Source organism: Actinospineispora eucalypti (genome assembly GCF_039543365.1).
Lineage (GTDB): Bacteria > Actinomycetota > Actinomycetes > Mycobacteriales > Pseudonocardiaceae > Pseudonocardia > Pseudonocardia eucalypti.
On the sequence record NZ_BAABJP010000004.1, the window covers coordinates 55980 to 278204 of the forward strand.

The window sequence follows — 222225 nt, forward strand, 5'->3', positions numbered from 1 at the left end:
TTCAGCCGGGCCTGCCCGGTCGGCCGGTCGGTGCGGATCTCGTCGGCCTCGAACCCGGGGTAGCTTGCGTAGATAGCACGGCTCATGGCTCCAACAGTAAGCAGCAAGACGAAACTACTGTCCGAGTTCCGTACTAAGTACGGGTAAACTCGGCCCGTGCCCGGTCTCGACGAACTTGATACGGCGATCCTGCGGGAACTGCAGCGCGACGCACGGCGCACCAACCGCGACATCGCGGCCGCCGTCGGCGTCGCGCCGACCACCGCGCTGGACCGGACCCGGGCGCTGCGCGAGCGCGGCGTGATCCGAGGGGCCCAGCTCGTCGTCGATCTCACCGCCGTCGGGCGGCCGGTACAGGCGCTCATCGCCGTCCGCATCCGTCCGCCCTCCCGACCGGTCATCGAGGGCTTCCGCAACTGGGTGTCCCAGTTGCCGGAGGTGCTCAGCGTGTTCGTCACGACGGGCTCGGAGGACTTCCTGCTGCACCTCGCCGTCGCGGACAACGAGCGCCTCTACGCGTTCGTCATCGACCGGCTCACCCAGCGCCGGGAGGTCGCCGACGTGCGCACCTCGGTGGTGTACGAGCACCTGCAAACCGGCATCGCCGGCGCCTGAACCATCCGGCCTCGCGGCTACGCTCACTGTCTGTATCCGCGTTTTCGGGTAGCTCGTGGGGGTTTCATGGTCAAGTCGCCATTAGAGACGGTCTACTGACCAGTAACGGCTCTCAGCGCGACTTGACCACGAGAGGTTCCGGCCGCTCGCCAGCGCACGCCGCGATTGGTCGCAGACAGTAACCGTTCGGGTCGGCCGGCGAACCACCGAGGGCTCGAGCCACCGAACCAGCGCAACGGGCCGCACCCGGACCGCGGGAGACCACCCGAGCCGCGCCGCCCTGACCGTCTTTCGAACCGGACCGCGCACGACCGCCGGCCGCTCGCGACCTAACCGGCGGGCACGGAGCGGTACCAGACCTCGGGGCGGCCGACCTGGCCGTAGCGGGGCACCCGGGTCACCACCCCCTGGTCGGCCAGGTACTCCAGGTAGCGCCGCGCGGTCACCCTGGCGACCCCGGTGGCCGCCGCGACCGCGTTGGCCGAGACCCCGTCCGGCTGCTCCCGCAGCACCGCCGCGATCGTGCTCAACGTCTGCTCGCTCATGCCCTTCGGCAGCGCCGCCCGGCTCGGGGCGCGCAGCGCGGAAAGCGCCCGGTCGATCTCCCCCTGGTCGGCCGCCTGGCCCGAACCCTGGTCGAACTGGGCGTGGAACTGGGCGTAGCGCTCCAGCTTGTCCCGCAGCGAGGCGAACGGGAACGGCTTGAGCAGGTACTGCACCACGCCGAGGGACACCGCCGAGCGCACCATCGCCAGGTCCCGGGCCGAGGTCACCGCGATCACGTCCACCGGGTGCCGCCCGGCCCGCAGCGCCCGGCACACCGCCAGCCCGTGGATGTCCGGCAACCCGAAGTCCAACAGCACCAGCCCGACCTGGTTCCGCTCGCAGAACCGCAGCGCGTCGGCGCCCGTGTGCACCACCCGCGCCAGCTCGAACCCCGGCACCCGCCGCACGTACGTGCCGTGCGCCTCGGCCACCACCGGGTCGTCCTCGACGACCAGTACGCGGATCACGGGGCCTCCCGGGGCCGGAACGGCAGCCGAACGGTGAACACCGCGCCCCCGCTGTTGACCAGGTCGATGCTGCCACCGTGCTGCCGCACCGCCTGGCCGACCAGCGCCAGGCCGATCCCCCGGCCAACACCTTGCCCGGCTTCCCCCTTGGTCGACCAACCCCGGCGGAACACCTCCGCGCGCGCCACGTCGGCAACCCCCGGACCGGTGTCCGCCACGCGCAGCAGCAGGTCGGTGCCGTCCGACCGGATGGTGACCGTCACCCGGGGCGGCCCCTCGGCCTCCAGCGCCGCGTCGACCGCGTTGTCCACCAGGTTGCCGACGATGGTGACCAGCGCGCGGGGGTCGATCACCGGGTCGCCGACCTCGCTGTCCTCGGTGATCACCAGCTCGACGCCCCGCTCGTGCGCCTCGGCCGCCTTGCCGAGCAGCAGCGCGGCGAGCACCGGGTCGTCCACCGCGCTCACCACCCGGTCGGTGAGCCGCTGGGCGATGGCCAGCTCGGCGGCGGCGAACTCGACCGCCTCGTCGGCGCGGCCCATCTCCACCAGGGAGACCACGGTGTGCAGCCGGTTCGCCGCCTCGTGGGCCTGCGCCCGCAGTGACTCGGCCAGTCCTCGGGTGGTGGTGAGCTCGCCGGACAGGCGCTGCAGGTCGGTGTGGTCGCGCAGGGTCACCACGGTGGACGCCTGGTTCCCCGCCCGGACCGGCGCACTGTTCAGCACCAGCACCCGGGTGTCGGTCAGGTGGATCTCGTCGGTGCGGGGCTCCGCCGCGCGCAGCGCCTCGACCAGCGACTCGGGCAGGTCCAGCTCGGCCACCTCGCGGCCAACCGGGTCGGCAGGGTCGGCGCTGAGGCCGAGTAGCTCCCGCGCGCCGTCGTTGCACAGGGCGACCCTCCCGTCGGCCTGGATCAGGATCAGCCCCTCGCGCACGGCGTGCAGGGTCGCCTCGTAGGAGGTGAACACCCGGCTCAGCTCGGCCGGGGCCAGGCCCCGGGTCTCCCGGTTCAGCCGCCGGCTGATCAGGACGCTGCCGGCGGCCCCGACGACCAGTACCGCGGCGGCCACGGTGAGCAGCGGGCGCAGCCGTTCGGCCAGCTCGGCGGAGATCGCGGTGATCCGGATCCCGACCGCGACCAGCGCGACCACCCGGCGAGAGTCGTCGAAGACCGGGGCCACGGCCCGCATCGAGGGGCCGAGCGTGCCGGCGTAGGTCTCGGTGAACATGTGTCCGCGCAGCGCCTCGGCGGTGTTGCCGATGAACCGCTGGCCGATCTGCGCGGGGTCGGGGTGGGTGAACCGGATCGCGTCCGGGTTCATGATCGTGATGAAGTCGACGCCGGTGTCCGCCCGGACGCGCTCGGCCAGTGGCTGGAGCACCTGGGTCGGCGCCGGCTCGACCACGGCGGTGCGCAGCGTGGGCGTGTCGGCCAGGGTGGCGGCCACCGCGATCACCTGCTCACGCGCCCGGTCATCCACCGCCCGCACGGCGTCCAGGTAGGCCAGGCCGCTGCCCACCGCGACCAGCACCACGAACCCGCTCAGCTGCACCCACAGCAGCTGGCGGGCCAGGCTCCAGCGCCGGGCATGGCGTACACGCACGCTGGAGAACTCTATGACCACAACGGTGACCTGGCTCACCGCGTGCCGAATAGTGCTGCGCAACGTGCCAGACGAACTGGGAGGCATCGGTGCCCACAGCTCAGCCCATATCACCGCCGGCGCGGCGGGACCGGACCCATTACCTGTATCTGGCGGTGATCGCGGCGGTCGTGCTCGGCGTGGTCGTCGGGCTCGCCGCCCCCGACTTCGCCAAAGCGCTCGAGCCGCTGGGCAAGGGCTTCGTCAAGCTGATCACCATGATGATCTCGCCGATCATCTTCTGCACCATCGTCCTGGGCATCGGCTCGGTGGCCAAGGCCGCCCAGGTGGGCCGGGTCGGCGTGATCGCGCTGAGCTACTTCATGGTCATGTCCACCTTCGCCCTGGCCATCGGACTGGTGGTCGGCAACCTGCTGCACCCCGGCTCCGGGCTGCACCTGGACCCCTCGGCGGTCAACAAGGTGCACCAGCAAGCAACCGGTGCGGAGGGTGGCACCGGGTTCCTCATCGGACTGATCCCCGACACGCTGTTCTCCCCGCTGACCGGCAAATCGGTGCTACAGACCCTGCTGGTCGCGCTGCTGTGCGGGTTCGCCCTGCAACGCATGGGACGCGCCGGCGAGCCGATCCGGCGCGGCATCGAACACCTGCAGCGCCTGGTGTTCCGGGTGCTGTCCATGGTCATGTGGGCCGCCCCGATCGGCGCGTTCGGCGCGATCGCCGCCGTGGTCGGCGCCACCGGCTGGAAGGCACTGCGCGACCTGGCCCTGCTCATGGTCGGCTTCTACATCACCTGCGTGGTGTTCGTGTTCGTGGTGCTGGGCGCGGTGCTGTGGGTCGGCGCGCGGGTCAGCGTGCTGCGCCTGCTGCGCTACCTGGGCCGGGAGTTCCTGCTCATCCTGTCCACCTCGTCCTCGGAGTCGGCGTTCCCCCGGCTGATCGCCAAGATGACCCACCTGGGCGTGAGCCGGTCGGTGGTGGGGATCACCGTGCCCACCGGTTACTCCTTCAACCTGGACGGCACCGCGATCTACCTGACCATGGCCACGCTGTTCGTCGCCTCCGCCCAGGACAAGCCGCTGGGCCTGGGCGAACAGATCGGGCTGCTGCTGTTCATGATCATTGCCGCCAAGGGCGCCGCCGGGGTGAGCGGCGCCGGGATCGCCACCCTGGCCGGCGGCCTGCAGTCCCACCGGCCGGACCTGGTCGACGGCGTCGGGTTCATCCTGGGTATCGACCGGTTCATGTCCGAGGCCCGCGCGCTGACCAACTTCGCCGGGAACTCGGTCGCCACCGTGCTGATCGGGGCCTGGACCGGAGAGTTCGACCGGGCCAAGGCCGAGGAGGTGCTTGCCGGGCGCGACCCGTTCGACGAGGCCACCCTGCTCGACGAGGCACCCGCGGCGGAACCCACGCCCGAGCTGGCCGAAGCGTCGAGCACCCGGTGATCTCGCCGACCTCCGTCCGCGCGCTGGTGCTGGCCTGCCTCACGGCGGCCGGCACCGCCTGCGCGCCGGCCGCCCCGGCCGAGCCCGCCGCCTCACCCGGCTGCGGGCGCCCGGCCCCGGCCCCACCCGGGCAGAGCGTCACCCGGACCGTCGACTCCGGCGGGGTGAAGCGCTCCTACCTGCTGCACCTGCCGGCCGACTACCAACCGGACCGGCCGCGCTGGCTGGTGCTGTCCTTCCACGGCCACAAGCGCACCCCGGAGTACCAGGAACAGCTGACCGGGATGTCCGCGACCGACGCGATCACGGTCTACCCGCAAGGCCTGGTGGGGACCGACGGCGAGACCGCCTGGAGCGGGGCGCCCTACTCCGCGCCGGTGGACGACGTGCGGTTCACCGCCGACCTGATCGACGCGCTCCGCGGCGAGCTGTGTGTGGACCCGGCGAGGGTCTACGCCACCGGCAAGTCCAACGGCGGCGGCTTCGTCGGCCTGCTGGCCTGCCGGCTGCCCGACCGGATCGCCGCGTTCGCCCCGGTGTCCGGGGCGTTCTACCCGGAGGGCGGGCCGTGCAACCCGCCCCGGCCGGCGTCGATCCTGGACTTCCACGGCACCGCCGACCCGACCATCCCCTACCGGGGCATCCCGGCTAAGGGCCTGCCCGCCCTGCCCGAGTGGCTGGCCGGCTGGGCCGCCCGCGACGGCTGCGCGACCCCGCCCGGGGAACGCACCGAGCACGGCGGCACGGTCCGGGTGTTCCGCTGGCAGCCGTGTGGCCAGGGCACCGAGCTGGAGCACTATCGGGTCGAGGGCCTCGGCCACGACTGGCCCAGCACCCGGCCCAACCTCGACTCCGAGGTGCCCACCGTGCTGGACGCCACGCCGGTCATCATGGAGTTCTTCGCCCGCCACCCCCTGCGCCAGACCCAACACTGACCCGAAGTTCAGCGGTGACCAGCGCGGTTAGGGCGGCCGGGCCACTCCTCAGACGCGGTCTCAGGGGCCGCCCTCGGGGTCCGGGCCGTTGTAGTCGTCCTCGGAGGAGTCGTCCATGCCGACCTCGTAGCCGACCTTCGGACTGATCTTGTTGTCCCGGATGGTCGCACCGGTGGAGTCGTTCTGCAGGGAGAACGCCTTGTCGATCTTGCCGACGACCTCGTTGCCGGTGAGCGTCACGTCCGAGATGTCGTCGAAGAAGAACGCCTGGCCGGCACCGTTGTCGCAGTAGTTGTTGGTGACGGTGAAGTCGCTGGACTTGCCCTCACCCGTGCCGTCGCCGGCCTCGCTGTCCGGCCCCTCGGCGATCAGACACATGTTGTCGATCTCCTCGAACCGGTTGCCGTCGATCAGCACCCGCTGGCTCGGACCGTTCTCGTCGGACGTGGCGAAGGTCTGGATCGCGTCGCCGTGGTTGCCCTTTTGACCGTTCAGGTTGACCACGTTCCGGACCAGGTTGTTGACGATCTTGATGTCGTTGCCGAAGAACCGGATGCCGTCGCCGTCGTCGCCCTTCTTCACGACCTGAGGGCTGTCCACCACGTTGGCGCGCACCGTGATGTCGTTGCCGATCAGCATGAAACCGGGCGAGCGCGGCTTGTTCATCCGCACGCCGTCGACCACCACGTGGTCGCCGCGCACGGTGATCTGCCCGGTGGTCGCGGTTCCGCCGCCGAGGATGGTGATCGGCTGCTTCTCCACCCCGGACCGGCGCAGCTGCAGCTCCTCGTTGCCCAGGTCGCCGTTGAGACAGATCCGGTCGCCCGGCTTGGCCGCCTCCAACGCCTGCCGGGCGCCCGACGCGTCGACCACGTTGGCGGTGCAGTTGGTCAGGGCCTCGGGCTTGCCCGGCGTCGCGCCGGCCCCGCCGGCCTGGGGGCTGCCGGTCGAGCCGCCGGTGCCCGCGACGATCAGGTAGCCACCGGCCAGGCCGATCAGCACGACCGCCACCAGGCCGAGCACCAACCAGAACGGCCGCCGGCCACCCGGGCCGCCCGGCGAATTCGCGCGCCCCCCACCCCGGCCGCCGGGGGGAAGCGTGATGATCGGCCGAGTGGCGGACGCCGGTCCGCCGTACCGCTCGCCGGCCCGCGACTCACCGGCGTCGGGCACCCACCGCCGGGCGGTCACCCGGGTTCCGCCGGCACCGCCGCCCCGGAGGAGGCGTCGCGCCGTCGGAGAGGCGACCAACCGGTCGAACCAGCGCGGGCGAGCTGTAAGACGCATGACGGCCTCCTGGTTCGGCGCGAGCAGCAACCCCTACCCAGTGAACGTCGAAGGGCCTTCCGGCGTCACAGCAGAACCAAGATTCACAGCCGATCCACAAGTAGCCGGCCGGCGGGGTTACCGGGTCGGCTGCCGCATTGCCGGGATGAGGCGCGCCAGCACTCCCGGGCGCTGCCGCTCGGACTCGCCGCCGAACCGGCGGATGGCGTCCTCCCGGCTCACCGCCAGCAGCGCGGCAATCGGCGACCACTCCCAACCGGCGCCGCGCGCCTCGGCGACGGCTTCGGCCAGGTCGGCGTGCGAGGCGCCCTCGCATGCCCGGGCACTCAGGTCCCAGAGCAGGTCCTCCGCGTCCGTGCGCTGGGTGGGGAGCTCCAGATCGTCGGCGTCCATCCTGGACAGCCAGTCTTCGACAACATTTGCGCCGTGTTCGAGCTCGATGTTGGAAGTCACGGCTCGAGACTAGCCATCCCCGGCCTCGGCTGGCCTCAGTAAAAGCCGGCCCGTCCGGTGGAGATGCGGGTCACACCCCGTAGTGCACTCGTTCGTGAACTCCCCCGAGGCGGTGTGGTGACGTTGCCCCGGGCGGGTAGTTCGATCACTATCTGCGTCTGTGGACCAACCCGAGCGGGTAATGCTCCGCGCGCCGTGGCTGGCCCCGGCCCTTCGGCCGGGCTGGGCCGCGCTGCGGCGCCGCGAGTGGCCCTCGGTGCGCGGCGACCTGACCGCCGGCCTGACCGTCGCCGCCTACCTGGTGCCCCAGGTGATCGCCTACGCGACCGTCGCCGGGCTGCCGCCGGTCACCGGGCTGTGGACCGCGATGGCCGCCCTGGTCGGCTACGCACTGCTCGGCACGTCGCGGCTGCTCTCCATCGGGCCCGAGTCCAGCACGGCGATCATGACCGCGATCAGCGTGGCCCCGCTGGCCGCCGGAGACCCGGCCCGCTACGCCGCGCTGTGCGGCGCGCTCGCGCTGATGGTCGGCGTGGTGTGCGTGCTCGGGTGGGCGCTGCGCCTCGGGTTCCTGGCCGACCTGCTGTCCCGACCGGTGCTGGTCGGTTACCTGGCCGGCATCGCGCTGATCATGATCTCCGGCCAGCTCCGGAGCATCACCGGTGTGCCGGTGGCGGGCGACACGTTCCTGGCCGAGGTGGGCTCGTTCGCCACCGGCCTGGACCGCCTGCACCTGCCCACGTTCGCGCTCGCCGCCGCCGTGCTCGCCCTGCTGCTCGCGCTGGCCCGGTTGGCCCCGCGCGCCCCGGGGCCGCTGATCGCGGTGCTCCTCGCGGCCGCGGTGACCGCCGCCTTCTCGCTGCGCGAGCACGGCATCCGGGTGGTCGGCGCCGTGCCCAGCGGCCTGCCGGTGCCCGGGTTGCCACTGGTCACGGCCCGCGACCTCGCCGCACTGGTCGCGCCCGCACTGAGCGTGGCCATCGTGGCCTACTCCGACACCGTGCTGACCGGCCGGGCGTTCGCCACCCGGGGCGACCACCGCCTCGACGCCGACCGGGAGATGCTCGCCCTCGGCGCGGCCAACCTCGCCGCCGGCCTGGTCCGCGGCTTCCCCGCCAGCAGCAGCGGCAGCCGCACCGCGCTGGCCAACGACGTCGGCGGCCGCAGCCAGCTCTACTCGCTGGTCGCGCTGGCCGCCATCGTGGTGGTGTCGTTCGCCGGCGCCTCGGTGCTGTCCGCGCTCCCCTCCGCCGCGCTCGGCGCACTGGTCGTCTACGCCGCGCTCCGCCTGATCGACCCCGGCGAGCTGCGGCGGTTCGGCCGGCTGCACCGCTCCGAGGCCACCCTGGCCCTGGCCACCACCGTGGCGGTGCTGGTTCTGGGCGTGCTCGGCGGCGTCCTGGCCGCGATCGGCCTGTCCATCCTGGACCTGCTGCGCAAGCTCTCCCGGCCCCACGACGGCATCCTGGGGTTCGTCCCCGGCCTGGCCGGCATGCACGACATCGACGACTACCCGGACGCCCGACGACTCCCCGGCCTGGTGGTCTACCGCTACGACGCGCCGCTCAGCTTCGCCAACGCGGACAACTTCCGCCGCCGGGCGCTCGCCGCCGTGGACGCCTCCCCCACCCCCGCCCGGTGGCTGATCCTCAACACCGAGGCCGTCGTCGAGCTCGACATCACCGCCGCCGATGCGCTCCGCAACCTCAACGACGAGCTGCGCGGCCGGGGCATCGTGCTGGCCCTCGCCCGGGTGAAACAGGACCTGCGGACCGACCTGGGCCGTACCGGCCTGCTCGAAACCATCGGCCCCGACCGGATCTTCCCCACCCTCCCGACCGCCGTCGCCGCGTTCCAGGCCGAATACCCGCCACACCACCTACCCGAGGGTCGGTGAACGCCCGCTCATCACGGCCCCAACGTCCGGCCGGGGCGTCAGACGCTGCGCAGCACCGAGACGATCACGCCGAGCACGACCGCCTCGTCGCCGTCGATGACCTCGTAGGCCTCGTTGCGCGGCTCGAGCAGGACGTGGCCGCCGCGCCGGCGGAACACCTTGACCGTGGCCTCGCCGTCGATCATCGCGGCCACGATCTGGCCCGAGTGGGCCTCGGACTGCTGGCGTACGACGACCGTGTCGCCGTCGCAGATCGCGGCATCCACCATGGAGTCCCCGCGCACCCGCAGCGCGAACACGTTGCCCCGCCCGGCGAGCTCACGGGGCAAGGTCAGCACCTCGTCGACGTGCTCCTCGGCGAGGATCGGGGTACCGGCGGCGATGTCGCCGACCACCGGCACCGGCACCGCGTCCTCGGAGGCCGCCCGCTCGCCGGGCTCCCGTAGGAACACCCGCACGTCGATCGGCCGGGCCATGCCGGTGCCCCGCCGCAGGAACCCCTTGTCCTCCAGGCTGGCCAGATGCTTCAGCACGGACGACGACGACCGCAGGCCGACGACGTCACCGATCTCGCGGGTGGTCGGCGGGTACCCGTACCGGACCACCCAGTCCCTGATGGCCACCAGGATCCGCTGCTGGCGCGGCGGCAGTGACGAGGCGTCCAGCTGGCCGAACGGATCGAGGTCATCGACGAAAGACACCCGCCGATGGTAGGAGTAGGCGTTCGGGGACGTGACGACGCCCGAGGAACATCGGTCGGCCGCTAATCGTTCTGGTTGGTGGTCCACCGAGGGAGAGAGGCGCACGATGCGGTCTGAGACAGCGATCCTCGCCGGCGGTTGTTTCTGGGGCGTGCAGGAACTGCTGCGGCACAAGCCGGGTGTCATCTCCACCCGGGTCGGCTACTCCGGTGGCGACACGCCGAACGCCACGTACCGCAACCACGGCGACCACGCGGAGGCGGTGGAAATCGTCTTCGATCCGGAGGTCATCTCGTTCCGGGACGTGCTGGAGTTCTTCTTCCAGATCCACGACCCGTCGACGCGCAACCGCCAGGGCAACGACATCGGCCGCAGCTACCGCTCGGCGATCTTCTACACCAGCGAGGAGCAGAAGTCCGTCGCGCTCGACACCATCGCGGACGTCGACGCCTCGGGCCTGTGGCCGGGCAAGGCGGTCACCGAGGTGGTCACGGCCGGCCCGTTCTGGGAGGCCGAGCCGGAGCACCAGGACTACCTGCAGCACTACCCCAACGGGTACACCTGCCACTTCCCCCGGGCCGGGTGGGTGCTGCCGCACCGCAAGACGCAGAACGCCTGACCGGTTGCCCTCAAGCCGGGTTGAGCGCGCAGACTGCGCGCATGAGCACCCGACAAGCCGACCGGTCGTCGATCACGGAGCTGATGACCGCCTGGGGCAGCCACCGGGACGCCGGGCGCTGGGACCGGCTCGAGAGCCTCTTCGCTCCCGAGGCGACTCTCGAGCTCACCTGGGTCCAGGCCACGGCGAGTGACTTCGTCGCGGCCGCCCGGCGGCACGCCACGGGCGCGTTGCGGTCGAAACACGTCATTTCCAATCCGTACGTGACCGTGGCCGGCGACCGCGCCATCGCGGAGACGAATGCAATGCTGGTCACCGACCAACCCGACCTGGACCTGGGTGCGATCACCCATATCCGCTATCTGGACCGGCTCGTGCGCATCGACGGCCGTTGGGCCATCGCGCATCGCGTATCGATCTACGATTCGTGCGGCCTCACCTTTCCCTACGGACCGGTTGATGTGGACCGCGCCGTCATCCGCCGATTTCCTCGCGAGTACGCGGGACTGGCCTATCTGCTCCAGCTCAGCGGCTACGAGCCTTCGGACCGTTCCCCCACCCGAGGCAGCGCCCGCGAAGCCGAGCTTCAGGAGCGCGACTCCGCCTGGCTGGGTTGGTGTTGGGGTCGTCCCGGCGACGGAATTCTGGTGCGGAATTCCCCGGCGGCACACTAGTGTCCGGCCGCGGGATTCGAGCTTGGGTCGGAGTTTGAACTTTCAAGTTCTCGGGAGGCGCCATGAACACCGATACGGAGCCCAACCAACCGGTGGTCGAATCGCCCGCTGCCGCACGGCAACGGGTCAAACGGCGCCTGCTCCGGGAACGCCTCCCGAACTGCGTCGAGGAAAGGGCACTCGCCACGATCGAGCTCGATACGATAAGCAAGACCACCCGCGGCGCGAGAATACGCTCGGCGTGTTCGGTCCTCATGATAATTACCGAAGCAATGCTCACGCTGTCATTGTTGTCCGAATTCACCCGTGACTATCCCACCGACAACGCCACGGCGCCGATGCAGTTGCTGATCCTGATCGGCCTACTGCTCCTGCATCCCCGGGTTGGGGCGCCGTCCTACGACCGCGACCGGGAGTGGCGCGCGAAACACCTGAAGGACCGAATCAACGGATTGGTCAGCTGGCAGTGCGAGTTGGAGAACTACGCCGAGCTGGAGAGAATTCCCTACAAGGACATCACCCTCCGCCACCCCGATGCCAAGGAATAGCGGCACCCGCCAGACAGGTACTAGGACGTTTTTCGAAGTGCTGACCCGCCGGGTTCGAACGGAGTCGAAGGTCGCCTGGACGATACGGCGGGCAGTTCCGCCGCGGCCGCGGCGGCGCCTCGTGTGTGCCACACGGACGCCGGTAACCGGACACTTCTTGATCATCAGGCAGCCGGGGTCGTTTCCGGCCACCAATCCACGCCGACTGCCTGATGATCACCGACCACCTGGCCACCATGACATCCGGGCCGCCGCGCACGGCAGGCCGTTACCTCATCCGGCAGCCGCTGCCTACCTCATCCGCCACTGGCAACGGCGGACCGGGGCCAGGCGGTGGGTGATCGTCGTTTCTGGCGGCAGAGCCGCGCCCCGGCGACCTTGATCACTGCTCGTGGCGGATCAGCGTCGAAAATCGAGGCTAATCCGCCACAAATGACGATCACCCCCCACCACCCCCGCCCAGCCACCACCGACAGCGTCAAGGACAGCGCGGGGCGGCCAGGGGCCGTGGGTCCTGGTCGTGGAACGAACGGGAACCCGCCGGGCAGCACCCCGGCTGCGGCAAAGTTCCACGCCGCGCCGTCCAACTCGGTCTCCGAACCGGCACCGACTCACTCAGCACGGACCGAAACACTTTGAAACAGGCTCTAGCCATCGCTGGGCTGGGGGCCGCAGTTCACCCGGCGCCACCAGTGGGTGCCGTCCTCGAACTCGCCGTCGTCCAGGGTGGCCGGCATGACGTCGCGCGGGTAGCAGGAATGCTGGAGGACGTACCCGCCGGCCGCTTCCAGGGTGTTGAAGTGGCAGACCCCGTCGGTCTCGATGCAGTAGCGGGTGAACGGGATCCCGCCGAAGTCGGAGCGTCCCGGCCCGGGCGAGGTCATGGCCAGTGGCGGCGGCACTCCCACTCCCTTCGGCACGTTCGCCCCCACCCCGGTGCCGGGCTGCATCGGGTCGGCGTAGAGCTTCGCGTCGAAGCGCTCGGCCGGGATGTCGATCACGCCGTCCGCGACGTCGTTGAGCACCAGGTTCGCCACGTGGGCGCCCTGCGAGTAACCGGCGACGGTGAACCGGGCGACGCGGTCGTCGGCGTAGATGCGCTCGATCGCCTTCCGGGCGTGCGCGTGGCCCGCCGCGACGCTCTGGTCGTAGCTGGTGGCGCCGCAGGCCGGAGCGCACGCCGGATACTCCACCGGCACCGCCTTCCCGTCGTGCACCGACGGGAAGTTGGACGAGTCCGGATCGCCCGTGCCACCGATCAGGATGTAGTAGTGGTGCTCGTCCGGCCGCTCCCGCGCGGAGCCGGTCGACGGGACCCAGAGCGACACCGCCAGGAGGGCCACCAGCAGAGCGCCGGTCCAGAGGTACCCAGGTTTGCGCACGGCCGGTGCCCTCCAGATCGGGGAACAATCTTGTTCGCCGGGCGAACATACCGGTTACCCCGAGTGGTCGCGCGAGCGCCCACAGTGCAGGCGGCGGCGCGGCCCCGCCGGATGGTGGAGGGGCCGCGCCGCGGCTGATTTCAGGACCTCGCCGGCATGAGGACCTTGTCGATGACGAACACGGTGGCGTTGGCGGTGGGGATGTTGCCGCACAGCACATTGGCGGTGTTGCCGGCGGCGTCGGTCACGGTCATGCCGGCGCCGGTGTTGGCCACCTTGAGCTCCCCGCCGGGCAACGGGCTGACCTGTCCGGCCTGGGCGAGCCCGTCGCGGTCGTAGCGTTGGCCGACGACGTGGTACTGGAGGATTCCGCCTAGCGCCTGCTTGTCCTTGAGCAGGGCGTTGAACCTCTGCTCGCCCATGGCCGACTTCACCTGGGCGAACGCCGGGTCGTAGGGCGCGAACACGGTGATGGCCCGCTGCTGGTTGAGGGTTTCCACCAGCCCGGCGGCCTTGACCGCGCCGACCAGGGTCTTCAGCAGCGGGTTGGTGGATGCGGCGCTGGCCACCGGCTGGGGACCCATCGCGTTGAGCGACCCCGGCGCATTGCCCTGCGGCAGCTGACCGCAGGCCGGGCCGAACGTGTCGGACGCGGTGGTGACCCCGTCACTGGCGGCCACCGCGGCGATGGGTCCCGGGGTGGGGTGTTCGCTTCCGCAGGCGCTCACGCCCAGGGCGAGGGCGGTGGCAGCGGCGGCGGCGAGCAGGCGCTGGATGTAGGGCATCGGGAAACATCTCCTCGGCTTCGGTCGGTTTGGTGGATCCACCTCGGCGTTCGCGGCCGGGGGCGGGACGGATCGGTCCGGGTTTGCGATCCACCCGCCCGGGTGAGCGGCCGAGGTCAGCGAGCGGTGAAGTTGATGACCGGCCAGCCCTGGGCGCCGTCCGGGATGGGCGGGGCCGGTTCGGCGGGCTGCCGGAGCCCCCGCCGGTCGGTGGCGCGGCAGGAGATGAAGTGGCTGCCGGGCGCCACCCCCAGGTCGGCCCGCCACATGCGCCAGGTGTGCCCGCCGACCTCGGCGGACAGCGTGGCCGGCCGCCAGGGGCCGTCGTCGAGGCGGACCTCGACCCCGGCGATGCCGTGCGGTTGGGCCCAGGCGATTCCGGCGGCGGTGAGCGGCCCGGCGGGGATTACCTGGAAGCCGCGGGGCCGGTCGATCCGGGACTGGGTCTTGATCGGCGCGGCGCGCGCCCATCCCCGGTCCAACCAGTAGGCGCGCCGGTCGGCGAACGTGGTCAGCTCGAGGTCGGTGAGCCACTTGGTGGCCGAGACGAACCCGTAGAGCCCGGGCACCACCATCCGCGCGGGGTAGCCGTGCTCGGCGGGCAGCGGTTCACCGTTCATCGCCACCGCGAGCAGCGCTCCCCGGCCGGGCTCGAGCAGCACGTCCATCGGGGTACCGGCGGTCCAGCCGTCCACGCTGGTGGAGAGCAGTTGGTCGGCCCCCGGGCGCGGCCCGGCCTCGCGCAGCAGCGGCGCCAACTCGACACCGGTGAACACGGCCGTGGAGATCAGCGGGCCGTTGACCTCGTTGGACACGCAGGTCAGCGTGATCGGGCGGTCCACCAGCGGGCGGGCCAGGAGCTGGCGGTAGTCCAGCCTCAGCTCGCGCTCCACCATCCCGTGCACCCGCAGTGACCAGTCCGTGGCGGACAGCGCGGGTACCCGCAGCGCGGTGTCGATGCGGTAGAAGTCCGGGTTCGGGGTGAGGAACGGGGGCGTGCCGGCGGCGGCGAAGTCCGCGCCCGGCGGGATCGGAGTGGCCGGGCGGGCGGCGGCCAACCGCGCGGCCAGCGCCCGCGCCGCCGGGTCGGCCCGGGAACCGAACAGCCGGCCGAACGCGTCGGCGCCCACCACGGCGCGGACCGAAGCAGGGCCGGCGACAGCGGTGCCGGCCGCAGCCAGCCCGACCCCGGCCGACCAGCGCAGCAGCGTCCGCCGCCGCACCCCGCGCCACCCCGCCCCGCCCGGTTTCGGCCCGCCCGGTTTCGCGCCGCCCGGTTTCGGGCCGCCCTCCGGGGGACGTCCCCGCCGGTTGAGCCAGCCCAGCGTGGCCAACCCGACGCCGAGCGCGGCCGCCGGGGCCAGCAACTGGGGCGGCCGGAACACCGGTGAGGTGGCCGCCGCCGCGAGCCCCAGAACCCCCAGCAGCCCGACGACCACCGCGCCGATCACCGGCCGCCGCCGCGCGCCCAACCCGCCGATCACCGCCGCGGCGAGCAGTAACCCGGCGATGCCCAGCTGCAGGGCGAGCTTGTCGGCGACGCCCGCCGCCAGGCCGGGCACGGTGAGGCTCTTGCCGAACTCGACCGCCCAGGGCGGGGCGAGCCGCACCACCGCATCCCCGACCGCCCCGAACGGGGACGACCCGGGGGCGACAACCGCGGCCACCAGTTCCCCCGCCCCCACCGCGGCGGCCACGGCCGAGGCCGTCACCACCACCCCGCCCGGAACCCGTGCGTCACGCGCCGGCCTGGGCCGGTCATCGGCGGTACTGTCCATGTTCTCCACGCGAGTCGTTCGCCGGGCTCGGGCCTCCGGATTGCCGACCGGGCGATTTCCGGCCGGACACCAATCCGCGGGCCCAGCCGCTCCGAAGTGCTCTGGACGCCGCGGAAAGGGGATCCATGGACGGCACCACCTGGCCGGGGCCCGCCGGACGGCGCGCACCGGACCCGCCGGCCGACGCGGCCAGCCCGGAGGAGCTCCTGCAACAGGCGGCCCGGGGCGACGAGCGCGCCTTCGAGCTGCTCTACGACCAGCTCTGCCGGCCGGTGTTCGGGCTCGTGCGCCGGGTCGTGCGCGACCTGCCCCAGTCCGAGGAGGTCACCCAGGAGGTGTTCGTCGAGCTGTGGCGCACCGCCTCCCGCTTCGACCCCGACCGGGGCAGCGCGCTGAGCTGGACGTTGACCCTGGCGCACCGGCGCGCCGTGGACCGGGTCCGCTCCGACCAGGCCCGAGGTGACCGCGAGCGACGGGCCGGCCAACTGGCCCAGGAACGCGACTTCGACACCGTCGCCGAAGCCGCCACCCGCAGCCTCGAGCGCGAGCAGCTCCGCCGTTGCCTGAACTCACTCAGCGCGCTGCAGCGCCAGTCCGTGCAGCTCGCCTACTACGACGGCCGCACGTATCACGAGGTCGCCGCCCTGCTGGACCGGCCGTTGGGCACGATCAAGACCAGGATGCGGGACGGCTTGATCCGGCTGCGCGACTGCCTGGGGGTCACCCGGTGAACCCCGACGCGCACACCCTCACCGGCGCCTACGCCCTCGACGCGCTGGACCCGGCCGAACGCCGCCTCGTCGACGAGCACCTGCGGGACTGCCCGCCGTGCCGGCAGGAGGTACGCGAGCTGCGCGCCACCGCGGCCCGGCTCGCACTGGCCGTCGCGCAGGACCCGCCCGGGCAACTGCGGCACCGGGTCCTCGCCGAGGTTCACCGCACCCGCCAGCAGCCCCCGGCGGCCCCGGCCGGCGAACCCGGCCCGGGGAAGGCGTGGCGCTGGAGCGCCCGGACCAGGCGGGCGGCCACCGCCGCCGCGGTCGCCGCATCGATCGCCGTCGCGGTCGGGACCGGCGCGCTCGCCGTTCGCAACCAGGCCGAGCTCGACGGCGCCCGCGCGCGGCTGGCCCAGGCCCACACCCAGTACGAGCAGGTGGCCTCGCTGCTGGCCGCGCCGGATTCGCGCGCCACCACCGTGCCCGCCCCCGGCGGCACCGCCACGCTGGTCACCTCCCGCCGGCTCGACCGGGCACTCCTGATCACGACCGGCCTGCCCACCCCGGACCCCGCCCACGACTACCAGGTGTGGCTGATCGGCAGCGACGGGCCTCGCCCGGCCGGGCTGATCTCCAGCGGGCCGTTGCTCATCGGCGGCCTGGTCGACGGCGAGATCGTCGCGGTCACGCTCGAGCGGGCCGGCGGCGCCCCGCAACCCACCACCCAACCGATCCTGAAACTCGAACTGCCCACCTGAGCTACTGATCGCTGAGGGTCCGGGGCAGCCCGAAGTGGGGGGCGACCGCCGTCTCGAACTTGACCAGCTCGTGGACCCGGTCGCCGGCGAGGGTCACCACGATCAGCCCGATGAGGCGCAGGTTGCCGGTGACCGGGTCGCGGACGTACTCGCCCCACGCGGGCTGCCCGTTGGCCCGGACCGGCACCAGCCGGTCGATCCGCCGCAGGCGGGCGCGGATCACGCCGAGGAACTCGCGCACGGCCTCGCTCCCCCGGTACTCGAACGGCAGCGGCGGCATCCGCAGCCAGGCGTCGTCGGTCATCAGCGCGACCAGCGCGTCGACGTCGAGCTCGGTGAAGGCGGCCACGAAGCGGTCCAACAGCGTGCGCTCCTCGGGGCCGCCCGGCTCCGGCGGCGGCGCCTCGCGGGATTGAGCCGCGTTCATCTTCGCGCGGGCGCGCTGCAGGGCGCTGGTGACCGCGTCCTCGGTGAGGCCGAGCAGCTCGGCGGTCTCGCTCGCGCGGTAGCCGAGCACGTCACGCAGCAGCAACACGGCGCGCTGGTTCGGCGGCAGCAACTGCACGACGGTCACGAACGCCAGCGAGATCGCCTCGCGCGACTCGTACCGGGCCTCCGGCCCGGGTGCCTGGTCGGGCGGCTCCGCCAGCAGCGAGTCGGGGTACGGCTGCAGCCACGGCACCTCACCCCGGCTGCTCGGCTCGGGCAGTGCCGGCGGCGCGTCCGGGGCCGGCGGCCGCCGGCGCGATGAACGCAGCAGGTTGAGGCAGCGGTTGGTGGCGATCCGGTAGAGCCAGGTCCGGAGGGACGCGCGCCCGGCGAAGCCGTCCAGGCCGAGCCAGGCCGCCAACAGCGTCTCCTGCAGCGCGTCGTCGGCGTCCTGCAGCGAACCGAGCATGCGGTAGCAGTGCACGTGCAGCTCGCCCCGGTGCGGCTCGACCAGGGCGGCGAACGCATCGCGGTCGCCCATGCGCGCCCGTTGAAGCAGATCCACCGACATCCGCCACCTCCAGATCCTCACCGGTACAGACACCGGCGGCGGGCGGAACTGGTCGCTTCCGGGGTGACCAGTTTGCGGCGGGCGCGGTGTCTACCCGGTAGGTACATGATGATCAGACCGAACCGACCCGGAGGGGAACCATGACCACCGACCTCAAGGCCCAGGCCGACCAGCTCCGCCGGCTGCACCACGGCCCCGAGATGCTGGTCCTGCCGAACGTCTGGGACGCGGCCAGCGCCGAGATCGTCGCCGGGGCCGGGTACCCGGCGGTGGCCACCGCCAGCGCGGCGATCTCGGCGATGCTCGGCTACCCCGACGGCGAGGGCGCGCCCTGGCGGGAGATGTTCGCCGCCGCCGGCCGGGTCGCCCGGGCGGTGCCGGTCCCGGTCACGGTGGACGCCGAGGCCGGGTACGGCCTGCAACCGCGCGAGCTGGTCGACCGCCTGCTGGAGATCGGCGTGGTCGGCTGCAACCTGGAGGACAGCGACCACCGCTCGGGCGGGCTGGTCGACCCCGGCGCGCAGGCCGAACGGCTGGCCGCGATCCGCGCCGCCTCGGAGGACGCCGGGGTGCCCATCGTCATCAACGCGCGCACCGACGGCTTCCTGCCCCGGTCCGGGGTGGCCGAGCCGGAGCGGGTTGCCGAAGCGGTGCGCCGGGGCCGCCGCTACCTGGAGGCCGGAGCCGACTGCGTCTACCCGATCGGCGTCGGCGACGAGCACGACATCGCCGCGCTGGTCACCGAGCTGCCCGGGCCGGTCAACTCGAACACCCGCCCCGGAGGCCCGGACCTGGCCCGGCTGCGCGAGCTGGGCGTGGCCCGGGTCTCCTACGGTCCCCGCTTCTACCGCCAGGCCCTCGCCGACCTGAAGACGGCGGTCGAGCTGCTCCGGCCGTAAGCACCTGACAAGTTAGTTAGGGATACTTTATTAATCCCGGCAATACCGGCCTTGATCTCATGGGTACAGTGGTCCTCTTTTGTTGTCCCAATTTGGTGGTGGTATTGCTTATGGCGCCCAAACATCAGGCCGAAGTCGCGACCGGATACGGGCTGGCCGGGTCGAGGTTCTGGTCGGCCCCGGAGTCCGAGCGGCTGGACGCGTTCACCCGGCTGCGGGCCGGCGAGGTCTCGCGTTGGATCAAGGTGCCGCACATACCGTTCATGGCCGACTCCAACGACCGCGCGTGGGCCCTGGTACACCACGCCGAGGTGGTGGAGGCCAGCCGGCGGTCGGACCTGTTCAGCAGCGAGCCGACGGCCAACTCGGTGCGCGACTTCCCCGGCTTCCTGGACAAGTACTACGGCTCGATGATCAACATGGACGACCCGAGGCATTCCCGCAACCGCACCGTGGTCTCCCGCGCGTTCACCCCCAGGGTGCTGGCCAAGATGGAGGTGGACCTGCAGCGGCGGGCGTCCGCGATCGTGGACGACATCCTCAAGGAGGGGCCGGACGACTTCGTCACCCAGGTCGCCGCCCGGCTGCCCATCGAGGTCATCTGCGACATGCTGGGAATTCCGGAGAAATACCGGGAGGAGATCTATCCGCTGACCAACCGAATTCTGGGTTTCAACGACCCGGAATACAACGGCGGAATCAGGCGGTTCGACGACGACACGACGCTGCTGGACGCAACGAAGTTCGTCACCGGCCTGGCCGGCGCCGGGCTGCGGCTGTTCAAGATTGCCAACCAGCTCGCCAAACAGCGGGTGAAGGAACCGACCGACGACGTCACCTCGATGCTGGTCGCCGGGCAGGACCACGACAACCTGACCCCGCAGGAGTTCGCCTCGTTCTTCCTGCTGCTCGTGGTGGCCGGAAACGAGACCATCCGCACCGCGCTGTCCCATGCCGTGCACCTGTTCACCCAGAATCCGGACCAGCTGCGCATGCTGCGGGCGGACTTCGAGGGCCGGATCGGCGGCGCCATCGAGGAGATCGTCCGCTATTCCACGCCGGTGATCTGGTTCCGGCGCAACGTCACCCGGGAATGCTATTTCCACGGCAAGGAGCTGTTTCCCGGGAACAAGGTCTTCCTCTACTACAACTCGGCCAACCGGGACGAGAAGGTGTTCGCCAACCCCAACCGGTTCGACATCACCCGCACCCCCAACCCACACGTCGGCTACGGCGGCCCCGGCCCGCACTACTGCCTGGGCGTGCACCTGGCCCGCCGGGAGATGACCGTGATGCTGCGCGAGCTGTACACCCGCCTGCCCAACCTGCACACCACCGGCGAGCCCGCCCGGCTCACCTCCTACCTGATCAACGGCATCAAACACATGTCGTACGCCTACTAGTGCCGTGTCGCGGCTGGTTTTGCGTGGTTGCCGCTGGTTTGGTGGTGGCTGGGTTCGGCTGACGGCTTGGACGGCGCGGCCTGGCTAGTCTGCCGGGGCCTCGAGTGCCGCCGGTGACGTTCCAGCCGGGTTGCCTCCCACCGTTGTTACGGTGGGTGATGATCGGGTCGGCGTCCGGCACGGTGCGTTCCTCGACATCGACGTCAATCTGGTTTCGGGGCGCGACTGACCAGACTGCTGTCGATGTCGATGAACGATTTCCGGGCAGCCTTAGCTCGGACCTCATCGACGTTACGGCGCGTGACCGACAGCGGGCATCCACCCCGGCGACGGTGTACCAGGCAGCGGGGTCGTGCTCTAGGCTTGATCGCCAGCCGCGGTGGCCCGGGTAATCCGCGTTCACCGACCGGCTCCCCGCCGAGTTCATCTCCAGAGACCTTTTCCCAAGATCGAACGTCTCTCATGTGGAACTCGGCGCGGTCCTCGCTCCCGGCGCAAGCCACGGCGACGCCTCGACAGGCTCCAGGCGCATACCGCTCGTCACGTTCACCCCAACTGTCACGGCAAGTGAGTTCCGATTAGCCGCCGTTACGTATCTCGACTAGTTGTCGCGAGTGCCTGCCCGGGGCGTCATGGTGCCCGTGGCGGAGGTGATCGTTGTTCGTGGCGGTTGGGCCGCGAAAATCGCGGCTGGACCTCACGGCCGGCGATCGTCGGTGATCTTCAGGTGCTGGGCTATCGCGATGTGGGAAGGTTGTGAACGCGCGGAACTACTTCGGCGCCGATGCGCCGGAACGAGTCGAGCATCAGCTGTTGCTCGCCCACGATGTGCCGCACGAGCACATGTTCGAAGCCCAGCGCCCGGTACTCCTCGAGCTGCTGGACGACCGTCTCCGGCGCGCCCACCAACAGCTGGTCCATTCCGACGCCGCGATAGCCCTCGGCGAGAATCTTTTCCACGACACTCTCGGCCTCGGCGTCGGACGAGCCCACGAAGATGTCCCGCCGGAGCACGGGAAGCGGTTCACGGCCGTGGCGGGCCGCCGACTCCCGGTAGGCGTCGAGCTGCTCGACCAGATCGGTGCGGGTGGCGTTCTGCCCGGTCAGCCACCCGTCTCCCAGCCGTCCGGCCCTGGCCGCCGCGGTACGCACGGTGCCGGCGACCCAGATCGAGACGGGGACCCTCGGAGTCGGCCCCGCCTGCACCCGGTCCAGGGAGTGGTACCGCCCCGGCACCGTGGCCGGTTCGCCGTCCAGCATCGCGCGCAGCGCCGCGAGGAGCTCCTCGAGCCGCCCGACCCGGCTGGTCTCCTCCATCCCGAACGCCGTGAACTGGCGTTCACCCTGACCGAGCGCCAGCGCGATGGTCAGGGGCGCCTCCGCGAACGCGGCGAGCGTGCCGATCTGTTCCGCGAGCAGCACCGGGTTGTAGAACGGCGCGAGCAGGACCATGCCCAGCGGCATCCGGCCCGCCGACGGCATCAGGCGCGCGAGCGTCGGGACCGGTGAGAACGCGTTCGCGTATCCGGGCGGCACCGCGTGGTGGTCGCCGACGAGCAGCATGTCCAGCCCGGCCTCGCGCGCGGCCACCGTCGCCTCGACCAGGTTCCGCGCCTGGTCGCCGGTCGACATCGCCCCCATCGGGCGCTCGATGAACCCACCCTTGGGTAGCGCGTCGAGGGCCGCGCGAAATGTCGGGTAGGTATCCGGAGATGTCGGAAAGACGAATCGAAGCGACGTCCCGAGCTTCATTCGAACCACCCTAATGGTCGCGCTGTGGCTGAGCTCACAAATACACCGCACGGGGCTACCAGGAGTGATTCACGCGGCGAATCAGCCGATCCAAGACATCATCGAGCCGCCTCCTTGCCGCGCGGTACCGGGCGTGGACACGGTGTTCACGACGAGCATGGGTGCCCGCCGGAACGGAGATCCACGAGCATGTACACAGTCACCAACCCGGCGACGGGCGAGCTGATCGAGACGGTCCCGAACTCGACCGACGAGGAGGTCCGGGCGGCGATCGAGCGCGTGCACCTCGGCTACTCGTCGTGGCGGCGCCGGCCGGTCACCGAGCGGGCGAAGATCGTGTCGCACGCCGCCGAGCTGTTCGCCGAGCGCGCCGACGAGCTGGCCGCGATCATGACCCTGGAGATGGGCAAGCGGGTCAACGAGGGCCGGGGCGAAATCGGCGTCGTGGTCGACATCTTCAACTACTACGCCGACAACGGCCCCGCGCTGCTGGCCGACGAACCGCTGTCGATCAAGGGCGGCGAGGCGGTGATCACCAAGGGGCCGATCGGCGCGCTGCTCGGCATCATGCCCTGGAACTTCCCCTGCTACCAGGTCGCCCGGTTCGTCGCGCCCAACCTGGTGCTCGGCAACACGATCCTGCTCAAGCACGCCTCGATCTGCCCCCGGTCGGCGCTCGCCATCGAGCGGGTCCTGCGCGACGCCGGCGTGCCCGAGGACGCCTACGCCAACATCTTCGCGTCCAGCAAACAGGTCCCGTGGATGCTCGCCGACCCGCGCATCCAGGGCGTCTCCCTGACCGGCAGCGAGCAGGCCGGCATCGCCGTGGCGGCCGAGGCCGGGCGGAACCTGAAGAAGACGGTGCTGGAGCTCGGCGGGTCCGACCCGCTGATCGTGCTCGACTCCGCCGACCTGGACGAGACCGTGAAGGCCACCTCGACCGCGCGGATGCGCAACTGCGGCCAGTCCTGCAACGCGCCGAAGCGGATGATCGTGCTGGCCGACATCTACGACGAGTTCGTCGACCGGCTGAGCGAACGCGTGTCGAGCTTCTACCGGCCGGGCGACCCCGCCGACCCCGCGACCAAGCTCGGGCCGCTCGCCTCGGTGGCGGCCGCCGACGAGGTGGCCGACCAGATCGACACCGCGGTCCGGCAGGGCGCAAAACTTCGGGCCGGCGGCCGCCGCATCGGCGGACCGGGCGCCTACCTCGAGCCCACCGTGCTCACCGACGTGACCCCGGAGATGGCCGCCTACTCCGAGGAGATCTTCGGCCCGGTGTTCCTGGTGTTCCGCGCCGAGACCGAGGCCGAGGCGATCGAGCTGGCCAACGACAGCCCGTTCGGGCTCGGCGCCAGCGTCTGGGGCACCGACCGGGAGCGGGCCCGCCACGTCGCCGAGCAGATCGAAGCCGGCATGGTCTACCTGAACAGCGCCGGCGGCTCGCAGGCCGACCTGCCGTTCGGCGGCATCAAGCGCTCCGGAATCGGCCGCGAGCTCGGCCCCGCCGGCATCGAGGAGTTCATGAACCAGAAGTCCATCCGCCTCTAGGGCCGGCCATCGATATGCACAAATAGCTATGTGACCACCGCGGATAGGCATTAGTCGGGCATACGTCGGCCCGGAGAGGATGTGGCCTCCGACACTGGAGTGGGGAGCCCGACATGGACACGCTCAGCCCGGCCCGACCGGCCGACGCGACCGGCTTCTTCACCGTCCGGAACCCCGACGCATACCACCCGGACTGGGCCGGGTTCTACGCCTCGGCGCTGGCCGGCCGGGAGGCGGTGCGCCGCCGATTCCCGCACCGGCTCGACCTGAAGTACGGCGCCGACCCCTACCAGCTGGCCAACGTCTACCACCCGGAGCGCGGCACCGGCTGCCCGGTGATCGTGTACTTCCACGGCGGCCGCTGGCGGGAGGGACACCCGGCGTTCTACGACCAGCTCGCCGGACCGTGGGTCGAGGCGGGAGCGGTGTTCGTCTCCTGCGGCTACCGGCTGACCCCGGAGCACACCATCGCCGACGCGGTGGACGACGCGGTCGCCGCCGTGCGGTGGGTGGCGGAGAACGCCGCACGCTACGGCGGCGACCCCGCCCGGATCACCGTCGCGGGCCACTCGGCCGGCGGCCACCTGGCCGCGATGGCCACCATGACCGACTGGGCCGGCTCCCCCGTACCCGCGCGGGCGGCGGTCTGCATGAGCCCGCCCGTGCAGCTGGCCGAGCCCGGACAGCCCGGCGCCGAGGTCAGCCCCGCGCTGCGCATCACCGGGGCGCCGGGCCGGGTGGTCGTCTCGTTCGGCGATCCGGAGCCCAACCGGAAGGCCGACGACGACCGCTTCCTCACCCGCCAGGGCCAGTTGCTGGTCGACGCGCTGACCGCCGCCGGTCATCGGCCGGTCCGGGTCACGCTGCCGGACACCGACCATCTGGGTACGGCCACCGCGTTCGCCGACCCCGGCTCGGCGCTGTTCACGGCGGCGCACCGAGCGGTGTTCGGCCTGGACGGGGGCTCTCGATGACCACGCCGGAAGCCCGGCGGGCGATCCACCGGCCGGTGCTGGCGCTGGCGTTCCTGGCCGTGCTGCTGGACGGGTTCGACACCGCGACGCTGGCGTTCGTGGTACCGACCCTGGCCGCCGAGTGGGGGGTGAGCCCGGCCAGCTTCACGCTCCCCCTGGTGCTGACCAACCTCGGCGTCGTCGTCGGCTACCTGTGCTGCGGCGCGCTGGGCGCCCGGATCGGCCGCCGCGCTGTGCTCGTCGCGGGCGTCACGCTGTTCGCGGTGACCACGCTGCTGGTGGCGGCCGTGTTGCCGGCCCGCTCGATACTCCTGCTCGGGGCGGTGCGGGCGCTCACCGGGCTGGGGCTGGGCGCGGTGCTGCCGGTCGCGGTCTCCCTGGCCACCGAGTTCTCCCCCGCGCGGCGCCGCGAGGTCGTGTCGGTGACCGTCACCCTGGGCCTGGCCTCCGGGGCGACCCTGGGCGGGTTCTTCGGCGGCCGGCTGATCACGCTGCTCGGCCCCGAGGGGGTGTTCGTGTTCGCCGGCGTGCTGCCGCTGCTGCTGGCCGGGGTGATGGCGTGGCGGCTGCCGGCCGAACCACCGGCCGAAGCGACGGGCCGGCACGCGGCCCGGGTGGGCCGGCTGTTCGACCCGGGGTGGCGGGCCAGCACCGGGCTGCTGTGGGCCTTCTCCTTCCTGGTCTTCGTGGCGGCCTACACGCTGACCTCGTGGGTTCCCACGCTGCTGACCGGCTACGGGTTCAGCCCGACCCAGGCGCCGCTCGGGCTGGCGTTCGTCAGCCTCGGCGGCGTGCTCGGCGGAATCCTGCTCATCCCGGTCGCGGCGCGCATCGGCATCGCGCCCGCCCTGATACTGATGCCGCTGATCGGCATGGCCTGCATGGTGCTGGTGGCCCGCGCGCCGCTTCCCGACAGCCTGCTGCTGCTCGCGCTCGGCGGGGCGGGGCTGGGTGTGACCGCCAGCCAGATCGGCCAGCTGACGCTCGCCGTGGCCCTCTACCCGACCGGCACCCGGACCACCGGCGTCGGCTGGGCCGCGGCGCTCGGGCGGGCCGGCTCGATCGTCGGCCCCGCGGTGGCGGGGATCCTGATCGGCCTCGCGCTGGCCGGCCGGGACATCATCCTGCTCACCGCCCTGCCGGTCGTGGCGGCGGCCATCTGCGCCGGTCTGCTCTGGCGCGGCGGGGTCCGGACCCCCCGGGCGGAACCGCCCGCGCTGCTCGACCAACCGCGCTCGGCGTGACGACCGGTTGGTACGACCTCGGTGACGTCACCGTGGTGCCGATCGTGGAGACGCCCCGGCTGCTGATCGCGCCGGCCGAGTTCTTCCCCGGCACCCGGGTCGACCGGGACGAGTGGTGTTTCCAGCAACCGTGGTTCGACGCCGCCACCGGCAGCCTGGTGTACGCCATCCGGTCCTACTGCGTGGACCCGGCGGCCGCCGCGCGGGCGCGCAACCGGTTGCTGGCCGGCGCCGCCGCCTCCGGCACGCCGATCGTGCCGACCCACTTCGCCCATCCCGCCCCGGGCCGGGTCACGCCGACCACCACCGGCTACACCTTTCGCCCGGCGTCCGACCTGCTGCGGAAAAGCTCGAGCATGGTGGTCCAGTCGGGGCCCCGGCGGGTGGCGTGCGCGAGGCCCTCGGCGCGGCGCCGCGGTGGCTGCCGATGAGCTCAAGAGCCGCGTCGGCCAGCCGTAGCGGCCGAGCCCGCGACCGCCGAGCCGGAATGGCGGCGCTTCTTCCCCGGCCTGGACTACCGGCCGCCCTGCCCCGGCCGACGCCGGTCACCGGAACAGCGGCCGGCCGAACGTCTCGCCGAACGTGATCTCCTCGACCGGAGCGCGGGTGAGCCGCCCGGGGAAGGGACGCTCCGGGTAGCCGACCGCGATGTGGCCGGCGGTGGCGTACCCGTCGGGGATCTCCAGCAGCGCCTTGACCGCCGGTTCCTCGGTGCACAGCAGCGTGGTGAACGCGCTGGCCACGCCCTCGGCGCGCAGCGCGAGCAGCAGATTCTGCACCGTGGGGTACACCGAGCCGCCGCCCACGATGGACAGCCGGCCGAGCTGCGCGTCCGTGGCGTGGAGTGCGGCGATCTCGGCACAGGCGACCACGATGACCGGCACACCGGCCAGGCCGCGTGCGAAGTGGTCGGCGTCGCGCACGATCGCCGGTGGCGCACCGACCTGGACCTGTCCGGCCGTCACCGCCTCGTGGTAGGCCGCCCAGTGCGGGAGGTACAGGTCGGCCAGGGCCTGCTTGCGCCCGGGGTCGCGGACCACCACCCAGCGCACCGGTTGCCGGTTGCCGCCCTGCGGCCCGAACCGGGCCATCTCGAACGCCCGGTACAGCACCTCGTCCGGCACCGGGTCGGCCCGGAAGTACCGGCAGGTCCCCTGGGTGCGCATCGCCTCGCTCAGCTCCATCGCCGCGCGCCCGCTCAGCGTTTGCCGGCGGCTCGGAGCTCGGCGATCGACTCGCCGCCGACGAACCAGTGCTCGGGTTCGCACTCCCGCAGCACCACTCGCACGGTCTCCGGTTTGGCGCCGATCGACTCCTCGGCCGCCTTGGTCAGGGCTCGGCCCAGTGCGGCCAGTTGTTCGGGGCTGCGGCCCCGGGCCAGCGTGACCTGGATCAACGGCATCGGCATGCTCCTTCGTCGTCCGTCCGATGGCAGTATCCGGCACCCGCCCCAGGCTTGATCGCCAGCCGTGGCGTCGGGCCGCAACCGCAGCTCGGCCGAGTCGGCGCGGCGCCGCCCGGCCCGGTCAGCGGAAGCGTTCGGTGAGCGTGGCCAGCTCGTCGAGGTCGCGCAGGGTGTCCGGCTCCGGCGCGGTGCGGAGGGTGAAGGTGACCCGGTCCACGCCGGCATCGACGAAGGCCGCGAGCTGGTCGGGGTCGGTGGGCGCGCCGCACAGGGTGGCCGGGATCGGGCCTCGGCCCTGCTCCGCCAGCCAGGACAACACCCGGCGGACCTCGGCGGGCGCGGTCCGGGCCCTGGGCAGCCAGCCGTCGCCGTACCGGACCAGCCGGGCCAGCGCCGCCGGGCTCTCACCGCCGACGTAGACCGGCGGGTGCGGCCGTTGCACCGGCTTCGGCCAGGAGAAGATCGGGTCGAAGTCGACGTACGTCCCGTGGAACTCGGCCTCGTCGTCGCGCCAGATCTCCTTCAACGCCGCGAGTTTCTCGTTCAGCAGCTTTCCCCTGGTCCTCGGGTCGATCCCGTGGTTGCGCATCTCCTCGAGGTTCCAGCCGACCCCGACCCCGAACAGGACCCGCCCGTCGGAGAGCTGGTCGAGGGTTGCCACCTCCTTGGCCGCCTGGATGACGTCGCGTTGCGCGAGCAGGGCGATGGCCGTGCCCAGCTTCAGGGTGGAGGTCGCGGTTGCCGCGGCGGCCAGCGCCACGAACGGGTCGAAGGTCCGGTAGTACACGTCGGGCAGCACGTCCCCGCCGGACCACGGGCTCTCCCGCTTCACCGGTATGTGCGAATGCTCGGTGAGGAGCAGGGCGTCGAAGCCGCGCTGCTCCAGGGCCGTGGCCAGTCGGTCCGGGCGGATGCCCTCGGTCGTCACGAACGTGTCAACCCCGAACTTCATCGCACTCCCAGGTTCTCGAGGGCCGCTCCAGCAGCGCGCCCACGGTCAGTACCAGTTCGTCGTGGTGCCTCGGCCCGACGACCTGCAGCCCCACGGGCAGGCCGCGCGAGGTGAACCCGACCGGGACGCTGAGGGCCGGCTGCCGGGACATGTTGAACGGGAAGCTGAACGGTGCCCATTGCGCCCAGCTGGTCATGGCGCTGTGCGGCGGTACGTCATGACCGGCCGCGAACGGTTCGATCGGCACCGTCGGAGTGATCAGCAGGTCGAAGCGGGTATGGAACTCGCCCATGTGGATGCCCAGCCGCAGCAGCTCACCGTGGGCCTCGAGGTAGTCGGTCGCGGAGTGGTGCGCGCCCCGCTCCACCAGTGCCCGCAGTCCCGGATCGACATCGGCCGCGCGGCCGCCGGTGCTCACCGCGAACGAGTGGGCATAGCCCGCCGACCAGAGCACGTCGAAGGCCGGGAACGGGTCGGCGAAACCGGGGTCGGCCTCCTCCACGACCAGCCCGTGCGCCGCCAGGCCGGCGACCGCCCGGGCGACGATTTCCGCCACCTCCGGGTCGACGTCCACGTAACCCAGGGTGGGCGAGAACGCCACCCGCAGGCCGGCCCATGCCCTCCCGTGGAAGCTCGCCGCCCGGGGTTCGAGCGCCGTCGGGTCCCGGGGGTCCGGTGCGGCCAGCACGTCCATGATCAGCGGAATGTCGGCCACCGAGCGGGCCATGGGTCCGGCGTGCGCCAGGGTCCCCAGCACGCTGGGCGGGTACAGCGGGATGCGGCCGTAGGTGGGCTTGAAGCCGACGACCCCGCAGAAGGCGGCGGGAATCCGCACCGAGCCGGCCGCGTCGGTCGCCACGGACAGCGCACCCATGCCGGTCGCCACCGCCACCGCGCTGCCGCCGCTGGATCCGCCCGCCGTCCGCGAGCGGTCCCACGGGTTGCGGGTGATGCCGTCGATCGGGTTGTCGGTCACCCCCTTCCAGCCGTACTCCGACGTCGTGGTCTTGCCCAGCAGGACCAGGCCGTTCTCCCGGAGCCGGGCGGCGACCGGGCTGTCCACCGCCCACGGCTGGCCGGGATCGACGCGCTTCGAGCCGCGCAGGGTCGGCCAGCCCCGGGTGAGGAACAGGTCCTTGATCGAGGCCGGCACCCCGTCCAGGCGCCCCAGGGGGCGTCCCGCCCGCCAGCGCTCCTCGGAGGCCCTGGCCTGTGCCAGGGCCGCGTCGGGGTCGACCAGGCAGAAGGCCCGGTGGTCGTCGTTGTGCCGATCGACGGCCCGCAGCGCGGCCCGGGTCGCCTCCACCGGGGACAGCTCGCCGGTGGCGTAGGCCTCGACCAGTGCGGTCGCCGTCCATCGGGCGATGTCGTTCACGGCCGCACGACCGGGTTCTCCGGGTGGGCCTGCCAGGCGAACTGGGGGTTCCCGGCCAGCAACCCGCCGTCCACCGGCAGCAGCGCCCCGGTGATCCACGACGCGTCGTCCGAGGCCAGGAACAGCACGGCGGCGGCGATGTCGTCGGTCGTCCCGACGCGGCCCAGCGGGTAGAAGCTGGCCAGGCGGTCGAGGATGTCCGGGTCGATCCGCTGGCGGGCCTTCCAGACGTCCGTGCGGAACGTGCCGGGGACGACCGCGTTCGCCCGGATCCCGTACGGAGCGTGTTCCACCGCCAGGTTGCGGGTGAGCGCCTCGACGCCGGCCTTGGCCGCGCTGTAGGACGACGCGCCGACGTGGGTGTGCGCGTTCACCGAGGAGATGTTGACGATCGCCCCCTTGCGCCGGCCGATCATCCCGCGCAGCACCCGCTGCGAGCAGAGGAAGGTGCCGTTCAGCACGACGTCGATGTCCCGCACCCAGTCCTCGAAACGGGCCTCCAGTATCGGGGCGGGATTGGAGGTGAACGCGTTGTTGACCAGTACGTCGATGCGGCCGAACTCGCCGATCACCGTGTCAACCATGGCGTCCACGTCGTCCTCGCGCCGGACGTCGGTCCGGACCGCCAGCGCCCGCCCGCCATCCGCCCGGACGGCCGAGGCGACCGCCCGCGCGGCGTCCTCGTCGGCATCGACGACGGCCACCCGCGCGCCTTCGGCGGCGAAATGGTGGGCTAGTGAGCTGCCCAGCCCGGTGCCGCCGCCCCCGGTGACCACGACCACCCGTTCCGTGAAACGCATCCCGGACCTCAATCGAGCAGCTTGGCGCGGTCCTCGGCGTACCTCGCGCCGACGACCTGCTCGACCGGTACCGCGTTCTCGATCGCCGCGATGTCGTCCGGGGACAGCGCCAGGCCCACCGCCGCCACGTTCTGCTCGAGGTACTTGCGGCGCTTGGTCCCCGGGATGGGCACCACGTCGGGGCCCTGGCACTGGACCCAGGCCAGCGCCAGCTGGCCGGCCGTCACCCGGCGTTCCTGTGCCAACGCCTCGAGCGCGCGCACGAACGCCAGGTTCCGTTCCAGGTTCTCCGGCGTCATCCGCGGCTGCGAGGTGCGCCGGAAGTCGCCCTCCTCGAAATCGTCCACCGACCGGTACCGGCCGGTCAGGAACCCCCGCCCGAGCGGCGAGTAGGGCATGATCCCGATCCCCAGCTCCCGGCACACCGGGACGACCTCCTCCTCGATCGACCGCGACCACAGCGACCACTCGGTCTGCACGGAAGTGATCGGGTGCACCGCGTGGGCGCGGCGGATCGTCTCCGGGGACGCCTCCGAAAGCCCGACATGGCGCACCTTTCCCGCCGCCACCAGCTCGGCCAGCGCGCCGACCGTCTCCTCGATGGGGACGGCAGGGTCGACCCGGTGCTGCTGGTACAGGTCCACGTGGTCCACGCCCAGGCGGCGGAGCGAGGCGTCGCAGGCCTGGCGCACGTACTCCGGGTCGCTGCGCACCCCCCGCGACAGGTTGTCCGCGAAGCGGACCACGCCGAACTTGGTGGCCAGCACGACCTCGTCCCGCCGGCCCCGGATCGCCCGGCCCACCAGCTCCTCGTTGGCGCCGTAGCCGTACATGTCCGAGGTGTCCAGCAGGGACACCCCGAGATCCAGCGCGCGATGGATGGTGGCCACGGACTCGGCCTCGTCAGCGCCGCCGTAGAACTCGCTCATCCCCATGCAGCCGAGTCCTTGGGCGCCGACCTCGAGCTCACCCAATCTTCGGGTGGGCATGGTCATTGACCGCCTCCTGTTCGTGTTGTTCCTCGGGGACATCGATGTCCTTGGTGTGGGTTTCCGGCATCAGCAGCACGGCGCCGAAGGTGATCGCGCACACCAGCGCCATGTACGCGGTGATCGAGAAAGAGGTTCCGGTGGCCGCGAACAGCGACGTCGCGATCAGGGGCGCGAGACCGCCGCCCAGAACCGAACCCAGCTGCAGGCCGAGCGAGAAGCCCGAGTACCGCAGCCCGGTGGAGAACGCCTCGGCGAAGAACGCGCCCTGCGGGCCGTACATCACGGTGTGCAGCAGGCCCAGGCCGACGATGAACGCGATCATGATCAACGGCGTCGACCCGGTGTTCAGCAACGGCCAGAACGCGAACGACCACACGGCCAGCGCCCCCGAACCGGCGAGCAGCATGACCCGGCGGCCCACCCGGTCGGACACCGCGCCGGACACCGGCAGCATCACCAACTGCACCGCCGCCGCGACCAGCACCGCCAGCAGGGCGGTGTCCCGGGAAATGCCGACAACACTGGTGGAATAGGAGACCGCGAACGTCATGAACAGGTAGTACGTGACGTTGATGCCGATATAGGCGCCGGCGATTATCACGATCCGCCGGAAGTTGCCCCGGAACACCCGCAGCGCCGGAGAGGACTTCATGTCCCGGGCCGGTTGTTCCTGCTTCGCCTTCCGCAATGTCTGGAAGGCGGCGGTTTCCTCCAGCGTGAACTGGAGCCGGATCGCCAATGCGATCAGCACCGCACTGGCCAGGAAGGGGACCCGCCATCCCCAGGACTCGAACGCCTCGGGGGCGGTGGACCGGATGACCGCGATGAACGCCAGGTTGCCGAGGATGATCCCGGCCGGCCCACCGGCCTGGGCGAAGCTCGAGTAGAAGCCCCGCCGCCGGGGCGGGGCGTTCTCCAGCGCGAGCAGCACCACGCCGCCCTGCTGGCCGCCGAGGGCGATTCCCTGCAGGAAGCGCAACAGCACGAGCAGCAGCGGGGCGGCAATCCCGATGACCTGGTGCGGGGGCAGCAACCCGATCAACGTGGTGGCCAGCCCCATCCCGACCAGCGCTCCGATCAGCGCCCGCCGGCGGCCGTAGACGTCGCCGATGTGCCCGAAGAGAATTCCGCCGGCCGGCCGGGCGACAAAGCCCACCGCGAAGGTGGCGAAACTGAGCATGGCGCCGGTCAGGGAACTCTGGTTCGGAAAGAAGATCCGCGGAAAGACCAGTGCGGCGGCCGTTCCGTAGATGAAGAAGTCGTAGTTCTCGATGCTCGAGGCGGACAGAGCGGCGAACGCAATCTTGCCCATCTTGTTGGTGGGGTGACCCGGCTTGGGCTGCTCCGTCGCAACCATTTGATCACTCTCTCAATCTGTTCCACCAGATGAAACAGTCAATTCATTCTGTGGAGTATGTGTATCCGACGCCCCACAGTCAGTCAACCGATCCGCCGGTCATCCGAAGGACCTCGAGAATGCCGTCGACCGCTTCGCCCAACGCCGGTCCGTGCAGGTGCCGGGGCGGCATCAGCTGGACGTGGTCGAGACTCCCGGCCAGGGTGCGCAGCCGTTCCGCCACCTCCCGCGCGCCGCCGGCCACGCCGATGCGCTCCACCAGCGCGTCTGGCACGGCGGCCAGCGCACCCTCGGTGTCGCCGGACCCGGCGAGCCGCCCGGCCGGGGTCAGATCGAAGCCGGCGTGCTCGGCCACCCGGTGGAAGTAGGGCACGCGCAGGTGCCCGGCGAGGGAGCCGCGCAGCCAGGACCGGGCCTCCCGCCGGTCGTCGCCGACCGCGCAGCACAGCAGCATGCCCCGCTCGACCCGCCGCCCCTCGGCGCGTTCGCCGGCCCGGACGGCCGGCAGCACCACCTGGTCCAGCCAGTCCGGCGTACACACGAAGTTGACCAGAACGCCGTCCGCCGCCTCCCCGGCCAGCCGGGCCATCGCCGCGCCGGTGGCCCCGAGGTGGATGGGCACCTCGGAACGGACCGGCGCCGTGGGCAACCGGTAGCCGCGGACCTCGAAGAACTCCCCCCGGTGGTGGAAGGGTTCGCCGGCCGAACCCAGCGCGCCGCGTACCACCCGCACGTACTCCCGCATCCGGGCCACCGGCCGGTCGGCGCTGATCCCGTAGTAGTCGCTGCTCCAGGCGCGCGGCATGGTCCCGAGCCCGAGCACGAACCGGCCGCCGCTGAGCTCGTCGACGGTGGCGGCGGCGCGGGCGGTGGCCACCGGCGGGCGGACCCAGGTGGCCACGCCGGAGAACAGCCTGGCCCGCGCGCTCTCCCCGGCGAGCGCCGCCGCCACGGCGAACACGTCGTGACCGGCTTCCAGGCTGGACAGCGAGTCCGCCCCGGCCCGCTCCGCGCGCCGGGCCACGGCGAGCTGTTCTCGCAGACCGAGGCCCGCCATGCCGAGCGAGATTCCGAGGCGCATCGCGGTCAGAAGCGCAGCGTGGGCAGGCCGAGGGGATCACCCCTGGTCCAGCGGACGGCCAGGCAGCCGGCCTCCGAGCCGGTGCCGGCCCCGGGGTAGACGAAGGTCTCGGGATCACACAGGTAGCCCATCGGGCCGAGGGTCATGGAGGCCCCCCGGTCCAGGGTGAGGTCGCCCTCGAGCACCAGGAACTCGTCGCCGCCCGGGGTCGCGGCGGCCGGCCCGGTCCCGGTCCAGCCGGCGGGGACGCGCATCAGCCAGGTGGTCCAGCCCCCGTCCAGGTCGTCCCAGAGGTGCTTGCCCTCCATGCCGGTCGGCGCGCCGTCCGGGTCGAGCACCGGCTCCCAGGGGATGTCCGCCATTTCCACCCCGGTCACCGGCCGGCTGCGGGTGACGTGCGGATACCCGTCGGCCAGGTACTCCGTCCGGTCCCAGTCGGGCGGGATGTCCGCGTACAGGAAGTCCACCGGCGCGGAGTTCTTGATGAACAGGTCCACCCCCTCGGGCGCGTGCTGGTGCGCCGGGTGCAGCCAGTACGGGGGGTGGTTGAAGTACCCGAAGTTCTTGATCTCGTACCAGTCGTCGAACTTGAACACCCCGTTGAGGACGAACAGCTCCTCGTGGCAGGTGTGGTACTCGAACCGGCCGCGCGGGTTGTGCCGCAGGTACTCCAGCTCCTGGGGCCGCGCGTAGCCGGGCGGGAAGTTCAGCAGGAAGGTGCTCGCGTCGGTGTTCCCCTCGTCGCGGGCGTAGACCCGCCGCCGGGTGCCCTCCGGCCAGGTGTCCTGCCACAGCCGACCGTCGGACGGGGAGGCCTGCACCGGGAGGTCCGCCAACGACACCGGTCCGGTAGCTACGCGTCTCATCTTTTCAGTAAACCATACAGTGGTTTCTATATACCATCACGTGGTACGGTCCCCGCTCATGAAGGACCAGGTGCGCGTCTCGCTCGTCCAGCTCGATGCCAAGCCGCTCGAACCGGCGGCCAACGCCGAGCGCATGGCCGGCTTCATCGAGCGCGAGGGCCGCGAGCACCGGGCCGAGCTGGTGGTTTTCCCCGAGCTGAGCAGCACCGGCTACGTGCAATCGGCCCGGGACGACCGGTTCGCCGAGCAGCTCTACCGGGCCTCCGAGCCAATCCCCGGGCCGACCACCGAACGGCTCGCGGCGGCCGCCCGGGCCGCCGGCTGCCACGTGGTGGCCGGCATCTCGCAGACCCATCCGGTGATCCCGGAGGTGCTCTACAACAGCGCGGTGCTGATCGGCCCGGACGGCGCGGTGATCGGCGTGCACCACAAGGTGCACGCCTGCCGGGACGAGAAGGAGTACTACATCGCCGGGGACACCGTGGACGTCCACCCCACCGAGCTGGGCAACATCGCGTTGAACCTCTGCTACGACGTGCGGTTCCCGGAGCTGGCCCGGGTGCAGACGCTGCGCGGCGCGGAGATCGTCGTCTCGCTCTGGGCGTCGGCGGTGCAGCCGGGCAAGGTGCCGCCGGACAGCATCATCCAGCGCTGCGCCACCAGGGCGATGGAGAACGCGGTCTTCTTCCTCGGCTGCAACCGCACCGGCACCGACGACACGATGACCTTCTACGGCCGCAGCGCGGCCGCCGGCCCCAGTGGGGACACCCTGGCCAGCTCGGACACTGACCAGGAGGAGGCGGTCCGGGCGGTGCTCGCCGGCGCCGACCTCCGGGCCCAGCGGCGCTACCTGACCCTGTTCCGCGATCGCCGTCCCGAGTTGTACGGCGCGCTCACCGAGTCGCTGTCCTCGGGCGCGACCGGGACCGGACTATGAGCGCGCTGCTGCGGTTGACCAGCCTCGCCGCGCCGCCGGCCGAGCCGACCCCGGAGACGCTCTTCCAGGTGCTCGAGGGCCCGGGCGCCTGGCAGTCCGCGCTGGAGGTCGCGGGGCCCGAACCGGCCGAGGGAACCGGCGACTGGTACCAGGAGATCTTCGCGGTGCCGGACGCGGTGCCGCTGGCGGAAAGCGCCCGCCACGTCTTCCAGATCGAGATCGACGTCGCCCCGGACATCGACCTGGCCGAGTTCGACCATTGGTACAACGCCACCCACGTTCCCGAGGTGCGCCCGGCCGGGCTGCTGGGGGGCCGCCGGTTCCGGGCCCTCGGCCACCAACGGCGCTTCCTGGCGCTCTACGACATGACCCACCGGAACGTGCTGACCAGTGAGGAGCTGGCCCGGGTGCGCGGCTTCGCCCGGTTCACCCCGGGCGTGGAGATCCGGTACCGCGCGGTCCTGCAACGAACCACCTGAGCGGCTGGAGCGACCATGTCCGAAGCGACCACCCCCCGCGAGCCCGTGACGCTCGAACCGACCTCGGTGTCCCGCCGCAAGGTGGTGTTCGCCGGGGCGGTGGGCTCCGCCGTGGAGTACTACGACTACGGCATCTACGGCTACCTGGCGACCACCTTCGCCGCGCGGTTCTTCCCCTCCGACGAGCCCACGGCCGCGCTGCTGGCCACCTTCGCGGTGTTCGCGGTGTCGTTCCTGGTCCGGCCGCTGGGCGGGGTCCTGTTCGGGCACCTGGGCGACCGGTTCGGGCGCCGCACCGCGCTGGCCACCGCCGTCCTGGTCATGTCGGCGGGGACCTTCGCCATCGGCGTGCTCCCCACCTACGCGTCGATCGGGGTGGCCGCACCGCTGCTGCTGGTGGTGGCGCGCCTGGTGCAGGGCCTCTCCGCCGGCGGGGAGAACCCGGGGGCCGGGTCCTACGTCGCCGAGATCAGCCCGCCGGAGCGGCGCGGGCTGCTGTGCAGCATGCCGCAGGTCGGCTCCATGGTGGGCCTGCTCATCGCCTCCGGGCTGATCGGGCTGCTGAACCAGGTGCTGAGTCCCGAGCAGCTCGCTGCCTGGGGCTGGCGGCTGCCGTTCTTCCTGGCCCTGCCGTTCGGCCTGATCGGGCTGTACGTGCGCATCCGCCTGGAGGACTCGCCGGCGTTCCGGGCGCTGGAGGCGCGGGGCGAGGTCGCCGAGCTGCCGATCGTGGAGGTGGTCACCAAGTCCGCGCGATCGGTGGTGCGCACCATCGGCATCGCCCTGGTGGACTTCTCCGGCTACTACATCGTGTTCATCTATCTGACCATCTACCTGCAGCGGGAGGCCGGATTCGGCGCGGCGGCCGCCAACTGGTCCACCACCGGAACCCTGGTCGTGGCCACCGTGGCGATCCCGCTGTTCGGGCTGTGGTCGGACCGGATCGGGCGCAAACGCATGCTGGCCATCGGCAGCGTGGGCTTCATCGTGCTCACCCTGCCGATGTTCCAGCTGATGCAGCTCGGCGGGCTGGTTCCGGCGATCATCGGCCACTGTGTGCTCGGGCTGTGCGAGGCGGCGATCATGGGGCCGCTGTTCGCCACGCTGGCCGAGGTGTTCGGCACCCGGATCCGGTACAGCGGCTTCGCGCTCGGCTTCAACATCGCCGCGATCGCCACCGGCGGCACCGCTCCCTACATCGCCACCTGGCTGATCGCCCACACCGGCAACGCAACCTCCCCCGCCTACTTCCTGATCGCCACGGCGGTGTTGACGCTGCTCAGCCTCATCGGTCTTCGCGAGACCGCCGGCATGCGGCTCTAGTCCCAATGCCGTTCAGTTAGGGCGCCGCGCCCGTCGTCAACACCGGCGCGCCGGTTCGGCCGGGGGTCAGGTTCGAAAACAGCCTGTACGGCGGTGCGGTAGCGGCCCTGCCGCGGCGTCCGCTCCCGGCCGCCGGCCTCGTTACGGGGCGTGGCTGGTGTTGGTCAGGTTTGCCGCGTCCGGCTCCTCGAGGTGGAATCGCCCGCACGGGCATTCAGCTAGTGGTTTGGGACTGTCGTCGGCCCAGACGCGCCGGTTCGTCGCGGCTATTCGGCGTTCCAGGGGTCGATGAAGATCGACATCATCCTCACTGACGTTCTACTCGCGGGTAACGTCTCTATCGATGATGTTGATCTACCGCCAGCCCGACCGCACTCGTTGCCCAACCCCGAACCCGACCAGCACCGGCCACGCTCCGCAACCCACACCGCCGGCCGGGCACGCAAAGCTCGCCACCGCGCCGCCGTCCAGGCCATCTTTCGAACCCAACCCCCACCGACACCGCACGCCGACATTGACGACGGGCGCGGCGCCTTAACTGAGCAGCATTGGGGCTAGTTCCCGTCGGCGGTGACTTCGAAGAATTTGGCGACCACGTCGGCGATGGGTTCGCCGGGGCCGAAGTGGTGGGTCACGCCGGCGTCCAGGAGGGCTCGCACCTCGGCGTCCTCGGCGATGCCGCCGCTGATGACCGGGATGTCCGCGGCGCGGTCGGCGAGCAGGCGCACCACCTCGATGCCGAACTCGCCGAGGCCGCCGCTGAGCGAGCTCACCCCGACGGCGTCGGCGTCCTCGGCGATGGCGGCGGCCACGATGGCGTCCGGAAGGTTCCGTTTGCCCAGGTAGACGACCTCTGCCCCGGCGGCGGTGAGCCGCTTGGCGATCAGCAGGATGCCGGCGTCGTGGCCGTCCAGCCCGACCTTGGCCAGCACCACCCTCGGCGCGCGGCTCATGGGGCTTCGTCGAAGCCGGCGCGGGTGGCGTCCAGCAGCTGCTGCATCGTCGCTCCCTCGCGCAACGCGTCGACCGTCGGGGGCACCAGGTTGTCCGAACCGGCCGCCGCCCGGCGGACCCCGGCGAGGGCGGCGTCCAGCACGGGGCCGGCGTGCCGCTCGCGGTGCTTGCGGACCCGTTCCACCAGCTCCGGCTCCACCCGGTCCAGTCCGGAGGTGGGCTGGGTGGACCCGGCGAACAGCTCCCGGTGGTGCGCCGCGGTCACCGCGTTCTCCCCGATGAAGGTGCGCTCCCCGGTCTCGAGCTGGCGCTGCCGGGTGCCGCGCCCCCGGTCGAGCACGCTGGCCAGGTAGCCGTTGTGCAGGCAGGCCAGCGCGCCGCCGCGTTCCTCGATGCGTTCCAGCTCGCCCTCCACCTCGCCCCGCACCGCCGCTTCCACCTCGGTGAACTTGTACCCGCCGGCGAGCGGGTCGAGCGAGGCGGCGGCGCCGTGCTCCTCCCCGACCACGCGCAGGGTGCGCACGGCCAGTGCCGCGGCGTCCGGCGAGGGCACCCGCAGCGCCTCGTCGTAGGACGCCGCGCACAGGTAGTCGGCCCCGCCCATCACGGCGGCGAGCACGCTGAGCGTGCAGCGGGGCACGTTGACCAGCGGCTCGTTGCTGGTCTCCAGGCCGTGGGCGTACCCCATCAGCGCCACCGGCGGGACGTCGGCCGGCGCCACCCCGAACCGGTCCGCCAACAGCCGGCCCCACAGCGAGCGGGCCACCCGGAACACCGCCGCGCCGACGAACAGGTCGCTGCGCTCGTTCACGAACAGCATGATCCGCCGGGCCGCGTCGGCCGCCGGGTAGCCCCGGGCGACCAGCTCGGACAGGTAGGCGACCCCGTTGGCCAGGGCGATGGCCAGCGCCCGCACCGGTCCGGCGCCGGCCACGTCGTAGTGGTTGGAGCACACCGTCATCGCGTAGCCGGGGATGTCCTGATCGATCGCGTAGGCCACCGCGTCGCAGGCGATCCGCACCGCCTGCTCCGGGGTGAACAGCTCGGTGCCCCGCGCGGTGAACTCCTTGAGCGGGTCGTTCTGCATGACCAGCCGGACATGCTCGGCGCCGCGCTCGCGCAGCACCTCGTGCACCATCGGCAGGCCGACGTGCCCGACGCTGTTGGCCAGCATGCCCAGGCTGTCCAGGCGCTCCAGGTCCAGCGGCGCGCAGATGGCCCGCAGGTCGTCCAGGGTTCCGCAGGACACGCCGGCCCGGCCCACCTGCGCGCGGGAGAGCCGGTGGTCCGGGTCGTACCCGAGCTGGGCGGGCAGGTCGCAGGCCAGCAGCACCGACTCCGCGCCGACCTCCTGCAGCAGCCGGACCCGCTCGCCGGTCATCTCCGGGCTGCCCTGGCCGGTGTAGACCATGGCGCGCGGGCGGAACGGCGCCGGCGACTCGGTCCGGCGGGCGACCCACTCGGCCAGCGCGGGATCCGGGGGCGGCGGCCCGTAGTGCCGGTGGATCGGCACCTCGGAGTCGTTGGCCCGGCTCGGCTCGGCGCTCACGACGGCACCTCCAGCAGCCGCCGCCGGTCGATCTTGCCGTAGGAGGTGCGGGGCAGGCCGGTGACGACCACGATCGACCGGGGGCGGCGGAAGCCCAGCTCCGGCCGGCAGAACTCGGCCAGCCCGGCCTCGTCCAGGGTCACCCCGGGCTCCGCCGCGACGTACACCCGGACCGCCTCGCCCCAGCGCTCGTGGGGCACCCCCACCGCCGCCACCTCCCGCACCCCGGGATACCGGGAGACCACGTCCTCGACCTCCTTCGGCGCGATGTTGAAGCCGCCCGAGTTGATCATCTCGTCGCGGCGTCCGCGCAGGTAGAGATAGCCTTCGTCGTCGCGGAACCCCATGTCCCTGGTCCAGATCCAGCCGTCCCGCATGACCTCGGCGGTCAGCTCAGGCTGCCGGTAGTACCCGGTCATGGTGTGCCCGCCGGCCACCACGATCTCACCGGTCTGGCCGGCCGGCAGGGAGTTGCCGTCCGGGTCGACCACGTCCACCCGGACACTGCGCCACGGGCGGCCGGCCGAGCGCACCCTGGGCTCGCCGGGCCGGTGGTCCGCCCGGCCCAGGTAGCTGATCGTCATGGGCGCCTCGGACTGGCCGTAGAGCTGGGCCAACACCGGGCCGTAGCGGTCCAGGGCCTGGCCGAGCACCGCCTCGGAGATCGGGGCGGCGCCGTAGACGATGTTGTCGAACGCCGGGGTGTCGGGCACGTCCAGCATGTCCAGCAGCATGGTGGGCACCAGTTTGAGGGTGCGCACCCGTTCGCGCCGGCTGAGCCCGACCACCTCCTCCGCGTCGAAGCCGTGCCGGACGTGCAGGTGTCCGCCGCAGGCCAGGTAGGGCAGCGTGAAGTACCCGGCCCCGTGGGACAGCGGCTGCACCAGCAGCACCGAGTCCGAGGTGGTCTCCACCCCCAGCTCGACCATCAGGTTCACCGCCACCTGGGCCAGCGCGCCCTGGCTCAGCATGACGCCCTTCGGCCGGCCGGTGGTCCCCGAGGTGTACGCGATCCAGGCCAGCTCGCCGGCGTTGGCCGGGGTCGGGGGGAGGTCCGGGCTGGCCGCCGCGAGCAGGTCGGCGTAGTCGTGGGCGCCGGAGGGTACGGGTGGGCGGGACTGGACCGCGTCCCCGTCGGCCACGCGGATCCACCTCGGCTCGCCGTCGGCGACCAGCTCGGCGACGGTCTCGTCGAAGCTGGCCTGGGTGAGCAGCGCCCGGGCGGTGCAGTCCCGGAGGATGTAGCCGAAGTCCGCGCCGGTCATCCGCACGTTCAGCGCGACCCGGACCAGCCCGGCGTAGGCCAGCGCCACGTCGACCACCGGGTACTCCAGCCGGTTCTCCAGCAGCACGGCCACCCGGTCGCCCCGGCGCAGGCCCAACCCGGCCAGCGCGTTGGCCAGGCGGCACGCCTGGTCCTGCAGCTCGCGGTAGCTCAGCCGGCCCCGCCCGGTGCTCACGGCCGGCCGGGCCGCGTTCTCCCGGATGCCCCTGCGCAGCAGGTACGCCAGATCCATCAGCTCTCCCCCGGAACGAACCAGAACGGCGGGGCCGACGACTCCGCCACCCGCAGCTGGACCGGGGTCGGCACGGTGGCGTCCTCCGGCAGGTCACGGATGTGCCCGAACACCCGCACGCCGGCCAGCCGCACCAGGCCGAGCAGGTAGGGCGGCGTGATCCCCTCGACCGGCACCCACACCCGGGTCCAGCTGTAGAGCACGCCCTGGGTGGGCAGCGCGGCCGGCTCCACCCGCACGCCGTGGCACAGGGGGCAGCCCGCGCGGGGCGGCCAGCTCAGCCAGGCGCAGTCCAGGCAGCGCGATCCGACCAGCAGGCCCCGCTCGAAGTCCACCGGCCGGCGCTGCCCGGTGGGAGTGGCGTCAACCGCGCGCAACAGGTTGGTCATGCCACCCGCTCCAGGATGTGCACGCTGCAGACCGCGGAGTCGCCGTCCATCCACCCGCCGCTGTTGTGGGCCAGCGCGAGGCGGGCGCCCGGCGCCTGCCGGTCCGCCGCCTCGCCGCGCAGCTGCCAGGTGAGCTCGGCGATCTGCGCCACCCCGGTGGCGCCCACCGGGTGACCCCGTGAGGAGAGCCCGCCGCTCGGGTTCACCGGGTGCCGCCCGCCCGGGCCGGTCACCCCCTCGCGCAGCAGCCGCCCCGCCTCGCCGTACCCGCACAGGCCCAGCTGTTCGTAGTAGAGCAGTTCTCCGGGGGCCATGGCGTCGTGCACCTCCAGCACGTCGAGGTCCGCCGGCCCGACGCCGCTCTGCTCGTAGGCCGCCTCGGCGGTCTCGGTGGCGACCGTGGGCTGGGCGTCGGTCCGGGTGGAGCGGGCGGTGCGCATCGCGCTGGCCCGCACCCGCACGCGGGGCCGGTCGCCGGGCACCACGCCCGGCCGGGCCACCACGGCGGCGGCCGCCCCGTCGCTGATCGAGCCGCACATGAGCAGGGTCAGCGGGTCCGCGATCATGCGGCTGGCCAGCACCTGCTCGGCGGTCACCTCGTTGCGGTACTGCGCGTAGGGGTTGCGCGCACCGGCGGCGTGCGACTTGACGGCGGCCGCCGCCAGGTCATCCAGGGTCAGGCTGCCCTCGTCCAGCCGGTTGCGCAGCCGCATCGCGTAGACGGCGGTGAACTGCAGCCCGAGGCCCCGGGTGGCGTCCAGGTCGGCGGCGGTGCGCAGCGCCTCCAGGCTCCGCCCCCGGTCCCCGACGCACATCTTCTCGTGCCCGAGCACCAGCACCACGTCGGCGAACCCGGCCGCCACCGCCGCCACCGCCTCGCGGAACGCGGTGGAACCGCTGGCGCAGGCGTTCTCCACGTTGGTCACCGGGACGCCCTCGATGCCGAGGTCGCGCACCACGGTCTGCCCGCGCACCTGCTCCTGGCCGGTGAGCAGCCCGGCCAGGCTGTTGCCCGAGTACACCGCCTGCACGTCGGCCAGGGTCAGCCCGGCGTCGCGCACCGCCCGCACCACCGCCACCCGGCACAGGTCCTTCAGGGACAGCTCCGGGAAGCTCCCAAAGGGATGCATCCCGACTCCGACGACTTCAACGTCCATGCCGGCAACGTACCACGTACCGGAACTGTTGGACTGTCAGATGAAACGCATCTTGGCCGCAGCTGCTTACCGGCAGCGCGCCATGACTTACCTCAGAGGGGCCGGACGGTCAGCCCGCCACCGGTTGCCGGGTGTCACCCAGGGCCACCAGCCGCTGGGTGATCCGCTCCGCCGTGGCCAGCACCTCCGGCAGCACCTCCTCGGCCCGCTGGTCGGTCAGCCGGGCGGCCGGGCCGATCACGCTCAGCGAGGCCAGCACCCCGCCGGCCGCGTCGCGCACCGGAACGCTCACCCCCACCGCGCCGTCGATCCGCTCACCGTGGCTGAGCGCCCAGCCCCGCTCGCGGACCTCGGCCAGCTCTCCCATCAGGACCTCGCGGTTGGTGATCGTCGCCGAGGTGCGGGGCACCAGGGTGATGCGGTCCAGCAGGTGCTCGAGGTCGTCCGGGTTCAGCCAGGCCAACAGCACCTTGCCGGCGGACCCGGCGTGCACCGGCTCGGCGACCCCGATCCCGGCGATGTAGCGGATCGGCCGGGCACTCGGCAGCTCGGTGACGCAGATGCGCTGGCCACCCACCCGCACGTGCAGCGCGGCGGTCTCCTCGGTCTCCACCCGCAACCGCTCCAGCTCCGGCCGGGCCACGATCTCCAGGCCGTTGCCCGGGCTGCTCAGCGCCTCCAGGAACTGGAAGCACCCGGGCCCGAGGCTGTACATGCCGCCCTTCGGGTCCTGCACCACCAGGTAGCTGCCCGCCAGCGTGCCCAGCAGGCGGAACGCGGTGGTCTTGGAGAGCCCGGTGGCGGCCGCGAGGTGGCCGAGGGTGCGCGGCCCGTCGGTCAGCGCGACCAGCAGTGCCACCGCCCGACTGACCGCCCGCACCGGGACGCCGTCGTTGCCCGTCTCCGGGACTGTCGGATTCATCCGGCCTCCGTCGGTTCGCCCAGGCCCAGGCCCTCGGCCAGCGCCACCAGCAGGTCCACCCCCACGGCCGGGTCCAGCTCCGGCCAGTGACAGCGGATCACCACCGTATCCACGCCGTCCGCCGCCAGCGCCAGCAGCCGGTCCCGACACTCCGCGAGCGGCCCGACCACCAGCGGCTCCCCCGGCGGGTTGGACCCGGCGTCCGGCGAGTACCAGCGGGGATAGGCCGCGCGGTGCGCGCGCACGGAGCGCGCAACCTCGGCCGCACCGAGCAGGTCGGTGACCAGTACATCCCGGCGCAACACCACCGACTCGACCGGAGCCGCCGACCCCGCAACCAGGTCCGCGACCGCCGCCCGGGACACCTGGCCACCGATGAACGGCACGTAGCCCCTGGCCACCGCCCGGTCGAAGGTGCGCCGGCTCGCGGCGGCGTACCAGATCGGCGGGCGCGGGCGCTGCACCGGCCGCAGCGGACCGTCCGGCGGATCGGCCGCCCACAGCCCGGTCAACCGGTCCAGGACCGACAGCTGCCGACCCAGCCGCTCCGCACGGGGCACCCCGAACGCGTCGAACTCGTGGTCCCGGTAACCCTGGCCGGCACCGATCACCAGCCGCCCGCCGGACAGCACGTCCAGCGTGGCCAGCTCCTCGGCCAGCACCACCGGGTGCAGAAACGGCATCAGCAGCACCCCGGCCACCAGGCGCATCGACCCGGTCTCCGGGACCAGCCGGGCCAGCAGCGGCAGCGGTTGCAGGTAGGGGCCGGCCAGGAAGTGCTGCCCGGCAACCACCGCCGCGTAACCCGCGTCCCGCGCCGCACGGGCGGTGGCCAGCTGATAGCCGGCCAGCGCCGCCGGATCGCTCGCGCCGATCCCGTGCAACGCGGCGGCAAACCTCATGCGTTTCATACTACAGAACGACAATTCCAGAACTGGACAACCTCTCGAAAGGCAACCCAACGGCGAGTTGCCGCCGCCGCACGGCGCGGAGTGGCTGATCTTTGTTTGCGGCGGTTGAGGTGCGCCGCTTGGACACGGAGCCGAATGTGACCGCGGTTACAGTAGTGTGGTCACCTCTCCTGACGCGGGGGTGGCGAATCGCGATGCGAAACCCGTCCTGGCTGGCCGAGCTGCACCGGCTCTACCTCGAGCATGCCTCGCCGGACGGGTTGGGCGTGCGCGGTCCGGCCGAGGCGGAGGCGGCCCTGCGGCGGGCGGCGGGAGCGGCGGCCGCGTTGGCGGCCGAGCGGGTGCCGGGCCGGCCGCTGCTGCTGGTGGGCGAGGCGGCCGGTGACCGGCGCGGCACCGTGGTGCAGATCGTCACCGACGACATGCCGTACCTGGTCGAGTCGGTGCTGGCGGGGATCGGCCGGGTCGGCGGGCGGGTACGGCGGGTGATCGACCCGGCGGTGCCGGTGCGGCGGACGCTGGCCGGCGAGCTCACCCAGGTGCTGGCCGGCCCGGACGCGGCGCGGGCGGAGGTGGTGGAGCGCTGGATCCATGTGGAGCTGGACCCGTTCCCGGCCGACGAGGCGGACGACCTGGGTGACGAGCTGCGCGGCGTGCTCACCGACGTCCGGGATACCGTCCACGACCGCGACCGGATGATCGCGGCCGCGCTGGAGGTGGCCGGCGAGCTGGCCGCCGCCTCGGCCGGGCGCGCGAGCACCGAGCCGGGCAAAGCGGCCGAGTTGGGCGAAGCGGCCGAGTTGCTGCGCTGGCTGGCCGACGGGCACTCCACGTTCCTGGGCTATCGCCGATACCGGGTGCACCCGGGGAACGGGTACCCCCGCGTACGGGCCGAGCTGGCCTCCGGGCTGGGGGTGCTGCGCGGGGACAGCCTGCGCTCCCGGCCGCCCTCGGACGCGCCGGCCCCGGACATGGACGGCGCCGGAGACGGCAACGGTGCCGGATACCGCGCGTTGGTGCTGACCAGGGCCGGGTTGCCCAGCCGGGTGCTGCGGCCGGTGTTCCCGTACCAGCTCGGCATCGCCATCACCGACGGGGCCGGCCGGGTGGTCGGCGAGCACCGGTTCCTCGGGCTGCTCACGGTGGCCGCGCTGCGGGCGGACGTGCTGGACATTCCGTCGGTGCGGGGGCGGGTCCGGGCCGCGCTCCACCGGGCCGGACACCCGCTGGAGTCCTACGCCGGCCAGCGCATGCTCGAGGTGATCTCCGAGTACCCGCGCGAGGAGCTGTTCTGGGCCAGCGAGCGGGGGCTCCGCGAGGTCGCCACCGGGATGCTGTCCCCCACCCAGCCCCGGCGGCTGCGGCTGTTCCTGCGCCGCGAGCCGTACCGCCGGTTCTTCTCCTGCCTGGTCTACCTGCCCCGGGACCGCTACTCCACCCGGACCCGGCTGGCCATGCAGCAGGTGCTGCTGCGCGAGCTGGGCGGGCGGCGCATCGAGTACACCGCGCGCATCGGCGAGTCCAGCCTGGCGCTGGTGCACTTCACCGTGCTGACCGACCCCGAGACCCCGCCACCCGACCAGCAGCGGCTACAGGCCCAGCTCGCCGCGGCGATCCTGACCTGGGACGACTGGGCGCTGGACGTGGCCGGCGCGGGCGAGCCCGACCTCGTCGACTACCTGGCCGGGCTGCCGGACGGCTACAAGGACGACGTCGACCCGCTGCGCGCGCTGGCCGACCTGCGCCGCGTCCGCGCACTCGGCGGTGCCGGCGCGTCCGACCTGGTTCTCGAACCGGGAACCGAGCCGGGCGAGTTCCGGTTCCGGCTGTTCCTGACCGGCAGCGGGGTCACCCTGTCCTCGGTGCTGCCGGTGTTGCAGAGCCTCGGGGTGGAGGTGCTGGACGAGCACCCGTACGAGATCCTCCGGCCGGACGGCCGGTCGTGCTGGATCTACGACTTCGGGCTGCGCGTGGACCCGGCGACCGCGCTGACGCTGTCCGGGCAGGCCGGGGCGCGGCGGGAGTTCTGCGCGGCCTTCCTGGCCGCCTGGCGCGGTGACGCCGAGGTGGACCGGTTCAACGCGCTGGTGCCCCGGGTCGGGCTGCGCTGGCGGGAGGCCGCGTTGCTCCGCGCCTACGCCGGGTACGCCCGCCAGCTGGGCGGCCCGTTCGGCCCGGACTACGTGGCCGACACGCTGATCGAGCACGCCGGGGTGAGCCGGGCGCTGCTGCGGCTGTTCGCCGCGCGCTTCGACCCGGCCGCCGCCCCCGGTACCCGGGCCGACGCGCTGGAGGAGGCATCGGCGCTGGTCGATGCGGTCGCCGGGCTGGACGCCGACCGGATCCTGCGCGGCTACCTGGGCGCGATCACCGCCACCCTGCGCACCAACTACTACCGGGACCGCCCGTTCCTCTCGTTCAAGATCGATCCGGCCGGGGTGCCGGAGATGCCCGCGCCACGCCCCCGGTTCGAGATCTTCGTGGACTCGCCGAGGGTGCGGGGAGTGCACCTGCGGTTCGGGCCGGTGGCCCGGGGCGGGCTGCGCTGGTCGGACCGGGCGGCGGACTTCCGCACCGAGATCCTGGGGCTGGTCAAGGCGCAGGCGGTGAAGAACGCGGTGATCGTCCCGGTGGGCGCCAAGGGCGGTTTCGTGGTGACCGCGCCCGACCCGGGCCCCGACGAGGTCACCGCCTGCTACCGGACGTTCATCTCGGCGCTGCTGGACGTCACCGACAACCGGGTGGACGGAAGGGTGGCGCCGCCGCCCGGGGTGGTGCGGCACGACGGCGACGACAGCTACCTCGTGGTCGCCGCCGACAAGGGCACCGCCCGGATGTCCGACGTGGCGAACGCGCTGGCCGTCGAGCGCGGCTTCTGGCTCGGCGACGCGTTCGCCTCCGGCGGCTCGGTCGGCTACGACCACAAGGCCATGGGCATCACCGCCCGGGGCGCCTGGGAGAGCGTGAAGCGGCACTTCCGCGAGCTGGGGGTGGACACCCAGAGCCAGGAGTTCACCGCGGTCGGGGTCGGCGACATGTCCGGCGACGTGTTCGGCAACGGGATGCTGCTGTCCGAGCACGTCCGACTGGTCGCCGCGTTCGACCACCGGCACGTCTTCCTCGACCCGACCCCGGACCCGGCCACCTCCTACGCCGAGCGGCGGCGGCTGTTCCGGCTGCCCCGGTCCTCCTGGGACGACTACGACCGGGCGCTGATCAGCCCCGGCGGCGGGGTCTGGGGGCGCGCGGTGAAGTCGGTGCCGATCGGCAAGGAGGCCCGCGCCGCGCTGGGGCTGGCCGACGAGGTGACCCGGCTGAGCCCCCCGGAGCTGGTCCGGGCCATCCTGCTGGCCCCGGCCGACCTGCTGTGGAACGGCGGAATCGGCACCTACGTCAAGGCCTCCGCCGAGACCCACGCCGAGGCCGGTGACAAGGCCAACGACGCGGTCCGGGTGAATGGCGCCCAGCTGCGGGTGCGGGTGGTCGGCGAGGGCGGCAACCTCGGGCTGACCCAGGCCGGCCGGATCGAGTTCGCCCGGGCCGGAGGCAAGGTCAACACCGATGCGCTGGACAACTCGGCCGGGGTGGACTGCTCCGACCACGAGGTCAACATCAAGATCCTGTTGGACCGCCTGATGCGGGCCGGCGCGCTGGGCCGTGAGGACCGGGACGGCCTGCTGCGCGCGATGACCGACGACGTGGGGGCGCTGGTCCTGGCGGACAACATCAGCCAGAACGCCACGCTCGGGCTGTCCCGCTCGCAGGCCGCCGAGACGGCCGGCGTGCACGGGCGGATGGTCGCCGACCTGGAGGCGCGGCGCGGCCTGGACCGGGCGCTGGAGCTGCTGCCCGACGCCGCCGGTTTCGCCGCGCTGGAGGCCGCCGGCGAAGGCCTCACCTCACCCGAACTGGCCACCCTGCTCGCGCACGTGAAGCTGGACCTGAAGGCCTCGGTGCTGGAGTCCGGGCTGCCGGACCTGCCGGAGCTCGCCGACCGGCTGACCGGGTACTTCCCCGCCGCGCTGACCGACCGGTTCGCCGACGCCCTGGCCGGGCACCCGCTGCGCCGGGAGATCGTGGCGACCGTGCTGGTCAACGAGGTGGTCGACGGCGCCGGCACCAGCTTCGCGTTCCGGCTGGCCGAGGATCTGGGGGTCGGCGCGGAGGATGCGGTGCGGGCGTTCTGCGTGGCGACCGGGGTATTCGGACTGCGGCGGTTCTGGTCGGACGTCACGGCGCTGGGCCCGGCGGTGCCCACCGGGGTGAGCGATGGGATGGTGCGCGACTCGCGGCGGCTGCTGGACGGCGCCGCTCGCTGGCTGCTCACCCGCCGCCCGCTCCCGCTGGCGATCGCCGGCGAGGTCGGGCGACTCGGGCCGGAGATATCGGTGCTGCTCGCGCGGCTGCCCGAGCTGCTGCGCGGGCGGGACGCCGAGCAGGTCCGGCGGCGGGCCGCCGAACTGGTCGCGGACGGCGTCCCGGCGGACCTCGCCCGGCGCGCCTCGGTACTGCCCCGGGCGGCGGGGCTGCTGGACGTGGTCGACGTGGCCGGGCAGCCCGGCCGGGCCCGGCTTCCGGTCGAGGACGTCGCCGAGCTGTACTTCACCCTGTCGGAGCGGCAGGACGACCACGGCTCGAGGCGGTAGCCCGGTGATCATCCCGCCGCGTCGGCGCGGGCCGGCAGGGCGGCGGGCAGGCAGATCACGACGATGCGGCCGCCGCCCGGGTGCCGGTCGGCGGTGAGGGTGCCGCCCATCGCGGCGGTCAGCCCTCGGGCGACGGCCAGGCCAAGCTCGTCGGTCTCCTGGTCGCCCTCGGGACCGGGCTCGGTGATCTCGAGCCGCACCCCGTCCTCCCGCGCGCCTCCCCGGACGACGACCGCGCCGCCGCCGGCCCGGCGCAGTGCGCCGCGCACGACGTTGCCCACCACCCGCTCGAGCAGGCCGGGGTCGCCGAGGACGTGCGGCAGCGTTTCGTCGAGCTCCACCGCCACCCGCCGGGTGTCGCCCAGGCCGGTCAGCGCGAGCGCCACCACCTCGCCGTACCCGATGGGCCTCGGCGCCGGGTTGATGGCGCCGGCGGCGATGCGGGAGGAGTCCAGCAGATCGTCCACCAGCTTGGTGAGCCGGTCGGCGGACTCCTCGACGGTGGCGGCCAGCTCGGTTTCGTCGTCGCCGGACAGGGTCAGGTCCGGGTCGCGCAGGCTGCTGGTCGCGGTCTTGATCGCCGCGAGCGGGGCCCGCAGGTCGTCGCCCACACCGGCCAGCAGGGCGGCCCGGGCGGGGTTCCCCTCGGCCTGGCGGCGCGCCTCGACGGCCTCCTCGGCCATGCGGTTGCCGCGCAGCGCGAGCAGCGCCTGGCCCCCGACGGTCTCCAGCAGCCGGCGGTCCGCCGCCGCGAGCGGGCCGCCGGTGCCGACCAGGTGGTGGTCGTCGTCGACCTCGACGTCGATCTCGGCGTCCTCGGGCCGCACGCAGTCGGGCGAACCGAGGCAGGCGACGTAGATCCACCCGTCCGGCTCCTCGTCGGAGCGCTCCAGCAACGCCACCGAGCTCAGCGCGAACACCTCGGCCGTCTTCTCCAGCAGCTGCCGCAGCGGGTCGGCCGGGCTGAACGAGGTGCGGGCGAAGGAGGCGAGCAGCGCGGCTTCGGTGCGGGCCCGGTTGGCCTGTTCGGCGCGCCGGGCGGCGGTGTCGACGACGAGGTCGACCGCGATCGCCACCGCGACCATGGCTCCGAGCGCGATGAGACTCCCCCGGTCCAGGGTGAACGCGAAGATCGGTGGCGTGAGCAAGTAGTTGAGCATCAGGCCGCCGGCGGCCGCCGCGAACAGCGCCGGCCGGAGCCCGCCGACCAGCGCGACCACCACGGTGACCGCCAGGAACAGCACCACGTCGCTCGGCAGCCCCAGCACGCCGCCGAACGTCATCCCCGCCGCGGTGGCCACCGTGGGCAGCAGGAACGCGAGCAACCACCCGAGCACGCGACGGCGGGCGGGCAGCGGGCTGCGCCGAGGACGCCGGCGGGCCCGGACGTCGCCCTCGGTGTGGGTGACCAGGTGCACGTCGATCGGCCCGCAGTCGCGCACCACGATGGCGCCGATGCTCCCCCGCAGGAGGCGGGCCAGCCGGGATCGCCGGGAGGTGCCGAGCACCAGCTGGGTGGCGTTGGCCCCGCGCGCGAAGTCGAGCAGCGCCGCCGGCACCTCGTCGCCGCCGACCACGGTGTGGAAGGAGGCGCCGACGTCGTCGGCCAGCCGGCGCAGCTTGGGCAGGGCGTGCGGCGCGACGCCGAGGCCGTCCGGGCGCAGGATGTGCACGCACAGCAGGTCGGCGTCGCCGGCGCGCTGGGCGATGCGGGCCGCTCGGCGGATCACCGTCTCGCTCTCCGGGCCGCCGGTCACCGCAACCACCACCCGCTCCTCCTCCGCCCCGGAGTCGTCGCGGCCCGGTTGCTCGGCCTCGGCGCGGTAGCGGCGCGTCGCGTCGTCCCCCGCGCCGGCCACCCACAGCAGCGCCATCTCGCGCAACGCCACCAGGTTCACCGGTTTGAAGTAGTGCGACAGCGCCGCGTCGATCTTCTCCGGGCGGTAGATGTGACCCTGCGCCATCCGCTGGCGCAGCGCCTCCGGCGTGATGTCCACCAGCTCGATCTGGTCGGCCTCGCGCACCCAGTCATCCGGCACCGTCTCGCGCTGCCGCACCCCGGTGATCTTCTGCACCACGTCGTTGAGCGACTCCAGGTGCTGCACGTTCACCGTGGACAACACGTCGATCCCGGCCGCCAGCAACTCGTCGATGTCCTGCCAGCGCTTCTCGTGCTTCGAGCCGGGCGCGTTGGTGTGCGCCAGCTCGTCCACCAGCACCACGGCCGGCTCGCGGGCCAGCACCGCCGGCACATCGAGCTCGGTGAGCTCCGTGCCCCGGTAGTTGATCACGCGGCGGGGCACGACCTCCAGGCCGGCGAGGACGGCATCGGTCTGCGCCCGGCCGTGGGTCTCCACGATGCCGGTCACCACGTCGGTCCCGCGCTCCACTCGCCGGTGGGCCTCGCCGAGCATGGCGTAGGTCTTTCCGACGCCCGGGGCACACCCCAGGTAGATCCGCAGCCGACCGCGCCGCCGGGTCCGTTCCTTGGGCACCCCGGGTTCTCCATTCGGACGCGGAACTCCTCCGCAGCGTGCCTCGGACCGGGCCGCTCACGGCGGCGGCCGCACATCTCCTTGATGCGGCCGGCGCCGTCCTTGACGGGTTCCTAACGCGGCGCGGTGTCGCCCTAGAGGACCGGCTCCCGGCCGGCCTGGACCGCATCGGGTTCCACCGGGTCCCCGGCGGCGGGCAACGCACCTGGCTGGAGGCCTCGGGACAGCCGCCGCAGGAGGCTGTCCAGCAGGTCGGCGTCCGCTCCCAGGATCTCCCGCAGCCGCAGCTGCACCTCGGCCACCGCGACGTCCCAGATCTCGAGAGCCGCCCGCCCGCGCGCGGTGGCGAAGATCAGCACGCGCCGGCGGTCGTCGTTGTCCACCCGCCGGGACACCAGGTTGGTCGACACCATCCGGTCCACGAGCTTGCTCAGCTTGGGCGCCAGCAGCATCGCGTGGTCGGCGACCGCGTTCATCGGGCAGGCGCCCTGTTCGACCAGCAACGAGAGGATCCGCCACTGGTCGACTCCCGAACCATGGACCTTGAGCGCCTCGTCCAGACGCTGGGTGACGGCACGCTCCACCATGGACAGTCGACGGAGGGACTCGTCGCCGACCTGCGGTGTTCGGTCCGGGCGTACTGTCATCGGCCGATGTTATCGCAGATCAGAGTGACCTTATCGTGACGATTCGACTCACACGATCGTGTCGATAGTGGCTACCGTATCGCCATGACGCACCCGGCGCCGCGGCACCTCACGGTGCCGCCGTCGCGTGGACGCGACGTGCTCAACATGGCACTCGTCATCCCGTTGCAGGGACCGGCGGGCATCTTCGGGCCGTCCTGCGAGTGCTGCGCCACGCTGGCCATGGAGGAGATCAACGCCGAGGGCGGCGTGCTCGGCCGCGAGCTGAACCTGGTGCCGGTGGACGGGGGCGCCACGCCAGCGAGGGTCGCCACGGATGTCGACGCGCTGATCCGCGCCGGCGTGGTCGAGGCGGTCACCGGGTGGCACATCTCCGCCGTCCGGGAGGCCGTCGCCCCCAGGATCGGGGGCCGCGTCCCGTACGCGTACACCGCCCTCTACGAGGGGGGCGAGCACCGGCCCGGGGTGTTCCTCACCGGCGAGACGCCCGATCGGCAGCTCGGACCGACGCTGTCCTGGTTCGCGCGCTGCGCCGGCGTCCGGCGGTGGACCATCGTCGGCGACGACTACGTCTGGCCGAGGGTGTCCGCCCGGGCCGCGCACCACTACCTGCGGCAGATCGACGGAACGGTCTGCGACGAGATGTACGTCCCGCTCGGTACCAGCGACTTCTCCAAGGTTCTGGCCCGGGTCGAGGCCAGCGGCTGCGAAGCCGTGCTGATGCTGCTCATCGGCGACGACGCGGTCGAATTCAACCGTGCCTTCAGCGCCAGCGGCCTGGACCGGGACATCCTGCGGTTCAGCTCGCTGATCGACGAGAACGTCCTGCTCGCCTCGGGAGCGGAGAACACGCGCGGGCTGATGACCTCCGCCGGGTACTTCGAGGATCTGGCGACGACGTCGGGGATGGACTTCGCGGCCGCCTACTTCCGCCGCTTCGGCCAGGACGCGCCGGTGCTCAACAGCCTGGGCGAGTCCTGCTACGAGGGCGTGCGGCTGCTCACCAAGCTGATACACCGCGCGGGGTCGGCGCGGGTCCCGCAGATGACCGCCGTGTCCGAGGGGCTCGCCTACGAGAGCCCGCGCGGCACGGTCGAAGTTCGCGACCGGCATCTACGGCAGCGGGTGTTCCTCGCGGTCGCCGACGGCCTGCTCTGGAACGTCGTCCAGGAGCTCTGAGGCGCACCGCCACGCTCCGTGGCGAACCGCCTCCGCACCGCCACCAAGCTGGACTTCTCTTGACACGACCAGGCACGCAAAGTAGTTTCCATGGAAAATATTTCCAGCGGACAGTGCTGTCGGCGGAGGAGTCCCCATGGCAACCTACGGGTTCCGGTGCGACCTTGACGGCTCCTTCGACGTACGCCGGCCGATCGGCACGGCGCCGGCCACACTGGCCTGTCCGAGCTGCGGCGGGCCGTCCGCGCGAGTGATCACCGCGCCGATGCTCCGGCGGGCCGACCGGGGCCGCATGGCGGTGATCGACCGCTGCGAGGCGTCCGGTTCCGAGCCGGCCGTCGTGTCCTCCCTGCCCTCGGCAACGAGCCGGAAGCGTCCCACCTCGCCCGACCCGAGAACTCGCGCCCTGCCCCGGCCCTGAGCCGCCGGAACCACCCATCCCTTCGGTACGGATCGTTCCTCGACGGTGTCCCAGATAAGGAGTGCTGATCCCCATGCCCGAGGTCGTATTCCCGCTCGACTCGCAGAAGAAGTTCACCGAGCAACGCATCGTCGGCCACAACCGCTGGCACCCGGACATTCCGGCGCTGGTGCAGGTCAGGCCGGGTGACGTGTTCCGCGTGCACTGCCGGGAGTGGTTCGACGGCGCCATCCAGAACAACGACTCGGCCGACGACATCCTGAACGCGCCGCTGCCCGGCGTGCACGTGCTCTCCGGCCCGATCGCCGTGCTGGGGGCCGAGCCCGGTGACCTGCTGATCGTGGACATCCTGGACGTCGGCCCCATCCCGCAGGAGGACTCCGGCCCGCTGGCCGGCCAGGGCTGGGGGTACACGGGCGTGTTCGCCACCCGCAACGGCGGCGGGTTCCTGACCGAGCAGTTCCCCGACGCCTACAAGGTGATCTGGGACTTCCAGGGCGGAGTGGCCACCTCGCGGCACGTGCCGGGGGTGTCGTTCACCGGAATCGTGCACCCGGGGCTGATGGGCACCGCGCCGTCGGCGAACCTGCTGCGCACGTGGAACGCACGCGAACAGGCGCTGATCGACACCGACCCGAACCGGGTGCCGCCGCTCGCGCTCCCACCGCTGCCCGACTCGGCGATCCTGGGCAGCCTCACCGGCGACGAGTTCGACCGGGTGGCCCGCGAGGCCGCGCGCACCGCCCCGCCCCGGGAGAACGGCGGCAACCAGGACATCAAGAACCTGACCAAGGGATCACGGGTGTTCTACCCGGTGTTCGTGCCGGACGCCAAGCTGTCCATGGGCGACCTGCACTTCTCCCAGGGCGACGGCGAGATCACCTTCTGCGGCGCGATCGAGATGGGCGGGTTCATGGACCTGCACGTCGACGTGATCAAGAACGGCATGGAGCTGTACGGCGTGCAGGAGAACGCCGTGTTCATGCCCGGACGCACCGACCCACAGTACAGCGAGTGGCTGGCGTTCTCCGGCACCTCGGTGACGCTGTCCGGCGAACAGCGCTACCTGGACTCGCACCTGTCCTACCAGCGGGCCTGCCTGCACGCGATCGACTACCTGCAGCGGTTCGGCTACTCCGACATCCAGGCCTACATGATCCTGGGCGCCGCGCCGATCGAGGGCCGGCTGTCCGGCGTGGTGGACATCCCTAACTCCTGCTCGACCGTCTACATCCCGACCGAGATCTTCGACTTCAACGTCCGGCCGGGCAAGGACGGGCCGACCAGGATCGACCCCGGCATCGGCGTTCCGCGGTCGGCCGCCTGACCTGAGCAGCGCTCGGCCGGTGGGCGGGCCTCCGCCTGTGCCCGCCCACCTCCGGGACCCATGCACGTGAGCAGAAAGGGCTGGACCCATGGGATCTGTGGGACTGCTGTTCGTCGGAGCCGTACTGTTCATCAACGGGATCATGCTTCTGGGCTGGGTCGAACCGAAATCGGCCGCCCCGATGAACTACTTCGTGGGTGGGCTCCAGATCATCACGCCCACGTACCTGATCTTCACCGCCAACGGCAACGCCGACACCATCCTGTCGGCGGCGGGGCTGTACCTGTTCGCGTTCACCTATCTGTACGTCGCGCTGAACCTGACGTTCGACCTCGACGGAACCGGGCTGGGCTACTTCTGCCTGTTCGTCACGATCTCCGCGCTGGTCTACTCGGGGTTGAACTTCGTGCACTTCAAGGACGCCGGGTTCGGGGTCATCTGGCTCTACTGGACATTCCTGTGGCTGCTGTTCTTCCTCGTCCTGGGCCTGAAGAAGGAGAGCCTCAGCCGCTACACCGGCGCGGTGTGCGCGATCCAGGGCTGGGTCACCGCCTGGCTGCCCGCGCTACTGCTGCTCACCGGGCGCTACGACGACTACAAGGACCAGCTGGCGATCACGCTCGCCGTATTCGCCGTCCTGGTGTTCGGCGGCCTGTACGCCACGATGGTGCGGGGAGCCAAGCAACCCGCCGCATCCAGCGGGCCGCCGCCCAGCAGCCACGTCCCCGCCTAGGCCTCTGACGCGAGCCGGATCAGCCGTCTTCCTTCGGCGGGTCCGGCTCGTCCGGGGCGAGCAGCTCGACACCGCTTTCCATGATCTCCACCAGGCCGTCACCGCGGTTAGGGACCACCGGATACCCGTATCCGTTGTCATAGATCGCCCAGGCGATGACCGGCTCGATCCACACGCCCCCACCGGTTTCCTTGCCCATCGCCCGCCACCCGGGCGGCGAGCTCACCGCCCACCCGGCCGGACGCCCGCCCTCGCTCTGCTCAGCCATCCCCGAAGCATGCCGCACGCTCCCCACCGCCCACGCCGAGGGCCTCCAGGAGCGTCTGCCGGTGGGTGAGGAGTGCCGGGTCGCCGTGCGCACGGGGTTGGCGCAGCTCGATCGACCGGTCGACGACGATGCGGCCGGCCTCCAGCACCAGTACCCGATCGGCGAGCAGCACGGCCTCGTCCACGTCGTGGGTCACCAGGAGCACGGCCGGTCGGTGCCGCTGACAGAGCTCCCGCAGCAGCGTGTGCATGCGAATCCGGGTGAGCGCGTCCAGCGCGCCGAACGGCTCGTCGGCGAGCAGCAACTGGGGCTCGCGGACCAGGGAGCGAGCCAGCGCGACCCGTTGCTGCTCGCCGCCGGAGAGCTCGGACGGCCAGGCGCGTTCCCGGCCAGCCAGGCCGACCTCGGCCAGCGCGGCCCGCCCGAGCCCTAGGGCCCGGGGCCTGTCCAGCCCCAGGACGACGTTCTCCAGCACCCGCGCCCAGGGCAGCAGCCGCGAGTCCTGGAAGACCACGGCCACCCGCGAGTCGTCGGGCACACGCAGTTCGCCGGAGCCGGCCACCCCGGCGTCCAGTCCGGCCAGGGCGCGCAGCAGGGTGCTCTTGCCCGAGCCGCTGCGGCCGAGCAGCGCGACGAACTCCCCCGGCGCGATGTCCAGGTTGACCCCGTCCAGCACCGCCCGCCCGGCGTAGCCGCGGGTCAGGCCCCTGGTGCGGACCGCCGTCAGCTGCCCAAGGTGCGCTGCCACGCCAGTGCCTTCCGTTGTACCAACCGGACCGCGGTGTCGCCGACCAGCCCGAACACCGCATAGACCACCAGCCCGACCACGATGATGTCGGTCTGCCCGTAGGTGCGGGCCTGGGTCATCAGGTAGCCGATGCCGCTGGTGGCATTGACCTGCTCGACCACCACCAGCGCCAGCCAGGACATGGTCACGCCCAGGCGCAGCCCGGTGAAGAACCCCGGCAGCGCGCCGGGTAGCGCCACCCTCCGGATGAACGCCCAGCGGGACAGCCCGACGGTCTCGGCCAGCTCCACGTAGCGTTCGTCGATGCCGCGCAGCGCGGCGTGGGTGTTCAGGTAGATCGGCACCAGCACGCTGGTCAGGATGAGGATGATCTTCATCTGCTCGCCGATGCCGAACCACAGGATGGCCAGCGGGATCAGTGCCAGCGTGGGAATGGCCCGCTTGATCTGGATCGGGCCGTCCACGATCGCCTCCCCGACCCGGCTCAGCCCGGCGATGAGGGCGAGCACCACGCCCAGGGTCACGCCGAGCAGCAGGGCGAGGCCGGCCCGCTGGACCGAGGTGAGCAGGTTGGACTGCAGCCGGCCGTCGGCGGTCAGGTCGACCGCCGTGCTCACCACGGTCCAGGGCTCGGACAGCGTGCGCGGGTCGAGCACCCCGGTGGCCGAGGCGACCAGCCAGGCCGCGAGCAGCAGCAGCGGCCCGAGCGCGAGCGCGCCGGGTATCCGCCGGCCGGGCCCGAGCCGCCGCCGGGCCGAGGGGCGCGGGGCCAGGCGGTCCCGTTCGGCAAGCGTGCCGCCCGCCGGAGCGACGCGGCGCACGGACAGGTCGGTCATGACCCGCTCCCGCTCACCGGCGGGGTGGACGTGACGACCTGGTCGAAGCGCAGGTCGAAGCCGCTCGCCGCGCTCACCTTCCGGGGCAGCTGCCCGGCCCGGTCGATCACGTCGATCGTGCTCTGCTGGCGCCCGACCAGCGCGGCGTCGAGCCGGGGATAGCCGAACCGGCCCAGGGAGTCCACGATCCGCTGCCCGTCGGCGGCGGGGATGCCCTGGTTGCGCACGTAGTAGCCCTGTACCCAGTCGGCCGGGTGCTCGTCGACCCAGCGCAGCGCGCGCAGGTAGTGCCCGACGTAGGCCCGCAGCGCGGCGGCCTTGGCCGGATCGGCCAGCGCGGCCCGGCGGGCGTACAGGTAGTTCAGCCCGGTGGAGATGTCCGCGGTCTCCGCCGGGTCGATCACCCCGCCACCCCGGGGCGCGGCCTCGGCCAGGAAGCGGGTCAGCCGGGGTTCGTTGAGCGGGGCCACGTCGACCTGGCCGAGGCGTACCGCGTCGTTGAACTCGGCCAGCTGCAACCGCACCAGTTGCACGTCGGCGGTGCGGAGGCCGGCCTTCTCCAGCGCGCGCAGCACCATGACCTGTTGCGCGGTGCCTTCCGCGTAGGCGATCTTCGCGCCGCGCAGGTCGGTCAGGTGCCGGATGCGGCTGCCCGGCGTCACCGCGAGCTGGGTGCTCTGCGGCGCGGTCTGCCGGGCGAAGATGATCGGTACGTCCTCGCCGGCGGCCAGCGCCTGGATCGGCGGGGTGTCCCCGACCCACGCCACGTCGGCCGCGCCGGCCCGGAACGCTTCCAGGATCGCCGGGCCGCCGGTGAAGTTGGCGAACTCGGCGGTGAACGGCAACCGCTGAAGCTCCCCCGACTCCCGCAACGCGACCTGCTGGTACTCGGCCTGGTCGGCGATCACCAGCTTGGTGGCGGGCGGGATCTGGGTGGGCAGCGGGGCATCGGCGGCCAGGCCGCCGGCGGTACCGCCGGAGCCGCCGCACGCGGTGAGCAGGGTGGCGAGAGCGAGGGCCAGCACCAGGGCGCGCGGCCGGTGGGCGTAAAGGTTCATCGTCCTGGCTCAGTCGGCGACGACGGTGTGGTCGGCGGTGAACTCCCGGCCGGCGATCAGCTCCGACTCCCGGCCGTCCGGGCCGACCGGCCGCTCCCCGATCAGCGTCACCCGGTGCAGGGTCCGCTCCACGTCCAGGTGGTCCAGGTCGGTCGGCGCCAGATGCGCGGTGGCCCGGTTGTCCCAGAACGCCACGCTGCCCGGCAGCCAGCGGAACCGCACGGTGTACTCGGGCCGGGTCAGCTCGGCGTAGAGCAGGTCCAGCAGCGCCCGGTTCTCCCTCGGCGAGAGGTCCAGGATGTGGCTGGTGAAGCCGGGGTTCACGAACAGCGCCCGCTCACCGGTCACCGGGTGCACCCGCACCACCGGATGCACGGCGACCAGCAGGTTGTCGTTCACCCGCCGGCTGTAGCGGTCGGTGGTGAGCTGCTGCTCGCTGCCGCCGTAGCGGTGCTCGGCGCGCAGCGTGTCCAGGAACCCGCGCAGCGGCGCGGACAGGCCCTCGTAGGCCGCGACCAGGTTGGTCCAGGTGGTGTCGCCACCGAACTCGGGGACCGTCTCGGCGCGCAGGATCGACGCGGCCGGTGGGTTCACCGCCGCCGTGACGTCGGTGTGCCAGCCGGCGAAGTAGCTGTACCGGCGGCGCGTCCGCACCGGATTGTCCTTGCCGTAACGCTGGTCGTAGCGGCGCGGGTCCACCGTGAAGATCTCCGGGTAGCCCTCCGGCGGCGCCTCGTCGTGCGGGTGCGCATAGGTCAGGTCGCCGAACTGGCGGGCAAACCGGATCTGCGCGGCGTGGTCCAGGTGCTGGTCCCGGAAGAAGATCACCTTGTACCGGTGCAGCGCGGCGGCGAGGCGACCCACGGTGTTCTCGTCCAGTGGTCGGGAGAGGTCGACGCCGTCGATCTCGGCGCCGATGTGGCCGGCCACCGGCCGTACGGACAGCTCGGTGTGTTCCGGTGCGATCGTCACTATGAGTCCTTCGGTCGGCCGGGGCCGGCGGACAGCCCGCTTCGGGGCACGGCGGTGCCCCGGGGGTTCAGCTGTCCGGCGCCGCCCGGCGAGTTCGGGTGGATGAGGAGAAAGCTGGGTGCGCGGTCAGGCCCAACAGAGCGCGGTGGCCGTGCGGCAGAAATCCACATGCCGCCGGCTGCGCAACAGCGTGACGGGCAGCGGGGCCACCAGCGGCCCTCGGCGCGACCGTCCGCCATCACTCATGCGGGTGACGCTAACACGCGGCTTCGCGAAAAGTCCATCAAAGTAGTCAAGTTTACCGGAGCCGGCGGATCCACACTTCGGATCACGTGCCTAGAACGGTGGTGGGTCGGGTTCTGGGTCGGTGATGGGTTCTCCTCTGGTGTGGTAGCGGCGGCCGAGTGGGCTGGTCCAGATGAACCTCCCGGGTTGGGGTTGGGTGACGGTCCAGCCTCCTTCGTGTTTGAGCCGGTGGTCGTGTTTGCAGCCGGGTCCGAGGTTGGTGTGGGTGGTGGGGCCGCCGTGTTGGTGGTCGTGGGTGTGGTCCTGTTCGGACTGGGTGGCGGGGCGCCGGCAGCCCGGGGCGGTGCAGGTGCGGTCGCGGATCTGCACGTACCGGCGTAGTGCGTGGCCGGGCAACCGCCGCCCCGCCTGGCCCTCTGAATCCGCGTCGGGCGTGGTGTGGGTGTGTTGGTATTGGGTGGCGATGTCGCTGATCACCCCGGCCCACGTTGGTGGAGGGTCTGTGGCCAGTCGGGCCAGGACGGTGGCCGGGATGGCCAGCTCGACGATCCCGCCCCCGGCCTCGTACGGAGGCGGGCCGGTGGCGGGTCTTCGCCGGGTGATGCCCTCGGCGAGCAGGTAGCCCTCCTGGTCGGTGACCGCCCACCGCCACTGCCCGTGGTGTTGGCGGGCCGCTGCCCGCCGGGCGGTGTGGGCGAGGATGGGTCCCCAGCCGGGTAGTTCACCGGGTAGCTGGTTGACCCCGGCGAGGCTGTCGAGTCGAGCCCGGACCTCGATACCGGTCACTCGCCCAAGCGGTTCGCGCTCGCTGCCCGCCGGTCCAGGCATGGGAGCCGGCTGGTGGTTGTGCGGGCTGCCCTGGACTGGTTCAGCGTGGTCTGATCCGGCACTGACCGGCTCGGCACTGACCGGCTCGGCACTGTCCGGCTCGGCACTGTCCGGCTCGGCACTGTCCGGCTCGGCACTGTCCGGCTCGGCACTGTCCGGCTCGGCTGTGCCCGACTCGGCTGTGTCCGACTCGGGGAACGCTGAGCTTTCCGCCGCCACAGCTTCGCCCCTTCGGACTGCGACCGTTGATGCTTCGTCGGGCGAGGCTTCGGCCGGCGACGCTTCGCCCGGTGAGACTTCGTCCCGGGAGACTTCGGTCGGTGAGACTTCGGTCGACGCGGCTTGGGCCGCCGCGGCATCGCTCGGGGTGGCCTCAGCGGTTGGGGTTTGGGTCCGCGCGGCCTCGGCCAGCAGAGCGGCGATCATTTCCGCCCGGGTCAGGTGATGGAAACGGCCATCCAGCAGGCGCAGGTAGATGTCCGCGCGCAGCTGGTCGACCCGACCCGGATGCCCAGCCCGTTTCGCCGCCCGGGCCAACCCGGCGATCCGATCGGTCGCCGCGGCCGCCTCATCCGGCGGCAAACCCGACGCGCTGATCACCGCCGTGCCGTCCGGGTTCAGATAACCCACCACCGCCCGCTCCGCCAACGCCCGCTCATAAGCATCCTGGGCATGATCCGGATCCGCGGTGATGATCAACTTCAGGATCCGGGCACGCAGCTGCCCCGTGGTCAACCCCGGCGCCGCCACCAACACCGCGTCCAACACCGTGGCGACCAACTCAGCCGGCAGGCCAGCCAGGTGCTGGACGAACACCAACGCCCGATCCCGATCGACCCGACCGACCAGCATCTCCGCATGCACCACCGGCAAACCCCGACACAGCAGGTAGGCGAACTCGGACTCACTCCACCCCTGGCGCCGCGTCATCACCAACGCCGCCCGCACCTCATCCGCCGCAAAACGATCCGGCTCAGCCAGACACGCCACCGAATCCGGCCCCGCGCACGGATCACGCTCCAGCGTCGAGGCCACCGCCCCGAGATACACCCCGTCGGTATACGCCCGCTGCCGCGCCGACGCCTGCAACACATCGACGACCGAACCGTTCGGCACCACCGTCACATCGACCGAGGCCAACAGCGCGCCCAGCGCTGGGCCGACGGGAGTCTCCGCCAGCCGCTCACCAAGCCCGCCGCCGTCCATGCATTCGATTATATGTTCGAGCACCGACACTTTCGGCGCCCCGAAGCACCCTAGGCCGGTTGACGTGCGCCGAGGGCGAGGTCGGCCAGCTCCCGGCCGATCGCCGGCGCCGCCGGGATCGCGCGGTCGGAGAACCCGTACCCGAAGGCGACCGGGCCGAACGAGGCGAGCACCGGCCGTCCGTCGGCGGTCTCCACCCGTGCGCGCTCCAGTTCGGTCGGCGCCGTGGCATCCAGTCCCGGGAGCCACTCGGCGACGTAGTCGAGCAGGCGCCGCCGGGCAACCGGTTGCTCGCCGGCATCCTCGAGCGCCACGACCACCTGCCCACACGGGTCGGGAACACCCGCAACGGCGGCGGCCCGCCGGTGGTCGGCGAAGATCGGCCAGTTGTTCTCCAGCGGGATACACGGGTTGATGCCGAGCGGAGTGAAACCGGCGACGCGGGAGGAGATCACCCTCGGCGACGGGACCGGCAGGTGCGGCAGCAGACCCACCGACGCGGCACCCGCCGCCACCACCAGTCGGCGGGCCCGGATCGGGCCGGCACTGGTCCGCAGCCGCACCCGGTCGTCGCCGTCCACCGCGACGGAGCGCACCCGAACCGCTGGCTCGACCACCGCACCCCACCCCACCGCGGCGGCGCGCAGCGCTCGTGCCGCCTGTGCCGGCCGGAGCCGGCCGGCGGTCCCCGGCTGGTGCAGCACCGGTCCCCCGAAGGCCATTCCCGCCCACCGGCGCTCCGCCTCGTCCGGTCGCAGCCAGACGTGCGGGACGTTCGCCTCGGTCAGCCGGCGGGCGAGCGCCGCGGTGCGCAGCGGCGCACCGTGGTCAACGCCGTCGGTCAGGCTGAGCAGCGCCGCGCCGGTCTCCGCCTCGACCCGCCGCCACCACCGCGCCGACGCCACCACCGGCGCCGACGAGGCCAGATCCTCCGGCCGCACCGCCACCGGCGCCGCCGACTCCCCGGGGCCGGTCCCGGGCTGGGGCAGGATCAGCACCCCACGGCCCTCCCGGGCGAGATGCCAGGCCACCGCTGCCGCGACCGCGCCCTCCCCCACAACCACGACCTCGACATCCGAACGCGACACGACCGCCATCACGCCTTCCCTTCGGCCGGAGCGGCGGCGAGCCGCCGGGACACCCTCCAACCTAAGCGGCTCGGCCAGCTGACGTAACCCCTTAAATTGATAGAAATAACCAGGTTTCACGTCTTCAAACAGGCATTTATCAGTCGATTAGCGGCAAGATAACCGCCGAAGACCGCGGCTTCCACGCTCGCCGGTACCGCTCCTTCGGGACGGGTCGGCCTGAGCCCCGGGATTCGAGGGGCGAAGGGTTTATCCTCTGCTGATCGGCCGCGCGCCGTGCTGTCGCAGGGAGGCGAGGGTGGCTGCAGCTCCCGAGACCGGCTGGTCGCACCGACGGCGTGGCTGGTGGCGGCCCGCCGCGCGGGAAGGCGACCCGATGGCCGCCGTGGCCGAGGCCCGGCGGATCGCGGCCGCGCTGCGCGGCGGGGTGGACGGGCCGGGCGCGGTCGCCGCGGTCCGGCGGCTGCGGCGGTTGCTCGGCGCGGATGCCGTCGGTATCAGCGGCCTGGCCGGTGAACCCGTCTGGTCGGGCCAGGCGTCGAGCCCGGCCGAGGCCGCCGACCTGGTGCGCCGGGTGCTCCGGACGGACAGCCGCGCGTCCTCGGGTGCGCTCCTGGTACTGCCGCTGCACGCCCGCGACGAGCTGGTCGGCGCGCTCGCGGTGGAGGGCGGGGTGAGCACCTCGGCGGCCAAGGAGTCGGCGGCGCTGGTGGGTGAGGCGCTGGAACGGGCGCGGCTGGAGGCGTCCGCCGAGGCCGCCGAGCAGGCCGAGCTGCGGGCGTTGCGGGCCGAGATCTCGCCGCACTTCGTGTACAACAGCCTCACCGCGATCGCCTCGTTCGTGGCCTCCGATCCGGAACGGGCCCGGGACCTGATGCTCGAGTTCGCCGCGTACACCCGGCACAGCCTGGCCCGGCACGGCGAGTACACCACGGTCGCCGGGGAGTTCCAGGCGATCGAGGCGTACCTCGCGCTGGCCCGCGCGGTGCTGGGCGAGCGGCTGCGGGTGCAGGTGCGGATCGCACCGGAGGTGCTCCCGGTCGCGCTGCCCTATCTGGCCCTGCAGCCGCTGGTGGAGAACGCGGTGCGCCATGGCGTGGAGCTGACCGACGGAAGCGGCCTGGTGCAGGTGAGCGGCGAGGCCGACGGCGCCGAGTGCGTGATCAGCGTGGAGGACGACGGGCCGGGCATGGACCCCGACTACGCCGCCGACGTGCTGGCCGGGCGCGGGGAGCCGGACAGCCTGGGGCTGGTGAACGTGGACCGGCGGCTGCGCACCGTGTTCGGCCCGAGCTACGGGCTGGTGGTCGAGACCGCCGTCGGGGCCGGCACCCGGGTGGTGCTCCGCGTGCCGCGCTTCCAGCCCGGGGTGGCCGCCCAGTGACCGGCGGGCTGCGGGTGCTGGCCGTGGACGACGTCGCCCCGGCCCTCGACGAGCTGCGCCGGCTGCTGCTCGCCGCGCCCGAGGTCGCGCACGTCACCACCGCCGGAGACGCGATCACCGCGCTGCGGCTGCTCCAGGCCAACCCGTTCGACGCGGTGTTCCTGGACATCTCCATGCCGGCGATGGACGGGATGGAGCTGGGCTCGCTGCTCGCCCGGATGACCGACCCGCCAGTGATCGTTTTCGTCACCGCCTTCGAGGAGCACGCGGCGTCGGCCTACGGCCTGGGCGCCGTCGACTACCTGCTCAAACCGGTCGGGCGGGAGCGGTTGCGCGCCGCGTTGGACCGGGTACGGCGGTTCCTTGCCTCGGGCGCCGGTCCCCCGCCGGAGCCCGGCGGGGTGGACGAACTGGCCGCCGTGCCGGTCGACCTGGGCGGCCGCACCCTGTTCGTGCGGCGCGACGACGTCCGGTTCGCCGAGGCCAACGGCGACTACGTGCGGCTGCACACGCCGTCGGCGGCGCACCTGGTGCGCATCCCGATCTCCCGGCTGGAGCGGCACTGGCACTCGGCCGGCTTCCTCCGGGTACACCGCAGCTACCTGCTGGCCATCACCGCCGTGCGCGAGCTGCGCAGCGACATCGGCGGCGGGCTGCTGGCGCACACCGACCTCGGGGACGTCCCGGTGAGCCGCCGCCACGCCCGGGAGCTGCGCCAACACCTGCTGGAGGCCGCCACCCGGGGCGAGTTCGACGCGCCGAACCGAGGGGAACGCGGGTGAGCCGGCTGCGCCGGGTGGCGGTCACCAGTCCCCAGACCCGGCTGGCGATGGCCCGGCACCACCCCGGTGTCCGGCGACACCTGCCCCACCTCGCCCCGTCCGACCTGGAACGGGCCCGGCGGGTGCACCGGGCCCAGCTGCGCCGCGCGCTCGTCGCGGTGGGGCTGCTCGCCACGCTGATGATCGGGCTGCCGGCGCTGCTGGCCGGGTTCCCCGAGCTGGATCGCGTGCGGTTCGCCGGGGTCCCGGTGTCCTGGCTGGCGTTGGGGGTACTGCCCTACCCGCTGCTGGTGCTGCTCGCGTGGTGGCAGCTGCGCCGGGCCGAGGACGTCGAGCGGCGGCGGGACTCGCCGTGATCATCTCGGCGATCGTGCTGGTCCTCGTGATGGCGCTGCTGATCGGCGCCCGAGGGGTCGCGGCGATCCGCAGCACGTCCGACTTCCTGGTCGCCTCGCGGCGGATCTCCCCCGCGCTGAACGCGGCGGCGGTGTCCGGCGAGTACATCTCGGTCGCCTCCTTCCTCGGCGTGGCCGGCCTGGTGTTGAAGGACGGGATCGGCGCGCTCTGGTACGGGGTCGGCTTCGCCGCCGGCTACATCGCGATGCTGTCACTGGTCGCGGCGCCGATGCGGCGGACCGGGGCGCTCACCGTGCCCGACTTCGCCGAGGCCCGGTTCGGCTCCTCTGGGCTGCGGCGGCTGTCCGGCGCCGTGGTACTGGTGATCGCCACGCTGTACCTGGTGCCCCAGTTCAAGGCGGCCGGACTGGTGCTCACCGTGGTGAGCGGGACCCCGTACTGGGTGGGGGTGGTCGTGGCCGGGGTGGCGGTCAGCGTCACCCTGGCGCTGGGCGGGATGCGCGCCGCGACCTACGTGCAGGCCTTCCAGTTCGGCCTGAAGCTGCTGCTGTTCATCGTGCCGGCGGTCTGGCTGGTCCTCCAGGTCGGCGGGGACGCCCGCCGGGAGGCGCTGGCCCCGGTGGAGTTCACCCGGTTCGAGCGCCCGACACCGGTGGAGTTCCGGCTCGGCGTGGACCTGACGATCGGCGCCCCGACCACGGTCTCCGTCGCCGGCCGGCCCCCGGAGGAGCTGGCTCCCGGCCGCTACCACGCCGAGGCCGGCAGCACCTGGACGTTCGCCGAGGGTGCCGCCGTGCCGAGGGTGGACGGGGCACTGCCGCCCGGCGGGGCGGACTGGTCACGCCCGCTGCTCGACGCCGGCGGCCCCGGCGGCCCGGTGCTCGCCACGTTGTCGCTGCTGGTGGCCACGGTGCTGGGCGCCATGGGGCTGCCCCACATCATCGTGCGGTTCCACACCAGCTCCGACGGGCGCGGGGCCCGGCGCACGGCGGCGATCACGGTGGCCCTGCTGAGCGTGTTCTACCTGTTCCCCGGCGTGTACGGGGCGCTGGGCGCGGTGCTGTTGCCCGAGCTCTACCTGTCCGGCGGGACCGACACGGTGGTCGTCGCGCTGCCGGCCCGGGTGGACTCCGGCTGGGCGGGTGGGCTGCTCACCGCGATGCTCTCGGCCGGCGCGTTCGCCGCGTTCCTCGCCACCTCCCTCGGCCTGCTGCTCGCGCTGTCCGGCGCGGTGTCGCACGACCTGCTCCCCGGGGCCACGGTGCGTCGGCTGCGGCTGACCACCCTGGGCGCCGCCCTGTGTGTGGTCGCGCTGGCGCTGCAGGCCGCGCACCTGGACGTCGGCGCGATGGTGACCTCGGCGTTCACCGTCGCCGCATCCACCTTCTGCCCGCTGCTGGTGCTCGGGATCTGGTGGTCGCGCCTGACCGCACCGGCCGCGGTGGCTGGCATGCTGGTCGGGCTGGCGGCCTCCGCCGGGGCGATCGGGACGGGCCTGCTAGGAGCCCCACCACCGGGGATCGTGGCCGCGCTGCTGGGCCAACCGGCGCTGTGGTCGGTACCGCTGGCCTTCCTGACGATGGTGCTGGTGTCGCTGCGCGGGCGGCCGCCGGCCTGGGCAAACGCGGCGATGCTGCGGCTGCACCTGGACGAGACGCGGAACTCTCCCTGACCGTTCGTCGGATATTACGACCGCTCGTCAGCCGTTCGTCGCCCCCTCTAACGACGCGTCGTACGCCACCTTTCAACTTCCTTAAGAGGAGCTTTAGCTGTGCACCCCTGAGGATTCGCACAGTGCAAGGAGGCACCCGTGTCGAGTGAACCACCGACACAGACGCGCGACTGGGCGGCTGTACAGGCCAGCCCCGAGTTCCAGCGGCTGCGGCACCGGCTGCGCAGCGTCGTGTTCCCGGTCTGTGCGCTGTTCCTGGGTTGGTACCTGCTGTACGTCGTCATGTGCAGCTACGCGCCGGCGCTCATGTCGACCAAGATCGTCGGCAACGTGAACCTGGCCCTGGTGTTCGGCCTGCTCCAGTTCGTGTCCACCTTCGCCATCACCACCTGGTACGTCCGCTACGCGAACCGGAAGCTCGACCCGCTGGCCGGCCAGCTGCGCGACGAGCTCGAGGAGGCACGGGCATGAGGCTGCTCGCGGCGCAGGGCGTGGAAGGCAGCAGCCCGCTGCTCAACATCGTCATCTTCGGGGTGTTCGTGGTGATCACCCTGGCCATCGTCGTGCGGGTCAGCCGGCGGGCCACCCGCAGGGCCGCCGACTTCTACACCGCCGGCGGGGCGTTCTCCGGCCAGCAGAACGGCATCGCCATCTCCGGCGACTACCTCTCGGCGGCCTCGTTCCTGGGCATCGCGGGCGCCATCGCCCTCAACGGCTACGACGGGTTCCTCTACTCGGTCGGGTTCCTGGTGGCCTGGCTGGTCGCCCTGCTCCTGGTGGCCGAGCTGCTGCGCAACACCGGCCGCTACACCATGGGCGACGTGCTGGCCTTCCGGATGCGGCAGCGCCCGGTGCGGGCGGCGGCGGCCACCTCCACGCTGACCGTGTCGTTCTTCTACCTGCTCGCCCAGATGGCCGGCGCCGGTGGCCTGGTCGCGCTGCTGCTCAACGTGACCAGCAAGGCCGGGCAGGCGGTGGTGATCGCCATCGTGGGCGCGGTGATGATCGCCTACGTGCTCATCGGCGGCATGCGCGGCACCACCTGGGTGCAGATCATCAAGGCGGTACTGCTCATCGCGGGCGCCGGAGTCATGACGCTGTGGGTGCTCGCCGCCTACGGGTTCAACTTCTCCGCGCTGCTCGCCGACGCGGTGCGCCACGGCGGCGCGGCGGGCGAGGCGCTGCTCAACCCGGGCAAGCAGTACGGCAAGACCGCGCTGACCCAGATCGACTTCATCTCCCTGGCCCTGGCGCTGGTGCTCGGCACGGCCGGCCTGCCGCACGTGCTGATGCGCTTCTACACGGTGCCCACCGCGCAGGAGGCCCGCCGCTCGGTGGTCTGGGCGATCTGGCTGATCGGCCTGTTCTACCTGTTCACCCTGGTGCTCGGCTACGGCGCCGGCGCCATGGTCGGCCCGGCCGAGATCAAGAACGCCCCCGGGGGCGCGAACTCGGCGGCACCGCTGCTCGCCTACGAACTGGGCGGCACGCTGTTGCTCGGGGTGATCGCGGCGGTGGCGTTCGCCACCATCCTCGCGGTGGTCGCCGGGCTCACCATCACCGCGTCGGCCTCCTTCGCCCACGACATCTACGCCAACGTGATCAAGCGTGGGCAGGTGGACGGCAAGGACGAGGAGGTCAAGGTCGCCCGGATCACCGCGGTGGTGATCGGGGTCGTGGCGATCCTCGGCGGCATCCTGGCCAACGGGCAGAACATCGCGTTCCTGGTCGCGCTGGCGTTCGCGGTGGCCGCGTCGGCGAACCTGCCCACCATTCTCTACTCGCTGTTCTGGGGGCGGTTCAACACCTCCGGGGCGCTGTGGAGCATCTACGGCGGGGTGGGCAGCACCGTTCTGCTGATCGTCTTCTCCCCCGTGGTGTCGGGCAAGCCGGTCGACCCGGCGACCGGGCGGAGCCCGTCGATGCTGCAGGGGGTGGACTTCAGCTGGTTCCCGCTGGACAACCCCGGACTGGTGTCGATCCCGCTGTCCTTCCTCCTCGGCTACCTCGGCACGGTTCTCAGCAAGGACCGCGCCGACCAGGAGAAGTACGCGGAGATGGAGGTCCGGTCGCTCACCGGCGCGGGCGTGGAGCCGGCTTCCGTGCACTGACCCGCCCGAACGCACTGCCAGCCCGGCACGGCCGCTCAGTCGGCCGTGCCGGGTATTTCTTTGATCGACTTGGTTCTCCCGGGCAGTATTCATGGTGTCGCGGTACGGAAGGAGGGAACAACCTTGGACAGATCGGCCCGCTTCCATCCTCCGCTTCTCACCCGCGATCAGCAGCGGCATCTCTGGAAACTGTCGATCGTGATCATTGCCTTGGCCGCCGCGGGCGGGGCGGCGGCGTCCGTTCTCCTGCCGAAGACCTACATGGCGCGCACGCTGATCGAGTACCGGCTGTCCGACGAGGACAACGCCCGCAGGGCTCCCGACGGCACGTACCCGCGCGCCTTCGCCACCGAGACGGCCCTGATGCAGAGCCGGGCCGTGCTCGGCCCGGTGGCCGAGTCGAACGGCGTCCAGCCGGACCGCCTCGCCGGGCAGGTCCGGGTGGAACTGCTGCCGGACAGTTCGGTGATCCAGGTGGACGTCCTGAGCGGGGACCAGACGTCCGGCGTCAAGCTGGCCGGAGACATCGCCGACCGGTACCTGGCGGTGGTCTACGAGCGGTCGCCCAGGAAGTACATCGAGGATCAGCTCCGTGCCGCGCAGCGGCAACGGGCCGCCGCGCTGCAGGGGCGCAAGGACATCCTGAACCTCACCGGCGAGCACGCGGCCGTGGTCGAGCCGGCTCACCCGGTTCCCGCCGAAACTTCGCCGAGCCCGGTGACCACCGGGGCCATCGGCCTGGTCTGCGGACTGCTCGCCGCCGCGGGAGTCGCCTGGATAGTCGCCGCACGCTATCGCCGGCGCAACGCGAACCGCGGCTACCGCAGGCCGGCCCCATGAGGCTCGACCGGGACGGCGCCGCCATGCTCGAGCCGTTTCCGCTGGTCCCAGCGCGCACCGGCGACGACCGCGAACGCCGAGACGAGGAACATGAGTGACACCGGCCAGTAGGCGTGTCCGGGTGTGACGGTGATGAGCGCGAAGCCGAGCAGCGGCGCCAGGCCGCCGGCGATGCCCCCGGTCTCCTTTCCGGTGCCGAGGCCGGATGCCCGCACGCTGGTCGGGAACTGGCGGGCGAAGTACGCCCCGGATGCGGCGAGCATGGCGGGGATGATGATGCCGGTGCTGGCGATCAGCACGGCCCAGATGGCCAGCGGTGCGCCGGTGTCCAGCGCCCAGAAGAACGGGAACGCAATGAGCGCGATCCCGGCCGCGCCGACCAGCAGCACCCGCGCCGCGTCGTACCGGTCGCAGAGCCAGCCGGCGACCGGGACCGCGGCGATGGCGACGGCGCTGGCCAGCGTGACGCCGAATGCCCCGACGTTCGCCGGCACCCCCCGGAACTCGGTCAGGTAGGACAGGCTGAACGTCTTGAACAGGTAGCTGGCGCTCAGGTAGCCGATGGTCACCAACCCCACGGCGCCCACCCCGCGCCAGTGGTGTCGCAGCAGGTCGCGCAGCGGGGTGGCGTGGGTGCGCCGGTCGTCGTCATCGGCCACCCGGGCGAACTCGGGTGTCTCCGGCATCCGGGTGCGCACCCAGTACCCCACTCCCACCAGCGCGAAGCTCGCCACGAACGGGATGCGCCAGCCCCAGGTCTCCAGGAACTCGCGGTCCAGGCTGGTGAGCACGGCGACGGTGAGCGATGCGGCGAACAGCCCGATGTTGACGCCCAGCGCGGGCAGGGACCCGAACCGGCCCCGGGTGCGGGCGCCCGCGTGCTCGTAGGACACCGCCACGGCGCTGCCGAACTCGGCCCCGGCACCCAGCCCCTGGCCCAGCCGGAGCACGACCAGCAGGATCGGCGCGAAAACGCCGATCGAGCCGTACGACGGGATGAGCCCGATCAGCCCGGACGAGACGCCCATGAGCAGGAACGTGAGGGACAGGACGCGCTTGCGGCCGATCTTGTCGCCGACGTAGCCGAAGAAGATCCCGCTCAGCGGGCGGACCACGAAACCGACGGTGAACGTGGCGATCGAGGCGAGTGTCCCGGCCACCGAGCTCTGCCCGGGGAAGAAGACCTTGCCGAAGACCAGCGCGGCCATCGAGGCGAACAGGTAGAAGTCGTACCACTCCAGCGCCGAGCCGATGACCACGGCCGGGCCGACCGTGCGCGCAGAGGTGTCGGACTGACTCATGGGCGCTTCCGTCCTTCTGCGTCGTTGCCAGCGGACCAGCCTCAGATCGTACCGTCTAGTGAAACAGTCATTCTGCTCCGTGGTCCTTGCTTCATACCCTGATCGAGTGAACAGGTCAAGTCGCCCCGCGGGCGGCCCACTTGGACATGATCGCCGACGGTGGCGGTACAACCGCGATTTTCGCTGCTCAACCACCACCGACAGCGATCAAGGTCAACGCGCCGCGGTCTAGCGGCCAACCTCGTCGGGCGTCCGCGACGACTCGAGGTGGTAGAGCTCCGGGAGGTGGACCATGACCGGCTCCTGGGAGCTCCGCGCGATCACCACAACCGCCGGCTCGTCGGGGTCGGGGTTCTCCTCCCGGTGCGGGACGAACGGGGGCACGTAAAGGAAGTCACCGGGGCCGGCGTCGACGCGCACCTCGCCCGTGCCGTCGTGGAAGTAGAACACCGGGTGGCCGCTGACCACGAAGACCGCGGCCTCGGTCGGGCCGTGGTGGTGGTTCGGCGTGGAGCTGCCGGGCGGGTTGCTCACCATGCCCATCCACAGGGCGGACGATCCCACCCGCTCGCCACTGATCGCGGTGAACCCGTCCAGTTGGCCCGCGCGCACGTGGTGCACCCGATTCTGAGTGGTCATGACTTCCTCCTTCTCCGGACCTTGCTGACCTCCTCAGAGTGCGTTCGTCCCGGCGAAACCGGCGAGGATTGTTGCCGTTTCCGGGACGAGGTCCGCCCACGGTCGGGCCGGCGCGGCTCCGGTCCCGCCCGGCGCCTTTTCGCTCGGTGCCGACGAACCGAACCCAACCAACACCGATCACGTTCCGTAACGAGGCTGGCGGGCGGTGTGGTCTCCCACTCCGAGCGGCCAGAGCGCCGAAGGGCAGCCCAGTCGTCTCGATCCATGATCAAAAGGCGACTGCGCTGCCACTCGGCGACCGCCGGGGCGGGTTGAGCGGCGCCTGGGGCCTGTGCGGCTCACAGCGGAGCTCGCTCAGAGCGTGTCCCGCGGCTGATCGAGCCGGAGCAGGGTGCCGGCCAGCACGCGGATACCGGTCTCGATGTCCGGAAGGTCGGTCCACTCCTCGGGACAGTGGCTGCGCCCGCCCCGCGACGGTACGAAGATCATCCCCATCGGGCACAGCCGAGCCAGGTGGACGGCGTCGTGGGTCGCCCCGCTGGGCACCGGCAGCCAGGGCTCACCGAGCGACCCGGCCACCCCGGCGATCACCTCGTGCACGTCGGCGCTGACCGGCCGGCGCTCGTTGTCCCGCGACCAGTCGATCTCCACATCAACCCCGGAGCGGCCGGCCAGCTCGCGGATCTCCTCGGCCAGCCGCAGCTGCGCCGAGGACAGCCACCCGGTGTCCACGCTGCGCATCTCGGCGTGCATGCGCACCGCCGCCGGCACCACGTTCGGCGAGCCGGGCTCCGCGACCAACCGGGAGGTGGTCGCCACCCCGTGCACCGGGGCGCCACACGCGGTCCGCCGTACCGCGAGCACCGCCTCCGCCGCCGCGACCAGCGCGTCCCGCCGGTCCCCCATCGGCATCGTGCCGGCGTGGTCCGCCCGCCCCCGGAACGTGGCCAGCAGCCGCTCGATCCCGGCGATCGCGGTCACCACCCCCAGCCCGACCCCGCGCTCCTCCAGCACCGGCCCCTGCTCGACGTGCAGCTCGACGTACCCGGCCAACCGGTGCCGGGCGAAGGCGGCCGCCGACCCGAGCACCCCGTCCGGCTCCAGCCCGAACCCGGCGTACCGCTCACCCAGCCGCATCCCGGCCGCATCCCGGCGGTCCAGGTCGGACGCGGTCAGCTCGCCGGCCAGCGCGCGGCTGCCCAGGCAGCTCAGCCCGAAGTCGTTGGACTCCTCGCCGAGGAAGTCCACCACCAGCAGGTCCCGGCGCAGCCGGATGCCGCGCTCGCGCAACAGCCGTACCGTCTCCAGGGCGCCGAGCACCCCGACCACCCCGTCGAACCGCCCACCAGACTCCACCGTGTCCGTGTGCGACCCGGTGACCAGCGCGGGCGCGGCCGGATCCAGGCCCGGCAGCACCCCGACGACGTTCCCCGCACCATCCAGGCGCACGTCCAGCCCGGCCTCGCGCATCCGCCGGCGCACCCAGTCACGCGACGCCCGGTAGGGCTCGGAGAAGACCGTCCTGGTCCAGCCACCGCTTTCCGGCGCGCGGATCCCGGCCAGCTCGCTCAGGTCCTGCTCGACCCGCTCACCCACCGGTCGCAGCGCCTCGAAGTCGGCGCCGGCGGTCACAGCGTGGCCCGCCGCAGGAACCGGCCCCGGCCGTCGGCTCCGACGTACTCGCCGTTGCGGGCGATCAGCTCACCCCGGGAGTACACCGCCTCCAGCGCACCCGGCAGTGTCCACCCCTCGTAGGGGGTGTAGTCCATCCGCTGCTGTTGGGTCGCCGCGCTGATCGTGGTCGCCCCGTCCGGGTCCAGCACCACGATGTCGGCGTCCGCGCCGGCCACGATCGCGCCCTTGGCCGGGAACAGGCCGAACTGCCGGGCCGGGGTGGTCGCGGTCAGCTCGACCAGCTTCTCCAGCGAGATCCGGCCGGCCCGCACACCCTCGGCGTACATCACGATCATCCGGTGCTCCACCCCCGGCCCGCCGTTCGGGATGGCCCGGAAGTCGTGTTCGCCGAGCCGCTGCTTCTCGGTCAGGCAGAACGGGCAGTGGTCGGAGCTGACCACGCCCAGGGTGCCGGCGCGCAGGCCGCGCCACAACGCGTCGCGGTGCTCCCGGGTGCGCAGCGGCGGTGTGAGCACCACCTTCGCCGGCTCGAAGCCCGGCGCGTCGTAGAGCGAGCGGTCCAGGGTCAGGTAGTGCGTGCAGGTCTCCCCCGCCACCGCCCACTCACGGGCCCGCGCCTCGGCCACCGCCGCCACGGCACCCTCGGTGGACAGGTGCACGAAGTACAGCGGCGCGTCCGCCATGCGGGAGATCCGGATGGCCCGCTGCACCGCTTCCACCTCGGTGGACGGCGGCCGGGCCAGCTCGTGCGAGGCGGGCCCGGTGCGGCCGGCCGCCACCAGCTCGGCGGCCAGCCGGTCGATCACGTCACCGTTCTCGGCGTGCACGCACACCTGACCGCCCAGCGCGCTGGAGCGGCGCAGCACCTCGAACAGGTCCCCGTCGTGCAGCATCAGGGTGCCCCGGTAGGCCATGAAGACCTTGAAGCTGGTCACCCCGGACTCCACGATCTCGGGGAACTCGTCGGTCGCCCCGTCGTAGAGGTCGGTCACGCACATGTGGAAGCCGTAGTCGACGACCGCCCGCTCCTCGGCCCGCGCCCGGTGCGCCTGCAGCGAGGACACCAGCTTCTCCCCCGGCGGCTGCATGGCGAAGTCGACCACGGTGGTGGTGCCGCCGCAGGCCGCGGCCCGGGTCCCGGAGGCGAAGTCGTCGGCCGTGGTGGTGCCCATCATCGGCGAGTCGATGTGGGTGTGCACGTCCACCCCGCCCGGCAGCAGGAACCGGCCGGTGCAGTCCTCCCGCCGCACATCGGTGATCGGCAGCCCGGCCAGGTCACCGATCGCCTCGACCTTCCCGTCCCGCACCAGCACGTCGGCCCGCACGGTCCCGCCGCTGTTCACCACCTGCCCGCCGGACAACAACAAGTACCGCACCTGGGCCTCCCCCGCTGGTCAGTCGCGCAAAGGCGCGCACGCAAACGTTTGCGTCAAATTATTCCCAAACGTTTGCGCAGAGTCAAGAGCCGCACCGCGAGGCGGCTCGGCCCATCCGGCAGACTCTCCGCCATGGCGCCACCGAACCGGCTTTCCCGGACGGGCGCGGTGACCCTCGCCTCGCTCGCCGAGCGGCTGGGCGTGCACGTCTCCACCGTGTCCCGCGCGCTGAGCAGCCACCCGGAGGGCGTCGGAGAGGCGACCGTGCAGCGGGTCCGCGCGCTGGCCGAGGAGCTCGGCTACCGGCGGGACGAAGCGGCGCGCTCGTTGCGCACCGGCCAGACCCGGATGATCGGCGTGCTGGTGCCCAACCTGACCGACGTCGCGCACGCCACCATCTACGACGGCATCGACCAGGCCGCCGCCCAGGCCGGCTACAACACGGTGGTGTCCAACACCCGCGACGACGTGGACCTGCGGCGCGCCCGGCTGGATCTGCTGTTGTCCCGGCGGGTGGACGGGCTGATCGTGGCCGACTCGCGCAGCGACTCGAACCTGATCCCCGAGCTGGAGCGGGCCAAGGTGCCGTTCGTGCTGGTGATGCGGCGGCTGCCGGGCCAGGTCAGCGTCACCACCGATGACGTGGCGGGCGGCCAACTGGTCGGGGCGCACCTGTGGGAGCTGGGGCACCGGCGGGTCGGGGTGGTGGCCGGTGACCCGTCCGCGAGCACCGGGGCCGAGCGGACCCGGGGTTTCCTGGACAGGTTCGCCGATGCCGGGGTGCCGGTGCCGGACGAGTACGTGATCGCGTCCAGCTTCCACACCGACGGCGGCTACCGGGCCGCCGCCGAGCTGCTGCGCCTGCCCGAGCCACCCACCGCGATCTTCGCGGTCAACGACTTCACCGCGATCGGGGCGATGGGCGCGGTCCGGGACGCCGGCCTGCGGGTCGGCGTGGACGTGGCGGTCGCCGGCTACAACGACCTCGACCTCGCCCGGCACCTGCCGATCGGGCTCACCTCGGTGGCCTCTCCGCTCACCACCATGGGTGAGCTGAGCACCCGGACGCTGTTGCGCCTGCTGGCCGGCGGGTCGGCCAGATCGGTCCGGCTCCCGCCGACCCTGCGGGCGCGCGGGTCCACCCTCAACTCCCGCCGGCCACGACCATCGGACGGCTGACCAGCCGGGATTCGAGGCGCGGCAGCACTTCCCGGGCGAACAGCTCCATGGACCGTTCGCTGGCCTCCGCCGGCGGTCCGGGGACGTGGAAGCAGATGTCCAGTCCTGACTCGCGGCATCCCCACCGAACCGCCAAGATCAGGGCCGGACCACACGCGCACACCGCTCGGGAGGACGATCATGGGCAACCTGGAGGGCAAAGTCGCCTTCGTGACCGGAGCCGCTCGGGGCCAGGGCCGCAGCCACGCGGTCCGGTTGGCCCGCGAGGGCGCGGACATCATCGCCGTCGACGTCTGTCGCCAGCTGGAGACCGTGCCCTACCCGATGGCCACCCCGGAGGACCTGGCCGAAACGGTGTCCCAGGTGGAAGCGCTGGACCGGCGGATCGCGGCGGTCCAGGCCGACGTCCGGGACACGAAGGCCCTCGGCGCGGCCGTGCGCGACGGGGTGGCCGAGCTCGGCTCGGTGGACATCGTGCTCGCCAACGCGGGCATCCTCCAGGTCAGCGCGTCCGAGGCGGTCGACCCCGACGCCGTCTTCCGGGAGGTGATCGAGGTGAACCTCACCGGCGTGTGGAACACCGTGCACGTCAGCGCCCCGATCATGATCGAACAAGGCCGCGGCGGCGCGATCGTGCTGACCAGCTCCACCCAGGGCCTCACCGGGCGGGGCGGCGACGGCGGGCCCGAGATGAGCGGCTACTGCGCGGCCAAACACGGAGTGGTCGGGCTGATGCGGAGCTTCGCCAACTGGCTGGCCCCGCACAACATCCGGGTGAACACCGTGCACCCCACCGGGGTCAACACCGACATGATCATGAACGAGGCGGTCGGCGCGGCGATGGCGGCCCGCCCGGAGGCGGCCGGCGCGCTCACCAACCTCATGCCGGTGGACATGGTCGAGCCGATCGACATCAGCAACGCCATCGCCTGGCTGGTCTCCGACGCCGCCCGCTACGTCACCGGGGTCACCCTGCCGGTCGACGCCGGCTTCTGCGTCAAGTAGTCAACTCAGCGGCTCGTTCTCGGCTATCTCGGTGAGCCGCTCGCGCGGCTCGCCGGCGACCGGCGCGCCGAGCACCGCGTTGCCGACCGAACCCTAGCGGAGCAGTGGTAGCGAGCCGACGAGTTTGTTGACCTGCTTGCGCGGGCCGTAGAGGCCGACACCGACGCTGGCCAGGCCGGCGGTCGGGGTGGCCGCCATCTTGTCGATGTACTCCTCGTAGGTCCGGCAGGCCTGGGCCAGGGAGCTGAAGCTGGCAAAGAACATCCGCTCCTGCGCCGCGGCGGCCTGGACGATGACATCAACGCGCTCGCGCGGCGCCACCAGGATCGGCAGCGGGGTGTGGATGATGCCGGGGTGGGTCAAGCCGTCGGCGTCCTTCACGTCCACGCCGACGAGCCCTTCGATGCGATGCCCCATGGTCAGCGAGAGCACGCTCGCCGCGTTGACCGCGAGTCCCGTGGGCAACTCGCCGCTGACCACGATCGCGCACTTGGACTCTGTCTGGCCTGTCATACGTTCGCCCTCATCTCAGCATGCACGGATGTCGTGCCCATACCTAGCAGCCACCGCGAATACTCGACTGCATTACTGCGATAGATTCGGCTAATCGCCAAATATCTCGAATTCTGAACGGACTCGGAGGGGCCGACGATGGTGCTGGACGAACTGGACACGGCGTTGCTGACGCTCATGCAGGAGGACGCCCAGCTGACGAACAAGGAACTGGCCGCCCGGCTGCACGTGGCCCAGTCCACCTGCCTGGATCGCATCCGCCGGCTGACCAAGCGCGGCATCCTGCGCGGCCGGCACGCCGACGTGGACCTGCGGAAGATCGGCCGAGGCACCCAGGCGCTGGTGGCCGTGCAGCTGCGCCCGCCGGACCGGAAGGTGATCGAGTCGTTCCAGGCCTTCGTGACTGGCCTACCCGAGGTGCTGTCGTACTTCGTCATGTCCGGCAGCGACGACTTCCTGCTGCACATCGCGGTGGCCGACAACGATCAGCTCAGCGCCTTCATCCTGGACCGCCTCACGCAACGGCGGGAGATCGTGCACGTGCGGACCTCGGTGATCTTCAGCCACGTCCGGCGTTCCGTGGTCATGCCCCTGCCGGACTCGTGAACCGGCAACCCGCGCGGGCAGCGGACTCGAGCAGACGACGCTGGTGGCGACGGCACCGAGACCGCTGATCCGGCCGGTGATGGGCCAAGTATTTGCCTGCGTCAGTCAAATGATGCATCGTGATGGGCATGGCCCGACTGGAGAACCTGCTGGGCGCATTGGCACTGAGCGTCAGCGACACCGTGCTGCGCCCGGGACCGGCCGCCGAAGGCACGGCGCTGACGAGCTCCGAGCGCGCGGCGTTGGTGACCTTGCGCGCGCATCCGGGACGTGGGTTGGGCTGGCTCGGCGAGGTGCTCGGGCTCACCAGCTCCGGCGTCACCCGGCTGGTCGCCCGGCTGGTGCGAGCCGGCCTGGTCAGCTCGGGCACCGCCGCCGACGCTCGGGCACGCGTCCTGAGGTTGACGCCGGAGGGCGTGCGACGGGCCGAACTGGTCCTCACCCACCGGCGGAGGGCCATCGACCACGTTGTCGCCGTGCTCTCCCCCGCCGAGCGGGTGGTGTTCGAAGGTCTGCTGGACAAGATCGTCGCGGCCGCGGCGGCGGACCTGCCCGAGGCGCTGCGGGTGTGCCGGATGTGCGACCGCGCGGCGTGCGGAGCCGGCCGGGAGTGCCCGCTCGCCCCGGTCGCCGCCGGCCGAGCCGAACCCGGCGGCCGATGACCGGCTCCCGGCCGGACGTCCGGGTGGCAACCTGGCGGGTGGTGGTCCCGGGCACCGGGATGATCGCGGTCACCTTCGGGCTCGCTCGCTACGGCTACGGCCTGCTGCTGCCCGACATGCACCGCGAACTGGGCATCGACCCACGCGCCGGAGGACTGATCGCGTCCGGCGCCTACCTGTCCTACCTGGCCGGGACCGCCTTCGTGGTGTGGGGGATCGCCCGGTTCGGCACGCGGGCCCCGATCGCGGTCGCGGCGGCGCTCGCGGCGGCCGGCATGGCCACCGTCGCCACCGCGCACGGCCCGGTCCAGGTCGCGGCCGGGGTGTTGGTCGCCGGGGCATCGGCCGGCCTGGCCTTCCCGCCGTACGCCGACGTGGTGGCCCGCGAGCTGCCGGCCGAACGGCGTGCGGTGCCCTGGACGACGATCAGCTCCGGTACCGGTTGGGGTGTCGCGCTGGCCGGGCCGGTAGCCATCGCGTTCGGCGTGCACTGGCGCCTGGCCTGGTTGGTGTTCGCCGGGCTCGCCGCGGTGGCCGGCGTGGTCGCCGTGCTGGTCACTCCCCCGGGGCGTGCGCCGTCGTCGGCCCGGTTGCCCCGGTTGAGCTGGAGCTGGTTCGTCTGCCCGCGTTCGCGGCCGCTGCTGGTCGGCGCGGTACTCATCGGGGCGGGCAGCTCGGTGTGGTGGGTGTTTGCGGTGGACGCACTGCGCGCCGCCGGGGTGGGGCCGGATGCGGCGCGGATCTCCTTCGTCGCCTGCGGGATCGCCGGTGTGCTCGCCTCGCTGACCGGGACGCTCACCCGCCGGATCGGGTTGCGACGCGGGTATCTCGCGCTGTGCCTGGCGCTGGCGTGCGCCGTCGCCGTGTGGGGCTTCACCAGCTCGAACACCGCCGCGATCATCGCGGCCGCGGCGTTCGGCGTCTCCTACAACGCCGTCGTCGGCACCCACGGGCTGTGGAACGCCGACGTGTTCGCCACCCGTCCGTCGGCCGGACTGGCGGCGGTCAACACCGCGCTGACCGCCGGCATGATCACCGGGCCGGCCCTCGGCGGACTGGTGATCCACGTCTACGGCTACCCCTCCGCGTTCCTGGCCGCCTCGGGGGTCATCGCCCTGGCCATGCTCCAGCCACCCGGCAAGCGGTGACGAGGTTGTTTCGGCCGGGAAAGGGGGTATCGCATCCCATGTGCTGAACTTGTCGGTGTTGTACAAAGCGCCGGTCGAGTCGCTTCCGTCGATCGTCGCGACCGGCCTTCTACCGGAAACCCCGGACAAAGAGACCCAACAAACCAACCAATACCTTGATCAATGGCGCCCGGCCGAATTGGTCGATCAAGTCCCACAACGACAAAAAAGTATCTACTGCTATTTGGGAATCAACGGTTGCGTGCTCGACGTGGATTCCGGCGAGCTGGTCAGGCAGAGTCATTGGCAGGCCGGCCCGGGCACCGTGCGGCTGCGCCTGGTGACGCCGCCCGAGACGGCCTTCGTCAGCGACCTCACCGCCTACGACCAGGTGCGCAGCCACCTCGCGAGGGACCGGAGTGATCCCCGTCTGCCGACGTTGGCCCGTCGGTACTGGTTCCGGTTGCTGAACGCCGCCGTCGTGCGCGACCACTACCGAATCGACCAGGGCGCGATCGTGGCCGCTCCCTCCTGTCCGCCCGGTCTGCCCAAGCACCTGCGGAGGGTGGAGGTGCTGCTCGCCTCGAAGGTGGGTAGCACCGACATCCAGACCCTCAGCGGACGGCCGATCATGGCCTGAGCGCGGGCTCGTCGCGGGGCGGCAACACGCAGAACTCAGTCACGGGCCAACACCGCCCATCCCCCGACGCGGTAAACGCCGGTGTTTACCGGTCCCGGTTGCGGGCATGCACGGAACATGGCTCAAACCAAAACCGACCGAACCGCGGCCGAACTGGCGCGGCGACGGAACACCCTGCGCAAACGGCAGACCGGCGCGGAGCGCACCGGCCGTCAGGTCACCGAGCTGGACAAGGCCCTCGAACGCAACACCGTGCAGGCCGGCGAACAGGAGGCCGAGCTGCGGACCACCCTGGACCGCGTGGCCATGCTCAAGAAGACGATCAAGGCCGGCAAGAAGCACCGCGACAAGCTGCGCACCGCCCGCAAGAAGGCCCGCGACCGCGACGCCGACGCCCGCCAACGGGCTTCCACCGCCGAGGCCAAGTACGACAAGGCCGTCATGGCGGACATGGTGCGCCGGGAAAAGCAGCGCGACCTCGCCCAGCACGACCCCCGGGCCGGCGTTGCCTCCGTGCCCGAGCTGACCGAGTCCCAGCCGGCCGCCGCCCTGCCACCCGCCGGCGGCGACATCGCACGGGAGACACAGGCCCGCAAGACCGCCACCCGCGCCAAGCCCCGGAAGCCGACCACGACCCTCTGACCGCCCCGGCACCTGGTACCCCCGGCGCTAGGTGTACTGCCCCGGGAGGTTGCACGGAGTTGAAGGTCGCCTGGACGATACGGCGGGCAGTTCCGCCGCGGCCACGGTCCAGCCTCGTGTGTGCCACACGGGCGCCGGTAACCGGACACTTCTTGATCATCAGGCAGTCGGGGTCATTGTCGGCCACCACAATCACGCTGACTGCCTGATGATCACCGATCACCTGGTCACCATGACATCCGGGCCGCCGCGCACGGGGAGGCCGTCACCTCATCCTCGGGCGGCCGGGGCCTGCCTCATCCGCTACTGGCAACGGCGGGCCGGGGCCAGGCGGGTGGGTGATCGTCGTTTCTGGCGGTAGAGCCGCGCTCCGGTGGCCTTGATCGCTGCTCGTGGCGGCACAACCGCGAAAAGCGCGGCCACACCGCCCGAGACGACGATCACCCACCGCCTGGCCCCGGCCCAGCAACCACCGACAGCGTCAAAGACAACGCGGGGCGGCCAGGGGCCCTGCTGACCAGCAGGGAACACCACGATCGTGGTGATGGTGTTGATCACCAGTTGCCAGGTGTCGGTGCTGTCCAGGATCAGCAACGACGGCGCCCAGAGCAGCACGCACAACAGGGACAACGCCGGATGCGGCGAGGTGCCCAGCGCCAGCGGCGCGGCGCCAACCGACCTCGGGCGCCCGTCCTCGGGACCAACCAGAAGGGACTCAACACCGATCGTGCGAAGCGCCGCTCCGCTGATAACGGGTCAGTAGTACCACTTTCGACCGGCCAATGGGCGGCCCACGGCGCCGAGCAGGAGCAGGATCAGGCCGACAACCAGCAGAATACTACCCACCGTGGAGATGATGGGAATGTGAGTAATCCAGCCGACCAGCAGGAGAATAATTCCGAGAATAATCATTTCTTCTCCGCTCCGGAATTGTAGTCGAAACGACGTTACCCCGGCCGACCGACGCTAAAACGGCACGCCACTCTCCGTAGTTGCTGCCCGGTCAGGCCCTGGTCAGCAGCGAACGCTTCGGGCGGCTGAGCTCGAGCGCGGCCCCGATCGCCGAGACCAGCGCGCCGACCAGCGCGAACCAGAACCCGCTCCCGGTGAAGGTCGCCGCGCTGATGCCGAGACCGGAGGCACCCGCTTCCTGGATCTCGCTCTCCAGGGCATTGAACGGCACCAGGTAGGCGAGCGCGATGAACGCCGAGCAGGCCAGAACCACAATTCCGGCTGTCCGCTGCCCGCCTCGCCCCAGCGTCACCACCATCACGTACACGCCCACGGCCAACGTGACCAACGCCGCCAGCGGCACGAACGGGATCAGCGCCAACGAGGCGTACTCCGAGGCCAGTTCGTTCAACGCGGGCGCGGCGACCTCGCCCACCAGCGGCACCTTCGCCACCGGTAGGAGCAGGTAGGCCAGCCCGATGAGCAGGGCACCGAGCACGACGAGCACGCCCCCGGGGTCCACCGCCTTCGAGACCCGGTTGGTTCGTCGGAAGATACTCATAATCCCTGGCTACCCCGTCGGCAACGGCGCAACCCCGGTGAACAACCGCCGGTCACATTTCGCCGCATACCGGGGCGCTGCCGGGGTAGTCCACCAGGTATGGACGACAGCGGGACCACGCATCTCTCGGCCGAGACCCTGCTCGCGGGCACCGACCTGCCCGGCCCGCTGTGGAGCCTGCCCGCGGCCCGCCGCATGGCCGCCGCGATCTCGGCGGACGCCCACGCCGATGTACTGCCCATCATCGAGGCACTCACGCTGATCGACCGGGTGTGGCAGCACACGGAGGAGCCGCGCGACCGGCCGCACCGGTTGGACCAGTGCTGAGCTCAGCAGCCGAGCCGGTCGGCGAGGTCGCGGAGGTCCCGCACGTGCAGCGTGGTCGCCGGCTCCGGTGACACGTCCTTGCCGTCCGGGCCGAACTCCAGCGGCCGCTCGACGTAGGCGGTGAGCAACCCGTGGCTGCGCGCACCCTCGAGGTCGTCGTGGTGGGCCGCCACCATCAGCACCCGGGACGGCTCGACGCCGAACACCCGCCCGACCCCCAGATAGGTGGCGGGGTCGGGCTTGTAGCGCTGGAAGTTCTCCGCCGACAGGATGCAGTCCCACGGCAGCCCGGCGTGCTTCGCCATGCGGGTGAGCAGCCCGATGTTGCCGTTGGAGAGCGTGCTGATCACGTAGCGCCGCTTCAGCCGGGTCAGCCCCTCGACGGAGTCCGGCCACGGCCGCAGGCGGTGCCAGGCACCGGTGAGGTGTCGCTTCTGCTCCTCGTCCAGCTCGTGCACGCCGAACTCGTCCAGGCATTCCTCGAGCATGATGCGGTGCAGTTCGTCGAGCGGCGCCCAGCCCAACTCACCGGCGGCGACCCGCCGCAGCGTCGGGGCGTACCGGGCCCGCCACGCGAGCGCGAACCGGCTGCCGTCGACCGGCAGCCCGAGCTCCGTCACCTCCGCCGCGACACTGGAATGCCAGTCCACCACCGTGCCGAACACATCGAACGCAAGAACGTCTACCCCGGCGAGATCCATGTCCTATCTTCACCCGGGCGGCCCGCCGTCGCGCAGCTTGCTCAGTCAGGTTGCGGCCTCCGCCGGTTCGCGCAGGGCCGCGCGCAGGCCGGCGCGCAGTTCTTCACCGTCGGCGTGCCCGTGCACGTCGACGGCATGCGCCATGCCGGCTCGCAGTACCTCGGCCTCCTCCCCGATCAGCGTCAGGGTGCAGCCGGACTCGCTGGGGAACTCACGACAGTCGAGCATCTTCCGGGCCATGGCGGCCTCCCAGATATTGAGCGAACTGTGAGGTGGCTCACCATAGAAGGCCGGTCGGCCGAGCGTGAGCGGCCTTTCGGGTGGACTCGTCCTACCCCCTCGACCGTTAGGCGCCGTGCCCCACAGGGCGGCTCCACCTACCTCGGCCTGGCCCCCCGGATCGCCGGCAAACAGATGATGCCGTTCGTGCTCTACCCGCCGCGGACCGCGGCCCGGTGCACCTTCAAGGAGCACCACGGGGACGAGTTCGTGGTGGTGCTGTCCGGCGAGGTCGAGCTGCGGTTCCCGGACCGGGTGGAACGGCTGGCCGCCGGTGACTCGGCCTACTTCCGGGGCGGAGTGCCGCACTACCTGAGGTCACTCGGCCCCGAACCGGCCGAGGTCCTGGCCGTGATCACGGCCCCTCCCGCGAACTGAGGCTCCCGGGGCGACCACCAGTGGCAGCAGGACCTCGTCGACGATCCCGTTCACCCGCGAAGGCGGGATCGGGCCGGTACTGAGCAGGAACGTCATGAACAGCAGGTGGGGGCCGGCGGTGGCCACGTTCTGGGTGAGCGCCCCGGGGCGGACCTCCCCCCGGACCACGCCCCGGCGCAGGATCTCGAAGAACGGCGCGCCCAGCCGGGTGAGCAGGTGCTCACGCAGCCGCTCCACCAGCTCGGGGTGTTGGACGGCGGCGGCGACCAGGTTGCGGGCGAGCGCGCCGTTGGGGCCGTTGAGGTCCTCGGCGCCCTGGGCGAGCACCGCGATCAGCTGATCACGCAGGTCACCGGTGTCAGGGGGAACCACCAGATCGGGCATCGAGTGGCTGACCGCGTCCGCGACCAGCTCGGGCAGTGCGGACCAGTAGCGGTATATCGAGGCCCGGCCGGCCCCGGCACGGGCCGCGATGCCATCCACGGTCAGGTTCGCGTACCCGGACTCCACCAACTCGTCCAGCGCGGCCCGCCGGATGGCGTCCAGCAGCTCCTCGCCTCGGCGGCGACGTCGTGCGGCGTCTCCTTTAATATTCATTTCTGGCTACTATTGAGATCATGCCGTACTCTATCTGGGTATGGCGACGGGGTTGCGTGGTCGATCCCAAGAGGCCTCCAGAAACTGGGTGGTCCCGCTTGCGGTGCTGATCACCGGCATGTTCATGTCGCTGCTGGACATGAGCATCATCAATGTTGCCCTGCCCACCATGGCGCGCGACTTCGCGGTCACCAACGAGGACATCGAGTGGGTGGCCACGGCCTACACGCTGGCCCTCGGGGTCGTCGTGCCGCTGTCCGGCTGGCTGGGTGACCGGGTCGGGCTGGCGCGGGTCTACACGGCGTCGATGATGCTGTTCGCGCTGGCGTCCGCGCTGTGCGGCCTCGCCTGGGACCTGGGCAGCGAGATCCTGTTCCGCGTCCTGCAGGCGGTGCCCGGCGGCGTGCTCCCGGTGGCCACGCTGTCCATGGTCTACAAGATCGTGCCGCGCGAGCAGATCGGCACGGCGATGGGCATGTACGGCATCGGCGTGGCGTTCGCCCCAGCCATGGGGCCGACCCTGGGCGGGTACCTGGTGGAGTACGTGGACTGGCGGCTGATCTTCTTCATCAACGTGCCGCTCGGCGTGGTCGGCGCGGTGGCCGCCCACCTGCTGCTGCCACCGATCGGCGCCGCGCAACGGGTGCCGTTCGACTGGTGGGGGTTCCTCACCGGCGGATACGGCCTGTTCGCGCTGCTACTCGCCACCTCGGAGGGCGAGTCGTGGGGCTGGGACTCCTACCCCATCCTGCTGCTGGCGACCTCCGGCCTGTTCAGCCTCGCGCTGTTCGTGGTGATCGAGCTGGAGGTCGAGCACCCGCTGATCGAGGTCCGGGTGTTCGCGCACTGGACCTTCGTGAACTCGCTGCTGCTGATCTGCGTGCTCTCCGTGGGCCTGTTCGCGTTGCTGTTCTACGTGCCGCTGTACCTGCAGGACGTGCAGGGCATCCAGCCCCTGCGCACCGGGCTCATCCTGCTGCCCGAGGCGCTGGTCATGGGCGCGCTCATGCCGGTGGCCGGCAAGCTCTACGACCTGGTCGGCCCGCGCTGGCCGGCGATGGTCGGGCTGGCCGTCGCCGCCTACGGCACCTACCTGCTGTGCGGCATCACCCCGGACACCCCGGAAGGCGACATCGTCCTGTGGACCTGCGTCCGCGCCGCCGGGAACGGCCTGGCCCTGATGCCGATCATGACCGCCGGCCTGGCCGCGATCCCCGCCGCCCACGCCAGCTCGGGCAGCGCCGTGAACAACATCGCGCAGCGGGTGTCCTCGGCGCTCGGCCTCGCCGGGCTCACTGTGATCGTCAGCAACCACGCCGACCAGCTGCTCGCCGACCGAACCGCCCTGCTGCCGGCCACCACCGACCTGCCCGAGCTGGACGCGCTGCTCGAGCAGGGGCCGGTGGGGCTGTACGCGCTGTACCGGGAACTGCAGGGCGCCGTGATCACCTCGGCCTACGCCGACGCGTTCCTGGTCTGCACCCTCATCACCATCGGCGGGGTGTTCCTCGCCGCCATCATGCGCAAGCCGACCGAGCCCGCCCCGGCCGACGCACCAGCGGTCGAGCCGCAACCGACCCACCGGCGCGAACACCTGGCGGTCCACTGACCGTCACCGCGGTCGGCCGAGTTGCCGGAACGGGACGACCACCTCGACGAGGGAGGGCTCGTACTTCTCGATCACCGGCCCGACCGCGGCGGCGCCGAGCCGTCCGAGGGTGTCGAAGGCCGCGCTGTAGGCCAGCGGAAGACCCGCCGGACTCCCCTGATGGAGGACGCTGATCGCGCGACCTCCGGGCAGCAGTTCGGTCCCGGCGGGATCGGGAGACCCCTCGGCGACGGTGGCGAACACGAACCCGCTCACCTGGTCGGTGATGTCGAGCGGGAACGCGGCCCCCCACGGCCCCGCCCGGGGTCGGCCGCCGCGCCGCAGCGCGGAACGCAGCGTGGCGATCGCCCGTGTGACGCCGGCCTCCAGCTCGGCGGCCGGCAGGGAGAAGCGCAGCGCGGCGACCTCGCACGGGGCCAGATCCACGACCCGCGCCCGATAGGCCCTCGGCGGTCCTTCCGCGAGGAGCTCGTCGAGACCGCGCAGCCGCTCGCGGCCGCGCTCGATCTGTGCCGAGGCGCGCTGCCTCTCCCGGGCCAACGCGGTGGCCGCCTCGGCCCCGCCGAGGAGGACATCCGCGATGGCGTCCGGCGCCACGCCGAGCGACCGCAGGCGGGAGATCAGCACCGCGACCGGTAGCTGGTCGACCGTGTAGCGCCGGTACCCGGTGCCCGGGTCCACGACGGCCGGGACGAGCAGGCCGATCTTGTCGTAGTAGCGCAGGGTCGACTCGGGCAGCCGTGACCGGCGCGCGAACTCGCCGATCATCAGCTCGGTCCGCACGGTCACGACCGGGACGGGACGGTCAGGTCGATGCTGGGGCGCCGGGCAACGATCGCGGCGACGCCGGCGGGTTGGATGCCGAGCGCGAGCAGGGCGGCGGCCCGGTCGAAATGCTCGCGGTACGTGTGGCACAACCCGCGCGCGGTCTCGAACACCGACACCCCGGGGAAGGTGAGCGTGCGGCCGGCGCTCGCCGGGACCGCCTCGCTCACGGTGAACGTGAAGGTCCACTCCCCGACGGTGCACTCCCGGTCCGCCACCACCCGGGTCATGGTCCACTCGTGGCGGTCGCCTTCGGAGTACATCCGGTCGAACAGCGAGCGGATCTGGTCGTGACCGGCGAACGTCCCGTAGAACAGGTCCCGGTAGGTGGCGTCGGGGGCGAAGCAGGCGAGCACGGCGTCAGTGTCGCGGGTGTTGAACGCGGCGGCGAAGCGGTCGGCCACGGAGGCTGGGTTGGTCTGCATGGCCACCGAGGTTCGGCCTTCGAGTCGGGTGAGAGTCAAGGGCGTTCGAACTCGCGCTTGAAGTCGGGGCAGTCCACCAGCGGTTCGTGGGTGCAGGTGGCCGCGTGCCGGAGGCTGGCGTGCATCCGGGTCAGCCGGGCGATGTCCTCCTCGAGCTCGCGCGCCTTGGTCGCCAGCCGGGCCCGCAGCTCCGTGTCCTCGGGTGTGGCCCGCAGGAACCGGGCGATCTCGGCGATCGTGAACCCGGCGCCGCGGGCGCAGGCGATGAACGTCAGGCGCCCGAGAACGTCCGGCTCGTAGGCGCGGCGCAGGCCGTTGCGACCGGCGGGAGCGATGAGTCCGCGCCGCTCGTAGAACCGCAGCGCGGACGGTGCCAGCCCGGACCGTTCGGCCACCTCGGCGATATCCAGCAGTTCCCCGATCACCATCGCTCCTTGACTTGAACCGCGCTTCAAGTACCAGGCTAGCCGCTATGACCATTCACCACCTCAACTGCGGTTCGGTCCGCCAGATCGAGGCCACGTACGACGGCCCGCCCCCGACGCACGCCGTGAACCACTGCCTGCTGGTCGAGACCGACGGCCACGGACTGGTCCTGGTCGACACCGGCCTCGGACTCGGGGACGTGCGCGACCCGCATGCCACCCTCGGCGCGGACTGGGTCGCGTTGTCCCAGCCCGTCCTGGCCGAGGAGGAGACCGCCGTGCGCCAGGTCGCCCGGCTGGGATTCGCCACCGAGGACGTGCGCCACATCCTCCTCACCCACCTCGACGTCGACCACTGCGGCGGCCTGCCCGACTTCCCGGATGCCCAGGTCCACGTCCTGGCCGCCGAGCTCGACGCGGCCGTCGCCGAGGCGCCCAGCTACCGCTACCGGCCGGCCCACTGGGCGCACCACCCGCGCTGGGTGCCGTACCCCGTCGACGACGGCGAGGACTGGTTCGGCTTCACCTCGCTGCCGGTCCGGGGCCTTCCGCCGGAGTTCCGGCTGGTCCCGCTGGGTGGCCACACCGCCGGGCACACCGGGGTCGCCGTGCACGGGGACGGCCGCTGGCTGCTGCACTGCGGCGACGCCTACTACTACCACCGTGAGCTGGACACCCACCCGGAGGCGCATCCGCTGCTGGACATCGTCCAGGCCCGCTCGGAGGTCCATCGCGACCTGCGGCTCGGCACCCAGGCCCGGCTGCGCGAGCTGGTGCGCGACCACCGCGACGAGGTCACCGTCATCAGCGCCCACGACCCGTGGGAGTTCGAGCGCCGCCGCGGCGCCTCGACCGGAGAACGGTCAGCGGCGGCTGCTCGGAGCGCCAGTCCAGGAATCGCGCCACGTGACTGACGCAGCGCTCACGTTCCTCGTCGGTCTGGCGGTGCCGGCGGGCCAGCCAGGCAATGAACCCGGCGACCGTGGCATCGACCGACGGAGCATCCCCCGGGGTGGCCATGGTCATCTCTCTCCTGCCGGGCGTGCGGATGGTGCGGTGGGCTCAAACGGTGGCTCTCGGCCGGTCGCGGGTCGCCAGCCGCTGCCACATTGCCCGCGCGACCTCGGCGGCGCGGTAGTCGCCGGCGGGGGCGGGCAGCCCGGAGGGTTGTTCGACCGGTTCGTTGCCGAGGTACTCGACCAGGGCGACCGCGAGTGCGCGCAGCTTGACGTTGTGGTTCTGGCTGGTCTCGCGCAGCATCCGCCAGGCCTCGGTACTCCCGAGGCCGGTGGCGGCGACGATCGCGCCCTTGGCCTGTTCGATGATCGCCCGGCTGGTGAGCAGCCGCAGCACGTGTTCGGGACCGTCGGCGGCGGTGGCGTTGGTGACCGCGATCGCCGCCTCGACCAGCTGCTTGTAGCGGTCGAGCACGTCCAGGGTGTGTTCGTCGGCGGGCTTGGCAGCGTGCAGGACAGCAGGATGGTGCTCTGCTCCAGGTGCCCGACCGGGAGAACCGCCATGCCCTGGATCCGCGCCCACGCCCCGGCCTGCTCAGGCAACAGCGCGGTCACCGCCTCGCGGGTCAACCCCGGCCAGCGCGGATCCGACCAAAGGTCGGCGACCACGATCGGCAGGCCCGTGGTGATGGCATCGGGGACCGGCCCCCCGAGCCGTTCGGCCTGGGCCTCGACGAGTCCGGCCCCGTCGCCGAGGGTGATCAACCGCAGCACGCCGTGCTCCGACAATGTGCTCACCGACAGCGATACCGGCGGCGGATCACCCATCGCGGCATGGATCCGCACCAAGATCGTATGCAGCAGCCGCTTGAGTGGCGCCCAGTCCGGCGACACCAGGCCCTGGTCCACCGCAACACCCCCGACTCGGCCGAAACACGCTGACCCGGCGCCTCGCGACCGGTTACCAGCAGCGTAAGGAGGCCACCGTTACACGTCAAGAATTACACGCAAATTATTACGTGTATGAGGGATCGTGTGCTTCGACTCGCGCGTATGAACTCGCGGGTCTAAGCTCACGGAGCATGTCCGCGGGTGAGCAACAGGGAAACTGGACCTTGCTGACCGCGCACGGCCGCACGCTGGTGGCGATCGCGCAGGACCCGGACGCGCGGATGCGCGACCTCGCCGCGGTGATCGGGGTGACCGAGAGAACCGTGCAGGCGATCGTGGCCGACCTGGAAGCCGCCGGCTACGTGACCCACACCCGGGTCGGACGGCGCAACAGCTACACGGTCGACGAAACTCGCCCGTTCCGCCATCCCGCCCAGGACGGCCACCTGGTCGGTCCACTGCTGGACCTACTCGCCGGACACGCGTCCCACGAACAGCTCACCCAGTAGCAGACCGAGACAGCTGATACCTGGGACTGGAAGCCAGCCCCGCGGCTTTCCAGGTCGGCGCCGCGCCTCGGCATGCCGCCACGTAGTGTTGGACCGCGACCGTCCGGCGCCGCTCCAGCGGCCCCGATGTCGCACTCGGACTTCGGAGGGACCGGCAGGATCCGGGTCGACCAGCGACGGCCGAACCCCCATCATCGCGAGCCGCACGGCAGTGACGGTCTCGCTAGGAGAGCCATGCCGGACAACTCCCCGCCTCGCCATGAGCAGGACCGCTGATCAGCATGGCGCACCGACCTCTCAACGTGCAGAAGACGCCGAACGAAGATACCCGCCACGCCCGGGCACAAGCCGTCCATGAGCACAATCTCGCGATCCAGAACGACAAAGCCGCGCAGGTCATCGCGTCCCACGCCAGCGGCATCGACGACTGCATCGAGCTGCTGGCGATGCTCGGGCTCGACGCTCACGCGGCCAAACGCCGGCGCTAGAGCGTGATCCGTACAATTGGTGGCAGGTCGTTCAGTTTCGGTGCGTGTGCAGTGCACGTTCGCGGGAACAGTCTGGATCCCGCGCCGCATCCCATTTGCCGGTCAGCGTTACCAGGCTCGGCCGGGCCCCACACAGGGTGAGGCCCACCAACCTGCTAGGAGCAGACCACATGGCACAGGGAACCGTGAAGTGGTTCAACGGCGAAAAGGGCTTCGGCTTCATCGCCCAGGACGGCGACGGACCGGACGTCTTCGTGCACTACTCGGAGATCGACGGCGCCGGCTTCCGCAGCCTCGATGAGGGACAGCGCGTCGAGTTCACCATCGGCCAGGGCGCCAAGGGACCGCAGGCCACCGCCGTCCGCGCCGTCTGAGCCACCGCCGGCCCCGTGCCGGCGACAGGAGCCGAGCGGCAGCGCAGTCACCTTCCGATCATGGTGTGGGGACTGGGCTGCCGCTCGGCGACCAGGGCCGGCACGGCTCGCAATGGAGTGAGCCGGAGTTTGAAGGTGCTCCCTCAGGCGATGCCCTGCCAGGCGGACGTGGCGAACATGTCGTCCCAGCTGGGCAGGCCGGCGGAGGGCCGCATCCGGTGGACGAGGTCGGCGGGGAATGTCCCCGGCACGGCCTTGCTGGGCCTGGCGACCGCCTGGTCGATGATCGTTTCGGCGATGGCCTGTTCGATTCCCAAACGGGGATAGACGGCGTGTACGGCCTCGGCCAGGCCGGGGGCCAGCTCGTCGGTCCGCTGGCCGAAGACGTCGATGAACGTGCCGGCCTGCAGCAGTCCGATCTCCGGGCGTTTGCGGTTCGGGATGCCCGGGGTGGTGTGCAGAGCGATGGCGTCCCACACGACCTCGATCCGGTCGCTGCTCATGCCGTGCTCCCGCAGGAACCGGACCGCGAGGTCGGCCCCGTCAACCTCGAAGCGGTCGGCGCCGTTGCCTTCTTCGGTCAGCCCGAGGTCGTGCAGGACGGAACCGACGAACAGCAGTTCCTCGTCGTAGTCGGCTCCCGCCTTGAGCCCCGACGCCTCGCCGGTCGCCCGGGCGAAGTAGAAGGCCCGAATGCTGTGGTTGGCCAGCGCCGTGGCCTCGATCGTCTGCGCGTACCGCCACGCCTCGCGGCAGAGCTCGGTATCGGGAATGTCCAGCGTGATGGAAGATTGGTCAGGCATAGGACGAGCCTGCTGCGGATACCTGGAAGGCAGCAAGGACGCGCATCCCACGTTTTCGGACATCGGCGAGGAGTGATCGGAACATGCGGAAACTCTCTCTGGACGCGCTCGCGCGCGAGCAGCTCGAGGTCGCCAAGAACAGCTCGAGCCACCGAGGCGCGCGCACCGTGTTCGGGGGCCACGAGCACATGCTGAGACAGACCCTCATCGCGCTCGACGCCGGCAGCCAGCTCGCCGAGCACGACAACCCGGGCGAGGCGACCCTGCACGTGCTGCGCGGGAGGGTGCGGCTCAGCTCCGGAGAGGAGTCCTGGGACGGCCGCCAGGGTGACCTGCTCATCGTCCCCCAGGCGCCGCACAGCCTGGAAGCACTCGAACCCGCCGCGGTGCTGCTCACCGTGGCGAAGAGCCGCGACCGCCAAGGCTGATCCCCCACGATCCCGCCGAACCACGGATGGAACGATCGATCCAGTAGGCTGGCGACGGTGAGTGAACACTCCGAGCCGGCGACCACGCCCAGGCGGACCTCGCCCACCCGGGAGCGCCTGGTCCGGGAGACCGCCGCGCTCCTCGAGCGACGGGGATACCAGGCGACGGCGGTCAAGGAGATCGTGCGCGCGGCCGACGTCACCACGAGCTCGCTCTATCACCACTTCCCGGGCGGCAAGGAGGAGCTCGCGGCCAGCGCGCTGGCCTACGCCGGAGAGCGCTTCGCCGCCCTGCTGCGCACGGCACTGGCCAGCGAGGAGCGCACCCCGGACGCGATCGCCGCCTGCGCGAACGACCTGGCCACGGACCTTGCCTCGACCCACTGGACCGACGGCTGCCCGGTGGCGGTGACCGCCCTGGAGAGCGTGAGCGACGCTCCCCTGCTCCGGACGACCTCAGCCCGGATCCTCCTGGAATGGCAGGAGATCATTGCCGGGCGCCTGCAATCGGCCGGCCTGGACGGCCCGGCGGCGGCCGATTTGGCCTGCACGGTGCTCTCCGCGCTCGAGGGGGCCGAGCTGCTGAGCCGGGTGACCGCCGATCCGTCGCCGCTGCACACCACCGGCCGCTACCTCGCCCGGCTGGTGTCCTCGGAGCTTGCGGCAAGCCACGCCTCCGCCTAGGGTTCCTTTCATTCCAGCACATAATTATTTTGTGCTAGCACAATCGCGACTCACGCTTGAAGGGCAGTGGCTGATGCGGGACGGCGAATCCGCGCGGAGGATGCTGCACGGCGTCGTGGACCAGCTGGTCGACGCCTGGCGGATTCGGCCCGAGCACGGCGTCACGCCCGTCGACGCCGACGCGACCGAGATCCGCGGCTGGCTCGACCGGTACCCGCTCGACCAGGCGCACGACATCGAGGATGTGGTGCCCGACCTGCTCGCGGCGCTGGACCGCTGGACCGTGCACACCGACCACCCGGGCTACTTCGGGCTGTTCAACCCCACTCCGACCTGGGCCGGGGTGGCCGGCGAGCTCATCGCGGCGGCGGTGAATCCCCAGCTCGCGGCCTGGAGCCACGCGCCGTTCGCGGTCGAGGCGGAGCAACGCTGCGTCGACCTGTTGGCCGCCCGGCTGGGCCTGCCTGGCACCGCCGGCGGTCACCTGACCAGCGGCGGCGCCGAGGCCAACCTGACCGCCGTGCTGACCGCGCTCACCCAGGCGTTCCCCTCGTACGCGACCCACGGCCTGCGGGCGGTCGATGCCGCGCCGGTGTTCTATGCGAGCACGGAGTCGCACCTGGCCTGGCTCAAGATCGCCCACGCCACCGGGCTGGGACGCGAGGCGTGTCGCCTGGTCCCGGCCGACGACCGGGGCCGGCTGGACCCGGCCGTGCTCGAGGCCGCCGTCGCGGAGGACCGGCGGAGTGGAAGGGCGCCCTTCCTCGTGGTGGCCACCGCCGGCACCACCGGCGCCGGCGTGATCGACCCTCTGCCGCGGATCACCGACGTCGCCCGGGCGGCCGGCCTGCGCGTTCACGTGGACGCGGCATGGGCCGGCGCGGCCTGCCTCTCGGACCGCCTGCGCCCCGTGCTGGACGGCATCGAGCGCGCCGACACGGTCACCGTGGACGCGCACAAGTGGCTTTCGGTCCCGATGGGCGCCGGGATGTTCCTCACCCGGGACCGCGCGGAGCTGGGCTCGACGTTCAGCGTGTCCACCTCGTACATGCCGGCTCGGGTCGATGACACCGCCGACCCCTACACCACGACCAACCAGTGGTCGCGCCGTTTCGCCGGCCTGAAACTCTGGCTGAGCCTGCTCGCCCACGGCGTCGCCGGCTACGGCGCCCAGATCGAGCGCGACACCGAACTCGGCCGGTTGCTGCACGCGGAGGTGACCCGGGCCGGATTCCGGGTCATCAACGACACCCCGCTACCGGTTGCCTGCGCGACGCACCCCGACGCCCCCGACGACGCCGAGGAGTCCTGGCGCTGGCACTGCGACGTCGCCGCGCGCATCAACGCCTCCGGAGCGGCGTGGGTGAGCCCCGTGCGGTTCTGTGGCCGGCCCGCGCTGCGGGCCTGCGTCATCAGCTGGCGTACCGGCCCCTCGGACATCACCCGCCTGGGCCGGGCCATGGCGGAGGCCATCCAGCTCACCTCACCGGACCGGCTCTCCCGGTAGCCCCGGCTCAGGACCGGGCCAGGTGGGCGGCCCGGGCGGCCATGCCGGCGTGCCGGGGGTCGGCGATGGGCAGCGCGTGGGCCAGCCGCTCGGCCAGCTCGAGGTCGTCCGCGCCGGCGCGGGTCTCGGCCAGCAGCCACATGGCTTCCACGTCACCGGCGTCCAGGACGGCGCGGCGCACGGTCGCGGCGAGCAGTTCCCGCTCCTCGACCACCGCCGGCGCCTCGGAACCCGGTAGCAGCTCGCCGGTGTAGGCCGCGACGGCCCGCCGGACCCGGCCCGCGCGCAGCTCGTCGCGCACGCGCAGGAAGTCCGCGTCCAGCGGGGCGGACAGCCGGTACGGCCCGGAGCCGAGCACCGACGGGCCGAGACGCGTGCGCAGGCGGTGGATCTCGGCCCGCGCGGTGACCGGGTTGCCCCGCTCGCCGTACACCTCGGTGGCCAGTTGCTCGGCGCTCACGCCGGCCGGGCGCAGGGCCAGCAGCGTGAGCATGTCGGCGTGCCGCGCGCTGAGGCGGATCAGACGCCCGTCGAGCCCCGCGACCGGCGGCCGGCCGAGAAACCGCAGCACGAGATGGTCGGGCGGGGCTGCCCGGCTGGCCACCGGCGCCCCCAGAACCGGGGCAATCAGGGCACCGCGGGCCCGCAGCTGATCCCGCAGGAACCCCTCGGCGAGCTTTGCCGCGGCGCCGACCAGGGCCATGGTCGAGGGGTGGAACCCTCGCGCGGGGCCGGTCAGGTCGACGACGCCGATGATCCGCCCGGTGTCCGGGTCGTGCACCGGGGCGGCGGCGCAGGTCCAGGCGTCGTAGCGGCGGACCAGGTGTTCGGCGGAGTGGATCCGCACCGATGCGCCCTCGGCCAGCGCGGTGCCCATCGCGTTGGTGCCGATCGCGTCCTCGGACCAGCGGGTGCCCTCGGTGAGGCCGACGTCTTCGGCCGGTCGCAGCAGGGTGTGGTGCCCCTCGCGCCAGAGGATGTGCCCGCCCTCGTCGGTAACGATCATCATGTGGACCGCGTCGTCGGCCAGCAGCGTCTCGCGCAGCAGCGGCAGAGTCGCCGCCAACGGGTGCCCCGCGCGGATCTCCGCCGTCTGTTGGCGGTCGAAGGCGATGGGCGGGCCGTCACCGCGTTCGGGATCGACCCGGGCGGCCAGCGAGCGGCGCCAGGACTCGAACACGACCGGCCGCGCCCTGGCCCGAGGCAGCGCCCCGGCGATCACGCACTCGCGGATGTCCGCGAGCTGCCGGGCTGTCCGCACCGGCTCCCGGGCCGGCCGCCTCACCCGGAGCCGGCGGCCAGTACCCGCTTCGTCGAGGCCGGGTACTTGTCCAGGAGCGCGGTGGGTCGGGACGGGCGGTGGGTGAACGAACCCCCGCAGTTGGGGCAGACTCCGCGCAGCTCCTGGGCGACGCACTGGTCACAGAAGGTGCACTCGAAGCTGCAGATCATCGCGCCGCCCTGGTCGGCGGGCAGGTCTCGGTCGCAGCGTTCACAGTTGGGGCGCATTTCGAGCATGGGCTGGTTCCTCCTTCGACGTGGCCGTCGGTGTGGTCGCCGGTGTGGTCGTCGCCTTCGCGGCGCGCGCGACCGCGTCCACGGTGGCTTCGAACGCCTCGGTGGCCGACTGCCCGATCGCCGGATAGGGATAGGCGGTGAGCTCGGTAAGGCCACTGTCGCACAGCCGCAGCAGGGCGTCGGCGATGTCGCCGGCGTTCCCCGACGCGGTGAAGGCGTCGATCATGGCGTCGCCGATGGCCGGCGCGGCCGCCTCGGGTGTGCCGGCCTGCCAGGCCCGCTCGAGTGCGTGCGCCTCCCGTTCGAACCCGGCGGTGCTGAAGATCTTCCGATAGGTGTTGAGCCGGCCGTAGTAGATGAGCGTCTCGCGGGACGCGTCCCGGGCGCGCTCGCGGTCGTCGTGCACACAGGTGAACACGTAGGTCGAGGCGGCGATCGCGGAAGGCTGCCGGCCGGCCTCGACGGCGGCCGCGTGGACCTCGCTCAACGCGGATCGGATGATCGCCTTCGAGGCGAGGATGAGGATCACCCCGTCGGCGGCCCGTCCGGCCAGCCGGAGGGCCTGTGGCCCGGTCGCGGCCAGGTAGATCGGCACCCTGCTGTCCGGCGCGGGATGGCTGAGCTGGGCTCCCCGCAGGTTGAACACGGTGCCGCTGTAGTTGACCACATCGCCGGCCAGTGCGGCGCGCACGATGTCGATGGTCTCCTCGATGCGGGCCAGCGGCCGCTCGTAGGTCAACCCGTGGCGGTCCCGCACCACGGCCCGGTGGCCCGGCCCGAGGCCGAGCAGGAACCGGTCGGCGCCCAGTTCCTCGAGCACGTTGGCGCCCATCGCGACCAGCCAGGGGCTGCGGTTGAACACCGGCAGGATGCCCGCGCCCACCCGGATCCGGGACGTGCTCATCAGCAGCGCGGCCAGGGTCGCGAAGGCCTCACCGCCGCGACCTTCGGCGACCCACACCCCGTCGAGGCCGGCGCGTTCGGCGTGCCGGGTGATGTCGATCATCTGGGTGATGTTCAGCTGGACCTCGGCCGGGAAGGCGACAGCGTGGCGCATCAGACCTCCCGCCCCTCGGGGTCCCGGTGGTAGCCGTAGTTGTCCTGCCACATGGCGTGGACCTGGTCCGACGGGGTGTCGGTGAACAGGTAGACCGGGCTGTCGACCGGGCGGACCTCGGTCACCGCGATGCGCACCGCCGCCCGGACCGGGTAGTCGTGCCCGAGCCCCTGGCCGACGACGGCGAGCACCTCCGGGTCGTCGACCACCCGGCCGGTGCCCTTGATCCGGTACCCCCGGCGCAGGAAGGGGTCGACCAGGTTGATCTCCAGCCGCGGGTTGGTACGCAGGTTCGCCACGGTCCGAGGCGAGGCCATGTCGGCGAACGCCAGTTCGTGCTCGGACAGGACCTTCAGCGACCCCTTGGGGCTGAGGTTCGGCTCGCCGTCCGGGCCGACGGTCGCCACGTAGCACAGGCGCTGGTACTCGATGAACGCGCGCACCGCGCCGGTGACCGGGCCTTCGTGGCCGGTCACGACACCACCTTGCGGTAGGAGCGCTTGCCGGTGACCTTGCCGGCGTCCAGGCTGAGGATGTCGCAGGCCTGGTAGTTGAGCTTCTTGCCCTCGCCGTTGGTCCCGGTGACCAGGACCTCCATGGTCAGGTGCGTCGGCGCCGCGTGGTAGCGCACCACCTCGTAGTGGATGTCCGGGATCGCGGTGAACACCGCGCCGATCGCCTCGCGGAGGGCCTCCCGACCGGTGTAGGTGCGGCCCCACGGTTCCGAGCCCACGGTGAACTCCCAGAACCCGTCCCCGCTGAACGTGGCGATCGCCGCCTCGACGTCGTGGTCGTTCCACGGCGCCAGGAACTCCGCGCACAGCCGGTCGGGGTCGTAGCCCAGGTCAGTCCGAGCCGACATCATTGCCTCCATTTTGTTCTAGTACATACTTTATTCTGTGCTAGCTCAATAGAGCCAGAGGGTTTGGGGCCGCGCAAGGCGGCTATCCCAGCTCGGCCGCGCGGGTCTCGTCCAACAGGGCCGTGCAGACGAACGCGATGGCCGAAAGCACGACGATGTAGCCGGAGATGGCCAGCGTGCTCCCGCTGGCCTGCTGGAGCGCGACTCACACCAGCGGCGAGATCGCCCCGCCGACCAGCGCGCCGAGCTGGTAGCCGAGGGAAGCGCCGCTGTAGCGGATCTCGGCGCCGAAGAGCTCGGCGAAGAACGCCGCGAGCGGGCCGTACATCATGGCCAGGATGCACTGCCCGACCACCAGGGCGACGGCCATGGCGGCGGTGCTGCCCGAGTCGGCCAGCCAGAACAGCGGGAACGCCCAGAGGGCGGTGCCGACGGTGCCGGCGAGGTAGACCGGGCGCCGGCCGATCCGGTCGGAGAGGGCCGCGAACCCGGCCAGCGCCGGGATCTGCGCCAGCGCGGCGACCGCCAGCGCGAGCAGCATGGCGCCTCGGCTGAGCCCGACGGTGGTGGTGCCGTAGGACAGCATGTAGGTGATGTAGATGTAGAACGTCGCGTTCACCACGGTGAAGGCGCCGCCGGCGAGGACGACCCGGCGCCAGTGCCGGCGCAACACCTCCAGAACGGGCGAGCGCCGCGCAGTGGCGTCGGCGGCGGCCAGGCGTTGCAGCCGCTGGAACGCGGGGGTGTCGTCCAGGGTGTTCCTGGCGTAGAGCGCCACGGCGACCAGCCCGGCACTGGCCAGGAAGGGCACGCGCCAGCCGTAGCTGTCGAACGAGGCGGGGTTCATCGTGGTGCCGACCAGGAAGAACGCGACCACGCCGAGCAGCACCCCCATCGGCACACCGATCTGGGCGAAGCTGCCGTAGAAGCCGCGCCGCGAGCTGGGCGCGTGCTCGGTGGCGAGCAGCACCGCGCCGCCCCACTGCCCGCCCACGGCCAGCCCCTGGGTGAAGCGGAGCAGGGTGAGCAGCAGCGGCGCGGCCACACCGATCTGCCCGTAGGTGGGCAGCACGCCGATCAGCACGCTGGCCGCCGCCATCGTGAGCAGGGCCGCGACGAAGGCGCGTTTGCGGCCGACCCGGTCGCCGAGGTGACCCCAGACGATTCCGCCGATCGGGCGGGCCAGGAACCCGACGCCGAGCACCGCGAACGAGGACAGCAACGCGATGAACTCGTCGCCGGCCGGGAAGAACAGGCGGGGAAAGACCAGGGCGGCCGCGGTGCCGAAGAGGAAGAAGTCGAACCACTCGACGCTGGCGCCGACCAGGCTCAACCCGGCAATTCGGCGGATCTCACCGGCCCGTAACGGAGGGGCGGACTGCTGGCTCACGCTCATTGAGGTCTCCAGGTTTTGATACAGGTGTCCCACTGCATGGATTCTCGAAATGTGTCGCGGAACCGAATGGAATTACCATTCGATGCCTTTTTGGTCCTCGATGCACCTTGCCGACTTGACGAACTGGAACACCCCGATCGACCAGCCCTGCGCCCAGCCGCGCAGCGCGAGGCCGAAATGCGGCGGTGGACTTGCCCTTCATCTCGCCGGTGTGCACGACCACGAGCGGGCGATTGCGGCGTTCTCGGGTGGTGAGCCCGTCGTCGGGGATCTCGGCGACCCGCCCGCGCGGCGCCTACTCCCCCTCCCTCGGCACGTCCAGGGCGGGGTTGCCGGCGAAGAAGCCGCTGGGCTTGAGGTGGAACCCGAGCCGGAGCACCGGGGTGACCGGCCAGTCCTCCGGGCGGACCACGTGGTGGGAGCCGAAGTTGTACCAAACCACGACGTCGGTGTTCTCCGTGGCCCGGTCCTTGCCGGCGTACGCGGGCAGGCCGTTGCCGCCGGGGTTCTGCGCCGGATAGTCGCCGGCGGCGTACCGCTCGTCGGGGTCGTAGGCGGTGACCCACAGGTGCTTGTAGGCGAAGCCGCCTCGCCGGCCCACCTGGGAGTCCGGCCCCTGGGGCGGCAGCACGTTCTCGCCGGGGACCAGTTTGTAACCGACCGGCCCGCCGAGCGCGTTGAGCACGTTCGGGTTGGTGACGGTCCAGCTACGGCCGCTCGCGGTGTTCACCACCCGTTGCGCCCGGGCCTCCGTGGTCAGCACCTCGGCCTGGTCGAGCCAGGCGTTGCCGGTCGGGTTGTCGGGGCCGGCGGGCAGGGCGACGGCATTGTGCTCGACGACCGAATTCCCGTCCCCGTCGACCTCGACGTCCAGCCGCGTGCAGAAGTAGTGCTGGTGGTGCGGGCCGTACAGGTTGGGGGCGACCAGGCCGCCGTGGCCGGGGGTCTGCCCGTCCTCGATGGCGCCGGTGGAGATGATGCCGGTCAGCTTGACCTCGAACTCGATGCTCGCGTCCTGGTAGAGGTACCAGTAGAAGCCGTAGTCGTAGTTCCCGGCGGTGGCGAAGAACGACACGACCAGCCGCCGGGACCGCCGGACTTCGGCGTGGCCGGTGCGGAAGTCGGTGTGTTTCCAGCCGATACCGGCGTCTTCCTCGTGCAGGCAGATCGCGTTCGGGATGTCGACCGGGTTGCCGTCCTGGTCGTGCACGACGGCGTCCAGGTACTGGATGTGGCCGACGCAGTCACAGCCCAGGCGCAGCGAGTTGGCCAGGAACCCCAGCCCGTACTCCCCCTCGTCGAAGACGTTCTTGTTGGCGTGCATCGGCGCCGGATCGGCGTAGGGGACGTACATCTCGGCGAGTGAGGCGCGGTGCAGGATCATGCGGCGGCGTCCCCGGTCGTGGTAGGCGACCCGGTGCAGCACCAGGCCCTCGCGCGGCGTGAACCCGATGCGGAAGTCCCAGTTCTGCCACCGGACGTGGTGGCCGTCGACGGTGAAGCTCGGCCCTTCCGGTTGGCTGATCGACACGGGCTTGAGGCCGGTGCGCGGTTCGGCGACGTGGGGCCAGTTCGCCGGGTCCCGGGCGAGCTCGGGCCGGTAGTTCCCGGGGCGGGGCGGCACGAGCGCCGGCCCGTGGTCGACGACTTCGACGACCTCGCGCCGGTCGAGGTCCACGACGCAGACCAGACCTTCGGCGGGGCGGGCGTAGCCGTTGTCCTCGGGATCGGTCCGGATAAAGGTCACCGGGCGGGCGATCCGCCGCCGGCCCGGGTCGTCCTCTGGACCGGTGTGCCCGGCGGCCCACGGGTCGATCATCGGGAGCGAGAAGTCGGTCACCCCTCGGCGACGCATGGCCTCGCGCCAACGCGGGTCGGCGCGCAGCAGTGCCTCGCACGCCACGAACTCCTCACCCAGCATGAGCGGCTGCACGTCGTCGCGCGTCCGCCAGGAGAGCACCGCATCCCGGTCGAGCGAGACCACGGCTTCGACGGTTTCCCCGCTGGCCGGCAGATACCCGATGACCTCGGCGCGGCGCTCGATGGGTCGCGGGTTCCGCTCGGCGGCGCGCAGCTCGTCCTTCGCCGGCTCGTGCAGGGCGATCACGGCGAAGCGCAGGCCGGGCGGGCACGCGGGCCAGGAGCGGACCGCCCGGGCCGCCGCCACGATCTCCGCCCCGCCCAGCGGGGTGAGCGGATGCGGGACGAACCCGTTGGCACCGAGTCCCCGTGCGGGGGCTTCAGGGGCGTGAGCCTCGGTCATCGAGCACCTCTTTGTACTAGTACGTAATAGTTACGTGCTAGAATATTAGTGCGTGATTCCGCGCACGTCCAGCCGTTCCGACCCATTGGACCGAACGCTCCATCTGATAGATCTAGATGGAACGATCGATCCAGGAGGCGTGATGAGTCAGAAGAACACCGGGACCGGGGTACTCGAGAACGGCGCCGGGAAGCCGGAGTGGGCGGGGCGGTTCGCGCACCATCCCGGTTACCGGCGCATGTTCGCGCCGGGCCGGCTCACGGTGGGACTGTTCCTCCCGCTGTGGCAGTACCCCGGGGAGCTGGAGGCGATGCGTGGCCAGGGCGACGTCGTCCGCCGGGCCGACCGGGGTGGCCTGGCGGGGCTGTGGGTGCGCGACATACCGCTGCACGACCGCCAGTTCGGTGACGTCGGGCAGGTGTACGACCCGTGGACCTACCTCGCGTGGCTGAGCGCCCACACCGAACAGATCGCGCTGGCTTCGGGCAGCGTCGTCACCACGCTGCGGCATCCGATCGACGTCGCCAAGCAGGCCGCCTCGATCGACCGGCTCTCCGGCGGGCGGCTGGTGCTCGGCGTGGCCAGCGGGGACCGCGCATCGGAGTTTCCCGCCTACGGCATCCCGTTCGACCAGCGCGCCGGCCGGTTCGCCGAGAGCCTGCCGCTGGTGCGGCGGCTGCTCACCGAGAGCTTCCCCAGGGTGAGCTCCCCCCTGGCCCACCTGACCGGCACGACCGACCTGCTGCCGAAGCCGACGGTCGGCGACATCCCCCTGATCGTCACCGGCTCGAGCCGGCAGAGCGAGGAGTGGATCGCCGAGCACAGCGACGGCTGGCTGGTCTACCCCGGCATTACGCACACCGCCGAGGGCCCCGCCCAGCTGGGCGCGAAGATCGCCGGATGGCGATCCAAGATCCGCGGCGGCGAGTTCAAACCGGTGATCACCAATGAGTGGATCGACCTGGCCGAGGACCCGGCCCATCCACCGACCCCGTTGCGGGGCGGGTTCGTCCTGCGGACCGGCCGCAACGCCCTGATCGAGCAGCTCGGGCGATGGCAGGACCACGGCGTCAACCACGTCGCGCTCGGCGTCCAGCACGGCAGCCGTCCGGCCGCCGAAGCGGTCGCCGAGATCGTCGAGTGCGTGCTCCCGCACTTCCCCACCCTGGACGCACCGCCGGCCCGGCCCGCGCTGTGGTAGGGGTGGCTCAAGCCGTGTAGCTCCGGCCGTCGCCGTGCAGGATGTCGTGGAGCGCCCGGGCGAAGTCCTCGGCCTCATCGGGCAACAGGCTGGCGAAGGTGACCCGCAGGCCCGGCGGGCTGTGCGTGCGGAACGACTCGCCGGCGCGCACCGCCCAGCCGCGGGCCAGCAGCGCCTGGGCGACGGCCCCCTCGGCCGGGGTGGGGATCCAGGCGTTGAAGCCGGAACGCCCGGACACGCGGATCCCGTGGCGTTGCAGGGCGTCGGCCAGGGCCTGGCGTCGCTCCCGGTAGGTCTCGCGCGCCGCCGCGAGCAGCGGCGGCGTCGCGGGGTCGGTGAGGATGGTCGCGGCCAGCTCCTGCAGGACGTGACTGACCCAGCCGGCGCCCACCTGCTGCCGCCGGATCACCCGGTCCACGGTGAGCTGGTCACCGCTGAGGCCGCCGATCCGGATGTCGGGGCCGAGGGTCTTGGTCAGCGAGCGGATGACCGCCCACCGCCGGAGGTCTCCGCGCCCCACCACGGTCACCGGGTCGGCCCCCGAGATGGCCCCCGCGTGGTCGTCCTCCAGCACCAGGAGGTCGTCATGGCCCCGCAGGACCTCGAGCAGCTCGGCGGCTCGCCGCTCGGTGAACGCGGCACCGGTGGGGTTGTGCGCCCTCGGCGTGAGGATGCAGGCATCGGGGCGCTGCTCGAGCGCTCGGCCCAGCAGGTCGGGGCGCATGCCGTCGGCGTCCACCGGCACCGCGATCGGGCGCAGGCCCAGGGCCGGCACGAGGTCGAGCACGCCCCCGTAGCCCGGGTCTTCCACCACGATGGCGTCGCCGGGCCGCAGGTGCGCCTGCAGCGCCCGCTCCGCGCCGTCCATCGCGCCGCCGATGACCGCCAGGTGGTCAGCGACCAGGCCGTCGCGTTCGAAGTTGTGGCGGAACCAGTCCAGCAGCGCGGGCAGGCGGCCGCCTTCCCCGTAGAGCCAGTGTTTTCCGGTGAGCCGGGCGCAGGCCGGCCGCAGCGGTGGCAGCAGCTCGGGATCGGGGTTGCCGTCGGCCAGGTTGCGCACGCCCGGCCCCACCGGCGCGGCCAGTCGGCGGCTGGCCGACGCGCCGCTCTCGACCACCCGGGTTCCGGCCCGGCCGGACCCGGCGACCAGGCCGCGGTTGCGCAGTGCCCGGTACGCGGCGTTGACCGTGGCCGGGCTCACCTCGAGCCGCGCGGCCAGCTCGCGCACCGTGGGCAGCCGCTCGCCGGGCGCCAGCCGTCCGGCCGAGATCGCCCCCTCCACCGAGACCGCGATCTCGGCCGCCGTCTCGCCGGACAGCGCACCCTCCTCGGTCAGGCCGCCCATGCCGTCACCTCCATGTCGCCGCGGAACATCAAACCGCGGGCGCCCCCTTGTCGCGTCGTGCACACTCTGTTTACATTTTAGCTAGAACGTAACTAGTACGTACTAGCACAATATGTGGCAAAGGTCGATCTATGAACAGGTTTTCCGCGCGAGCCTGGACGATCCGGAGACCTTCTGGCTCGACGCGGCGAAGGCGATCGACTGGGGGTGCCACCCACGCGGGCGCTGGACGGCTCCCGGCCGCCGTTCTACCGCTGGTTCCCCGATGCCGAGCTCAACGTGTGCCACAACGCGCTGGACCGCCACGTAGAGGCCGGCCGGGGCGAGCGGGCCGCCCTGGTCTACGACTCCCCCGTCACCGGCATCCGGCGCACCTACAGCTACGCCGGGCTGCGCGACGAGGTGGCCCGGTTCGCCGGGGTTCTCGCCGGGCTCGGGGTCGGGCGCGGCGACCGCGTGGTGATCTACCTGCCGATGGTCCCCGAGGCCGCGATCGCCATGCTCGCCTGCGCCCGACTGGGCGCGGTGCACTCGGTGGTGTTCGGCGGGTTCGCGCCCCGGGAGCTCGCGGCGCGCATCGACGACGCGACGCCCTCGGTGATCGTCTCGGCGTCCTCCGGCATCGAGGGCTCGCGGGTGATCGAGCTCGCCACCCACCCGGACAAGCACGCCACGTTCCGAGCCGTCGGCTTTGTACGGGGTGTGACCGGTGGCGGTCGGATTCGGCCCGCCCGGTTCTTCGAGGTCGACACGAGTCTGGTCTCTTCGAGATCGAACCAGAATGGTGTCGCACTCGATGAGGTCCAGCCGTGGAATTGCCCGCGCGGGCTCGGCGGTTGGCGACGCTGCGTGACGAAGGGCGCCACGCACACAGCCGCTTGCCGTGGGCCCGGGCGGCGAGCGGGACCCGAGCCGCGGCGGATTGGCTGGCCAGGTGGGTTCACGCTATTCGCGCGATCCCGCCGGCGTGGGTGCGGGATGCCGGGGCGAAGCGCCGCAGCACCAGTGGGTCGTGCCCGGCAACCACGAGCTCCGGTCCGTCGGCGAGCTCCGTGATGCGGTCGAACGCGGCGTAGGCGCCGGGGATGCTGTTCAGGATGGCGAACGGGCGGTCCCGCTCGATGTTCTCGTAGAAGTGGCTGGCGTCCGAGGCGAGTACGACCCACCCCCGGGCCGTGCGCACGCGGACCACCTGCATTCCCGCCGTGTGCCCACCGACGTGGTGCACGCTGAGGCCCGGCACGACGTCGTGGTCGCCGTCGACGATGCGCAGGCGGTGCCCGGCCCCCGGGTCGAGCAGGTGCCCGAGGTCGTCCTCGGAGACCAGCCACCGTTCGGCCCTGATCCGCTTCGCCCAGTGCCCGGTCCAGTAGTCGATCTCGGTCCGTTGCAGGACGTACCGGGCCGAGGGGAACGCGGCGGCCGTGCCGGTGTGGTCGTAGTGCAGGTGGGTCAGCACGAGGTGGTCCACGTCGCCCGGCGAGACCCCCAGCTCGGCAAGCGCATCGACCGGCGAGCAGTGGTAGTCCAGGCCGGCGAGCGTGGCGGCGCGCGCCGGGTCCATGCCCGCGTCGACCAGCACGCACCGCCGGGGCGACACCGCGAGCCAGACGTAGTAGGCGGTCGGGTGCGGGTCCGCCCAGGTCTCGTCGTAGCCGTGGAAGTGCTCGCCCCGCCTGCCCTCCCTGGACGCGTACCGGATCGCGTACACCTGGAACTCCTCCGGTGTCGCGGTCACAGCGCGGGGGTCGGGGCCTGCGGCCGACGGGCCCCGGGCCGCGTGCCGAGGTCCTCGGTGGGGGTGCGGTAGTTCTCCCGCCCGGTCGCCACGGCGAGGACGTTGACCAGGCAGACCCCGGCCACGTACCCCGCGACCGCGATCCAGTTGCCGCCGCCCGGGCCGGACAGGGCGGCGGCAATCGAGGGCGCGAACCCGGCCACGGCGAAGCCGATCTGGGTGCCGATCGCCATCCCGGACAGGCGCACCCGCGCCGGGAACAGCTCGCCGTAGAAGGCGGGCCACACGCCGCCGGTGGCGCTGTGCACCACGCCGAACATCAGCACCCCGGTCAGGAAGATCAGCGGGTAGTTCCCCGTCGAGATGGCCCAGAGGTAGGCGACCATGAGCACGGCGCACCCGAGCGACCCGCCGATGAACACCGGTTTGCGCCCGACGCGGTCGGCCAGCGCGCCGAACGCCGGCAACGCGGCGAGCGCGACGACGTTGGCCAGCACGCCGACCCAGAGCATCGCGGTGCGGGACAGCCCCACGGTGTTCACCGCGTAGGACAGGGCGTAGACGGTGAAGATCGTGCTGACCGTGGCGATCGTCGCGGCGGCGACCACCCTGGCGACGTCGCCGCTGTGCTCGCGGAACAGCGTCACCAGGGGCAGCCGGTCAACCTCGGCCCGGTCCTTCTCCCGTTCGAAGACGGGCGTCTCGTCCAGGTTCCGCCGGATCACCAGCCCGGCCACGACCACCAGCGCGCTGAGCCAGAACGGGAGGCGCCAACCCCAGCTCAGCAGGGCGTCCTGGGGCAGGGCCGCGACCGGCAGGAACACCGCCGTGGCCAGGATCTGCCCGCACTGGGTGCCGCTCAGGGTGAAGCTCGTGTAGTAGGCCCGCCGGTGCGCGGGCGCGTGCTCCAGGCTCATCGAGTTGGCCCCCGCCTGTTCGCCCGCCGCGGACAGGCCCTGGAGCAACCGCAGCGCGACCAGCAGCACCGGCGCCGCGACGCCGATCTGGCCGTAGCCCGGGAGGCAGCCGATCAGGAACGTGGACAGGCCCATCAGCAGGATGGTCGCGACCAGCACCCGCTTGCGCCCGAACCGGTCACCGATGTGGCCCAGCAGGAACGCGCCGACCGGGCGGGCCAGGTAGCCGACGCCGAAGGTCGCCAGGGCGAGCAAGGTCCCCGCCGCCGGCTCCGAACCGGGAAAGAAGATCTTGTTGAAGACCAGCGCGGCGGCGGTCCCGTAGATGAAGAAGTCGTAGTACTCGAGCGCGCTGCCGATCCAGGCCGCGAGCGCCGCCTTGCCCGGCTTGCCTTCCGCGAGGACGTCTCGTTCCGTCACCTGGTGCTCCTTTGCACTGTGCTCAGACCACGCCCCGGCCGGCCGGCAATGTACCAACTAGTTACGTACTAGATAGTGAGTTAGCCCACCAGTGCTGTCAAGCCGCCGGGACGGTCAGGCCCGGGCGACGTGCGCGGTCAGGTACTCCAGGACGAGGTCGCCGAGCATCCGCCGGTAGTGGTCACGGCGGCCGGGCTCGAGCATGTCCCGGTCGAAGATGGCCTGGAACGTGTGCCGGTTGGCGATGCGGAAGACACAGAACGCGCTGATCACCATGTGCACGTCCAGCGCGTCGACGTCGTCGCGGAACAGCCCGCCGTCCCGCCCCCGCCGCAGGATGCCGCCGAGCACGTCGACGGCCGGCGTGGCCAGCCCGGACAGGATCGGCGAGGTCCGCAGGTGCCGCGCGCGGTGGATGTTCTCGATGCTCACCAGCCGGATGAACGCCGGATGGGCCTCGTGGTGGTCGAAGGTGAGCTCGGCCAGCGCCCGCATCGCCCGGGCGGGATGCAGGTCGGCCACGTCCAGTTGGGTCTCGAGAGCCCGGATGCCGGCGTACGCGTGCTCCAGCACCGCCACGTAAAGGCCCGTCTTGCTGCGGAAATAGTAGTAGATCATCCGCTTGGTGGTGCGGGTCCGGGCCGCGATCTCGTCGACCCGCGCCCCGTCGTAGCCACGGTCGGCGAACTCCTCGGTGGCGATCTCGAGGATCTCGGCCCGGGTGCGCTCGGCGTCGCGCTGCCGCTCCGGTGGCACCACCTGATCCGCCGAGGTCATGGGCCCGCGCTCCTTTCGATCACGTCATGACGATAGAGCCCGCAACCGGCCCGAGCCCCTTCCGTCCCCCTCAGGAATCGAGTACAACTAACTATCTAGTACATAGAATGCGCCGTCGAGGAGGCCCGTGACGATCGACAACCCCGTGCGCGTCGGCCTGGTGGGATCCGGGATCGGCCCGTCACTGTCCCCCGCGCTGCACGTGCGGGAGGCCGACCGGCTCGGCGTGCCCTACGCCTACTCCCGCTTCGATCTCGACGAGCTCGGCCTTCCGGCGACCGCCGTCGGCGCGCTGCTCGACCGAGCACGGGCGGACGGGTACCGGGGTCTCAACATCACGCACCCCTGCAAGCAGCTGGTCCTCCCGCACCTGGACGAGCTGTCCGGGGAGGCGGAGGCGATCGGTGCGGTCAACACCGTCGTCTTCGAGGGCGCCCGCGCTGTCGGGCACAACACGGACTGGTCGGGCTTCCGGTACGGGATGAGCACCGGGCTGCCGGGGGCGGCAACGGATCGCGTCGTGCTTCTCGGCGCCGGCGGCGCGGGGGCGGCCAGTGCGCACGCCCTGCTGACCCTCGGCGTCGGCGCCCTCGACATTCTGGACCTCGACCACGCCCGGGCGGCGCGGCTCGCGGACGCGCTGGCCGCCCGGTTCGGCAGCGGCCGGGTGCGCTCCGGCGGGTCCGGGGACCTGGCCGTCCGGCTGGGCCGCGCCGACGGGCTGGTGCACGCGACGCCGGTCGGGATGGCCGAGCAGCCCGGGCTCCCGTTGCCTCCCGATCTGCTGCGGCCGGCGCTCTGGGTGGCCGAGATCGTCTACCGGCCCCTGGACACCGCGCTGCTGAGGGCCGCGCGAGCGGCCGGGTGCGCGACGCTCGACGGCGGGCGGATGGCCGTCCACCAGGCCGCCGAGGCCCTGCGCCTGTTCACCGGCGCCGATCCCGACCCGGAGCGGATGCTGCGTCACCTCGCCGAACTCGTCACCCCGGACAAGGAGGCCGGCCGTGTGGCCTGACCGGCACGATGCCATCGCGACCGTCTGCCTGTCCGGAACGCTCGAGGACAAGCTGGCCGCCGCGGCCGGCGCGGGCTTCGCCGGCATCGAGCTCTTCGAACCCGACCTGCTCAACTCCGTGCTTCCGCCCTCGGAGGTCCGACGGCGCTGCGCCGGCCTCGGCCTGTCCATCGACCTCTACCAGCCGTTCCGCGACCTCGACTCCACCGATCCCGAACGGTTCACGGCCAACCTGCGGCGGGCCGAGCACAAGTTCGCCGTGATGGAGGCGCTGGGCGCGGACACCCTGCTGGTCTGCTCGTCGGTCGCCCAGGACGCGGTGGCCGACGACGACCGCCTGGCCGAGCAACTGCACGCGCTGGCCGAGCGCGCCGGCGCGAGGGGGCTGCGCATCGCCTACGAGGCCCTGGCCTGGGGCCGCCACGTGCACACCTACCAGCGGTCCTGGCGGGTGGTCGCCCGAGCCGGCCACCCGGCACTGGGCCTGTGCCTGGACAGCTTCCACATCCTGTCCCGAGGCTCGGATCCCGCCGGCATCGCGGCGATCCCCGGGGAGAAGCTGTTCTTCCTGCAGCTGGCCGACGCCCCACACCTGTCGATGGACGTGCTGCAGTGGAGCCGGCATCACCGGCTGTTCCCCGGGCAGGGCTCGTTCGACCTGCCGGCGTTCCTCCGGCCGGTCCTCGCGGCGGGCTACCGGGGGCCGCTGTCACTCGAGGTGTTCAACGACGTCTTCCGCCAGGCCGATCCCGCCGGCACCGCCGTCGACGCGCGCCGCTCCCTGCTCGCCCTCGCCGAGGCCACGGCGGCCGGCGGCGCCGGAACCGACCCGGTCGCGGTCCCGGCACCCGAGCTGGGTGGCTACGCATTCGTCGAGCTCACCGCAGGCTCCTCCGCCGCCGCGACGCTCGCCGACACGCTGAGCGCCCTCGGTTTCGCCCACACCGGCCGGCACCGGAGCAAGCCGGTCGACCGCTGGGAGCAGGGCGCGGCGCGGATCCTGGTCAACGCCAGGGGCGGCGAACCCTCGATCGGCGCCATCGGCGTCGAGTCCGAGGACCCGCCGACGTCCGCGCTTCGCGCCGAACGACTACTCGCCCCGATCCTTCCCCGTCACCACGGCCCCGCCGAAGCCGATCTCTCCGCGATCGCCGCCCCGGACGGGACGTCTCTGTTCCTCTGCCGGACCAACGCGCCCGAGGCCGGCGGCTGGACCGGCGACTTCGTCCCCACCGGCATGGCCGCCGCGACGGGCATCGGCGTGACCGGGGTCGACCATGTCGGGCTCACCCAGCCGTTCGACCATTTCGACGAGGCCGCGCTCTTCTACCGCGCGGTGCTCGGCCTCCGCCCGGGAGAACCGGGTGAGTTCGCGGCGCCCTACGGCCTGATACGCGGCCGCGCGGTCAACGACGAACGCCGGCGCACACGGATCGCGCTGACGGTCTCGCTGCTGCGCCGGGGCGACTGGGCGCCCCGCGTCACCGACCCCCAGTACGTCGCGCTCCGCACCGACGACGTCGTCACCGCCGCCCGGGCCGCCCGCGCGGCCGGCGCCGCGCTGCTCGCGATCCCGGACAACTACTACGCCGACCTCGAGGCCCGCCTCGGACTGCCCGCCGAGCTGCTCGAGCGGCTCCGCGCCGCCGGAGTGCTCTACGACACCGACGGCGACGGCGCCTACCTGCAGGTCTGCACCGAGCTGCTCGGCGGGCGACTGTTCCTTCAGCTGGTCCAGCGGGTCGGCGACTACGACGGGTACGGCTGGCCGGACGCCCCGGTCCGGATGGCCGCACACCGGCGCCACCGCATCGCGCTGGCCGGCGCCGAGGTGGCTCAGCCCTTGGCGTAGTCGACGAACCCCTGCCAGTCGATCACTACGCAAGGCTCGTCGCCCACGATCCAGGCGTCGTGACCGGGCGGGCACCGCATGTAATCGCCCGGCCCCAAGGTCACCTGCTCGCCGTCGTCCATACGGATCGTCATCTGACCCGATATCACGTAGCCGACGTGGGAGGCCAGGCAACTGTCGGTCCCCGCGATCGGCTTGACGTGCTCGGACCAGCGCCAGCCGGGCTGGAATGTCGCGCGCCCTACACCACCGGACGCAAGATCGACCAGCTCCAGTTTGCCCATGCCGTCCTTGAACGGCCTCACTTCCTCCGGACTGCTCAGACTCTTGACCACCAAGCCAGCCATGATCCCTCCACTCTCCGGTCGCATCGCCCATTCGAGTGTGCAACGGATCACATTAGCACCGACTTGGCCGCCTACTGATTACAGAAGGTGAACGTATTGCCGGCAGGCGCCGCGGCGACCACCGGGTGGTTGGATGCACATGTGACTGGCCCGGGCAAGGAGACGAAGGTGTGCAGCGCCAGCCGCGAGATCGCGGCGGCCCCTGAGGCGATCTTCGAGCTCATCGCCGATCCCACGCAACAACCACGTTGGGACGGCAACGACAATCTGGCCCAGGCCGACGGGGGCCAGCGGGTCCGCGACGTCGGCGCGGTCTTCGCCATGACCCTCACCAAGGGCAGCGTCCGGGAGAACCACGTGGTCGAGTTCTACGAGGGCCGCCGCATCGCGTGGAAGCCCGCCGAGCCGGGGCAGGAGCCGCCCGGGCACCTGTGGCGGTGGGAGCTCGAGCCCCTCGACGCGGGGCGCACCCGAGTCACCCATACCTACGACTGGACGCAGCTGACCGACGAGAAGCGCTACGAACGAGCCCGCGCGACCACCTCCGCCAAGCTCCAGATCTCGCTCGACCGACTCGCGGCGCTCGCCGAGAAACCCTGACGACCCCCATCTCGCATAGCGTTCTTGTCACCGCGAAACGAAATCACGGACCGCGTTACTCAATTACTTCGAAAGATTTTGAGAAACGTTTTTCCCGGGGCGCTGCCATTGCTAGTTTGTTCCGGCCGAACCGACTGGCTTTGAGAAACCATCGCATTACCACCTCGCCACCATGGGCGGTACTCGCCGACCCCTTCCGGAGCTCGCGCTGCGCGCACACCTGCCGCGTGCCCGGGGTGCGTTTCCCTCCGGCGCTTGACGTCCGACGGCGGCCACCCTACGATCGCCGCCACCAAATATTCGATATAGGTCATCGAGTATTCGATACATGCTTACACCGGGCGGCCAGCGCTCCCCAACCTGCGACAACCACGAAAGGCCGGGCAACAGCCGATGGACGTACCGGACGTTCTGAAGATCAACACGATCGAGTTCCTCAAGGCGCGCTACTTCCGCTGCCTCGACACCAAGGACTGGTCCACGTTCGAGTCCACGCTCGCCGATGACGTCGAGGTCGACCACGAGGCGCTGGCCGGCCCGAAGGCCAACGGCAGGGCGAACTACGTGACGCGGGCGCAGAGCGACTACGACGGGGCAAAGACCGTGCACCACGGGCACATGCCCGAGATCAGGCTCACCTCGGCGAACACCGCCGAGGGGACGTGGGCGATGCAGGTGCTGACCGTGAAGGCGAACGGCCGGCGGGTACTGGCCTTCGGGCACCACCGGGACAGCTACGCCATCCGGGACGGCCAGTGGAGGATCACGTCCACGAAGGCGACCCGGCTGCAGCTGGACGAGTCGTGACGGCGACGAGGTTGCCCGCCCCCTCCCGGCGGAACTTCCTGATCGGAACCGGAGCGGTGGCCGCCCTCTGGCTGGCCGGCACGGTGCCGGCCAACGCCGCTCCCCCACTGGTGCCCATCCGGTCCGGCCCGGGCCCGGCACTCCAGTCGGACAACGTGAGCCCGGAGGTCGCCGCCGTGGCCATCGCCCAAATCAAGCAGGTCAAGGCCCGCTACTTCCGGGCGATCGACACCAAGAACTGGGACCTGCTGGGGGACCAGCTGACCGGGGACGTGACCGTCGACACCACCGACTCGGCCGGCCCGATCCTGACCGGCCGGGCGGTCTTCGTCAACTTCCTCAAGGTGTCACTGGCCCTGAACAGGACCGTGCACCACGGGCACACGCCGGAGATCGAGGTCACCTCGCCCACCACGGCGAAGGTCGTGTGGGCGATGCAGGACCTGCTGATCTATCCGGCCGGCCTCAGGGTCATCGGGTTCGGGCACTACCACGAGGACTACCGCGTCGAGGACGGCCAGTGGCGGATCGCCTACAGCAAGCTCACCCGGCTGTACCTCGACCCGCTCGGGCAGCGCGCCCTCTTCGGCATGTGAGGGTGGAGGCCCAGCAGCTAGCCGGACGGCCGCCGGGAGCGCGAGGACCCGGCGGCCCGGCCGGAGATCGCCGCCGTGGCGCGGATCAGGCGCTTTCCGATGGTCTCGACCCGCCGAGGGGGCAGGTCCACGAGGGGGTGCACGGCCAGGAGCAGCGCCGTGTGTCCATGGCGGTCGAGCACGGGCGCGGTCACGGCGGCCACCGGCTGGTTCGGGCTGTCGGCGGAGTCGTCCGGGAATCCCATCGTGGTGAACTCCACGCGCAGCCGGTCGAGCATCTCGCGGACGTTTTGCGGGAGGGCGATCGCGCCGCTGTCCAGGGTGCCGACCAGGTTGGCCGCGCGGGCCACGGCCGGCGACGTGCCGTCCACGTCGAATCCGCGCTCGCGGATGCGGGCCAGGGTGTCCGCGAGCCGCTCGGCGATGGCGGCGTTGCTGGACGCGGCCCGCTGGATCCAGGCCTGGCGTTCGGCGTCGGTGTCCCAGGCCGCGAACCCGGCGCCGAACGGCGGCGCGTACGGGATGCGGTCGCCGGGCCAGGGGCTCTCGCCCCCTTCGAACGCGGTGATCTGCAACGAGTCGCCGAGTTTCTCGGTGACCGACGCGGCGTAGCCGAACTCGGCGGTGAGCTCGACCGCGGCGACCCGCGCCTCATCCACGAACGGCCGGGTGTTGACCGCGGCGGCGACGGGCACGAGACCGGGCCCGAGGGTGAAGGTCTTGTCGACCAGGTCACGGATCACCCAACCCCGGTCGCACAGCGTCGTCAGGATCGCGTGCGTGGTGGCCTGGGTGAGGCCCAGCTCGCGCGCGATGTCGCTGTAGCGGAGCCGAGTGTCGCCGGGGCGGGCGAGCAACTCGATGATCTCGACGACCCGCGAAGTCGGCGCGGACATCGTGCCACGCATCTTGACCCCTTTCCCTGACTATTCGATAGATTCTATCGAATACGTCTGGCCGCCACGGAAACGGTTGGACTCCATCGTGACAAATCGGCAACGCACCGCGAAACTGGTAATGGGCGCGAGCGGATTCCTCGGGTCGCACATCACCCGCCAACTCGTCGAGCGCGGGGACCATGTACGAATCTGGGTGCGGCCGACCAGCGCATCGCACGCATTCGCGGATCTGCCGGTTCCCGAGTTCCGGGGCGATTTGTTCGACGACCAGGCGCTGCGGGCGGCCATGCGCGACGTGGCGACGGTGTTCTACTGCATTGTCGACGCCCGGCCTTCACTTCATGACCCCGCACCGCTGTTCCGCACGAATGTCGAGTCGCTGCGCAATGTCCTGGACGCGGCGGTGGCGGCGCGGGTCGAGCGGTTCGTCTTCTGCGGCACCATCGGCACCATCGGCCATCCCGGAACCGGCTCCGCGACCGAGGACACCGCCCACACCTGGGCCGAGATGGGCGGCCCGTACATCCGGTCGCGCCTCGACGCCGAGAACCTGGTGCTGAGCTACCACGGTGAGCGCGGTTTGGACGCTGTGGTGCTCTGCCCGTCCACCACGTTCGGCGCGAGGGACCACGGCCCGGTCGCGCACGGCCGGCTCATCAGGGCGGCAGCGGCCGGAAGGATGCCGTTCTTCGTGCGCAACCAGCGGATGGAGGTCGTCGGCGTCGAGGATGCCGCCCGGGCATTCCTGCTCGCGGAGGAGCGCGGCCGCGCCGGCGAGCGGTACATCATCTCCGAACGCATGATGACCTCGAAGGAAATACTGACGGCGGCCGCCGAGGCCACCGGCCACAAACCGCCCCGGATCGGCGTGCCCCTGGGCGCCATGAGGGTCGCGGGCCGGCTCGGGGACGTGGCCGGCCGGGCGTTCAGACGCGACATGCCCCTGACCACCGTGTCGGTCCGTCTCATGCACTGCATGCCGCCGCTCGACCACGGCAAGGCCACCCGCGAGCTTGGCTGGACGCCCCGCCCCACGCCGGACGCCATCCGAGAGCACGCGCTCTTCTTCCGGAACTCGTAGTTAGCCAACTGCACAGCATCGGGTCTCGAGCGGCGCCCACGACAGGACGCTCACTAGGGAGCTTCCTTGACCCCTCGTTCGCAACCGTGTTAAACAACTGCCCAGCATCGGCGGTGTCCGTCGCCGAGAAGGGATCCAGGATGGAACCGATGAGTCCGGCGAACGCGGCCGCTGGCCGGTATGCCGGAGCTCGCGTGCACCGGGTCGAGGATCCGCGGTTGCTGACCGGCCACGGGACCTTCGTGGACGACGTGGTGCGCCCGGGGATGTTGCACGGCTGCTTCGTGCGCAGCCCGATGGCGCGCGCCCGCATCACCGGGATCGACGTCGACGAGGCCCTCGCCCTGGACGGCGTGCACGCCGTGTTCACCGCCGGCGACCTCAACCCCGACGTGCGCGAACAGTGGTACACCCTGCTGGGCAAGGACATACCGGACACTCCCCGCCCGCCCCTGGCCGAGGGAGAGGTGCGGTTCGCCGGAGATCCGGTCGCGCTGGTCGTCGCCGCCGACCGGTACGTGGCCGAGGACGCGGCCGAGCTGGTCGTCGTCGACTACGAACCACTCCCCCCGGTGGTCGACTACGTGACGGCCCGGGATTCGGCCGAGCTGGTGCACCCGGACTATCCGGGCAACCTGGCCGGTGAGCTCGGCATCCCGCCCTCACCGGAGCTGACGGCGACGTTCGAGAACGCCCCGCACGTGCTCTCGACCACGATCTACCAGCAGGCCTACGCACCGGTGCCGCTGGAGACCCGGGGGCTGGTCGTGGAGTGGTCGGCCACCGATGGCGAGCTGACCATCTGGGCGTCCACCCAGGCGCCGCACGAGGTGCGCCTGTTCTGCTCACGGCTGCTCGGCATCCCGGAGCACAGGGTGCGGGCGATCATGCGCGACACCGGCGGCGGGTTCGGGCAGAAGGTCGCGCCCATGCGCGAGGACATGTGCATCATGCTGGCCGCGCGGAAGGTGCCGGCGGCGCTGAAATGGGTCGAGGACCGGCGGGAGAACCTGCTGTCCGCGAGCCAGTCCCGCCACGAGCACGCCGACCTGCGGATGGCCTTCGACCACGACGGCGCGATCCTGGCCACCCAGATCGACTACGTGCAGGACGTCGGGGCCTATCCGACGCCGTGGCCGGTGCAGACCGCCGCCGCCGTGGGCACCCTGTTCCCCGGTCCCTACCGGGTCCCCGCCGGCACGTTCTCCTCGAGGTCGGTGTTCTCCAACACGGTCGGGCGCGCGCCGTACCGGGGGCCGTGGCAGTTCGAGTCGGTCGCCCGTGAGGTGCTGCTGGACTCGGCGGCGCGGCGGTTCGGGTTCGACCCGGTCGAGCTGCGCCGGCGCAACCTGCTCCGCGCCGACGAGATGCCCCACCTGAACCTCATCGGCATGGCCTACACGGACATCACGCCGCTGGAGACCTTCGAGCACGCCATCGAGCTGCTTGGCTACGAGGCGTTCCGCAAGGAGCAGGCGCGGGCCCGGGCGGAGGGCCGCTACCTCGGGGTCGGCACCTGCACCTACGTCGAACCCACCACCGCCGCGATGGGCATGCACAGCACCGAGGGCGCCACGATCCGGATCGAGCCGTCCGGCACGGTCAACGTCTACGTCGCCGGCGGCTCCACCGGAAACAGCCTGGAGACCACCACCGTGCAGCTCGCGGCCGACGCGCTGGGGGTGGACATCGAGGACGTGCACACCATCCAGGGCGACACCGCGCTGACGCCCTTCGGCGGCGGCACCGCCGGCTCCCGCTCCGGCTCGATGATCGCGGGAGCGGTGGCCGAGACCGCGTCGGTGCTGCGGGAGCGGATCGCGCTGATCGCCGCGCACCGGTTGGAGGCACGGGTCGAGGACATCGAGCTGAGCCACGGGCGCGCCAGCGTGCGGGGGGTGCCGGACGCCGGGATGTCCCTGGCCGAGATCGCCTCCCTGGCCTACTTCCAGGTCGACGCGCTGCCGCCCGGCGTGCCACCCGGGCTAGAGGCGAGCGGCCGCTACAAGGGGCAGAGCCAGATCATCTGGGCCAACGCGACCCACGTGTGCACCTGCGAGGTGGACGTCGTCACCGGCCAGGTGAAGCTGCTGCGCCACATCGTCAGCGAGGACTGCGGCCCGATGATCAACCCGAACGTGGTCGAGGGCCAGATCGCCGGCGGCACGGTGCAGGGCATCGGCGGCGCGCTGTACGAGCACCTGGCCTACGACCCGGACGGCAACCCGTTGACCACCACGTTCATGGACTACCTGATGCCGACCGCCGCCGAGGTCCCGACCATCGAGTACGGCCACATGGAGACGCCGGGCCCCGGGCCGGGCGGCTACAAGGGCGTCGGCGAGGGTGGCGCCATCGGCGCGCCGCCCGCCGTCATCAACGCGGTGGCCGACGCGCTCGCCCCCTTCGGCGTGGAGGTCACCCGGCTGCCGCTTTCGCCGGCCGCCGTGGTTGCGCTGGTCCAGCGGTCCGAGCGGGCGCCGCGATGAAGCCCGCCGCGTTCGAGTACCACGCCCCGGCCACCGTCGAGGAGGCCGCCGCGCTGCTCGCCGAGCTGGGCGACCAGGCGAAGCTCATAGCCGGTGGCCAGAGCCTGGTCCCGATGCTCGCGCTGCGGCTGGCGGTCTTCGACCATCTGGTGGACGTGAGCCGCACGGCCGGCCTGCGCGGCGTGCGCCGGGAAAGCGGCGGAGCCCTGTGGATCGGCGCCGGAACGACCCAGGCCGCGATCGAACGGTCCGCCGAGGTCGCCGAGGCGGTCCCGCTGCTCGCCCGGGCGACGCCGCTGATCGGGCACTTCCAGATCCGCAACCGGGGCACCCTGGGCGGCTCGATCGCCCACGCCGACGCGGCCGCCGAGTATCCCGCCGTTGCCGTCACCCTCGATGCCGAGCTGGAAGCCGTATCGGCGGCCGGTGCGCGGACCATCCCCTCGGCCAAGTTCTTCCTCGGCCAGTGGACGACCGAGCTCGGCGCCGACGAGGTGCTCACCGGCCTGAGGTTTCCGGTGTGGCGCGGCCGCACCGGGTTCGCGGTCGAGGAGTTCGCCCGCCGGCACGGGGACTTCGCCATCGCCGGCGCCGCCATCGCGGTCGAGCTCGACCCGGACGACCGGATCCGCCGGTGCGGCATCGGCCTGTTCGGGCTCGGTTCGAAACCGGAACGGGCCACCGCCGTGGAGGCGGAGCTGATCGGCCGCCACCTCGCCGACGTGGCGGCCGACGAGGTCGGGCGGGCCGCCATATCGGGGCTCGGGCCCTGCGCCGCCGACCTGCACGGGTCGGCCGAGTACCGCGCGCGGGTCGGGGCGGCGGTGGTGGCGCGTGGCTGGCAGCGGGCTCTGCGGGAGGCGGGCGATGGGTGACGTCGAGATCGAGCTGACGGTCAACGGCGCGGTGCGGCGGGGCCGCGTCGAGCCGAGGCTGACCCTGGCCGACTACCTACGCGGGCACTGCCAGCTCACCGGCACCCACCTCGGCTGTGAGCACGGGGTGTGCGGCTCCTGCACGGTGCTGCTTGACGGTGCGGCCGTACGGGCCTGCCTGGTGTTCGCGGTGCAGGCCCACGGCACCGAGGTCACCACCGTGGAGGGGATCGCGGGGCCCGGCGGCGAGCTCTCCCCCGTGCAGGCGGCGTTCCGCGACCACCACGGGTTGCAGTGCGGCTTCTGCACGCCCGGCTTCATCGTCTCGGTCACCGCCTACCTGCGCGACCACCGCGACCCGAGCGACGACGAGATCAACGAAGCGCTGTCCGGGAACCTGTGCCGCTGCACGGGCTACCAGGGAATCCGCCAGGCCGTCCGGGCCGCGGCGTCCAACCAGGAACGAGGTAGCGATGTCTGAACGGGTTGCCGGCAAGGTCGCCTTCATCACGGGCGCGGCCCGGGGCCAGGGCCGCAGCCACGCGGTGCGGCTGGCCCAGGAGGGCGCGGACATCATCGCCGTCGACATCTGCCGGCGGCTCGACAACGTGCCGTATCCGCCGGCGACGCCGGAGGATCTGGCCGAGACCGTCGCGCTGGTGGAGAAGGAGGACCGCCGCATCGTCTCCGCGCAGGTGGACGTGCGCGACCTGGACGCCATGAGGGCGGCGGTGGACGGCGGTGTGCAACAGCTCGGCCGCTTGGACATCGTGGTGGCCAACGCCGGCATCGGCACCGGCGGCAGCACCCTGACCGACATGGAGCAGCCGATCTGGCAGGAGATGATCGACGTCAACCTGACCGGCGTCTGGCTGTCCACCAAGGTGGCGATACCGCACATCCTCGCCGGCGGCCGGGGCGGTTCGATCGTGCTCACCAGCTCGGTGGGCGGGATGAAGGCCTACCCGCACACGGGCCACTACGTCGCCGCCAAGCACGGGGTGGTCGGCGTGATGCGCTGCCTGGCCGTGGAACTGGCCCACCACAACATCCGGGTCAACTCGGTGCACCCCACCCAGGTGAACACGCCGATGGTGATGAACGACGCGACGTTCCGCATGTTCCGGCCCGACCTGGAGAACCCGGGGATCGACGACTTCGCCCCGCTGTCGCAGATGGCGCACATGCTGCCGGTGCCGTGGGTGGAGCCGGAGGACATCAGCAACGCGGTGCTGTTCCTCGCGTCCGACGAGTCCCGCTACATCACCGGCATAACGCTGCCGGTCGACGCCGGCAGCCTGCTCAAGTAGCGGCCGCTCACGAGGAGGTCGGGGTCAGTTCGCTGATCAGCCACTGGCCCGCGACCTTGGTCATGGTCACCCGCGCGGTGCTGGAGGTGCCGCGCGGTTCCGGTGCCGCCTTGCTGGAGGTGCGCTGGTCGATGAAGACCAGCACGGTGACCGTGTCCGGGTCGGCGCTCACCACGGCCGCTCGGCTCACCACGGCCCGCGACGTGGTCCCCGCCTGCCGGACCGCGGGGGCGATCGTGCTCCGGGCGAACGGCAGGTAGTACTGCGCGAATGTGCCCGCCGTGGCCTGCTGGGCGCGGTCCAGGTCGGCGTCGATCGTGTCCGCGCCGTAGCTGAGCACCTCCGCGACGCGCTGCCGGGCCTGGGCCACCGCGTCGGCCCGGGCGGTGGTGATGGCGTCCACCCGCCGTTCCGCGAACACCAGCACGGTCGTCGCCCCGACCACCGCGAGGGTCAGTACGGCCAGCAGCAGGACGGCGCGCCGGCTCACGCGATCACGTCGTTCGACTGGACCAGCCACCGCGAGCCCTGCCGGAGCAGGCCGATGGCCACCCGGTAGTGGCGCACCTGGGGAACCTGGATCTCGGTATTGGTGATGCGGGCGGTGATCGACAGGAGCACGGTCGCGGTGTTCTCGTCCGCCCGCTCGATGCCGGCGGCCGTGATGGTGCAGGACGACTTCACCTTGCCCTGGGTCAGGATGTAGCGCAGGCCGTCGGTGCTGTCGATCAGGCCCTTGCGGTAGTTGCCAGTGGTCTCGGCGACGATCTGGGACACCTGTTGGGGAAAGGCCTCGTAGTCCAGCGAGTAGGACGTCTGGGCCACGTTGCGCGCCACGGTGAGGATCGCGTCCCGGCGGGCGTTGTCCGCGCGGTAGTCCAGCACCGAATGCAGCAGGATCCCGCCCGCCACCAACGCGGCCACCAGCACCAGGCCGAGCGCCCCGCCGAGCCAGCGTGTTCTCATCCACACCCTCCCTACACCGGCTCGAAGCCCGCGAGCAGCCACCGGCCGTCCACCCGGACCGCGGTGACCCGGGCGACCCGGCTGTCCACCCTCGGCGCGATCAGGTTCTTCCCGCTGGTGGTCTGGTTCAGGAACAGCAGCACGACCACCCGGTCCGGTCCGGCCTCGGCGACCCCGGCCTCCCGCACCACGGTCCGCATGCTCGCCCGCTGCTCGACGACCACCGGCCGGATCGTCTCCGCCAGGGCACTCCGGGCCCAGTAGTCGCCGGTGGCCGCGGACCTCGCGCGTTCGAGGTCGGTGTCGAGCGTGCGGTAGTCGAAGTTGAGCAGCTTCGGGGTGAGGTCGAGTGCCGCCGACACCGCCTGCCGGCCGGCCGACTCGCCGCGCAGGGCGTCCGCCGTGGAAAAGGTGAGAACGGTGAGCCCGACGGCACCGCCGACGGCGAGCAGCGCGGTGGCGGCGGCCAGCAGGACCCGTGGGAGTCCGGGCGGCAGCGCCCGGTCGGCGCCGGTGACCACCGCCCCCGCGAGCCGGCCCAGTGCGCGGATCATTGGGAACCGAACTGCATGTAGATCAGCGTGATGATGGTGTTGACCACGAAAAGGATGACCACCACCAGCACCACGGTCTCGTTGACCGCCTCGCCCACACCCTTGGCCCCGGGGCCGACGGTGAGGCCTCGATAGCAGCCGACCAACCCCGCCGCCAGCCCGAACACGATCACCTTCACGATCCCCACCAGCACGTCCGACAGCCCGACCAGGAGCGTCAGGTTGGCGACGAACTGGCCGGCGCTGGCGCCCTGGACGAGCACCGAGAACACGTATCCGGTGCTGATGCCGGCCACGCACACCACGGCGTTGAGGCCGACCGCCACGAGCGTCGTGGCGAGCACGCGCGGGACGACGAGCCGGTGGACCGGGTCGACACCGAGCACCTCCATGGCGTCGATCTCCTCCCGGATGGTCCGCGCGGCCAGGTCGGCGCAGATCGCCGTGGACCCGGCGCCGGCCAGGACCAGGACGCTCGCCATCGACCCGATCTCACGGATCACCGCCAGCGCGGTACCGGCGCCGGACAGGTCGATCGCGCCGATCTGGATGAGCAGCTGGTTGACGAAGAAGATCGTGACGCCGAGGAACGGCACGGCCAGGAAGATGCACGGCAGGATCGTGACCCGGGCCAGGAACACGGTCTGTTCCAGGAACTCCCGCGTCTGGAACGGACGCCGGAAGATCGCGCGAAGGGCGTCCAGGCTCATCGCTATGAACCCGCCGACGGCGGTGAGCGCGGTCGCCGGGGTCACGCGACGAACTCGAGGTCGGAGACCAGCCAGTTCCCGTCCTGGTTCTCCAGGACCAGCCGGACCCGGTAGGCGCCCGGATGCCCCCTCGGCGAGTCGGCGTTCTGGATCACCGCGTTCGCCGAGACCAGCACGGTCGCCCGCCGCTGGTCCGCGTGCTGGACGGCGGAGGCACTGATCGCCGCCCGCGAGCCCACCTGCCCGGTGTGCACGACCTGGTTGAACGGGCCGGCTCCCCGGGCGAACTCCTCCCGCCAGGCACCGGTTGCCCCGGCGAGCACCCGGTCCCGCGTGGCCTGTGGGTTGTCCGGACTGAGTGTGAGCAAGGCGAGGACCTCGTTCCGAGCGGCCGCGGTGACGGCAGCGTCGCGTTCCCGGTGGTCGTGCTGGGCCCGCAGGTACCACAGCACCCCGCCCGCCGAGGCCAGCAGGACGCTGGCCACCACGGAGGCGACGATCGTACGGGCGAGGGTGCGGCCGGTGTCCATCGCTCACCGCCCACTCGGGGCCAGCAGCGGCGAGAGCAGGTACTGCGCCACGCCCGGCACCGGCCCCTTCGGGGTGCTGACCTCCGGCAACGGCGAGGCGCCGCCGTTGACGAACGGCTGGCCGCCGGCGAAGAACAGCCCGTCCGGGCTCTCGTGGGAGCTGTTGCCGGGGCCGTTGATCGCCGGCGGGGTGGGGCTCGGTTCCGGGCCGGCGAAGTCGGCGCCCCGGATGAACGCCTCGTTCTCCGCGCGGGTCTTGGGGTTGCGCGCGGCCACCTCGAGCATGTGCTTGATCGCCACGTCGGTGGCCGCCTTGGCCCGGTCCGGGGCCTGGAAGTGCCAGCCGCAGGCGGCGGCGGTCGCGCCGGTGCTGTCCGGCCCGGCCGGGCTCCCGGGTGGGCACGGCGCGTTGCGGAAACCCCGCACCGCGATCGGCGAGTCCTTCGGTTCCTTGCAGTACGCGTCGGTGGGCGGCGGGCGCGAGTTGGACAGGTCCGACGGCGCGATCCGGTCCTCCTCGAACCCCTTGGTGCACGGCGGAGGCTGGTTGAAGGTCAGCTTGAAGCCCAGCGCCGAGTAGGGCGGCGGGAACTGGCCGCCGGCCTCCAGCGAACCCTTGGCGGTCGTACTGGTCAGCGCCGCGGTCGCCGCCGGGAAGATGACCATGGTCTGCCGGATGTTGGGCACGAACACGCGCAGCACCTGGCTGGTGGAGGTCAGGTCGGTGAGCAGCTGGGGCAGGGTGGGGCGCACCTCGTTCACCAGCTCGCCGAGCGCGTCGGCCATCGGGCCGGCCTTGTCGATCGCGCCCCGCAGGCTCGGGTCGACGGCGCGCAGGGTGTCGGTCACGGCGGCCAGGTCACCGGTGAACGACCGGACCTGGGGTCCGATCCGCTGCTGGGTGGCCAGCACCGGCACCAGGTCGGTGAACAGCCGGACGGTCGGGTCGAGGTCGGCGCTTGCCAGGCCCTGCAGCCGCATCGCGGACCGGAGCAGGCCGGCGAGCTCCGGCCCCGTCCCGTGCAGGGCCCGGTAGAGCTCGTCGACGGTGCTGTGCAGCTTGTCCAGGGGCAGCGTGGCGGCGACGTCGTTCACCGAGGACAGCAGCTTCCCCACCGCGGTGGGAAGTCCGACGCGCCCGGCCGGGATGACGTCCCCGTCGCGCAGCGGCGGCGCGGCCGGGCCGCCCGGTTCGAAGTTGACGAACTGCTCACCGATCGCCGACGTGCCGCGCACCGACACCGCCGAGTTCGCCGGGATCGACACGCCGTCGTTGATGCCGAGCACGGCGGTCACCCCGGCCCGGTCGAGCTCCACCCGGTCGACCTTGCCCACCTCGATGCCCCGGTAGGTGACCAGCGCATGCTCGTAGAGGCCGCTGGCCGAGGGCAGTTGGAGGGTGACCGTGTAGATGCCGGCTCCCAGCATGCGCGGGACCCGCAGGTACTCCACGCCGGCGTAGGTGACGCCGAGCAGGGTGACGACGACGAACGCGATGAGCTGGCCGCGGACCATCCTGTTCAACATCAGTTGCCATCCGGGATGAGCGAGCCGAGCAGGGTGCCTTCCCGCTCGGTGGGCCGGTTCTTCGGTTTCGGCTGGAGCTGGGTCGGTTTGGGCTCCTGCCCGCCGAGGGGCAGGGGTAGCTGCTCGGCCAGGCCGGCGGTGAGCGGGTTGGAGTCCACCAGCCCGCCGGCCAGCGAGGAGCCGCCGAGCAGCGGCACGCCCGCGATGGTGAGGCCGCGCAGCATGTTGCCGCTGAGCGTCTTCTGGTCCAGGTCGACCGTGATGTAGAGGTTCCCGTAGTCACCGTTGAGCACGGCGGGAAAGGCCTTGTTGGACGCGAACGGGAAGGTGAAGAGCATCCCCATCGCCCCGGTCAGCTCCTTGCCCGAGTCGGCCAGCTTGGCCAGCACCGGCTGTAGCGACTCGAGGTTGGCCCGCAGGTCGTCGCGACTGCTGTTGATCACCTTGGCCCCGACGTCGCCGAGGTCGGAGACCGCGTCCAGCGTGTGGACCAGGGTGCCGCGCTGGCGTTCCAGAACCTCCAGGCCCGGCGGGATCGTCCGCAGCGCGTTGTCGATCACCTGGTCCTGCTGGGCGAGGGTGGTGCCGAGCCGGTCCACGTTCTGCATCGCCGCGACGATGTCGGTCCTGCGCGCGTCCAGGGTCGCGGACAGCGTGTTGAGGTTCTGGATCAGCTGCCGGGCGTCGTCCTCCCGCCCGCCGAGCGCACCGTTCAGTTCCGAGGTGATGGTCTGCAGCTGCCCGACGCCGCCCTGGTTGAGCAGCAGCGACAGCGCGGTCAGCAGCTCCTCGGTCTCCGGGTAGTGGCCGGTGCGGGCCAGCGGGATGTCGTCGCCGTCGCGCAGCGTGCCGACGGCCGGACCCCGCCGGGGCGGCGCGAGCTCCAGGTACTCCGCGCCGAGGAGGCTCTTCTGCGCCACCCGGGCCTCGGCGTTGGCCGGCAGGCTGGCCGAGCGCTTCATGCTGACCGTGAGCCTGGCGGTCCAGTTGTCGAAGGCGATGTCGGTGACGGTGCCGACCGTGATGTCGTTGACCTTCACGTCGGCGTTCGGGACCAGGTTGCCCACGTTCGCCACGTGCACGGTGACCCGGTAGCTGTCCTCGCCGGTGCCGGCCCGGAACGGGAGCGCGACACCGCCGCACCCGGACAGCAGCACCGCGCCGGCCAGCAGCACCGGGACCAGCCTCATCGCCCACCCCCGGTGGGCAGCGGCGCGGTCTGCAGCGGGAAGGCGAGCGGGATGTTGTTCATCTTCAGCACCTGGACGAACGGCATGATCGCGGACTCGCAGGCGGCGTTGGTGTTGTCGTTGCGACCACCGGCGGCGAAGATCAGCGAACAGACGAAGGTCGCCGGGTCGGCCATGTTGGTGAGCGCGAAGGCGCCCGCCTGGAGGCTGCCGACCGGGTCGTAGGTGTTGTTGAAGTTGGACACCCCGACGGGTGCGCGCTGCAGGAGATCGGCGAGTGCCTGCCGGTTGTCCGCGAGCTGCTTGGTGAGATCGCCGAGCCCGTGCAGGCTGGTGTCCAGCTGCTCGCGGTTGTCCCGCGCGAAGTCCCGCACCAGCACCGAGGTGCGGTCCAGGGTCCGGATCACCTCGCCGAGCTGTTCGCGGTTGTCCGCCAGCACCGAGGACACCTGCGCGAGCTGTTGGCCGAACGCCCCGACGGCGTCGTCATTCTGCTTGAGGTTGGTCACCAGGGACCGCAGGTTGCGGACCGTGCCGAACAGATCCTGGCCGCCCTCGGCCAGCGTGGTCATCGCGGCGGACGTGTTGCGGATGGTGTCGTGGATCCGGTCGCCCTGGCCGGCGAGGTTGGCGTGCGTGACGTCCAGCGCGCGGCCCAGCGGGCCGGTGGTCTCCCCCGGGGCCGGTCCGAGTTGGCCGGTGAGTTGGGTGAGCTGGTCGACGGTGGTGTCCCATTCGACCGGCGTGACGGTGCGCGACAGCGGGATGGTCGCGTCGTCGGGCAGCGCCGGACCGCCCCGGTAGGCCGGGACGAGCTGGACGAACCGGCTGCTGACCAACGTCGGCGACACGATCGCCGCCTTGGCGTCGGCCGGGATGCGCACCGCCGCGTCGTAGCGCAGGACCACCTTGACCTGCCCGGGCTCGGCGGCGATCGACTCGATCTTGCCGACCTCGACGCCGAGCACCCGGACCGAGTCGCCGGCGTAGAGCCCGGGCGACTCGGCGAAGTAGGCCGTGACCACCTTGTCGGCGGGCGTGAGCGGGGCGGCGATCACGCCGGCGGCCACCGCCAACAGGGCGGCGACCAGCACCACTGGCTTTCTCATGGTCCAACCGCCTTGAGCACGTCGGGGAGCAGCGGGGCGAGGTTGGTCGGGGGCAGGTCCGGGATGTACCCGAAGAACCAGGGGCCGCCGGCGACCGACTCACCGAGGGAGCCGGCGTAGATGTTCAGCCCCTGGATCGTCGAGCCCATCAGCTGGTCGTCGGCGTTGAGCATGTCGAGCACCTTTTGCAGCTCCTCGAGCGCCGGCCGCAGCTGTTCCCGGTTGTCCCGCACCAGGCCGCTGAGCTGCTCGAGCATCGAGCTGGTCGAGGTCAGCAGGCTGGCGATGACGGCGCGGCGCCGGTTCAGCTCGTCGAGCAGCAGGTTGCCGTCGTTGAACAGCCGCGACAGCTCGCGGTTTCGCTGGGCCACCACGCCGGTCACCGTGTTGGCCCGGCCCAGCAGCTCGCGCAGTGCCTGGTCCTCCTGGGCCACCAGCTGGGTGAGCCGGTTGACGCCGTCCAGCGCCCCGTGCAGCGCGGCCGGGGTGCCCTTCAACGTGGTGGCGACCGTGTCCAGGGCCTTGGCCAGCTGCTGTTTGTCCAGCCGGGCCGAGTGCTGGGTCAGCTGGCCCAGGATCTGCGTGAGGTCGTAGGGCGACGTGGTGCGGGCCAGCGGGATCTCGGCGCCGGCCGGCAGCTGCCCGCCGCCCGAGGGCAGCACGGCCAGGTAGCGCACCCCCAGCGAGGTGGCGCTCTTGATCGCCGCGCCGGTCAGCTCGCCGAGGTTGCCCGGCCCGGCCACGTTGAACTCGACCCGGACGTGGTCGCCGGCCAGCTCGACGCTGTCCACCTTGCCGACGGTGAGGCCGCCGATGCGCACGTCGGCCCCGGCGGTCAGGCCGGCCGCCTCGGTGAACTGGGCCGAGTAGGAGGCGTTGGCCAGCGACCGGTAGAGGGAGCCGGAGGTCAGCGCCAGCAGGAGCATGACCACCACGGCGGCTATGCCGACCGTGCCGACCACCCGGGGGTCGCGTTCCCGGAAACGGATCTTCGAGTTCAGCATCGCGGCACGTTTCCGCTGTTGATGAAGGGTGAGTAGATGTGGCCCGCCGGAGTGGTGAAGCGCAGCTGCACGCCACACACGTAGAACTGGAAGGCGCTCTGGTTGGCGCCCAGCCGGCCGAGCGGGATGTAGTAGCCCGGCAGCCGCTTGATCAGGTTCGCCAGCGCGGCGTGGTCGGAGTTGATGGTCTCGGCGAAGCGGTCGATCTGGTGGACCGTTCCCTTGAGCTCGGGGCGGGTCTGGGTCAGCAGGGCGTCCAGGGAGGTGGTGAGGTCGTTGACGCCGCTCAGCGAACGGCCGATCTGACCACGGTCGTCGGCCAGCCCGCTGACCAGCGTCTGCATCTGGACGATCGTGTCGTTCAGTTCCGGGGCGCGCTGGTTCAGCGTGCCGAGCACGGCGTTCAGCTGCCGGACGGTGTCGCTGACCAGTGCGCCGCGGTCGGCGAGCGTGCCGGTCACCGAGCCGAGGTGGGTCAGCAACTCCCCCGTCGCGCTCCCCTGCCCCTGGAGCACCGCGATCAGTGACGCGGACAGGCGGTTGAGCTGGTCCGGGTCGAGCCCCTGGAACAGGGGCGTGAAGCCGTTGTACAGCTCGTCCAGGTCCAGCGCCGGCTGGGTGTTCGTCACGGGAATGGTGCCGCCGGGCAGCAGCACGGGTCCCGGGCCGGGGCCGAGTTGCAGGTACCGGTCGCCGACCAGGTTCTGGTACCGGATGGCGGCCGTGGCCCCGGTGGGCAGCCGGAACCGGTTGCCCACCGTGAAGGTGAGCCGGATCTTGTTGTCGGGCAGGCGGGCCGCGGATTCGACCCGGCCCACGTCGACACCGGCCGCGCGGACCGCACCGCCCGGCTGGATTCCGGAGATGTCCTCGAAGATCGCGTGGTACGTCGTGGTCGGTTCGACCCGGTACCCGCCGAACACCGCGATCAGCCCGCCCGTCATCAGCACGGTCACGGCCACCAGGGCGAGCACCTTGACCAGAGGCCCGATCGGCTTCATCGGCCACCGCCCCGCACGTAGGGCAGGATGGCCGGCCCCAGCAGCTGTTGGGCCAGCGCCAGCGGGCCGACGACCTCGGTCTTGCGGCGGTAGAAGTCGGGTGTGGTGGTGCCGTCGTCGAAGACGCGGTGCGGGGAGTGCGCCAGCAGCGCCGGCCAGCACCTCGGCGCGCTCTTCTCCCCGACCTTCGGGTCGTCGCGCCCCTTCTGGTAACCCGGCTGGCCGGGCAGGAAGGTGACGATGCCGTGGATGCCGTTGTACTGGCCGCCCATCGCCTCGGTGCCACCGATCCGCAGCGTGTTCACCACCCCGAACATGCACGGGTATCCGGGCGCGTAGTCGGCGAACACCCGGGTCACCGGCCGCGCGGTGTCGGCGAAGTCGACCAGCTTCCGGCCGCTCTCGTCCAGTAGCGCGCGGGCGTCGTCGGAGGTGCGGGCGACGCTGCGCAGCATCGGGTTCAGCTCGTCCTCCTTGTCCTGGAGGGTGTCCGAGAGCGCCGAGGCGTTGCCGAGCAGGCGCAGTACGTCCGGCGCGACGTCGGCGTAGGTCGCGGTGACGCCCGGCAGCATCCGCAGGTCCGCCGACACGGCGGGCAGCGTGGAGTTGAACCGCGTCAGGTAGGCGTTCAGGTCGGTGATGAACCGTCCCAGGTCTGCTCCCTGGCCGCGCAGTGCGGTCGCCGTGGCGCCGAGGGTGGCGTTCAGCTTGGCCGGCCGCACGGTGCTCAGCAGGGCCATCACGCTCTCGAAGACCGAGTTGGTCTCGGTGGGCACGCCGGTCGCCTGGATCACCGCGCCGTCGCCCAGCGCCTGGGTGCTCGGTGAGCGCGGCGGCACCAGGTCGATGAACTTCGCGCCGAAGACCGTGGGCGCGACGATCTGGGCGGTCACGTTCGCGGGCACCGCGTCGGCGTACTCGCGGTCGATGGCGATCTGGATGACCGCACTTCCGCCCACCGCGTCGATGGCGCGCGCCTCACCGATCTTGATGCCGCGCAGGGTGACGTCCGCCTTGCGATCCAGCAGCAGCCCGCTTCGGGCGGCGATCACCTTCGCGTGCACGACCGGCACGAACAGCTGGGTGTAGGCGGCCACGATCGCGAACACCGCCAGCGCGAGCGCGCCCAGGCCGAGCAGCCCGAACCACTTGTAGCGCATCGCTACCTCGAGATGTGGAGTGTGTTGGAGTTGCCGTACAGGATCAGGCTCATCCCCAGGGCGACGAACATGACGCCCACCAGGGAGAGCCGAACGGCCCGGCCCACCGCCTCGCCCACGCCCTCCGGGCCGCCGGCCGCGCGGTAGCCGTAGTAGCAGTTCACCAAAATGATCACCACGCCCATGACCAGCACCACGACGAACGAGCTGAGGATGTCGCGGGGCACCAGGAAGGTCTGGAAATAGTGGTCGTACGTCCCGGGTGACTGGCCGTAGAGCAGGGTCGTGGTGAGCCGGGTGAGCACGTAGGACATGACCAGGGAGATCGCGTAGAGCGGGGTCACCGCGATCAGCCCGGCGATCACCCGGGTGGTGACCAGGTAGGGGATCGACGGAATCGCCATCACCTCGAGCGCGTCGATCTCCTCGTTGATCCGCATCGCGCCGAGCTCCGCCGCGAATCCGGCGCCCACGGTCGCCACCAGCGCGATCCCGGTGACCAGCGGCGCGGCGATACGGGTGTTCACGTAGGCGGAGATGAACCCGAGCAACGCGTCGATCCCGATGTTGGTCAGCTGCGCGTAACCCTGGATCGCCAGCTCGATGCCGGTGGTGCCGGTCAGGAAGGCCACGATCATCGCCGTCCCGCCGACCATCGCCAGCGCGCCCCGGCCGAAGCTCACCGAGGCGAGCTGGCGCAGGACCTCCGACCGGTAGCGGCGGAAAACCCGGAAGAACGAGGCTTGGGCGCTGCCGTAGAAGGCGACCTGGTCACCGATGTTGTCCAGTACCGAGCCCGCACTCGACACGGCGCGCCGGAGCTGGCGGTCAATCACCTCGAACCCCATTTCGGTCGCCGGTCGCCCGGCCTCGTCGCCCGGAGCAGGCCAGAGTGAACACCCTCTCGACACTTTGAGTCAACCGGTTGATTGAAAAAGACCGTACCGCGCCTCCGGACCGCACGGGGCGGCCGGCCCGCGAACGTAGGATTGGCGCGATGACGGGGCCGCCCGCCGGCTTGCCGAGGAGGTACATCGAGATGGCAGCGCAGCGCCGCATAGCGGCGCCCGACGCGAAGAACCGGACGCTGCTGCTCGACGCGGCCGAGGAGCTAATGCTCGAAAAGGGGTATGCCGCCGTGACGTCGCGGCGTATCGCCGACAAGGCTGGCCTCAAATCGCAACTGGTGCATTACTACTTCCGCACGATGGACGAATTGTTCCTGGCGATGTTTCGCCGGCGCGCCGAGGAAGGGCTCAAACATCAGCGCGAGCTGCTGAACTCCGAGCGGCCGCTGCGGGGCCTGTGGGAGTTCAACACCGAGACCTCGAGCTCCGCGTTCACGATGGAGATCGCGTCCCTGGCGCGTCATCGCGAGGAGTTCCGCGCGGAGGTGAGGCGGTACTCCGAACGGTTTCGCGCCGCACAGCTCGAGGTCGTTGCCGCCGTCATGGAGCGCTACAAGATCCCGCGCGAGGTGTGCACACCGGCCGCGCTCGCCATGATCATGACGGCCATCGGCCGGATCATGTCGATGGAGGAGAATCTCGGCTTCTCACTGGGACACAAGGAGACTGTCGAATTCATGGAACGGTACCTCGATCAGCTCGAAAGCTACGCTAGGCCGGAATGACCACCGGGAGCGAATCCCAGCCGCGCACGGTGGATGTCGGGGAAAGCTGGGCGCGGTCGTAGTCCACGTCCCACTCGGGGAATCGCTTCAGGACCTCTTCCAGGGCAATACGACCTTCCAGCCGGGCCAGGGACGCGCCTAGGCAGAAGTGCGTGCCGATGCCGAAGGTGAGGTGCTGGCGGGCCTCGCGGTGAATGTCGAAGCGGTCGCCGCCCGCGAACTGCCGGTCGTCGCGGTTGGCGGCACCTACCAGGAACATCATGACGCTGCCCTCGGGCACGGTCTGCCCGTAGTACTCCACGTCGCGGGTCACGTACCTGGCCACGTGCGGGGCGGGCGGCTCGAACCGGAGCAGCTCCTCGACCGCCCTCGGTACCAGCGACGGATCGGCGACCAGGTCCCGGCGCTGGTCGGGATGCTCGGCCAGGACCTTGCCGGTCCAGCCGATGAGCCGGGTGGTGGTCTCGTTGCCGGCGCCGGCCACCACGGTGACGTAGGTGAGCAGCTCCTCCCGGGTGAGCCGCCGCCTGCTGCCCGTCTCGTCCTCGAACTCGACGTTCAGCAGCTCGGTCATGATGTCGTCGGACGGATGCTCGGCCCGCCAGTCGATGTACTCGGCGAAGATCTCCCCGCTGACGAAGTCGCCGTGTTCGGACCACCTGGTCATCGGCTTGCCCGCCTCGGTCCGCAGCTCGGCGTCGACCTGGTCGCGCACGGCCTCCTGGTCCGCCTCCGGGATCCCCAGCAGCATGCCGATCACCCGCATCGGCATCTGCTTGCCCAGATCACCGACGAAGTCGAACTTCCCGGTCCCGACCAGCGGATCGAGGCTGCGCACGCAGAACTCGCGGATCTTCGGCTCCAGGTTCCGGATCTTCTTCGGGGTGAACATCCGGGACAGCAGGTTGCGGTGAATGGTGTGGACCGGCGGGTCCTCGAAGATCAGTACACCCGACGGTATCTCGATGTTCGCCTTGATCAGCTCGAGGATTGCGCCCCGACTGGAGCTGAACGTCTCCCGGTCGGCCAGCCCCTTCCGCACATCCTCGAACCGGCTGAGTGCGTAGAAGTCGTGTTGCTCGTTGTAGTACAGCGGGGCGTCTTCGCGGATCCGGTGGAAGACCGGGTACGGGTCGGCGTTGATGTCCACGTCATACGGGTCGTAGTAGAGATCGCTCGTCGCGGGAGTCGCTGACACAGGGACGATCCCCTCTCGCCTCAGAATTGGTGCCAGTAGGCTGACACCAATTCTGAACCGTGTCAATCGCCGGGTCCGCGACCCTGCCGGACGGCGGTCTCGACCAGCCGCATCACCCAGGTCACTCCCCTGGTCGCCTCGGCGGGATCGAGTCCCCAGATCTTCACCAGGCGTTCGTAGGCCCCGATCCCCCACAGCACGTCGAACATGGCCGCGGCGGTGGCCCGGTCCGTCTCCGACCAGCCGGCCGTCACCGGGACCAGCGCGTTCAGCAGCGCCTCGCGGCGGCGTTTGTCCGCTTCGGCCTGCGTGGCGTCCTGCGGCATCGGTTCCCCGGACGGAAAGGTCGAGACGTAGGCGAGCGTCCGCTCGGTGATCTCGGCGATCTCCTCGAGCTTCATCCCCTCCAGCGTCGGGATGCCCGCCTCCTTCTGGAGGCGCTGCATCACCGCGTCGCGCAGCTCCCGCTCGTTGGGGAAATGCCGGTAGACGGTCCGTTCGTTCACCCCGGCGCGTTCCGCGACGGCCTGGAACGTGACCCCGCGCCAGTCCCACACCGGACCCTCGTGGACCAGTTCGCTGCCCGCCGAGACGATGCGTTCCACCGTCTCCGACGCGCGCTGCCGGCGCAACGTGCTGTCGTACCGACGGCGTTGCGCAGTTGGCTCACCCACGTATCGCTTCCCTTCGCACGGCCCGCGACCATACCGGCATTCTCTCCCGATCACGCGACCGTGAAGATCGGCTGTCCGGCGACGTAGGTGGTGACCACCTGGGCGTCCGTCGGGTCAGCGGTGATCGCGGCGCGGGGCCGGTCGAAGAGCACGAGGTCGGCGCGGGCGCCGGCGGCGATGCGCCGGGGTGGTCCGCCGGGGTCGTGCGGCGGCGCGAGGTAGGCGTCCAGTGCGGCGCTCGGCGTGAGTCGTTCGGCGGCGCCGAGCACGGCCCCGGCGGGAGTGCGCCGGTGGACCGCGGCGGCGATCACGGCCCGGGGGTCGAGCGGCCCGTAGGGGGCGTCGCTGGAGAGTGCGAGCGGGATTCCCGCGTCGCGCAGGGATCGGCACCGGTACAGGTCGGGGTGATCGGTGCGCGGGACATCGCGCCGGTAGTCGTCGCCCCGCTCGGCCAGGAAGCCGGGCTGGGTGACGACGCGCAGGCCGTGGCGGGCGAGATCACCGAGCAGCTCGGCGGGGACCAACGCGGCGTGTTCGACCCGGTCGCCCGGTACCGAACCGGTCTCCCCCAGCGCGGCCAGCAGCAGGACCACCGCCTCGCGGGTGACACAGTGCACCGCGACCGCGCGTCCGGCGCGATGGGCGGCGCGGATGCGGCCGGTGAGGTCCCCGAGGTCGGGCAGGCCCGAGTCGGCGATCACGATCTTGTAGGAGCCGGTGGTGGTGCCCGGCGGGGCCGGCCGGTGCGGCGGCACGCCGAGCAGGTGGACGCGCTGCGCGAGCTTCCCGTCGGCGACCGCGCGCGCGATGGCCTCGAGCGCGCCGTCGTCCAGGTCGGGTGTGGCGTCGGTGACCGAGGTGATGCCCAGCCGGGCGAGACGCGCACCGACCCCGGCGAGGTCGGGGGGCCGGGCGCGGGGCAGGCGGGTGCGCAGCCAGTCGTCGGCGCGCCAGAGCCGGCCGGTGGGGCGGCCGGCGTGGTCGCGTTCGATGCCGGGGTGCGGGCCGGTGGCGAGGCCGAGCAGCTCGGCGGCGGGGGCGTTGAGGATCCACAGCGCGCCGCCCCGGTGCTGCATGCGGACGGGCCGGGCGGGGTGCAGCGCGGTGAGGGCGTCCCCGTCGAGGTCCCCGGCCACGGACTCGTGGTAGCCGATCCCCCGTACCCAGCCGTGCTGGTCGGCCGGGCCGGTGGCGAGTGCCTCGGCCAGCGCGGCGCGATCACGGACCCGCGGCGGGCCACAGCGGGTCGAGCACTCGGCGGCGGCCATGGCGTGCAGGTGCAGGTGGTGGTCGGTGAGCCCGGGGAGCAGGGCACCGCCGGCGCCGTCCTGGAGCCCCTCGCCGGCCCGCCGGCCGAGGCCCGGACCGATCTCGGCGACGCGGCCGTCGGCCAGCCGCACGTCGGTGCGGTGACCGTCGATCTCCACGTCGCGCAGCAACGTCGGGTTCATGGCCTCGGGATACCCAGACCGCGCAGCACCTCGTCGGTGTCCGCGCCGCTGGGCGGCGCAGCGCCCTGGGCCGCCCTTCGTCGCGGCGGGCGCACCGCGACGCGGCCCGACGGCGTATCGAGAGTCCATTGGTCGCCCCGGCGACGCGCGGCGAGGGCCTTTCCGGCCGGTCCGGGGTCCAGGGTGGCGGCCACCGTGTCGGCCATCGCGATGTCCAGCAGGCTCCCGGCCGGCGTGGTGAGGGCGAGCACGGCGGCGGTGAGGCCGGTGAGCGGATCGGCCAGCGCGTCACCGCAGAACACGGGTTGGTTTGCCGCATCCCGGGCTACCAGGCCCGCGGCGGCCGCCACGTCGTCGCCGAAGCCGACCCGGTCGGACCCCCGGCCGGCGGCGGTGATGGAGATCCACGTGGTCCCGGTGGACGCGCTGGCGGCCGCGTCGAGCCCCCACCGCGCCAGGGCGCGTGGACGGGAAGCCTCGATGACGACGTCGGCCGCGTCGACCAGTGCGGCCAGCGCGCGACGGCCGGCCGGCGTGCCGGGGTCGAGCACCACACTCCGGTGACCGGCGTGCAGCAGGCGGTAGAAGCCGGGGTCGCCGAGGCGGGCGCCGTCGGGTCGCCACGGGGTTTCCACCTTCACCACGCGGGCACCGGCCAGCCCGAGCAGGTGCGCGCACAACGGGCCGGCCCACAGCGCGCTGAAGTCGACGACGAGCCGGCCGGTCACGTCTCGCGCCGGTGCTCCCCCGACCGGTGGGGCAGCGGTGCGGTGGCGCACCGGTGCGGCCGCGATGCCGAGCAGCGTGGCCCGTCCGGCCAGTTCAGCGCCGGTGTGCGCGGCCAGCCAGGCCCCGACCGCCGGCCACGGGTCGGCGGGCAGCTCCGCCCCGACCAGCGCGCCGAGCAGGGACGGGTCGTCGGGGCGGGCGCAGCTGACGGCGGCCCAGCCGTCGGCGGTGCGCAGCAGGCGGCAGCTTCCACCGGCGGAAACCCGGCCGCGCCGGGTGTGCCCGGTGAACCCGGCGCGCTCGGAAAGCAGCCGGGCGCCGTCAAGGCGAACTCGCCCACCGGTGGCTTCGGCGAGGGCGGTACCGAGCTCACGCGCGCGGGTCGCCGCCCGCCCCGGGGGAACCAGCGGCGGGCCGTCGTGGTGCCCGGTGAGCGCGACCAGACCGCTGTCCGCCCAGTCAACGGCGGCCCCGGTGCCCGTCGCCCGCACACTGCTCGGCACCCGTCGACGATAACCTAGGGTCAATGACGGTCCCCGAGCTTGATCCGACCTGGGGCGGCCCGGCCCGGCGGATCGACCTCGCCGCCCTCGCCGACGGTGCCGCCGACGAGCCGCTGCTGGACGAACACGGCCGGATCAGCGAGCCACTGCTCATAGTCGACCTGGACGCTCCGGGTCCGGCCGGGCCGGCCGCATCGGCGGTGGCCCGGGCCGACCGGATCCTGGTCGGTGTGGCCAGCCGGAGCGCGCCGGGCGGCGACCTGCGTGCGGTGCTGGAGGCACTGGACGTAACCCTCGTGCCGGCGGCCGCCGAGGCCGGCCCGCCGACCGTCGACACCGCCGACCCGTGGTTGGCGGCCGAGGAGCTGCACGCCGCCGCGAACGTTCACCCGCAGGCCGCCACCGTGTTGGCCGGGCTGCTGCGCCGGACCGGCACGCTCCCGGTGGATGCGGCGTTGGACGCGGAGTCCTTCGCCTACTCCACGCTGCTGGGCGGCTCGGAGTTCCGGACCTGGCTCGATGCCCGGCGACCGCGTCCGGCGCCGCCGCCCGCGCCGGCCGCGCCGGTACTGGTGGACCGGACCTTCGACGAGCTGCGGATCACCCTCAACCGGCCGGAACGCCGCAACGCCTACGGGCGCGAGGTCCGGGACGCGCTGGTCGCCGCGCTGGACGTGGCACTGTTCGACGAGACCGTGCACGTGGTACTGGACGGAGCCGGGCCGTCATTCTGCGCCGGCGGTGACCTGGACGAGTTCGGCACCACCCCGGACCCGGCCACCGCCCACTTCGTACGTACCTCGGGCGGCGCCGGCCGGACACTGCACCGCCTCGCCGGCCGCGCCGAGGCGCGGGTGCACGGCGCGTGCGTCGGCGCGGGGATCGAGCTGCCCGCGTTCACCGGGCGCGTGGTGGCCGACCCGGACGCGACGTTCCGCCTCCCCGAGGTCGGGATGGGCCTGATCCCCGGCGCGGGCGGCACGGTCAGCATCCCGCGCCGGATCGGGCGCTGGCGCACCCTGCACCTCGCGCTCGGCGGCGCCAGCATCCCGGCGGCCCGTGCGCTTTCCTGGGGGCTGGTCGACACCGTCCGGCGCCACGAGGGCTGACGCCCCGGTCAGGGCGAGGTGGCGAACAGTGCCCTGACCGCCGGCCGGTTGACCTTCATCGACGGGGTCCTCGGCAGCTCGTCGACGATCCTGATCTCGGTCGGCAGGTGGTAGCGGGCCAGGCGTGCGGCCAGCCATTGCCGCAGCTCGGCGGCGGCCGGGTGGGCGAAGCCGGGCCGGATCGTGACGGCGGCGACGGGCACCTCGCCGAGGCGGTCATCGGGAATCCCGACCGCCGACGCGTCCCGCACCGCCGGGTGGCGGCGCAGCACTTCCTCCAGCACGCTCGGCACGATCTTGAACCCGCCCCGGTTGATCGCGTCGTCGGCCCGGCCGTGGATGTAGAGGAACCCGTCGCCGTCCAGGCTGGCCAGGTCGGTGGTGCGCACCCAGCCGTCGCCGGGCAGCTGGGCGCCCTTCGCCTCGAGCACCCCCACGATGCCCGGCGGCACCGGCTCGTCCGTCACGCGGTCCATGATGCGCAGCTGGATGCCGGGGAACGGCCGGCCGACGCTGCCGCGCTTGGCGGTCCACCACTCGCGGTGCAGCGAGAGGCTCCAGCCGGCGATCGCACCGGCGAACTCCGTCGCGCCGTACACCGACAGCACCGGGACCCCGAAGCGCGCGGTGAACCGGTCGGCGTCCTCGGGGGCCAGTGGAGCCGTACCGGAGGACACCTGCTCGACGCCGTCGAAGATCCGGGCCGGCAGGTCGGACTGCAGCACCATCCGCAGCGCCGCCGGCGCCAGCCGGACCCGCCGTGGCCTGGTCCGGCGCACCAGGTCTGCCCATTTCCGGACGTCGAACTGTTCCATCAGCGCGGTCGGCAGGCCGGCCGCGACGTGCGCGATGGCGAAGTACAGCCCGCTGATGTGCACCAGGGAGGTCCACAGGATCGACGGGCGGGTGCGCAGCCGCACCTCCTCGTCCGCCCCGGGCGTGCCCGTCGCCTCGAACGCGGCGGCGAGCTGGCGGTAGGTCAGCTCCACCCGCTTCGGCTTCCCGGTGGTCCCGCTGGTCTGCATCAGCACCGCCACGTCACCGCGTACGGCGGCCCTCGGCGCGACCGTCCAGTCGGCCGGGCGCGACCGCAGGGGCCGCTCGTCCTCGGCCGTTTCGATCGGCAGGGTCGCCGCCCCGGCCGCCGCCGCCGCGAACCCCGGCCGGGCCCAGTCCTCGGCGCAGGCAACCAGCGCCTGGGGCGCCAGCGTCGCGATGTCCTCGGCCAGGGCGACGTCGCCGTGGAAGGGGCTCAGGGTCACCACCTGGCGCCCGGTGGCGATGACCGCGACCAGCGCGGCCAGCTGCCCGGGCCGGTTGCGCAGCACGATGCCGATGCGGTGCGCGTCGGGTTCGCCGGCCTCGGCGAGCAACCGGTCGAGGTCCTCGACCGCGCGCCGCAGGAAGGCCCAGGGGTAGTGGCGGGCCTCGAAGGTCAACGCCGTCGCATCCGGCGCGGTGGCGATCACCCGGCGCAGCCGGGCCGGGAGCGGGCGGTCGTCAGGATTGGGCACTAGCGGCGCCTTTCGTTCGGGCCAGCCACCAAAAAAGGGTCCTCTAATCTAACCTCCATGTTGCAGCACCCGGCAATATCTGGTCGGATATCGAATTACTAGTACCTTACTTCCCAGACGGAGCCGCCGGATGGAGCCGAAGACCGTGCTGTTCGGAGTGGCGGACCACGTCGCGACGATCACGCTGAACCGCCCGGAAGCCATGAACAGCTTCAACCAGGACATGCTGGAGGACTTCGACCTCATCTGGCGGGTGGTCAAGACCGTGGACGACATCCACGCCGTCGTGCTGCGCGGAGCGGGTGACCGCGCGTTCTGCACCGGCGTGGACGTCAAGGAGGGCATCGACCGGCAGAGCAACCCCTGGAGCCAGACCGACCCCGGCGAGTACCTGTCACCGAAGCTCAACCGGGTGTGGAAACCGCTGATCTGCGCGGTGCACGGGATGGCCGCCGGCGGCGCGTTCTACTGGCTGAACGAGGCCGACATCGTGATCTGCTCCGAGGACGCCACGTTCTTCGACCCACACGTCAGCTACGGCCTCACCGCCGCCCTGGAACCGATCGGGCTCACCCGGCGCATCCCGCTCGGTGAGACCCTGCGCATCGCGCTGCTCGGCCTGGACGAGCGCCTCTCCGCCGCGCGCGCCCTGCAGATCGGCCTGGTCACCGAGGTGCTCCCGCCCGAGCAGCTGTGGCCCCGGGCCGACGAGCTCGCCCGGATCATCGCCGCCAAGCCGCCGGCCGCCATCCAGGGCACCGTCCGGGCGATCTGGGAGTCGCTGGACCAGACGCGCACCCACGCGCTGCGCACCGGCCTGTCCTACACCCAGCTCGGCAACCCGGTCGGGAAGGCCCAGGTGGACCGGTCCGCGGTGTCCCGGCGGGAGTGGACGCTCCGATGATCCGTTTCGGCATGCCGTGGCCCGGCACCGACGTCGCCCGCGAGGCCGAGCAGGCCGGCGTCGGCGCGTTCTGCACCGGCGACTTCGTCGACCACGACGCGTACGTGACGCTGGCCGAGATGGCCGCCGGCACCGAACGGGCGCTGATCGGGCCGGCGATCACCTACGCGTTCTCCCGCACCCCGTACGCGCACGCCACCGCGATGCGCCAGCTGCACGCGAAGGCGCCCGGCCGGTTGTTCCTCGGGCTGGGCACGGCCGCCTTCCGCATCAACCGGGACTGGTTGGGCGTCCCCGCCGATCACCCGGTGGACCGGGCCGCCGAGACCGTCGAGGCCGTCCGCGCCTGGCTGCGGGCGGAGAACGGCGACAAGATCCGCTACTCCGGTCGGTTCCACTCGGTCGACGCCGACGTCCGTGCCCCGGTGCTCGGCCGCCTGGACATCCCGGTGCTGCTCGCCGCCTTCAACCGGCGCATGGCGGCGGCCGCGGGCCGGGTCGCGGACGGGGTGATCGGGCACGGCCTCTTCACCAGCTCCTGGTGGCGGGAGGTGGTCCGGCCGGCGGCACGACAGGGAGCGGCCGGCGACGCACGGACCGAGCAGGGCTGGATCATCACCGCGATCGACGACACCGCCCCGGAGCGCGCCGTCGCCGACGCCCGGCGCATGATCGCGTTCTACCTCACGGTGAAGACCTACGACCCGTTCGTGGCCCACCACGGCTGGGAAGCGCCCGTGGCGCGGCTGCGCGCGGCGTTCCGGAGCGGCGACACCGACGGCATGGCCGCCGCCGTGACCGACCAGATGCTCACCGAGATCGCCATCTGCGGGACCACGGCCGACGCGAAGGACCTGCTCGCCCGGCGCACGGACGGCCTCCCGCGCGACGTCGGCTACTTCGCCCCGCCGAGCTTCCTGGTGGGCCGCAAGCGTCGCGCCGCCTACGCCCGGTCCAGCCTGGCCCTCCTCGGCGCGGTGCCGGCATGACGACCCCGTACTCGTTCTCCTCGCGGCTCTACATCGGCGGACGCCGGGTCGACGGGACTTCGGACGCCCGGCTGGTGGTGCGAAACCCGGCGACGGAGGAGCCCATCGCGGAAGTTCCGGAAGCCTCCGTCGAGGACGTGCGGGCCGCGGTCCAAGCCGCGCGGACGGCCTTCGACGAGGGTCCCTGGCCTCGGCGCAAGCCCGTGGAGCGAGCGGCGGCGCTGCTGCGGATGGCCGAGGAGATGGAGCACAGGCTGCCCGAGCTGGTCGCGGTGAACATGGCCGAGGCGGGGTCGGTCCGCTGGTTGGCCGAGAGCATCCAGACCCGGATCCCGGTGGCCCACCTGCGCGACATGGCCGAACGGGTGATGCCGGCCTTCGCCTGGGAGCGCCCGATGGAACCGACGATCGCGCCGGGTGCAGGGATCGCCCAGGGGCAGCTGCGCCACGAACCGTTCGGGGTGTGCTCGCTGATCGCGGCCTACAACTTCCCGTTCTTCCTGAGCATGATGAAGCTGATCCCGGCGCTCGCGGCCGGCTGCACCGCCGTGCTCAAGCCGGCACCGGCGACGCCCCTGGAGTCCCTGCTGATCGGCGACTTCGCCGACGCCGCCGGCCTGCCGCCCGGCGTGCTCAACATCGTCACCGGCGGAACCGAGGCCGGCCGGGAGCTGACCACCAACCCGATGGTGGACCTGGTCAGCTTCACCGGATCCGACGCCGTCGGGCGGATGGTCTACGCCCAGGCCGCCGCGTCGGTGAAGAAGGTCGTGCTCGAGCTCGGCGGCAAGTCCGCGAGCATCGTCCGGGCGGACGCCGACTTCGCCGGGGCCGCGCGGTCCGCGATCGCGGGCATCACCACCCATGCCGGCCAGGGCTGCTCGCTGCTGACCCGCACCATCGTGCACGAGTCCGTCCACGACGAGCTGGTCGAGCGGATCCTCGCCGGCCTGGCCGGGGTGACCGTGGGCGACCCCGCCGACGGCTCCACCACGATGGGTCCGCTGATCAGCGAGGCGCAGCGGGAGAAGGTGGAAAACCTGATCCGCACCGGCGAGCGGGAAGGGGCGTCGATCGCCGCCGGCGGCGGGCGCCCGGCCGGCCTGGCCAAGGGGTACTTCCTGGAGCCGACGCTGTTCACCGGCGTCGACAACTCGATGACGATCGCCCGGACGGAGTTCTTCGGCCCGGTCGGCGTGGTCATCCCGTTCCGCACCGACGACGAGGCGGTCCGGATCGCCAACGACAGCCCCTACGGCCTCGCCGGCGCCGTGTGGAGTGCCGACACGGCGACCGCCTACGAGATCGCCGGCCGGATCCGTGCCGGCGGCGTCTCGATCAACGGCGGTGGCGCCGGCGTGAACCCGAGGGCGGCGTTCGGCGGTTACAAGCAGAGCGGGCTCGGCCGGGAATGGGGCGAGTTCGGGCTCGCCGAGTACCTGCAGACCAAAAGCATCAGCTGGACCGCCCGTTAGGTGGTTTGATTCGGCGCCGCGCCCCGGCGCCGGGCCACAGCCAGGAAACCCGCTCCGAAAGCCTGTACCCCGGGTCCTGACTTGCGTTGCAAGCCGGTGGCGGACTCCGTCACCCAGTGTTGCCAAACGCCGAGTCCGCGCCGACGATTCCACGGCGGGTCCTCATCGAGTGCGACACCATGCTGGTTCGATCGGGAAAAAGCCAGACTGGTGTCGACTTCGATGAACGGGACGAACCGAACCCGACCAACACCGATCACGCTGCGTAACGAGGCTGGCGGTCGGGCGCGTGAACCGCGGCAGGGCGGCCACCAAGCCACCGTCCGGTTGGATGCTGATCTTGAGTGTGCACACCCCCGCTGACTCGGCTCAGTCGGCGGGGGCCTTCACCAGGATTGCCGCCATCAGCTCCTCGTCGCCGTGGGACAGCGTGCTCCAGACCACGCCGCCCACGTGTTCCCGCACCGCCTCGACCAGCAGCAGCGGGGTCGGGTCGCCGAGGGTGACGACCACCGCCGCCTCCCCCGGGCCGAGCCACCGCGCGACCAGCCGGATGATCTCGTCACAGACGCGCGCGGGTAGGGGGTTGTCCTGGGGCTGGGCCTGCACCAGGCCCGGGTGCCCGCCGTACGGGATCGCCACCGACATCATCAGCCACCAGGCCCAGCGATTTCGCGGCCGGCGGCCGTGCCGGACGGAGTACTGGCCCCGCCGGTTCGCCCACACGACGGCCACGGCCCGGGGCGAGAGCAGCTGAGGATCTTCCGTGAGGCACAGGGCCGCGTTCTCGGCCGCCTGCTGGGTCGGACAGCGCAGCGCGATGTGGCTGTCCATCCGGCACCTGCTAGGCGACCGGTGTGGCGCCGTGGCCACACGCGTGCTCGGCGGCGAGGAAGCCGAAGACCATGGTGTTGCCGATGCTCGCGCCGGCACCCGGGTAGGCGCGGCCCATGACGGTGGCGGTGATGTTGCCGGTGGCGTACAGGCCCGGCAGGGGTTGCCCGTCGGCCCCCAGCACACGGGCGTGCTCGTCCGTGACCAGCCCGCCACAGGTGCCGACGTCGCCCGGGAAGATCTGCAGGGCGTAGTACGGCGCCCGGTCCAGCGGCCCCAGGGCGGGGTTGGGCTTGTGGCCGGGATCGCCGAGATGGCGGTTGTACCGTGACTCCCCCCGCCCGTAGTACGGATCGATGCCCTTGGCGGCGTGCGCGTTGAACCGCTCCACCGTGGCGGCCAGACCGCCCGGGTCGATCCCGCACGCGCTCGCCAGATCCTCCACCGTGTCGGCCTTCTTGATCTCCCCGCTGTCCAGCCAGGCCGACGGCAGCCGGCCGATGCTGGTCCGAGAGTGGGCGTAGCGCCGCCGGTAGTTGTCGTCGAACACCAGCCAGCACGGGACCGCCCGGGTGTTCCGGTCCCGGGCGAACATCGCCTTGCCGACCTCCACGTAGGAGTTCGCCTCGTTGCAGAAGCGGTTCCCGGCCTCGTCCACGTAGATGGTGTGCGCCCGCTGGCGCGCGCTGTTCAGCGCGGACATGCCGAAGTAGGCCGACGGGACGGGCAGCCACCAGGCCTCGTCGAGCAGGTCGGTCCGGGCGCCGAGGGCCATGGCCAGAGCCAGCACCTCACCGGTGTCACCCGGGTTGGAGATCGACCACTCACCGGTGGCGTGCTGGTCCCCGCCGTGTCGCAGGCGCAGCTCCTTGTTGTGGGCGAAACCGCCGGCGGCCAGCAGCACGCCCTGGCCGGCCGCCACGGTCGTCGTGGTGCCGTCACGGTCGATCCATACCCCCGTCACCCGCCCGTCCTCGACCACCAGGCCCTCGAGGGAGCTGTCCAGCCAGATCGGGACGTCGCGGGCCACCGCCAGCTCCACCAGCTGCCCGACCAGCGAGGAACCGTTGGTGAGCAGTGGCCGGCGACGCAGCTTGGCCAGCTGGGTGCGGATCCCCACCCGCATCGCCACGCCGAAGGCGCGCGCCGAGCGGTTGAAGTGCATGAGGTGCGGGAGCTCCTCGGTCATCGCGGCCAGCCCGACCGACTCCGCCAGTCCCGGTTGGAGCTTGTGCCGCCACTCGCCCAGCCGGCGCGCGTCGTACGGGACGCCTTCGATCGAACGGCCCTCGGCGCTGCCGCCCTTGCGGTTGTCGTAGTAGTCCGGGTACCCGGCGCAGCGCCTGAAGCGCATGCCCCGTTCGCGCAGGAAGGAGACCATCCTCGGCCCCCCGGTGAGATAGGCGTCGCGGCGTTCCCGGGACGACCCCGGCCCGGCCTCCCCCACGACCTCCTCGAAGTACGCCATCCCGTGGTCGTAGGCGTCGAGAACCCCGTCGACCTCCATCAGCGGGTTGTTCGGGATCCAGACCATTCCGCCGGACATCGCGGTGGAGCCGCCGATGAGCGGTTGCTTCTCGATCACCAGGGCCGAGCGGCCGGCGTCGGCCGCCCGCAGGGCGGCGACCAGTCCGCCGCCGCCACTGCCAATGCAGACGAAGTCGTAGGAGCAGTCCCAGTCGGACATGGTTGTCTCCGAACTCGGATGAGCGTTTCGGGCAGCGCAAACCCACCGGCCGAGCCGGTGTTCGAAATCTGAGATGGGACCCGGCGACCGGGGCCTAGTCCTCGACGGGCGTTACCTCAGCGGTCCACATTCCGACCAGGACGTCCACCAGGGAGGTGGCCGCCTCGGCCCACGACGGCGGGTCCACCGGCGTTCCCTCCGCCAGCGCGCGTTCCCGCTCGGCGCACATCTGGACGATCACGTGGCTGGTGATCCGCGACCGCTCGCGCTTCACCCGCTCCGGCAGCTCGGGCAGCGACTCGCCCAGCCCGTCGAGGATGCGCAGGATCGACTCCGACGTCGCTTCCTCGACCGCGATCTGGCGAAGCCCGGGATCCGACACCACCTGCGCCAGGAACCGGGCGAACCAGGTGGGCGGGCCTTCCTCGTCCAGCACCTCGACGTAGGGGTGCACCAGGCAACCGACCCAGTCGCGAAGGTCCCGGGAGTCCCGCAGGCGCTGGAACCGCTGCTCGCGCCGGGTCTCCACCCGCGCGTTGAAGTCGCGGACCAGCTCCCGCACCAGGTCGGCCTTGGAGGCGAAGTAGTACCCGACCACGGAGGTGTTCCCCATGCCGGCGACCGAACCGATCTGGCGGTTCGACACCGCCAGCACCCCGTGCTCGGCGAACAGGCGCAGAGCCGTCTCGAGGATCGCGATCCGCGTCGCCGCGCCCCGACCCTCGACGTTGTTGGCTCGTCCGGCACTCGACCCGCCCGACAACGACGCGGCACCTCCAGCCGTCAACCTGCTCTCCTCCACCGGTCCGCGCGCCCGCTCGTCCGTCAACTGTCCGGCATCGTGCAGCCACCCCGGGTCGATCCCGGCCGCGACACGCCCATCGGGGAACCATCATGCTCGGTCCCGGACGTCGACGAGGTGGGACCTCGAGGTGTACGGCGCGGTCCAGATCCCGGCCAGCGCGTCGACGAGGCCGGTTTCCAGCCCCCGCCAGCTGGGCCGAGGAGTGGGCGCGCCGGCCGCCAGCTCGGCCTCGTGCTCGGCACACATGTGCACGATCACCTGTTGCAGGATCTGGCCGCGCTCGGTGGCGGCGTACTCGGGCATCGCCGGCAGGTAGCGCGCCAGCGCCGCGCGGGTCTCTTGCAGCGTCGGCGACCGGCTCGCCTCCTCGGTCATGATCGCGCGCAGCGCCGAGTCGCTCATGACCTGCGCGCACAGCCGGGCGAAGTAGGTGGTGCCCCGCCGCGCGAAGTGATCGGTCCACGGTCGGATCAGGCAGCCCAGCCAGTCCCGGAGGCCGGCCGGCTCCGGCATCCCGGCCAGCATGGCCACCCGGGTGCACTCGACGTCCGAGGTGAACCGGCGGGTGATGGCGCGCACCAGGTCGGCCTTGGTGCCGAAGTGGTAGCCCACCACGGCGGTGTTCTTCTGCCCGGCGGCCTCGGCGATCTGCCGGTTCGACAGGGCGAACACGCCACGCTCGGCGAAGAGCCGCTCGGCGGTGTCCAGGATCAGCGACCGGGTCGCCTGGCGACGGCGTTCGGGGCGGGTCATCGGGCCGCCTCGCCGGCGACGGCCAGCTTGACCAGGTCCTCGGCCTTGAACGGTGCTCCGGCCGTGCTGCCGCCGTCGACCGGCAGGACGACCCCGGTGACATAGGCCGAGCGGTCACTCGCCAGATAGAGGGCAGCCTCGGCCACGTCGGCGGCGGTCCCCTCGCGACGCAGCGGCCGGGACACGGCCATCACCGCCCGGACGGCGGCGACCCGGCCGTCGGCCCCTTCACCCGCCACCGCTCCGGCCAGCAGCCCGGTCGGGATGTTGCCCGGCGCGATGCAGTTCACCCGTACCCCGTGCTCGGCCAGGTCGATCGCGACGGACTTGCTCATGTGGATGACGCCCGCCTTCGACGCCCGGTAGCTGATCACGCTCCGCCCGGCGGTGACGCCACCGATGGACGTGACGTTGATGATCGAGCCGCCGCCGTGGGCCGCCATGTGCCGCGCCGCCTGCTGCGTGCCGACCATGACGCCCAGCAGGTTGACCGCCATGACCCGGGCGAAGTCCGCGAAGTCGTCGTCGAGGAAGTTGGCGTGCATGGTCCCCGAGACGCCCGCGTTGTTGACCATGATGTCCAGGCCGCCCACGCTGTCCGCCGCGAACTGGACCAGACCCCAGACCTGGTCCGGGTCGGCGACGTCGGCCGGCCGGAAGACGGCGTTCGGACCGAGGGCCGCGACCGTCGCCTCACCCGCTTCGCGGTCCACGTCGGCGACCACGACCCGCGCGCCCGCCCGGACGAAACGCTCGGCGATGCCGCGCCCCAGGCCGGCCGCCCCGCCGGTCACCACGGCGACCCGCCCGGAAAGCTCGCTCACCACTTCACCGGCAGCTCGTAGACGCCGTAGGCCAGCCGGTCGTGTTTGAACTCGATCTTGTCGACGGTGGTGGCCAGCTGGAGCGTGGGAATGCGTTTGAAGATCGTGCCGAAGACGACCTGCAGCTCGACCCGGGCCAGCTGCTGACCGACGCACTGGTGGATGCCGAAGCCGAACGCGTTGTGATCACGGCTGGAGCGGCCCAGGTCGAGCACGTCGGGGTCGGTGTAGGTACGCGGGTCCCGGTTGGCCGTGGACAGCTCGATGATGATGCCTTCGCCCGCCCGGATGACCTCGCCGGCGATCTCGATGTCGTCCTTGGCGACGCGGCGCTGCCCGTTGTGGATGATCCCCAGGTAACGCAGCAGCTCCTCGACCGCGTCGGCGATCACCGCCGGATCGTCCGAGTCGCGCACCACGGCCAGCTGCTCGGGGTTCTCCAACAGTGCGAGCGTGCCGAGCCCGATCATGTTCGCGCTGGTCTCGTGCCCCGCCACCAGCAGGCCCAGCCCCATCTGCGCCGCCTCGAGGGCGGTGATCTCGCCCTCGGTCACCCGCTTGGCCAGGTCCGAGATCACGTCGTCCTTCGGCTCCCCGGCCCGCTGCTCGACCAGGCCGACCAGGTACTGCACCTGCGCCGCGAAGGACTGCATGGCCTGCTCGGCCGTGGCGTACCGGTCCACCGCGACCGTGGCGTGGTGCTGGACGAACTCGTGGTCCTCGTAGGGCACGCCGAGGATCTCGCTGATGATCAGGGTCGGCAGCGGCAACGCCAGGGCCGCGACGAGGTCCGCCGGCGGCGGGCCCGCCGTCATCGCGTCGAGCAGCTCGTCGGTGATCCGCTGGGCCACCGGCCGCATCGCCTGCACCCGCTTGAAGGTGAAGGGGGCCGTCATCATCCGGCGGTAACGGGTGTGCACCGGGGCATCCCGGTTGAACACGGAGTCGGGCCGGTGCGGCGCCATGGTGGCGATGCCTTCGTTCCAGTGCGGGAAGCCGGGCAGCCGGTCGTCCACGGAGACCCTCGCGTCGGAGAGCAGCGCGCGCTGTTCGGCGTGCCCGGTCACGATCCACGGCGAGCTGCCGTCCCAGATCCGCACCCGCGACAGGGGCCGCTCGGCGACGGTCGCCCGAAGTTCGCCCGGCGGGTCGAAGGGACACCCCTCCGCCCGTTCCATCGGGAAGTAGGGCGGGGCCTCGGCGCCCGGCGCCAGCGTTTCCGACATGTGTTGCCTGCTCCCTTCGGTGCGGTCGCGCGTCAGCCCTGGCAGCGGATGGCCTGCGCCGGGCAGAGCGCGACCGCGTGCTCGACGGCGTCCTCGGCCCCGTCGGGCGCGACCGAGGTCAGCAGCATCACGACGCCGTCCTCGTCCCGCTGGTCGAAGACCTCGGGTGCCGCCGCCGCGCATTGACCAGCGGCGATGCACTTGTCCTGGTCGATGCTGATCTCCATCGCGTCCTCTTCCCTACGCACACGGCCTCCGCGGGGCCGACAGTAAACACTCGCCAACCCATGAGTCAACCGACTGATTGAACGAGCGTAGCCCGTCCATTCAGTTTCAATCAACCGGTTGACTCAAAGCGTGCGCAAGGTGTTCACTTTGGCCCACCCGCCGCTGAACACGGGAGGATCAACGATGACCGTCCAGGCCAACCCGCCGCTGTCCTTCTACCCACCGGATGGGCTGGGCGCGCCCAAGGACCGCCGCGGCCATGCGCTCGGCAGCGACTCCGGCCTGCCGGCCGGGACCGAGGTCTTCTCGGCGGACAACCACATCTCCCTGGCCGACGACATCTTCTACGAGCGGCTGCCGGAGGAGTTCAGGGAGAAGGCCCCTCGCGTGTGGTACGAGGACGGGGCCTTCGAGCTGGGCATCAACGGCATGTCGTTCCTGCCCGGCGAGTTCACCAACGTGCTGATGCAGTACGACCCGCTGCTGGGATCCGGGTCGGGCAACCCGGACGCCCGGCGGGAGCAGCTGGCCGAGGACGGCGTCACCAGGGAGCTGGCGTTCCCGAACGCCCTGCTGGCCCTGCTGTACTTCCCGGACAAGGACCTCAAGGAGCGGTGCTTCCGCATCTACAACGAGTACATCGCCGCGCTGCAGGAACGCTCCCCCGGCCGGTTCTACGGGGTCGGGCTGATCAACTGGTGGGACGGCGCCGGCGCCCGCCGCACGCTCGACGAGCTGCGGAGCCTGGGCCTGCGCACCTTCCTGATGCCGCTGAACGGCGGCATGAACAACGACGGTGGCCAGCTCGACTACGCCGCCGACTACATGAACCCGGTGTGGGAGGCCATCGCGGAGTCCGGCATCCCGGTCTCCCACCACATCGGCGAGGCACCGCTGTCGGCGCCGTGCGAGGTGAACGGGATCGCGGTCGGGATGGTGCACAACGTGGCGCCGTTCCGCGAGATGTTCGGCCGCTACGTGCTCGGGGGCATCCTGGACCGCCACCCGGGCCTGACCGTCGGCTGGTTCGAGGGCGGGATCAACTGGGTGCTGTCGGCCCTGCAGGACGCGGAGCACATGCACGCCTCGTTCAAGCACATGCTGAACCGGCCGGTGGAGCACGACGTCCGCTACTACTGGGACAACCACATGTACGCGTCGTTCATGGTGGACCCCCTGGGCCTGCAGCTGATCGACCGGATCGGCGTGGACCGGGTGATGTGGTCGTCCGACTACCCGCACAACGAGAGCACCTTCGGCTACTCGGAGAAGTCGATCAGGGCGGTGGTGGAGGCCGTCGGCCCGGAGGCCGCCACCAAGATCGTCAGCACCAACGTGCGGAAGTTCCTGGGCCTGACGTGACCGCTCTCGCCATCCCCGATGCGCCCGACCTGCACCGGATGCGCCGCGAGGTGGGCGCGCGGCTGCGCTCCGCGATGGCCGACCACGGCACGGACGTGCTGGTCCTGCTGGGCAACAGCAACGTCAGCTACGCCACCGGGGCCAGCTGGCCGCTCGGCGACTCGGGCCTGGCCCACGTGGACCGCCCGGTCGCCGTCGTGCTGGCCGGCGAGGAGTGGCCGCACCTGTTCATGCCCTTCCGGGAGGGCGTCTCCCCCGACTCGGGCCTGCCCGCCGACCACGTGCACGGCCCGGTCTACCTCGAGTTCGACGAGGGCGTGGACGACTTCGCCGCCCGGTTGGCCGAGCTGGTCCCGGCCGGCGCGGTGGTCGGCGTGGACGAGCTGACCGGGGCGATGCGGCGGGGCCAGAAGCGCCTGTTCGGGGACGCGCCGCTGGTGGACGCGGCATTCGTGCTGGCCGCCGCGAAGGTGGTCAAGACGCCCGACGAGCTGGCCTGCATGCGCACGGCGTTGCGCATCACCGAGCGGGCAATGGTGGACATCGACGCGGCGGTCGCGCCCGGGGTCCGGCAGATCGACCTCTCCGCGCGGTTCCTGCGGCGCGCGTTCGAGCTGGGCGCCACGGCCAACCTGCTGGAGCCGATCTGGCAGATCATGCCGGTCAGCCGGGCCGAGGGGGTGTGGACCACGCACGGCGACCTCGCGCTGCCGCTGCTGGCCACCGAACGCAAGCTGGTCCGGGGCGACGTGCTCTGGACCGACGTCAGCATCAACTACGCCGGCTACTGCTCCGACTTCGGCCGGACCTGGTGCGTCGGGCAGGACCCCTCGCCCCGGCAGGAGGCGCAGTTCCAGCGGTGGCGGGACATCGTCGGGGCGGTGCTCGGGGTCACCCGGGCGGGCGCCACGGCGGCCGACCTCACCCGCGCGGCGGTCGACGCCAACGGCGACGGGACCCGGCCCTGGGTCCAGCACTTCTACCTGGGCCACGGGTTGGGGGTGGACGCGGCGGAGATGCCGTTCGTCGGCACCGACCTGGGCCAGGAGTTCGACGAGAACCTGGTGCTGCGGGCCGGCAGCGTGCTCGTCCTCGAACCGATCGCCTGGGAGGACGGCACCGGCGGCTACCGAGGTGAGGAGATCATCGTGATCACGGACGACGGCTACGACCGGCTGACCGACTACCCCTACGCCCCCTATGGCAACTGAGGTCCTGCCGCACGACCACGCTCTCCGCTCCGGGCGGCGGGAGCGTGCGCTGGCCGAGATGGAAGCCCGCGACATCGACGTCCTGGTGCTCGGCCGCACCGCGAACGTACGGTACGTGACCGGCGCGACCACGCTCTGGCTGGCCGGCACCCAGCCCTTCGGCCCGGCCTGCATCCTGGTCCGCGCCACCGGCGCCATCCACATGCTGAGCACCTGGGACGAGGGCATCCCGGAGGACATCCCGAGGGAGAACCTGTTCGGCCTGACCTGGAACCCGATGAACACCGTCACGGTGCTGCGGGGCATCGAGGGTGCCCCGGGAGCCAGGCGGGTGGGTACCGATGCCCTGTCCCCCACGTTCGCCCAGCTGCTCCCCATGGCCTTCCCCTCGGCCGAGCTGGTCGACGGCGAACAGGCCATGCGCGCCGCTCGCCGGATCAAGACCGCCGCCGAGCTGGCCGCGATCCGCGAGTCCGTCGGGGTGGCGGAGAACAGCCTGGCCAAGGCGGTCGCCGAACTGCGGCCCGGCGTGACCGAGCAGGAGCTGGCCGGCGTGCTGCTGGAGGCCGCGGCGGCCGGAGGGGTCACTACGCCGGCGGTACAGGACGCCGCCTGGATCACCAGCCGGGAGCACCCGTGGCGGCGGGTGGGAGGCGGCCGGGGCGTCGCCGCCGGCGACCTGGTGGCGTTCACCGCCGGGGTGGTGGCCGGGGGGTACATCGGCGAGGTCGGCCGCACCCACTCGGTGGGCGGGCGGTCGGGCAAGGCGTTGTTCGCCCGGTGCGACGCGCTCTGGGACCGGCTGCTGTCCGCGTGCCGGCCCGGAGCGCCCGCCGACGGCCTGCTGGAGGCCTACCGGGCGGCCGGGGAGCCGCTGCCGCCGATGCCGGTGGCCCGGGGGCTGGGCCTCGGCTTCGACCCGCCGGTCGTCACCGAAGGCCTGCCGGCCACCGCCGCGGCCGAGCGGCTGGACACCAACAGCGTCCTCGCCCTCACCGCCTACGTCTGGGAGCAAGGCGTCGGTGCGGTCTTCCGGCGGGACACCGTGGCGATCACCGACGACGGACCGGAACCGATGTCCACCGGGAGCGGCGAATGACCGGGTCCACGCGCCCTCCCCCCGAGGAGATCATCCGCTACGAGAAGGACCCGGAGACCCGGATCGCCACCATCACGCTCGACCGGCCGGACCAGCTCAACGCGCCCACCATCGGCGCGCGCCTGCGCTACGCCGAGCTGCTGCACCGAGCCAATATCGACGACCAGGTGAAGGTGCTGGTCATCCGGGGCGCCGGCAACGACCTGGGCAGCGGTGTCGACCTCCCGGAGTTCATGGAGGCCTACACATCGCCGGACGAGGAGTCCCGGCTCCGGGAGTACCACCTCTCCGGGGACGACGACGTGCGGCTGCCCCCGCCGGACTCCTTCCGGGGCGGGGCGCAGATCGCCCAGTGGTTCGCCGATCCCCGCTCCGGCTGCCGGACCCTGCAGGACTTCAAGAAGATCAGCATCCTCGAGGTCAAGGGCTACTGCTACGGCTGGCACTTCTATCAGGCCACCGACGCCGACCTGGTGATCTCCTCGGACGACGCGCTGTTCGGCCACGCGGCGTTCCGCTATGCCGGCTGGGGCCCCCGGATGTGGACCTGGGCGCAGACCATGGGCATCCGGAAGTTCCAGGAGATGGTGTTCACCGGCCGCCCGTTCACCGCCGCCGAGATGTACGACTGCAACTTCCTGAACAAGGTCGTCCCGCGCGACCAGCTCGAGGCCGAGGTTCGGAAGTACGCGCTGGCCTGTTCCCGCACCCGCCCGACCGACACGGTCTACCAGCAGAAACTGTTCTTCACGCTGATGAAGCAGCACCAGGGCGAGTACCTGGGCAGCGTCCTGTCCGGCCTGTTCGAGAGCCTCGGCAACTACGTCCGCCCGGACAACGACGACCTGGCGCTGGGCGAGGAGGTCTTCCGGCGCGGGCTGAGCGGCACCGTCAAGGACAACGACGCCCGGTTCCCGCCCGAGTTCCGGCTGAGCCGCTCGGGCCGGAAGGAGCCGGAATGACCCACCCGCTCAGCGGTTTCACGGTCGTCGACCTGTCCTCGGGCATCGCCGGCGCGTACTGCACGAAGATCCTCGCCGACGGCGGGGCCGACGTGGTCAAGGTCGAGCCGCCCGAGGGCGACCCGCTCCGGAAGTGGTCCGCGTCCGGCGCCGCGATCCCGCCGGACTCCGACGGAGCCCTGTTCAGCTACCTGGCCTGCACCAAGCGCGGCGTCGCCGCCGACCCCGATGACGCCGCCGCGCTGGAGCACGTGCACGCGCTGCTGGCCGGCGCGGACGCCGCCGTGTGGTCACCCGAATCCCGCCTGGCGGCCCACCCGAGCCTGCGGCCGGCGGAGATTCACCGGCGGCACCCCCGGCTGACCGTCACCGCCATCACCCCGTTCGGGCTGGAGGGGCCGTGGCGGGACCGGCCGGCGACCGAGTTCACCCTGCAGGCCTGGTCCGGCGGCATCATCGGCCTCGGCCGAGGGGACCCGGGCCGGGCTCCGGTGCACATCGGCGGGCAGGTCGGCGACTGGCTGTCCGGGGCGTACGCCGCCGCCGGCACGACGGTCTCCCTCGGCACCGGACGGCTGATCGACGTCTCCATGCTCGAGGCGCACATCCTCGGCCTCACCTACTACCCGGTCACCTTCTTCGAGCTGCTCGGCCGGCCGTTCCGTTCGGGCCGGGCGCTGTTCGTGCCGGGCGTGGCGACGGCGAAGGACGGGCTGGTGGCGATCGGCTGCGCGACCGCGCAGCAGTGGCTGGACCTCTGCGCCATGGTCGGCCACCCGGAGTGGGTCGACCCGGACAAGCCGATCGCGATCACCGAGCTCGCCACGAAGGTCGCCCCCGACCTCTACGAGTGGATGGCCCGGCACACCGTGGCCGAGATCCGCGAGCTGGCCACGGCGTTCCGCATCCCCAACGCGCCGGTCGGCAACGGCTCGACCATCCCGGGCCTGGAGCAGTTCACCGCTCGGGACAGCTTCCGCCCGAACCCCCGGGACGGCTTCCTCCAGCCGCGTTTCCCCTACCGGATGGCCCCGGGGGTGCTGCGCGAACCGGAACCCGCGCCCCGCCTCGGTGAACACACCGGCAGCCACCGACCCTCGCGGCCCCGCGAGAGCGACAGGACGCCGAACGGCCTGCCCCTCGCCGGAGTGCGGGTCCTGGACATGACCGCCTTCTGGGCCGGCCCGTCCGCCACGCACGTGCTGGCGATGCTCGGCGCCGAGGTCATCCACCTGGAGTCCACCGGCCGCCCCGACGGCACCCGGCTCATCGCCGGCGTCCCGGTGACCGAGGACCGGTGGTGGGAGCGCTCCCCCATCTTCGCCGCGCTCAACACCAACAAGAAGAGCGTCACCGTCAACTTCCGGACCGAGCGCGGGTCGGCGCTGGTGCGCAAGCTGGTCGCCAGCTGCGACGTACTCGTGGAGAACTACACACCCCGGGTGCTCGACCAGGTGGGACTGGACTACCAGTCCGTCCGGGCCATCCGCCCCGACGTGATCATGGTGCGGATGCCCGGTTTCGGGCTGGACGGGCCGTGGCGGGACCACGCCGCCTTCGCCTACGTGATCGAGGACGCGTCCGGCCTGACCTGGCTGACCGGGAATCCGGACGCCAACCCGGTCGAGCCCTACTCACTCGGCGACCCGAACGCCGGCCTGCACGCCCTCAACGGCCTGCTGCTCGCGCTGGAACACCGGCGCCGGACCGGGGAAGGCATGCTCGTCGAGGCGCCGATGGTGGAGGCCGCGATCAACATTGCGGCCGAGCAGGTGATCGAGCACTCCGCCTACGGCGCCCTGCTGAACCGCGCGGGCAACCGGGGCCCGGTCGCCGCGCCGCAGAACCTCTACCGGACCGCCGAGCCGGACGAGTACGGCGGCACCGACTCCTGGGTGGCCATCGCGGTGGCGACGGACCCGCAGTGGTCGGCGCTCTGCGCGGTGATCGGCCGGCCCGACTGGGCCGACGAGCTCGCCGCCGCCGAGGCACGCCGGGCCCAGCACGACCGCATCGATGGGTACCTGGGCCAGTGGTGCGGGCAGCGCACCGGCGACGAGGTCGTCGGGCTGCTCTGGCCGGCCGGCGTTCCGGTGGCGAAGGTGATGCAGCCGCACCGCCAGGCGGAGCTTCCCCAGCTCCAGGCGCGCGGCTTCTTCGAGACCCTCGGCCACCCGGTCGGCGGGCGGGCTCGCTACAGCACGCTGCCGCTGCGGTTCTCCGATCTGGGTCCCCCGTTCCACCGCTCCCCAGCCCCGATGCTCGGCGAGCACAACAGGGGCGTGCTCGCCGAGCTCGGCCTCGGCGAGCGGGAGATCGCCGCGCTCGCCGAGGAGGGCGTGATCGGCGACCGGCCCGCCTGGCAATGACCGCGACGACGAAAGGCAACCGCGCAATGGAACCCAGAGTCGGGTTGACCCTGCTGAGCACCGTGGATGACACCGCCGTGGTGGTCGTCCGCTGGTCGGCCGGGACAACCACGCTGACCTGTGGTGGAGTTCCGATGGTCGACAAGGCCGGCCACGAGGGCGCGGCGCGCGGGGTACTGGACGCGGCACGGGCGGCGGGTACCGAGCTGGGCAAACGCTACGTGGACCCGGAGGCCTCGGTGGAGCTGCTGTGCACCAAGCCGGGCCGGGGCTCGCTGGCCCTGGGCGGCGTGCCGCTGACCATCAAGACCGCCAAGCCGCTGCCCGCCTCGGACTGACCGGATGAACCTCACGACCCTGCTGGACATGGCCGTCGACGGTTTCGGCGACCGCACCGTGCTCGGCGGCACCCGCGACGGCCTCTCGGCCGAGGGGCTCCGCAAGGCGGCGCGGCACGGCGCCGCCGTGTTGATGCAGTCCGGGGCCTCGGCGCTGTTGTACGTCGGGGCGAACGGGCCGGCGTTCCCGGTCGCCCTGCTCGCCGCCGCCGTGGCCGGTGTGCCCTTCGTGCCGGTCAACTACCGGTTGGGCGAGGAACAGCTGGGCGCGCTGCTGGCCGGCCATCCCGGCGCCCTGGGGATCGCCGACGAACGGCACGCCCCGGTGGTCGGACCGGCCGTGACCCGGCTGATGACGCCGGAAGCGTGGTTCACCAAGACCACCGCAACCGATGTGCCGGGGCGGCCGGTGCGCGAACCCGAACCCGAGTCGACGGCGGTGATCATCTACACCAGCGGTACGACCTCGGCACCCAAGGGTGTGCTGCTGCGGCACGACAACCTGGTCTCCTACGTCATCGGCACGGTGGAGTTCGCCGGTGCCGGGGCCGAGGAGGCGTCCCTGCTCTGCGTGCCGCCGTACCACATCGCGGCGGTGTCCAACGTGCTCACCAACCTGTACGCCGGGCGCCGGCTGGTGCCGCTGGAGACCTTCTCCCCCGAGTGCTGGCTGAACCTGGTGCGGAGCGAGCGCGTGACCAACGCGATGGTGGTACCGACCGTCCTGGCCCGGCTGATGGCCGCTCCGGGGGCGAACCGGTCGGTGCCGAGCCTGCGCACGCTGGCCTACGGCGGCGCCGCGATGCCGCCCCGGGTGATCGAGCGGGCGCTGCGCGAGTGGCCGCAGGTCGGGTTCGTCAACGCCTACGGGCTGACCGAGACCAGCTCCACGGTCTCCGTCCTCGGACCAGACGAGCACCGGTCCGCCTTCGCCGCGACCTCCCCGGCCGCTCGGGCCAGGCTGCACTCGGCCGGGCGGCCCATCCCGGGTGTGGAGGTGGAGATCCGAGGGCCGGACGGCGCCGCGCTCCCGGCCGGCACGTCCGGCCGGATCTGGGTCCGCGGCGCACAGGTGTCCGGGAGCTACGCCGGGCAGGAGCCGGCCTCCGGCGACAGCTGGTTCGACACCCGCGACCTCGGGCACGTCGACGACGAAGGATTCTTGTTCGTCGAGGGCCGGGAGGACGACACCATCATCAGGGGGGCGGAGAACATCGCTCCCGCCGAGATCGAGGACGTCCTGCTGCGGCAGCCCGGCATCGCCGACGCCGTCGTGGTCGGCGTCCCCGACGAGGAATGGGGACAGCGGGTCGAGGCCGTGGTGACGCCGGAACCCGGTGCCGAGCTCGATCCGGACCTGCTGCGGGAGACCGTCCGCGAGAGCCTGCGCGGTTCGAAAACCCCCGACCGGATCACCGTCTGGGCCGAACTCCCCCGCACCGACACCGGCAAGATCCGCCGAAAAGACGTCGCCGCCCAACTCGCCCGTTAGGACGTGTTTCGAAGTGCCGGCCTGACCAGCGTCGGCGGGCAGCATGTCCTGCTGGACGAACAGGGCCGGCCCGCATTCCTCGTCGGCGCTCTTTGTCCCGGCACCGATCGCCGAACCGCGGCCGTCAACTCAACACCAACATCACGGATTCGATCCCCTAGCGGGCTCCCGGGGAAGGCCCAGTGCTCGCTCGGCGATCTGCGTCAGCAGCACCTCGTTCGCCCCGCCGGCGATGGTGTAGGCCCGCGAGTACAGGTGCGCGTCCTGCCACCAGCCGCCGGCCGGCACGTGCGGGTCGCCCTCGGTGAGCAGCCCGTCGGTGCCCTGCAGCCGCACGCCGAAGGCGGTCAGGTCGTGGTTGACCTCGCTGAAGAAGATCTTGCCGATCGGGCCGTCGCCCGGCTGCTCGGTGCCGTGCAGCATCCGCGACTGGGCCAGGCCGAGCATCGCGGCGTTCACGTGCGCGCGGGTGGCCAGTTCGCCGATCACCTGCCGGGTCGCGGAATCGTCCAGTGCCGGTCGGCCCCCGACCGGAATCTCCTGGGCCAGCCGCACCAGGTCGTCGAGCATGGCGAACAGCTCGACGCCTCGCGCCGCGACGCCGGAGCGCTCCCGGCCGAGGCTGCTCATGGCCACCCGCCAGCCGCTGTTCACCCGGCCGATCACGTTGCCGGCCGGGATCCGGACGCCGTCCAGGAATACCTCGTTGAAGTCGGTGGTCCCGGTGATCTCGCGCAGCGGCCGGACATCCACGCCCGGACTGCGCATGTCCAGTGCGAACGCCGTGATTCCCCGGTGCTTGGGGGAATCGGGATCGGTGCGGGCGAGCAGGTAGCCCATGTCGGCGTACTGGCCGTTGGTGGTCCAGACCTTCTGGCCGTCGACGACGAACACGTCGCCCTCGAGGCGCGCCCGGGTCCGCAGTGCGGCCAGGTCGCTGCCCGCGCCCGGCTCGCTGAACAGCTGGCACCACACGTCCTCGCAGGTGCGGATGCGGGGCAGGAAACGCGCCCGCTGGTCGTCGCTGCCGAACTCGATCAGCGCCGCCGACACCAGTGACGCCGCGCCGACCGGCGGCCAGGTGCGGGCGCGGGAGATCTCCTCCGCGACCACGAACGGTTCCAGGGGGTGCGCTCCGGGCCGCCCGCCGTACTCCGCCGGCCAGTCGATCCCGAGCAGGCCCGCCTCGTAGAGCTTGGCCGTCCACACCCGAATCGCCGGCATGAGCTCGGGCTCCGGCGCCCGCACGCCCGCGTGGGTCCGGGTGCCGGGCGCATGCTCGGCCACGAACGCCCGCACCCGGTGGCGGAACGCCTCAACCTCCGGCGTCGACTCCAGCCTCATCGCTGTCCCATTCCTCGAAGATAAGGTCACTCTACATTGGTCACCAGTGTGAGATAGTGGTCAAACACACGATAAAAGGATACTCTCCTCGACCCGAATGGCGGCTTCGTGGACTTCGAGCCCAGTGGCGAGCAGGCGATGCTGCGCGCCACCTCGCGCCGACTGCTGGCCGACCATGCCCCGCTCGACGTGGCCCGGAAGGGGTTCGACGGGGACGACGTCGAACCCGCCCTCTGGCGGCGGGCCGCCGACCTCGGCTGGCCGGGCCTGGGCGTGCCCGAGGAGCACGGCGGCGCCGGCCAGGGACTGGTCGAGCTCTCACTGCTCGCCGAGGAGATCGGCCGGGCGCTCGCGCGCGGACCGTTCCTGCCCACCGCCCTGGTCGGGCGCGCACTGGCCCTCCACGGCCCGGCGCGCGTGCAAGCCGAGGTCCTGCCGGCGTTGGCCGAGGGCGGAGCCTGGGCGACGTGGGCGTTCGCCGAGCCCCGCTCGCCGTGGACGCTCGACGGGGTGCACACCCGGGTCCGGACCGACGGCGACTCCGTGGTGCTCGACGGAGTCAAGACCGCGGTGCAGGACGCGGGCGGCGCGCGTTGGCTGCTGGTGACCGCGCGCGACCCGGACGGCCCGGCGTCGTTCCTGGTCGACCGGGACACGGCCGGCGTCGCGTTCCGCCGGCTGCGGTTCCTGGACCCGACCCGGGCGTTCTACGAGGTGCGGCTCGACGGGGTCCGGGTGCCCCTGGAGCGGCGCCTGCGCGGCGGCCCGGCCGAGGTGCAACGCCTGCTCGACGACGCATCGGTGCTGCTTTCGGCCGACGTCCTCGGGGCGATGGACCGGATGCTCGAGATGACCGTCGAGTACATGAAGCAGCGGGTGCAGTTCGGCCGCCCCCTGGGCACGTTCCAGGCCGTCAAACACAAGTGCGCCCGGATGGCGATGCTGGTCCACGGCGCGCGGGCCGCCACGTACCACGCGGCGATGGCGGCCGACGCCGCCACGCCCGACGCCGCCAGGGCAGCCTGTGTCGCCGCCTCCTTTTCCGGCGATGCGGCGGCGACGGTGGCCGGCGAGGCGTTGCAACTGCACGGCGGGATCGGCTTCACCTGGGAGCACGACCTGCACCTGTACCTGCGCCGGGCGAACGCCGACGCCGTGCTGTACGGCGACGCCGCGACCCACCGGGACCGGCTGTGCGATCTCGTCCGGCCCGCCTGAACGACGAAGGGAGCCCCCGTGGACATCAAGGGCAAGAAGGCCGTGGTGGTCGGCGGCGCGTCCGGCCTCGGCCGCGCCAGCGCGGAACTGCTCGCCGCCCGAGGGGCGGAGGTCGCCGTGCTCGATCGCCCCGAGTCGGCCGGCGCCGAGGTCGCCGCCGCGTTCCGGGGCCGCTTCCATCCGGTCGACGTCACCGACTTCGCGGGCACCGAGCAGGCGCTGGCCGCGGCCGTCGAGGGTCTCGGTGGGCTGCATGTCGCCGTGACCACGGCGGGCGGCGGCGTCGCCCGGCGCACGCTCACCAAGGACGGGCCGCACGATCTGGAGACCTTCCGCCGGGTACTGGACCTCAACGCCGTGGGCACCTTCAACATCAGCCGGCTCGCGGCGGCCTACATGAGCGGCAACGAACCCGAAGATCCCGAGGTCACCGGCGAACGCGGGGTCATCGTCAACACGGCCTCCATCGCCGCGTTCGAGGGCCAGATCGGCCAGGTCGCCTACACCGCCGCGAAGGCCGCGATCGCCGGCATGTGCCTCACCATGGCCCGCGACCTGGGTTCGCTCGGCATCCGGGTGCTGGCGATCGCTCCCAGCCTGTTCGAGACCGGCGCGGTGCGCCGGCTCCCGGACCAGACCAAGTCCGCGCTGGTCAAGGACGCCGCTTTCCCCAAGCGCATGGGTCGCCCGGAGGAGTACGCCAAGCTGGTGCTGGCCATCGTGGACAACCCGATGCTCAACGGGCAGTGCCTGCGCCTGGACGCGGGCCAGCGCTTCGCACCGAAGTGACCCATCACGGGATCCTCAATTCGGATTCAGCCTCGGTTACCCGCACGTCGCGCCCGGCGACCGGCCCGCGGCTGGCTAGACTGAGGATTCGCAAATGCTTGTGCTGAGGAGTTGACCGGATGGCGAGTGCGGTCGACGTGGAGATGGCCGGTACCTCTGACGGCCGGCTCGCCGCCCAGATCGCCCGCCGCATCGAGACGGACGTGATGCGGCGCGGCTGGCCGGTCGGTGAGTCGCTGGGGTCGGAGCACGAGGTCCGCGAGCACTACGGGGTCAGCCGCGCGGTGATGCGCCAGGCCGTGCGGCTGGTGGAGCACCACCAGGTGGCCCGGATGCGGAAAGGCCCCAACGGCGGCCTGGTCGTCTGCGCGCCCGACGCCGGCCCGGCGACCCGTTCCCTGGTGATCTACCTGGAGTACGTCGGCACCAGCGTGACGGACCTGCTGCACGCCCGCCTGCTGCTCGAGCCGATCGCCGTCGGGCTGACCACCGAACGGATCACCGAGGAGGGCATCCGGACGCTGCGCGGCGTGCTCGACGACGAGCGCGCCCACCGGGACGAGCGCGGGGTCCGGTCGCAGGACCCGCTGCACCCGCTGCTCGGCCAGCTGTCCGGGAACCCGGTGCTGCACCTGTTCATCGACGTGCTCACCCGCCTCACCGCGCGGTACGCGCACACGTCCCGCCGGCTGGCCAAGGCGGAGGTGCTGGCCGCGAAGGACGTGTCCCACGAGGCGCACCGGGCCATCATCGAAGCGGTGATCGCCGGCGACGGGGCGTTGGCCCAGACCACGCTGGCCGGGCACCTGGAGTCGGTGGCGGCCTGGATCGAGAAGCATCGCGTGCGCCGCGCGCGGATCGACGGCAACGTGATCGAACCGGAGAGCGCCGGGGGCTCCCACGCCAAGCTCGCCGAGGTGGTCGCGGCCCGGATCCACGACGACATCGCCGCGCGCGGCTGGGAGGTCGGTTCACCGCTGGGCTCGGAGGCCCACCTGCTCGGTCGCTACCAGATCAGCCGGGCCGTGCTGCGTGAGGCCGTGCGGATCCTGGAGTACCACTCGGTGGCCCGGATGCGCCGAGGCCCCGGCGGCGGTCTGATCGTCACCGCGCCGGAGCCGCAGGCCAGCATCGACACGATGGCGCTCTATCTCGAGTACCAGGCGGTCACCGCCGATGACCTGCGGATCGTGCGCAACGCCATCGAGCTCGGCACCGTCGCCCGGGTTTCCGCGCGGCACGCCGGGGGCGACGCCGGCGTGGCCGAGCGCCTCGCCAAGGCGGTCCGGTGGCCGAAGGAGGGGCCGGCCAGCGAACCGCGCAAGGCCGACCTGTTCCACACCGAACTGGCCGAGCTGGCCGGCAACCCCGTGCTGACGCTGTTCCTCGGCATCATCACCGAGCTGTTCCGCCGCCACGCGGCCGGCCAGGACCAGCCGCTACCCGGCGACCAGGCCGCCGACGAGGTCCAACACATCCACCAGCGCATCCTGGACGCGATCCTGGCCGGCGACCCCGCCCTGGCCCGCCACCGCATGCGCCGCCACCTGGACGCCCTCATTCCCTGGTGGCACTGAGAGTTGTGCGGGCGGCGCCTCAGTCGATGCTGAACCGGGCCAGCTCGTGGGCGACGGCGCCGGGGAGGTCACTCGCGGGTGGCGCGGGGAGGTCCACGGGGTGGTCCTTGGTCGGCAGTAGCACCACGGCGGTGCCGGGGGTGATGACTTCGCCCCGTTGATTTTCGCAGCGCAGCTCCAGGTGGACCTCGTTGCGGCCCCCCACCCGCCGTTTGTCCACGACCTCGCCGCGCACCCAGGTGGCGTCGCCGATGTAGTTGAACCCGCGGTGCTCGCAGCGCAGCTGCCACAGCCACCCCTCGTCACCGATCCAGTCGGTGAGCAGGTGGCAGAGCCAGGTCTCGCGCATGCCGCCGTAGTCGTAGGAGTTCGGCAGGCCCAGCTCAGCCGCCCGCTCGGGCTCCCAGTGCAGGCGTTGCACGGTGTCCGGGATGTTCAGCGCGTTGGGCGGGTAGAGCCCCGGCGCCTTGCGCCGGATGCCCGCCGCGATCTTGAACGCGCCGGGCGGGGTGAGCTGCATGCCCCAGCCCAGGTGCCAGACGATCACGTCCGTCGTGGTCAGCGGCCCCTTCACCCGGGCCGGCAGCGCGTCACCGATCTCGACGTCCTCCCAGTACCGGGGCTCGGCGCCCCGCCTGGTCTCGGCCGCGTAGGCCGCGTCGATCTCGGCCAGCTGCTCGGCGGTGTAGGGCGGCTGCTCCAGTTTCTCCTTGGCCCGCTTCTTCGAGGTGTGCCGCTCCACGTTGATCCAGGTGCCCCGGCGGACGGCGTGCAGCTCGCCATCGCCGTTGGTGTAGAGGTAGTCGTTGGTCACGTGCACGGTGCGCCCGCCGAAACCGCTGGTCTTGGGCTGCACCCCCACCTGGGTCTGCAGCACCCGGCAGCGGTCGCCCAGCCGCAGCGGCCGCCACCACTCGAACTCCATCACCGCCTGGTACGAGCCGAGCCCGGCGAACGGGTCGCCCTTGAGCAGCGCCTTGGTCTCCGGGTCCGGTTCCGGCGCGGCGTCCTCGCCCATCGTGTAGAGGAACGTCGGCGGCGCGACCAGCGATCCCCAGCGGGTTCCGGTGGCGTACCCGGGATCGCAGTAGAGCGGGTTGTCGTCGCCGTAGCCGTAGGCGAAGTGGCGGACGCCGTCCCAGGTCACCTCGTAGTTGTGCGGCGGGTTGCGCTGCGGCTTCGGCACGCCCAGCCGCCGGCGGGACCGCTCGATCGCCTCGTCGGTCAGCACACCGAAGTCCTCGGCGGTCGTCATCGCGCTTCCTCCCGGGGCAGGCCGAGCAGCTTCTCGGCGATGGTGTTGCGCTGGATCTCGGCGGTGCCGGCCCCGATGGTCGATGCCCGGGTGCGCAGGAACCCCCACACCCAGCGGCCCCGCTCCACGGCGTGCGGGTCGTGCCGGCCGAGCATCCCGTGGGCGCCGAGCAGCTCGACCGCGAACTCGTGCAGGTCCTGCTCGAAGGTGGCTATGAACAGCCGCGATGTCGACGAGGCCGGTCCGGGTTCACCGTTGGCCATGATGTCGGCGATGGTCCGTGTCCCGGTGTAGCGCATGATGCGCACCCGCATCTCGAGGTCGGCCAGGCGGTCACGCACCAGTGCGTCGGCGGTGGCTCCGCGCCGCCGGGCCAGCTCGATCAGCTCGTCGAGCACCCGCCGGTACAGGGCGGCCTGGTTCATCGCCCCGGCCGCGCGCTCGTGGCCGAGGCTGGTGCGCACCAGCGGCCAGCCGCCGTTCTCCTCGCCGACGCGGTTGGCCACCGGCACCCGCACCCCGTCGAGGAAGACCTCGCAGAACCGCGCCTCCCCGGTCAGGTCGCGCAACGGCCGCACGGTGACCCCGGGGGCGTGCGCATCCACGAGCAGGTAGCTGATGCCCTTGGCCCTGGACTCGGGCGGGCCGGTGCGGACCAGGGTGAACAGGATGTCGGCGATGTCGGCCGCGCTGGTCCAGACCTTCTGCCCGTCGACGACGTACACATCACCGTCGCGGCGGGCCGTGGTGCGCAGCGCGGACAGGTCCGAACCGGCCCCGGGCTCGGAGTAGCCCTGCGCCCACACCTCGTCGCCCCGGAGCATCGGGCGCAGGAAGCGCTCCTTCTGCGCCGCCGCGCCGTACCTGATGATCGTGGGCGCGGCGATGCCCGGCCCGGTGCCCAGTGGCCTGGGCACCCTGGCCTTCGCGTACTCCTCCTGGTAGATCACCTGCCGGGCGAAGCTCAGGTCCATCCCGCCGTACTCGCGCGGCCAGCTCGGCCCCGCGTAGCCGGCGTCGAACAGGGTGGCCAGCCAGGCCTTCTGCCACGCCAGCCGTTCGCCCCGGCCCTTCGGCCGCCGGCCGGGGTGGTGCTCGGCGAGGAACGCCCGCAGGTCCTCCCGGAACTCCTCATCGGTTTCGGACACGTCAGATCCCGACCAGGTCGGCCAGCCGGGCGCGGTGCTCCGAGGGCGCGCCGAACAGCAGCTCCGAGGACTTGGCCCGCCGCAGGTACAGGTGCGCGTCGTGCTCCCAGGTGTAACCGATGCCGCCGTGGATCTGGATGTTCTCCTTGGCCGCGCGGGTGAGCACGGCCGAGCAGTACGCCGCCGCCAGCGCGGCGGCCACCGGGCGTTCGGCCGATTCCCCGGCCGACACGGACGAGGCGTGGTAGCTCGCGGACCGGGCCGCCTCGACCTCGAGCAGCAGGTCGGCACACCGGTGTTTGATGGCCTGGAACGAGCCGACGGGCCGGTCGAACTGCACGCGGACCTTCGCGTACTCCACCGCCGCGTTCAGGCAGGCCTGGGCCGCGCCCACCTGCTCGGCGGCCAGCGCAACCACCGCCAGGTCCAGCACCGTGCGCACGAACGGCGTCGCGCCGCCGACCCGGAGCGCCTCGGCGCCGTCCAGCTCCACCCGGCCCAGCCGCCTGGTCGGGTCGAGTGCGTCGAGCCGGGTCCGGTTCACCCCGGCCGAGGCGCCCTCGACGGCGAACAGCCCCGGCCCGTCCCCGGCGCGCGCGACCACGAGCAGCAGGTCGGCGCTGTGGCCGTCGATGACGAACATCTTGGTGCCGGACAGCCGCCACCCGTCGTCGGCCGGTGTGGCGGCGGCCGCGACGTCCTCCGGCCGCCACGAGCCGGTCTCCTCGGCCAGCGCGACGGTCGCGGTGAGGGAGCCGTCGGCGATGGCCGGCAACCAGCGCGCCTTCGCCGCGTCGTCGCCGGATGCCGCGAGCGCCTGGCCGGCCAGCGCCACCGTGGCGAAGAACGGCGAAGGCACCAACCCACGCCCCATCTCCTCCAGCACGATGCCCAGCTCGACCGGACCGCCGCCCGACCCGCCGTACTCCTCCGGGATCGCCAGTCCCGCGAGGCCGAGCTGGTCGACCATCTGGCGCCACACCGCCGGATCGTGGCCCTCGTCCGACTCCATCCAGCGCCGGACCGCCGCACTCGGCGACCGGTCCGCGAGGAAGCGCCGCACCGAGGCACGCAGCTGTTCCCGCTCGGCGGTGGACGTGCCGGTCACCATTCGAGACGCAGAGACTTCAGGCCGTACATGTTGCCGGTCTGCTCGAGTTCCTGGCCCTCCGCGATCCGGTAGTCGGGGATTCTCCGGTGCCATTCCTCGACCGCGACGTTCAGCTCGAGGCGGGCGAGGTGCGAACCCAGGCACCGGTGCGGCCCGGAGCCGAAGGCGATGTGGTTGTTGGCCCTGCGCCCCAGGTCCACCCGTGACGGGTTGTCGTACCGCCGGGGGTCGCGGTTGGTCACCGTGAGCGGCAGCATCACCATCTCCCCGGACCGCACCGGGCAGCCACCGATCTCCACGTCCCGGGTCGCCTTGCGGGCCGGGATGACGAACGAGTACACGCGGAGGATCTCCTCCACGCTGGTCGGGATGAGCGAGGGGTCCGCGAGGATCGCCCCGCGGTGCTCGGGGTGGCTGGCGAAGTGGTACAGCGCCCAGCCGACCGAGATCGGCACGGTGTCCAGGCCGGCCATGAACATCAGCACGCAGAAGGCGTGCAGATCACCGTCGTCGATCGGCTCGCCGTCGATCTTCCACGCCATCACGCGGGACAGCAGGTCGTCCTTGGGCGCCTTGCGGCGCACCGCGATCTGCTCGTCGAAGTAGGCCGAAACGTCGTTGATCGCGGCCAGGCGCCGCCCCCGGTCCTGGTCCTGCTCGTAGGACAGGTGCAGGATCGTGTGTACCCAGCCGAGGAACGTGTCCAGGTCCTCCACCGGCAGGCCCATCAACCGCAGGAAGATCAGGGTCGGAAACCGGCGCGCGAACCGGTCCAGCACGTCGGCGCCGCCGCTTTCCCGGAGCCGCTCGATCATGTCGACGGCCACGGCCCGGATCTCCGGTTCCTTGGCCGCGACCGTCTTGGGCGAGAACTCACGGCCCAGCAGCCGCCGCCAGATCGTGTGCAGCGGAGGGTCGAGCATCTCCGGGATCCACAGGAAGCGGGGCTCCGGGTCGAGCGCGGTCACCGACTTGCTGGAGAAGGTCTGCCAGTCCTGCAGCGCCTCCTGGATCGCCGCGCCGTCGGTGACGACCCAGTAGCCCTGCGCGATGCTGCTGCGGAATCCCCCGTGGGTGGCGGCGAACTCCTCCCACCGCCGGTGGTGGCTCAGTACCGGCCCGCCGGCGGTGTTGTCGTAGTGGTACGCGGGCACGCCTTCGTAGTTGCCGTCGGGCTGGAGCGTCGTGCTCATCGCGGTCCTCTCATGTCACGGCGCCGTCGAGCTTCAGTTGGAGGATCTCCTCGTCGGATCGCCCGCACTCCCTCAGCACGTCGTCGGTGTGCTCGGCGAACTGGGGCGCACGGGTGAGCGCCGGCGGGGTCTCCCCGAACTGGACCGGGTTGGCCACCAGCTCGCGCGGCACCCCCTCCGCGTCCACCACCGGCGCGATCAGGCCGTTCGCCCGCAGCGACGGGTCCCGGCCGACCTCCCAGGCGTTCTGCACCACCGACCACTGCCCCTCGCCCCGGGACAGGATCTCCACCCACTCGGCGCAGGTCCGCGTCCCGATGATCCCGGCGACGATCCCGGCGGCGGCGCCGGCGTTCGCCATGATCTTTTCGGTGCCGTCGAAGCGCTGGTCCTTCGCCAGCTCCTCGCGGCCGACCAGCCGGCAGAACTCCGGCCAGTACCGGCCGGGCTGCAGCATGGCCAGCTCCAGCCACCGGTCGTCGGCCGTGCGGTAGGCCCCGACCAGCGGGTTGGTCGGGGACCCGTGCGCGGGCTGCTCCCGCGCCGGCAGCGGCCCGCCCGCCATCAGCGCCTGGTTCACCGAGTACTGGGTGGCCCATGCGCCCACGCCGAGCAGCGACACGTCGATGACCGACGGCTCGCCGGTGACGCGGCGCGAGTACAGCGCGGCGGCGATGCCGCCGGCGATGGTCATCCCGCCCATCGAGTCGCCGTAGGCGCCCGAGGGCATCCGCATCATCCGTTCGGCGCCCGGCGGGGTGACCCCGGCCGCGCTGCCGCCGCGGGCCCAGAACGCGGTGCTGTCGTAGCCGCCCTTGTTCCGCTCCTCACCCCGGGCGCCGAAACCGCTTCCCCGCACGTAGATGAGGTCGGGGTTGATCGCGCGCAGGTCCTCGAGGTCGATCTTCAGCTTGGCCCGCGCCTCGGGCAGGAAGTTCGTGAGGAACACGTCGCTGGACGCGACCAGCTGCTCGAACACCCCGCGCGCGGTCGGCTTCTCCAGCGCCAACCCCACGCTGCGCTTGCCCCGGTTCGGCCCCTCCATGATCGGGAAGAACGACGAGTCGCCACTCGCCGTGGGCAACCCGAGCACCCGGGTCAGGCCGCGCTGGGCGTCCCCCCGCTCGGCGTGCTCGATCTTGATCACGTCGGCGCCCCAGTCCGCGAGCACCGCGCCGGCGGCGGGCACGAAGGTGAACTGCGCGACCTCCAGGACGCGCACACCCTCCATCGGCCGATGCACCCGGGAAACCTCCTCGTTCGGCGTCATTCGACGGTGATCGCCCGCTCGGGACAGGCCATCGCGCCGTCGTGCGCCTCGTCCTCGAGGCCCGCCGGGACCTCTCCGTCGAAGGGCACCGCGTAACCGTCGTCATCCAGTTCGAACACGTCCGGCGCCGTTGCCGCACAGCGCGCGTGCCCGGAGCACGTCCTGGAATCAATGGTGATCTTCACCGGACCACTCCCTCGTCGATCAGGTTCATCGGGCCGTCCTGGGCCGCTGCCAGCAGCTCGGTCAGGTCGACACCCAGCTCGGCCGAGGTGGCCCGGCAGGCGGCCAGGTCCTTGCGGAGGAACGGCGTCACCGCGTCGACGAACGGCCCGGCGCCCCGGGCGGCGATGTACCGGCCGGCGGTGCTCCCGCCACTCCCCACCGCCAGGGCCGCGAGCAGCACACTCTCCTCGAGCCCCATGGCGCGGCCGGCTTCCAGCCCGCGCAGGGTGACCTGGGTGATCGCCGCGAACAACAGGTTGTTGAGCAGCTTCACCCGCAACGCCGAACCGCGGGCCCCGGTGGTGATGATCGGCGCCGCGTAGGCGCCGAGGACCTGACGGGCCGTCGCGACGTGCTCGGGTTCCCCGCCGAGGTAGACCGCGAGGCACCGGGCGCGGACCGCGTCCACCGTGCCGCTGAACGCCGCGTCCACGATCGCGGCCTTCCCGCCCGGGGCGAACCCGTCCAGCTCGCCCAGGGTCGCCGGGTTACCGGTGGTGTGCGAGACCAGCACCGAGCCCGCGCCCATCCGCCGCACGACCTGGGGCAGCACCTCCAGCACCTGGGCGTCGCTGTACAGGCAGCTGATGACGACGTCACATCCGGCGACGTCCCGGGCCTGGTCCACGCACTCCGCCCCGAGGAGGCGGAGCCGGTCGCGAACCCCGGCGCGCCGCGCGTACAGGCGGACCCGGTGGCCGGCCGTGAGCAACCGCTCCACCATCGGCTCGCCCATCTGCCCGGCCCCGACGAAACCGATCGTCCGGGCGCCGTCGACCCGCGCCGACTCGTGTCCGTTGGTCATCGGGCGAGCTCCTCGGCCGCGTCCCGCAGCGCGCGCAACCGGGACTCGAGCAGCGAACGCTCCGCCGGGTCGCCATCGCCGATGCCGGCCAACCGGGGTTCCGTCTCGGCGATTTCCCGGCGCAGCCGGCCGAGGGCCTCCTCGCGGGTCAGCAGGTCCAGATCGGTCCAGTCGGACCGCTCCGCCTCGGGCCGCCGGCTCATGCGGGGAAGTTGTAGAGCCGCCGGGTGTTCAGCTCGACGATCTTGTGCACCTCGTCGTCCGGCACGTCCGCGAGGACCTCCGCCGCGTAGGCCCGGCTCTTCGGCCAGTACGAGTCCGAATGCGGGTAGTCGCACTCCCAGGTGATGTGGTCGACGCCGACGTCGTGCCGGACCTTCACCCCGAACCGGTCGTCGATGAAGCACCCGTGCATGTGCCGGTAGAACAGCTCCGAAGGGCGGACGTCCTGGTTGACGTTCTGGTAGAAGCGGTGCCGCTCCCAGGTGCCGTCGACCCGCTCGAGCAGGTACGGCATCCAGCCGATGCCGCCCTCGGACAGGCCGACCTTCAGCTCGGGGTGCCGGTGGAACACCGGGGAGAACAACAGGTCGGTGGTCGCGTACATGGAGTTGCAGCCGAACAGCGCGATGGTCACCGCGAAGGGGGCCTCCGGCGCGGTCTTCGGGGCGCTGCCCGAGGTGCCGAAGTGCAGGCACAGCGGCAGGCCGGTCTCCTCGGCCGCCGAGAACACCGGGTCCCAGTGGTCGGTGTGGAACGACGGCAGCCCGAGCGGAACCGGGTTCTCCGGGAACGAGATCGCCTTCGCCCCCTTGGCCGCCGTCCGGTGGATCTCCGCGACGCAGGCCTCCACGTCCCACAACGGCAGGATGACCAGCGGGATCAAGCGGTCCGGCGCCGTCGCGCACCACTCGTCGATGGAGAAGTCGTTCCACGCCCGCACGCACAGCCGGGCGAGCTCGCGGTCCTCGCCCTCCAGGAACACCGTGCCGGCGAATCGGGGGAACGACGGGAAGCTCATCGCTCCCCACACCCCGTCCAGGTCCATGTCCCGCAGCCGGGCCTTCGGGTCGTAGCAGCCCGGGATCATCTCGTCGTAGCGGGTCGGCTCCATGCCGAACTCCTCGGGCTTCTTGCCCGCCACCGCGTTCAGCCCGATGTACGGGTAGATCCGGCCCTCGTACGCCCACACATCGGCCGGCGGGACGCCCTCGCCGCGGGACCGCGCCACGATCCGGGGCCCGAGCTCCCGGTGCTTCGCCGGCAACCGGTCGGACCACACCCCGGGCGGCTCGATCAGGTGGTCGTCGGTCGAAAGCAACTTCATCCACGGCTGCAACGGCATCGTCGCGCTCCCTCGTCAGAACCGAGCTGTGCACGTGCTCAGCACCCTACTCCAGCGCCCGGAAGTTGTGTATACCTGATTATCGTCTCTACTGGCGTTTCGCCGATCCTTTGTGGATCCATTCCATAGTTACGTATCCTCTATTCGGCCAACTGAAGGAGAGTCTCATGCGCCCGCTGCCACAGCCGAGCCTCGGGAGCGCCGAGTTCTGGCGGTCCGGGGCCGACGGGGTGCTGCGGGTCTGCCGCTGCGATGACTGCGGGCGGTACTTCCACCCGCCGATGCCGGTGTGCCCGTCCTGCCGGGGGCGATCGGTCACGCTGTCCGCGACGTCGGGCAAGGCGGTGGTCGTCGGGTTCAGTGTCAACCACCAGGCCTGGCTGCCGGCGTTCCCGCCGCCGTACGTGGTGGCCGTGGTCGCGCTCACCGAGGACGACCGCGCGCGGCTGACCACCAACATCGTCGGCTGCGAGCCGGACGAGGTGCACGTCGGGATGCGGGTGCGGGTGCGGTTCGAGAAGCACGGCGAGCTGTACGTCCCGCTGTTCGAGCCGGACCGGGCGGCCGAGGCCGCGCGGGGGCCGGGTCCGCTGCCGCGCGAGGTCCGCGCCACCCCTCGTTCCATGGCCTCGCCCCGGAAGTTCGAGGACGGGGTGGCGCTGACCGGCGTCGGGCAGTCCCGGGTGGGCCGGCGGCTCATGGTCGACCCCATCTCGCTGACCGTCGAGGCGACGCTGGCCGCCGTGGCGGACGCGGGCCTCGAGCTGGACGAGGTCGACGGGCTCTCCACCTACCCGGGTCCGGTCCCGGGCGGCCTGGGCGAAGGCGGCATCACCGCGCTCACCGAAGCCCTCCAACTGCGTCCCACCTGGGTGAACGGGGCGCGCGAGGTGCCCGGCCAGATCGGCTCGATCACCGCCGCCATGCTGGCGGTCGCCGCGGGCCTGTGCCGGCACGTGTTGTGCTACCGCACGGTGTGGGAGTCCTCGCACGCCGCACTGGTCAGGTCGGGACGGTGGGCACCCGAGAGCGGCCCGGCCACCGGCATGTTCGAATGGCGCGCCCCGTTCGGGGCGATGTCCCCCGCCCAGTGGATCGCCTGCAACGCCTCCCACTACATGCACCGCTACGGCGTGGGCCGCGACGCCCTCGCGGCCATCGCCGTCACCGCCCGCGCCGGCGCGGCGCGCAACCCCGAGGCGCTCTACCGCGAACCGTTGACGACCGACGACTACTACGCCGCGCGGATGATCACCACGCCGTTCGGGCTCTACGACTGCGACGTGCCCTGCGACGGCGCGGTGGCGGTGGTCGTCTCGGCGGTCGAGGCCGCCGCCGACCGGCCGAAGCCGCCCGTGCTGGTGGAGGCCGTCGGCACGGCCATCCTGGAACGCCTCAGCTGGGACCAGGATACCCTGGCCCACACGCCGCAGTCGCGCGGCCCGTCGGCCCACCTGTGGACCCGCACCGACCTGCGCCCGGCCGACGTCGACGTGGCCCTGCTCTACGACGGGTTCACCTTCAACGCCCTGTCCTGGCTGGAGGGTCTGGGGTTCTGCCGTCCGGGCGAGGCAACCGACTTCATCGCCGGCGGCGGGACCATCGCCCTGGACGGCGAGCTCCCGCTCAACCCGCACGGCGGGCAGCTCTCGGCCGGCCGGCTGCACGGCTACGGCTTCGTCCGGGAAGCCATGCTCCAGCTGCGGGGCGAGGCCCACGGGCGCCAGGTCAGCGGCGCCCGGACGGCGGTCGTCACCTCGGGCGGCGGCGTGCCCTCCGGGGCGATGCTGCTGCGCACGGTCTAAGACGCTTTCGCCAGTGCTTCCCGTTCCTCGGAGTTCACCGCGCGCAGCAGCACGTAGATCATCAGGATCTTCCAGACCAGGAACGCCGCGGACGGCAGGTACGTGGTGAACAGGCCGTCCCAGGCCAGCGGGCCCTCGGTGAACAGGTACACGAAGACCCCGGGCAGCAGGACCACGCCGAGGGCGAAGTTCAGGTAGCCGAACCAGCGCGGGAAGACCGGCTCGGGCCGGCGGTCGACCAGTGCGGCCAGGCCGATCACCCATACGTTCACCACGAAGATGACCGCGACGCCCACGTAGGTGAGCCAGTACTGGTCGCTCAGCAACAGCATGAGCTGAGGGTCCCGGCCCGGCCGGTAGACGGCGGTGGCGAGCACCGCCAGCGGATAGATCCAGCCGGTCGGGGCGACGACGGCGGTGGTCAGCTGCACCATCGACAGCAGACCCCAGCCGCCTTCGATCCGGCACATCTGCAGGCTCGTGACGACGGCGAACGGGTAGAAGAAAGGGGCGAAGATCCCCATGATCACTACGGCGGAGAGGATCCCCGTCCGGTTCTCGGCGAGGAACCCGGCGATCGCCTGCGCGTCCGCCGTCGGCGAAGGGGGTGGGTAGAGGTTGCCCACGCCGGAAAAGGCGACAGCGAACGCGATCATGACGACGGCGCCGCACCAGACCGACAAGCGGTAGAGCCGGAACTTCACGCGTTCATCCACCGATGTCTCCTTGGGCGACGATGTCCAGGACCGCCCGATAGGCGAAGGCGAGGCTCGAACCGATCGGCGTCCCGGCGCCCGGGTAGACCCGGCCGGACATCGCCGCCGCGGTGTTGCCCGCCGCGTAGAGACCCTCGATCGGCGAGCCGTCCGGTCGCAGCACGCGGGCGTGCTCGTCGGTCTTCAACCCGCCCTTGGTGCCGAGGTCGGACAGCACGATCGTCGCGACGTAGAACGGCGGCGTGTCCAGGGGCAACAGCAGCGGGTTCGGCCATTCCGGCGACGGTTTCGCCGGGTAGCTCAGTTCCGGCAGGTAGGGAAAGGGCACTATGTGGTGGAACATCTGGTCCCACGGCGACTCACCGCGATGGAACTTCTCGTCGATGCCGGTTTCCGCGTAGCCGTTGAACTCCGCGATGGTCCGGCTCAGCGCATCAAGTGGCACGTCGATCAGTGCCGCCAGCTCCGCCGGCGAGTCGGCTTTCCGGAGCGCGCCGGACTCCAGCCACTCCGGGCGAACGGGTTGGTCGGGCGGGCCGCCGAAGCCGTCCCGGTCGATCAGCCGCTGGTCCAGGATCCAGTGGGTGGGGATGTGCGAGATCCCGGTGTCCACGTGCCGGCGGGCGATCTCGTGCCCGGCCTGGTCGTAGGGGCGCGCCTCGTTGACGAAGCGCTCGCCCTCGGCGTTGACCCAGATCCCGCCGCGCAGGCCGCTCTGGAAGACGGGTAGGCCGTCCGGCTGCACCAGGCCCGGCACGTACCAGGCCTCGTCGAGCAGGTCGGTGGCGGCGCCGACCGCGATGCCGGCCAGCAGCGCGTCACCGGTGTTGCCCGGCGCGCCGTTGGACCACTCGCCCCGGGCCTGGACCGGCTGGTGCTTCTCCCGGAGCTCGTCATTCCGCTCGAACCCGCCGGCCGCGAGGAGCACCCCCCGGTTCGCGCGGAACACCACCGGCACGCCGTCGCTCACGGCCGACACACCGGTTACCCGGCCGTCCGCCACAACCAGGCTCTCCAACGCCGTGTTGACCCGGAGTGAACCGTTCCCGGTCTCCAGGAAGGCCGCCAGCGCCCGCCCGACCAGCGCGCGGCCGCCGTTCAGCACCGGCCCCTGCTCCCACCCCCAGCGCTCGGCGGGAATGGGACCCCGCACCAGCGAGGCGTGCCCACCCAGGTCGGCGGCGGGGATCTCCGGGGGGAAGATGGTTCGCCCGCTGATCGAGGCGCCCGGCCGGTCCGGGTAGTAGTCCGGCACCGGTCCGTGCACGAACCACTGGAACCACCGGTTCCGCTCGAGCTCGTCGACCAGCCGCGGGCCCGCGTCCAGGTAGGCGGCCTGCAGCTTCTCCCGGGAACCGTCGTCGACCACGCCGCGCAGGTACTTCCGGGCTTCCCCGGCACCCTCCGCGATCCCGGCCCGCCGCAATGGGGCGGACCCGGGCAACCACAGGCCGGCGCCGGAGTAGGCGGTGGTGCCACCGACCAGGCCGGTCTTCTCGATGACCAGGGTGCGCAGGCCGCGCGACGCCGCCACGTAGGCCCCGATCAGGCCGCCTCCGCCGGAGCCGACCACCACGACGTCGTACGTGACCTCTTCCGGAGCCATCACCATCTCCTCCGTGTCCACCCCCGCGAGGCGCCAGTAAACACCGGCCGAGTCTTTTCAATCAAGCGGTTGACTCAAACCGGCGAAGAGGTGTTCACTTTGGCCTGCGAAGGCCCCGACCGACTCGAAGGAGAGCCGCTGGATGAGCAAGCCCGACTACGATCCGGGGCCGCGGATCGCCCACGCCGGCAGCATCAACCTCGGCACACCCGACCTGGACCGCTCACTCTGGTTCTTCCGCGACCTGCTCGGCATGGAGGTCGTCGAGCAGGTCGGCGGCGTCGCCTACCTGCGGGGATACCAGGAGCTGACGCACCACTCCCTGGTGCTGACCCAGCAGGACCAGGCCCGGGTGAACTCCTACGGCTTCCGGGTCAAGCGCCGCCAAGACGTCGAGCTGTTCCAGAAGCAGCTGGAGAACCAGGGGCTGGAGACCCTCGAGCTGGCGGCGGGCCACGAGGCCGGCCGGGGCGAGGCCGTCCGCTTCCTGGTGCCGGGCAGCGAGCACCCCTTCGAGCTCTACTACGACATCGACAAGCCGCTCGCCGACGAGTCCATCCGCTCGAAGGTGCTCAGCAACAGCTCGCGACGCCGGGGGCTCGGGGTTCGCCGCCTCGACCACATCAACCTGCAGACCAGCGCCGGCACGGTCAACCAGGCCGAGTCCTGGCTGCGCGAGGCGCTGGGTTTCCAGCGCCGGGAGTTCGCCCGGCTGCCGCAGGCGCCGGACATCATCCTGGCGTCCTGGCTGTCGGTCACCCCGCAGGTGCACGACCTGGCCATCGGCATGGCCGCCGAGGACCAGACCGGCCAGTTCCACCACGTGGCGTTCAACGTGGAGAACTTCCACGACATCCTCACCGCGGCCGACCAGATCCGCGATCTCGACATCGCGTACGGGGCCGGCCCGGGCAAGCACGGGATCGGCCAGGCGATGTACCTGTACGTGCACGACCCCGGCTCCGGGCACCGGATCGAGCTCTACTCCGGCGGTTACCTGATCTTCGATCCGGCCTGGGAAGCGCTGGAGTGGAAGCTCCCCGAGCTGGAGTACGGGCAGACCTGGTACGGAGACGTGCTCGACGTCGGCCCGGGCGGCACCTTCCTGTCCACCTCGCCCTCGGCGGGACTCACCCCGTGACCCCGCTGACCGAGGACGTCGACGGGCTCACCTTCGCCTACCACGAGGCGGGCGAGGGCGAGCCGCTGCTGATGCTGCACGGGTCGGGACCCGGCGTCAGCGCCTGGTCGAACTTCCAGCACAACCTGCCGGTGTTCGCCGAGCATTTCCGCACGGTCATGCCCGACCTGCCGGGTTTCGGCGGTTCCGCGCTGCCCCGGCTCGACGAGATCTACCCGGTCGTCGCGGCCCGGTGGATCGCGCGGCTGATGGACCGGCTGGATATCGGGTCGGCGGCGTTCGTCGGCAACTCGATGGGCGGCGCGGTCGCCGCCGAGCTGGCCCGGCTGGCCCCGGAGCGGGTGTCACGGATGGCGCTGATGGGCTCCGGCGGGCTGTCCGTCGGACTGTTCGCGCCGGAGACCAGCGAGGGCATGGCGCGGCTGTTCGAGTTCCTCCAGGAGCCCACCCGGGACCGCATGATCTCCTGGATCAAGACGATGGTGTTCGACCAAACCCGGATCACCGACGAGCTGGTCGACGAGCGCATGGACAACGCCATGGCCGACGGGGTGCTCCAGCGCACCCAGGCGATCTTCGGCTCGCTGTTCAACCCGGCCAACCGGGCCACGTACACGCCGCTGTGGACGCAGGCGGCCACCATCGCCACGCCGACCCTGCTGCTCTGGGGCCGCGACGACCGCATGCTCCCCTACGACCAGGCCCACTTCGCCAACCGGGCGCTGCCCGACGTCGAGCTGCACACCTTCGCCCGGTGCGGGCACTGGGCGCAGATCGAACGCAAGACCGACTTCGAGCGCGTCGTACTGGAGTTCCTCACCCGCGACAGGAGGTTGGCGGCATGACGCACGAGGTGGTCCGCCGTATCGAGGAGGCCGGACCCAAACTGGCCGCCCTCGCCGACGAGAACGAGCGCCTGGGCAAGCTGAGCGACCAGACCGTGGACCTGCTCCGCTCGACCGGCGTGATCCGGCTGCTGCAGCCCACCCGGTACGGCGGCTACACCGCGCATCCCCGGGACTTCGCCGAGGCGGTGATGGCGGTGGCCGGCCACGACGGCGCGGCGGGCTGGGTGTGCGGGGTCGTCGGGGTCCACCCGTGGGAGGTCGCGCAGATGGACTCCCGGCTGGCCCGGGAGATCTGGGGCGACAACCCGGACACCTGGATCGCCTCGCCCTACATGCCGAACGGGATCGCCGAGCCGGTGGACGGCGGGTTCGTCCTCAACGGGCGCTGGCCGTTCTCCTCGGGGGCCGACCACTGCGAGTGGGACTTCCTGGGCGCACTGGCCGGCGACGGCCGGGGGAAGCCGGCCACCCCGCCGAGCGTGCTGCACGTGATCCTCCCCCGGGCCGACTACGAGATCATCGACGACTCCTGGGACGTGGTCGGCCTGGCCGGCACCGGCAGCAAGGACGTGGTCGTCCGGGGCGCGTTCATCCCCGGCTACCGGACGCTCGAGCAGGGGGACATCCAGGAGGGCCAGGCCGCCGAACGCAACGGGGTCACCGACACCCTGTACAAGCTGCCGTTCAGCGCGATGTTCCCGCTCGGCATCACCGCCGCCGTGATCGGCATCTGCGAGGGGGCACTCGCGGCGCACGTGGCCCAGCAGCGCGACCGGGTCGCGGTGACCGGGATCCAGATCCGGGACGACCCGTACGTGCTGTACGCGACCGGGGAGGCGGCGGCGGAGATCCAGGCGTCCCGGGTGCAGCTGATCGACGGCATCAGCCGGATCTACGACCTCGTCGACGCGGGGAAACCGGTCAGCATCGAGGAGCGTTCGAACGTGCGGCGCAACCAGGTGCGCTGTGCCTGGCGCGCGGTCTCCGCGCTGGACCAGATCTTCGCGCGGTCCGGCGGGAACGCGATCCGGCGGGACAACCCGCTGCAGCGGTTCTGGCGGGACGCCCACGCCGGCCTGCAACACATGATCCACGTGCCCGGCTCGACCTATCACGGGAACGCGCTCGCCCAGATGGGCCTGGAGCTGACCCCGCCGATGCGCATCCTGATCTGACCACCGGATGGACGCCACCGACCAGCGGCACTTCCGCGAGGTGCTGGGGAACTTCCCGACCAGCGTCGTCGCGATCACGGTGATCGGGTCCGACCGCCGACCCGCCGGGATGATCGTGGGGTCGTTCACCTCGGTCTCCCTGGACCCGCCCCTGGTGTCCTTCCTGGCCGACCGCTCCTCCCGCACTCACCTGCTGGTCGTGGGGCGGGTCCGCGGTCTCCGTGCCGGGTCGCCCAAGACTCCGCTGTTGTTCTTCCGGGGTGGGTACGGCGACTACTTCTCGCCCACGTCACTCCTGCTGGACCGGCTCGTCGGCGGATGAACCTACTGAAAGGGAGGCCGGATGGGCCGGGTACCGGGCAAGGTCGTCTTCATCACCGGCGCCGCGAGGGGGCAGGGCCGCGCACACGCGATCCGGCTCGCCGAGGAGGGCGCCGACATCATCGCGGTGGACATCTGCGCGCAGATCGACAGCGTCGGATACCCGATGGCCGGTCGCGGCGACCTGGACGAGACCGTCCGCGAGGTGGAGAAGCTGGACCGCCGGATCGTGGCCCGGACGGCCGACGTCCGCGACCCGGCGGCGCTGCGGTCGGTCGTCGCCGAAGGGGTGGCGGAGCTCGGCCGGCTGGACGCCGTGGTGGCGCAGGCCGGCATCGCCCCCATCGCCGGCCACGACACACAGGCGTTCATCGACGCCGTCACGGTCGACTTCAACGGCGTGGTGAACACCGTCGAGGCGGCGCTGCCGCACCTCCCCGACGGCGGCTCGGTGGTCGCCACCGGGTCGACGGCCGCGCTGATGCCCCCCACCCACGACAGCCCGCCGGACCCGGGGAAACTCGGCTACTCGTTCGCCAAGCGCTCGGTCGCCGGTTTCGTGAACGACCTGGCCATCGTGCTCGCGCCGCGGCGGATCCGGGCGAATGCAGTGCACCCTACGAACACCAACACCCCCATGCTGAACAGCGACCCGATGTACCGGGTGTTCCGGCCGGACCTGGAAAACCCCACGCGCGAGGACGCGCTTCCGGCGTTCCACTCCATGACCGCGATGGGGCTGCCGTACGTCGAGCCGCGCGACATCGCCGACGCGGTGCTGTTCCTGGTGTCCGACGAGTCCCGCTACATCACCGGTGCGCAGCTCCGGATCGACGCCGGCGCGATCGTCAACCGCCGCCTGCAACAGCCACAGTTCTGACCACCAGCCGCCGGCTAGGAACGGACGGCTCGTGCCTCACCGACAACCACCGCCGACTCCGCCCGCCGGGGCTCGACCAAGGCGGGGTGACGTGCGGTGAAGGGCCGCGATACCCGCCAGCCGTCCGCGTCGGCGCGCACCTCGACGACGGCGTGCGGCCGGTTTGCCCAGCACTTGCCCGTCCGGTCCCAGGGCATCGGGGGAGTCCGGTCCTGGTAGAAGTTGACCATCGATCCCTCCTCGACCCATCCGCCGGGAACCCGGACCACCCGGCGCTGCTCGGGGTCCTCGCCCCACCGCGCGACCGCGCGGACGCGCGGCCCCGGATCGCGGTCCCGCTCCGGCCGCCACCACGTCGAGCTGTCCGCCGCGGAGTCCTCCGGCGAGCTCAGCGGAAGGAAGCACTCACACCGCCCGCCGCGGATCATGACACGCCACGAGACGGGACGGTTGTCAGCCAACTGACCAGCATGATTCAGCGCTCCAAGATCGTCAATGACCGCTTGCGCACACGCCCACGCAGGACGCCTCCCAGGATGCACCCCTGCTTGACGGCGCAACAAAGTGGCACAAATGTCCCAGCGGTGCACCCCGGAGCAACCCGTGCCGGCGCCGCGCGGCATTGTTGTGCTCCCGCGGGAGGATCGCGAGAGGCGCGGACGAAAGGGACGGCGATGACCGGCACCAGAGCCCCACGGCGCTCGACCGAAGAGGTGCAGCGCCTGATCTTGGAAGCCGCGCGCACATTGTTCGAACGACAGGGATACCAAGCCACGACGACCGCCCAGATCGTCGAGCGCTCCGCCGTCGACCCCCCGACCCTGTACCGGCACTTCGCCTCGAAAGCCGCGCTCTTCGAAGCGACCGTCGTCTGCTCGCTGCGCGAGTTCATCGACCGGCAGGTCGAATCGTGGCGGAGCAACCCACCCGGACAGGGGGAGCCGCTCGAACTCGCCCGGCACTTCGTCGGCGGCTTCTACAACGCCCTGGAACGACACCGCGACTCGCTCCGGCTCCTACTGACCGCCACCGGAGACGACGACGCGCTCGGCGACCTCGCCCGCGCCATCAGCAACCAGTTCACCGAAGGACTCATCGCACTGCGCCAGGCCCTGGTCGACGAGACCCAGGCCCAGGGCTACCAGGGACTCGACACACCCGAGGCAACCATCGGCGCCATCACCGGAATGATCATCGCCCTGGTGCTGCTCGACGAATGGATATTCCCCGCCGGCACCCGCCCGGACAAAGAAACCCGCATCAACGAGGCCGCCGCCATGATGATCCACGGCTTCGCCCACCGCCCGCCACCGCCCGCTAGCCCCTGATCATGTGGCGTCCGGGGAGCGGACCGCGCCGAAGAGCTTCTCCGCCAGCTCGGCCGACCCGGTGAGGTGGAGCCGGCCGCCGCGGGTCGCGTCGGACAGCCGGAGCCGCTTGGTGATCAGTGCGGAAAAGGTCTTGGTGTCGGTATCGATCACCGTGTCCGGTTGTGCCGCCGGTTCGCGGGTGATCCGCACCTGACCGCCGGCGACGTGCACCGTGAAGGGTTCGTCGCCGAAGCGCACCACGAACTCGCCGGTCAGCGCGGGGGCGGCGGCCGGATCGAAACGGCCTCTCAACGCGAACATCGCCGAGACGGCGGTGACCTCGCCGTCCATGTTCACGTTCGGGGATCGGCTGCCCCACCGCCCCAGGTGCTCGATCACCGGTTCGAGCTCCGCCCCCCAGCTGGTGACCTCGTAGACCTGGGCACTCACCGGCGGGCCGAGTCGGCAGTGTCGCAGGACGCCGGCCTCGGTCAGGTCGCGCAGCCGTTGGGCCAGGATTCGCGGGTTGGCACGCGGCAGGCTCCGCTGCAGGTCGGTGAACCGCTTGGGCCCCAGCAACAGCTCACGCACGACCAACAACGCCCAGCGCTCGCCGATCACGTCCAGGGCGTGGGCCATGGTGCAGGCCTCGCCGTAGCTGCGCATCCTCACCCCCAGCTCCTACACTTAGTATATTAGCTGCTTGTACTTTTAAAGTAGACTGCTACCGTCGGCACATGCGATTCGCCATCTCCGTCCCGCAAATCGTCACCGACGGCTCGTTCGACCCGAGCCGGTTTCGCGCCTACCTCGCGCGCGCCGAAGAGCTCGGCTTCGACAGCGCGTGGACCGGGGAGCAGGTCATCGGCTCGCTGCCGTTCCTGGGGCCGATCGAGACGCTGAGCTACGCGGCGGCGTGCACCCAGCGGATACGGCTGGGCTGTGCGGCGCTGGTCAGCCCGCTGCACAACCCGGTACATCTGGCCAAGAACATCAGCACGCTCGACCGGCTCAGCCAGGGGCGCGTCGATGTCGGCCTCACCACCGGCGGACGGTTCCGGATGTTCTCCGCGTTCGGCGTCGACCCGGCCAGCTTCGTCGCCCGGTTCACCGAAGGCCTGCGGCTGATGAAGGAACTGTGGACCCAGGACCACGTCGACTTCGACGGGCAGTTCTGGCAGCTGCGCGGCGCCGCCATGGAACCCAAGCCGGTCCAGACCCCGCACCCGCCGATCTGGTTCGGCGCGACCCACCCGGATGCACTGCGGCGCGCCGTCCGGCTCGGCGACGGCTTCGTCGGCTCCGGCATCTCGACCACCGCCCAGTTCGCCGAGGAGGTTCGGGTCATTCGGTCGGCGCTCGAGGACCACCGGCCCGGCCCCACCGGCTTCCCCATCGCCAAGCGGGTCTACATCGCCGTGGACGACAATGCCGAACGCGCCCGCGGACGCATCGCCGAAGCCCTCGACCGGTTCTACGGATACTTCGGGCTGACCGGCCTGGCCCCGGCAGCGGTCGCCGGCACACCCGACGACTGCGTCGCCGGCCTGCGCGAAGTGGCCGAAGCGGGCGCCGAGACGATCCTGCTCAACCCGCTTTTCGACGACCTCGAGCAGATGGAGCGGCTGGCCGCCCAGGTCATCCCCGAGCTATCTGCCCGGTAGACCGGCCAGGGCGGCGTTCACGGCGGCGAGAAACCGCTCGGGGCCGAAGCGCGCGGGGTCGGCGAGCATCAGCCGGGCCGCCATCTCGAACAGGGTCACCACGGTGTGCGCGGCCAGCTCCGGGTCCGCGCCGGCCCGGTCGGCGGCGGGCGTCCGCCGGATGAGCTCCTCGACCCGGCCGAGCACCAGTTCCCGGGCCCGGTCCCGGGCGGCATGGAACTCGGCCGGCATGTCCGGGAGCGGGAACACGATGCAGCGCCAACGATCGGGCGCCCGGCGCACCGTTTCCAGGAACCCCGTGAACAGGCGGGCAAACAGCGCCGGCGGCTCCACCGGCGCCGCATCGGCGGGGAGTATCGCGCGCAGCTGGGCCAGCGCCTGCTCCTGCTCCCGGCGCAGCAGCGCGGCCAGCAGCTCGGCCCGGCTGGTGAACTGGCCGTAGATCACCGGCTTGGTGACCCCGGCCCGGTCGGCGACGGCGTCCATGGTGACCGCCTGGTGACCGAGGGTGGCCACCAGGGTGAGCGCCGCATCGAGCAGCTGGGTGCGCCGCTGCGCCGCGGGCACCCGCGCGGCATAGGCCCGCCGCTTCCGGACCGGCCGCACATCCCGCGTGGTCATCAGCACCCCCGTCGTCAACGCTCGATGACTCCATCCTAGACAAAGCTACTGCACGGTAGTAAATTCAATTACTACGCCCTAGTAGTAAATGGGAGGTCGAGGATGACCAGGTCAAACGCGACCCGCGAATGGCGGGACTACGGGTTCTTCGGGCCGGAATCGCCGACCTGGCGGGTGTGGACGGCGCCGACCGCGCTGCTCGGCTTCCAGCGCTCCGTCGTGCTGGAGCACTTCGACCCGTCCCTGGCCGCCGCCGTCGCCGACTCGGCCGGCATCTACCGCGAGCCGCGCGGGCGGTTGGACCGCACCCTGGCCTACTTCCTCACCGTGGCCGTCGCCGATGCGCGGACCGCGATCGAGGCGTCCGAGCTGCTGATGCGGGTGCACTCGGTGGTCACCGGCACCGAGCCGCTCAGCGGGAAGCGGTACAACGCCAACAACCCGGACTCGCAGCTGTGGATTCACGTCACCGGCTGGCACTCGGTGCTCAAGTGCTACGAGATGTTCGGCCCGGGACCGCTGACCCCGGAGCAGGAACGGCGCTACTGGGCCGAGTGCGTGGCCGCGGCCGAGCTGCAGACCTGCAAACCGGCGGACGTGCCGGACTCCCGCGAGGGGGTCCGGGAGTACTTCGCGGCGATGCGGCCCCGGCTTCGCGGCTCCGAGCACGCCCAGCGGGCCATGCACTACCTGCTGCGCACCCCGCGCGACGAGGGTGGCTGGCGGCTCTCGGCCGGCAGCCGGTTGATGGCCAGGGCGACGATCGCCACGCTCCCCCGCTGGATGCGCCGGGCGGGAGGTTTCGACCAGGCGGTGGTGATCGACCGGCTGCTGGTGCCACCCGCCCGGGCCGCCGCCCGGATCGCCGCGACCCGCTCGGCCGGCCTCACCGCGCTGCGCCGGTACGCGCCGATGACCGCACAGCTGATGGCCCAGCACCTCGACCGCGGCATGCCGGCGCTCCCGGAGACCGTCACCCCCGCGCGGGCCCGTGAGCTGTACGGCCCGGCCGCGAGGCGGCGCGCGGACCGGCTCACCGCGCACCTGCGCGTGGGCACCTCCGAGATCTCGATCGCCTGAGCGGGCGATTTCCACGACACTGGCGTCGTGACCGCTCACGGAGTCTCGCCGTCGGCCGAAACCCTGGGTGCGAAACGCGCGGCGTTCGCGGTCCCGGAGGACGTCGCCTATTTCAACACCGCCAACCTCTCGCCCCAGCTGCACCAGGTGCGCGCCGCCGGTGAGGCGGCACTGGAACGCCGCGGCCGGCCGTGGACCATCGCCGCCGAGGACTGGTTCACCGATGTCGAACGCCTGCGGACGCTGTTCGCCGAACTGGTCGGCGGTGACGCCGAGGGGGTCGCGCTGGTCCCGGCGACCAGCTACGGGTTCGCCGTGGCGGCCCGGAACCTGGCCCTGAGCACCGGCGACCGGGTGGTGGTGCTGGCCGAGGAGTACCCCTCGGGCATCTACACCTGGCGCGCCGCCACCCGGGCCGCCGGCGCCGAGATCGTGACCGTGCACCGGCGGCCCGGCCAGACCTGGACCGAGGCGGTCCTGGAGGTCCTCGACGAACGCGTCGGCGTGGTCAGCGTCCCCAACGTGCACTGGACCGACGGCGCGCTGGTCGACCTGGCCGCCGTCAGCGCCCGTAGCCACGAGATCGGAGCCCGGCTGGTCATCGACGGCAGCCAGTCGATCGGAGCGATGCCGCTGGACGTGGCCGCCCTGCGCCCGGACTTCGTGGTGAGCGTGGGCTACAAGTGGCTGCTCGGCCCGTTCGGGGTCGGCTACCTCTACGTCGCGCCGCCGTACCGCCGGGGCGAGCCGCTGGAGCACAACTGGATCCTGCGCGAGGGATCGGAGGACTTCGCCCGCCTGGTCGACTACCGCGACGAGTACCAGCCCGGCGCGCGCCGGTTCGACGTCGGGGAACGCACCAAGTTCGAGCTGCTCCCGATGGCGATCGCCGCGCTCGAGCAACTGCGGGACTGGCGGATCCCCCGGATCGCCACCGCGTTGGCCGAGCTCACCGACACCATCTCGGCCCGGGCGGCCGAACTCGGACTGGACGCCGTTCCCGCCGGGCAGCGCGGGCCGCACATGCTCGGCGTGAGGTTGCCCGAAGCCGTCCGGGCCAAGATCGTGCCGGCGCTGGCCTCGGTCAACTGCTTCGCGGCGGTCCGGGGCGAGTCGCTGCGCATCTCCCCGCACCTGCACATCAGCGACGCCGACCTCGCCCGCCTGACCGACGCCCTCACCCTCGCCTCGTAGCGGCCGCCGAAAGGCCGTCCAGGATCACCCGCAAGCCGGCGTCGAACGCGGTGAGGTGGTCGGCCCCGTCGCCGTTGGGCTCCGGGTGGGTGTCGACGTGCCGGGCGTCGGCGATGAGGTCGGCCAGGGCGGGCGTGCGGGCGGTCCGCGCGGCCTGGTGCTGGACGTAGCCGGTGGTGTAGGCGGCCAGCACGGCGTACCCGGTCCGGATCTGCCGGTCGGTCAGGCCGATGCCGACCAGCGCGCGCAGCACCTGCTGGAACAGCCGCAGCGCGGCCGAGCCGGGGACGGGTTGCCGGCCGACGATCTGCGCCAGCTCCGGGTGGTCCACCAGGATCTCGTAGACCGCCCGGAAGATCGCGCCGACCTGCTCGTCCCAGGGCAGTGACTCCTCGGGCGGGCGGATCCGGCCGAGCAGCCGGTCGGCGAACAGCCCGAGCAGCTCGTCCTTGGTCCGGACGTGTCCGTACAGCGTCGTGACGCCGACGCCGCACTCCTGGGCCAGGCGGCGCATGGTCAGCGCCTCGACCCCGCCGGACTCGATCAGCGCGGCAACCGCGTCGACCAGTGCGTCGGTGGTCAGCCGCTCGGCGGTGGCTCGTTGGCGGGAGGGCACGGAGCCGATGCTACCGCTTGCCGAACATGTTCGGTACAAGTACCGTACTGATTCGCCGGAACATGTTCGGAACGCGTTCGGAAGCGCGAGATGGGAACAGACGATGGCTTGGTCGAACGAGGTGTCCGCCGCCGACGAGGGCTTCCACCGGCGGACCGATGACCCGTGGTGGAACGAGAGCTCGTTCACCACGTTCCGCATCCCGGAGCGCCGACTGTTCGGCATCCTGTACCACTACGTGCGGCCGAACCAGCGCACCGCGATGGCCGGGCCGTGGTTCGTCGACGACACCGGCGACGAGATGTCCACCGCGCTGTACAACGGCTTCGACTGGCACCTGCCGGTCCCGGACGGCGCGGACATGTTCGACGTGGAGTTCGAGAACGGCTACGCGGTCCGCACGGTCACCCCGCAGCTGGCCTACCGGCACACCTACCGCGCGCCGGGCTGCGAGTTCGACCTGACCTTCACCGCCGACCGGCCGCCGGTGGCCATGCTGTCGGCCGGCGAGGAGGTCAACCGGGGGATGCGGGACTTCGTGCAGGACGTCGAGCGGCACGCCACCGGGCACTACGAGCAGACCGGGGTGATGAACGGCAGCCTGCGGATCGAGGGCGAGGCGATCGACGTCGTGGACGCCGCCGTGATCAAGGACCGGACCTGGGGACCGCGCCGGATCCTGATCGGCCAGCCCAAGCCGCGCGGTTCCTACACCTTCGCCCGGGCCGACCGGGACAACTCCTTCCAGGCGTTCGCGATGAGCGACCGCGACTGGGAGACCGACCCGCTGGTCGGGGCGGCCGACCCGGTCGTGCACGGGTTCTACGTGCGGGACGGCGTGCAGGGCCGCCTGGTCTCGGGCGTCCGCCGGGTCCTGGAACGCCGTCCCGACGGCCGCCCGGTGCGCGAGGAGCTGGACGCGGTGGACGAGCACGGCCGGGAGCTGCACGCCGTCGGCACCGTGCGGTCGCTGATGAAGTGGCACTCCCCGTACGGCGGGGTGATGACCTTCTGGTGCTACGAGGACTGGAGCTTCGACGGCCACCGGGACGCCCCCGGCGAACTGCAGGACTGGACCATGGGCCGGCAGTTCAGCCGGTGGGTCCGCGACCCCGGCCGGGTGCTGCGCGCCGGGGAGGCCAGCCGTGTCTGACCTCGCGGAACGGCTGCGGGTGTTCCTGGCCCGCCGGCTGCCGGACGCCCGGGAGATCACGGTCGGCGACCTGACCCGCCTGCCCGGGGGGTACAGCCGGTTGATGACCCGGTTCACCGCCACGATCGACGGCCGGCCCCGCACCCTGGTGCTGCGGGCCGATGCCCCGGACAGCGCCGCGCCGATCGAGACGGACCGGGTCCAGGAGTGGCGGCTCCTGGATGCGCTCACCCGCACCGGCGGCGCTCCGATGCCGGACGCGCTGTTCGCCGACACCGACGGCAGCGAGCTGGGCAGCCGGGCCATCGTGCTGGACTTCGTGCCGGGCGGCCCGTTCCTTTCCTCGGTGCGGGCCTCGGGCCCCGGCCGGGTCCCCGCCCACGCCCGCGCGGTGGCCGACCTGGCCGCCGACGTGCACGCGGTGGACACCACCGGGCTGCCCGGGCACCTCGAACGCCCCGACTGGAACGGCTACATCGACGACCTGATCCAGCTCTGGCGCGACACCGAGGCCCGGCTGTCGGAGTCCCTGCCGATGCTGCGCTACGTGGCGGCCTGGCTGGAGCGCAACCGCCCGCCCGAGGCGCCGATGGGCCTGGTGCACGGCGAGTTCCAGCCCGGCAACATGATGATCGGCGAGGGCGGCCGGCTGGTCGCGGTGGACTGGGAGTTCGCCCACCTCGGCGACCCGCGCGAGGACCTCGGCTGGCTCACCTACGTGGAGGCCATCCAGCCGCCCGCGCTGTTCGGGGCCGACCCCGCCGCGTTCTGCACCCGCTACCGGGAACGCACCGGGCTGGGCGAGGATGTGGTCAACCCGCTGACCGTGGCCTACTTCTCCATCCTGCCGGCCATCCGGGTGTTCGGCCAGCTGCTGCGCACCCAGCAGGACTACGTCGACGGCCGCAACACCGACCTGCGCACCGCGTTCCTGTTCAACGCCGACATCACCGCCTTCGAGGGCTGGTTCGCCGCCACCCGGGCGCTCGACGCCGCCCGCACCGGAGTCCCGGCATGATCGCCCGCCCCAGCTCCCGCCAGCTGCTCCAGACCGTGCGCACCGAGCTGCGCACCGGCATCCGGGCCGCCGTCACCGACCCCGACGCCCTCACCCGGCTGGACATGCTCGACTCCATCCTGGGCAGCGTCATCGCCCGAGCCGACGACGAGGCCGCGTGGCTGCGCGAGGAGATCACCGCGATCGAAACCGTGGCCGACCGGCTGCTCGGCGAGCACGCCGACGCCGGGGTGGCCGAGGCGCTGGCCCGGCTGCGCGCCCGGCGCGCCCCGAGTTCGCGGCTGCCCGAGCTGCACGCCGAATACGCCCTGGCCGGCGAGGTGCTGTCCCGCTGCCTGGAGGCCGCCGTGCGGACCGGCGGCGAGCTGCGCACCGCCGTCGAGGCCGTCCTATCCGACCGGCTGCGCCGCGAAGTGGCGATCCGGGGCGAGTTCTCCCTGGCCGGCCGCATCTGACCCCCACCCACCAGCAACGGAGCGGACCATGAACAGACTGGACGGCAAGGTCGCACTGATCACCGGCGGAACCAAGGGCGTCGGGCGGGGCATCGTCGAGCGCTTCGCCGCCGAGGGCGCCAGGGTGGTGTTCGTCGGGCGCACCCGACCCGCCGGCGAAGCGGTGGAGTCGGAGGTTCGCGCCCAGGGCGGGCAGGTCACCTTCGTCCCGTGCGACCTCGGCGACGAGGACCAGGTCCGCGCGGCCGTGGCCACCGCCGTCGAGCGCTACGGAACGGTCGACGCCCTGGTCAACAACGCCGCCTCCACCGAGCTCGGCACCGTCGACGGGCGCCTCGGCGACATCGAGCTGGACGGCTGGAACCAGATCCTGCGCAACAACCTCACCGGGATGTTCCTGATCACCAAGCACACCCTGCGGCACATGGAGCGGGCCGGCGGCGGCACCGTCGTCAACATCTCCTCCATCGCGTCCATCACCGGCCTGCCCGGCAGCGCCGCCTACACCGCCGGCAAGGGCGCGTTCAACAGCCTCACCCGCTCCATCGCCACCGACTACGCCCGCGCCGGGGTCCGCTGCAACTGCCTCGTGCTGGGCCTGCACCCCGGCGACAACTGGGCCTTCTACCTGACCGATGCCCGGTTCCGCGACGCGATGTCCGCCGTGCACCTCACCCCCCGCTTCGGCCTCCCCGACGACGTCGCCCAGGCCTGCGTCTACCTCTCCAGCGACGAGTCCGGCTTCGTCACCGGCACCCAGTGGACCATCGACGGCGGCGCGCACATCGCCACCCGCTACCCCACCGACCTGGTCCTGGAGTCCTACTCCGACCGCGCCGACGCTGCCCACTGAATGGCCACCATGACCGCGTACCGGCTGCTCGAATGGCAGGCCGGCGGCCGCTACGCCGACGTGCCGGTGCCCGAGCCGGCCGCCGACGAGATCCTGGTGCGGGTGCGGGCCGTCGGCCTGTGCCACAGCGACATCCTGCTGCAGGACTCCCCACCCGGCGCCTGGCCGTTCGACCCCGGCTTCACCCTCGGCCACGAGACGGCCGGGCACGTCGCCGCGCGCGGCGCCCAGGTCACCAACCTCGCCGAGGGTGACCCGGTGCTGCTGTCCTGCGTGCACTCCTGCGGCCGGTGCGAGCGGTGCCTGCGCGGGCAGGAGAACTACTGCGCCCTGTCCCTGCGGTTCACCACCCGGGGGGTCGGCCTGGACGGCGGCCTGGCCGAGTACGTCACCGCGCCGGCCCGCGAAGCCGTCCCGCTGCGGGCGCTCGACCCGGCCGACGCCGCCGTGCTGGCCGACGCCGGCGCCACCGCCTACCACGCGGTACGCACCTGCGCCGCCGTGCTGCACCCCGGCACCGCCGCACTGGTCATCGGGGCCGGCGGCCTCGGCGGGTTCGCGGTGCAGCACCTGCGGGCGCTCACCCGGGCCACGGTCATCGCCGTGGACACCGCCGCCCACCGGCTGGAACACGCCGGCCGGATCGGCGCCCACCACACCCTGCTCTCCGGCGAACCCGGGCCGGGGCGGACGCCCAGTTCGGCGCCCGACGGGGACACCGACGACACCACCGCCGACCGAATCCGCGCGCTCACCCCCGGCTGCGCCGCCGTGCTCGACTTCGTCGGCACCGACGACACCCTGGCCCTGGCCGTCGGCGTGGCCGCACCGGTCGGCCGGATCGTCATCTGCGGCGCCGCCGGCGGCCAGGTACCCGTCGGCTGGGGCCGCCTCCCGGGCGGCTGCCAGCTCTCCGTCAGCTACGGCCACACCCTCGCCGACCTGCGCGACGTGGTCACCCTGGCCGAACAGGACGCCCTGCACATCGCGACCGAGCGCTTCCCGTTCGCCCAGGTCGGCGAGGCCTACCGGCGGCTCCGGGAGGGCACCCTCACCAGCCGGGCGGTGATCACCATGTAGACGCCGGCACCGCGCCGGCACCAGGATCGGCGACATGACGGTGCCGGCACGGCGGTCGTGGTGGGGTTGGGGCTCGGTCGCGGACGAACTGTCCCCCGCCGAGACCAAGGCACTGGTGGCGCGCACGGAGGCGTTGCTGCCCGGGCACGACTTCACCGACCATCCACCACCCGACCCGGCCGACCTGCCCATCCCCCCACCCAGGATCCAGCCGCCCCCGGCGCTGACCGGGCTGTGCTCCCCCGACCCCCACGACCGGCTCGCGCACGCGCGGGGCAAGGCGTTCCGCGACGTCGTGCGCAACCTGCACGGCGACGTCACCCACGTCCCGGACCTGGTCGCCCGGCCGCGCACCGAGCAGGACGTGATCGACCTGCTCGACTGGTGCACCGACGCCACGATCCCGGTGATCCCCTACGGCGGCGGCAGCTCCGTCGTCGGCGGCATCGAACCACGCTTCGACTCCCCCGCCATCGCCCTCGACCTGCAGCACCTCGACCAGGTACTCGAGGTCGACCGGACCAGCCGGGCCGCGCGCATCCAGGCCGGCACCTACGGACCCGCGCTGGAGTCCCAACTCCGGCCGCACGGGCTCACCCTGCGCCACTTCCCCCAGTCCTTCGCCTACTCCACCCTCGGCGGCTGGCTGGCCACCCGAGCCGGCGGACACTTCGCCACCCTGTACACCCACATCGACGACCTCACCGAGTCGCTGCGGGTGATCACCCCGGCCGGCACCGGCGAAACCCGCCGGCTGCCCGGATCGGGCGCCGGCCCTTCCCCGGACCGGCTGTTCCTCGGTTCGGAAGGCACCCTCGGCGTCATCACCGAGGCCTGGATGCGGCTGCGGGACCGGCCACGCTGGCAGACCACCTGCTCCGTCTCGTTCACCGACTACCCGGCGGCGGTCGCCGCCACCCGCGCGCTGGCCCAGTCCGGGCTGCACCCGTCGAACTGCCGCCTGCTCGATCCCGCCGAGGCATTCCTCAGCACCGCCACCACGGTGGACGGCGGGCTGCTCATCGTCGCCTTCGAATCCGCCGACCACCCCGTGGACGCCTGGCTGGCCCGCGCCGTGGAGATCACTGCCGGGCACGGCGGCACCGTCCTGTCCACCCGCCACCGGGGCGAGGAAACCACCGACTCCGCCGGGTCCTGGCGCTCGGCCTTCCTGCGGATGCCCTACCAACGCGACGCCCTCGCCCGGCGCGCCATGATCGTCGAAACCTTCGAGACCGCCTGCACCTGGGACCGTTTCGAAACCCTGCACGCCGCCATCACCGACGCCGCGCACCAGGCCCTCACCGCCATCCGCGGAGCCGGACTGATCTCCTGCCGGTTCACCCACGTCTACCCCGACGGACCCGCCCCCTACTACAGCGTCTACGCCCCCGGCCGGTGGGGCTCCACCGTCGCCCAGTGGGACGAGATCAAGCACGCCGTCTCCGAGGCGATCATCGACAACGGCGGCACGATCACCCACCACCACGCCGTCGGCCGCGACCACCGGCCCTGGTACGACCGGCAACGCCCCGACCCGTTCGCCGCCGCCCTGCGCGCCGCCAAGCACGCCCTGGACCCCGCCGGCATCCTCAACCCGGGCGTCCTCCTCTCCGGTGAGTCGCCGTTGGCTCAGCTCGATACGCCGTCGCCGAGGTAGGCCTCCCGCACGCGCGGGTCGGCGAGCAGCTCCGTACCGGTGCCGGACAGCGTGGTGCGACCGAGGTCGATCACGTAGGCGTAGTCGGACAGCGAAAGCGCGGCCAGCGCGTTCTGCTCCACCAGCAACACCGTCGTGCCCGACTCCCGCAGCTCGCGAACCGTCTCGAGGATCCGCCTGGTCATGATCGGCGAGAGCCCCATCGACGGCTCGTCGAGCATGAGCAGCTCCGGGCGCGACATCAGGGCGCGGCCGATCGCCAGCATCTGCTGCTCGCCACCGGAGAACAGGCCGGCCTTCTCCCGCTGCCGCATACCGAGAGCCGGGAACAGCGCGTAGATCCGCTCCAGGTCGGCCGCGATCCCGAGCTCGTCGCGGCGGGTGTGGGCGCCCAGGCGCAGGTTCTCCTCCACCGTCATCCGCGCGAACAGCCGTCGCCCCTCCGGGCTGTGCGCCACGCCGAGGGCGAGGATCTTGTGCGCGGGCAGCCGGTGCAGCGGCTCTCCGTCCAGCAGGATCTCCCCCGTGACCGGGCGCAGCAGCCCGGAGATCGTGCGCAGGGTAGTGGTCTTGCCGGCGCCGTTGCTGCCGATCAGGCTGACGATCTCGCCGCGGCCGACACAGAACGACACACCGCGCACCGCCTGGATCGAGCCGTACGCGACCGTGAGGTCCCTTACCTCGAGGAAACTCATCCGAGTCGCCCCCCACGGACCTGGTCGGGCGGCGCGCCCAGGTAGGCCTCGATGACGCGGGGGTCAGCGCGCACCTCGCCGGGCGAGCCCTCCGTCAGCACCATGCCCCGCACCAGGACCACCACGTGGTCACACAGGCCGAAGATGAACTTCGTGTCGTGCTCGATGACGACCACCGAGATCCCGAGGTCGCGGATGGCGAAGATGAGCCGCCGGGTAGCCGCGGTCTCCTGGGCGTTCATGCCGGCGGTCGGCTCGTCGAGCAGCAGCACCGCGGGATCGGTGGCCAACGCCCGGGCGATCTCGAGCCGGCGCTGGTCGCCGTAGGGCAGGTTGCGGGCCAGCTCGCCGGAGAAGCGGGTCAGCCCGACGAACGCCAGCAGCTCGCTCGCCCGCGCCGCGGCCTCCGCTTCGCCGCGCCGGAAGGACGGGCCGTGCAGCAGCGACGACAGCACGCCTTGCCTCATCCGGATGTGCCGGCCGACCAGCACGTTCTCCACCGCCGTCATGTTCGGGAAGAGCCGGATGTTCTGGAACGTCCTGGCCACCCCGCGCTCGGTGACGCGCGCGGGGTCCCGAGGCAGCTGCGCCCCGCGCAGCAGGACCGAGCCCGACGCGGGCGAGTACAACCCCGTGAGGCAGTTGAACAGCGTGGTCTTGCCGGCCCCGTTCGGTCCGATCAGGCCGATGATCTGGCCCTCGGCGAGCGTGAACGACACGTCCTTCAACGCGGTCAGCCCGCCGAACCGGATGGTCACGGCGACGGCCCGCAGGACCGGTTCGCCGATGACCAGCGGGCGTGCGAAATCCTCCGTGGGCTGCTCGGACATTCACCGGCCCGCCTTCCCGGTGGCCGCGATCACCGGCAGCACGACGGTGGGCTGCTCGGACTCGGGAGCAAGCTCCGCCCGCCGGTGTGCGTCGGGTACCAGGCCCTGCGGCCGGAACCGCATGATGAGGACCAGCGCGATCCCGAACAGCAGCAGCCGGTAGTCGGCGAACTCCCGCAGCTTCTCCGGCAGCACGAACAGGATCGACGCGCCGAGCACCGCCCCCGGAATGGTCCCCATCCCGCCGAGGATCACCGCGGCGAGCAGGGTGACCGACTCGATGAACCGGAAGCTCTCGTAGGAGGCGGTTGCCGTCTTGTGCGCGAAGAACGCGCCGGCCAGGCCGGCGAGCATGGCGCCGACCAGGAAGGCGAGGATCTTGATCCGCCCGGTGTGGATGCCCATCGCGCGCGCCGCGTCCTCGTCCTCGCGGATCGCGATCCAGGCCCGCCCCAAACGGGATTCCTTCAGGTTGGCGAAGGCGAGCATCGCGCCCGCGACGATGAGCACGATCAACACGTAGTAGGGCGCACCGGGGGCCACCGGGATGCCCCCGATGACCAACTGGTCGTCGAAGCCGTGGCCGAACAGCGACAGCGGCGGAATGCCCGGGATGGCGTTCGAGCCCCCGGTGAGCCCGCCGATGTCGTTCTGCGCGGTGCGGACGAAGATCTCGCCGAAGGCGAGGGTGACGATCGCCAGGTAGTCGCCCCGGACCCGCAGCGTGGGCGATCCCACGATCGCGCCGAACAACCCCGCCACCACCGCGCTGATGATCATTACCAGCGGGAACGGCAGCTCGACCCCGATGCGCGACGCCGCCGCGCCCGAGAGGTTCGCCGCGACGAACGCGCCGATGCCCAGGAACGCGATGTAGCCGAGGTCCAGCAGCCCGGCCAGCCCCACCACGATGTTCAGGCCGATCGCCGCGGCGGCGTACACGCCGATGTTGGCCGCGACCGTCATCCAGTACTCCGTGCCGGCCCCGGTGAACGGCAGCGCGAGCGCGCACAGCAACAGCACGCCGACGCTGAACCCCCGGTGGTGCTCCGACAGCGCCGCCACCCACGAGGCCAGCCCCGACGCGTGCAGCGCTCCCATCCCGGCGCCGGCCGCGGCGAGGAAGCTCAGGAACACCGCACCCGCGTACCCGCCCGCCGCACCGCCGTGTCCGCCGCTGGTGAGCACCGCGGACACCAGCGGCAACAGCGCGACGATCACCCCCAGCAGCAACAGCCGCTCGCCCCACGGGTTGAACCGCCACCGCCAGCCCGGGACGTCCGCCCCCCGGCCCCGGCCGGCCCCCACCAGGACCAGGACGCCGCCCACCAGAGCGACGGGAGCCCCGAACGCCACGTCCGCACCGGACGCGGTGACGGCGCCGAGCCCACCACCCCGCACCGTGATCCACAGCCCGTTGAGGAGGCTGATCGCGACGATTCCGGCGCCCAGTGCCCGCAGGATCCCGCACCTCCCCGGGACCCCCACCAGCGCGACCGCCAAAACCGCGACCCCGAGCAGCAGCAGGTGCAGACGGAACCCGCTCACCGCGAGCGGCTCCGTGAAGAACTCCAGCGTGGCGTTGGCCGGATACGGCCCCTGGTTGAGCACGAAGGTCGCCCAGGGCAGATAGGTCCCGGCCACGGTGAGCAGGCCGCCGGCGATCCGCGGCACCGTGGCGTTCATGCCCGCACCCGTTCCGTCTCGCCGAAGAAGCCCCTCGGCCGGTACACCAACACCGCGATCAGCACCACGAAGATCCAGACGTAGTCGTAGGCGGTGCCGCCCGGCAGGTACTGCCCGCCGAGCGCCTTCACCAGCCCGATCACCAGCCCGCCGACCACGGCGCCGCCGATGTTCCCGATACCGCCGAGCACGGCGGCCGTGAACGCGAGAATGCCGGTCTGGAAGCCGATGTCGATGTTGACGAAGCCCAGGTCGGCCCCGTAGAGCACCCCCGCGACACCGGCGAGCACCCCACCCAGGGCGAACGTCGTCACGATGACCCGATCGGGGTCGATGCCCATCAGCCGGGCGGTGTCCCGGTCCTGCGCGATGGCGCGCATCGCCCTTCCCGACCGCGAGCGCTCGACGAACCGCCGCAACGCAACCGCCAGCACCACCGCCACGGCGATGATCAGCGCACCGGTGTAGCGGATGGGCACGCCGTCACCGATCGGGAGTACGTAGGCACCCTCGAGGAACACCCGGGGGAACGGCAGCGGCGAGATCGCTCCCGGGTAGAAGACCCGCACCGCCTCCTGCAGCGCGACCGACATGCCCAGCGCGGTGATCAGCGGCGCGAGCCTCGGCGCGTCACGCAGCGGCCGGTAGGCGAACCGCTCCATCGCCACCGCCACCCCGGCCGAGACCGCCGCGCCGCCGACCAGCAGCAGCGGTAGCGCCAGGTACCACCGCTGCTGCAGGAAGGGGGGCAACAGGTAGGTGGTCATGGCCAGTCCGCCGTACGCACCCACCATGAACACCTCGCCGTGTGCGAAGTTGATCAGCTGGATGATGCCGTAGACCATCGTGTAACCCAGCGCGATCAGCCCGATCAGGGAACCGAGCACCAGACCGTTGACGACCTGCGAGAGCAGCGTGGACAACTCCGGTCAGCTCGACGGCTCGAAGACACCGGTCTCCAGGGGCGCGAACCCCCGGTCCTTCACCGTGTAGACCGTCAACACCTTGTTGGTCGTATCGCCGAACTGGTCGAACGCCACCTTTCCGCTCGCCCCGGCGAGGTTGGTGCGCTGCACCGCCTGGATGAGCTTCGGCCGGCCGGACTCGTCGAACCCTCCGCTCCGCGCCATTCCCGCCAGCGCCTCGATGATCACGTTGGTCGCGTCGAAGGTCATCGGCCCGTACGCGCTGGACGGCTCGGGGTAACCCGCCGCCGCGTACGCGTCGACGAACGCCCGCGCGCTGGAGAGCGACTCCACCGGGGCGCCGATGTTCGTGGCGAAATCCCCGGGCCGCCCGCCCAGCTTGACGTACTGCGGGTCGGCGATGCCGTCGCCGCCCATCAGCGGAATGTCCACGCCGGCCTCTGCCAGCTGCCGGGACAGCGGACCCGCGGCGGGGTACTCGCCGCCGTAGTACACCGCGTCCGGCCGGCTCGAACGGATGGCGGCGATCGTCGAGGAGAAGTCGGTGTCCTTCTCCCCCACCTTCTCCCGGGCCACGACGCGCGCGCCGAGGCGCTCGGCCTCCGCCACGAAGTTCTCGACCAGCCCAACCCCGTAGGTCTTGCCGTCGTCGATGACCGCGATCCGCTTCTTGCCGGCCTTCCGCACCAGGTACCGCGCGCCGAACGGCCCCTGCACGAGGTCGTTGGCCGCCACCCTGAAGTAGCTGGGGAACGGACGTTTCGGCTTGGTAGCGGCCGCCTCGCCCCTGGTCAGCGCCGGCCCGGTGTTGCCGGGGGAGATCAGCACCAGCGACCGCTGGGCCAGGATCGGCGCGGCCGCCTGCGCGGTGGACGAGTTGTACGTGCCGACCACCGCCGTCATCGCCGGGTCGGCGGCCAGCTTCGTCGCCGCCTGCGCCGCGATCTGCGGCAGGCTCTGGTCGTCCTCGGGCTGGAACGCGAGGCGGTAACCCGGCACCGCGCAGTTCCGGTTGGCCTGGTCGACCGCCAGGTCGGCCGAGTTGCGCATGCCCAGGCCGATCGCCGACAGGCCTCCGGACATCGGCGCGATCATCCCGACGACCAGCGTGCCCTTGCTGGTGTCGCACGACGGGCCGGCGGCGGAGCCGCCCTCCGAACGGTTCGTCCCGCACGCCGTGAGCAGCATTGCGCCGACCATGACCAACCCGGTGGCGGTGACTGCTTGTCTCCGACTCATCGCTGTTGCTTCCTCCGTCACGTCCGGATCGGGCGGAGCGCCCGATGCCGCGCGTGACGCTAAAGGAGTGATCAGCTCCAGTCGTCCCACTCGAACGGGACCTCATCTACCCCAAACGGCGTATCGCCCGTTACCCCGAACGAGGGGGGTGCGCCGAGGCAGGCAGGACCAGCCCGGTCTCGTACGCCACGACGACGGCTTGCGCGCGGCTGGTCAGGTGCAGCTTCGCCATCATGCGCTTGACGTGGGTCTTCACCGTGGCCTCGCTGAGCACCAACCGCTGGGCGATCTGGGCGTTGGTCAGGCCGTTGCCGACCAGGCGCAGGACCTCCGTCTCGCGGGGGGTCAGCTCGGCCAGGTGCGCGTTCGCCGCGGCCACCGTCCGGTGGTGCTGGGCGTAGGTCTCGACCAGCCGGTGGGTGATGCGCGGCGTGATCAGGACGTCGCCCGCCGCGACGGCGTGGACGGCGGAGATGATGCGGTCCGCTGGGGTGTCCTTGAGCAGGAAGCCGGACGCGCCTTCGCCGAGTGCGGTGTACACGTACTCGTCGAGGTCGAAGGTGGTCAGCACGATGATCCGGGGCGGGGCTTCGGCAGCCGCCGCCAGGATCCGGCGGGTGGCCGCGATCCCGTCCAGCACCGGCATCCTGATGTCCATCAGGATCACGTCCGGGCGGGTCTCGGCCGCCAACGCGACGGCCTCGACACCGTCGGCCGCCTCGCCGACCACCTCGAGCCCCGGCGCGGCGGTGAACAGGGCGACCAGCCCACCGCGGATCAGCGCCTGGTCGTCGACGACCAGCAAGCGAATCATGATCCGTCCTCCGTGATCGGCAGGCGCAGGGTCACGGCGAACCCGCGCTGCTCCCTCGGGCCGGCGGTGAGCACGCCGCCGTAGAGTCCGGCCCGCTCCCGCATGCCGCGGATGCCGTGCGAATCGGGCGCCGGAGGCGCCGCGGCGGATGGGTTCCCGTCATCACTCACCGTGAGGGAGAAGGTCTGCTCACCGTAGTCGAGCTCGATCCGCGCGGCCGCCGGGCCGGCGTGTTTCAGGATGTTGGTGAGCGACTCCTGCGCCACCCGGTACGCGCACAGGTCCGGCCCGGGCGACAGCTCACGGGGCCGGCCGGTCACGACCACGTCGACCGGGAGCCCGGCCTTTCGGGTGCGATCCACCAGCAGGTCGAGATCGGAGAGCCCGGGCCGGGGGCGGTAGTCCGCGTCGGGGTCGGCGTCCGCGTCGGGGTCGACCCGCAGCACGTCGAGCAGGCGCCGCATCTCGGCCAGCGCCTGGCGGCCGGCGTCGCCCGCGGCGGAGATCGCGGCCTTGGCCGTCGGCGGGTCCGTGTCGAGCACGTAGTGCGCCAGACCGGTCTGCAGGGACACGACGGCCATGTGGTGGGTGACGATGTCGTGCAGCTCCCGCGCGATGCGCACCCGCTCGTCGGCGACGGCCCGAGCCGCCCGTGCGGCGATCTGCTCCGTGCGCCGCGCCCACCGCCGGGTGGCGTCCCCCAGGCCCCACGCTCCCAGCAGCAACAGCGTGGGCATGGCCAGGCTCGACCAGATGGGCAGGCCCACACCCACGAGGAAGGCCGCCGTCGTCGCCGTCGCCGGCACGAAAGCGAGGACGGCCACCCGGCGGGGCCGCAGCGTGGCCACGGTGAACATGCCGATGATCATCCCGATACCGCTGCCCGGCAGCTCCCCGTCGCCGTAGCCGAGCATGCCGTACGCCGCCATCGCACCGGCCATGATCCACGTCGCCAGCACCGGAACCCGCTGGCGCAGGGCCACGGGCGCCACCGCGAGCACCGCCAGCAGGTAGGCGAGCCAGTCGCTCGTGCTGGTGCGCAGCGCCGTGTCCACAGCCAGAGCGGTCAGGACGGCGGCCAGCAAGGCGTCCACGAGGGCCGGCTGGTGGACCATTCGCACAGCTAGACGTTAGGCCCCCCCCGGTCGCGGTATCGCCGCCTCCCAGGGGTATCCGGATCTACCCCCGCCGGGGTAGTCCCCGCACGCCTGCGCTCGCCGGCCGGTCGCCGCCACAACAGCACGGCGCAGACCGCGGCCAGCGCCAGCGCGATCGCGGTCAGCGCGAGGATGGTGTTCGCCGCTACACCGGCGCCGAGCAGCAGCCCGGCCGCCCCCGATCCGGCGATCGAGCCGGCCCGGCCCAGCGCGGCGGACCAGCCGCTACCGGTAGGTCGTCGCGGTCAGCCGCTCGACCACCCGAAGGACCTTGTTGATCGGGATGGCGTAGCCGCTCCCCGAGGCAACCCCCTGATTGATGCCGATCACGGCACCATCCGTGGTGACCAGCGCGCCTCCGGAGTCGCCGGGGTTACCACCGGTTCGCGCTTCGATCATGTCGTACAGCACGGCGGTCCGCGGTCGCGGCATACCTTCGGCGGGGATTCGGCGGAGCAGCAACCGCAGCCGGGTGACCGGGCCCGCGCCGACCTCCATGCTCCCCCAGCCGTTGCCGATCATGGCGACTCGCTGGTTGATCCGCAGCGCGTCCGAATCGCCCAGGCGCGCGGCCGGCAGGCTCGACGCGTCACGTAGCCGCAGCACGGCGATATCCTGCGCCAGGTCCGCCCCGACCACGGTCGCCGGATAGGCGCGCCAATCGTGCAAGCTGCGGGTCGCGATGACCTCGGCCGCATCCGCGACTACGTGGTGATTGGTCACCACCAGGCCGCTCGAGTCGAGCACCACCCCGGTGGCCTGCCCGACCGGTGTCCCGGAGCTGTCGAAGACGGTGAGCTCCACCAGGCTCGGTGTCACCTTCGCGCCCAGCGCCGCCAACTCGGGGTCCAGCGGCTGCGCGGCGTCCCGGTCCGCCATCCGTAGCTCGGGCCGGAACGGTGCGGTCACGAACGTAACGGCATCAGACCGCTCGAGCCGGCCCACCAGCGCCGCGAGCTCAGTCCCGCACGTGACGCCAAGCCCGAGCAACCCCACCGAGACCACGACAAGCAGGCGCCGCACCCAGACCGCTGCCGGCCACCGCCGGCCTACGTCCATGACCGATCAGCGTGAACTCCGGCGCCCCTACTCGGGCGCGGACGAACAGGCACGACCCACCCTAGCCCGCCGCTAGTCGGGATCGGATCTTCGGCCGGCCGGTTGGGTGCGGGTCGCATTCGAAAGACGGCCACGGAGCGTGACCAGTGTTGGCCGGGTTCGGTTCGCCCGGTTCATCGAAGTCGACACCATTCTGGTTTCGTCAAGATCCAACCAGACTGGTGTCGCACTCGACGCGGCCCTGGGGCGGATTCGCTTGCGTGGGCTCAACGGTTGGCAACGCTGCGTGACTGCGGCCACCACACACCAGCCGCTCGCCATGGGGCACGGGCCCGAGCGCAAAACCCGAACGGTGACACCGCCGAACTGCTGCGCACGTTCTGGAAGCGCCTCGACGACCCCTCGGAGCGCCGCCAGTTCCTGCTCCTGGCCGAGATCTACGGCCTCGCCCTGCGAGATCGCGACCGCTACGCGAAGGTGCTGGAGGTGCTCGCCCAGGATCTCCGCGCGCCGATCGAGACCTCGTTGCGGGGCGACGGTGTGGCGCCGGCCGGCGCCGCGGCGCTGGCTACGGCGTTGCTGGCCCTGATCCGCGGCCTGCAGTTCGATCTGGCCGCCGCCGGCGACCGCGCACGCGTCGACGCCGCGTTCGGGGCCGCACTCGACGCCCTGTTGACCACCAGCGCGGTCAGTACGGCTGGTACACCGAGCACCGAACAGCCAAGGTTGGACTCATGACGATCGACCAGGCCGCGAAGGCCGAACGATTCCGGGCCCTGCACGAGCGAGCGGAGCCCCTGCTGCTGCCGAACCCCTGGGACGCCGGCACCGCTCGTCTCCTGGCCGGCCTCGGCTTCGAAGCGCTGGCCACCACCAGCCTCGGGGTGGCCGTTGCGGTCGGCCGCTCCCGGGCCAGCCGGCAGGAGGTGCTGGACAACTGCCGGGAGATCAACGAGGCGACACCCCTGCCGGTGAACGCGGACCTGGAGAACGGCTTCGCCGACGACCCGGCCGGTGCGGCGGAAGCGGTCAAGATGGCCGCCGAGGCCGGCGTGGTCGGCGCGTCCATCGAGGACCACACCGGCGACCGGCGTACTCCGATCTACGACTTCGAGCTGGCTGTCGACCGCGTCCGCGCGGCGGTGGAGGCGGCTCGCGCACTGCCCTTCCCCCTCGTCCTCACCGCGCGGGCCGAGAACCTGCTGCACGGCGTGCACGACCTCGACGACACGATCCGGCGCCTGCGGGCCTTCTCGGACGCCGGCGCCGACGTCCTGTACGCGCCCGGCCTGCGCACACTGGACGAGATGCGGATCGTGGTCTCGTCGGTGGACAAGCCGGTCAACGTGGTGATGGGCTTCGCCGACCCGTCGATCACGCTCGAGCAGCTGGCCGAGGTCGGCGTGCGGCGCGTCAGCATCGGCGGCGCGCTCTCGCGGCTGGCCCTGAAATCCTTCATGGACGGCGCCCGGCAGATGCGCGCCGGCCGATTCGGCTTCGTGGCGGACCTGTTGCCGATCTCCGAGCTGCGCCAGGCCTTCGGCTGACCGAGGGGCCTGCTCGTCCCCTACCCCTCCGGCTATGCCGACGCAGCACTCCCGGAAGGCTCGGCCGACAGTGCGCCGTGACCGGCGACCAGGTGGACCGTGCCCTCCGTCAGCCGGTAGGAGAGACCCGCGACCGCGCAGCGGCCCTGGCCGACCTTGGCCGCGAGCAAGGACGAGCGCCCGAGGAGATAGTCGGCGGTGCGCCTGATGTGCTCGTCGACGAACTCGTCCACGGTGCTCAACCCGGCCGCGCGCCCGGACAACACGCTGGGGATGACCCGGTCCACCACATCCCCCAGGTAGCCGGCGGGAGCGTAGCCGGATCGGTGCGCCTCGGCGGCGGCGGTGACGGCGCCACACGAGTCGTGTCCGAGCACCACCACGAGTGGCACCCCGAGCATGGCGACGCCGTACTCGATGCTCCCGAGCACCTCGGGCCCCGACACGTGGCCAGCCGTGCGCACCACGAAAAGATCGCCGAGACCACGATCGAAAATGATCTCGGCGGCCAACCGCGAATCGGAGCAGCCGAACAGCACGGCGAACGGGCGCTGCGCGGGCGCCAACGCGGTTCGATGATCAGCGTCCTGGTTCGGGTGCAGCCGGTCACCGCGTACGAAGCGGCTGTTTCCCTCCATCAGCGCTGCGAACGCCTCGGCGGGTGAGGACGGGAAATCCGGCATACGGGAAGTATGTCCCACCCGTTCGCCCACCAGCCCGCCGAGTGCCGCGTGAGCGGCACGCGCTCGGGGCCGAACCTGGACCATTGCTAACGTTGCGGCCATTGACAGGTCAGTGGAGGTTCAGGGGTCCGTGGACAACCAGCGAACGGCTCGCACGCCATGAGCCGACCCCTCTACCAGCTCAAGGCCGAGTTCTTCAAGACGCTGGGACACCCGGTCCGGATCCGCGTGCTGGAGCTGCTCAGCATCCGCGAGCATGCGGTGGCGGAGATGCTCCCGGAAGTCGGGATCGAGCCGGCGAACCTCTCCCAACAGCTGGCGGTGCTGCGACGGGCCGGGCTGGTATCGACCCGCAAGGAAGGTTCGACGGTCTACTACTCGCTGATCAGCCCGCACGTCGCGGAACTCCTCCGAGTGGCCCGGGCGATCCTGACCGGGGTGCTGACCGAACAGGTCGGCCTGCTCGAGGGGCTGCGCACCACCACACCGGCCTCCAGCCTCACGCACCCCGAAGACGACCACCCGTCAGGACCCTCACCTCAGTTCTGAGGCAGCCGCAACGGTGGGGGCACACGGCGACGCCCCCCGCCCGCTCGACGACTCCGGCGCGGCGGCGGTTGGTAAGATTTGCAAGATTTCATACATTCAACGAATGCAAGTACCACGGCCCGGGCGCACACCAGTCATCCTGGTGGCTTGCGCGCACGACGAGGATCCCGCCCGGGTGGTGGAAACCGCGGCAACCGCGCGCCGGCTCTCCGCGTCGCTCGAACGTCACGGACGCGTCCGGGCGCATGCGGTGTGGTTCCACCCCGACGACCTGGACGATTTCTGGGCCTGTGTGGCGAGCGAGGAACCCGCCCTCACCGTCGTACTGCCGAGGGTCAACCCGACGCTGCGGGAGAACGCGCTGGCCAGGCGGCAGGAGCCTGGCGGCCCGGTGATCGTGAGTGGGGACGATGCGAGCGCCGTCGCGCTCACCGCCGCGACGTTGATCAACGTCAGCCACCGCCGCCGCGGCACCACAGCGGCCCGCGTCCTGCTCGCTCACCCGGCCCGGCTCCCGAGCCTCAATCCGTTGCTGTCAGCGGCGGAAGTCGGCGAGTTGACCTTGTGGAATCCGGCCGACGCGGTCGCGTTCCCACTGAAAGGGATCGCTCGAGAAGTCGACGTCGTCATCAATCTGCTGGACAGGCCCGACGACCACCTCGCCGAGCCGTATCGGTCAGAAGCCGACACCAACTGTGATGTGCCGATCGTGCTCGAACCCGACAACGTCACCGACCCGCTCCTGGTACTGCCGGGCCTGCTGCAGGCTCTCGCCGTCCGGGCCCGGTCCGCGCCAGGCCTGGCCGAGCTTGACCGGGCCTACCAGGACATGTGCCTTGCCTGCGCCCTCGAACTGGTCATGGCGACACCACCGGCGCAAGCGTCCTTACCCCGGCCCGGCCCCGAACTGACCGCACGTCTGGCCATCGCGGCGATCGGTTCCGCCACCCGCCAGGCCCGTCCGTCCCACCGCGGGCCGGGGTCGAACGGGGCGGCCGGGCCGGACGCCACGGCCGATGGCCGGTGAGCGGCATCAATGCCGGCGGCCGGCGCGGTCCACCCAGGACCGGGGCCAGTCCGCGGCCAGCCAGGTGGCGACGGCGTCGGCGAGCGTTGCGTCCAGCTCGGCCCGGCTGGCGCGCACCCACGACTGCACGGTGACGTCATGGGGGCCGGATGGTGCACCGGGACCCGGCCGTCAGGTCGATCGCGGTATCAGGTCCTCGGCCAATGCCCCGAGCCGGACGGCCGGCCCGCCGGTCGGGTAGATCCCGCCGACCGCGAACGCGCCGACGACAGCGATATGGAGCTGATCGGCCAGCCGGTCGCTGTCGTTGACGGCGAGCCGTGCCGTCAACGCGCGCAGCCGCCGCGCCAGTTCGTGTTCGTGCTCGGCGCAACGCCGCCGGATTCGCTCCGCCTGGTCACCGCCGAATTCCGCTGCCGTGTTGACGAACGCGCAGCCGCGGTAGCCCTCGCTGGTCGCCAGTTCCTGGATCCAGGCGAGCTGGGCATCGAGCTCGGCCCGGGCGTCGGCGTGACGCGCCGCGACCCGGTCCCACTGAGCCCAGAAGTCGAGGTCGCGCTGCCGCAGCACAGCGAGAATCAGGTCGTCCTTGGCCGGGAACCATCGATACAGGCTGGCCTTCGCCATCCCCGCCCGCCGCACGACCTCGTCGACGCCGATGGCCCGCACACCGTTGTCGTAGAAGAGTTCGGTCGCGATGCCGACGAGCTTGTCCCGCACCGCGACACCACGCAGCTGCTTGGGCTTGTCGCTCATGCGCCCTCCGGCGTGTTCACCACGATCGCGGCCTTGCCGAAGCCCCGCCGGTCGGTGACCCAACGCTGGGCGTCGGCGGCGCGGGCGAGATCGAACTCGGCGCCGACAACGACGCGAACCGCGCCCGAATCGACCAGCTCCGCGATCGCCCCGAGTGCCACGGGATCGGATTCCACCAGACATGAGGCCGCGCGGATACCCCGCTCCGCCGCGGCGGCCCGGTATCCCTTGATCGACCATGCGGTCGCCAAGGCGATCGCGCCGCCGGGCGTCACGCGGTCGAACAGCGAGGCACCGAAATCGTGTCCCACCAGATCGAGCGCCGCGTCGACCTTCCCGATCGCCGTGACGGCGCCGGGATCGGTGTAGTCCACGCAGGTGTGCGCACCCAGTTCGCGCAGTGTGGCGTGGTGACCAGGACGCGCCAGGGCGGTGACCGTGGCGCCGCGCGCGACCGCCAACTGCACCGCGACGTGACCCACACCGCCGGACGCTCCGCTGACCAGAATGCGCCGACCGGCACGGGCCCCGACCGCGTCGAGCATCTGCCACGCCGTCAGCGCGGCCATCGGCAAGGACGCCGCCTCCGCGAAGGACACCGACCTCGGCATCGGCACCAGGTGATACGCGGGAACGGTCATGTATTCGGCGTACGTGCCCGCGGGATGGGGAAACCAGGCCAGACCGTAGAGGCGATCGCCCACGCCGTGGCGGGTTACCCCGTACCCCACCGCATCCACCACACCGGCGACGTCCCATCCCGGGATGCAGGGCAGCCGCATGGACTGCTCGTAGCCGGCGTTGCGGCCGGTGTGCATGTCGACCGGGTTCACGCTGGTCGCCCGCACCGCGATGCGAACCTCCCCCGCTGCCGGCTCAGGCCGTGGCACGTCGGCGATCTCCAGCGGCGATCCCCACTGCTCGTGCCGAGCCGCGCGCATCGTTGTGCTCGCCGGCCGGCGAGCACCGACGATCATGACGCGCCGACCAGGGCGGCAGCCTCGACGCCACCTTCGAGCTCGGCCCCGACGTAACGGGATCCGAGCGAAGGTGACTCGAGCACGCCGCCCGGGTGGTACACCGCCATCGTGGCCGCCACGTCCTGCCGGCTCTTCGTCTGCGCCGACCGTTCGACGATCTCGACGGCTTCCCTTGCATCCAGAGCCTGCGCAGCCATGTGCCACTCGCTTCCATCGGATGAAATCGAGACAGGTCGGTCTCGATTTCAAGATAGGAGTGGACCGCCGGGGCGTCAAGCCCCGCCGCGGCCCGAACCATCCGTCAGCGAGCCTCCTGGCTCATCGCTACCTCGCCCGTAGGGCGCTGTAGCGCCGTTTGAGCAGGTGGTCTCGGTTCAGCGGGGAGTGTGCTTCGTCGGGGGCGGGCCGGTGGCGGATGCCGACCGAGTTGAGCACCCCGAACATGCGGACCAGGTGGATGATGCGCAGGTCGTCCTCGTCGGTGGCGCCGGGCCGCACGGCGCCGACCAGGGTCAGGGTGCGCTCCAGGTAGCGGACTTCGTCGGGCAGTCCCGCCCGCCGGGTGGCGTGGACCAGGTCGTGACGGATGGCGGCCGGACCCAGCCCACACAGCCGGGCGAAGTCCAGCTCGTCGAGCGGGAACAGCCGCTCATGTTCGCGCAGGTAGGCCAGCTCCAGTGCGCGGGCGTGGCCGTGGGTGCAGTACTGGCAGCCGTTGACCAGGGAGATGGCCACGCACAGCAGGTGCGTGCGGATCGGCCCGAACGTGGCCAGCGTGCGCTCGTAGCGCGGCATGTTGCCCAGGAACCAGCTCAGCGCACTCCTTGGGCCGAGCTGGCTGACGGCGGGCGCGATCAGGCGTGGCGGGAATCCCCACAGTAGGGTGCACACACCCTCGAGCAGCCGCGTGACGGCACGCGCCAGTACCTGGGCCGCCATCGAGATCTCCCACTGGGTGGCTGAACGCTCACGCTGAGCAATCCTCGATCGAAACGTACTACCGGTGGGGGACACCGGATCGACCGGTCCCCGCTGTCGCTCGAGACCAGCGGCGACGACGGCCCCATCAGCGAGAGCCGGCTTTCAGGGCGCCGGGGCTTCTCGTGATGTGGCCGCGTGCGACGAGTTCGGTGGTGGCGGTGACGGCGATGATCTCGGCGGCGAGCAGGCCGATCAGGACGAGGAGCTGCGCGGCGCCGGCCTGGACGGGGTTGCCGCTGCCCAGCAGGACACCGACGAAGGCGCCGGGGAGCGTGACGAGCCCGACGGTGCGGGTCTGGTCCAGTGGCGGCACCAGCGCGAGGGTGGCGGCGGGGCGGCAGAATTCGAGTGCGGCGTCCCGGTCGAGCAGCCCGAGGGAGAGCGCCGCTTCGTATTCACCCCGGCGGGTGGTGAGTTCGTCGAGTGCGCGTCGCCCGGCGAGGGAGGTGGCGGTCATCGCACCGCCGATGATGATCCCGGCGACGGGAACCACGGCGATCCCCGTCGGGGGCACGGCCCCGCAGGTCAGCACGACGGCCAGCACCGGAACAGTGCCGGCAGCGATCGGCAGCGCGGTCCGGACGAAGGCGACCGGCCCTCGGCGGCCGTGTGGGTCGATCCGGCGGGTAGAGGTCCAGGTGGCGGTGGTGAACATGACCAGGACGAAGGCGATTGTGAGCCACCACGAGCCGACCACGGCCACGATCACCGCGGAGACGACGGCGAGTTGGGCCGTCGCCCGGGCCGCGGCGGTGAGCGCGGCGCGGGCGATGCCCAGTCGTGCCGTGGCGGCGACCGCGACGGCCAGCAACACCAGGACGATCAATGCGACCGCGAGGCCCCGGCCGGCGGCGATCACCGGTGGCCGGCCGACGAAGTGGCAGTTGGAGGCCATCGAGTGCTGGTAGGCACCCGAGGCCGGTACGGCGACCAGGTCACCGGGACGGATCTCCGGAACACCCCAGTCGCGCCGATGCCGGCCACAGTCCCGGCTCGAGCCGAGTGCGCGGCGAGGTGGCTGCTGGTGAACACGGATCAGTCGTCGGGGTCGGTGGCGCGGCGGCGTTCGAGCAGGACGGTGTCGCGCCAGGTGCCGTGGTGGCGGGCGATGCGCTCGCGCACGCCGAGGGTGCGGAATCCGGCGGATTGGTGCAGGGCGATACTGGCCCGGTTCTCGGGGAAAATCGAGGTCTGCAACGTCCACAGCCCGCCACAATCGGCGGCGATCACCTGCTGGCGGATGAGTGCCTTGCCGATTCCGCGACCGCGTAAGCCTTCGCCGACGCAGATCGACGTCTCGGCGACACCGGCGTAGGCCGGGCGGCCGGACACCGGCGCGGCGGCGGCCCAGCCGACAACCTTTCCGTCGTGTTCGGCGACCCAGCGGTGGCCGGGCAACCAGGTGTGGTCGAGGTGACGGCGGTCGGGGACCTCGGTTTCGAAGGTGGCGTGGCCGGTGGCGATCCCTTCGGCGTAGATGCGCCGTACCGCCGCCCAGTCCCCGGACTCCAGGGCGCGGACGGTGACGTCGTCGGGGGTGTCCTCGGGGCAGCACGGGCGCGGGCCGAGCACCCCCATGACGGCGTCGGCCGCGTGCGGCAGGCCGGTGCAACAGGCCGGGTTGACCGACACGAGGGTGGTGGTGCCCTCCTTGCGGAGCCGGACGAACCCCACGTCGGCGAGCTTGCGCACGTGGTGGCTACAGGTGGACTGGCTGATGCCCAGTCGTTCGGTGAGCGCGCCGATGCTCACTTCCCGCCCGCCCACCGCGATCGCGTGCAGCAGCCGCACCCGCATCGGTTCGGCCAGGCAGGCGAACCACTCGGCGTAGGTGGCCGCGTCCGCCGCCGCGAGCTGCACAGGCTCGGGTCGGTCCGTCGAGGGATCGATCAGGGTGAGTGGTCGCGCCGCGCTCATGCCGTAAGTATCGACCGTAATCGATGGTTGCGTCAATCGATACGTGTCGATACATTCAGCCAAGATAGATCGACGCGTATCGATGGAGGTTGGGGTTGTGAGCGCAAGCGAGTTGCCGATCGTCGTGGTGGGCGCCGGGCCGGCGGGGCTGGCGGCGGCCGCGCATCTGGTCGGCCGGGGGTTGCCGGTTCTGGTGATGGAGGCGGGAACCTCGGCGAGTACGGGTGTGCGGGAGTGGGGGCATGTGCGGTTGTTCTCCCGGTGGGGGGAGCTGGTGGATCCGGCGGCGGAGAAGCTGCTCGCGCCGACCGGCTGGGCCTCCCCGGACCTTGACACCTACCCCACCGGCCAGCAATGGGCCGAGGACTACCTACAGCCGCTGGCCGAGGCGTTGGGCGAGCGGGTCCGGTTCGGCGCCCGGGTGACCGGCGTGGCGCGGCGCGGACGGGACCGAGTGGTCGATGCCGGACGGGACTGTGAGCCACTGGCGGTCCACCTGGCCACGCCTCAGGGAGAACAGCGACTGCTGGCGCGGGCGGTGCTGGATGCGTCCGGTACCTGGGCCAGCCCGAACCCGCTGGGCGCGGATGGTTTCCCCGCGCTGGGCGAGCCGGCGGCGGCCGACCGGATCGCCTATCGGGTGCCGGACCTGGCCGATCCGGCGGTGCGGGCTCGGTACGCGGGTAAGCGGATCGCGGTGGCCGGCAGCGGGCACTCGGCGTTGACCGCCCTGGTCGCGTTCACCGAACTGGCCGAGGCGGCGCCGGGCACGCACGTGGTGTGGCTGCTGCGCCGGGGCGAGGTCGGAGACACCTTCGGCGGCGGCGACAACGACCAGCTGGCGGCGCGCGGCGCGCTCGGCCTGCGCGCCCGCGAGGCCGCCCAGGCGGGACACGTCACCACGGTGACCGGGTTCCGCACCGACGCGGTGCACACCGCGTCCGATGGACGCCTGGTTTTGGAGTCGGTGGACGGGCGGCGGCTGGACCCGGTGGACGAGGTCGTCGCGCTGACCGGATTCCGGCCGGACCTGTCCTGGCTGGCGGAGGTGCGGCTCGACCTGGATGCCACCCTGGAGGCGCCCAAGGCGCTGGCGCCGTTGATCGACCCGAACGTGCACAGCTGCGGCACCGTCTACCCGCACGGCGCGAACGAGCTCGCCCAGCCCGAGCCGGGGGTATTCCTGGTGGGCATGAAGAGCTACGGGCGCGCACCCACCTTCCTCGCGCTGACCGGCTACGAGCAGGTGCGCTCCGTCGCCGCTCACCTGGCCGGCGACCAGGCGGCGGCGGAGCGGGTGGAGCTGGTGCTGCCGGAGACCGGGGTGTGCAGCGGGGCCGGGTTGGAGCGGCCCACGCCTGAGGAGTCGGCGGCCGGGTGCGGTAGCGGTTGTTCGGTGACCGAGCCGGTCGGGGCTTCCTCGGGTGCCGCGTAGCCAGCGGGCGGCGCCCAGCGGGGCGACCGGCACGACCCAGCCCGGCGGACTGAGCACCGCCGGGCTGCGCCGCGTCCTGGTGGTGCTGTGCGTCACCCAGATCACCAGCTGGGGCGTGCTCTACTACGCCTTCCCCGTACTGGCCCCCGCCATCGCCGCCGATACCGGCTGGCCGGTCGCCACGATCACCGCCGCGTTCTCCCTCGGCCTCGTCGTCGCCGCGCTGCTGGGCATCCCGGCCGGACGGTGGCTGGACCGCTTTGGGCCGCGCCCGGTCATGACCATCGGCTCGCTGCTCGCCGTGCCGGCGACGCTCGGCATCGCGTTGGCGGGCTCGTTGCCGGTGTTCTTCGCGGCGTGGACGCTGGCCGGGATCGCCATGGCCGGGGTGCTCTACCCGCCCGCGTTCGCCGCGCTGACCCGCTGGTGGGGGCCACGCCGGGTGGTCGCGTTGACCGCTCTGACCCTGCTCGCCGGGCTGTCCAGCACCATTTTCGCCCCGCTCACCGCCGCGCTCCTGGAGCACGGGGGTTGGCGCGACACCTACCTCACGCTGGCGGTCATCCTCGCCGTGGTGACCATCCCCGCGCACCTGTTCGGGCTGCGCGGGCGCTGGCCCGAACAGGTGCCCCACACCGAACCCGGCCGGCCCGGCGAATCCGGCGGACGCGCGCCCCGGCAGATCATGCGCAGCCGTCCGTTCGTGCTGCTGGTGGTGGCCAACGGGCTGGCCACGTTCACCGCGTTCGCCGTCGTGGTCAACCAGGTCCCGCTGCTGCTCGAACGCGGCCTCACCACGACCGTCGCCGCCTGGGCACTCGGCCTCGGCGGCCTCGGCCAGGTACTCGGCCGGCTCGGCTACGGCCGGCTCGCCGCCGCGACCGGCGTCCGAGGCCGGGCCGTGATCATCGCGGGCCTCTCCGCCGCCGCGACCGCGCTGTTGGCCGTCCTGCCCGGCCCGGCGGCCGTGTTGATCGGCGCGGCGATGCTCGCGGGCGCCGCCCGAGGTGTGTTCACCCTGCTGCAGGCCACCGCGATCAGCGACCGCTGGGGTGCCACCCACTACGGCCGCCTGAACGGGCTGTTGACCGCCCCGGCGATGCTGGCCACCGCGCTCGCCCCCTGGGCCGGCGCGGCTGTCGCCGAAGCGGTCGGCGGCTACCCGCTGTTGTTCGTGTTGCTGGCGCTGGTCGGCGCGGCCGCCGCCGCGGTCATGGCCGGGACCGGGGTCGCTCCCGCCAGGCGGTGACGCCGAGTTCGCCGAGCAGGGCGCGGACGCGTCGTTCGATCTGGTCGCGGATCGGGCGCACATCGGTGAGGTCGAGGCCGGCCGGGTCGGGCAGCACCCATTCTTCGTAGCGGCGCCCGGGAAAGATCGGGCAGGCGTCCCCGCAGCCCATGGTGATCACCACGTCGGCGGCTTGGACGATCTCGTCGGTCCACGGTTTGGGGAACTCGCCGGAGATGTCGATGCCGCGCTCGGCCATGGCCTCGATCGCCGCCGGGTTGATGGTGTTCGCCGGTGTAGAGCCGCCGGACCAGGCCACCGCTCGGTCATCGGCATAGTGGGTGAAGAACCCGAGGGCCATCTGGGAGCGGCCGGCGTTGTGCGTGCACAGGAACAGCACCGTCGGTGTGCCGGTGAACGCTTTGCCTTCGACCTTGGCCAGGGCGCGCAGGCGTTGGCGCGCGAAGCGTTCGGCGAGCAGGGGCAGGAAGCGGGTGACGGTGGCTCGGCCGGCGAACTCGTCGTAGGAGGTGTGCAGGAACCGTTCGATCGTTTCCTGTCCGAAAATCCCGTCGAACTCGGTTCGCAGGCGGCTGGCGGCGGTTTTGAGGGCGAGTTTCTGGTCGATGGGCAGGGTCTCGCGGTGCCACGTGCTGGTCATGCTCTCCTCCGGTGAGCGTGGGCGAACTCAGCAGGCCTCGGTCGCGGTCGGTTGGATGGCGGGGGCAAGCCGGGTGATTCGGCCGGTGAGCTGGTGGAAGGACTCGTCAAAGGCCTGGTCGCCGCCGCCCCGGGCGGGGTCGGGGATCGACCAGTGCGCCGCGGCGACGTCGCCGGGGAGCTCTTCGTGGGCCCGGTCGCACACGGTGATCACCAGATCCCCCGGCCGCAGCACCTCGTCGAGCCGGCGGGGCCGGCGATCGGCGATCGGCAGCCGGTGGCGGGCGGCGGCCGCGAGTGCACCGGGATGGATCCGGTCGGCGGGCCGGGTGCCGGCCGAGTCGGCGGGCACCGGGTTGTGCCCGGTCCACAGCGCGGCGGCCAGCTGCGAACGCGCGGCATTCTCGGCGCACACGAACACCACCCGCGCCGCCTCAACGGTGGCGCTCGGGGCAAGGTCGTCCAGGACGCCGGGCACCAAGGTCAGGTAGGAGCGTCGCCGGTCCCCCTCGGAACGGACCCGGCGCACGATTCCCGCCCCGGCCAGCACGTCCACGTGGTGAGCCAGCAGGTTCGAAGCCATCCCCAGCGCACGTTGCAGCTCCGAGGGAGAGGCATCCCCCAGCGCGAGGGCGTCGACCAGCGCAAGCCGGCCGGGATCGCCCAGGGCCCGATGCAGCTCGGCTCGGCGCTCCAGTTCTGATAACTCAGTGAACATTGAGTCAATTTTCGCTGACTGGCCTGCTGGCCGTCAACCGGTCGGCGGCTAGTTCGAGATCCTTCTATCTTGACATCTATCAAATCAAGGACGAGTCTTGAATTGACAGATTTCGAACCAAGGAGGTAGCCATGTCCCGGGTTCAGCTCGCACTACGGGTTTCCGACCTGGAGGGTTCGGTCGAGTTCTATCGGTCGCTGTTCGGGGTGGAGCCGGCGAAACGCCGTCCGGGTTACGCCAACTTCGCCATTGCCGAGCCGCCGTTGAAGCTGGTGCTCATCGAGGGCAAGCCGGACCAGCCCACCGTGCTGGACCACCTGGGCGTCGAGGTGGAGACGACCGGTGAGGTCGTGGCGGCGACCGGTCGCCTGGCTGATCGGGGCCTGCTCACCCGGGTGGAGAACGACACCACCTGCTGTTACGCGTTGCAGGACAAGGTGTGGGTACACGGCCCGGGCGCCGAGCCCTGGGAGGTGTACACGGTCAAGGCCGACGCGCCCGCGGCGACCAGCATCCACCCCGTCGGCGCCACACCGACCGCGTCCGGAGACTGCGTGTGCGGCCAACCCGCCAGCGCCGACAGCGAGGACAAGGGAGCGCCTTGGCGCTCGTCAGAGACGGTCTGACGGACTCGGAAACAACCGGCGCCGCAGGGCGAGGGAGACGTAGACCAGGGCGACCAGCACCGGGACCTCGATCAGCGGGCCGACCACGCCGGCCAGGGCCTGGCCGGAGGTGACCCCGAAGGTCGCGATGGCGACCGCGATGGCCAACTCGAAGTTGTTGCCGGCGGCGGTGAACGCCAGCGTGGTGGTGCGCTCGTAGGTCAGCCCGACCAGCCACCCCAGCAGGTAAGAGCCGGCCCACATGAGCGCGAAGTAGGCCAGCAGCGGCAGCGCGATCCGCGCCACGTCCAGCGGACGGTTGGCGATCGGGCCGCCCTGCAGGGCGAACAGGATGACGATGGTGAACAACAGCCCGTAGAGCGCGAACGGCCCGATCCGGGGCAGGAACCGGGTCTCGTACCAGGCCCGACCCTTGGCCCGTTCGCCGAAGCGGCGAGTGAGGTACCCGGCCAGCAGCGGGCTACCGAGGAAGATCAGCACCGATTTGGCGATCTGCCAGGTGGACACGTTCAGGTCCGCCTGGGGCAATCCGAGCCAGCCGGGCAGCACGGACAGGTAGAACCACCCCAGACCGGCGAACGCGATCACCTGGAAGATCGAGTTCAGCGCGACCAGCACGGCCGCGGCCTCCCGGTCCCCGCACGCGAGGTCGTTCCAGATGATCACCATGGCGATGCAGCGGGCCAACCCGACGATGATCAAGCCGGTGCGGTACTCGGGCAGGTCGGACAGCAGCAGCCAGGCCAGCGCGAACATCAACGCCGGCCCGAACACCCAGTTCAACACCAGCGAAGGGATGATCAGTCGCTGGTCGGAGGTGACGGTGTCGAGCCGGTCGTAGCGGACCTTGGCCAGCACCGGGTACATCATGACCAGCAGGCCGAGCGCGATCGGCAGGGACACCCCGTCCAGGGAGATCGCGTCCAGCGCCTCCCCCAGCCCGGGGATCAGCCGCCCGGCGGCCAGCCCGGCGGCCATTGCGGCGAGGATCCACACCGGCAGGAACCGGTCCAGGGTGGACAGCTTCGCCACCACCCCCGACGGGTCGGCGGCGTCCTGTCCGGTGGTTGCCGTGTGCTCGCCGCTCATGCGTTCACCGCCGGGATCTCGTCCGGGACCAGGACCTCGGAAAGCCGTCGCAGCGCCTCCGGATGAGCCCGGTAGTAGACCCAGGTGCCGCGCCGCTCACCGGAGATCAGCCCGGCCTCGCGCAGCACCTTCAGGTGGTGGCTGATGGTCGGGCCGGTCAGGTCGAACACCCCGGTCAGGTCGCACACGCACGCCTCTCCCCCGGCATGCGAAGCGATCAGCGACAGCAGCCGCAGCCGCACCGGGTCGCCGATCGCCTTGAACAGCCGGGACAACTCGACGGCCAGCTCGACCGACAGCGGCTGGCGCACCAGCGGCGAGCAACACCCGACCACCTCGTCCGACCGGACCAGCAACCGCTTCTGTTTCGACACACATCTAGATTGACAGAATTCGATCCAGCACGCCAGATTCGCGCGCCGGCCGCGTCGTCTTCGCCGCCCTCCTGAACGGCTGACCGGCGGGCAACAGCGAGGACCACGGACCATCTACGCTGGTGAGCGTGATTGCCCGTGCTCCGGAGCAGGTCTCGGTACCGGCCGGTGGTGTGTCGTTGGCCGCCCGATACTGGCCTGGGACCCCGGCCGGAACAGCGGCGCCGGTGCTGCTGGTGCACGGGCTGGCCGCCAACGCCCGGGTGTGGGAGCCGGTCGCCGCCCCGCTGGCCGCCGCGGGACGCGCGGTGCTCGCGGTCGACCTGCGCGGGCACGGGGGCTCGGCGGGCGTGCCGGACCCGCCGGACTCCGACCCGATCCTGGTCGCCGCGCGCGACCTGGCCTGGACGTGCACCTCGCTGGGTTGGTCGCGGGTCGTGGTGGCCGGCCATTCGTGGGGCGCCAACATCGCGCTGCAACTGGCCGCCGACCTCCCGCACCTGGTCGCCGGGCTGGCCCTGATCGACGGCGGCTGGCGGCCCTACGCCGAACGCTTCACCGACCCGCACACCGCCTGGCGCAGAATGGCCCCACCGGATCTGACCGGCTGGACCCTCCCCGACGTGCGCGAGACACTCGCCGGCGCCCACCCCGACTGGTCGGACACCGCGCTCGAGGCCACCCTGGCCAACCTCGAGCAACACCCGGACGGAACGCTGCGCCCACGGCTGACCATCCGCCGCCACCACGACCGGATCACCAGCCTGTTCACCCACCAACCGCGACAGCTGCACCACCGGGTTCGCTGCCGCACACTGCTACTGGCCGCCGACGACCCACCTCACCCCTCGGCCGGTGACGCCGCCTCGGCTCTCCCCGACGCCGAACTGATCGCCTTCCCCGACGGCGAACACGACCTGCACCTGCAGTACCCGGACCGGGTAGCCGCCGCGATCGCCCACCTCGGGTGACCCGGCAGGTCATACCCCCGGACGGCGAGGTGCAGGTGCTGCCGGGTCTCCTACTCGACCACGTCGGGCTGCTCCTCACGGACCAGGTCGGCCAGTAGGTTGAAGCTGTGCCGGGCCTGGTTGGCGTTGCCGAACTGACGGTGCGCCAGGGTGGCCTCTTCGGTGGACATGATCCGGGGCGTGCCGGCGGCTTCGGCCATGAGCTGCATGTGCGCCGCTCGGTCCATGGTGATGAACCACCAGACCGCCTCCTCCACGGTCCGCCCCACGGTGAGCAGGCCGTGGTGGCGCAGGATCGCCGCCCTGGTACCCCCCATGGCCTGGGCGATCGCCTCGCCCTCGGCCTTGTCCAGCACCAGGCCCCGGTAGTCGTCGAACACGACGTGGTCGTTCCAGAAGGCGCAGGACTCCTGGATGATCGGGTCCAGCGGCCGGCTCAGCGACGCCCAGGCCCGGCCGTTGAGAGTGTGCGCGTGGGCCACCGCGACCACGTCCGGCCGGGCGTCGTGGATCGCGGCATGGATGGCGAACGCGGTCTTGTTGGTTCGCCGCGACCCGCCGACGACCTTGCCCTCGCCGTTCAGCAGCAGCAGGTCGCTCACCTTGACACGGGCGAAATGCACCCCGTACGGGTTGACCCACAGGTGGTCCGGCCACTCCGGATCGCGCGCGGTGATGTGCCCGGCCACGCCCTCCTCGAAGCCGTACCGCGCGAAGATCCGGAAGGCGGTGGCCAGCTGGATCTTGCGGTGCTCCCGCTCCTGCTCGACGGTGCGCTCCCGCACGGACTCCGGCTCCGGGTCGTCGAGCAGCTCCGGCTCGCCGCCGAGTTGCGATGGGGTGATGGTCATGACGCCTCCAGTTCCCCTTGACGCTCGGCCCAGGCCTGTTCCGGGGCCGTCGATGTGCTTTCGGTGCCGTGCGCGGTCTCCCGCGCGACCCAGACCGCCGCGATCGTCACCGCCGCGAAGCCGATCATCATCAGCGACACCGGCCAGGTCTTCCCGCCAGCGTCCGCGACCAGGTAGGTGGCCACCACCGGCACCAGACCGCCACCGATCGGCGCGGCCAGCTGGTACCCCAGCGAGGCCCCGCTGTAGCGCACGTTCGCGCCGAACAGCTCCGCGAGGAAACTCGCCTGCACGCCGTACATGACGCCGTGCCCGACCGCCATGCCCAGCGCGAACGCGCACACCACCGCGATCGGGTCACCGGAGTCGATGGCCCAGAAGACCGGGAAGGCGAGCGCGGCGGCCGCGACCGAGCCGGCCAGGTAGATCGGCCGCCGGCCGACGCGGTCGGACACCGCGCCGAACAACGGCACCGTCACCAGTTCCAGCAATGCCCCGGCCGCGATCGCGGCCAACACGAGATCGCGCGGGATCCCCAGGGTGTGCGTCGCGTACTCCAGTGCGAAAACGGTCAGCACATAGATCCAGGACAGCTCGGTGAGCCGGACCCCCAGCCCGATCAGCACGCTTCTCGGATGCCGGCGGACCGCCTGCCAGACCGGGAACCGGACCAGTTCACCACTGTTCCTGGCCCGTTCGAACTCCGGTGACTCCGGCACCCGCAACCGGATGAACAACCCGACGCTGACCAGTACCGCGCTGAGCAGGAACGGCAGCCGCCAACCCCAGGCCAGGAACTGCTCGTCGGGCAGCAGGGCCAGCAGGAAGAAGGAGAAGGTGCCCAGCCCGAGCCCGACCGGGAAACCCACCTGGACCACGCTGCCGTAGAAGCCGCGCCGGCCCCGCGGGGCGTGCTCCACCGCCATCAACACGGCGCCGCCCCACTCCCCGCCGACCGCGAAACCCTGCACCAACCGCAGCGCGACCAGCATGATCGGCGCCGCCACACCGATCTGCGCGTAGGTGGGCAGCAACCCGATCAGTGTGGTCGCCACGCCCATCGCCGAGAGCGTGCCGACCAGCATTGCCCGCCGGCCGACCCGGTCACCGAGGTTGCTCAGAATCACCGCGCCCAGCGGGCGGATCAGAAAACCCACACCGATCGTGCTGATCGCCAGGAGGCTGCTGGTCAGCCCCGCGTCCGAGGGAAAGAACAGCCTCCCGAAAACCAGCGACGCCGCCGTCGCGTAGATGAGAAAGTCATACCATTCGATCGTGGTGCCGATCGCACTCGCCAACGCGACCCGACGCGTCAACGAGGAACCATTCGCGGCACCGCACCCGGGCTCGGACATCATTGACCTCCGCCAACAGGGAAACGTGCTTCATCTCGTGGGTTGACCACGGCCAGAACCAGCCGGCCGGATCCGCGCCCCCGCATCGGCGGCACCAGTTTCTCAGATACGAGAAATTTCTACGCCAAACCCGCGAGCCGTGTCAACAGGCCGGTCGGGCGGTCGGTGCCGGTCAGCGCCTGGGGATGATCACCAGGATGAGCCGCGTGGTGCCTTCGTCGGTGTTGGTCAGCGTGTGGGTGAGATCGCCCGGAGCGGCGGCCAGCTCCCCCACGCCGAGATCGATGCGATGGGTGCCCGCCTGGATCCGCACCGAGCCCTCCACCACCGCGAACACCTCGCGGGTACCGGGCGCGTGCGGATGGAACGGGCCGGCGCCGCTGCCCGGGGGCAAGCTGTATCGCACCAGCTCCACCCCGTCGATCGCGGGGAACAGCGACTCCCGCATCACCCCGCTGGCCTCGTCCAGCAGGGCCGCCGAACTGGCCTCGCGCAGCACCTGCACCTCGGGCGAATCCGACCGGCCCAACAGCTCGGGCAGCGGCGTCCCCAGCGCATCGGCGATCTGCACCGCGACCGCGAGCCCCGGCCGCCGCTCACCGCGCTCGATCTTCGACAGGGTCGCGCGGGACACCCCGCTGCGCCGGGCGAAAACCTCGAGCGTCCAGCCCGCCTGGTGCCGTCGCTGACGAACCCGGGCACCGAATGTCGCTTCCAAGGCTCCATATATAGCAGCCGCCGCACCCGGTCGGCACCACGACTCACACGGGAAGCGCCGGGCCTCGGCGACGGTCGAGTGCGGGCACGGCGTTCGCCCGGGCGAGGGCTAGGCGGGCGCGGTCGCCGGAGCCTCCCGTTCCAGGCGGTCGTGGCGCGCCACCACCGCGGTCACGCGCACCGGGATGCCGTTGAGCACGGTCGACGCGGACAACGCCTCGACCTCGTCGGCGAGGAAGTTGGAGGTGGCGCCGCCGGCCGCGTTCGCGCGCCGCCAGCCGCCGTTGTGCCCCCAGCCGTGCGGGACCGCGATCGTGCCCGGGATCATCTCGTCGCTCACCGCCGCGACCAGCTGGATGGAGCTCGCGCGCGAGGTGATCCGGGCGTCGTCGCCGTCGGCGAGGCCGGCGCGCGCCGCGTCGACCGGGTTGATCAGGAACGCCTGGTGGCGCCGGTCCGGCATCAGCCGCCGCGAGTTGTGCATCCACGAGTTGTGCGAGTTCATCTCCCGCAGACCGATCATGCGCAGCGGGAACTCCTCGACGGAGGGGCCGGCGTTCTCGGACCGCAGCCGTTCCAGCTCGTCCAGGATGCGCGGATCGGTCATCGGGATCTTCTTGCCCTCGGTTTTGATCATCTTGCGCAGCGGCGCGAGCGGCAGGTACTCGTGGAACACCACGCCCCGCGGCGCCCGCTCGGCGAGCTTTCGCCACGACCAGCCACGGCGGCGCAGGCCGAACCAGTCGCCGCCCTTGCCGGTGCGCAGGATCAGGTCGGCGAGCTGGCGGGGTCTCAGCCTGATCCCGATCTTGGCCAGTTGTCGCTGGATGCCGTAGGAGTAGGCACCGCCCAAACCCATGCGGGCGGCGATGTCGTCGAGGATCTCCCACTCCTGGCGACACTGCCCCGGAGCGTCCGCCACCGCCTCGGTGACCCGGATGCTCGGCCGGACGTAGCGGTTGGCGAACTGCAGCGGGATGTCCTCGCGCTCGTACATCGTCGTGGCCGGCAGCAGGTAGTCGGCGTACTTGTTCGTCTCGTTCATGTACAGGTCGATCGCGACGAACGTGTCCAGCGTGCCCAGCGCCTTGATCAGCCGTTCACCGGACGGGCCGGTGACCACGCAGTTCGACCCGATCATCACCATGCCTCGGATCTGTCCCTCGCCCGGGGTGAGGATCTCGGTGGCCAACGCGCTGGACGGCAGGAAGCCGAAGGAATCGGGCAGCCCGTCCACCCGAGTGCGCACCGAACCGTAGGTGGCGAGTTTCATCGTCTCCGACATCGGGCCGATCTCGACCGGCGACCAGGCCCACACCCAGCCTCCCGGCCGCTGGAGGTTGCCGGTGATGATGTTGACGAAGTCCTGCAGGACGTTGGTGAACGTGCCGAACCGCGTCGTGCAGGTGCCGGTCCGGCCGTAGACCACGGCCGCCCTGGCCCGCCCGATCGCCCGCGCCACCTCGCGCACCGTCTCCGGCGCCACCCCGGTCCGCGGTTGGGTCGCCTCCGGGGAGAACGCCGCGACATGGGTGCGCCACTGGTCGAACCCGGAGGTCCAGCGGTCCACGAACGCTTGGTCGTAGAGGCCCTCACCGATCAGCACGTGCAGCACGGAGAGCAAGAACCAGGCATCCGTGCCCGCGTTGATGGCCACGTGCTCGAACGTCTTCGCCGTCTGGGTGCGGCGCGGGTCGACCACGAACACCCGCCCGCCGCGCTCGGTGATCCCGGTCAGGTGCTCGCGGATCCGGGGGTCGTGCAGGAAGCTGCCCTTCGACACCCAAGGGTTCGCGCCCAGCATGAGCAGCGCCTCGGTGCGCCGGATGTCCGGGATCGCCATGTGCGCGCAATGCCCGTAAAGGATCTTGTAGGCGGCCACCCGGGACGCGCCGTCCTCGGAGTTGATGCCGTAGAACCACGGCGTCCCGAGCGCCTTCTGGAACCCCTTTGCCCAAAACACCGCCGAGTAGCTGAAGTACGGCGGGTTGCCCTCGTGGATGGCCAGCGAGGACGGACCGCGTTCGGCGCGCAGCCGCCCGAGCCGGCCGGCAATGTCGGTCAGCGCCTGCTCCCAGGTGGTCGGCTCGAACTCCCCCGGCCCGCCGACCCGGCGCATCGGCACGGTGAGCCGGTCCGGGTCGTTCACGATCTGCTCCATCGCGACGCCCTTGGTGCAGTGGAAGCCCTTGCTGTGCGGGTCCTGCTTGTCCGGGCGCAGGCCCAGCAGCTTGCCGTTCTCCACCGTGGCGATCATCCCGCACAACGGCTCACAGATTCGGCAGAACGTCAGCTTCTCCTCGGGCATCACAACTCCTCAACGGTGGCGGGAGGACGTGCGGCGCGGATCACACACACCGTAGCCTATATGTATTAGGCAGTAAATGATTGGTGCCTACACTTTTTAGACAGTTTGCCCGGAACTGTCCGAGACACCCCGAACCGAAGGTTCTGGTCGGTCTGCCGCGGCTCGGCTCCCGGCCCCTAGATGATCGACTCCTTGA

General features: G+C 71.7%; 226 protein-coding genes and 2 pseudogenes (1 of these 228 cut by a window edge). 98 read left to right on the forward strand and 130 right to left on the reverse strand.

What is annotated here, in order from left to right; all coding sequences use genetic code 11:
- Positions 1–86, reverse strand: the start of a protein-coding gene (locus ABEB12_RS05290; protein ID WP_185062644.1) for a DUF2000 family protein. Its footprint begins 391 nt before the window's first position; only the first 86 of its 477 coding nucleotides appear in the window; its start codon is at positions 84–86; its stop codon lies beyond the left edge, outside the window.
- A 70-nt stretch (positions 87–156) separates the two neighbouring features.
- On the opposite strand from ABEB12_RS05290, the gene ABEB12_RS05295 reads away from it, so the two are divergent.
- Entirely contained in the window at positions 157–615 is a 459-nt protein-coding gene (locus ABEB12_RS05295) for an Lrp/AsnC ligand binding domain-containing protein (protein ID WP_185062645.1), read from the forward strand.
- 329 nt (positions 616–944) lie between these two features.
- Here ABEB12_RS05295 and ABEB12_RS05300 read toward each other — a convergent pair whose 3' ends face one another.
- Both ABEB12_RS05300 and ABEB12_RS05305 read right to left on the reverse strand, forming a co-directional pair.
- A complete protein-coding gene (locus tag ABEB12_RS05300; protein WP_185062646.1) occupies positions 945–1628 on the reverse strand; it encodes a response regulator in 684 nt (227 codons plus the stop codon).
- On the reverse strand, positions 1625–3232 hold the full coding sequence (locus ABEB12_RS05305) for a sensor histidine kinase (protein ID WP_345702583.1): 1608 nt from the start codon (positions 3230–3232) through the stop codon (positions 1625–1627). Before ABEB12_RS05305 ends, ABEB12_RS05300 begins: the two co-directional genes overlap by 4 nt.
- Before the next feature lie 89 nt (positions 3233–3321).
- On the opposite strand from ABEB12_RS05305, the gene ABEB12_RS05310 reads away from it, so the two are divergent.
- Complete coding sequence (locus ABEB12_RS05310) at positions 3322–4680, forward strand: cation:dicarboxylate symporter family transporter (RefSeq protein ID WP_185062648.1); 1359 nt, start codon at positions 3322–3324, stop codon at positions 4678–4680.
- A complete protein-coding gene (locus tag ABEB12_RS05315) occupies positions 4677–5615 on the forward strand; it encodes an alpha/beta hydrolase family protein (RefSeq protein WP_185062649.1) in 939 nt (312 codons plus the stop codon). The genes ABEB12_RS05310 and ABEB12_RS05315 overlap by 4 nt, the downstream gene beginning before the upstream one ends.
- 60 nt (positions 5616–5675) lie before the next feature.
- Here ABEB12_RS05315 and ABEB12_RS05320 read toward each other — a convergent pair whose 3' ends face one another.
- Together ABEB12_RS05320 and ABEB12_RS05325 are read right to left on the reverse strand one after the other, a co-directional pair.
- Positions 5676–6902: a NosD domain-containing protein gene (locus tag ABEB12_RS05320; RefSeq protein WP_185062650.1), complete on the reverse strand. Its 1227-nt coding sequence runs from the start codon at positions 6900–6902 to the stop codon at positions 5676–5678.
- Positions 6903–7019: 117 nt separating this feature from the next.
- Entirely contained in the window at positions 7020–7355 is a 336-nt protein-coding gene (locus ABEB12_RS05325) for a hypothetical protein (RefSeq protein WP_185062651.1), read from the reverse strand.
- Between the two features lie 160 nt (positions 7356–7515).
- Here ABEB12_RS05325 and ABEB12_RS05330 point away from each other — a divergent pair, with 160 nt between their 5' ends.
- Complete coding sequence (locus ABEB12_RS05330; RefSeq protein WP_345702584.1) at positions 7516–9252, forward strand: SulP family inorganic anion transporter; 1737 nt, start codon at positions 7516–7518, stop codon at positions 9250–9252.
- 38 nt (positions 9253–9290) lie between these two features.
- Here the strand turns inward: ABEB12_RS05330 and lexA are convergent, their stop codons facing one another.
- On the reverse strand, positions 9291–9953 hold the full coding sequence (gene lexA / locus ABEB12_RS05335) for a transcriptional repressor LexA (RefSeq protein ID WP_345702585.1): 663 nt from the start codon (positions 9951–9953) through the stop codon (positions 9291–9293).
- Positions 9954–10059: 106 nt separating this feature from the next.
- Here lexA and msrA point away from each other — a divergent pair, with 106 nt between their 5' ends.
- From msrA to ABEB12_RS05350, 3 genes are all read left to right on the forward strand, one after another.
- Complete coding sequence (gene msrA, locus ABEB12_RS05340; RefSeq protein ID WP_185062653.1) at positions 10060–10572, forward strand: peptide-methionine (S)-S-oxide reductase MsrA; 513 nt, start codon at positions 10060–10062, stop codon at positions 10570–10572.
- 20 nt (positions 10573–10592) lie between these two features.
- Positions 10593–11246, forward strand: a complete 654-nt coding sequence (locus ABEB12_RS05345) for a nuclear transport factor 2 family protein (protein WP_185062654.1) — start codon at positions 10593–10595, stop codon at positions 11244–11246.
- Positions 11247–11308: 62 nt separating this feature from the next.
- Entirely contained in the window at positions 11309–11794 is a 486-nt protein-coding gene (locus ABEB12_RS05350; protein ID WP_185062655.1) for a hypothetical protein, read from the forward strand.
- Between the two features lie 647 nt (positions 11795–12441).
- On the opposite strand, the gene ABEB12_RS05355 is transcribed toward ABEB12_RS05350, so the two are convergent.
- The 3 genes from ABEB12_RS05355 to ABEB12_RS05365 form a co-directional block, all read right to left on the reverse strand.
- Positions 12442–13176, reverse strand: coding sequence for a PE-PPE domain-containing protein (locus ABEB12_RS05355; RefSeq protein WP_185062656.1), 735 nt, complete (start codon positions 13174–13176; stop codon positions 12442–12444).
- 140 nt (positions 13177–13316) lie between these two features.
- Entirely contained in the window at positions 13317–13961 is a 645-nt protein-coding gene (locus ABEB12_RS05360; RefSeq protein ID WP_185062657.1) for a fasciclin domain-containing protein, read from the reverse strand.
- A 116-nt stretch (positions 13962–14077) separates the two neighbouring features.
- On the reverse strand, positions 14078–15739 hold the full coding sequence (locus tag ABEB12_RS05365; RefSeq protein ID WP_185062658.1) for a molybdopterin-dependent oxidoreductase: 1662 nt from the start codon (positions 15737–15739) through the stop codon (positions 14078–14080).
- A 125-nt stretch (positions 15740–15864) separates the two neighbouring features.
- Here ABEB12_RS05365 and sigK point away from each other — a divergent pair, with 125 nt between their 5' ends.
- Both sigK and ABEB12_RS05375 read left to right on the forward strand, forming a co-directional pair.
- Positions 15865–16470, forward strand: coding sequence for an ECF RNA polymerase sigma factor SigK (sigK, locus tag ABEB12_RS05370; protein ID WP_185062659.1), 606 nt, complete (start codon positions 15865–15867; stop codon positions 16468–16470).
- Positions 16467–17213 (forward strand): anti-sigma factor, encoded by a 747-nt coding sequence (locus ABEB12_RS05375; RefSeq protein ID WP_185062660.1) that lies wholly within the window; start codon positions 16467–16469, stop codon positions 17211–17213. Before sigK ends, ABEB12_RS05375 begins: the two co-directional genes overlap by 4 nt.
- A 1-nt stretch (position 17214) precedes the next feature.
- Here ABEB12_RS05375 and ABEB12_RS05380 read toward each other — a convergent pair whose 3' ends face one another.
- The gene (locus ABEB12_RS05380; RefSeq protein WP_185062661.1) at positions 17215–18213 is read right to left on the reverse strand and encodes an RNA polymerase subunit sigma-70; all 999 of its coding nucleotides are present in this window, start codon (positions 18211–18213) and stop codon (positions 17215–17217) included.
- Positions 18214–18353: 140 nt separating this feature from the next.
- Between ABEB12_RS05380 and ABEB12_RS05385 the strand changes: the two genes are divergently transcribed.
- Both ABEB12_RS05385 and ABEB12_RS05390 read left to right on the forward strand, forming a co-directional pair.
- A complete protein-coding gene (locus tag ABEB12_RS05385; RefSeq protein ID WP_185062662.1) occupies positions 18354–19112 on the forward strand; it encodes an isocitrate lyase/phosphoenolpyruvate mutase family protein in 759 nt (252 codons plus the stop codon).
- Positions 19113–19222: 110 nt separating this feature from the next.
- A complete protein-coding gene (locus ABEB12_RS05390) occupies positions 19223–20515 on the forward strand; it encodes a cytochrome P450 (RefSeq protein ID WP_185062663.1) in 1293 nt (430 codons plus the stop codon).
- Between the two features lie 735 nt (positions 20516–21250).
- On the opposite strand, the gene ABEB12_RS05395 is transcribed toward ABEB12_RS05390, so the two are convergent.
- Positions 21251–22156 carry an LLM class flavin-dependent oxidoreductase gene (locus ABEB12_RS05395; RefSeq protein WP_185062664.1) on the reverse strand — a complete coding sequence of 302 codons (906 nt, stop codon included), beginning with the start codon at positions 22154–22156 and terminating at the stop codon, positions 21251–21253.
- A 300-nt stretch (positions 22157–22456) separates the two neighbouring features.
- Here ABEB12_RS05395 and ABEB12_RS05400 point away from each other — a divergent pair, with 300 nt between their 5' ends.
- From ABEB12_RS05400 to ABEB12_RS05415, 4 genes are all read left to right on the forward strand, one after another.
- The gene (locus ABEB12_RS05400; RefSeq protein WP_185062665.1) at positions 22457–23818 is read left to right on the forward strand and encodes an aldehyde dehydrogenase family protein; all 1362 of its coding nucleotides are present in this window, start codon (positions 22457–22459) and stop codon (positions 23816–23818) included.
- A gap of 113 nt (positions 23819–23931) precedes the next feature.
- Positions 23932–24792, forward strand: coding sequence for an alpha/beta hydrolase fold domain-containing protein (locus ABEB12_RS05405; RefSeq protein ID WP_185062666.1), 861 nt, complete (start codon positions 23932–23934; stop codon positions 24790–24792).
- A complete protein-coding gene (locus tag ABEB12_RS05410) occupies positions 24789–26036 on the forward strand; it encodes an MFS transporter (protein ID WP_185062667.1) in 1248 nt (415 codons plus the stop codon). Before ABEB12_RS05405 ends, ABEB12_RS05410 begins: the two co-directional genes overlap by 4 nt.
- Positions 26033–26467 carry a hypothetical protein gene (locus ABEB12_RS05415; protein WP_185062668.1) on the forward strand — a complete coding sequence of 145 codons (435 nt, stop codon included), beginning with the start codon at positions 26033–26035 and terminating at the stop codon, positions 26465–26467. Before ABEB12_RS05410 ends, ABEB12_RS05415 begins: the two co-directional genes overlap by 4 nt.
- Before the next feature lie 114 nt (positions 26468–26581).
- Here ABEB12_RS05415 and ABEB12_RS05420 read toward each other — a convergent pair whose 3' ends face one another.
- From ABEB12_RS05420 to ABEB12_RS05460, 9 genes are all read right to left on the reverse strand, one after another.
- Positions 26582–27220 (reverse strand): nitroreductase family protein, encoded by a 639-nt coding sequence (locus ABEB12_RS05420; protein ID WP_185062669.1) that lies wholly within the window; start codon positions 27218–27220, stop codon positions 26582–26584.
- 14 nt (positions 27221–27234) lie between these two features.
- Positions 27235–27666, reverse strand: coding sequence for a tautomerase family protein (locus ABEB12_RS05425; RefSeq protein ID WP_345702586.1), 432 nt, complete (start codon positions 27664–27666; stop codon positions 27235–27237).
- Positions 27563–28393 (reverse strand): TIGR03619 family F420-dependent LLM class oxidoreductase, encoded by an 831-nt coding sequence (locus ABEB12_RS05430; protein WP_185062671.1) that lies wholly within the window; start codon positions 28391–28393, stop codon positions 27563–27565. Before ABEB12_RS05430 ends, ABEB12_RS05425 begins: the two co-directional genes overlap by 104 nt.
- Positions 28377–29768, reverse strand: a complete 1392-nt coding sequence (locus tag ABEB12_RS05435) for an amidase (protein WP_345702587.1) — start codon at positions 29766–29768, stop codon at positions 28377–28379. The genes ABEB12_RS05430 and ABEB12_RS05435 overlap by 17 nt, the downstream gene beginning before the upstream one ends.
- Positions 29765–30568 carry a glucose 1-dehydrogenase gene (locus ABEB12_RS05440; protein ID WP_185062672.1) on the reverse strand — a complete coding sequence of 268 codons (804 nt, stop codon included), beginning with the start codon at positions 30566–30568 and terminating at the stop codon, positions 29765–29767. Before ABEB12_RS05440 ends, ABEB12_RS05435 begins: the two co-directional genes overlap by 4 nt.
- 8 nt (positions 30569–30576) lie before the next feature.
- Positions 30577–31557 carry an aldo/keto reductase gene (locus tag ABEB12_RS05445; protein WP_221498400.1) on the reverse strand — a complete coding sequence of 327 codons (981 nt, stop codon included), beginning with the start codon at positions 31555–31557 and terminating at the stop codon, positions 30577–30579.
- A complete protein-coding gene (locus ABEB12_RS05450) occupies positions 31535–32917 on the reverse strand; it encodes an MFS transporter (RefSeq protein ID WP_185062674.1) in 1383 nt (460 codons plus the stop codon). Before ABEB12_RS05450 ends, ABEB12_RS05445 begins: the two co-directional genes overlap by 23 nt.
- Before the next feature lie 79 nt (positions 32918–32996).
- Complete coding sequence (locus ABEB12_RS05455) at positions 32997–33974, reverse strand: LLM class flavin-dependent oxidoreductase (protein ID WP_185062675.1); 978 nt, start codon at positions 33972–33974, stop codon at positions 32997–32999.
- Positions 33975–34003: 29 nt separating this feature from the next.
- Positions 34004–34864, reverse strand: a complete 861-nt coding sequence (locus ABEB12_RS05460) for a hypothetical protein (RefSeq protein WP_185062676.1) — start codon at positions 34862–34864, stop codon at positions 34004–34006.
- Positions 34865–34922: 58 nt separating this feature from the next.
- On the opposite strand from ABEB12_RS05460, the gene ABEB12_RS05465 reads away from it, so the two are divergent.
- From ABEB12_RS05465 to ABEB12_RS05475, 3 genes are read left to right on the forward strand one after another with little or no spacing between them, the layout of a single operon-like run.
- Entirely contained in the window at positions 34923–35801 is an 879-nt protein-coding gene (locus tag ABEB12_RS05465) for a nitrilase-related carbon-nitrogen hydrolase (RefSeq protein WP_185062677.1), read from the forward strand.
- On the forward strand, positions 35798–36280 hold the full coding sequence (locus ABEB12_RS05470) for a hypothetical protein (protein WP_185062678.1): 483 nt from the start codon (positions 35798–35800) through the stop codon (positions 36278–36280). The genes ABEB12_RS05465 and ABEB12_RS05470 overlap by 4 nt, the downstream gene beginning before the upstream one ends.
- A 15-nt stretch (positions 36281–36295) precedes the next feature.
- A complete protein-coding gene (locus ABEB12_RS05475; protein WP_221498215.1) occupies positions 36296–37603 on the forward strand; it encodes an MFS transporter in 1308 nt (435 codons plus the stop codon).
- A 554-nt stretch (positions 37604–38157) separates the two neighbouring features.
- Here ABEB12_RS05475 and ABEB12_RS05480 read toward each other — a convergent pair.
- The 7 genes from ABEB12_RS05480 to ABEB12_RS05510 form a co-directional block, all read right to left on the reverse strand.
- On the reverse strand, positions 38158–38556 hold the full coding sequence (locus ABEB12_RS05480; RefSeq protein ID WP_185062679.1) for a cobalamin-dependent protein: 399 nt from the start codon (positions 38554–38556) through the stop codon (positions 38158–38160).
- Positions 38553–40106 carry a methylmalonyl-CoA mutase family protein gene (locus ABEB12_RS05485; RefSeq protein ID WP_185062680.1) on the reverse strand — a complete coding sequence of 518 codons (1554 nt, stop codon included), beginning with the start codon at positions 40104–40106 and terminating at the stop codon, positions 38553–38555. The genes ABEB12_RS05480 and ABEB12_RS05485 overlap by 4 nt, the downstream gene beginning before the upstream one ends.
- Positions 40103–41623 (reverse strand): AMP-binding protein, encoded by a 1521-nt coding sequence (locus ABEB12_RS05490; protein WP_185062681.1) that lies wholly within the window; start codon positions 41621–41623, stop codon positions 40103–40105. The genes ABEB12_RS05485 and ABEB12_RS05490 overlap by 4 nt, the downstream gene beginning before the upstream one ends.
- On the reverse strand, positions 41623–42012 hold the full coding sequence (locus ABEB12_RS05495; protein WP_185062682.1) for an OB-fold domain-containing protein: 390 nt from the start codon (positions 42010–42012) through the stop codon (positions 41623–41625). The genes ABEB12_RS05490 and ABEB12_RS05495 overlap by 1 nt, the downstream gene beginning before the upstream one ends.
- A complete protein-coding gene (locus ABEB12_RS05500; protein ID WP_185062683.1) occupies positions 42009–43169 on the reverse strand; it encodes a thiolase C-terminal domain-containing protein in 1161 nt (386 codons plus the stop codon). The genes ABEB12_RS05495 and ABEB12_RS05500 overlap by 4 nt, the downstream gene beginning before the upstream one ends.
- A 109-nt stretch (positions 43170–43278) precedes the next feature.
- Entirely contained in the window at positions 43279–44091 is an 813-nt protein-coding gene (locus ABEB12_RS05505; protein WP_185062684.1) for an IclR family transcriptional regulator domain-containing protein, read from the reverse strand.
- Positions 44088–44993: an LLM class flavin-dependent oxidoreductase gene (locus tag ABEB12_RS05510; RefSeq protein ID WP_185062685.1), complete on the reverse strand. Its 906-nt coding sequence runs from the start codon at positions 44991–44993 to the stop codon at positions 44088–44090. Before ABEB12_RS05510 ends, ABEB12_RS05505 begins: the two co-directional genes overlap by 4 nt.
- A 203-nt stretch (positions 44994–45196) precedes the next feature.
- On the opposite strand from ABEB12_RS05510, the gene ABEB12_RS05515 reads away from it, so the two are divergent.
- The gene (locus tag ABEB12_RS05515) at positions 45197–49648 is read left to right on the forward strand and encodes an NAD-glutamate dehydrogenase domain-containing protein (protein ID WP_185062686.1); all 4452 of its coding nucleotides are present in this window, start codon (positions 45197–45199) and stop codon (positions 49646–49648) included.
- Between the two features lie 8 nt (positions 49649–49656).
- On the opposite strand, the gene ABEB12_RS05520 is transcribed toward ABEB12_RS05515, so the two are convergent.
- Complete coding sequence (locus ABEB12_RS05520) at positions 49657–52143, reverse strand: sensor histidine kinase (protein WP_345702588.1); 2487 nt, start codon at positions 52141–52143, stop codon at positions 49657–49659.
- 134 nt (positions 52144–52277) lie between these two features.
- Positions 52278–52790, reverse strand: a complete 513-nt coding sequence (locus tag ABEB12_RS05525; protein ID WP_185062687.1) for a MarR family transcriptional regulator — start codon at positions 52788–52790, stop codon at positions 52278–52280.
- Positions 52791–52874: 84 nt separating this feature from the next.
- Between ABEB12_RS05525 and ABEB12_RS05530 the strand changes: the two genes are divergently transcribed.
- From ABEB12_RS05530 to ABEB12_RS05545, 4 genes are all read left to right on the forward strand, one after another.
- Positions 52875–53969, forward strand: a complete 1095-nt coding sequence (locus ABEB12_RS05530; protein ID WP_425572215.1) for a substrate-binding domain-containing protein — start codon at positions 52875–52877, stop codon at positions 53967–53969.
- Positions 53970–54105: 136 nt separating this feature from the next.
- Positions 54106–54390, forward strand: coding sequence for an FmdB family zinc ribbon protein (locus ABEB12_RS05535; RefSeq protein ID WP_185062688.1), 285 nt, complete (start codon positions 54106–54108; stop codon positions 54388–54390).
- 73 nt (positions 54391–54463) lie between these two features.
- On the forward strand, positions 54464–55717 hold the full coding sequence (fmdA, locus tag ABEB12_RS05540; protein WP_185062689.1) for a formamidase: 1254 nt from the start codon (positions 54464–54466) through the stop codon (positions 55715–55717).
- Positions 55718–55805: 88 nt separating this feature from the next.
- The gene (locus ABEB12_RS05545) at positions 55806–56450 is read left to right on the forward strand and encodes an AmiS/UreI family transporter (RefSeq protein ID WP_185062690.1); all 645 of its coding nucleotides are present in this window, start codon (positions 55806–55808) and stop codon (positions 56448–56450) included.
- Between the two features lie 19 nt (positions 56451–56469).
- Here ABEB12_RS05545 and ABEB12_RS05550 read toward each other — a convergent pair whose 3' ends face one another.
- From ABEB12_RS05550 to ABEB12_RS05580, 7 genes are all read right to left on the reverse strand, one after another.
- Positions 56470–56718 (reverse strand): hypothetical protein, encoded by a 249-nt coding sequence (locus ABEB12_RS05550; protein WP_185062691.1) that lies wholly within the window; start codon positions 56716–56718, stop codon positions 56470–56472.
- Entirely contained in the window at positions 56711–57466 is a 756-nt protein-coding gene (locus ABEB12_RS05555) for an ATP-binding cassette domain-containing protein (protein ID WP_185062692.1), read from the reverse strand. Before ABEB12_RS05555 ends, ABEB12_RS05550 begins: the two co-directional genes overlap by 8 nt.
- Positions 57442–58302, reverse strand: a complete 861-nt coding sequence (locus tag ABEB12_RS05560; RefSeq protein ID WP_185062693.1) for an ABC transporter permease subunit — start codon at positions 58300–58302, stop codon at positions 57442–57444. Before ABEB12_RS05560 ends, ABEB12_RS05555 begins: the two co-directional genes overlap by 25 nt.
- The gene (locus ABEB12_RS05565; protein WP_185062694.1) at positions 58299–59360 is read right to left on the reverse strand and encodes a PhnD/SsuA/transferrin family substrate-binding protein; all 1062 of its coding nucleotides are present in this window, start codon (positions 59358–59360) and stop codon (positions 58299–58301) included. The genes ABEB12_RS05560 and ABEB12_RS05565 overlap by 4 nt, the downstream gene beginning before the upstream one ends.
- Before the next feature lie 9 nt (positions 59361–59369).
- Complete coding sequence (locus tag ABEB12_RS05570) at positions 59370–60332, reverse strand: TauD/TfdA family dioxygenase (protein ID WP_185062695.1); 963 nt, start codon at positions 60330–60332, stop codon at positions 59370–59372.
- A 336-nt stretch (positions 60333–60668) separates the two neighbouring features.
- Entirely contained in the window at positions 60669–62612 is a 1944-nt protein-coding gene (locus tag ABEB12_RS05575; RefSeq protein WP_185062696.1) for an HNH endonuclease signature motif containing protein, read from the reverse strand.
- A gap of 50 nt (positions 62613–62662) precedes the next feature.
- Entirely contained in the window at positions 62663–63709 is a 1047-nt protein-coding gene (locus tag ABEB12_RS05580) for an FAD-dependent oxidoreductase (RefSeq protein WP_185062697.1), read from the reverse strand.
- A gap of 367 nt (positions 63710–64076) precedes the next feature.
- On the opposite strand from ABEB12_RS05580, the gene ABEB12_RS05585 reads away from it, so the two are divergent.
- The 7 genes from ABEB12_RS05585 (at position 64077) to ABEB12_RS05615 (ending at position 70846) form a co-directional block, all read left to right on the forward strand.
- Entirely contained in the window at positions 64077–65084 is a 1008-nt protein-coding gene (locus ABEB12_RS05585) for a histidine kinase (RefSeq protein ID WP_185063112.1), read from the forward strand.
- On the forward strand, positions 65081–65866 hold the full coding sequence (locus ABEB12_RS05590; RefSeq protein ID WP_185062698.1) for a response regulator: 786 nt from the start codon (positions 65081–65083) through the stop codon (positions 65864–65866). Before ABEB12_RS05585 ends, ABEB12_RS05590 begins: the two co-directional genes overlap by 4 nt.
- A complete protein-coding gene (locus ABEB12_RS05595; protein WP_185062699.1) occupies positions 65863–66222 on the forward strand; it encodes a hypothetical protein in 360 nt (119 codons plus the stop codon). The genes ABEB12_RS05590 and ABEB12_RS05595 overlap by 4 nt, the downstream gene beginning before the upstream one ends.
- 29 nt (positions 66223–66251) lie before the next feature.
- Complete coding sequence (locus tag ABEB12_RS05600; protein ID WP_425572219.1) at positions 66252–67895, forward strand: sodium/solute symporter; 1644 nt, start codon at positions 66252–66254, stop codon at positions 67893–67895.
- Positions 67896–68033: 138 nt separating this feature from the next.
- Complete coding sequence (locus tag ABEB12_RS05605) at positions 68034–68366, forward strand: DUF485 domain-containing protein (RefSeq protein ID WP_185062700.1); 333 nt, start codon at positions 68034–68036, stop codon at positions 68364–68366.
- Complete coding sequence (locus ABEB12_RS05610; protein WP_185062701.1) at positions 68363–70006, forward strand: sodium:solute symporter family transporter; 1644 nt, start codon at positions 68363–68365, stop codon at positions 70004–70006. The genes ABEB12_RS05605 and ABEB12_RS05610 overlap by 4 nt, the downstream gene beginning before the upstream one ends.
- 198 nt (positions 70007–70204) lie before the next feature.
- On the forward strand, positions 70205–70846 hold the full coding sequence (locus ABEB12_RS05615) for a YveK family protein (protein ID WP_185062702.1): 642 nt from the start codon (positions 70205–70207) through the stop codon (positions 70844–70846).
- Here ABEB12_RS05615 and ABEB12_RS05620 read toward each other — a convergent pair.
- From ABEB12_RS05620 to hydA, 4 genes are all read right to left on the reverse strand, one after another.
- Positions 70825–72147 (reverse strand): MFS transporter, encoded by a 1323-nt coding sequence (locus ABEB12_RS05620; protein WP_185062703.1) that lies wholly within the window; start codon positions 72145–72147, stop codon positions 70825–70827. The genes ABEB12_RS05615 and ABEB12_RS05620 overlap by 22 nt on opposite strands.
- A gap of 228 nt (positions 72148–72375) precedes the next feature.
- On the reverse strand, positions 72376–72786 hold the full coding sequence (locus ABEB12_RS05625) for a cupin domain-containing protein (protein ID WP_185062704.1): 411 nt from the start codon (positions 72784–72786) through the stop codon (positions 72376–72378).
- A gap of 354 nt (positions 72787–73140) precedes the next feature.
- Positions 73141–74418 (reverse strand): M20 family metallo-hydrolase, encoded by a 1278-nt coding sequence (locus ABEB12_RS05630; protein ID WP_345702589.1) that lies wholly within the window; start codon positions 74416–74418, stop codon positions 73141–73143.
- Positions 74415–75797: a dihydropyrimidinase gene (hydA, locus tag ABEB12_RS05635; RefSeq protein ID WP_185062705.1), complete on the reverse strand. Its 1383-nt coding sequence runs from the start codon at positions 75795–75797 to the stop codon at positions 74415–74417. Before hydA ends, ABEB12_RS05630 begins: the two co-directional genes overlap by 4 nt.
- 132 nt (positions 75798–75929) lie before the next feature.
- On the opposite strand from hydA, the gene ABEB12_RS05640 reads away from it, so the two are divergent.
- The gene (locus ABEB12_RS05640; RefSeq protein WP_185062706.1) at positions 75930–76976 is read left to right on the forward strand and encodes a substrate-binding domain-containing protein; all 1047 of its coding nucleotides are present in this window, start codon (positions 75930–75932) and stop codon (positions 76974–76976) included.
- A 180-nt stretch (positions 76977–77156) separates the two neighbouring features.
- The gene (locus ABEB12_RS05645; RefSeq protein ID WP_185062707.1) at positions 77157–77981 is read left to right on the forward strand and encodes a mycofactocin-coupled SDR family oxidoreductase; all 825 of its coding nucleotides are present in this window, start codon (positions 77157–77159) and stop codon (positions 77979–77981) included.
- Positions 77982–78074: 93 nt separating this feature from the next.
- Here the strand turns inward: ABEB12_RS05645 and ABEB12_RS05650 are convergent, their stop codons facing one another.
- Complete coding sequence (locus ABEB12_RS05650) at positions 78075–78494, reverse strand: DUF2000 family protein (protein WP_185062708.1); 420 nt, start codon at positions 78492–78494, stop codon at positions 78075–78077.
- Between the two features lie 138 nt (positions 78495–78632).
- Between ABEB12_RS05650 and ABEB12_RS05655 the strand changes: the two genes are divergently transcribed.
- The 5 genes from ABEB12_RS05655 to ABEB12_RS05675 all read left to right on the forward strand — a co-directional run bounded on the left by ABEB12_RS05655 (position 78633) and on the right by ABEB12_RS05675 (position 82171).
- Positions 78633–79100, forward strand: coding sequence for an Lrp/AsnC family transcriptional regulator (locus ABEB12_RS05655; RefSeq protein ID WP_425572216.1), 468 nt, complete (start codon positions 78633–78635; stop codon positions 79098–79100).
- A 128-nt stretch (positions 79101–79228) separates the two neighbouring features.
- On the forward strand, positions 79229–79762 hold the full coding sequence (locus ABEB12_RS05660) for a MarR family transcriptional regulator (RefSeq protein WP_185062709.1): 534 nt from the start codon (positions 79229–79231) through the stop codon (positions 79760–79762).
- On the forward strand, positions 79759–80910 hold the full coding sequence (locus ABEB12_RS05665) for an MFS transporter (protein WP_185062710.1): 1152 nt from the start codon (positions 79759–79761) through the stop codon (positions 80908–80910). The genes ABEB12_RS05660 and ABEB12_RS05665 overlap by 4 nt, the downstream gene beginning before the upstream one ends.
- Positions 80911–80950: 40 nt before the next feature.
- A complete protein-coding gene (locus ABEB12_RS05670) occupies positions 80951–81529 on the forward strand; it encodes a hypothetical protein (RefSeq protein ID WP_185062711.1) in 579 nt (192 codons plus the stop codon).
- A gap of 117 nt (positions 81530–81646) precedes the next feature.
- Complete coding sequence (locus ABEB12_RS05675; RefSeq protein ID WP_185062712.1) at positions 81647–82171, forward strand: hypothetical protein; 525 nt, start codon at positions 81647–81649, stop codon at positions 82169–82171.
- Between the two features lie 303 nt (positions 82172–82474).
- Here the strand turns inward: ABEB12_RS05675 and ABEB12_RS05680 are convergent, their stop codons facing one another.
- From ABEB12_RS05680 to ABEB12_RS05690, 3 genes are all read right to left on the reverse strand, one after another.
- On the reverse strand, positions 82475–82801 hold the full coding sequence (locus ABEB12_RS05680) for a low affinity iron permease family protein (protein ID WP_425572217.1): 327 nt from the start codon (positions 82799–82801) through the stop codon (positions 82475–82477).
- Between the two features lie 126 nt (positions 82802–82927).
- Positions 82928–83083, reverse strand: a complete 156-nt coding sequence (locus tag ABEB12_RS05685) for a DUF6131 family protein (protein ID WP_185062713.1) — start codon at positions 83081–83083, stop codon at positions 82928–82930.
- 91 nt (positions 83084–83174) lie between these two features.
- The gene (locus ABEB12_RS05690) at positions 83175–83684 is read right to left on the reverse strand and encodes a hypothetical protein (RefSeq protein WP_185062714.1); all 510 of its coding nucleotides are present in this window, start codon (positions 83682–83684) and stop codon (positions 83175–83177) included.
- Between the two features lie 99 nt (positions 83685–83783).
- Here ABEB12_RS05690 and ABEB12_RS05695 point away from each other — a divergent pair, with 99 nt between their 5' ends.
- The gene (locus ABEB12_RS05695) at positions 83784–84011 is read left to right on the forward strand and encodes a hypothetical protein (RefSeq protein WP_185062715.1); all 228 of its coding nucleotides are present in this window, start codon (positions 83784–83786) and stop codon (positions 84009–84011) included.
- A gap of 2 nt (positions 84012–84013) precedes the next feature.
- Here ABEB12_RS05695 and ABEB12_RS05700 read toward each other — a convergent pair whose 3' ends face one another.
- A complete protein-coding gene (locus tag ABEB12_RS05700; RefSeq protein ID WP_185062716.1) occupies positions 84014–84712 on the reverse strand; it encodes a haloacid dehalogenase type II in 699 nt (232 codons plus the stop codon).
- Positions 84713–84757: 45 nt separating this feature from the next.
- Positions 84758–84952, reverse strand: coding sequence for a DUF1059 domain-containing protein (locus ABEB12_RS05705; protein ID WP_185062717.1), 195 nt, complete (start codon positions 84950–84952; stop codon positions 84758–84760).
- Positions 84953–85138: 186 nt separating this feature from the next.
- Here ABEB12_RS05705 and ABEB12_RS05710 point away from each other — a divergent pair, with 186 nt between their 5' ends.
- On the forward strand, positions 85139–85369 hold the full coding sequence (locus tag ABEB12_RS05710) for a cupin domain-containing protein (protein WP_185062718.1): 231 nt from the start codon (positions 85139–85141) through the stop codon (positions 85367–85369).
- Here ABEB12_RS05710 and ABEB12_RS05715 read toward each other — a convergent pair.
- Positions 85310–85966: a TetR/AcrR family transcriptional regulator C-terminal ligand-binding domain-containing protein gene (locus tag ABEB12_RS05715; protein ID WP_185062719.1), complete on the reverse strand. Its 657-nt coding sequence runs from the start codon at positions 85964–85966 to the stop codon at positions 85310–85312. The two genes, ABEB12_RS05710 and ABEB12_RS05715, sit on opposite strands and share 60 nt — an antisense overlap.
- Before the next feature lie 88 nt (positions 85967–86054).
- Between ABEB12_RS05715 and ABEB12_RS05720 the strand changes: the two genes are divergently transcribed.
- Entirely contained in the window at positions 86055–87575 is a 1521-nt protein-coding gene (locus ABEB12_RS05720) for a DHA2 family efflux MFS transporter permease subunit (protein ID WP_345702591.1), read from the forward strand.
- A 3-nt stretch (positions 87576–87578) separates the two neighbouring features.
- Here ABEB12_RS05720 and ABEB12_RS05725 read toward each other — a convergent pair whose 3' ends face one another.
- From ABEB12_RS05725 to ABEB12_RS05735, 3 genes are read right to left on the reverse strand one after another with little or no spacing between them, the layout of a single operon-like run.
- Positions 87579–88364 carry a MerR family transcriptional regulator gene (locus ABEB12_RS05725; protein WP_345702592.1) on the reverse strand — a complete coding sequence of 262 codons (786 nt, stop codon included), beginning with the start codon at positions 88362–88364 and terminating at the stop codon, positions 87579–87581.
- On the reverse strand, positions 88361–88825 hold the full coding sequence (locus ABEB12_RS05730) for a nuclear transport factor 2 family protein (protein ID WP_185062721.1): 465 nt from the start codon (positions 88823–88825) through the stop codon (positions 88361–88363). The genes ABEB12_RS05725 and ABEB12_RS05730 overlap by 4 nt, the downstream gene beginning before the upstream one ends.
- A 35-nt stretch (positions 88826–88860) precedes the next feature.
- Positions 88861–89250 carry a MerR family transcriptional regulator gene (locus tag ABEB12_RS05735; protein ID WP_345702593.1) on the reverse strand — a complete coding sequence of 130 codons (390 nt, stop codon included), beginning with the start codon at positions 89248–89250 and terminating at the stop codon, positions 88861–88863.
- A gap of 47 nt (positions 89251–89297) precedes the next feature.
- On the opposite strand from ABEB12_RS05735, the gene ABEB12_RS05740 reads away from it, so the two are divergent.
- Positions 89298–90164, forward strand: a complete 867-nt coding sequence (locus ABEB12_RS05740; protein ID WP_185062723.1) for an MBL fold metallo-hydrolase — start codon at positions 89298–89300, stop codon at positions 90162–90164.
- A 148-nt stretch (positions 90165–90312) separates the two neighbouring features.
- On the opposite strand, the gene ABEB12_RS05745 is transcribed toward ABEB12_RS05740, so the two are convergent.
- Positions 90313–90681, reverse strand: coding sequence for an ANTAR domain-containing protein (locus ABEB12_RS05745; RefSeq protein WP_185062724.1), 369 nt, complete (start codon positions 90679–90681; stop codon positions 90313–90315).
- Between the two features lie 607 nt (positions 90682–91288).
- Here ABEB12_RS05745 and ABEB12_RS05750 point away from each other — a divergent pair.
- The 3 genes from ABEB12_RS05750 (at position 91289) to ABEB12_RS05760 (ending at position 92468) form a co-directional block, all read left to right on the forward strand.
- Positions 91289–91606, forward strand: a complete 318-nt coding sequence (locus ABEB12_RS05750) for a MarR family transcriptional regulator (RefSeq protein WP_185062725.1) — start codon at positions 91289–91291, stop codon at positions 91604–91606.
- Positions 91607–91908: 302 nt separating this feature from the next.
- Positions 91909–92094 carry a hypothetical protein gene (locus ABEB12_RS05755; RefSeq protein ID WP_185063149.1) on the forward strand — a complete coding sequence of 62 codons (186 nt, stop codon included), beginning with the start codon at positions 91909–91911 and terminating at the stop codon, positions 92092–92094.
- Positions 92095–92264: 170 nt separating this feature from the next.
- On the forward strand, positions 92265–92468 hold the full coding sequence (locus ABEB12_RS05760) for a cold shock domain-containing protein (RefSeq protein ID WP_185062726.1): 204 nt from the start codon (positions 92265–92267) through the stop codon (positions 92466–92468).
- 143 nt (positions 92469–92611) lie between these two features.
- On the opposite strand, the gene ABEB12_RS05765 is transcribed toward ABEB12_RS05760, so the two are convergent.
- Entirely contained in the window at positions 92612–93271 is a 660-nt protein-coding gene (locus tag ABEB12_RS05765) for an HD domain-containing protein (RefSeq protein ID WP_185062727.1), read from the reverse strand.
- Positions 93272–93354: 83 nt separating this feature from the next.
- Between ABEB12_RS05765 and ABEB12_RS05770 the strand changes: the two genes are divergently transcribed.
- From ABEB12_RS05770 to ABEB12_RS05780, 3 genes are all read left to right on the forward strand, one after another.
- Positions 93355–93699, forward strand: coding sequence for a cupin domain-containing protein (locus ABEB12_RS05770; protein WP_185062728.1), 345 nt, complete (start codon positions 93355–93357; stop codon positions 93697–93699).
- 57 nt (positions 93700–93756) lie between these two features.
- On the forward strand, positions 93757–94383 hold the full coding sequence (locus ABEB12_RS05775) for an LmrA/YxaF family transcription factor (protein WP_185062729.1): 627 nt from the start codon (positions 93757–93759) through the stop codon (positions 94381–94383).
- 73 nt (positions 94384–94456) lie between these two features.
- Positions 94457–95890, forward strand: coding sequence for an aminotransferase class V-fold PLP-dependent enzyme (locus ABEB12_RS05780; RefSeq protein WP_185062730.1), 1434 nt, complete (start codon positions 94457–94459; stop codon positions 95888–95890).
- A gap of 7 nt (positions 95891–95897) precedes the next feature.
- Here ABEB12_RS05780 and ABEB12_RS05785 read toward each other — a convergent pair whose 3' ends face one another.
- The 8 genes and pseudogenes from ABEB12_RS05785 to ABEB12_RS05820 all read right to left on the reverse strand — a co-directional run bounded on the left by ABEB12_RS05785 (position 95898) and on the right by ABEB12_RS05820 (position 102986).
- Entirely contained in the window at positions 95898–97151 is a 1254-nt protein-coding gene (locus ABEB12_RS05785; RefSeq protein ID WP_345702594.1) for a GAF domain-containing protein, read from the reverse strand.
- A gap of 20 nt (positions 97152–97171) precedes the next feature.
- Positions 97172–97408 (reverse strand): DUF1272 domain-containing protein, encoded by a 237-nt coding sequence (locus tag ABEB12_RS05790; RefSeq protein ID WP_185062732.1) that lies wholly within the window; start codon positions 97406–97408, stop codon positions 97172–97174.
- Positions 97383–98465, reverse strand: coding sequence for an LLM class flavin-dependent oxidoreductase (locus ABEB12_RS05795; RefSeq protein ID WP_185062733.1), 1083 nt, complete (start codon positions 98463–98465; stop codon positions 97383–97385). The genes ABEB12_RS05790 and ABEB12_RS05795 overlap by 26 nt, the downstream gene beginning before the upstream one ends.
- Positions 98465–98941, reverse strand: a complete 477-nt coding sequence (locus tag ABEB12_RS05800) for a pyridoxamine 5'-phosphate oxidase family protein (protein WP_185062734.1) — start codon at positions 98939–98941, stop codon at positions 98465–98467. The genes ABEB12_RS05795 and ABEB12_RS05800 overlap by 1 nt, the downstream gene beginning before the upstream one ends.
- Positions 98938–99327, reverse strand: coding sequence for a nuclear transport factor 2 family protein (locus ABEB12_RS05805; protein WP_185062735.1), 390 nt, complete (start codon positions 99325–99327; stop codon positions 98938–98940). Before ABEB12_RS05805 ends, ABEB12_RS05800 begins: the two co-directional genes overlap by 4 nt.
- 205 nt (positions 99328–99532) lie before the next feature.
- On the reverse strand, positions 99533–100723 hold the full coding sequence (locus tag ABEB12_RS05810) for an MFS transporter (protein ID WP_221498216.1): 1191 nt from the start codon (positions 100721–100723) through the stop codon (positions 99533–99535).
- Positions 100724–100828: 105 nt separating this feature from the next.
- Positions 100829–100994, reverse strand: a pseudogene (locus ABEB12_RS05815) (cob(I)yrinic acid a,c-diamide adenosyltransferase); the annotation flags it as partial.
- A 24-nt stretch (positions 100995–101018) separates the two neighbouring features.
- The gene (locus tag ABEB12_RS05820; protein WP_185062736.1) at positions 101019–102986 is read right to left on the reverse strand and encodes a primary-amine oxidase; all 1968 of its coding nucleotides are present in this window, start codon (positions 102984–102986) and stop codon (positions 101019–101021) included.
- A gap of 142 nt (positions 102987–103128) precedes the next feature.
- Here ABEB12_RS05820 and ABEB12_RS05825 point away from each other — a divergent pair, with 142 nt between their 5' ends.
- Complete coding sequence (locus tag ABEB12_RS05825; RefSeq protein WP_185062737.1) at positions 103129–104187, forward strand: TIGR03571 family LLM class oxidoreductase; 1059 nt, start codon at positions 103129–103131, stop codon at positions 104185–104187.
- Positions 104188–104194: 7 nt separating this feature from the next.
- On the opposite strand, the gene ABEB12_RS05830 is transcribed toward ABEB12_RS05825, so the two are convergent.
- On the reverse strand, positions 104195–105532 hold the full coding sequence (locus ABEB12_RS05830; protein ID WP_221498217.1) for an aminotransferase class I/II-fold pyridoxal phosphate-dependent enzyme: 1338 nt from the start codon (positions 105530–105532) through the stop codon (positions 104195–104197).
- Positions 105533–105644: 112 nt separating this feature from the next.
- On the opposite strand from ABEB12_RS05830, the pseudogene ABEB12_RS05835 reads away from it, so the two are divergent.
- A pseudogene (locus tag ABEB12_RS05835) lies at positions 105645–106177 on the forward strand (AMP-binding protein); the annotation flags it as partial.
- 295 nt (positions 106178–106472) lie between these two features.
- Here the strand turns inward: ABEB12_RS05835 and ABEB12_RS05840 are convergent.
- The 3 genes from ABEB12_RS05840 to ABEB12_RS05850 form a co-directional block, all read right to left on the reverse strand.
- On the reverse strand, positions 106473–107270 hold the full coding sequence (locus tag ABEB12_RS05840) for an MBL fold metallo-hydrolase (RefSeq protein ID WP_185062738.1): 798 nt from the start codon (positions 107268–107270) through the stop codon (positions 106473–106475).
- Positions 107267–108607 carry an MFS transporter gene (locus ABEB12_RS05845; RefSeq protein ID WP_185062739.1) on the reverse strand — a complete coding sequence of 447 codons (1341 nt, stop codon included), beginning with the start codon at positions 108605–108607 and terminating at the stop codon, positions 107267–107269. The genes ABEB12_RS05840 and ABEB12_RS05845 overlap by 4 nt, the downstream gene beginning before the upstream one ends.
- A gap of 114 nt (positions 108608–108721) precedes the next feature.
- Positions 108722–109384 (reverse strand): TetR family transcriptional regulator, encoded by a 663-nt coding sequence (locus ABEB12_RS05850; protein WP_185062740.1) that lies wholly within the window; start codon positions 109382–109384, stop codon positions 108722–108724.
- Between the two features lie 127 nt (positions 109385–109511).
- Between ABEB12_RS05850 and ABEB12_RS05855 the strand changes: the two genes are divergently transcribed.
- Together ABEB12_RS05855 and ABEB12_RS05860 are read left to right on the forward strand one after the other, a co-directional pair.
- The gene (locus ABEB12_RS05855) at positions 109512–110399 is read left to right on the forward strand and encodes a shikimate dehydrogenase (RefSeq protein ID WP_185062741.1); all 888 of its coding nucleotides are present in this window, start codon (positions 109512–109514) and stop codon (positions 110397–110399) included.
- Entirely contained in the window at positions 110389–112251 is a 1863-nt protein-coding gene (locus ABEB12_RS05860; RefSeq protein ID WP_185062742.1) for a TIM barrel protein, read from the forward strand. The genes ABEB12_RS05855 and ABEB12_RS05860 overlap by 11 nt, the downstream gene beginning before the upstream one ends.
- On the opposite strand, the gene ABEB12_RS05865 is transcribed toward ABEB12_RS05860, so the two are convergent.
- The gene (locus ABEB12_RS05865; RefSeq protein WP_185062743.1) at positions 112236–112598 is read right to left on the reverse strand and encodes a cupin domain-containing protein; all 363 of its coding nucleotides are present in this window, start codon (positions 112596–112598) and stop codon (positions 112236–112238) included. The two genes, ABEB12_RS05860 and ABEB12_RS05865, sit on opposite strands and share 16 nt — an antisense overlap.
- Before the next feature lie 168 nt (positions 112599–112766).
- Here ABEB12_RS05865 and ABEB12_RS05870 point away from each other — a divergent pair, with 168 nt between their 5' ends.
- The 3 genes from ABEB12_RS05870 (at position 112767) to ABEB12_RS05880 (ending at position 114601) form a co-directional block, all read left to right on the forward strand.
- Complete coding sequence (locus ABEB12_RS05870) at positions 112767–113198, forward strand: SRPBCC family protein (RefSeq protein ID WP_345702595.1); 432 nt, start codon at positions 112767–112769, stop codon at positions 113196–113198.
- 393 nt (positions 113199–113591) lie between these two features.
- A complete protein-coding gene (locus tag ABEB12_RS05875; RefSeq protein ID WP_185062745.1) occupies positions 113592–114005 on the forward strand; it encodes a nuclear transport factor 2 family protein in 414 nt (137 codons plus the stop codon).
- Positions 114002–114601: a nuclear transport factor 2 family protein gene (locus tag ABEB12_RS05880; RefSeq protein ID WP_221498219.1), complete on the forward strand. Its 600-nt coding sequence runs from the start codon at positions 114002–114004 to the stop codon at positions 114599–114601. Before ABEB12_RS05875 ends, ABEB12_RS05880 begins: the two co-directional genes overlap by 4 nt.
- A gap of 17 nt (positions 114602–114618) precedes the next feature.
- On the opposite strand, the gene ABEB12_RS05885 is transcribed toward ABEB12_RS05880, so the two are convergent.
- Positions 114619–115497 carry a helix-turn-helix domain-containing protein gene (locus tag ABEB12_RS05885; protein WP_221498220.1) on the reverse strand — a complete coding sequence of 293 codons (879 nt, stop codon included), beginning with the start codon at positions 115495–115497 and terminating at the stop codon, positions 114619–114621.
- On the opposite strand from ABEB12_RS05885, the gene ABEB12_RS05890 reads away from it, so the two are divergent.
- From ABEB12_RS05890 to ABEB12_RS05910, 5 genes are all read left to right on the forward strand, one after another.
- The gene (locus tag ABEB12_RS05890) at positions 115463–116581 is read left to right on the forward strand and encodes an NAD-dependent epimerase/dehydratase family protein (RefSeq protein ID WP_221498221.1); all 1119 of its coding nucleotides are present in this window, start codon (positions 115463–115465) and stop codon (positions 116579–116581) included. The two genes, ABEB12_RS05885 and ABEB12_RS05890, sit on opposite strands and share 35 nt — an antisense overlap.
- A gap of 149 nt (positions 116582–116730) precedes the next feature.
- Complete coding sequence (locus ABEB12_RS05895; RefSeq protein WP_185062747.1) at positions 116731–119070, forward strand: molybdopterin cofactor-binding domain-containing protein; 2340 nt, start codon at positions 116731–116733, stop codon at positions 119068–119070.
- Positions 119067–119945 (forward strand): FAD binding domain-containing protein, encoded by an 879-nt coding sequence (locus ABEB12_RS05900; RefSeq protein ID WP_185062748.1) that lies wholly within the window; start codon positions 119067–119069, stop codon positions 119943–119945. The genes ABEB12_RS05895 and ABEB12_RS05900 overlap by 4 nt, the downstream gene beginning before the upstream one ends.
- Entirely contained in the window at positions 119938–120426 is a 489-nt protein-coding gene (locus ABEB12_RS05905) for a 2Fe-2S iron-sulfur cluster-binding protein (protein ID WP_185062749.1), read from the forward strand. Before ABEB12_RS05900 ends, ABEB12_RS05905 begins: the two co-directional genes overlap by 8 nt.
- Positions 120419–121255 carry a mycofactocin-coupled SDR family oxidoreductase gene (locus ABEB12_RS05910; protein WP_185062750.1) on the forward strand — a complete coding sequence of 279 codons (837 nt, stop codon included), beginning with the start codon at positions 120419–120421 and terminating at the stop codon, positions 121253–121255. The genes ABEB12_RS05905 and ABEB12_RS05910 overlap by 8 nt, the downstream gene beginning before the upstream one ends.
- Positions 121256–121262: 7 nt before the next feature.
- On the opposite strand, the gene ABEB12_RS05915 is transcribed toward ABEB12_RS05910, so the two are convergent.
- The 12 genes from ABEB12_RS05915 to ABEB12_RS05970 are packed head-to-tail and all read right to left on the reverse strand — an operon-like array spanning position 121263 to position 131854.
- Entirely contained in the window at positions 121263–121745 is a 483-nt protein-coding gene (locus ABEB12_RS05915) for a hypothetical protein (protein WP_185062751.1), read from the reverse strand.
- A complete protein-coding gene (locus ABEB12_RS05920; RefSeq protein WP_185062752.1) occupies positions 121742–122221 on the reverse strand; it encodes a hypothetical protein in 480 nt (159 codons plus the stop codon). The genes ABEB12_RS05915 and ABEB12_RS05920 overlap by 4 nt, the downstream gene beginning before the upstream one ends.
- Positions 122222–122232: 11 nt before the next feature.
- Complete coding sequence (locus ABEB12_RS05925; protein WP_185062753.1) at positions 122233–122775, reverse strand: hypothetical protein; 543 nt, start codon at positions 122773–122775, stop codon at positions 122233–122235.
- The gene (locus ABEB12_RS05930; protein WP_345702596.1) at positions 122772–123530 is read right to left on the reverse strand and encodes an MlaE family ABC transporter permease; all 759 of its coding nucleotides are present in this window, start codon (positions 123528–123530) and stop codon (positions 122772–122774) included. The genes ABEB12_RS05925 and ABEB12_RS05930 overlap by 4 nt, the downstream gene beginning before the upstream one ends.
- Positions 123527–124015: a hypothetical protein gene (locus tag ABEB12_RS05935; RefSeq protein WP_185062754.1), complete on the reverse strand. Its 489-nt coding sequence runs from the start codon at positions 124013–124015 to the stop codon at positions 123527–123529. The genes ABEB12_RS05930 and ABEB12_RS05935 overlap by 4 nt, the downstream gene beginning before the upstream one ends.
- Before the next feature lie 3 nt (positions 124016–124018).
- Positions 124019–125530 carry an MCE family protein gene (locus ABEB12_RS05940; protein ID WP_185062755.1) on the reverse strand — a complete coding sequence of 504 codons (1512 nt, stop codon included), beginning with the start codon at positions 125528–125530 and terminating at the stop codon, positions 124019–124021.
- A gap of 11 nt (positions 125531–125541) precedes the next feature.
- A complete protein-coding gene (locus ABEB12_RS05945; RefSeq protein ID WP_185062756.1) occupies positions 125542–126732 on the reverse strand; it encodes an MCE family protein in 1191 nt (396 codons plus the stop codon).
- On the reverse strand, positions 126729–127841 hold the full coding sequence (locus ABEB12_RS05950) for an MCE family protein (protein ID WP_185062757.1): 1113 nt from the start codon (positions 127839–127841) through the stop codon (positions 126729–126731). Before ABEB12_RS05950 ends, ABEB12_RS05945 begins: the two co-directional genes overlap by 4 nt.
- Positions 127838–128845, reverse strand: coding sequence for an MCE family protein (locus ABEB12_RS05955; protein ID WP_185062758.1), 1008 nt, complete (start codon positions 128843–128845; stop codon positions 127838–127840). Before ABEB12_RS05955 ends, ABEB12_RS05950 begins: the two co-directional genes overlap by 4 nt.
- On the reverse strand, positions 128839–129846 hold the full coding sequence (locus ABEB12_RS05960; RefSeq protein ID WP_185062759.1) for an MCE family protein: 1008 nt from the start codon (positions 129844–129846) through the stop codon (positions 128839–128841). Before ABEB12_RS05960 ends, ABEB12_RS05955 begins: the two co-directional genes overlap by 7 nt.
- The gene (locus ABEB12_RS05965) at positions 129843–131006 is read right to left on the reverse strand and encodes an MCE family protein (RefSeq protein WP_185062760.1); all 1164 of its coding nucleotides are present in this window, start codon (positions 131004–131006) and stop codon (positions 129843–129845) included. Before ABEB12_RS05965 ends, ABEB12_RS05960 begins: the two co-directional genes overlap by 4 nt.
- Positions 131007–131008: 2 nt before the next feature.
- Positions 131009–131854 carry an ABC transporter permease gene (locus ABEB12_RS05970; RefSeq protein WP_185062761.1) on the reverse strand — a complete coding sequence of 282 codons (846 nt, stop codon included), beginning with the start codon at positions 131852–131854 and terminating at the stop codon, positions 131009–131011.
- A gap of 149 nt (positions 131855–132003) precedes the next feature.
- Here ABEB12_RS05970 and ABEB12_RS05975 point away from each other — a divergent pair, with 149 nt between their 5' ends.
- On the forward strand, positions 132004–132639 hold the full coding sequence (locus ABEB12_RS05975) for a TetR family transcriptional regulator (RefSeq protein ID WP_221498222.1): 636 nt from the start codon (positions 132004–132006) through the stop codon (positions 132637–132639).
- Here ABEB12_RS05975 and ABEB12_RS05980 read toward each other — a convergent pair.
- From ABEB12_RS05980 to ABEB12_RS05995, 4 genes are all read right to left on the reverse strand, one after another.
- Positions 132626–133837: a cytochrome P450 gene (locus tag ABEB12_RS05980; protein ID WP_221498223.1), complete on the reverse strand. Its 1212-nt coding sequence runs from the start codon at positions 133835–133837 to the stop codon at positions 132626–132628. The genes ABEB12_RS05975 and ABEB12_RS05980 overlap by 14 nt on opposite strands.
- Positions 133838–133899: 62 nt before the next feature.
- Positions 133900–134511 (reverse strand): TetR family transcriptional regulator, encoded by a 612-nt coding sequence (locus ABEB12_RS05985; protein WP_185062762.1) that lies wholly within the window; start codon positions 134509–134511, stop codon positions 133900–133902.
- 50 nt (positions 134512–134561) lie between these two features.
- Complete coding sequence (locus ABEB12_RS05990; protein ID WP_185062763.1) at positions 134562–135962, reverse strand: amidohydrolase family protein; 1401 nt, start codon at positions 135960–135962, stop codon at positions 134562–134564.
- A complete protein-coding gene (locus tag ABEB12_RS05995; protein WP_345702598.1) occupies positions 135959–137194 on the reverse strand; it encodes a CoA transferase in 1236 nt (411 codons plus the stop codon). Before ABEB12_RS05995 ends, ABEB12_RS05990 begins: the two co-directional genes overlap by 4 nt.
- Positions 137195–137217: 23 nt before the next feature.
- Here ABEB12_RS05995 and ABEB12_RS06000 point away from each other — a divergent pair, with 23 nt between their 5' ends.
- Complete coding sequence (locus tag ABEB12_RS06000; protein ID WP_185062764.1) at positions 137218–138303, forward strand: enoyl-CoA hydratase-related protein; 1086 nt, start codon at positions 137218–137220, stop codon at positions 138301–138303.
- Between the two features lie 8 nt (positions 138304–138311).
- On the opposite strand, the gene ABEB12_RS06005 is transcribed toward ABEB12_RS06000, so the two are convergent.
- On the reverse strand, positions 138312–139817 hold the full coding sequence (locus ABEB12_RS06005) for an AMP-binding protein (RefSeq protein WP_185062765.1): 1506 nt from the start codon (positions 139815–139817) through the stop codon (positions 138312–138314).
- 130 nt (positions 139818–139947) lie between these two features.
- On the opposite strand from ABEB12_RS06005, the gene ABEB12_RS06010 reads away from it, so the two are divergent.
- From ABEB12_RS06010 to ABEB12_RS06020, 3 genes are read left to right on the forward strand one after another with little or no spacing between them, the layout of a single operon-like run.
- Positions 139948–140721 (forward strand): enoyl-CoA hydratase-related protein, encoded by a 774-nt coding sequence (locus ABEB12_RS06010; RefSeq protein WP_185062766.1) that lies wholly within the window; start codon positions 139948–139950, stop codon positions 140719–140721.
- On the forward strand, positions 140718–141710 hold the full coding sequence (locus ABEB12_RS06015; RefSeq protein WP_221498225.1) for an LLM class flavin-dependent oxidoreductase: 993 nt from the start codon (positions 140718–140720) through the stop codon (positions 141708–141710). Before ABEB12_RS06010 ends, ABEB12_RS06015 begins: the two co-directional genes overlap by 4 nt.
- Complete coding sequence (locus ABEB12_RS06020; protein WP_185062767.1) at positions 141707–143185, forward strand: aldehyde dehydrogenase family protein; 1479 nt, start codon at positions 141707–141709, stop codon at positions 143183–143185. Before ABEB12_RS06015 ends, ABEB12_RS06020 begins: the two co-directional genes overlap by 4 nt.
- Before the next feature lie 369 nt (positions 143186–143554).
- Here ABEB12_RS06020 and ABEB12_RS06025 read toward each other — a convergent pair whose 3' ends face one another.
- The 7 genes from ABEB12_RS06025 to ABEB12_RS06055 all read right to left on the reverse strand — a co-directional run bounded on the left by ABEB12_RS06025 (position 143555) and on the right by ABEB12_RS06055 (position 149541).
- Positions 143555–144019, reverse strand: a complete 465-nt coding sequence (locus tag ABEB12_RS06025) for a DUF1269 domain-containing protein (RefSeq protein WP_185062768.1) — start codon at positions 144017–144019, stop codon at positions 143555–143557.
- A gap of 10 nt (positions 144020–144029) precedes the next feature.
- A complete protein-coding gene (locus ABEB12_RS06030; RefSeq protein WP_185062769.1) occupies positions 144030–145706 on the reverse strand; it encodes an FAD-binding protein in 1677 nt (558 codons plus the stop codon).
- 94 nt (positions 145707–145800) lie between these two features.
- Positions 145801–146493 carry a TetR/AcrR family transcriptional regulator gene (locus ABEB12_RS06035; protein WP_345702599.1) on the reverse strand — a complete coding sequence of 231 codons (693 nt, stop codon included), beginning with the start codon at positions 146491–146493 and terminating at the stop codon, positions 145801–145803.
- Between the two features lie 105 nt (positions 146494–146598).
- Entirely contained in the window at positions 146599–147264 is a 666-nt protein-coding gene (locus ABEB12_RS06040) for a TetR family transcriptional regulator (protein WP_185062770.1), read from the reverse strand.
- Positions 147261–148088 carry an SDR family NAD(P)-dependent oxidoreductase gene (locus ABEB12_RS06045; protein ID WP_345702600.1) on the reverse strand — a complete coding sequence of 276 codons (828 nt, stop codon included), beginning with the start codon at positions 148086–148088 and terminating at the stop codon, positions 147261–147263. The genes ABEB12_RS06040 and ABEB12_RS06045 overlap by 4 nt, the downstream gene beginning before the upstream one ends.
- On the reverse strand, positions 148085–149314 hold the full coding sequence (locus tag ABEB12_RS06050) for a cytochrome P450 (RefSeq protein WP_185062772.1): 1230 nt from the start codon (positions 149312–149314) through the stop codon (positions 148085–148087). The genes ABEB12_RS06045 and ABEB12_RS06050 overlap by 4 nt, the downstream gene beginning before the upstream one ends.
- A gap of 32 nt (positions 149315–149346) precedes the next feature.
- On the reverse strand, positions 149347–149541 hold the full coding sequence (locus tag ABEB12_RS06055; protein ID WP_185063125.1) for a 4Fe-4S domain-containing protein: 195 nt from the start codon (positions 149539–149541) through the stop codon (positions 149347–149349).
- Between the two features lie 184 nt (positions 149542–149725).
- Between ABEB12_RS06055 and ABEB12_RS06060 the strand changes: the two genes are divergently transcribed.
- From ABEB12_RS06060 to ABEB12_RS06090, 7 genes are read left to right on the forward strand one after another with little or no spacing between them, the layout of a single operon-like run.
- Positions 149726–150904, forward strand: coding sequence for an amidohydrolase family protein (locus tag ABEB12_RS06060; protein WP_185062773.1), 1179 nt, complete (start codon positions 149726–149728; stop codon positions 150902–150904).
- Entirely contained in the window at positions 150901–152115 is a 1215-nt protein-coding gene (locus ABEB12_RS06065; RefSeq protein WP_221498226.1) for a M24 family metallopeptidase, read from the forward strand. Before ABEB12_RS06060 ends, ABEB12_RS06065 begins: the two co-directional genes overlap by 4 nt.
- Positions 152105–153214: a M24 family metallopeptidase gene (locus tag ABEB12_RS06070; RefSeq protein ID WP_185062774.1), complete on the forward strand. Its 1110-nt coding sequence runs from the start codon at positions 152105–152107 to the stop codon at positions 153212–153214. Before ABEB12_RS06065 ends, ABEB12_RS06070 begins: the two co-directional genes overlap by 11 nt.
- Positions 153211–154176 (forward strand): enoyl-CoA hydratase-related protein, encoded by a 966-nt coding sequence (locus ABEB12_RS06075; RefSeq protein WP_185062775.1) that lies wholly within the window; start codon positions 153211–153213, stop codon positions 154174–154176. The genes ABEB12_RS06070 and ABEB12_RS06075 overlap by 4 nt, the downstream gene beginning before the upstream one ends.
- A complete protein-coding gene (locus ABEB12_RS06080; RefSeq protein WP_185062776.1) occupies positions 154173–156545 on the forward strand; it encodes a CoA transferase in 2373 nt (790 codons plus the stop codon). The genes ABEB12_RS06075 and ABEB12_RS06080 overlap by 4 nt, the downstream gene beginning before the upstream one ends.
- Before the next feature lie 26 nt (positions 156546–156571).
- A complete protein-coding gene (locus tag ABEB12_RS06085; protein WP_185062777.1) occupies positions 156572–156883 on the forward strand; it encodes a hypothetical protein in 312 nt (103 codons plus the stop codon).
- Between the two features lie 4 nt (positions 156884–156887).
- On the forward strand, positions 156888–158375 hold the full coding sequence (locus ABEB12_RS06090; protein WP_185062778.1) for an AMP-binding protein: 1488 nt from the start codon (positions 156888–156890) through the stop codon (positions 158373–158375).
- Positions 158376–158516: 141 nt separating this feature from the next.
- Here ABEB12_RS06090 and ABEB12_RS06095 read toward each other — a convergent pair whose 3' ends face one another.
- Positions 158517–159719, reverse strand: coding sequence for an acyl-CoA dehydrogenase family protein (locus ABEB12_RS06095; protein ID WP_185062779.1), 1203 nt, complete (start codon positions 159717–159719; stop codon positions 158517–158519).
- A 108-nt stretch (positions 159720–159827) separates the two neighbouring features.
- On the opposite strand from ABEB12_RS06095, the gene ABEB12_RS06100 reads away from it, so the two are divergent.
- The 3 genes from ABEB12_RS06100 to ABEB12_RS06110 all read left to right on the forward strand — a co-directional run bounded on the left by ABEB12_RS06100 (position 159828) and on the right by ABEB12_RS06110 (position 163303).
- A complete protein-coding gene (locus ABEB12_RS06100) occupies positions 159828–160937 on the forward strand; it encodes an acyl-CoA dehydrogenase family protein (RefSeq protein WP_185062780.1) in 1110 nt (369 codons plus the stop codon).
- A gap of 18 nt (positions 160938–160955) precedes the next feature.
- Positions 160956–161726 (forward strand): SDR family NAD(P)-dependent oxidoreductase, encoded by a 771-nt coding sequence (locus ABEB12_RS06105; RefSeq protein ID WP_185062781.1) that lies wholly within the window; start codon positions 160956–160958, stop codon positions 161724–161726.
- A gap of 119 nt (positions 161727–161845) precedes the next feature.
- The gene (locus ABEB12_RS06110; protein ID WP_185062782.1) at positions 161846–163303 is read left to right on the forward strand and encodes an FCD domain-containing protein; all 1458 of its coding nucleotides are present in this window, start codon (positions 161846–161848) and stop codon (positions 163301–163303) included.
- Between the two features lie 19 nt (positions 163304–163322).
- On the opposite strand, the gene ABEB12_RS06115 is transcribed toward ABEB12_RS06110, so the two are convergent.
- From ABEB12_RS06115 to ABEB12_RS06155, 9 genes are read right to left on the reverse strand one after another with little or no spacing between them, the layout of a single operon-like run.
- Entirely contained in the window at positions 163323–164558 is a 1236-nt protein-coding gene (locus tag ABEB12_RS06115; protein WP_185062783.1) for an FAS1-like dehydratase domain-containing protein, read from the reverse strand.
- Complete coding sequence (locus ABEB12_RS06120; protein ID WP_185062784.1) at positions 164555–165706, reverse strand: acyl-CoA dehydrogenase family protein; 1152 nt, start codon at positions 165704–165706, stop codon at positions 164555–164557. The genes ABEB12_RS06115 and ABEB12_RS06120 overlap by 4 nt, the downstream gene beginning before the upstream one ends.
- Position 165707: 1 nt before the next feature.
- Entirely contained in the window at positions 165708–166817 is a 1110-nt protein-coding gene (locus tag ABEB12_RS06125; RefSeq protein ID WP_185062785.1) for an acyl-CoA dehydrogenase family protein, read from the reverse strand.
- Positions 166811–168010, reverse strand: coding sequence for a cytochrome P450 (locus tag ABEB12_RS06130; protein ID WP_185062786.1), 1200 nt, complete (start codon positions 168008–168010; stop codon positions 166811–166813). Before ABEB12_RS06130 ends, ABEB12_RS06125 begins: the two co-directional genes overlap by 7 nt.
- Before the next feature lie 10 nt (positions 168011–168020).
- Positions 168021–169280: a CaiB/BaiF CoA transferase family protein gene (locus ABEB12_RS06135; protein WP_345702601.1), complete on the reverse strand. Its 1260-nt coding sequence runs from the start codon at positions 169278–169280 to the stop codon at positions 168021–168023.
- Complete coding sequence (locus ABEB12_RS06140; RefSeq protein ID WP_185062787.1) at positions 169277–169465, reverse strand: ferredoxin; 189 nt, start codon at positions 169463–169465, stop codon at positions 169277–169279. The genes ABEB12_RS06135 and ABEB12_RS06140 overlap by 4 nt, the downstream gene beginning before the upstream one ends.
- Entirely contained in the window at positions 169462–170310 is an 849-nt protein-coding gene (locus ABEB12_RS06145) for an NAD(P)-binding domain-containing protein (RefSeq protein ID WP_185062788.1), read from the reverse strand. Before ABEB12_RS06145 ends, ABEB12_RS06140 begins: the two co-directional genes overlap by 4 nt.
- Positions 170307–170513: a hypothetical protein gene (locus ABEB12_RS06150; protein ID WP_185062789.1), complete on the reverse strand. Its 207-nt coding sequence runs from the start codon at positions 170511–170513 to the stop codon at positions 170307–170309. Before ABEB12_RS06150 ends, ABEB12_RS06145 begins: the two co-directional genes overlap by 4 nt.
- Positions 170510–171637, reverse strand: a complete 1128-nt coding sequence (locus ABEB12_RS06155) for an amidohydrolase family protein (protein ID WP_345702602.1) — start codon at positions 171635–171637, stop codon at positions 170510–170512. The genes ABEB12_RS06150 and ABEB12_RS06155 overlap by 4 nt, the downstream gene beginning before the upstream one ends.
- Before the next feature lie 185 nt (positions 171638–171822).
- Between ABEB12_RS06155 and ABEB12_RS06160 the strand changes: the two genes are divergently transcribed.
- Positions 171823–173460: a thiolase C-terminal domain-containing protein gene (locus ABEB12_RS06160; RefSeq protein ID WP_185062791.1), complete on the forward strand. Its 1638-nt coding sequence runs from the start codon at positions 171823–171825 to the stop codon at positions 173458–173460.
- Here the strand turns inward: ABEB12_RS06160 and ABEB12_RS06165 are convergent.
- Positions 173457–174176: a hypothetical protein gene (locus tag ABEB12_RS06165; RefSeq protein ID WP_345702603.1), complete on the reverse strand. Its 720-nt coding sequence runs from the start codon at positions 174174–174176 to the stop codon at positions 173457–173459. The two genes, ABEB12_RS06160 and ABEB12_RS06165, sit on opposite strands and share 4 nt — an antisense overlap.
- A complete protein-coding gene (locus tag ABEB12_RS06170) occupies positions 174169–175782 on the reverse strand; it encodes an FAD-binding protein (RefSeq protein ID WP_185062792.1) in 1614 nt (537 codons plus the stop codon). Before ABEB12_RS06170 ends, ABEB12_RS06165 begins: the two co-directional genes overlap by 8 nt.
- Positions 175783–175924: 142 nt before the next feature.
- On the opposite strand from ABEB12_RS06170, the gene ABEB12_RS06175 reads away from it, so the two are divergent.
- The 5 genes from ABEB12_RS06175 to ABEB12_RS06195 are packed head-to-tail and all read left to right on the forward strand — an operon-like array spanning position 175925 to position 180147.
- Positions 175925–176923, forward strand: coding sequence for a VOC family protein (locus ABEB12_RS06175; protein WP_185062793.1), 999 nt, complete (start codon positions 175925–175927; stop codon positions 176921–176923).
- Positions 176920–177768 (forward strand): alpha/beta fold hydrolase, encoded by an 849-nt coding sequence (locus ABEB12_RS06180; RefSeq protein ID WP_345702604.1) that lies wholly within the window; start codon positions 176920–176922, stop codon positions 177766–177768. Before ABEB12_RS06175 ends, ABEB12_RS06180 begins: the two co-directional genes overlap by 4 nt.
- On the forward strand, positions 177765–178946 hold the full coding sequence (locus ABEB12_RS06185) for an acyl-CoA dehydrogenase family protein (RefSeq protein ID WP_185062794.1): 1182 nt from the start codon (positions 177765–177767) through the stop codon (positions 178944–178946). Before ABEB12_RS06180 ends, ABEB12_RS06185 begins: the two co-directional genes overlap by 4 nt.
- A 7-nt stretch (positions 178947–178953) precedes the next feature.
- The gene (locus ABEB12_RS06190) at positions 178954–179268 is read left to right on the forward strand and encodes a flavin reductase (protein ID WP_185062795.1); all 315 of its coding nucleotides are present in this window, start codon (positions 178954–178956) and stop codon (positions 179266–179268) included.
- Positions 179269–179289: 21 nt separating this feature from the next.
- Positions 179290–180147, forward strand: a complete 858-nt coding sequence (locus ABEB12_RS06195; protein WP_185062796.1) for a mycofactocin-coupled SDR family oxidoreductase — start codon at positions 179290–179292, stop codon at positions 180145–180147.
- Positions 180148–180161: 14 nt separating this feature from the next.
- On the opposite strand, the gene ABEB12_RS06200 is transcribed toward ABEB12_RS06195, so the two are convergent.
- Positions 180162–180575: a hypothetical protein gene (locus ABEB12_RS06200; RefSeq protein ID WP_185062797.1), complete on the reverse strand. Its 414-nt coding sequence runs from the start codon at positions 180573–180575 to the stop codon at positions 180162–180164.
- 246 nt (positions 180576–180821) lie between these two features.
- Between ABEB12_RS06200 and ABEB12_RS06205 the strand changes: the two genes are divergently transcribed.
- Positions 180822–181475, forward strand: a complete 654-nt coding sequence (locus ABEB12_RS06205; protein WP_185062798.1) for a TetR family transcriptional regulator — start codon at positions 180822–180824, stop codon at positions 181473–181475.
- Here ABEB12_RS06205 and ABEB12_RS06210 read toward each other — a convergent pair whose 3' ends face one another.
- The gene (locus ABEB12_RS06210; protein WP_185063130.1) at positions 181476–182123 is read right to left on the reverse strand and encodes a winged helix-turn-helix transcriptional regulator; all 648 of its coding nucleotides are present in this window, start codon (positions 182121–182123) and stop codon (positions 181476–181478) included.
- Positions 182124–182194: 71 nt separating this feature from the next.
- On the opposite strand from ABEB12_RS06210, the gene ABEB12_RS06215 reads away from it, so the two are divergent.
- A complete protein-coding gene (locus ABEB12_RS06215) occupies positions 182195–183121 on the forward strand; it encodes an LLM class flavin-dependent oxidoreductase (RefSeq protein WP_185062799.1) in 927 nt (308 codons plus the stop codon).
- Here the strand turns inward: ABEB12_RS06215 and ABEB12_RS06220 are convergent.
- The gene (locus ABEB12_RS06220) at positions 183107–183742 is read right to left on the reverse strand and encodes a TetR family transcriptional regulator (RefSeq protein ID WP_185062800.1); all 636 of its coding nucleotides are present in this window, start codon (positions 183740–183742) and stop codon (positions 183107–183109) included. The genes ABEB12_RS06215 and ABEB12_RS06220 overlap by 15 nt on opposite strands.
- 102 nt (positions 183743–183844) lie before the next feature.
- Here ABEB12_RS06220 and ABEB12_RS06225 point away from each other — a divergent pair, with 102 nt between their 5' ends.
- The gene (locus ABEB12_RS06225) at positions 183845–184822 is read left to right on the forward strand and encodes an oxygenase MpaB family protein (RefSeq protein ID WP_185062801.1); all 978 of its coding nucleotides are present in this window, start codon (positions 183845–183847) and stop codon (positions 184820–184822) included.
- A gap of 27 nt (positions 184823–184849) precedes the next feature.
- Positions 184850–186016 (forward strand): aminotransferase class V-fold PLP-dependent enzyme, encoded by a 1167-nt coding sequence (locus tag ABEB12_RS06230; RefSeq protein WP_221498228.1) that lies wholly within the window; start codon positions 184850–184852, stop codon positions 186014–186016.
- On the opposite strand, the gene ABEB12_RS06235 is transcribed toward ABEB12_RS06230, so the two are convergent.
- Positions 186000–186632 (reverse strand): TetR/AcrR family transcriptional regulator C-terminal domain-containing protein, encoded by a 633-nt coding sequence (locus ABEB12_RS06235; RefSeq protein ID WP_185062802.1) that lies wholly within the window; start codon positions 186630–186632, stop codon positions 186000–186002. The genes ABEB12_RS06230 and ABEB12_RS06235 overlap by 17 nt on opposite strands.
- Positions 186633–186735: 103 nt before the next feature.
- On the opposite strand from ABEB12_RS06235, the gene ABEB12_RS06240 reads away from it, so the two are divergent.
- The 6 genes from ABEB12_RS06240 to ABEB12_RS06265 are packed head-to-tail and all read left to right on the forward strand — an operon-like array spanning position 186736 to position 192851.
- On the forward strand, positions 186736–187785 hold the full coding sequence (locus tag ABEB12_RS06240) for a hypothetical protein (RefSeq protein WP_185062803.1): 1050 nt from the start codon (positions 186736–186738) through the stop codon (positions 187783–187785).
- Positions 187778–188803, forward strand: coding sequence for a phosphotransferase (locus ABEB12_RS06245; protein WP_185062804.1), 1026 nt, complete (start codon positions 187778–187780; stop codon positions 188801–188803). The genes ABEB12_RS06240 and ABEB12_RS06245 overlap by 8 nt, the downstream gene beginning before the upstream one ends.
- Positions 188800–189258, forward strand: coding sequence for a hypothetical protein (locus tag ABEB12_RS06250; RefSeq protein ID WP_185062805.1), 459 nt, complete (start codon positions 188800–188802; stop codon positions 189256–189258). Before ABEB12_RS06245 ends, ABEB12_RS06250 begins: the two co-directional genes overlap by 4 nt.
- A gap of 28 nt (positions 189259–189286) precedes the next feature.
- A complete protein-coding gene (locus ABEB12_RS06255) occupies positions 189287–190111 on the forward strand; it encodes an SDR family oxidoreductase (protein WP_185062806.1) in 825 nt (274 codons plus the stop codon).
- Between the two features lie 9 nt (positions 190112–190120).
- Positions 190121–191191 (forward strand): alcohol dehydrogenase catalytic domain-containing protein, encoded by a 1071-nt coding sequence (locus tag ABEB12_RS06260; RefSeq protein ID WP_185062807.1) that lies wholly within the window; start codon positions 190121–190123, stop codon positions 191189–191191.
- Positions 191192–191225: 34 nt separating this feature from the next.
- A complete protein-coding gene (locus ABEB12_RS06265; protein WP_185062808.1) occupies positions 191226–192851 on the forward strand; it encodes an FAD-linked oxidase C-terminal domain-containing protein in 1626 nt (541 codons plus the stop codon).
- Here the strand turns inward: ABEB12_RS06265 and ABEB12_RS06270 are convergent.
- The 8 genes from ABEB12_RS06270 to ABEB12_RS06305 form a co-directional block, all read right to left on the reverse strand.
- Complete coding sequence (locus ABEB12_RS06270; RefSeq protein WP_185062809.1) at positions 192824–193546, reverse strand: ATP-binding cassette domain-containing protein; 723 nt, start codon at positions 193544–193546, stop codon at positions 192824–192826. The two genes, ABEB12_RS06265 and ABEB12_RS06270, sit on opposite strands and share 28 nt — an antisense overlap.
- Positions 193543–194376 (reverse strand): ATP-binding cassette domain-containing protein, encoded by an 834-nt coding sequence (locus ABEB12_RS06275; protein ID WP_185062810.1) that lies wholly within the window; start codon positions 194374–194376, stop codon positions 193543–193545. Before ABEB12_RS06275 ends, ABEB12_RS06270 begins: the two co-directional genes overlap by 4 nt.
- The gene (locus tag ABEB12_RS06280; RefSeq protein WP_185062811.1) at positions 194377–196062 is read right to left on the reverse strand and encodes an ABC transporter permease subunit; all 1686 of its coding nucleotides are present in this window, start codon (positions 196060–196062) and stop codon (positions 194377–194379) included. It abuts the gene before it with no gap.
- A complete protein-coding gene (locus ABEB12_RS06285) occupies positions 196059–196985 on the reverse strand; it encodes an ABC transporter permease subunit (RefSeq protein ID WP_185062812.1) in 927 nt (308 codons plus the stop codon). The genes ABEB12_RS06280 and ABEB12_RS06285 overlap by 4 nt, the downstream gene beginning before the upstream one ends.
- A 6-nt stretch (positions 196986–196991) precedes the next feature.
- Positions 196992–198227 (reverse strand): ABC transporter substrate-binding protein, encoded by a 1236-nt coding sequence (locus ABEB12_RS06290; RefSeq protein WP_185062813.1) that lies wholly within the window; start codon positions 198225–198227, stop codon positions 196992–196994.
- A 130-nt stretch (positions 198228–198357) separates the two neighbouring features.
- Positions 198358–199041, reverse strand: coding sequence for a response regulator (locus tag ABEB12_RS06295; protein ID WP_185062814.1), 684 nt, complete (start codon positions 199039–199041; stop codon positions 198358–198360).
- Positions 199038–200156 carry a histidine kinase gene (locus tag ABEB12_RS06300; protein WP_185063132.1) on the reverse strand — a complete coding sequence of 373 codons (1119 nt, stop codon included), beginning with the start codon at positions 200154–200156 and terminating at the stop codon, positions 199038–199040. Before ABEB12_RS06300 ends, ABEB12_RS06295 begins: the two co-directional genes overlap by 4 nt.
- Positions 200157–200423: 267 nt before the next feature.
- Positions 200424–201257 carry a S1C family serine protease gene (locus ABEB12_RS06305; protein ID WP_345702605.1) on the reverse strand — a complete coding sequence of 278 codons (834 nt, stop codon included), beginning with the start codon at positions 201255–201257 and terminating at the stop codon, positions 200424–200426.
- Positions 201258–201530: 273 nt separating this feature from the next.
- On the opposite strand from ABEB12_RS06305, the gene ABEB12_RS06310 reads away from it, so the two are divergent.
- Entirely contained in the window at positions 201531–201995 is a 465-nt protein-coding gene (locus tag ABEB12_RS06310) for a hypothetical protein (protein ID WP_185062816.1), read from the forward strand.
- Positions 201992–202804, forward strand: coding sequence for an isocitrate lyase/phosphoenolpyruvate mutase family protein (locus ABEB12_RS06315; protein ID WP_221498229.1), 813 nt, complete (start codon positions 201992–201994; stop codon positions 202802–202804). The genes ABEB12_RS06310 and ABEB12_RS06315 overlap by 4 nt, the downstream gene beginning before the upstream one ends.
- A gap of 32 nt (positions 202805–202836) precedes the next feature.
- Here ABEB12_RS06315 and ABEB12_RS06320 read toward each other — a convergent pair whose 3' ends face one another.
- Entirely contained in the window at positions 202837–203487 is a 651-nt protein-coding gene (locus ABEB12_RS06320; RefSeq protein WP_185062817.1) for a carbonic anhydrase, read from the reverse strand.
- A 159-nt stretch (positions 203488–203646) separates the two neighbouring features.
- Here ABEB12_RS06320 and ABEB12_RS06325 point away from each other — a divergent pair, with 159 nt between their 5' ends.
- Both ABEB12_RS06325 and ABEB12_RS06330 read left to right on the forward strand, forming a co-directional pair.
- Positions 203647–204036: a metalloregulator ArsR/SmtB family transcription factor gene (locus ABEB12_RS06325; protein ID WP_221498230.1), complete on the forward strand. Its 390-nt coding sequence runs from the start codon at positions 203647–203649 to the stop codon at positions 204034–204036.
- A gap of 103 nt (positions 204037–204139) precedes the next feature.
- Positions 204140–205063, forward strand: coding sequence for a hypothetical protein (locus ABEB12_RS06330; protein WP_345702606.1), 924 nt, complete (start codon positions 204140–204142; stop codon positions 205061–205063).
- Between the two features lie 6 nt (positions 205064–205069).
- Here the strand turns inward: ABEB12_RS06330 and ABEB12_RS06335 are convergent, their stop codons facing one another.
- The 7 genes from ABEB12_RS06335 to ABEB12_RS06365 form a co-directional block, all read right to left on the reverse strand.
- Complete coding sequence (locus ABEB12_RS06335; protein WP_345702607.1) at positions 205070–205192, reverse strand: hypothetical protein; 123 nt, start codon at positions 205190–205192, stop codon at positions 205070–205072.
- A gap of 42 nt (positions 205193–205234) precedes the next feature.
- Positions 205235–205819, reverse strand: a complete 585-nt coding sequence (locus ABEB12_RS06340) for a TetR family transcriptional regulator (protein WP_185062819.1) — start codon at positions 205817–205819, stop codon at positions 205235–205237.
- Positions 205816–206796 (reverse strand): alcohol dehydrogenase catalytic domain-containing protein, encoded by a 981-nt coding sequence (locus ABEB12_RS06345; RefSeq protein WP_185062820.1) that lies wholly within the window; start codon positions 206794–206796, stop codon positions 205816–205818. The genes ABEB12_RS06340 and ABEB12_RS06345 overlap by 4 nt, the downstream gene beginning before the upstream one ends.
- Complete coding sequence (locus ABEB12_RS06350) at positions 206793–206996, reverse strand: hypothetical protein (protein ID WP_185062821.1); 204 nt, start codon at positions 206994–206996, stop codon at positions 206793–206795. Before ABEB12_RS06350 ends, ABEB12_RS06345 begins: the two co-directional genes overlap by 4 nt.
- 127 nt (positions 206997–207123) lie before the next feature.
- Complete coding sequence (locus ABEB12_RS06355) at positions 207124–207738, reverse strand: carboxymuconolactone decarboxylase family protein (protein WP_185062822.1); 615 nt, start codon at positions 207736–207738, stop codon at positions 207124–207126.
- Between the two features lie 127 nt (positions 207739–207865).
- Positions 207866–208639, reverse strand: coding sequence for an ABC transporter permease (locus ABEB12_RS06360; RefSeq protein ID WP_345702608.1), 774 nt, complete (start codon positions 208637–208639; stop codon positions 207866–207868).
- Between the two features lie 176 nt (positions 208640–208815).
- A complete protein-coding gene (locus ABEB12_RS06365) occupies positions 208816–209697 on the reverse strand; it encodes a metalloregulator ArsR/SmtB family transcription factor (protein ID WP_185062824.1) in 882 nt (293 codons plus the stop codon).
- Between the two features lie 97 nt (positions 209698–209794).
- On the opposite strand from ABEB12_RS06365, the gene ABEB12_RS06370 reads away from it, so the two are divergent.
- The gene (locus tag ABEB12_RS06370; protein WP_345702609.1) at positions 209795–211132 is read left to right on the forward strand and encodes an NAD(P)-binding domain-containing protein; all 1338 of its coding nucleotides are present in this window, start codon (positions 209795–209797) and stop codon (positions 211130–211132) included.
- A gap of 79 nt (positions 211133–211211) precedes the next feature.
- Positions 211212–212381 (forward strand): MFS transporter, encoded by a 1170-nt coding sequence (locus tag ABEB12_RS06375; protein ID WP_185063134.1) that lies wholly within the window; start codon positions 211212–211214, stop codon positions 212379–212381.
- Here the strand turns inward: ABEB12_RS06375 and ABEB12_RS06380 are convergent.
- Together ABEB12_RS06380 and ABEB12_RS06385 are read right to left on the reverse strand one after the other, a co-directional pair.
- The gene (locus ABEB12_RS06380) at positions 212344–213021 is read right to left on the reverse strand and encodes an arsenate reductase/protein-tyrosine-phosphatase family protein (protein WP_185062826.1); all 678 of its coding nucleotides are present in this window, start codon (positions 213019–213021) and stop codon (positions 212344–212346) included. The two genes, ABEB12_RS06375 and ABEB12_RS06380, sit on opposite strands and share 38 nt — an antisense overlap.
- A 27-nt stretch (positions 213022–213048) precedes the next feature.
- Positions 213049–213738, reverse strand: a complete 690-nt coding sequence (locus ABEB12_RS06385) for an arsenate reductase/protein-tyrosine-phosphatase family protein (RefSeq protein WP_185062827.1) — start codon at positions 213736–213738, stop codon at positions 213049–213051.
- A gap of 131 nt (positions 213739–213869) precedes the next feature.
- Here ABEB12_RS06385 and ABEB12_RS06390 point away from each other — a divergent pair, with 131 nt between their 5' ends.
- On the forward strand, positions 213870–214364 hold the full coding sequence (locus ABEB12_RS06390; RefSeq protein ID WP_185062828.1) for an ArsI/CadI family heavy metal resistance metalloenzyme: 495 nt from the start codon (positions 213870–213872) through the stop codon (positions 214362–214364).
- On the opposite strand, the gene arsB is transcribed toward ABEB12_RS06390, so the two are convergent.
- On the reverse strand, positions 214350–215453 hold the full coding sequence (gene arsB / locus ABEB12_RS06395) for an ACR3 family arsenite efflux transporter (RefSeq protein WP_221498231.1): 1104 nt from the start codon (positions 215451–215453) through the stop codon (positions 214350–214352). The genes ABEB12_RS06390 and arsB overlap by 15 nt on opposite strands.
- Positions 215450–215827 carry an ArsR/SmtB family transcription factor gene (locus tag ABEB12_RS06400; RefSeq protein ID WP_345702610.1) on the reverse strand — a complete coding sequence of 126 codons (378 nt, stop codon included), beginning with the start codon at positions 215825–215827 and terminating at the stop codon, positions 215450–215452. Before ABEB12_RS06400 ends, arsB begins: the two co-directional genes overlap by 4 nt.
- A 128-nt stretch (positions 215828–215955) precedes the next feature.
- Between ABEB12_RS06400 and ABEB12_RS06405 the strand changes: the two genes are divergently transcribed.
- Entirely contained in the window at positions 215956–216798 is an 843-nt protein-coding gene (locus tag ABEB12_RS06405) for an alpha/beta fold hydrolase (RefSeq protein ID WP_185062830.1), read from the forward strand.
- A gap of 50 nt (positions 216799–216848) precedes the next feature.
- Here the strand turns inward: ABEB12_RS06405 and ABEB12_RS06410 are convergent, their stop codons facing one another.
- From ABEB12_RS06410 to ABEB12_RS06425, 4 genes are all read right to left on the reverse strand, one after another.
- Positions 216849–217649 carry a class II aldolase/adducin family protein gene (locus tag ABEB12_RS06410; protein WP_185062831.1) on the reverse strand — a complete coding sequence of 267 codons (801 nt, stop codon included), beginning with the start codon at positions 217647–217649 and terminating at the stop codon, positions 216849–216851.
- Positions 217646–218965, reverse strand: coding sequence for an MFS transporter (locus ABEB12_RS06415; protein ID WP_345702611.1), 1320 nt, complete (start codon positions 218963–218965; stop codon positions 217646–217648). The genes ABEB12_RS06410 and ABEB12_RS06415 overlap by 4 nt, the downstream gene beginning before the upstream one ends.
- 211 nt (positions 218966–219176) lie before the next feature.
- On the reverse strand, positions 219177–219722 hold the full coding sequence (locus tag ABEB12_RS06420; protein ID WP_185062833.1) for a helix-turn-helix domain-containing protein: 546 nt from the start codon (positions 219720–219722) through the stop codon (positions 219177–219179).
- Positions 219723–219830: 108 nt separating this feature from the next.
- A complete protein-coding gene (locus ABEB12_RS06425; RefSeq protein ID WP_185062834.1) occupies positions 219831–222029 on the reverse strand; it encodes a molybdopterin-dependent oxidoreductase in 2199 nt (732 codons plus the stop codon).
- Positions 222030–222225 lie beyond the last annotated feature (196 nt).

What these genes read in the sequence shown, in the direction of transcription:
- ABEB12_RS06155 (WP_345702602.1), bottom strand. Translation starts at nt 171,637, where the DNA reads ATGAAGTTGCTTTCGACCGACGACCACCTGATCGAGCCGCCCGGGGTG.
- ABEB12_RS05790 (WP_185062732.1), bottom strand. Translation starts at nt 97,408, where the DNA reads ATGCTCGAAATGCGCCCCAACTGTGAACGCTGCGACCGAGACCTGCCC.
- ABEB12_RS06265 (WP_185062808.1), top strand. Translation starts at nt 191,226, where the DNA reads ATGACGGTGCCGGCACGGCGGTCGTGGTGGGGTTGGGGCTCGGTCGCG.
- ABEB12_RS06090 (WP_185062778.1), top strand. Translation starts at nt 156,888, where the DNA reads ATGAACCTCACGACCCTGCTGGACATGGCCGTCGACGGTTTCGGCGAC.
- ABEB12_RS06350 (WP_185062821.1), bottom strand. Translation starts at nt 206,996, where the DNA reads ATGGCTGCGCAGGCTCTGGATGCAAGGGAAGCCGTCGAGATCGTCGAA.
- ABEB12_RS05620 (WP_185062703.1), bottom strand. Translation starts at nt 72,147, where the DNA reads ATGAGTCAGTCCGACACCTCTGCGCGCACGGTCGGCCCGGCCGTGGTC.
- ABEB12_RS06170 (WP_185062792.1), bottom strand. Translation starts at nt 175,782, where the DNA reads ATGGCTCCGGAAGAGGTCACGTACGACGTCGTGGTGGTCGGCTCCGGC.
- ABEB12_RS06380 (WP_185062826.1), bottom strand. Translation starts at nt 213,021, where the DNA reads ATGACCAGCACGTGGCACCGCGAGACCCTGCCCATCGACCAGAAACTC.
- ABEB12_RS05885 (WP_221498220.1), bottom strand. Translation starts at nt 115,497, where the DNA reads ATGTCCGCGCCGACTTCGCGGGTCGTCGAGATCATCGAGTTGCTCGCC.
- ABEB12_RS05430 (WP_185062671.1), bottom strand. Translation starts at nt 28,393, where the DNA reads ATGAAGTTCGGGGTTGACACGTTCGTGACGACCGAGGGCATCCGCCCG.
- ABEB12_RS06280 (WP_185062811.1), bottom strand. Translation starts at nt 196,062, where the DNA reads ATGAACGCCACGGTGCCGCGGATCGCCGGCGGCCTGCTCACCGTGGCC.
- ABEB12_RS06340 (WP_185062819.1), bottom strand. Translation starts at nt 205,819, where the DNA reads ATGAGCGACAAGCCCAAGCAGCTGCGTGGTGTCGCGGTGCGGGACAAG.
- ABEB12_RS06030 (WP_185062769.1), bottom strand. Translation starts at nt 145,706, where the DNA reads ATGTCCGACTGGGACTGCTCCTACGACTTCGTCTGCATTGGCAGTGGC.
- ABEB12_RS05975 (WP_221498222.1), top strand. Translation starts at nt 132,004, where the DNA reads ATGACGGGGCCGCCCGCCGGCTTGCCGAGGAGGTACATCGAGATGGCA.
- ABEB12_RS06085 (WP_185062777.1), top strand. Translation starts at nt 156,572, where the DNA reads ATGGAACCCAGAGTCGGGTTGACCCTGCTGAGCACCGTGGATGACACC.
- ABEB12_RS06020 (WP_185062767.1), top strand. Translation starts at nt 141,707, where the DNA reads ATGACGACCCCGTACTCGTTCTCCTCGCGGCTCTACATCGGCGGACGC.
- ABEB12_RS06345 (WP_185062820.1), bottom strand. Translation starts at nt 206,796, where the DNA reads ATGATCGTCGGTGCTCGCCGGCCGGCGAGCACAACGATGCGCGCGGCT.
- ABEB12_RS06135 (WP_345702601.1), bottom strand. Translation starts at nt 169,280, where the DNA reads ATGACGCCGAACGAGGAGGTTTCCCGGGTGCATCGGCCGATGGAGGGT.
- ABEB12_RS06255 (WP_185062806.1), top strand. Translation starts at nt 189,287, where the DNA reads ATGAACAGACTGGACGGCAAGGTCGCACTGATCACCGGCGGAACCAAG.
- ABEB12_RS05385 (WP_185062662.1), top strand. Translation starts at nt 18,354, where the DNA reads ATGACCACCGACCTCAAGGCCCAGGCCGACCAGCTCCGCCGGCTGCAC.
- ABEB12_RS05875 (WP_185062745.1), top strand. Translation starts at nt 113,592, where the DNA reads ATGGACGTACCGGACGTTCTGAAGATCAACACGATCGAGTTCCTCAAG.
- ABEB12_RS05900 (WP_185062748.1), top strand. Translation starts at nt 119,067, where the DNA reads ATGAAGCCCGCCGCGTTCGAGTACCACGCCCCGGCCACCGTCGAGGAG.
- ABEB12_RS06385 (WP_185062827.1), bottom strand. Translation starts at nt 213,738, where the DNA reads ATGTTCACTGAGTTATCAGAACTGGAGCGCCGAGCCGAGCTGCATCGG.
- ABEB12_RS05530 (WP_425572215.1), top strand. Translation starts at nt 52,875, where the DNA reads ATGACGCACCCGGCGCCGCGGCACCTCACGGTGCCGCCGTCGCGTGGA.
- ABEB12_RS05440 (WP_185062672.1), bottom strand. Translation starts at nt 30,568, where the DNA reads ATGCGTTTCACGGAACGGGTGGTCGTGGTCACCGGGGGCGGCGGCACC.
- ABEB12_RS05360 (WP_185062657.1), bottom strand. Translation starts at nt 13,961, where the DNA reads ATGCCCTACATCCAGCGCCTGCTCGCCGCCGCCGCTGCCACCGCCCTC.
- ABEB12_RS05600 (WP_425572219.1), top strand. Translation starts at nt 66,252, where the DNA reads ATGGCGCTGCTGATCGGCGCCCGAGGGGTCGCGGCGATCCGCAGCACG.
- ABEB12_RS05610 (WP_185062701.1), top strand. Translation starts at nt 68,363, where the DNA reads ATGAGGCTGCTCGCGGCGCAGGGCGTGGAAGGCAGCAGCCCGCTGCTC.
- ABEB12_RS06190 (WP_185062795.1), top strand. Translation starts at nt 178,954, where the DNA reads ATGGACGCCACCGACCAGCGGCACTTCCGCGAGGTGCTGGGGAACTTC.
- ABEB12_RS06040 (WP_185062770.1), bottom strand. Translation starts at nt 147,264, where the DNA reads ATGACCCGCCCCGAACGCCGTCGCCAGGCGACCCGGTCGCTGATCCTG.
- ABEB12_RS05500 (WP_185062683.1), bottom strand. Translation starts at nt 43,169, where the DNA reads ATGGACGTTGAAGTCGTCGGAGTCGGGATGCATCCCTTTGGGAGCTTC.
- ABEB12_RS05765 (WP_185062727.1), bottom strand. Translation starts at nt 93,271, where the DNA reads ATGCCTGACCAATCTTCCATCACGCTGGACATTCCCGATACCGAGCTC.
- fmdA (WP_185062689.1), top strand. Translation starts at nt 54,464, where the DNA reads ATGCCCGAGGTCGTATTCCCGCTCGACTCGCAGAAGAAGTTCACCGAG.
- ABEB12_RS06185 (WP_185062794.1), top strand. Translation starts at nt 177,765, where the DNA reads ATGACGCACGAGGTGGTCCGCCGTATCGAGGAGGCCGGACCCAAACTG.
- ABEB12_RS06010 (WP_185062766.1), top strand. Translation starts at nt 139,948, where the DNA reads ATGGAGCCGAAGACCGTGCTGTTCGGAGTGGCGGACCACGTCGCGACG.
- ABEB12_RS05445 (WP_221498400.1), bottom strand. Translation starts at nt 31,557, where the DNA reads ATGCCCACCCGAAGATTGGGTGAGCTCGAGGTCGGCGCCCAAGGACTC.
- ABEB12_RS05830 (WP_221498217.1), bottom strand. Translation starts at nt 105,532, where the DNA reads ATGGGCGGCCTGACCGAGGAGGGTGCGCTGTCCGGCGAGACGGCGGCC.
- ABEB12_RS05750 (WP_185062725.1), top strand. Translation starts at nt 91,289, where the DNA reads ATGTCCGCGGGTGAGCAACAGGGAAACTGGACCTTGCTGACCGCGCAC.
- ABEB12_RS05925 (WP_185062753.1), bottom strand. Translation starts at nt 122,775, where the DNA reads ATGATCCGCGCACTGGGCCGGCTCGCGGGGGCGGTGGTCACCGGCGCC.
- ABEB12_RS06075 (WP_185062775.1), top strand. Translation starts at nt 153,211, where the DNA reads ATGACCGGGTCCACGCGCCCTCCCCCCGAGGAGATCATCCGCTACGAG.
- ABEB12_RS06270 (WP_185062809.1), bottom strand. Translation starts at nt 193,546, where the DNA reads ATGAGTTTCCTCGAGGTAAGGGACCTCACGGTCGCGTACGGCTCGATC.
- ABEB12_RS05505 (WP_185062684.1), bottom strand. Translation starts at nt 44,091, where the DNA reads ATGAATCCGACAGTCCCGGAGACGGGCAACGACGGCGTCCCGGTGCGG.
- ABEB12_RS05580 (WP_185062697.1), bottom strand. Translation starts at nt 63,709, where the DNA reads ATGGCGGTCGTGTCGCGTTCGGATGTCGAGGTCGTGGTTGTGGGGGAG.
- ABEB12_RS06055 (WP_185063125.1), bottom strand. Translation starts at nt 149,541, where the DNA reads ATGGAGATCAGCATCGACCAGGACAAGTGCATCGCCGCTGGTCAATGC.
- ABEB12_RS06410 (WP_185062831.1), bottom strand. Translation starts at nt 217,649, where the DNA reads ATGACCATCACCCCATCGCAACTCGGCGGCGAGCCGGAGCTGCTCGAC.
- ABEB12_RS05700 (WP_185062716.1), bottom strand. Translation starts at nt 84,712, where the DNA reads ATGGATCTCGCCGGGGTAGACGTTCTTGCGTTCGATGTGTTCGGCACG.
- ABEB12_RS05455 (WP_185062675.1), bottom strand. Translation starts at nt 33,974, where the DNA reads ATGGCGGGCCTCGGTCTGCGAGAACAGCTCGCCGTGGCCCGGCGCGCG.
- ABEB12_RS05320 (WP_185062650.1), bottom strand. Translation starts at nt 6,902, where the DNA reads ATGCGTCTTACAGCTCGCCCGCGCTGGTTCGACCGGTTGGTCGCCTCT.
- ABEB12_RS06290 (WP_185062813.1), bottom strand. Translation starts at nt 198,227, where the DNA reads ATGAGTCGGAGACAAGCAGTCACCGCCACCGGGTTGGTCATGGTCGGC.
- ABEB12_RS05950 (WP_185062757.1), bottom strand. Translation starts at nt 127,841, where the DNA reads ATGAGAAAGCCAGTGGTGCTGGTCGCCGCCCTGTTGGCGGTGGCCGCC.
- ABEB12_RS06000 (WP_185062764.1), top strand. Translation starts at nt 137,218, where the DNA reads ATGACGGTCCCCGAGCTTGATCCGACCTGGGGCGGCCCGGCCCGGCGG.
- ABEB12_RS05480 (WP_185062679.1), bottom strand. Translation starts at nt 38,556, where the DNA reads ATGAGCCGCGCGCCGAGGGTGGTGCTGGCCAAGGTCGGGCTGGACGGC.
- ABEB12_RS05640 (WP_185062706.1), top strand. Translation starts at nt 75,930, where the DNA reads ATGGCGCCACCGAACCGGCTTTCCCGGACGGGCGCGGTGACCCTCGCC.
- ABEB12_RS05690 (WP_185062714.1), bottom strand. Translation starts at nt 83,684, where the DNA reads ATGAGTATCTTCCGACGAACCAACCGGGTCTCGAAGGCGGTGGACCCC.
- ABEB12_RS05675 (WP_185062712.1), top strand. Translation starts at nt 81,647, where the DNA reads ATGGCTCAAACCAAAACCGACCGAACCGCGGCCGAACTGGCGCGGCGA.
- ABEB12_RS05990 (WP_185062763.1), bottom strand. Translation starts at nt 135,962, where the DNA reads ATGAACCCGACGTTGCTGCGCGACGTGGAGATCGACGGTCACCGCACC.
- ABEB12_RS06220 (WP_185062800.1), bottom strand. Translation starts at nt 183,742, where the DNA reads ATGACCACGCGGGATGTGCGGCCGGTCCGGAAGCGGCGGGCCTATGCC.
- ABEB12_RS06205 (WP_185062798.1), top strand. Translation starts at nt 180,822, where the DNA reads ATGACCGGCACCAGAGCCCCACGGCGCTCGACCGAAGAGGTGCAGCGC.
- ABEB12_RS06145 (WP_185062788.1), bottom strand. Translation starts at nt 170,310, where the DNA reads ATGACCAACGGACACGAGTCGGCGCGGGTCGACGGCGCCCGGACGATC.
- ABEB12_RS05510 (WP_185062685.1), bottom strand. Translation starts at nt 44,993, where the DNA reads ATGAGGTTTGCCGCCGCGTTGCACGGGATCGGCGCGAGCGATCCGGCG.
- ABEB12_RS05350 (WP_185062655.1), top strand. Translation starts at nt 11,309, where the DNA reads ATGAACACCGATACGGAGCCCAACCAACCGGTGGTCGAATCGCCCGCT.
- ABEB12_RS06130 (WP_185062786.1), bottom strand. Translation starts at nt 168,010, where the DNA reads ATGAGCACGACGCTCCAGCCCGACGGCAACTACGAAGGCGTGCCCGCG.
- sigK (WP_185062659.1), top strand. Translation starts at nt 15,865, where the DNA reads ATGGACGGCACCACCTGGCCGGGGCCCGCCGGACGGCGCGCACCGGAC.
- ABEB12_RS06250 (WP_185062805.1), top strand. Translation starts at nt 188,800, where the DNA reads ATGATCGCCCGCCCCAGCTCCCGCCAGCTGCTCCAGACCGTGCGCACC.
- ABEB12_RS06275 (WP_185062810.1), bottom strand. Translation starts at nt 194,376, where the DNA reads ATGTCCGAGCAGCCCACGGAGGATTTCGCACGCCCGCTGGTCATCGGC.
- ABEB12_RS05535 (WP_185062688.1), top strand. Translation starts at nt 54,106, where the DNA reads ATGGCAACCTACGGGTTCCGGTGCGACCTTGACGGCTCCTTCGACGTA.
- ABEB12_RS05490 (WP_185062681.1), bottom strand. Translation starts at nt 41,623, where the DNA reads ATGGATCTGGCGTACCTGCTGCGCAGGGGCATCCGGGAGAACGCGGCC.
- ABEB12_RS05450 (WP_185062674.1), bottom strand. Translation starts at nt 32,917, where the DNA reads ATGGTTGCGACGGAGCAGCCCAAGCCGGGTCACCCCACCAACAAGATG.
- ABEB12_RS05425 (WP_345702586.1), bottom strand. Translation starts at nt 27,666, where the DNA reads ATGCCGGCGTGGACCGGGTCACCTTCACCCTCCGCACCGCGCCGGAGC.
- ABEB12_RS06070 (WP_185062774.1), top strand. Translation starts at nt 152,105, where the DNA reads ATGGCAACTGAGGTCCTGCCGCACGACCACGCTCTCCGCTCCGGGCGG.
- ABEB12_RS06025 (WP_185062768.1), bottom strand. Translation starts at nt 144,019, where the DNA reads ATGGACAGCCACATCGCGCTGCGCTGTCCGACCCAGCAGGCGGCCGAG.
- ABEB12_RS06210 (WP_185063130.1), bottom strand. Translation starts at nt 182,123, where the DNA reads ATGCGCAGCTACGGCGAGGCCTGCACCATGGCCCACGCCCTGGACGTG.
- ABEB12_RS05730 (WP_185062721.1), bottom strand. Translation starts at nt 88,825, where the DNA reads ATGCAGACCAACCCAGCCTCCGTGGCCGACCGCTTCGCCGCCGCGTTC.
- ABEB12_RS06240 (WP_185062803.1), top strand. Translation starts at nt 186,736, where the DNA reads ATGGCTTGGTCGAACGAGGTGTCCGCCGCCGACGAGGGCTTCCACCGG.
- ABEB12_RS05920 (WP_185062752.1), bottom strand. Translation starts at nt 122,221, where the DNA reads ATGAGAACACGCTGGCTCGGCGGGGCGCTCGGCCTGGTGCTGGTGGCC.
- ABEB12_RS05760 (WP_185062726.1), top strand. Translation starts at nt 92,265, where the DNA reads ATGGCACAGGGAACCGTGAAGTGGTTCAACGGCGAAAAGGGCTTCGGC.
- ABEB12_RS05910 (WP_185062750.1), top strand. Translation starts at nt 120,419, where the DNA reads ATGTCTGAACGGGTTGCCGGCAAGGTCGCCTTCATCACGGGCGCGGCC.
- ABEB12_RS05470 (WP_185062678.1), top strand. Translation starts at nt 35,798, where the DNA reads ATGAGCGCGCTGCTGCGGTTGACCAGCCTCGCCGCGCCGCCGGCCGAG.
- ABEB12_RS06095 (WP_185062779.1), bottom strand. Translation starts at nt 159,719, where the DNA reads ATGAGGCTGGAGTCGACGCCGGAGGTTGAGGCGTTCCGCCACCGGGTG.
- ABEB12_RS06355 (WP_185062822.1), bottom strand. Translation starts at nt 207,738, where the DNA reads ATGGCGGCCCAGGTACTGGCGCGTGCCGTCACGCGGCTGCTCGAGGGT.
- ABEB12_RS05525 (WP_185062687.1), bottom strand. Translation starts at nt 52,790, where the DNA reads ATGACAGTACGCCCGGACCGAACACCGCAGGTCGGCGACGAGTCCCTC.
- ABEB12_RS05810 (WP_221498216.1), bottom strand. Translation starts at nt 100,723, where the DNA reads ATGAGCGTGAGCCAGCAGTCCGCCCCTCCGTTACGGGCCGGTGAGATC.
- ABEB12_RS05465 (WP_185062677.1), top strand. Translation starts at nt 34,923, where the DNA reads ATGAAGGACCAGGTGCGCGTCTCGCTCGTCCAGCTCGATGCCAAGCCG.
- ABEB12_RS05780 (WP_185062730.1), top strand. Translation starts at nt 94,457, where the DNA reads ATGCGGGACGGCGAATCCGCGCGGAGGATGCTGCACGGCGTCGTGGAC.
- ABEB12_RS06390 (WP_185062828.1), top strand. Translation starts at nt 213,870, where the DNA reads ATGTCCCGGGTTCAGCTCGCACTACGGGTTTCCGACCTGGAGGGTTCG.
- ABEB12_RS06305 (WP_345702605.1), bottom strand. Translation starts at nt 201,257, where the DNA reads ATGGACGTAGGCCGGCGGTGGCCGGCAGCGGTCTGGGTGCGGCGCCTG.
- ABEB12_RS05695 (WP_185062715.1), top strand. Translation starts at nt 83,784, where the DNA reads ATGGACGACAGCGGGACCACGCATCTCTCGGCCGAGACCCTGCTCGCG.
- ABEB12_RS06110 (WP_185062782.1), top strand. Translation starts at nt 161,846, where the DNA reads ATGGCGAGTGCGGTCGACGTGGAGATGGCCGGTACCTCTGACGGCCGG.
- ABEB12_RS06115 (WP_185062783.1), bottom strand. Translation starts at nt 164,558, where the DNA reads ATGACGACCGCCGAGGACTTCGGTGTGCTGACCGACGAGGCGATCGAG.
- ABEB12_RS05395 (WP_185062664.1), bottom strand. Translation starts at nt 22,156, where the DNA reads ATGGGGGCGATGTCGACCGGCGACCAGGCGCGGAACCTGGTCGAGGCG.
- ABEB12_RS05495 (WP_185062682.1), bottom strand. Translation starts at nt 42,012, where the DNA reads ATGACCAACCTGTTGCGCGCGGTTGACGCCACTCCCACCGGGCAGCGC.
- ABEB12_RS05405 (WP_185062666.1), top strand. Translation starts at nt 23,932, where the DNA reads ATGGACACGCTCAGCCCGGCCCGACCGGCCGACGCGACCGGCTTCTTC.
- ABEB12_RS05940 (WP_185062755.1), bottom strand. Translation starts at nt 125,530, where the DNA reads ATGGTCCGCGGCCAGCTCATCGCGTTCGTCGTCGTCACCCTGCTCGGC.
- ABEB12_RS05650 (WP_185062708.1), bottom strand. Translation starts at nt 78,494, where the DNA reads ATGACAGGCCAGACAGAGTCCAAGTGCGCGATCGTGGTCAGCGGCGAG.
- ABEB12_RS06215 (WP_185062799.1), top strand. Translation starts at nt 182,195, where the DNA reads ATGCGATTCGCCATCTCCGTCCCGCAAATCGTCACCGACGGCTCGTTC.
- ABEB12_RS06175 (WP_185062793.1), top strand. Translation starts at nt 175,925, where the DNA reads ATGAGCAAGCCCGACTACGATCCGGGGCCGCGGATCGCCCACGCCGGC.
- ABEB12_RS06125 (WP_185062785.1), bottom strand. Translation starts at nt 166,817, where the DNA reads ATGGTGACCGGCACGTCCACCGCCGAGCGGGAACAGCTGCGTGCCTCG.
- ABEB12_RS06060 (WP_185062773.1), top strand. Translation starts at nt 149,726, where the DNA reads ATGACCGTCCAGGCCAACCCGCCGCTGTCCTTCTACCCACCGGATGGG.
- ABEB12_RS05660 (WP_185062709.1), top strand. Translation starts at nt 79,229, where the DNA reads ATGGCCCGACTGGAGAACCTGCTGGGCGCATTGGCACTGAGCGTCAGC.
- ABEB12_RS06315 (WP_221498229.1), top strand. Translation starts at nt 201,992, where the DNA reads ATGACGATCGACCAGGCCGCGAAGGCCGAACGATTCCGGGCCCTGCAC.
- ABEB12_RS06050 (WP_185062772.1), bottom strand. Translation starts at nt 149,314, where the DNA reads ATGTCGGAAACGCTGGCGCCGGGCGCCGAGGCCCCGCCCTACTTCCCG.
- ABEB12_RS05970 (WP_185062761.1), bottom strand. Translation starts at nt 131,854, where the DNA reads ATGGGGTTCGAGGTGATTGACCGCCAGCTCCGGCGCGCCGTGTCGAGT.
- ABEB12_RS05705 (WP_185062717.1), bottom strand. Translation starts at nt 84,952, where the DNA reads ATGGCCCGGAAGATGCTCGACTGTCGTGAGTTCCCCAGCGAGTCCGGC.
- ABEB12_RS05655 (WP_425572216.1), top strand. Translation starts at nt 78,633, where the DNA reads ATGGTGCTGGACGAACTGGACACGGCGTTGCTGACGCTCATGCAGGAG.
- ABEB12_RS05895 (WP_185062747.1), top strand. Translation starts at nt 116,731, where the DNA reads ATGAGTCCGGCGAACGCGGCCGCTGGCCGGTATGCCGGAGCTCGCGTG.
- ABEB12_RS05380 (WP_185062661.1), bottom strand. Translation starts at nt 18,213, where the DNA reads ATGTCGGTGGATCTGCTTCAACGGGCGCGCATGGGCGACCGCGATGCG.
- ABEB12_RS05685 (WP_185062713.1), bottom strand. Translation starts at nt 83,083, where the DNA reads ATGATTATTCTCGGAATTATTCTCCTGCTGGTCGGCTGGATTACTCAC.
- ABEB12_RS05955 (WP_185062758.1), bottom strand. Translation starts at nt 128,845, where the DNA reads ATGCTGAACTCGAAGATCCGTTTCCGGGAACGCGACCCCCGGGTGGTC.
- ABEB12_RS05740 (WP_185062723.1), top strand. Translation starts at nt 89,298, where the DNA reads ATGACCATTCACCACCTCAACTGCGGTTCGGTCCGCCAGATCGAGGCC.
- ABEB12_RS05965 (WP_185062760.1), bottom strand. Translation starts at nt 131,006, where the DNA reads ATGCGCTACAAGTGGTTCGGGCTGCTCGGCCTGGGCGCGCTCGCGCTG.
- ABEB12_RS05460 (WP_185062676.1), bottom strand. Translation starts at nt 34,864, where the DNA reads ATGAGACGCGTAGCTACCGGACCGGTGTCGTTGGCGGACCTCCCGGTG.
- ABEB12_RS05960 (WP_185062759.1), bottom strand. Translation starts at nt 129,846, where the DNA reads ATGAAGCCGATCGGGCCTCTGGTCAAGGTGCTCGCCCTGGTGGCCGTG.
- ABEB12_RS05645 (WP_185062707.1), top strand. Translation starts at nt 77,157, where the DNA reads ATGGGCAACCTGGAGGGCAAAGTCGCCTTCGTGACCGGAGCCGCTCGG.
- ABEB12_RS05575 (WP_185062696.1), bottom strand. Translation starts at nt 62,612, where the DNA reads ATGGACGGCGGCGGGCTTGGTGAGCGGCTGGCGGAGACTCCCGTCGGC.
- ABEB12_RS05945 (WP_185062756.1), bottom strand. Translation starts at nt 126,732, where the DNA reads ATGAGGCTGGTCCCGGTGCTGCTGGCCGGCGCGGTGCTGCTGTCCGGG.
- ABEB12_RS05420 (WP_185062669.1), bottom strand. Translation starts at nt 27,220, where the DNA reads ATGGAGCTGAGCGAGGCGATGCGCACCCAGGGGACCTGCCGGTACTTC.
- ABEB12_RS05805 (WP_185062735.1), bottom strand. Translation starts at nt 99,327, where the DNA reads ATGTCGGCTCGGACTGACCTGGGCTACGACCCCGACCGGCTGTGCGCG.
- ABEB12_RS05475 (WP_221498215.1), top strand. Translation starts at nt 36,296, where the DNA reads ATGTCCGAAGCGACCACCCCCCGCGAGCCCGTGACGCTCGAACCGACC.
- ABEB12_RS06195 (WP_185062796.1), top strand. Translation starts at nt 179,290, where the DNA reads ATGGGCCGGGTACCGGGCAAGGTCGTCTTCATCACCGGCGCCGCGAGG.
- ABEB12_RS05715 (WP_185062719.1), bottom strand. Translation starts at nt 85,966, where the DNA reads ATGAATATTAAAGGAGACGCCGCACGACGTCGCCGCCGAGGCGAGGAG.
- ABEB12_RS05825 (WP_185062737.1), top strand. Translation starts at nt 103,129, where the DNA reads ATGAGTCAGAAGAACACCGGGACCGGGGTACTCGAGAACGGCGCCGGG.
- ABEB12_RS05550 (WP_185062691.1), bottom strand. Translation starts at nt 56,718, where the DNA reads ATGGCTGAGCAGAGCGAGGGCGGGCGTCCGGCCGGGTGGGCGGTGAGC.
- ABEB12_RS06425 (WP_185062834.1), bottom strand. Translation starts at nt 222,029, where the DNA reads ATGCCCGAGGAGAAGCTGACGTTCTGCCGAATCTGTGAGCCGTTGTGC.
- ABEB12_RS05400 (WP_185062665.1), top strand. Translation starts at nt 22,457, where the DNA reads ATGTACACAGTCACCAACCCGGCGACGGGCGAGCTGATCGAGACGGTC.
- ABEB12_RS05905 (WP_185062749.1), top strand. Translation starts at nt 119,938, where the DNA reads ATGGGTGACGTCGAGATCGAGCTGACGGTCAACGGCGCGGTGCGGCGG.
- ABEB12_RS05515 (WP_185062686.1), top strand. Translation starts at nt 45,197, where the DNA reads ATGCGAAACCCGTCCTGGCTGGCCGAGCTGCACCGGCTCTACCTCGAG.
- ABEB12_RS06320 (WP_185062817.1), bottom strand. Translation starts at nt 203,487, where the DNA reads ATGCCGGATTTCCCGTCCTCACCCGCCGAGGCGTTCGCAGCGCTGATG.
- ABEB12_RS05795 (WP_185062733.1), bottom strand. Translation starts at nt 98,465, where the DNA reads ATGCGCCACGCTGTCGCCTTCCCGGCCGAGGTCCAGCTGAACATCACC.
- ABEB12_RS05390 (WP_185062663.1), top strand. Translation starts at nt 19,223, where the DNA reads ATGGCGCCCAAACATCAGGCCGAAGTCGCGACCGGATACGGGCTGGCC.
- ABEB12_RS05770 (WP_185062728.1), top strand. Translation starts at nt 93,355, where the DNA reads ATGCGGAAACTCTCTCTGGACGCGCTCGCGCGCGAGCAGCTCGAGGTC.
- ABEB12_RS06080 (WP_185062776.1), top strand. Translation starts at nt 154,173, where the DNA reads ATGACCCACCCGCTCAGCGGTTTCACGGTCGTCGACCTGTCCTCGGGC.
- ABEB12_RS05585 (WP_185063112.1), top strand. Translation starts at nt 64,077, where the DNA reads ATGGCCGCCGTGGCCGAGGCCCGGCGGATCGCGGCCGCGCTGCGCGGC.
- msrA (WP_185062653.1), top strand. Translation starts at nt 10,060, where the DNA reads ATGCGGTCTGAGACAGCGATCCTCGCCGGCGGTTGTTTCTGGGGCGTG.
- ABEB12_RS05410 (WP_185062667.1), top strand. Translation starts at nt 24,789, where the DNA reads ATGACCACGCCGGAAGCCCGGCGGGCGATCCACCGGCCGGTGCTGGCG.
- ABEB12_RS05545 (WP_185062690.1), top strand. Translation starts at nt 55,806, where the DNA reads ATGGGATCTGTGGGACTGCTGTTCGTCGGAGCCGTACTGTTCATCAAC.
- ABEB12_RS05565 (WP_185062694.1), bottom strand. Translation starts at nt 59,360, where the DNA reads ATGAACCTTTACGCCCACCGGCCGCGCGCCCTGGTGCTGGCCCTCGCT.
- ABEB12_RS05625 (WP_185062704.1), bottom strand. Translation starts at nt 72,786, where the DNA reads ATGACCACTCAGAATCGGGTGCACCACGTGCGCGCGGGCCAACTGGAC.
- ABEB12_RS05850 (WP_185062740.1), bottom strand. Translation starts at nt 109,384, where the DNA reads ATGACCTCGGCGGATCAGGTGGTGCCACCGGAGCGGCAGCGCGACGCC.
- arsB (WP_221498231.1), bottom strand. Translation starts at nt 215,453, where the DNA reads ATGAGCGGCGAGCACACGGCAACCACCGGACAGGACGCCGCCGACCCG.
- ABEB12_RS05365 (WP_185062658.1), bottom strand. Translation starts at nt 15,739, where the DNA reads ATGGACAGTACCGCCGATGACCGGCCCAGGCCGGCGCGTGACGCACGG.
- ABEB12_RS05935 (WP_185062754.1), bottom strand. Translation starts at nt 124,015, where the DNA reads ATGGACACCGGCCGCACCCTCGCCCGTACGATCGTCGCCTCCGTGGTG.
- ABEB12_RS05890 (WP_221498221.1), top strand. Translation starts at nt 115,463, where the DNA reads ATGATCTCGACGACCCGCGAAGTCGGCGCGGACATCGTGCCACGCATC.
- ABEB12_RS06200 (WP_185062797.1), bottom strand. Translation starts at nt 180,575, where the DNA reads ATGATCCGCGGCGGGCGGTGTGAGTGCTTCCTTCCGCTGAGCTCGCCG.
- ABEB12_RS06160 (WP_185062791.1), top strand. Translation starts at nt 171,823, where the DNA reads ATGCGCCCGCTGCCACAGCCGAGCCTCGGGAGCGCCGAGTTCTGGCGG.
- ABEB12_RS06225 (WP_185062801.1), top strand. Translation starts at nt 183,845, where the DNA reads ATGACCAGGTCAAACGCGACCCGCGAATGGCGGGACTACGGGTTCTTC.
- ABEB12_RS06365 (WP_185062824.1), bottom strand. Translation starts at nt 209,697, where the DNA reads ATGAGCGCGGCGCGACCACTCACCCTGATCGATCCCTCGACGGACCGA.
- ABEB12_RS05560 (WP_185062693.1), bottom strand. Translation starts at nt 58,302, where the DNA reads ATGACCGACCTGTCCGTGCGCCGCGTCGCTCCGGCGGGCGGCACGCTT.
- ABEB12_RS06300 (WP_185063132.1), bottom strand. Translation starts at nt 200,156, where the DNA reads ATGGTCCACCAGCCGGCCCTCGTGGACGCCTTGCTGGCCGCCGTCCTG.
- ABEB12_RS06330 (WP_345702606.1), top strand. Translation starts at nt 204,140, where the DNA reads ATGCAAGTACCACGGCCCGGGCGCACACCAGTCATCCTGGTGGCTTGC.
- ABEB12_RS06295 (WP_185062814.1), bottom strand. Translation starts at nt 199,041, where the DNA reads ATGATTCGCTTGCTGGTCGTCGACGACCAGGCGCTGATCCGCGGTGGG.
- ABEB12_RS06015 (WP_221498225.1), top strand. Translation starts at nt 140,718, where the DNA reads ATGATCCGTTTCGGCATGCCGTGGCCCGGCACCGACGTCGCCCGCGAG.
- ABEB12_RS06150 (WP_185062789.1), bottom strand. Translation starts at nt 170,513, where the DNA reads ATGAGCCGGCGGCCCGAGGCGGAGCGGTCCGACTGGACCGATCTGGAC.
- ABEB12_RS05865 (WP_185062743.1), bottom strand. Translation starts at nt 112,598, where the DNA reads ATGGCTGGCTTGGTGGTCAAGAGTCTGAGCAGTCCGGAGGAAGTGAGG.
- ABEB12_RS05665 (WP_185062710.1), top strand. Translation starts at nt 79,759, where the DNA reads ATGACCGGCTCCCGGCCGGACGTCCGGGTGGCAACCTGGCGGGTGGTG.
- ABEB12_RS06260 (WP_185062807.1), top strand. Translation starts at nt 190,121, where the DNA reads ATGACCGCGTACCGGCTGCTCGAATGGCAGGCCGGCGGCCGCTACGCC.
- ABEB12_RS05820 (WP_185062736.1), bottom strand. Translation starts at nt 102,986, where the DNA reads ATGACCGAGGCTCACGCCCCTGAAGCCCCCGCACGGGGACTCGGTGCC.
- ABEB12_RS06325 (WP_221498230.1), top strand. Translation starts at nt 203,647, where the DNA reads ATGAGCCGACCCCTCTACCAGCTCAAGGCCGAGTTCTTCAAGACGCTG.